The 230,686-nt window shown below is 45.0% G+C and carries 188 protein-coding genes, 4 tRNA genes and 2 pseudogenes (2 of these 194 cut by a window edge); 92 read left to right on the plus strand and 102 right to left on the minus strand.

From position 1 onward, the window contains the following. On the plus strand, positions 1–434 hold the 3' portion of the coding sequence (locus NQ542_RS00830) for a site-specific integrase (protein WP_005651174.1). Its footprint begins 736 nt before the window's first position; only the last 434 of its 1,170 coding nucleotides appear in the window; its start codon lies beyond the left edge, outside the window; it ends in the stop codon at positions 432–434. 85 nt (positions 435–519) lie between these two features. Here the strand turns inward: NQ542_RS00830 and NQ542_RS00835 are convergent, their stop codons facing one another. Then, positions 520–2,175: an IS1182 family transposase gene (locus NQ542_RS00835; protein ID WP_005641316.1), complete on the minus strand. Its 1,656-nt coding sequence runs from the start codon at positions 2,173–2,175 to the stop codon at positions 520–522. 312 nt (positions 2,176–2,487) lie between these two features. Here NQ542_RS00835 and NQ542_RS00840 point away from each other — a divergent pair, with 312 nt between their 5' ends. The 5 genes from NQ542_RS00840 to NQ542_RS00860 all read left to right on the plus strand — a co-directional run bounded on the left by NQ542_RS00840 (position 2,488) and on the right by NQ542_RS00860 (position 7,995). Beyond that, complete coding sequence (locus NQ542_RS00840; protein WP_005641312.1) at positions 2,488–3,768, plus strand: replication-associated recombination protein A; 1,281 nt, start codon at positions 2,488–2,490, stop codon at positions 3,766–3,768. A gap of 182 nt (positions 3,769–3,950) precedes the next feature. Next, positions 3,951–5,018, plus strand: coding sequence for a 3-phosphoserine/phosphohydroxythreonine transaminase (gene serC, locus NQ542_RS00845; protein ID WP_005641310.1), 1,068 nt, complete (start codon positions 3,951–3,953; stop codon positions 5,016–5,018). 2 nt (positions 5,019–5,020) lie between these two features. Then, positions 5,021–5,944, plus strand: coding sequence for an NAD(P)-dependent oxidoreductase (locus NQ542_RS00850; protein ID WP_005641308.1), 924 nt, complete (start codon positions 5,021–5,023; stop codon positions 5,942–5,944). 16 nt (positions 5,945–5,960) lie between these two features. Next, positions 5,961–7,208: a DUF1015 domain-containing protein gene (locus tag NQ542_RS00855; protein ID WP_005641306.1), complete on the plus strand. Its 1,248-nt coding sequence runs from the start codon at positions 5,961–5,963 to the stop codon at positions 7,206–7,208. A gap of 160 nt (positions 7,209–7,368) precedes the next feature. After that, positions 7,369–7,995 (plus strand): HAD family hydrolase, encoded by a 627-nt coding sequence (locus NQ542_RS00860; RefSeq protein ID WP_005641304.1) that lies wholly within the window; start codon positions 7,369–7,371, stop codon positions 7,993–7,995. A gap of 665 nt (positions 7,996–8,660) precedes the next feature. Here NQ542_RS00860 and galE read toward each other — a convergent pair. The 9 genes from galE to NQ542_RS00905 all read right to left on the minus strand — a co-directional run bounded on the left by galE (position 8,661) and on the right by NQ542_RS00905 (position 17,073). After that, a complete protein-coding gene (gene galE / locus NQ542_RS00865; protein WP_005641300.1) occupies positions 8,661–9,701 on the minus strand; it encodes a UDP-glucose 4-epimerase GalE in 1,041 nt (346 codons plus the stop codon). A gap of 128 nt (positions 9,702–9,829) precedes the next feature. Then, positions 9,830–10,402 (minus strand): electron transport complex subunit RsxA, encoded by a 573-nt coding sequence (gene rsxA, locus NQ542_RS00870; protein WP_005641298.1) that lies wholly within the window; start codon positions 10,400–10,402, stop codon positions 9,830–9,832. A gap of 13 nt (positions 10,403–10,415) precedes the next feature. Beyond that, positions 10,416–11,000: an RnfABCDGE type electron transport complex subunit E gene (locus tag NQ542_RS00875; protein WP_005641296.1), complete on the minus strand. Its 585-nt coding sequence runs from the start codon at positions 10,998–11,000 to the stop codon at positions 10,416–10,418. Then, the gene (locus NQ542_RS00880) at positions 10,993–11,637 is read right to left on the minus strand and encodes an RnfABCDGE type electron transport complex subunit G (RefSeq protein WP_005641295.1); all 645 of its coding nucleotides are present in this window, start codon (positions 11,635–11,637) and stop codon (positions 10,993–10,995) included. The genes NQ542_RS00875 and NQ542_RS00880 overlap by 8 nt, the downstream gene beginning before the upstream one ends. 2 nt (positions 11,638–11,639) lie before the next feature. Beyond that, on the minus strand, positions 11,640–12,599 hold the full coding sequence (locus NQ542_RS00885) for an RnfABCDGE type electron transport complex subunit D (protein WP_005641293.1): 960 nt from the start codon (positions 12,597–12,599) through the stop codon (positions 11,640–11,642). Positions 12,600–12,611: 12 nt separating this feature from the next. Beyond that, positions 12,612–13,943 (minus strand): electron transport complex subunit RsxC, encoded by a 1,332-nt coding sequence (gene rsxC, locus NQ542_RS00890; protein ID WP_005641291.1) that lies wholly within the window; start codon positions 13,941–13,943, stop codon positions 12,612–12,614. A gap of 11 nt (positions 13,944–13,954) precedes the next feature. Beyond that, entirely contained in the window at positions 13,955–14,965 is a 1,011-nt protein-coding gene (locus NQ542_RS00895; RefSeq protein ID WP_005641288.1) for a Fe-S cluster domain-containing protein, read from the minus strand. 10 nt (positions 14,966–14,975) lie between these two features. Next, the gene (locus tag NQ542_RS00900) at positions 14,976–15,392 is read right to left on the minus strand and encodes a SoxR reducing system RseC family protein (RefSeq protein ID WP_005641284.1); all 417 of its coding nucleotides are present in this window, start codon (positions 15,390–15,392) and stop codon (positions 14,976–14,978) included. 100 nt (positions 15,393–15,492) lie between these two features. After that, positions 15,493–17,073: a DUF3078 domain-containing protein gene (locus NQ542_RS00905; RefSeq protein WP_005641280.1), complete on the minus strand. Its 1,581-nt coding sequence runs from the start codon at positions 17,071–17,073 to the stop codon at positions 15,493–15,495. A 237-nt stretch (positions 17,074–17,310) separates the two neighbouring features. On the opposite strand from NQ542_RS00905, the gene NQ542_RS00910 reads away from it, so the two are divergent. From NQ542_RS00910 to rny, 12 genes and pseudogenes are all read left to right on the plus strand, one after another. Next, a complete protein-coding gene (locus NQ542_RS00910) occupies positions 17,311–17,454 on the plus strand; it encodes a hypothetical protein (protein WP_005641276.1) in 144 nt (47 codons plus the stop codon). A 23-nt stretch (positions 17,455–17,477) separates the two neighbouring features. Beyond that, positions 17,478–17,651, plus strand: a pseudogene (locus tag NQ542_RS00915) (ABC transporter ATP-binding protein); the annotation flags it as partial. 63 nt (positions 17,652–17,714) lie between these two features. After that, on the plus strand, positions 17,715–18,254 hold the full coding sequence (gene hpt, locus NQ542_RS00920; RefSeq protein WP_005641272.1) for a hypoxanthine phosphoribosyltransferase: 540 nt from the start codon (positions 17,715–17,717) through the stop codon (positions 18,252–18,254). A gap of 132 nt (positions 18,255–18,386) precedes the next feature. After that, the gene (locus NQ542_RS00925) at positions 18,387–18,956 is read left to right on the plus strand and encodes an adenylate kinase (protein ID WP_005641269.1); all 570 of its coding nucleotides are present in this window, start codon (positions 18,387–18,389) and stop codon (positions 18,954–18,956) included. A gap of 102 nt (positions 18,957–19,058) precedes the next feature. Further along, positions 19,059–20,222, plus strand: coding sequence for a GTPase ObgE (gene obgE, locus NQ542_RS00930; protein ID WP_005641267.1), 1,164 nt, complete (start codon positions 19,059–19,061; stop codon positions 20,220–20,222). Next, entirely contained in the window at positions 20,170–21,036 is an 867-nt protein-coding gene (pgeF, locus tag NQ542_RS00935; RefSeq protein ID WP_005641265.1) for a peptidoglycan editing factor PgeF, read from the plus strand. The genes obgE and pgeF overlap by 53 nt, the downstream gene beginning before the upstream one ends. A 339-nt stretch (positions 21,037–21,375) precedes the next feature. Further along, positions 21,376–21,570 (plus strand): antitoxin, encoded by a 195-nt coding sequence (locus NQ542_RS00940; RefSeq protein ID WP_005641263.1) that lies wholly within the window; start codon positions 21,376–21,378, stop codon positions 21,568–21,570. Positions 21,571–21,608: 38 nt separating this feature from the next. Further along, on the plus strand, positions 21,609–22,301 hold the full coding sequence (locus NQ542_RS00945; RefSeq protein WP_005641261.1) for a B3/B4 domain-containing protein: 693 nt from the start codon (positions 21,609–21,611) through the stop codon (positions 22,299–22,301). Positions 22,302–22,441: 140 nt separating this feature from the next. Then, on the plus strand, positions 22,442–22,642 hold the full coding sequence (locus NQ542_RS00950; protein WP_005641259.1) for a winged helix-turn-helix domain-containing protein: 201 nt from the start codon (positions 22,442–22,444) through the stop codon (positions 22,640–22,642). A 152-nt stretch (positions 22,643–22,794) separates the two neighbouring features. Further along, positions 22,795–23,088 carry a hypothetical protein gene (locus tag NQ542_RS00955; RefSeq protein ID WP_005641257.1) on the plus strand — a complete coding sequence of 98 codons (294 nt, stop codon included), beginning with the start codon at positions 22,795–22,797 and terminating at the stop codon, positions 23,086–23,088. Between the two features lie 5 nt (positions 23,089–23,093). Beyond that, positions 23,094–23,384 (plus strand): cell division protein ZapA, encoded by a 291-nt coding sequence (locus NQ542_RS00960; RefSeq protein ID WP_005641256.1) that lies wholly within the window; start codon positions 23,094–23,096, stop codon positions 23,382–23,384. A gap of 108 nt (positions 23,385–23,492) precedes the next feature. Then, positions 23,493–25,028 carry a ribonuclease Y gene (rny, locus tag NQ542_RS00965; RefSeq protein ID WP_005641254.1) on the plus strand — a complete coding sequence of 512 codons (1,536 nt, stop codon included), beginning with the start codon at positions 23,493–23,495 and terminating at the stop codon, positions 25,026–25,028. A 650-nt stretch (positions 25,029–25,678) separates the two neighbouring features. Here rny and NQ542_RS00970 read toward each other — a convergent pair. The 4 genes from NQ542_RS00970 to NQ542_RS00985 form a co-directional block, all read right to left on the minus strand. Then, positions 25,679–29,056, minus strand: coding sequence for a glycoside hydrolase family 2 TIM barrel-domain containing protein (locus NQ542_RS00970; protein ID WP_039850223.1), 3,378 nt, complete (start codon positions 29,054–29,056; stop codon positions 25,679–25,681). Between the two features lie 100 nt (positions 29,057–29,156). Then, complete coding sequence (locus tag NQ542_RS00975) at positions 29,157–29,711, minus strand: DUF3332 domain-containing protein (RefSeq protein ID WP_005641250.1); 555 nt, start codon at positions 29,709–29,711, stop codon at positions 29,157–29,159. A 206-nt stretch (positions 29,712–29,917) separates the two neighbouring features. Then, positions 29,918–31,699 (minus strand): RagB/SusD family nutrient uptake outer membrane protein, encoded by a 1,782-nt coding sequence (locus tag NQ542_RS00980; protein ID WP_005641247.1) that lies wholly within the window; start codon positions 31,697–31,699, stop codon positions 29,918–29,920. 11 nt (positions 31,700–31,710) lie between these two features. Then, the gene (locus NQ542_RS00985) at positions 31,711–34,815 is read right to left on the minus strand and encodes a SusC/RagA family TonB-linked outer membrane protein (protein WP_005641245.1); all 3,105 of its coding nucleotides are present in this window, start codon (positions 34,813–34,815) and stop codon (positions 31,711–31,713) included. A gap of 1,074 nt (positions 34,816–35,889) precedes the next feature. Here NQ542_RS00985 and NQ542_RS00990 point away from each other — a divergent pair. The 9 genes from NQ542_RS00990 to NQ542_RS01030 all read left to right on the plus strand — a co-directional run bounded on the left by NQ542_RS00990 (position 35,890) and on the right by NQ542_RS01030 (position 53,213). Further along, positions 35,890–39,009: a SusC/RagA family TonB-linked outer membrane protein gene (locus tag NQ542_RS00990; RefSeq protein WP_005651195.1), complete on the plus strand. Its 3,120-nt coding sequence runs from the start codon at positions 35,890–35,892 to the stop codon at positions 39,007–39,009. Positions 39,010–39,048: 39 nt separating this feature from the next. Then, positions 39,049–40,671, plus strand: coding sequence for a RagB/SusD family nutrient uptake outer membrane protein (locus tag NQ542_RS00995; RefSeq protein ID WP_005641239.1), 1,623 nt, complete (start codon positions 39,049–39,051; stop codon positions 40,669–40,671). A 93-nt stretch (positions 40,672–40,764) separates the two neighbouring features. Further along, positions 40,765–43,677 carry a glycoside hydrolase family 2 TIM barrel-domain containing protein gene (locus NQ542_RS01000; protein WP_005651198.1) on the plus strand — a complete coding sequence of 971 codons (2,913 nt, stop codon included), beginning with the start codon at positions 40,765–40,767 and terminating at the stop codon, positions 43,675–43,677. A gap of 38 nt (positions 43,678–43,715) precedes the next feature. Further along, the gene (locus NQ542_RS01005) at positions 43,716–44,756 is read left to right on the plus strand and encodes a glycoside hydrolase family protein (RefSeq protein ID WP_195565091.1); all 1,041 of its coding nucleotides are present in this window, start codon (positions 43,716–43,718) and stop codon (positions 44,754–44,756) included. A 23-nt stretch (positions 44,757–44,779) separates the two neighbouring features. Further along, the gene (locus NQ542_RS01010) at positions 44,780–46,165 is read left to right on the plus strand and encodes a sulfatase family protein (protein ID WP_005651200.1); all 1,386 of its coding nucleotides are present in this window, start codon (positions 44,780–44,782) and stop codon (positions 46,163–46,165) included. Between the two features lie 76 nt (positions 46,166–46,241). Beyond that, a complete protein-coding gene (locus NQ542_RS01015) occupies positions 46,242–48,188 on the plus strand; it encodes an ABC-F family ATP-binding cassette domain-containing protein (protein ID WP_005641232.1) in 1,947 nt (648 codons plus the stop codon). A gap of 432 nt (positions 48,189–48,620) precedes the next feature. Then, a complete protein-coding gene (gene nagA, locus NQ542_RS01020) occupies positions 48,621–49,787 on the plus strand; it encodes an N-acetylglucosamine-6-phosphate deacetylase (RefSeq protein WP_005641231.1) in 1,167 nt (388 codons plus the stop codon). Between the two features lie 3 nt (positions 49,788–49,790). Then, on the plus strand, positions 49,791–50,951 hold the full coding sequence (nagA, locus tag NQ542_RS01025) for an N-acetylglucosamine-6-phosphate deacetylase (protein ID WP_005641229.1): 1,161 nt from the start codon (positions 49,791–49,793) through the stop codon (positions 50,949–50,951). Between the two features lie 276 nt (positions 50,952–51,227). Further along, on the plus strand, positions 51,228–53,213 hold the full coding sequence (locus NQ542_RS01030) for a glucosamine-6-phosphate deaminase (RefSeq protein WP_005641227.1): 1,986 nt from the start codon (positions 51,228–51,230) through the stop codon (positions 53,211–53,213). 79 nt (positions 53,214–53,292) lie between these two features. On the opposite strand, the gene NQ542_RS01035 is transcribed toward NQ542_RS01030, so the two are convergent. Further along, positions 53,293–53,886 carry a DUF4251 domain-containing protein gene (locus tag NQ542_RS01035; RefSeq protein WP_005641225.1) on the minus strand — a complete coding sequence of 198 codons (594 nt, stop codon included), beginning with the start codon at positions 53,884–53,886 and terminating at the stop codon, positions 53,293–53,295. 105 nt (positions 53,887–53,991) lie between these two features. Between NQ542_RS01035 and NQ542_RS01040 the strand changes: the two genes are divergently transcribed. Both NQ542_RS01040 and NQ542_RS01045 read left to right on the plus strand, forming a co-directional pair. Next, positions 53,992–54,705, plus strand: coding sequence for a 2-phosphosulfolactate phosphatase (locus NQ542_RS01040; protein WP_005641221.1), 714 nt, complete (start codon positions 53,992–53,994; stop codon positions 54,703–54,705). Between the two features lie 6 nt (positions 54,706–54,711). Next, on the plus strand, positions 54,712–55,752 hold the full coding sequence (locus tag NQ542_RS01045) for a Gfo/Idh/MocA family protein (RefSeq protein WP_005641219.1): 1,041 nt from the start codon (positions 54,712–54,714) through the stop codon (positions 55,750–55,752). Between the two features lie 32 nt (positions 55,753–55,784). Here the strand turns inward: NQ542_RS01045 and NQ542_RS01050 are convergent, their stop codons facing one another. The 4 genes from NQ542_RS01050 to NQ542_RS01065 all read right to left on the minus strand — a co-directional run bounded on the left by NQ542_RS01050 (position 55,785) and on the right by NQ542_RS01065 (position 62,499). Beyond that, positions 55,785–57,032, minus strand: coding sequence for a DUF3843 family protein (locus NQ542_RS01050; RefSeq protein WP_005641217.1), 1,248 nt, complete (start codon positions 57,030–57,032; stop codon positions 55,785–55,787). Positions 57,033–57,225: 193 nt separating this feature from the next. Continuing rightward, the gene (locus NQ542_RS01055; protein ID WP_005641215.1) at positions 57,226–60,207 is read right to left on the minus strand and encodes an InlB B-repeat-containing protein; all 2,982 of its coding nucleotides are present in this window, start codon (positions 60,205–60,207) and stop codon (positions 57,226–57,228) included. Positions 60,208–60,362: 155 nt separating this feature from the next. Then, positions 60,363–61,133, minus strand: coding sequence for a DNA-binding domain-containing protein (locus tag NQ542_RS01060; RefSeq protein WP_005641211.1), 771 nt, complete (start codon positions 61,131–61,133; stop codon positions 60,363–60,365). 190 nt (positions 61,134–61,323) lie between these two features. After that, positions 61,324–62,499: an AraC family transcriptional regulator gene (locus tag NQ542_RS01065; protein ID WP_005641206.1), complete on the minus strand. Its 1,176-nt coding sequence runs from the start codon at positions 62,497–62,499 to the stop codon at positions 61,324–61,326. A 409-nt stretch (positions 62,500–62,908) separates the two neighbouring features. Between NQ542_RS01065 and NQ542_RS01070 the strand changes: the two genes are divergently transcribed. The 3 genes from NQ542_RS01070 to NQ542_RS01080 are packed head-to-tail and all read left to right on the plus strand — an operon-like array spanning position 62,909 to position 67,873. After that, complete coding sequence (locus NQ542_RS01070) at positions 62,909–65,707, plus strand: TonB-dependent receptor (RefSeq protein WP_005641203.1); 2,799 nt, start codon at positions 62,909–62,911, stop codon at positions 65,705–65,707. Positions 65,708–65,751: 44 nt separating this feature from the next. Continuing rightward, the gene (locus tag NQ542_RS01075; protein ID WP_005641201.1) at positions 65,752–67,392 is read left to right on the plus strand and encodes an Ig-like domain-containing protein; all 1,641 of its coding nucleotides are present in this window, start codon (positions 65,752–65,754) and stop codon (positions 67,390–67,392) included. 4 nt (positions 67,393–67,396) lie between these two features. Beyond that, positions 67,397–67,873 carry a toxin-antitoxin system YwqK family antitoxin gene (locus tag NQ542_RS01080; RefSeq protein WP_005641198.1) on the plus strand — a complete coding sequence of 159 codons (477 nt, stop codon included), beginning with the start codon at positions 67,397–67,399 and terminating at the stop codon, positions 67,871–67,873. 76 nt (positions 67,874–67,949) lie between these two features. Here the strand turns inward: NQ542_RS01080 and NQ542_RS01085 are convergent, their stop codons facing one another. The 3 genes from NQ542_RS01085 to NQ542_RS01095 form a co-directional block, all read right to left on the minus strand. Then, entirely contained in the window at positions 67,950–69,827 is a 1,878-nt protein-coding gene (locus NQ542_RS01085; RefSeq protein WP_005641197.1) for an LTA synthase family protein, read from the minus strand. An 83-nt stretch (positions 69,828–69,910) separates the two neighbouring features. After that, positions 69,911–71,524, minus strand: a complete 1,614-nt coding sequence (locus NQ542_RS01090; protein ID WP_005641195.1) for an ABC-F family ATP-binding cassette domain-containing protein — start codon at positions 71,522–71,524, stop codon at positions 69,911–69,913. A 133-nt stretch (positions 71,525–71,657) separates the two neighbouring features. Beyond that, positions 71,658–73,202, minus strand: a complete 1,545-nt coding sequence (locus NQ542_RS01095; RefSeq protein WP_005641193.1) for a M28 family metallopeptidase — start codon at positions 73,200–73,202, stop codon at positions 71,658–71,660. 213 nt (positions 73,203–73,415) lie between these two features. Here NQ542_RS01095 and NQ542_RS01100 point away from each other — a divergent pair, with 213 nt between their 5' ends. The 3 genes from NQ542_RS01100 to NQ542_RS01110 all read left to right on the plus strand — a co-directional run bounded on the left by NQ542_RS01100 (position 73,416) and on the right by NQ542_RS01110 (position 75,528). Beyond that, positions 73,416–74,189, plus strand: a complete 774-nt coding sequence (locus NQ542_RS01100; protein WP_005641192.1) for an EFR1 family ferrodoxin — start codon at positions 73,416–73,418, stop codon at positions 74,187–74,189. 18 nt (positions 74,190–74,207) lie between these two features. Further along, positions 74,208–75,191 (plus strand): TlpA disulfide reductase family protein, encoded by a 984-nt coding sequence (locus NQ542_RS01105; RefSeq protein ID WP_005641190.1) that lies wholly within the window; start codon positions 74,208–74,210, stop codon positions 75,189–75,191. 91 nt (positions 75,192–75,282) lie between these two features. Further along, complete coding sequence (locus NQ542_RS01110; protein ID WP_005641187.1) at positions 75,283–75,528, plus strand: hypothetical protein; 246 nt, start codon at positions 75,283–75,285, stop codon at positions 75,526–75,528. 10 nt (positions 75,529–75,538) lie between these two features. Here NQ542_RS01110 and NQ542_RS01115 read toward each other — a convergent pair whose 3' ends face one another. The 12 genes from NQ542_RS01115 to NQ542_RS01170 form a co-directional block, all read right to left on the minus strand. Further along, entirely contained in the window at positions 75,539–75,973 is a 435-nt protein-coding gene (locus tag NQ542_RS01115) for an RNA-binding S4 domain-containing protein (protein ID WP_005641185.1), read from the minus strand. A gap of 24 nt (positions 75,974–75,997) precedes the next feature. Further along, complete coding sequence (pth, locus tag NQ542_RS01120; RefSeq protein WP_005641182.1) at positions 75,998–76,561, minus strand: aminoacyl-tRNA hydrolase; 564 nt, start codon at positions 76,559–76,561, stop codon at positions 75,998–76,000. An 86-nt stretch (positions 76,562–76,647) separates the two neighbouring features. Beyond that, positions 76,648–77,232: a 50S ribosomal protein L25/general stress protein Ctc gene (locus tag NQ542_RS01125; RefSeq protein WP_005641179.1), complete on the minus strand. Its 585-nt coding sequence runs from the start codon at positions 77,230–77,232 to the stop codon at positions 76,648–76,650. A 237-nt stretch (positions 77,233–77,469) separates the two neighbouring features. Beyond that, complete coding sequence (locus NQ542_RS01130) at positions 77,470–78,321, minus strand: SDR family oxidoreductase (protein WP_005641174.1); 852 nt, start codon at positions 78,319–78,321, stop codon at positions 77,470–77,472. Continuing rightward, positions 78,321–79,547 (minus strand): NADH:flavin oxidoreductase, encoded by a 1,227-nt coding sequence (locus tag NQ542_RS01135; protein WP_005641172.1) that lies wholly within the window; start codon positions 79,545–79,547, stop codon positions 78,321–78,323. The genes NQ542_RS01130 and NQ542_RS01135 overlap by 1 nt, the downstream gene beginning before the upstream one ends. Before the next feature lie 20 nt (positions 79,548–79,567). Beyond that, positions 79,568–80,329 (minus strand): DUF1295 domain-containing protein, encoded by a 762-nt coding sequence (locus NQ542_RS01140; protein ID WP_005641171.1) that lies wholly within the window; start codon positions 80,327–80,329, stop codon positions 79,568–79,570. Further along, positions 80,319–81,020: a response regulator transcription factor gene (locus NQ542_RS01145; RefSeq protein ID WP_005641169.1), complete on the minus strand. Its 702-nt coding sequence runs from the start codon at positions 81,018–81,020 to the stop codon at positions 80,319–80,321. The genes NQ542_RS01140 and NQ542_RS01145 overlap by 11 nt, the downstream gene beginning before the upstream one ends. A gap of 7 nt (positions 81,021–81,027) precedes the next feature. Further along, a complete protein-coding gene (locus NQ542_RS01150; RefSeq protein ID WP_005641168.1) occupies positions 81,028–81,321 on the minus strand; it encodes a PG0541 family transporter-associated protein in 294 nt (97 codons plus the stop codon). Positions 81,322–81,344: 23 nt separating this feature from the next. Next, positions 81,345–84,473 carry an efflux RND transporter permease subunit gene (locus NQ542_RS01155; RefSeq protein WP_005641166.1) on the minus strand — a complete coding sequence of 1,043 codons (3,129 nt, stop codon included), beginning with the start codon at positions 84,471–84,473 and terminating at the stop codon, positions 81,345–81,347. Between the two features lie 12 nt (positions 84,474–84,485). Further along, positions 84,486–85,511: an efflux RND transporter periplasmic adaptor subunit gene (locus NQ542_RS01160; RefSeq protein WP_005641164.1), complete on the minus strand. Its 1,026-nt coding sequence runs from the start codon at positions 85,509–85,511 to the stop codon at positions 84,486–84,488. Between the two features lie 38 nt (positions 85,512–85,549). Then, positions 85,550–86,932, minus strand: a complete 1,383-nt coding sequence (locus tag NQ542_RS01165; RefSeq protein WP_005641163.1) for a TolC family protein — start codon at positions 86,930–86,932, stop codon at positions 85,550–85,552. A 39-nt stretch (positions 86,933–86,971) separates the two neighbouring features. Beyond that, complete coding sequence (locus NQ542_RS01170) at positions 86,972–87,583, minus strand: TetR/AcrR family transcriptional regulator (protein WP_005641161.1); 612 nt, start codon at positions 87,581–87,583, stop codon at positions 86,972–86,974. Positions 87,584–87,803: 220 nt separating this feature from the next. On the opposite strand from NQ542_RS01170, the gene NQ542_RS01175 reads away from it, so the two are divergent. Next, a complete protein-coding gene (locus NQ542_RS01175; RefSeq protein ID WP_005641159.1) occupies positions 87,804–88,712 on the plus strand; it encodes a helix-turn-helix domain-containing protein in 909 nt (302 codons plus the stop codon). A 24-nt stretch (positions 88,713–88,736) separates the two neighbouring features. On the opposite strand, the gene NQ542_RS01180 is transcribed toward NQ542_RS01175, so the two are convergent. Together NQ542_RS01180 and NQ542_RS17795 are read right to left on the minus strand one after the other, a co-directional pair. Then, positions 88,737–89,255, minus strand: a complete 519-nt coding sequence (locus NQ542_RS01180) for an HdeD family acid-resistance protein (RefSeq protein ID WP_005641157.1) — start codon at positions 89,253–89,255, stop codon at positions 88,737–88,739. Between the two features lie 151 nt (positions 89,256–89,406). Beyond that, complete coding sequence (locus NQ542_RS17795) at positions 89,407–89,598, minus strand: hypothetical protein (RefSeq protein ID WP_005641151.1); 192 nt, start codon at positions 89,596–89,598, stop codon at positions 89,407–89,409. Positions 89,599–90,021: 423 nt separating this feature from the next. On the opposite strand from NQ542_RS17795, the gene NQ542_RS01185 reads away from it, so the two are divergent. After that, positions 90,022–91,629, plus strand: coding sequence for a CTP synthase (locus tag NQ542_RS01185; RefSeq protein WP_005641147.1), 1,608 nt, complete (start codon positions 90,022–90,024; stop codon positions 91,627–91,629). 9 nt (positions 91,630–91,638) lie between these two features. Next, entirely contained in the window at positions 91,639–93,555 is a 1,917-nt protein-coding gene (gene yidC, locus NQ542_RS01190; protein WP_005641145.1) for a membrane protein insertase YidC, read from the plus strand. Positions 93,556–93,619: 64 nt separating this feature from the next. Here yidC and kdsB read toward each other — a convergent pair whose 3' ends face one another. Together kdsB and NQ542_RS01200 are read right to left on the minus strand one after the other, a co-directional pair. Next, a complete protein-coding gene (gene kdsB / locus NQ542_RS01195; RefSeq protein WP_005641144.1) occupies positions 93,620–94,405 on the minus strand; it encodes a 3-deoxy-manno-octulosonate cytidylyltransferase in 786 nt (261 codons plus the stop codon). A 35-nt stretch (positions 94,406–94,440) separates the two neighbouring features. Continuing rightward, positions 94,441–96,708, minus strand: coding sequence for a cation:proton antiporter (locus tag NQ542_RS01200; RefSeq protein ID WP_005641143.1), 2,268 nt, complete (start codon positions 96,706–96,708; stop codon positions 94,441–94,443). A gap of 71 nt (positions 96,709–96,779) precedes the next feature. On the opposite strand from NQ542_RS01200, the gene NQ542_RS01205 reads away from it, so the two are divergent. Further along, a complete protein-coding gene (locus NQ542_RS01205) occupies positions 96,780–97,418 on the plus strand; it encodes an AlbA family DNA-binding domain-containing protein (RefSeq protein ID WP_005641142.1) in 639 nt (212 codons plus the stop codon). A 22-nt stretch (positions 97,419–97,440) separates the two neighbouring features. Here NQ542_RS01205 and NQ542_RS01210 read toward each other — a convergent pair whose 3' ends face one another. Further along, positions 97,441–98,823: an NfeD family protein gene (locus NQ542_RS01210; RefSeq protein ID WP_005641141.1), complete on the minus strand. Its 1,383-nt coding sequence runs from the start codon at positions 98,821–98,823 to the stop codon at positions 97,441–97,443. Between the two features lie 261 nt (positions 98,824–99,084). Between NQ542_RS01210 and NQ542_RS01215 the strand changes: the two genes are divergently transcribed. The 5 genes from NQ542_RS01215 (at position 99,085) to xpt (ending at position 104,637) form a co-directional block, all read left to right on the plus strand. Continuing rightward, positions 99,085–99,594, plus strand: coding sequence for an RNA polymerase sigma factor (locus NQ542_RS01215; protein ID WP_005641140.1), 510 nt, complete (start codon positions 99,085–99,087; stop codon positions 99,592–99,594). A gap of 98 nt (positions 99,595–99,692) precedes the next feature. Next, positions 99,693–100,715: a threonine aldolase family protein gene (locus NQ542_RS01220; protein ID WP_005641139.1), complete on the plus strand. Its 1,023-nt coding sequence runs from the start codon at positions 99,693–99,695 to the stop codon at positions 100,713–100,715. A 95-nt stretch (positions 100,716–100,810) separates the two neighbouring features. Beyond that, positions 100,811–102,679, plus strand: coding sequence for an endonuclease/exonuclease/phosphatase family protein (locus NQ542_RS01225; RefSeq protein ID WP_005651241.1), 1,869 nt, complete (start codon positions 100,811–100,813; stop codon positions 102,677–102,679). A gap of 18 nt (positions 102,680–102,697) precedes the next feature. Then, positions 102,698–104,068, plus strand: a complete 1,371-nt coding sequence (locus NQ542_RS01230; RefSeq protein ID WP_005641137.1) for a nucleobase:cation symporter-2 family protein — start codon at positions 102,698–102,700, stop codon at positions 104,066–104,068. 2 nt (positions 104,069–104,070) lie between these two features. Further along, positions 104,071–104,637 carry a xanthine phosphoribosyltransferase gene (xpt, locus tag NQ542_RS01235; RefSeq protein ID WP_005641135.1) on the plus strand — a complete coding sequence of 189 codons (567 nt, stop codon included), beginning with the start codon at positions 104,071–104,073 and terminating at the stop codon, positions 104,635–104,637. A gap of 20 nt (positions 104,638–104,657) precedes the next feature. On the opposite strand, the gene NQ542_RS01240 is transcribed toward xpt, so the two are convergent. The 4 genes from NQ542_RS01240 to NQ542_RS01255 all read right to left on the minus strand — a co-directional run bounded on the left by NQ542_RS01240 (position 104,658) and on the right by NQ542_RS01255 (position 106,685). Continuing rightward, on the minus strand, positions 104,658–105,182 hold the full coding sequence (locus NQ542_RS01240; RefSeq protein ID WP_005641133.1) for a histidine phosphatase family protein: 525 nt from the start codon (positions 105,180–105,182) through the stop codon (positions 104,658–104,660). A 67-nt stretch (positions 105,183–105,249) separates the two neighbouring features. Further along, positions 105,250–105,324 (minus strand) — tRNA-Met (locus NQ542_RS01245). Positions 105,325–105,459: 135 nt separating this feature from the next. Beyond that, positions 105,460–105,777 carry a chaperone modulator CbpM gene (locus NQ542_RS01250; protein ID WP_005641131.1) on the minus strand — a complete coding sequence of 106 codons (318 nt, stop codon included), beginning with the start codon at positions 105,775–105,777 and terminating at the stop codon, positions 105,460–105,462. A 14-nt stretch (positions 105,778–105,791) separates the two neighbouring features. Continuing rightward, entirely contained in the window at positions 105,792–106,685 is an 894-nt protein-coding gene (locus NQ542_RS01255) for a DnaJ C-terminal domain-containing protein (protein ID WP_005641129.1), read from the minus strand. A 330-nt stretch (positions 106,686–107,015) separates the two neighbouring features. On the opposite strand from NQ542_RS01255, the gene NQ542_RS01260 reads away from it, so the two are divergent. Next, positions 107,016–107,240: a DUF4248 domain-containing protein gene (locus NQ542_RS01260; RefSeq protein ID WP_005641125.1), complete on the plus strand. Its 225-nt coding sequence runs from the start codon at positions 107,016–107,018 to the stop codon at positions 107,238–107,240. A gap of 504 nt (positions 107,241–107,744) precedes the next feature. On the opposite strand, the gene NQ542_RS01265 is transcribed toward NQ542_RS01260, so the two are convergent. Next, a tRNA-Met gene (locus NQ542_RS01265) sits at positions 107,745–107,816 on the minus strand. Positions 107,817–108,081: 265 nt separating this feature from the next. Here NQ542_RS01265 and NQ542_RS01270 point away from each other — a divergent pair. The 4 genes from NQ542_RS01270 to NQ542_RS01285 all read left to right on the plus strand — a co-directional run bounded on the left by NQ542_RS01270 (position 108,082) and on the right by NQ542_RS01285 (position 111,170). Next, the gene (locus NQ542_RS01270; RefSeq protein ID WP_005641117.1) at positions 108,082–108,675 is read left to right on the plus strand and encodes a TetR/AcrR family transcriptional regulator; all 594 of its coding nucleotides are present in this window, start codon (positions 108,082–108,084) and stop codon (positions 108,673–108,675) included. A 14-nt stretch (positions 108,676–108,689) separates the two neighbouring features. Further along, positions 108,690–109,634, plus strand: coding sequence for a 3-oxoacyl-ACP synthase III family protein (locus NQ542_RS01275; RefSeq protein WP_005641115.1), 945 nt, complete (start codon positions 108,690–108,692; stop codon positions 109,632–109,634). A gap of 18 nt (positions 109,635–109,652) precedes the next feature. Further along, positions 109,653–110,399: a 3-oxoacyl-[acyl-carrier-protein] reductase gene (gene fabG / locus NQ542_RS01280; RefSeq protein WP_005641113.1), complete on the plus strand. Its 747-nt coding sequence runs from the start codon at positions 109,653–109,655 to the stop codon at positions 110,397–110,399. 93 nt (positions 110,400–110,492) lie between these two features. Continuing rightward, a complete protein-coding gene (locus NQ542_RS01285; protein WP_005641111.1) occupies positions 110,493–111,170 on the plus strand; it encodes an RluA family pseudouridine synthase in 678 nt (225 codons plus the stop codon). Between the two features lie 51 nt (positions 111,171–111,221). On the opposite strand, the gene NQ542_RS01290 is transcribed toward NQ542_RS01285, so the two are convergent. Further along, positions 111,222–112,151 carry a DMT family transporter gene (locus tag NQ542_RS01290; RefSeq protein ID WP_005641109.1) on the minus strand — a complete coding sequence of 310 codons (930 nt, stop codon included), beginning with the start codon at positions 112,149–112,151 and terminating at the stop codon, positions 111,222–111,224. 232 nt (positions 112,152–112,383) lie between these two features. On the opposite strand from NQ542_RS01290, the gene NQ542_RS01295 reads away from it, so the two are divergent. From NQ542_RS01295 to NQ542_RS01310, 4 genes are all read left to right on the plus strand, one after another. Beyond that, a complete protein-coding gene (locus NQ542_RS01295) occupies positions 112,384–113,121 on the plus strand; it encodes a copper homeostasis protein CutC (protein ID WP_005647891.1) in 738 nt (245 codons plus the stop codon). A 75-nt stretch (positions 113,122–113,196) separates the two neighbouring features. Next, positions 113,197–113,400, plus strand: coding sequence for a PspC domain-containing protein (locus NQ542_RS01300; RefSeq protein WP_005641105.1), 204 nt, complete (start codon positions 113,197–113,199; stop codon positions 113,398–113,400). Continuing rightward, positions 113,397–115,424, plus strand: a complete 2,028-nt coding sequence (gene uvrB, locus NQ542_RS01305; RefSeq protein WP_005641103.1) for an excinuclease ABC subunit UvrB — start codon at positions 113,397–113,399, stop codon at positions 115,422–115,424. Before NQ542_RS01300 ends, uvrB begins: the two co-directional genes overlap by 4 nt. Before the next feature lie 14 nt (positions 115,425–115,438). Further along, positions 115,439–116,269 (plus strand): N-acetylmuramoyl-L-alanine amidase-like domain-containing protein, encoded by an 831-nt coding sequence (locus tag NQ542_RS01310; protein WP_005651247.1) that lies wholly within the window; start codon positions 115,439–115,441, stop codon positions 116,267–116,269. A gap of 2 nt (positions 116,270–116,271) precedes the next feature. Here the strand turns inward: NQ542_RS01310 and NQ542_RS01315 are convergent, their stop codons facing one another. After that, on the minus strand, positions 116,272–118,452 hold the full coding sequence (locus NQ542_RS01315) for a DUF5686 family protein (RefSeq protein WP_005651248.1): 2,181 nt from the start codon (positions 118,450–118,452) through the stop codon (positions 116,272–116,274). A 129-nt stretch (positions 118,453–118,581) separates the two neighbouring features. Between NQ542_RS01315 and NQ542_RS01320 the strand changes: the two genes are divergently transcribed. Then, positions 118,582–119,283 carry a Crp/Fnr family transcriptional regulator gene (locus NQ542_RS01320; protein WP_005641096.1) on the plus strand — a complete coding sequence of 234 codons (702 nt, stop codon included), beginning with the start codon at positions 118,582–118,584 and terminating at the stop codon, positions 119,281–119,283. A gap of 116 nt (positions 119,284–119,399) precedes the next feature. Here the strand turns inward: NQ542_RS01320 and kdsA are convergent, their stop codons facing one another. The 9 genes from kdsA to NQ542_RS01365 form a co-directional block, all read right to left on the minus strand. Then, the gene (gene kdsA, locus NQ542_RS01325) at positions 119,400–120,206 is read right to left on the minus strand and encodes a 3-deoxy-8-phosphooctulonate synthase (protein WP_005641092.1); all 807 of its coding nucleotides are present in this window, start codon (positions 120,204–120,206) and stop codon (positions 119,400–119,402) included. A 70-nt stretch (positions 120,207–120,276) separates the two neighbouring features. After that, positions 120,277–121,194, minus strand: coding sequence for a tRNA (adenosine(37)-N6)-dimethylallyltransferase MiaA (gene miaA, locus NQ542_RS01330; RefSeq protein WP_005641089.1), 918 nt, complete (start codon positions 121,192–121,194; stop codon positions 120,277–120,279). Positions 121,195–121,265: 71 nt separating this feature from the next. Beyond that, complete coding sequence (gene gap / locus NQ542_RS01335; RefSeq protein WP_005641086.1) at positions 121,266–122,276, minus strand: type I glyceraldehyde-3-phosphate dehydrogenase; 1,011 nt, start codon at positions 122,274–122,276, stop codon at positions 121,266–121,268. Positions 122,277–122,458: 182 nt separating this feature from the next. Then, complete coding sequence (locus tag NQ542_RS01340; RefSeq protein WP_005641084.1) at positions 122,459–122,836, minus strand: hypothetical protein; 378 nt, start codon at positions 122,834–122,836, stop codon at positions 122,459–122,461. Beyond that, on the minus strand, positions 122,793–123,203 hold the full coding sequence (locus NQ542_RS01345; protein ID WP_005641082.1) for a phage holin family protein: 411 nt from the start codon (positions 123,201–123,203) through the stop codon (positions 122,793–122,795). The genes NQ542_RS01340 and NQ542_RS01345 overlap by 44 nt, the downstream gene beginning before the upstream one ends. A 6-nt stretch (positions 123,204–123,209) precedes the next feature. After that, positions 123,210–123,431 carry a YtxH domain-containing protein gene (locus NQ542_RS01350; RefSeq protein ID WP_005641080.1) on the minus strand — a complete coding sequence of 74 codons (222 nt, stop codon included), beginning with the start codon at positions 123,429–123,431 and terminating at the stop codon, positions 123,210–123,212. 90 nt (positions 123,432–123,521) lie between these two features. Then, entirely contained in the window at positions 123,522–124,373 is an 852-nt protein-coding gene (gene prmA, locus NQ542_RS01355) for a 50S ribosomal protein L11 methyltransferase (RefSeq protein ID WP_005641079.1), read from the minus strand. 198 nt (positions 124,374–124,571) lie between these two features. After that, positions 124,572–126,476, minus strand: coding sequence for a RagB/SusD family nutrient uptake outer membrane protein (locus tag NQ542_RS01360; RefSeq protein ID WP_005641078.1), 1,905 nt, complete (start codon positions 126,474–126,476; stop codon positions 124,572–124,574). A gap of 19 nt (positions 126,477–126,495) precedes the next feature. Further along, the gene (locus NQ542_RS01365; protein WP_005641077.1) at positions 126,496–129,828 is read right to left on the minus strand and encodes a SusC/RagA family TonB-linked outer membrane protein; all 3,333 of its coding nucleotides are present in this window, start codon (positions 129,826–129,828) and stop codon (positions 126,496–126,498) included. 1,072 nt (positions 129,829–130,900) lie between these two features. Between NQ542_RS01365 and NQ542_RS01370 the strand changes: the two genes are divergently transcribed. The 5 genes from NQ542_RS01370 (at position 130,901) to serS (ending at position 136,875) form a co-directional block, all read left to right on the plus strand. Then, the gene (locus tag NQ542_RS01370) at positions 130,901–133,636 is read left to right on the plus strand and encodes an alpha-L-rhamnosidase (protein ID WP_005641074.1); all 2,736 of its coding nucleotides are present in this window, start codon (positions 130,901–130,903) and stop codon (positions 133,634–133,636) included. A 131-nt stretch (positions 133,637–133,767) separates the two neighbouring features. After that, positions 133,768–134,085: a 50S ribosomal protein L21 gene (rplU, locus tag NQ542_RS01375; RefSeq protein ID WP_005641072.1), complete on the plus strand. Its 318-nt coding sequence runs from the start codon at positions 133,768–133,770 to the stop codon at positions 134,083–134,085. 22 nt (positions 134,086–134,107) lie between these two features. Continuing rightward, entirely contained in the window at positions 134,108–134,374 is a 267-nt protein-coding gene (rpmA, locus tag NQ542_RS01380) for a 50S ribosomal protein L27 (protein ID WP_005641071.1), read from the plus strand. A gap of 77 nt (positions 134,375–134,451) precedes the next feature. Then, entirely contained in the window at positions 134,452–134,994 is a 543-nt protein-coding gene (locus NQ542_RS01385) for a C40 family peptidase (protein ID WP_005641070.1), read from the plus strand. A 606-nt stretch (positions 134,995–135,600) separates the two neighbouring features. Continuing rightward, positions 135,601–136,875, plus strand: coding sequence for a serine--tRNA ligase (gene serS / locus NQ542_RS01390; RefSeq protein WP_005641068.1), 1,275 nt, complete (start codon positions 135,601–135,603; stop codon positions 136,873–136,875). Between the two features lie 179 nt (positions 136,876–137,054). Here the strand turns inward: serS and NQ542_RS01395 are convergent, their stop codons facing one another. The 6 genes from NQ542_RS01395 to NQ542_RS01420 form a co-directional block, all read right to left on the minus strand. After that, positions 137,055–139,499 carry an FAD-dependent oxidoreductase gene (locus tag NQ542_RS01395; protein ID WP_005641064.1) on the minus strand — a complete coding sequence of 815 codons (2,445 nt, stop codon included), beginning with the start codon at positions 139,497–139,499 and terminating at the stop codon, positions 137,055–137,057. Positions 139,500–139,563: 64 nt separating this feature from the next. Beyond that, positions 139,564–139,929 (minus strand): MarR family winged helix-turn-helix transcriptional regulator, encoded by a 366-nt coding sequence (locus tag NQ542_RS01400; RefSeq protein ID WP_005641062.1) that lies wholly within the window; start codon positions 139,927–139,929, stop codon positions 139,564–139,566. 189 nt (positions 139,930–140,118) lie between these two features. Further along, a complete protein-coding gene (locus tag NQ542_RS01405) occupies positions 140,119–141,096 on the minus strand; it encodes a dihydroorotate dehydrogenase-like protein (protein ID WP_005641059.1) in 978 nt (325 codons plus the stop codon). An 85-nt stretch (positions 141,097–141,181) separates the two neighbouring features. Next, positions 141,182–141,850, minus strand: a complete 669-nt coding sequence (locus tag NQ542_RS01410; protein ID WP_005641057.1) for a YggS family pyridoxal phosphate-dependent enzyme — start codon at positions 141,848–141,850, stop codon at positions 141,182–141,184. Next, positions 141,847–142,353 (minus strand): DUF4494 domain-containing protein, encoded by a 507-nt coding sequence (locus NQ542_RS01415; RefSeq protein ID WP_005641055.1) that lies wholly within the window; start codon positions 142,351–142,353, stop codon positions 141,847–141,849. Before NQ542_RS01415 ends, NQ542_RS01410 begins: the two co-directional genes overlap by 4 nt. Before the next feature lie 691 nt (positions 142,354–143,044). Then, the gene (locus NQ542_RS01420; protein WP_005641044.1) at positions 143,045–143,668 is read right to left on the minus strand and encodes a master DNA invertase Mpi family serine-type recombinase; all 624 of its coding nucleotides are present in this window, start codon (positions 143,666–143,668) and stop codon (positions 143,045–143,047) included. 227 nt (positions 143,669–143,895) lie between these two features. On the opposite strand from NQ542_RS01420, the gene NQ542_RS01425 reads away from it, so the two are divergent. Next, positions 143,896–146,742: a bifunctional fucokinase/fucose-1-phosphate guanylyltransferase gene (locus tag NQ542_RS01425; RefSeq protein ID WP_005641043.1), complete on the plus strand. Its 2,847-nt coding sequence runs from the start codon at positions 143,896–143,898 to the stop codon at positions 146,740–146,742. 41 nt (positions 146,743–146,783) lie between these two features. Here NQ542_RS01425 and NQ542_RS01430 read toward each other — a convergent pair whose 3' ends face one another. The 17 genes from NQ542_RS01430 to NQ542_RS01510 all read right to left on the minus strand — a co-directional run bounded on the left by NQ542_RS01430 (position 146,784) and on the right by NQ542_RS01510 (position 164,770). Then, positions 146,784–147,878 (minus strand): Wzz/FepE/Etk N-terminal domain-containing protein, encoded by a 1,095-nt coding sequence (locus tag NQ542_RS01430; protein WP_005641042.1) that lies wholly within the window; start codon positions 147,876–147,878, stop codon positions 146,784–146,786. Positions 147,879–147,882: 4 nt separating this feature from the next. Further along, positions 147,883–150,327 (minus strand): SLBB domain-containing protein, encoded by a 2,445-nt coding sequence (locus NQ542_RS01435; RefSeq protein ID WP_005641041.1) that lies wholly within the window; start codon positions 150,325–150,327, stop codon positions 147,883–147,885. Then, the gene (gene wecB / locus NQ542_RS01440; RefSeq protein WP_005641040.1) at positions 150,324–151,322 is read right to left on the minus strand and encodes a non-hydrolyzing UDP-N-acetylglucosamine 2-epimerase; all 999 of its coding nucleotides are present in this window, start codon (positions 151,320–151,322) and stop codon (positions 150,324–150,326) included. The genes NQ542_RS01435 and wecB overlap by 4 nt, the downstream gene beginning before the upstream one ends. Before the next feature lie 11 nt (positions 151,323–151,333). Continuing rightward, complete coding sequence (locus tag NQ542_RS01445) at positions 151,334–152,041, minus strand: WecB/TagA/CpsF family glycosyltransferase (protein WP_005641038.1); 708 nt, start codon at positions 152,039–152,041, stop codon at positions 151,334–151,336. Further along, the gene (locus NQ542_RS01450; RefSeq protein ID WP_005641036.1) at positions 152,038–152,466 is read right to left on the minus strand and encodes an acyltransferase; all 429 of its coding nucleotides are present in this window, start codon (positions 152,464–152,466) and stop codon (positions 152,038–152,040) included. Before NQ542_RS01450 ends, NQ542_RS01445 begins: the two co-directional genes overlap by 4 nt. Further along, positions 152,463–152,789 (minus strand): ATP-grasp fold amidoligase family protein, encoded by a 327-nt coding sequence (locus tag NQ542_RS01455; RefSeq protein ID WP_394800264.1) that lies wholly within the window; start codon positions 152,787–152,789, stop codon positions 152,463–152,465. The genes NQ542_RS01450 and NQ542_RS01455 overlap by 4 nt, the downstream gene beginning before the upstream one ends. Then, the gene (locus tag NQ542_RS17800; protein ID WP_005641034.1) at positions 152,705–153,367 is read right to left on the minus strand and encodes an ATP-grasp fold amidoligase family protein; all 663 of its coding nucleotides are present in this window, start codon (positions 153,365–153,367) and stop codon (positions 152,705–152,707) included. Before NQ542_RS17800 ends, NQ542_RS01455 begins: the two co-directional genes overlap by 85 nt. Before the next feature lie 59 nt (positions 153,368–153,426). Then, positions 153,427–154,476, minus strand: a complete 1,050-nt coding sequence (locus NQ542_RS01465) for a glycosyltransferase family 4 protein (protein WP_005641033.1) — start codon at positions 154,474–154,476, stop codon at positions 153,427–153,429. Further along, positions 154,463–155,752, minus strand: a complete 1,290-nt coding sequence (locus NQ542_RS01470; protein WP_005641032.1) for an O-antigen ligase family protein — start codon at positions 155,750–155,752, stop codon at positions 154,463–154,465. Before NQ542_RS01470 ends, NQ542_RS01465 begins: the two co-directional genes overlap by 14 nt. After that, positions 155,730–156,704, minus strand: a complete 975-nt coding sequence (locus NQ542_RS01475; protein ID WP_005641031.1) for a glycosyltransferase family 4 protein — start codon at positions 156,702–156,704, stop codon at positions 155,730–155,732. The genes NQ542_RS01470 and NQ542_RS01475 overlap by 23 nt, the downstream gene beginning before the upstream one ends. 2 nt (positions 156,705–156,706) lie before the next feature. Beyond that, positions 156,707–158,125, minus strand: coding sequence for a lipopolysaccharide biosynthesis protein (locus tag NQ542_RS01480; RefSeq protein WP_227945706.1), 1,419 nt, complete (start codon positions 158,123–158,125; stop codon positions 156,707–156,709). A 121-nt stretch (positions 158,126–158,246) separates the two neighbouring features. Then, complete coding sequence (gene wecC / locus NQ542_RS01485) at positions 158,247–159,455, minus strand: UDP-N-acetyl-D-mannosamine dehydrogenase (protein WP_005641029.1); 1,209 nt, start codon at positions 159,453–159,455, stop codon at positions 158,247–158,249. Between the two features lie 14 nt (positions 159,456–159,469). Beyond that, positions 159,470–160,606, minus strand: a complete 1,137-nt coding sequence (locus NQ542_RS01490) for an MraY family glycosyltransferase (protein WP_005641028.1) — start codon at positions 160,604–160,606, stop codon at positions 159,470–159,472. A gap of 659 nt (positions 160,607–161,265) precedes the next feature. Next, positions 161,266–162,429 carry an acyltransferase family protein gene (locus NQ542_RS01495; protein WP_005641023.1) on the minus strand — a complete coding sequence of 388 codons (1,164 nt, stop codon included), beginning with the start codon at positions 162,427–162,429 and terminating at the stop codon, positions 161,266–161,268. Between the two features lie 81 nt (positions 162,430–162,510). Then, complete coding sequence (locus NQ542_RS01500) at positions 162,511–163,074, minus strand: Crp/Fnr family transcriptional regulator (protein WP_005641021.1); 564 nt, start codon at positions 163,072–163,074, stop codon at positions 162,511–162,513. A 125-nt stretch (positions 163,075–163,199) separates the two neighbouring features. Next, a complete protein-coding gene (locus tag NQ542_RS01505) occupies positions 163,200–164,297 on the minus strand; it encodes a phosphotransferase enzyme family protein (protein ID WP_005641019.1) in 1,098 nt (365 codons plus the stop codon). Positions 164,298–164,515: 218 nt separating this feature from the next. Further along, positions 164,516–164,770: a type B 50S ribosomal protein L31 gene (locus tag NQ542_RS01510; RefSeq protein WP_005641016.1), complete on the minus strand. Its 255-nt coding sequence runs from the start codon at positions 164,768–164,770 to the stop codon at positions 164,516–164,518. A 229-nt stretch (positions 164,771–164,999) separates the two neighbouring features. Here NQ542_RS01510 and NQ542_RS01515 point away from each other — a divergent pair, with 229 nt between their 5' ends. Together NQ542_RS01515 and NQ542_RS01520 are read left to right on the plus strand one after the other, a co-directional pair. Beyond that, positions 165,000–165,998 (plus strand): class II fructose-bisphosphate aldolase, encoded by a 999-nt coding sequence (locus tag NQ542_RS01515; RefSeq protein WP_005641014.1) that lies wholly within the window; start codon positions 165,000–165,002, stop codon positions 165,996–165,998. Positions 165,999–166,096: 98 nt separating this feature from the next. Further along, complete coding sequence (locus NQ542_RS01520; protein ID WP_005641010.1) at positions 166,097–166,717, plus strand: DUF4923 family protein; 621 nt, start codon at positions 166,097–166,099, stop codon at positions 166,715–166,717. A 63-nt stretch (positions 166,718–166,780) separates the two neighbouring features. Here NQ542_RS01520 and NQ542_RS01525 read toward each other — a convergent pair whose 3' ends face one another. Together NQ542_RS01525 and NQ542_RS01530 are read right to left on the minus strand one after the other, a co-directional pair. Then, a complete protein-coding gene (locus NQ542_RS01525) occupies positions 166,781–168,907 on the minus strand; it encodes an HRDC domain-containing protein (RefSeq protein ID WP_005641008.1) in 2,127 nt (708 codons plus the stop codon). Between the two features lie 98 nt (positions 168,908–169,005). Further along, positions 169,006–170,604 (minus strand): aspartate:alanine exchanger family transporter, encoded by a 1,599-nt coding sequence (locus NQ542_RS01530; protein ID WP_005641006.1) that lies wholly within the window; start codon positions 170,602–170,604, stop codon positions 169,006–169,008. A 127-nt stretch (positions 170,605–170,731) separates the two neighbouring features. Between NQ542_RS01530 and truA the strand changes: the two genes are divergently transcribed. From truA to NQ542_RS01545, 3 genes are read left to right on the plus strand one after another with little or no spacing between them, the layout of a single operon-like run. After that, positions 170,732–171,496: a tRNA pseudouridine(38-40) synthase TruA gene (gene truA, locus NQ542_RS01535; RefSeq protein ID WP_036724697.1), complete on the plus strand. Its 765-nt coding sequence runs from the start codon at positions 170,732–170,734 to the stop codon at positions 171,494–171,496. Positions 171,497–171,553: 57 nt separating this feature from the next. Beyond that, positions 171,554–172,450 carry a DMT family transporter gene (locus NQ542_RS01540; protein WP_005641003.1) on the plus strand — a complete coding sequence of 299 codons (897 nt, stop codon included), beginning with the start codon at positions 171,554–171,556 and terminating at the stop codon, positions 172,448–172,450. Positions 172,451–172,494: 44 nt separating this feature from the next. Beyond that, a complete protein-coding gene (locus NQ542_RS01545; protein WP_005641001.1) occupies positions 172,495–173,127 on the plus strand; it encodes a DUF3256 family protein in 633 nt (210 codons plus the stop codon). Between the two features lie 17 nt (positions 173,128–173,144). On the opposite strand, the gene NQ542_RS01550 is transcribed toward NQ542_RS01545, so the two are convergent. Further along, positions 173,145–173,630, minus strand: a complete 486-nt coding sequence (locus NQ542_RS01550; protein WP_005651256.1) for a PepSY-like domain-containing protein — start codon at positions 173,628–173,630, stop codon at positions 173,145–173,147. Positions 173,631–173,804: 174 nt separating this feature from the next. On the opposite strand from NQ542_RS01550, the gene NQ542_RS01555 reads away from it, so the two are divergent. The 11 genes from NQ542_RS01555 to rodA all read left to right on the plus strand — a co-directional run bounded on the left by NQ542_RS01555 (position 173,805) and on the right by rodA (position 184,557). Further along, positions 173,805–174,299 carry an RNA polymerase sigma factor gene (locus tag NQ542_RS01555; RefSeq protein ID WP_005651259.1) on the plus strand — a complete coding sequence of 165 codons (495 nt, stop codon included), beginning with the start codon at positions 173,805–173,807 and terminating at the stop codon, positions 174,297–174,299. Positions 174,300–174,316: 17 nt separating this feature from the next. After that, a complete protein-coding gene (locus tag NQ542_RS01560) occupies positions 174,317–174,862 on the plus strand; it encodes a hypothetical protein (RefSeq protein WP_005640996.1) in 546 nt (181 codons plus the stop codon). A gap of 12 nt (positions 174,863–174,874) precedes the next feature. Continuing rightward, the gene (locus NQ542_RS01565; protein WP_005640994.1) at positions 174,875–175,339 is read left to right on the plus strand and encodes a hypothetical protein; all 465 of its coding nucleotides are present in this window, start codon (positions 174,875–174,877) and stop codon (positions 175,337–175,339) included. Positions 175,340–175,359: 20 nt separating this feature from the next. Further along, positions 175,360–176,271, plus strand: coding sequence for a porin family protein (locus tag NQ542_RS01570; protein ID WP_005640992.1), 912 nt, complete (start codon positions 175,360–175,362; stop codon positions 176,269–176,271). A gap of 516 nt (positions 176,272–176,787) precedes the next feature. Continuing rightward, complete coding sequence (locus tag NQ542_RS01575; RefSeq protein WP_005651262.1) at positions 176,788–176,976, plus strand: hypothetical protein; 189 nt, start codon at positions 176,788–176,790, stop codon at positions 176,974–176,976. Positions 176,977–177,138: 162 nt separating this feature from the next. After that, on the plus strand, positions 177,139–178,662 hold the full coding sequence (purH, locus tag NQ542_RS01580; protein WP_005640988.1) for a bifunctional phosphoribosylaminoimidazolecarboxamide formyltransferase/IMP cyclohydrolase: 1,524 nt from the start codon (positions 177,139–177,141) through the stop codon (positions 178,660–178,662). Between the two features lie 107 nt (positions 178,663–178,769). Next, positions 178,770–179,789 (plus strand): rod shape-determining protein, encoded by a 1,020-nt coding sequence (locus NQ542_RS01585; RefSeq protein WP_005640987.1) that lies wholly within the window; start codon positions 178,770–178,772, stop codon positions 179,787–179,789. Positions 179,790–179,889: 100 nt separating this feature from the next. After that, positions 179,890–180,744 (plus strand): rod shape-determining protein MreC, encoded by an 855-nt coding sequence (gene mreC / locus NQ542_RS01590; protein WP_005640985.1) that lies wholly within the window; start codon positions 179,890–179,892, stop codon positions 180,742–180,744. Then, positions 180,737–181,255 (plus strand): rod shape-determining protein MreD, encoded by a 519-nt coding sequence (gene mreD / locus NQ542_RS01595; protein ID WP_005640984.1) that lies wholly within the window; start codon positions 180,737–180,739, stop codon positions 181,253–181,255. Before mreC ends, mreD begins: the two co-directional genes overlap by 8 nt. Further along, positions 181,245–183,122: a penicillin-binding protein 2 gene (gene mrdA / locus NQ542_RS01600; RefSeq protein ID WP_005640981.1), complete on the plus strand. Its 1,878-nt coding sequence runs from the start codon at positions 181,245–181,247 to the stop codon at positions 183,120–183,122. The genes mreD and mrdA overlap by 11 nt, the downstream gene beginning before the upstream one ends. Beyond that, complete coding sequence (gene rodA / locus NQ542_RS01605) at positions 183,112–184,557, plus strand: rod shape-determining protein RodA (protein ID WP_005640980.1); 1,446 nt, start codon at positions 183,112–183,114, stop codon at positions 184,555–184,557. The genes mrdA and rodA overlap by 11 nt, the downstream gene beginning before the upstream one ends. A 13-nt stretch (positions 184,558–184,570) precedes the next feature. Here the strand turns inward: rodA and NQ542_RS01610 are convergent, their stop codons facing one another. The 3 genes from NQ542_RS01610 to spt all read right to left on the minus strand — a co-directional run bounded on the left by NQ542_RS01610 (position 184,571) and on the right by spt (position 187,791). Further along, a complete protein-coding gene (locus NQ542_RS01610; RefSeq protein WP_036724653.1) occupies positions 184,571–185,095 on the minus strand; it encodes a gliding motility lipoprotein GldH in 525 nt (174 codons plus the stop codon). Then, a complete protein-coding gene (locus NQ542_RS01615; RefSeq protein ID WP_005651267.1) occupies positions 185,022–186,449 on the minus strand; it encodes a PSP1 domain-containing protein in 1,428 nt (475 codons plus the stop codon). The genes NQ542_RS01610 and NQ542_RS01615 overlap by 74 nt, the downstream gene beginning before the upstream one ends. A 154-nt stretch (positions 186,450–186,603) precedes the next feature. Then, the gene (gene spt / locus NQ542_RS01620) at positions 186,604–187,791 is read right to left on the minus strand and encodes a serine palmitoyltransferase (RefSeq protein WP_005640975.1); all 1,188 of its coding nucleotides are present in this window, start codon (positions 187,789–187,791) and stop codon (positions 186,604–186,606) included. Between the two features lie 195 nt (positions 187,792–187,986). Here spt and NQ542_RS01625 point away from each other — a divergent pair, with 195 nt between their 5' ends. Further along, on the plus strand, positions 187,987–188,958 hold the full coding sequence (locus NQ542_RS01625; RefSeq protein ID WP_005640973.1) for a diacylglycerol/lipid kinase family protein: 972 nt from the start codon (positions 187,987–187,989) through the stop codon (positions 188,956–188,958). Here NQ542_RS01625 and NQ542_RS01630 read toward each other — a convergent pair. Beyond that, positions 188,943–189,659 carry a tRNA1(Val) (adenine(37)-N6)-methyltransferase gene (locus NQ542_RS01630; protein WP_005640971.1) on the minus strand — a complete coding sequence of 239 codons (717 nt, stop codon included), beginning with the start codon at positions 189,657–189,659 and terminating at the stop codon, positions 188,943–188,945. The two genes, NQ542_RS01625 and NQ542_RS01630, sit on opposite strands and share 16 nt — an antisense overlap. 128 nt (positions 189,660–189,787) lie before the next feature. Between NQ542_RS01630 and lon the strand changes: the two genes are divergently transcribed. Both lon and NQ542_RS01640 read left to right on the plus strand, forming a co-directional pair. Further along, positions 189,788–192,250: an endopeptidase La gene (gene lon / locus NQ542_RS01635; RefSeq protein ID WP_005640969.1), complete on the plus strand. Its 2,463-nt coding sequence runs from the start codon at positions 189,788–189,790 to the stop codon at positions 192,248–192,250. A gap of 151 nt (positions 192,251–192,401) precedes the next feature. Then, positions 192,402–193,551: pseudogene (locus NQ542_RS01640) on the plus strand (transposase). A 254-nt stretch (positions 193,552–193,805) separates the two neighbouring features. Here the strand turns inward: NQ542_RS01640 and NQ542_RS01645 are convergent. The 5 genes from NQ542_RS01645 to nusB form a co-directional block, all read right to left on the minus strand. Next, positions 193,806–194,249, minus strand: coding sequence for a DUF5606 family protein (locus NQ542_RS01645; protein WP_005640959.1), 444 nt, complete (start codon positions 194,247–194,249; stop codon positions 193,806–193,808). Positions 194,250–194,378: 129 nt separating this feature from the next. Continuing rightward, a complete protein-coding gene (gene coaE, locus NQ542_RS01650; RefSeq protein WP_005640957.1) occupies positions 194,379–195,008 on the minus strand; it encodes a dephospho-CoA kinase in 630 nt (209 codons plus the stop codon). Next, complete coding sequence (locus NQ542_RS01655) at positions 195,001–196,014, minus strand: YbbR-like domain-containing protein (RefSeq protein WP_005640954.1); 1,014 nt, start codon at positions 196,012–196,014, stop codon at positions 195,001–195,003. Before NQ542_RS01655 ends, coaE begins: the two co-directional genes overlap by 8 nt. A 12-nt stretch (positions 196,015–196,026) precedes the next feature. Then, positions 196,027–196,338 carry a preprotein translocase subunit YajC gene (gene yajC, locus NQ542_RS01660; protein ID WP_005640952.1) on the minus strand — a complete coding sequence of 104 codons (312 nt, stop codon included), beginning with the start codon at positions 196,336–196,338 and terminating at the stop codon, positions 196,027–196,029. Positions 196,339–196,400: 62 nt separating this feature from the next. After that, positions 196,401–197,327, minus strand: a complete 927-nt coding sequence (nusB, locus tag NQ542_RS01665) for a transcription antitermination factor NusB (RefSeq protein ID WP_005640949.1) — start codon at positions 197,325–197,327, stop codon at positions 196,401–196,403. Positions 197,328–197,551: 224 nt separating this feature from the next. On the opposite strand from nusB, the gene NQ542_RS01670 reads away from it, so the two are divergent. Then, complete coding sequence (locus NQ542_RS01670; protein ID WP_036724656.1) at positions 197,552–197,914, plus strand: DUF3276 family protein; 363 nt, start codon at positions 197,552–197,554, stop codon at positions 197,912–197,914. A 101-nt stretch (positions 197,915–198,015) separates the two neighbouring features. On the opposite strand, the gene NQ542_RS01675 is transcribed toward NQ542_RS01670, so the two are convergent. Next, positions 198,016–198,186 carry a DUF362 domain-containing protein gene (locus NQ542_RS01675; RefSeq protein WP_005640945.1) on the minus strand — a complete coding sequence of 57 codons (171 nt, stop codon included), beginning with the start codon at positions 198,184–198,186 and terminating at the stop codon, positions 198,016–198,018. 153 nt (positions 198,187–198,339) lie between these two features. On the opposite strand from NQ542_RS01675, the gene porT reads away from it, so the two are divergent. Beyond that, positions 198,340–199,074 carry a type IX secretion/gliding motility protein PorT/SprT gene (gene porT / locus NQ542_RS01680; RefSeq protein ID WP_005651269.1) on the plus strand — a complete coding sequence of 245 codons (735 nt, stop codon included), beginning with the start codon at positions 198,340–198,342 and terminating at the stop codon, positions 199,072–199,074. On the opposite strand, the gene NQ542_RS01685 is transcribed toward porT, so the two are convergent. The 3 genes from NQ542_RS01685 to rsfS all read right to left on the minus strand — a co-directional run bounded on the left by NQ542_RS01685 (position 199,061) and on the right by rsfS (position 202,397). Beyond that, positions 199,061–199,894 carry a phosphatidate cytidylyltransferase gene (locus tag NQ542_RS01685; RefSeq protein ID WP_005640940.1) on the minus strand — a complete coding sequence of 278 codons (834 nt, stop codon included), beginning with the start codon at positions 199,892–199,894 and terminating at the stop codon, positions 199,061–199,063. The two genes, porT and NQ542_RS01685, sit on opposite strands and share 14 nt — an antisense overlap. Positions 199,895–200,008: 114 nt before the next feature. Continuing rightward, on the minus strand, positions 200,009–202,003 hold the full coding sequence (gene ftsH, locus NQ542_RS01690; protein ID WP_005640938.1) for an ATP-dependent zinc metalloprotease FtsH: 1,995 nt from the start codon (positions 202,001–202,003) through the stop codon (positions 200,009–200,011). A gap of 34 nt (positions 202,004–202,037) precedes the next feature. Next, positions 202,038–202,397: a ribosome silencing factor gene (gene rsfS / locus NQ542_RS01695; RefSeq protein WP_005640937.1), complete on the minus strand. Its 360-nt coding sequence runs from the start codon at positions 202,395–202,397 to the stop codon at positions 202,038–202,040. 224 nt (positions 202,398–202,621) lie between these two features. On the opposite strand from rsfS, the gene NQ542_RS01700 reads away from it, so the two are divergent. Together NQ542_RS01700 and NQ542_RS01705 are read left to right on the plus strand one after the other, a co-directional pair. After that, positions 202,622–202,692 (plus strand) — tRNA-Gln (locus NQ542_RS01700). A 36-nt stretch (positions 202,693–202,728) separates the two neighbouring features. Continuing rightward, a tRNA-Gln gene (locus NQ542_RS01705) sits at positions 202,729–202,799 on the plus strand. 90 nt (positions 202,800–202,889) lie between these two features. On the opposite strand, the gene NQ542_RS01710 is transcribed toward NQ542_RS01705, so the two are convergent. From NQ542_RS01710 to dnaG, 3 genes are read right to left on the minus strand one after another with little or no spacing between them, the layout of a single operon-like run. Continuing rightward, positions 202,890–204,209 (minus strand): ABC transporter permease, encoded by a 1,320-nt coding sequence (locus tag NQ542_RS01710; protein ID WP_005640935.1) that lies wholly within the window; start codon positions 204,207–204,209, stop codon positions 202,890–202,892. Further along, complete coding sequence (locus tag NQ542_RS01715) at positions 204,206–205,132, minus strand: ABC transporter ATP-binding protein (RefSeq protein ID WP_005647752.1); 927 nt, start codon at positions 205,130–205,132, stop codon at positions 204,206–204,208. Before NQ542_RS01715 ends, NQ542_RS01710 begins: the two co-directional genes overlap by 4 nt. Before the next feature lie 5 nt (positions 205,133–205,137). After that, complete coding sequence (dnaG, locus tag NQ542_RS01720; RefSeq protein WP_005640932.1) at positions 205,138–207,264, minus strand: DNA primase; 2,127 nt, start codon at positions 207,262–207,264, stop codon at positions 205,138–205,140. A gap of 296 nt (positions 207,265–207,560) precedes the next feature. Between dnaG and NQ542_RS01725 the strand changes: the two genes are divergently transcribed. Together NQ542_RS01725 and NQ542_RS01730 are read left to right on the plus strand one after the other, a co-directional pair. Then, positions 207,561–209,288: a serine protease gene (locus NQ542_RS01725; RefSeq protein WP_005640930.1), complete on the plus strand. Its 1,728-nt coding sequence runs from the start codon at positions 207,561–207,563 to the stop codon at positions 209,286–209,288. Positions 209,289–209,297: 9 nt separating this feature from the next. Continuing rightward, the gene (locus tag NQ542_RS01730; protein ID WP_005651271.1) at positions 209,298–209,732 is read left to right on the plus strand and encodes a hypothetical protein; all 435 of its coding nucleotides are present in this window, start codon (positions 209,298–209,300) and stop codon (positions 209,730–209,732) included. On the opposite strand, the gene NQ542_RS01735 is transcribed toward NQ542_RS01730, so the two are convergent. The 5 genes from NQ542_RS01735 to NQ542_RS01755 all read right to left on the minus strand — a co-directional run bounded on the left by NQ542_RS01735 (position 209,722) and on the right by NQ542_RS01755 (position 213,632). Then, complete coding sequence (locus tag NQ542_RS01735; protein WP_005640926.1) at positions 209,722–210,129, minus strand: Arm DNA-binding domain-containing protein; 408 nt, start codon at positions 210,127–210,129, stop codon at positions 209,722–209,724. The two genes, NQ542_RS01730 and NQ542_RS01735, sit on opposite strands and share 11 nt — an antisense overlap. Positions 210,130–210,508: 379 nt before the next feature. Next, positions 210,509–211,510: a GGGtGRT protein gene (locus NQ542_RS01740; RefSeq protein WP_005640922.1), complete on the minus strand. Its 1,002-nt coding sequence runs from the start codon at positions 211,508–211,510 to the stop codon at positions 210,509–210,511. An 8-nt stretch (positions 211,511–211,518) separates the two neighbouring features. Continuing rightward, entirely contained in the window at positions 211,519–211,710 is a 192-nt protein-coding gene (locus NQ542_RS01745; RefSeq protein WP_005640920.1) for a hypothetical protein, read from the minus strand. Continuing rightward, positions 211,703–212,395: an iron-sulfur cluster assembly scaffold protein gene (locus NQ542_RS01750; RefSeq protein WP_005640918.1), complete on the minus strand. Its 693-nt coding sequence runs from the start codon at positions 212,393–212,395 to the stop codon at positions 211,703–211,705. Before NQ542_RS01750 ends, NQ542_RS01745 begins: the two co-directional genes overlap by 8 nt. Positions 212,396–212,513: 118 nt before the next feature. Next, on the minus strand, positions 212,514–213,632 hold the full coding sequence (locus tag NQ542_RS01755) for a redoxin domain-containing protein (RefSeq protein WP_005640914.1): 1,119 nt from the start codon (positions 213,630–213,632) through the stop codon (positions 212,514–212,516). A gap of 110 nt (positions 213,633–213,742) precedes the next feature. On the opposite strand from NQ542_RS01755, the gene NQ542_RS01760 reads away from it, so the two are divergent. From NQ542_RS01760 to NQ542_RS01790, 7 genes are all read left to right on the plus strand, one after another. After that, positions 213,743–217,798, plus strand: coding sequence for a hybrid sensor histidine kinase/response regulator transcription factor (locus NQ542_RS01760; protein ID WP_005651285.1), 4,056 nt, complete (start codon positions 213,743–213,745; stop codon positions 217,796–217,798). Positions 217,799–218,269: 471 nt separating this feature from the next. After that, positions 218,270–221,266: a SusC/RagA family TonB-linked outer membrane protein gene (locus NQ542_RS01765; protein WP_005640906.1), complete on the plus strand. Its 2,997-nt coding sequence runs from the start codon at positions 218,270–218,272 to the stop codon at positions 221,264–221,266. 19 nt (positions 221,267–221,285) lie between these two features. After that, positions 221,286–223,079, plus strand: a complete 1,794-nt coding sequence (locus NQ542_RS01770; protein WP_005640904.1) for a RagB/SusD family nutrient uptake outer membrane protein — start codon at positions 221,286–221,288, stop codon at positions 223,077–223,079. Positions 223,080–224,234: 1,155 nt separating this feature from the next. Next, positions 224,235–225,341 carry a basic secretory protein-like protein gene (locus tag NQ542_RS01775; RefSeq protein ID WP_005651287.1) on the plus strand — a complete coding sequence of 369 codons (1,107 nt, stop codon included), beginning with the start codon at positions 224,235–224,237 and terminating at the stop codon, positions 225,339–225,341. An 18-nt stretch (positions 225,342–225,359) separates the two neighbouring features. Further along, the gene (locus tag NQ542_RS01780; protein ID WP_005640897.1) at positions 225,360–227,687 is read left to right on the plus strand and encodes a GH92 family glycosyl hydrolase; all 2,328 of its coding nucleotides are present in this window, start codon (positions 225,360–225,362) and stop codon (positions 227,685–227,687) included. Between the two features lie 17 nt (positions 227,688–227,704). Beyond that, the gene (locus NQ542_RS01785; protein WP_005640895.1) at positions 227,705–229,993 is read left to right on the plus strand and encodes a GH92 family glycosyl hydrolase; all 2,289 of its coding nucleotides are present in this window, start codon (positions 227,705–227,707) and stop codon (positions 229,991–229,993) included. Between the two features lie 146 nt (positions 229,994–230,139). Beyond that, a protein-coding gene (locus NQ542_RS01790; protein WP_005640893.1) for a GH92 family glycosyl hydrolase crosses the window boundary here: on the plus strand, positions 230,140–230,686 show its beginning. The gene runs 1,778 nt beyond the window's last position; only the first 547 of its 2,325 coding nucleotides appear in the window; it begins with the start codon at positions 230,140–230,142; its stop codon lies off the right edge, out of view.

Consider the following 230,686-nt stretch of genomic DNA (forward strand, 5'->3'; position numbering starts at 1 on the left):
GCTTTTCCGATATTGTCAATATACGACCGGATAATTTTCATCTGATCGATGATAAGTTATGGCTGGTCTATTCATCGGTCAAGACGGATGTGAACGTCCGGCTTCCTTTGTTTCTGCTATTCGACGGAAAAGCTCTTGCTGTTTATGAACGCTATTGCAAGCGTTATTCAAGAACGTTGTTTGGAGTTTCTGTTTCGGCAAACTCGAATGTGAATAAACAGTTGAAAAGGATTTGCCGGCTGGCGGAAATAGATAAAAGGTTGTCTTTCCACATGGCACGCCATACCAACGCTACCTTATTATTATATAATGGAGCGAATATCACGACAGTCCAGAAGTTGCTGGGGCATAAAAGTGTACGGACAACGGAAATCTACAGTGATATTATGGATATGACTGTTATACGTGATCTGGAAAATATCACATTGAAATAAAATAAGGTAATAGATACAGGAAGGTGTGTCGTAATACCCGATGCGCCTTCTTTTTTTCGTTGACTATAAAAATCGGCTCATTTTTTTAAGCTGCGATATTTTGAGGATTTCTTTGATTTATGTGTTCGCAGCATCTAAATATAGCTACTGTAAGCTCATAAAACAGTCTAATCAACCAATCCATACCTTCTTTAGCCATTTTTGCACATATCTTTTTTATATTGAAGGCAATGGCAAAGAAGGCAAAATCCATGAAGACCTTGTCCTTTCCAAAATGGCGGAAACGTTTGTAATTCATATTGTTTTTCATTTGTCCGAACACGGCTTCCGGTTCTATGCATCTCTGTCCTCTGTGTTTCAGCCCTTCCTCGGAGCAGAGCTGCTCTTTGGCTTTTTGCCTGTATTTTCTGAGCCTGTGATTCAGTTCTATCGTCCTGTTTCCTTTTGCTTTAAAACAACGGCATCTTAGCGGACAGCCTTCACATCTGACGGCTCTGTACCTGGCATTTTCGCTGACATATCCGGATGCGGTTTTCACATGTCTAGTACCTATCCTCCGCATCCTTTGTCCCATAGGGCAGATGCAAAAGTCATGTTCTTCATTGTAGTAGAAGTTTTCTGCCTTGAACGGATCCGGTTGGAATCTCGGCCGCTGCTCCATGTGGAAATAGTTATATTTGACGTAAGCTTCCATGCCGTTCTCTGACATGAAGCGGTAATTCTCCTCAGAACCATAGCCGGAATCGGCAACCACCGTATGAGCCATCCGGTCATACCTGTTTGAAAAAGATTGCAGGAAAGGGATCATGGTCAGTGTATCCGTAGGGTTCGGGAAGAGTGCAAAATCGGTGATGAACTGGTTCTCGGTGCCGATCTGAAGGTTGTAACCGGGCTTCGTCTGCCCGTTACGCATGGCATCCTCCTTCATTCTCATGAAAGTTGCGTCCTTGTCCGTCTTGGAATAGGAATTCCTCTCTTGCAGCGTGTCCAGATGACTGTCGTATTCCTGGAGTTTGTCCCTATGTTCTTCCAGCTCCTTCAGCTGTTTGCGTCTCTTTTTCAGCTCAGTCTTTTCCTCCTTGGTGGAAGGCTCGGGAACCTGTTCCAGCACATGACGTAATTCTCCCGCCATTTCGGTCAGCATGGCCGGAGTGAACTCAACCTCCTCATTACTTTCCGAATACTTTTCTTGGGCGATGACATCGTCTATCTGCCCTAGCAGGACATGTATCTTCTTCATCAGGCGCTCTCGGTTCCGCTCAACCGTTTTTCGCCAAACGAAAGTATACTTGTTAGCTTTGGATTCAATCTTTGTCCCGTCAATGTATTCCACGTTCAGGCTGATGAAGCCTTTGGAAGAGAGAAGGAGTACGGTTTGGGTAAACACCTCGTTGATTTCCTTCTTCACCCGATTGCGGAAACGGTTGATGGTAATGAAATCCGGTTTCTCATATCCGGCAAGCCAGATATAATGAATGTCACGATGAAGGAGCTTTTCGATTTTCCGGCAGGAGTAGACGTTGTTCATGTAGGCATACAGAATGACCTTGAGCATCATCTTGGGATGGTAAGGGCTGCGGCCGCATTCCTTATATAGCTTCCTGAAACTTTCAAGATTCAGGCCCTCAACCAGGGCGTCAACCATGCGCACCGGATCGTTATCTGCAATATCCTCATCTATTCTTTGAGGAAAAAGCACTGTTTGGTTGGGATTGTAAGGACGAAAATGTATCTTTGCCATAGTATAAATTCTTATGCCTAAAGATACAAAATCTTCAGGTAATAACAAAGCCCCAGCTTGTGAAAGTCGGGGCTTTGGGCATAAAAAAGAAGGTGAGAATTTTGACACACCTTCTGATCTTTCATGATTTTATTCAGTGCCCAAGAGTTGTAAATATGACAAAATGTTATCTTATTGTAGTTTTTATGGGTGTGTGTTGCTGTGTGTGCTTTCTTTTTATCATATTTTTCTGTTGTCAAACATTAAAATAGCCTTGAATTTTTACTGTATTTATACTTTGAAAAGTAAATAAAATATGCGACTTTTGTTGGCATGATGAGTCAACCGTTAGCAGAGAGATTACGTCCGAAAACGTTGGACGATTATATCGGGCAGAAACACCTGGTTGGTCCGGGGGCTGTCCTTAGAAAGATGATTGATGCGGGTCGTGTCCCCTCTTTTATATTGTGGGGACCTCCGGGAGTAGGAAAGACTACGCTGGCGCAGATTATTTCGAATAAGCTGGAAGCTCCGTTCTACACATTGAGCGCAATCAGTTCAGGAGTGAAAGATGTGCGGGAAGTGATAGAAAAGGCAAAAGGCAATCGCTTTTTCAATACCGTTTCACCGATCCTGTTTATTGACGAAATACATCGCTTTAGCAAGTCGCAGCAGGATTCCCTGCTCAATGCTGTAGAGACAGGTGTGGTAACCTTGATCGGAGCCACGACAGAGAATCCCTCGTTCGAGGTCATCCGTCCGTTGCTTTCCCGCTGCCAGGTATATGTTTTGAAATCATTGGAGAAAGCTGATCTGTTGACCTTGTTGAATAAGGCGGTTACCGAAGATATCATATTGAAGGATATGAATATCGTGTTGGCCGAGACGGACGCCATGTTGCGTTATTCCGGTGGCGATGCACGGAAACTGCTGAATATCCTGGAGCTTGTCGTTGCTGCGGAAGAAGGAAATGAAAAGATTGAAATAACAGATGAAAAGGTGGTGGAGCGCTTGCAGGAAAATCCGGCAGCGTACGATAAAGGAGGGGAGATGCATTATGACATCATATCCGCTTTTATCAAATCCATTCGCGGAAGTGATCCGGATGCCGCTGTCTATTGGCTGGCTCGTATGGTTGCCGGTGGCGAAGATCCGGAATTTATAGCCCGCCGTCTGGTTATTTCAGCATCGGAAGATATCGGATTAGCGAATCCGAATGCTCTGTTGTTGGCAAATGCCTGTTTTGATGCCTTGAAGAAAATCGGCTGGCCTGAAGGACGGATCATTTTGGCGGAAACGACCGTTTATCTGGCATGCAGTCCTAAAAGCAATTCGGCTTATATGGCGATTAATGATGCGTTAGAGTTGGTGAACCGTACAGGAAACTTGCCTGTTCCCCTTCATTTGCGAAATGCACCGACAAAATTGATGGCGGAGCTGAATTACGGAAAAGATTACAAATATGCGCACGATTATGAAAATCATTTTGTCAAGCAAGAGTTCCTTCCAAAGGAGATTTTAAACGAACGGCTGTGGAAAGGACAGGAAAATCCGTCCGAACACAAACTAATTGAACAGATGAGGCGTTTGTGGGGAGATAGATATCAGAATTGACAATTGATAATAGACAATTGACAATTGGGAAATAAGTGTAATTGATAAAGATAATTATCATGTCGTTTTGCTAATAATTATCAATCATCGATTGTCAATTGTCAATTTATTTTGTACATTAGCCGCCTGTTTTTGGGAAATTAGTTACTTAAATTATATTTAACATTAAAAAAAACATTGGTATGAAGAAGCACAATTTTTATGCAGGTCCCTCTATCTTGAGCGAGTATACAATTAAAAATACGGCCGCTGCAGTAGAGAATTTTGCGGGTATGGGTTTATCTCTTCTTGAAATCTCCCACAGAAGTAAAGAATTCGTTGCCGTGAACGATGAGGCGCGTGCGCTGATCAAAGAATTGCTGGATATTCCTGCTGGCTATGAGGTTGTTTTCCTGGGTGGAGGTGCAAGCATGCAGTTTTGTATGGTTCCTTACAACCTGTTGAATAAGAAAGCTTCTTATTTAGATACCGGTACATGGTCGTCCAAAGCCATCAAGGAAGCTAAGCTCTTCGGGGAAGTCGAGGTTGTGGCATCTTCTAAAGATAAAAACTATACATATATTCCGAAAGATTATACGATTGCCGACGATGCGGATTATTTCCATATTACGACCAATAATACGATTTACGGAACGGAAACTCGCAAAGATCCGGATGTGAAACAACGTTTGGTCGCCGATATGTCGTCCGATATTTTCTCCCGTCCGATCGATGTATCCAAATATGACATTATCTATGCCGGGGCACAGAAGAATCTGGCTCCTGCCGGTGTGACGTTGGCTATTGTTCGTGTGGATGCTTTGGGGCATGTGGAACGCCCGATCCCGACAATGTTGAACTATAAGACTCATGTGGACAAGGATTCCATGTTTAACACTCCTCCCGTGCTGCCGATCTATGCTGCGTTGCAGACATTGAAATGGTATAAGGAACAGGGCGGTGTTGCCGCTATGGAAAAGAAGGATATGGAAAATGCCGCTATCCTGTATGATGAAATCGATCGTAACAAGTTGTTCAGAGGGACTGTTGCAGCCGAAGACCGTTCTATCATGAATGTATGTTTCGTGATGAATGACGAGTATAAGGAACTGGAAGACGAATTCAGCAAATTTGCTGCGGCTGCCGGTATGGTCGGTATCAAGGGACACCGCTCTGTCGGTGGTTTCCGTGCCTCACTGTACAACGCAATGCCTAAGAGCAGCGTTGAAGCTTTGGTTGCATGTATGAAGGATTTTGAAAAACAGCATTGATTATGGCAAAGATATTAGTAGCAACAGATAAACCTTTCGCAGCGATAGCTGTGAAAGGTATCCGCGAAGTAGTGGAAGGGGCAGGCGATGAACTGATCCTGTTGGAAAAATACGGTGAAAAGGCCAAACTGCTGGAGGCAGTCAAGGATGTGGATGCAATCATTATCCGCAGTGACGTGATCGATGCCGAAGTGCTGGATGCCGCCAAGCAGTTGAAGATAGTGGTTCGTGCCGGAGCCGGTTATGATAACGTCGACCTGGCTGCTGCGACAGCTCATAATGTTTGTGTGATGAATACACCGGGGCAGAACTCCAATGCCGTTGCCGAATTGGCTTTCGGAATGATGGTAATGGCTGTCCGCAACTTCTATAACGGAACATCGGGAACAGAATTGAAAGGAAAGAAACTGGGAATCCACGCATACGGCAACGTAGGCCGCAATGTGGCCCGTATCGCAAAAGGTTTCGGAATGGAAATCTATGCATTCGATGCTTTCTGTCCGGCTTCGGCCATTGAAGCGGATGGCGTGAAACCAGTCGCTTCACCGGAAGAACTCTATGCTACCTGCGATATCGTTTCTTTGCATATTCCCGCAACTGCCGAAACAAAGAACTCCATCAATTACGCTCTGGTCGGCAAGATGCCGAAAGGGGGCCTGTTGGTCAATACAGCCCGTAAGGAAGTGATCAACGAAGCCGAACTGATCAAGTTGATGGAAGAACGCGCAGACTTGAAATATGTAACCGACATCATGCCCGTAGCCAACGAAGAGTTTGCCGCCAAGTTTGCCGGTCGCTATTTCTCCACTCCTAAAAAGATGGGTGCACAGACTGCCGAAGCCAATATCAATGCCGGTATTGCCGCTGCCAAGCAGATCGAAGGCTTCCTGAAAGAAGGATGTGAAAAATTCAGAGTAAATAAATAGATTTATCTAAATTATCATGGCACGAATTAAACCTTTCAAAGGAGTCCGTCCTCCTAAAGATTTGATCGAACAAGTGGCTTCCCGTCCTTACGATGTGTTGAACTCGGAAGAGGCACGCGAAGAAGCGAAGGGAAATGAAAAATCATTATATCATATCATCAAACCGGAGATCGACTTTCCGGTCGGGACGGATGAACACGATCCTGCCGTTTATCTGAAAGCTGCCGCCAATTTCCGGATGTTCCAGGAAAAGGGCTGGTTGGTGCAGGATAAGGAGGAATGTTACTATGTGTATGCCCAGACCATGAACGGCAAGACACAATACGGCTTGGTTGTCGGTGCGTATGTGCCCGATTATATGAATGGCGTTATCAAGAAGCATGAGTTGACACGGCGTGACAAGGAGGAGGACCGCATGAAGCATGTCCGGGTGAATAATGCCAATATCGAACCGGTGTTCTTTGCTTATCCCGACAATGCCGAACTGGACCAGATTGTCGCCAAATATGCATCCCGCAATCCGGAATATGACTTCGTCGCGAAAGACGACGGTTTCGGCCATACGTTCTGGATCATTGATGAACCGGCTGATATTGTCCGCATCACGGAACTGTTCGGCGAAATGCCTTCCCTGTATATTGCCGACGGCCATCACCGTTCCGCCGCCGCCGCCCTGGTCGGTGCGGAGAAAGCCAGACAGAATGCGGCTCATAAAGGGGACGAGGAGTATAACTACTTTATGGCTGTCTGTTTCCCGGCAAACCAGTTAACGATTATCGACTATAACCGTGTGGTGAAAGACTTGAACGGCTTGTCGGAAGAGGAATTTCTGGCTAAATTGGAAAAGAACTTCGTCGTGGAAGAAAAGGGCGCGGATATTTATAAACCGGCAGCTTTGCATAATTTCTCCCTCTATTTGGCAGGAAAATGGTATTCGTTGACAGCCAAGCAAGGCACATACAACGATAACGATCCGATCGGTGTCCTGGATGTGACGATCTCTTCCAACCTGATTTTAGATGAGATTCTGGGCATAAAAGATCTTCGTTCGGATAAACGCATCGATTTCGTAGGCGGTATCCGTGGGCTGGGAGAATTGCAGCGTCGTGTGGACAGTGGCGAGATGAAGGTCGCGTTGGCGCTTTATCCTGTCACCATGAAGCAATTGATGGATATTGCCGATACCGGTAATATCATGCCTCCCAAGACAACCTGGTTCGAACCGAAACTGCGTTCCGGTCTGGTTATCCATAAGCTCGAATAAAATGATTTCACATTCACAAGCCTGCTTGATGCTTGTGTGATGCCGATTTACAGTGAAGGCTGAGTATGCGGAGGGTGATCCCGCCTGCATACGGCCTTCACTTTTTTTATTTGGTTGTTCGGACACTTTTATGTAAGTTTGTGAGTATTACGCAAAGAATATGAAAAGAATCAGAAACATAGTATTTGATCTGGGAGGCGTCTTGATCGACCTGGACCATCACCAGGCTGTAAGCCGATTTGAGGAAATAGGAGTGAAGGATGCAAAACAGTTGCTCGATCCTTATGAGCAGAAAGGCTTTTTCCTTGAACTGGAGAATGGAAAGATCGATGTTGATACTTTCTGCCGCAAGTTATGCGAGCATACCGGCAAGCAACTTTCTTATGATGAAATCAAATATGCCTGGATGGGTTTTATTGCCGATGTCCCGCAATACAAGTTGGATTTCCTGTTAGAGCTGCGAAAGAAATATAAGGTTTATTTGTTGAGCAATACGAATCCGATTGTCCAGTCGTGGGCGAGGAGCGAGGCGTTCACCCCCGCCGGTCGTCCTATATCCGCTTATTTCGACAAAATGTATACTTCCTATGAAGTTGGGGTGACGAAGCCGGATGCCGCCATCTTCGACCGGATGATAGAAAATGCCCCGCTTATTCCCGCTGAAACGCTGTTTGTCGACGATGCCAAATCGAATATAGAGGTTGGACAAGGGCTCGGTTTCCACACCTATCAGCCGGAAAACGGAGAGGATTGGCGGGAAGCTGTCCTGAATATACTGGCAAAGTAATCTTTCAGTCTGTTTTTGGGGGAGATGTCTCATGATAAAAAAGCTATAGCCTGTTTCCAAAAAGGTTATAGCTTTTTTCTTGGAAAGCTATGGCTTGTAAACGGAAAACCTATAGCTTTTTGGAGGGCTTGGAACGTTTTTTAGGCCCCCAAATATAGAAAAGGACAATTTGACCGCAATATTTCCCCTACACTTTTTGGAAGCAATAGATTTATGAAAATATTGTATGTGTTTGATAAATAATAGTTTAGATGATTTTTCTAAACCTTTGCCTTTCTTTTCCGTATGGAGGCAGTGCATGCTAAGAGTCAGGCTGTTCAAATGGGGTGGAGGTGTGTGGAGGAGAATGTGTTTTTGTCCGGATTTGGTTTTTTCTTCGTCAGGTAGCTCGTTATTTACCGTTCGCTATTTACAAGGAGTATTGCGGTTGTCGTGTAAGAAAATGAGGCTTGTTTGAAAAAGTGTAGGGGAAATATTGCGGTCAAATTGTCCTTTTGTAGGGATGGTTATTTTCAATATATTGATATACAGTGTGCTGTCTGATGATAAGCTTGTCTTTATACTGTATACACCTTTCCAAGGCTTCTTAATGAAAAAGGGGAGCCGATGGGTTTAATAATGAACTTTGGCCCCCCTTTTTTGTATGGTAACGAGAAATATTCCGATTACATGATACCGCATTCGCGCAGTCTTTCCTGCCATTTCCAGGCCGAAGCCAATGTGTCGGCCAGTGTTTCTGTCGCTTTCCAGCCTAAAACTTTATTGGCACGTTCGGGATTGGCCCAAACCTTTTCGATGTCACCTTCGCGGCGTCCTACGATTTTGTGCGGGACTTTAACGCCTGTTGCAGCTTCGAATGTGTTGATCAGTTCCAATACGGAAACGCCGTTGCCGGTTCCGAGGTTGAAGATTTCCACATTATCCAGAGACTTGCCACCCAACATGCGGTCCATGGCAATCACGTGAGCCTTAGCCAAGTCGACAACATTGATGTAGTCGCGGATGCAGGAACCGTCAGGCGTGTCATAGTCGTCACCGAATACACTCAGCTCTTTGCGGATACCCATAGCAGTCTGTGTCAGATACGGGATCAGGTTCTGAGGAACGCCGTTAGGCAATTCGCCGATCTCTGCTGTCGGATGTGCTCCGATCGGGTTGAAGTAACGCAGGATGATGCTCTTGAAAGGAGCGCCGGCATGGATCGTGTCGCGGATGATCTCTTCGTTGATCTGTTTTGTATTTCCGTATGGAGAAGTAGCCGGTTTGATCGGAGCGTTCTCGGTTACAGGCAGATTCTCAGGGTCAGGCTGCCCGTAAACGGTACAGGAAGAAGAGAATACAATGCCTTCGATATTGAATTCCGGCATCAGTTCCAACAGGTTCACCAGTGTCACTACGTTGTTGCGGTAGTATTTCAACGGCTGCTGTACGGATTCGCCTACTGCTTTGCTGGCGGCAAACAGGATAATCCCTTTGATTCCCGGATGAGCTTTCAGTGCTTCGCGGGTTCCTTCCTTATCTTTCAAGTCCAGCTTGATGAATTCAGGACGGATGCCTGTGATGCGTTCGATACCGTCCAATACTTCTATATTGGAGTTAGACAGGTCATCGATGATGACAACTTCATAACCTGCGTTCTGCAGTTCTACTGTGGTGTGTGATCCGATGTAACCAGTTCCACCTGCTACTAAAATCTTCTGTTTCATGAGGAGAGAAAATTTATGATTTATGATTTATGAAAGGATTTATGATTTATGATTTATAGCGGCAAGCGGTATTACCTGTTATTATCAAGCAGTATTACCTGTTATTATAAATCATAAATCATAAATCTTTAAACGATCCCCGAGAATCCCATAAACGCCATAGCCAGTAGACCAGCTGTGATTAGGGCGATCGGGGTTCCTTTCATGCCATCGGGGACATTTGTCATTGCTAATTGTTCTCTGACACCTGCAAAGATAATCAAAGCTAATGCAAATCCAATAGCAATAGAGAATGCATATACTACAGATTCTAATAAATTATACTGTTTCTGGATGACCTGGATGGCGACACCCAACACACAACAGTTTGTCGTGATCAGCGGAAGAAACACTCCCAATGCCTGATAGAGGGCAGGAGAAACTTTCTTCAGGATGATTTCCACCATTTGGACCAGAGCTGCGATAATCAGGATGAAGCTGATGGTCTGCATAAAGCCCAGGCCGAATACATCCAGCACATATTTTTGTACGAGGAAAGTCACGAGTGTCGCAATGGTAAGCACAAATGCAACGGCTGCTCCCATGCCTATTGCTGTATCCACTTTCTTGGATACGCCGAGGAACGGACATATACCCAAGAATTGGGACAACACAACGTTGTTGACGAATACAGCGGCGATAAATATCAATATATATTCCATATCTTACCTTGTTTTATGCTTTACGCAGTTTATTAACAATAGCTATCAGGAATCCCAGTGCGATGAATGCACCCGGAGCCAACACGAAAATCAGCGAGCCGAACTGTTCCGGCATGATTGTCAGGTTGAACAGTTTACCCGTCCCCAACAATTCGCGGATAGCTCCTAACAGTGTCAAGGCAATCGTAAAGCCGAGACCGATACCGATTCCGTCGAAAGCCGAGGCCACGACTCCGTTCTTGGCGGCAAAAGCTTCGGCGCGTCCCAACACGATACAGTTGACGACGATCAACGGGATGAACAATCCCAAACTTGCGTATAAGGCAGGAATAAATGCTTCCATGCACATTTGCACAACCGTTACGAAGGTGGCGATTACGACAATGTACCCGGGAATACGGACCATATCCGGGATTACATTTTTCAATGCTGATATGACCATGTTGGAACAGATCAACACGAACATGGTTGCAAGTCCCATACTCATACCATTCATCGCTGAAGAGGTCGTTCCCAATGTCGGACACATACCTAACAGCAATACGAATGTCGGGTTCTCTGTGATGATTCCGTTCATCAATATTTTCAGATTACTCATTGTCGTTTCCTCCCTCTTTAGTTGTGTTATCGGATGATGTGGTTGCTCCGGTCAATCCGTCGGCACCGGAAAAAGCACTGTAGGCGCGGTTCACAGCGTTCAGGAATGCACGGCTGGTAATGGTCGAAGCTGTTATGGCATCGACATCTCCACCGTCTTTGGTTACTTTCAGTTCGCCATCAGACAAATTGCGTCCCAAAACGCTCTGGCGATTTTTGTCCGTACGGAACCATTCTTGCATTTTAGCCCCTAATCCGGGTGTTTCGGCATGTTGCAAGACTGAATAGTTCAGCAGTTTGCCTTCGGTGTCAAAACCGACAATCACGCGGATCTCACCGCCGAACCCTTTCATTGTGTTGCTCTCCACTGCGGCACCGACGAATTTGCCGTCTTGTTTTGCCGGGTAGATTTTCAGCGAGTCGCCATCGGCTGTAACTGCCATATAGGCTTCTTCTGTCGGTTTGTTGTCGAATGCCGGAGTGACCGCTTTGATCGCTGCTTCCAGCGCTGCTGCTTTGGTGGCGGCAATCGGACCGGTGGTGTACATATTCACACCTGCTAATATTGCTCCGGCCACTACACAGATGATCGTGAGTGAAAGGAACATATTGGGTAATGTTGATTTTAGTTTTGCCATGCTTATTTCCCTCCGAAATGTTTAGGTTTCATATAACTGTTGATGAGCGGAGTAACTCCATTCATGATGAAGATGGCAAATGACATACCTTCGGGATAAGAACCGAACAGACGGATAACCGTTGTCAGGATACCAATGCCGACACCGTAGACAATCATACCGCTCTTGCTCATCGGCGAAGTCACATAGTCGGTCGCCATGAAGATAGCTCCCAACATCAGACCTCCGGACAACAGATGGACGAACGGGCTTGCGTATTGAACCGGATTCACCAGGTGCATGATACCTGTAAAGACAAATACCGTGACGAAGATGGATACCGGAACGTGCCAGGTGATGATCTTCTTCCATAACATATAGAACATACCTAACAGCAGTGCCAGTGCGCTGACTTCACCAAGGCTACCGCCCATGTTACCGATCAGCATGTCGCTGAGTGTAGGCATTTTGTCGAGTGCACCCTCGTTCATCAGAGAGAGGACGGTTGCCCCTGTTGTTGCATCGGCATAAGATGTCAACTGTCCGACAACGGGCCAGGTGGTCATCTGTGCCGGGAAAGAGATCAGCAGGAAGATACGTCCTGTCAGTGCCGGGTTGAAAATATTGTTGCCCAGGCCACCGAACGACATCTTACCGATACCGATGGCTGCCAGCGCACCGATGGCGATGATCCAGATCGGCAGGTTTGACGGCAGGTTGAATGCCAGCAAAACACCAGTCAGGATGGCCGAACCGTCGTAAATGGTCGGTTCCTTTTTCATCAGGAACTTCTGAATCAGATATTCGAACAGGACACAGAAGAAAACCGAGGCTACGGTTACGATCAGCGCACCCAGTCCGAAAAAGTAGAGTGATACCAGGAAAGCCGGAACAAGGGCAATCAGTACACCGTACATATTTTTGCTTATGCTGTCGCCGCCATGAATGTGGGGCGAGGGAGACACGTATAATTTGTTTTCCATATTGCTCTTGTTTTATGACTTTCTTGCACGAATAATACCCATAACTTTGCCTTTGCCCAACCGGATCTGATCCAACAGCGGGCGGTTGGCTGGACAAGTATAGCTACAGGAACCGCATTCTATACAGTCCTGAATATAGTTGGCCTCGGCTTTTTCCCAGTCTTTGTAGACGGTGAACTTCATGAGGAAGGCTGGGTTCAATCCCATCGGGCAGACGTTCACGCACTTGGCGCAACGGATACAGTCCTGCATCGGTTTGCGGACAGATTCTTCCTTGGTCAGGAGCAATACGCCGGAACTGCCTTTGGTTACCGGAACTTCGGCGCTTACCAACGCTTTGCCCATCATCGGACCGCCACCGATAATCTTACCCGTGTTTTCGGGAATACCACCGGCTGCTTCGATCAGCGTGTTGATAGGCGTACCCATACGGACCAGGAAGTTCGACGGATTGGCAACGGCTTTTCCTGTTACGGTCACGACGCGCTCAAACAGAGGTTTGTTCTTCTGGACGGCTTCGTAGACGGCGTAGGCGGTTCCTACGTTCTGCACGACGGCTCCGGCCGAGATAGGCAGGGCGCCGCTCTTTACCTGGCGACGGATCACGGCGTCGATCAGCTGCTTTTCACCTCCTTGCGGATATTGCACTTTCAGCGGCATGATCTCGATTCCGGGATAAGCGGCTGCCAGCTTCGTCAGGTGGGCGATTGCATCGGGTTTATTGTTTTCGATGCCGATAACGGCTTTGTTTACATTTACGGCTTTCATCAGCAATGTGACGCCCACCAATATCTGTTCGCCTTTTTCCATCATCAGGGAATGGTCGGAGGTCAAATAAGGTTCACATTCTACGGCATTGATGATGATGATTTCTGCCTTGCTTCCGGGAGGCGGCATCAGTTTCACCTGTGTCGGGAAGGTGGCTCCCCCCAGACCTACGATACCGGCTGCTGCAATCTTGTCGACGATCTCTTTGGATGACAACGTACAATCTTTTACCAATGCATCGCTGCGGTCGATCGTTTCTTCCCATTCGTCTCCTTCCACATCGATGTAGATGGCGGGACGCTTGTAGCCGCTTGAGTCGAGGGCGTTATCTATTTTGTTTACTTTACCGGATACTGACGAGTGGATATTGGCGGAAACGAAACCACCTGCCTTGGCGACAAGTGTTCCGACTTTAACCAGATCACCCTTCTTGACCACTGCCTGGGCCGGAGCCCCGATGTGCTGACTGAGCGGTATGATTACCTGCTTAGGAGCAGCTAAAGCGGTAATTTTCTTACCGGCAGACAATTTATTTTCGGGCGGATGTATACCTCCGATTCGAAATGTCCTTAGCATACTATTAGATTTTATTTTTGAATTGTTTCTTCTTTTGTTTCAATTTTAGGAGTTTCTGCATTTGGCGTAGCGTTTGCTGTTGGAGCTTCTGCCTTCGGAGACTCTTTCTTCGGGACTTCAGTCTTTGGCGCATCAGCCTTCGGTGCAGCCGGTTTCGGAGCTGTTGCCGGTTTTATTTTGTCGGCGTCCACAGCCGGAGCTGCCTCTTTACGTGGCGGGAAGTTCAATTCGTGGATGGCGCCGGTCGGACATACGGCTACGCACTTGCGGCATAAGCGACATTTTGTGTAATCGATGTAGGCCACGTTGTTTTCTACTGTAATTGCTTCGAACGGGCATTCCTTTGCACATTTGCCACAGCCGATACAAGCGTTGGCGCATGCTTTCTTGGCTACTCCGCCTTTGTCTTTGTTTACGCAGCTGACGAAGACGCGGCGTGATTTGGGGCCCTTCTTACGCAGTTCGATGATGTTTTTCGGGCAAGCTTTTACGCAAGCTCCGCATGAAGTACATTTGTCTTCGTCCACTTCCGGAAGCCCGGTCTCAAGGTTGATGTGGATGGCGTCGAAGTTACATGCAGCCACACAGTCGCCATAACCTAAGCAACCGAATGAACAGCCGGTCTCTCCGCCGTACAAGGTGGAAGCAATCGCACAACTCTGCACACCGTCGTATTGGTTGGTACGCGGACGGGCGGCACACGTTCCGTTGCAGCGGACAACGGCTACCATCGGTTCTGCACTGGCTGCTTCTTTTCCGAGGATGGTGGCTACTTTGCCCATTACAGGTGCTCCGCCTACGGGGCATAACAGGCCGTCCAACGTGTCGGCTTTTACACAAGCCGTAGCAAAACCACCGCATCCGGGATATCCACAACCTCCGCAATTGGCTCCAGGCAATACCTCCTGGACTTGTGCGATACGAGGATCTTCGTATACTTCAAACTTCTTGGAGGCGGCGTATAGAAAAACTGCGCCGATGGCTCCAATCGCTCCTAATGAAATAACGGCAATTAAAATCATGATATGTTTGTCAATTAAGTTTTTTCAAAGTAAATATGAATCGCTTTTTCAGTTTGTCGCGTAAAAAGTATAATATGCAATAATAAGGAACTAAGAGCAGTAATCCGGTTAACCCGCTTGTGGTTTCTTCCCATTGCATACTTGTACCTGTTACAATAGCCGCAAAAACTATGATGAGCGGAAATACAAATGCAAGAAGTACGGCCTGCAGCCCCAGTGAACTTTGTCCGCATAACTGGACTTCTTCATTTATATGGAATTTTCCAGAGTTGTCCGGAACCTCGATGATCTTTTCTTTGCTCTCGGATGCCGTACACATACTTTTCGCATGGCATCCGGAGCAAGCCGATTGTTGGATGATCCTGACATAGACCGTACCGCCGTCGATCTTCTCTATAATCCCATTGTGATTGATACTTTCGCTCATATTTGTAATCTCGACATTGCAAAACCGAGGCAAAAGTACGTATTATTTGGAAATTATGTCACGATTAACAAAGTTTATTATGGAAATAATAGACTTTGTCTTACCATTTGTAATTAAACCCGAAGCTTAACAGCTCGTTGATCTGAAGATAGCTGTCGAAATCTTCGTTTTTGGCAACACCATCGTCATAGCGAAGGTGAAGATTGATCCGGGTTGAAAAGAACCGGCTGATCTGCAAGTTGAACGTGTTCTCAAACTCTCCGGTAATACGATGATAATCCGTGAAATAATAGAAACGAGATGTCCAACTGACATTTCGGTTGATATTGAATGTCATGTTTGCTTCGAGTTTCGAACCAATTTGGCTTTGGGAGTTCCTGTATTTGTTAACATCGTCAGGAAGTTCGGCGGCATTGTCTTTCTCTTTAAAACCATGTCGTTTCAAATCCATATCTGTCCCCTTTTGGGTACTGTACATATAGTTATAAGAGAATGGAGCCATGTTGACATTCAATTTTATGTTTCGGTGTCTCACCTTTGTAAGGGTTTTGGTTAGTTCGTATTTCATACCGATACCGGTATTGAAGGTCATAGGCGCGAGAAATGCCGATAATTTGGTTTCGCTGTTTTGGGCGTAGTTGGTTACTACTTGTGTGTTGAAACTGATGTCGACTGTGTAGTACCACTTGTTAAATGCTTTGTAACCGAACAGCGTATGGAGACGAAGTATCTGGTCGTTTATCTTATACGAATGTATAGAGTCTGTTTTGTCCGGCAAAGTATTCATGTTCAGTTTGAATTCAAGTTCGTTTGTTACCTGTACTTTGTCTTTATTGTAATCATATTTGAAATATTGCCGGGTATTCATATTGAAGTTCGGATCGCCACCTGCACTCCAGTTCGGTGAAATGTAATTTTGCGAAAACTGCATGGTGCTTTCGAAGTTGGAAGTCCAATAACGGCGTTCCGGGATAAACTTGACCGGAGCGTCCACGTCGCTGAAAGCGTTCGGGTCGTTTTCTATTTTGATTAGTTCGGGTTCGTATGTCGCTTTCTTGATAACATGCGTTTTAACGACATCTGTCGGCAGGTCACGTTCCGAATAACGGAAATATTCCGGATAGTTTACACGTACATAATTATATGCGGTATTCTGCAACTTGTTCTTTAGTATTTCGTCTTGGAACAAAGTCGTATCCGGTTCGAACAATGGGAAGTTGGGACGTTGTTTTGCAATAAAGTCCTTGTCATACAATTGCAGGTCTTCCGGGATAAGTCCTCCCTTGAACAGGATCGGGGTGAACAGCGGATTGACGATTGTAGTATCCCGTAAGGTTGCCCACGGGCTGATGATGGTAGACGGGTCGCGTACCCAATTTACCCAATATTGTGCTTCCGGCGATAATTCTATCTCGTCTTTTTTTAAAAAGCGAAGCAAGTTCTCACTCGGTGCGGCGGGTGATGAGTAGCTGCTATTGAGTTTTTCGAACTGTGCCCTGAGGTCGGGGATTTTATCCAGTTCCGTTTCATCCAAGTCTAATAAAGGAAATGTATCGGGAACAGCGGTCTGAACCGGTTGATTCGACTGATTCCCGCTAATTATGTTGACATCCTGTGCTCCTACCTGATTACTACTGAATAACAATACAATAAATAACGCTAAAACAGACATCTTTATCATCGTCGTATCTTTTTACATTCATTTAAAATATTGGTGCGAAATTAATGAAAAGTTCTGAGATAGACTAATTTATTTTCGGCGTTGTCGGGAACATATTCGTGCGTTTTTGTACGTAAGATGTACGGAAACGGACAATACGTTTAAAAGCCTGGTGTGTATGTGGTTGTAAATAAGTGAATTCCTGATTTGACATGATCTTTGCCTTATCTTTAGTGGTTCATAAAAAAGATATGATATATGTTTAAACACTATGTAAAAGTCGCACTCCGGCTAATTAAGCGGAGCTTTTTGTTTTCGTCTGTTAATATGCTAGGGTTTGTGTTGGGGATGACGGCAGCTTTCCTGATTTATCTCTGGATTGTGGATGAGTTGACATTCTAGCTTTCCGGTTATCGCCGGCGATCCCGACCGGAAACCTGGATTCCGTCAACGGCAATGAAGTGATGAACCTGTTGATGGAACTGAATCGTGAAGGAATGACCGTCGTGATGGTTACCCACTCTGAGGAAAATGCTCGGATGGCGGGTAGGCTGATCCGTATGATAGATGGCAATATTTTGACAGAAAGCAGAAAATGAAAATCCACTTTTGTGCTTACCCGAAAAAGTTGTACCTTTGTTCCCTCGAAAATCAAACGGAATATGGATAGAATCCGATTAAAAGACAAAGAATTTGAACTCTTTATCCCGGAAGAGGAGATAAAGGATGCAATTGCAAAAGTCGCAGAACGTATCCGGGAGGATGTAAAAGGCACGAATCCGTTGTTTGTGGGAATCCTGAATGGAGCTTTTATGTTTACTGCCGAGTTGATGCGTCAGTTGAACGAACCGTATGAGATCACCTTTGCTCGTTATTCTTCTTATAAAGGGACCAGTACGACCGGTGTCGTGCGTGAAATCATGCCGGTGCAGGCCGATGTGAAAGGGCGGACTTTGATCATGATAGAGGATATTATAGATACCGGATTTACGATGCAATATGTTATGGATAAACTCCGTAAGGATGGTGCTGCCGATGTCAAACTGGCGACCATGTTGTTTAAGCCGGATTCATTGAGATGCAATTTGAAACCCGATTATATCGGCATTCGGATTCCGAGTGATTTTATTGTCGGTTACGGCCTGGATTATGATGAAATGGGGCGGGCTTACCGAAATATATATAAGATAATTGACAATTGATAATTATCAATATATAAAGGAGTGGAGAATTTATCAGATTAATGTATAATAAGAGGCGATGGATGGTTGGATAGTTGGCAGGTAATTGTCAATTGTCAATTATCAATTGTCAATTTAAAAAGTTTACTTTTTATGTTGAACATTGTTATTTTTGGTGCTCCCGGTTCAGGAAAGGGAACACAGAGCGAATTGATTATTAAAGAATATGGTTTGGATCATATCTCTACAGGTGATGTTTTGCGTTCTGAAATGAAGAACGAGACAGAGCTGGGTAAGATTGCTAAAGATTACATTGAAAAAGGACAACTGGTTCCGGATGAACTGATCGTTGACATGCTGGCTAAGGTTTTGGACAGCAAGGTGAACTCCAAAGGCGTCATCTTCGATGGTTTCCCCCGTACTATCCCGCAGGCTAAGGCACTGAAAGAAATGTTGAACAAACGTGGAACCGATGTTTCCGTTATGCTGAACCTTCAGGTAGAAGAAGAAGAACTGATCAACCGCCTGTTGGAACGTGGTAAGGTTTCAGGCCGTTCGGATGACAATCTGGAAACAATCAAGTCAAGATTGGACGTTTATCACAAACAGACAGCTCCTTTGGCAGATTATTATATCGGTGAAGGCAAACATGTCGCCATCAAAGGTATGGGTACAATCGAAGAGATTTTCGGTCGTATCAAGGATGCTGTAAATAATTTGTAATGGATTTATGAATGAGGTTTATGATTGATGATTTGTGATTTATATCTTTTGTCGCTATGAATCATAAATCATAAAACATAAATCATAAATTAAAAATTAAAAGTGGCTGAATCAAACTTTGTGGATTATGTAAAGATCTATTGCCGTTCTGGTAAGGGCGGGAGAGGGTCTTCTCACTTTCGCCGCGAGAAATACATTCCGAAAGGAGGTCCCGACGGAGGCGATGGAGGACGAGGAGGCCATGTGTATCTTCGTGGAAACCGGAATTATTGGACGCTTCTCCATCTGAAGTATGAACGTCATATTATGGCGACGAATGGTGAAGGTGGCGGAGCCAAACGTAGTTTCGGGAAAGACGGTGAGGATCGTGTGATAGAGGTTCCTTGCGGAACAGTCGTTTATGATGCCGAAACGGGCGAGTTTATCTGTGACGTGACCGAAGACGGTCAGAAGGTAATGTTGTTGAAAGGCGGACGCGGAGGATTGGGTAACTGCCACTTCAAGACGTCGACCAACCAGGCTCCCCGCTATGCGCAACCCGGCGAACCGGCACAGGAGCGTATGGTGATCCTGCAATTGAAGCTGTTGGCTGATGTCGGTCTGGTCGGTTTCCCGAATGCCGGAAAGTCGACATTGCTGTCTGTCGTTTCAGCTGCCAAACCGAAGATTGCCAATTATCCGTTTACTACGCTCGAACCGAACTTGGGTATAGTAAGCTATCGCGACAACCGTTCATTCGTCATGGCCGATATCCCTGGCATTATCGAGGGAGCCAGTGAAGGTAAAGGTTTGGGGTTAAGGTTCCTGCGTCATATCGAACGTAATTCGTTGCTTTTGTTTATGGTTCCTGCCGATGCGGATGATATCAAGAAGGAATACGAAATCCTTTTAGGCGAACTGGTCAAGTATAATCCGGATTTGCAGGATAAAAGCCGTGTCCTGGCTATCACCAAGAGCGATATGCTGGATGAAGAGTTGATTGAGGCATTGTCCGAAGATCTGCCGGAAGGCGTTCCCTATGTCTTTATCTCCTCCGTTACCGGAATGGGGATCACCGAGCTGAAAGACTTGCTGTGGAAGGAACTGAACAAGGAAACGTTCCACGAGGTAGAGCGTATTGTACATAAGAACATCGATGTAGGCGCACTTTCGCTAGATGATGACGATTTTATCATTCCTCTTGATGAAGATGATCCCGACGACGATGAAGAGTATGAAGAATATGAAGATTGGGACGACGAAGAAGATGAAGATACTTCCAAATGATAAAGTGAAGATGTTGCAATTTCCCGTATTAAGCGAGGATTGCAACATCTCTCATTTTGTGACAACCCGTCAGGGAGGAGTGAGCAAAGGTGCGTATGCATCCTTTAACCCTGGCGAATACAGTGGGGACAATCCGGAAGCTGTCCGAGCGAACCGGAAACTTCTTTCGGATGCAATCAGGATACCATCCGAACGTATCTTCGCGCCTTTTCAGGTTCATGGGGCGGAGGTCCGTTCGATCGAACCTTCTTTTCTTTCCCTTCCATTGGAAGAACAGCAGCTTTATATGCATGGTGTAGATGCCTTGGTGACGGATGTGCCGGAAGTTTGCATCGCTGTCTCGACAGCCGATTGTGTCCCTGTCTTGCTGTATGCTCCCGATGTGAAGGCTGTAGCTGCCGTTCATGCCGGTTGGCGGGGAACTGTATTGCGGATTGCCGGGAAAACTGTTCGCATCCTCATGGATGAATATGGAGCCGATCCTCGTCTCATGAAAGCCGGCATTGCTCCTTCCATCGGTCCCGAAGCCTTCGAAGTTGGCGAAGAGGTCGTCGACGCCTTTCGGGAGGCCGGTTTTGAAATGTCGTGTATCTTGAAGCGCGATGCCGATACCGGAAAAGCCCATATCGATTTGTGGGAGGCCAACCGTCTGCAATTATTGACAGAAGGCCTTTCGGCCGGAAATATCGAACTAGCCGGAATCTGTACCTACGCCCATCCCGACGAGTTTTTCTCCGCCCGTCGTCTGGGAATCAAAAGCGGGCGTATCCTGTCCGGTATTTTCTTGCGTGGTTCCTCCCTGTTTATACAATAAAGGATTACTCCAAAATGGATGCTTTTCATCAGATTTTAGTTGATCATCATATGTCATCATAATGTCTTTTATTGGTTTTTATATAGAGTAGAGGTGATAACACATTTTTTATGGAAAAATAGATGTTTCAGGAGGATATGCAAATAGAAAAATAGTTTTTTGTAAAGAATTGTGTTTATCTTTGTAGTAAATTGAGCGGTGTATAATATATATGGTCCTTTTGCTTATTAAATAAAAAAGTTATGAGACGAACAGATGTAGTAGAACAAATCAGGAAGGTCGTGCAAGAAGTTACTTAAATATGATATCCTAACGCAGACTCATAACGGCGTAAAAAGTATGCTTGGCTTACATTTTGTATCTACAGGAAAGTTGCCGATTAAAATAGGTAAGATATTTGGAACGTTGTTTGAAAAGAAGCATAGTGGAGACTATGATGATTTTGCGTACTGCGACGAAGAATTAGTGAATGAGTTATATCCTCAAACTGAAATATACATTATTACAATTGAAAAATTAATCCTTTCTGACTAAATAGGTTTATTTTTTGTGGTTTTTATAAGTGAAATTCTATGACAAATATTTCAATTTCAGAAGAAATAGCCACGGCCTGTCCGGATTTGCATGTTTTGGTTCTGTCTTGTGATGTTTGCAATTCTGAACCGGACGAAAGGCTTTGGCAGGAGATAGCGGACGAAGAAAAGGCTGTCCGGGAAACAGTCAAGCTGGAACAAATCAACAAATGGCTCCCTATACAGGCTACTCGCCAGGCTTATAAGCGTTTGGGAAAAGATCCGAATCGTTATCGTCCTTCTTCTGAAGCCTTGCGGAGGCGCATTCTCCGTGAATTACCCCTTTATAAGGTCGATACGCTGGTCGATCTCATCAATTTGGTTTCTATCCGTAGCGGATATTCCATCGGAGGCTTCGATGCGGATAAAATTGCCGGTGGCAGTCTGGTGTTGGGAGTCGGCAGGGAAGGTGAAATTTATCATGGAATCGGGCGTGGAGAATTGAATATTGCAGGTCTGCCCGTTTACCGGGATGCAGTCGGTGGGGTAGGAACTCCGACGAGTGATGAGGAACGGACAAAAATAGGACTGGATACGACTCACTTGTTAATGATTATAAATGGTTATTCAGGATTGGAGGGGTTGGAGGCGGCAGGAAAGTATGCCGTGGGCTTATTAAGCAAATATGTTTCAGCTATAAACATGGAGGCGGAACTTGTCACAGCCAAAGATCGGACGAAAATAGCGCTATAATTCTGTTATAATAGTGTTAATTATGCTTTCAAAACATAAAAAGCACCTGTCTTTATGCTAAAAAACATCTATATCCTTTTGTTTTAATCGATTAATCTATAAATTTGCTCCCGTTAACGATTAACAAAACAAAAAGAAACATGATCGAATTGATTGGAACAAACGCCGGCCTTGTTTGGAACGCATTGAATGAAGGCGGTAAGATGAGTGTTAAGGCAGTAAAGAAGGCTACTAAGATTAAAGCGGAAAAAGATATGTATGCTGCTTTTGGTTGGTTAGCGAAAGAAGGCAAATTGGCTTTCGAAAACATCGAGGGTGAATTGTACGTTGCGTTAGTATAAATATAGCGTAGCTGAATCTATTGGAAGGAGGGCTGTTCGGATTTTAGTTTGAACGGCCTTTTGTGTGTCCGAACGTTTTCTGTCAAAAAAACAAACCGATTCGTTGTTTTATTCAATTCTATCCTTTACTTTTGTGTAGAATTTGGTGTGAAATGACCGAAGATCATAAAAGATTGTTGGCTGTATTTGATGTTAGGGTTCGTGATTTGATGGAGTTTTGCGATAGGCAAAAGGAGAAAATCAACGAGCTTGAAAGTTCTTTAGCACAGAAAGAAGGAGAACTTCAGCAGGCAATGAAGACGATCGAAGAGTTGAATGCCAAATGCGATAACATGCTGACTGCACGGGTTGTTTCTGTCAACGAGGGAGAAATGAAAAGTGCCAGGATGAGGTTATCGAAGTTAGTGCGGGAAGTAGACAAGTGCATTGCACTATTAAACGAATAGAGGCGATGGACGATAAATTTCTTATACATGTAGAGATAGCCGGTAAAAGTTATGGTATCAGGATCAACCGGAGCGAGGAGCAGGTAGCCCGTGAGGCAGTCCGGCAAATCAGGAAGAAAATGGACCAGTACCGGAAGAAATATTCCGACGTGGATGTAAAAGATTTGTTAGCCATGGTAACCTTTCAGCTATCGGTGGAAAACTTGAAGTTGGAGGATAAGAATGACACAAGTCCCTTTACTGAAAAGATACAGGAGCTGACCGATGAACTGGAAAGTTTCCTGAAGGATAAATAGTTGTAAGAATAAAGAAGATGCGTTTCCGCACTACTTTGCATGGGTGTATCCATGTAAGGCAGTGCTTTTTTTGTATAATAATATAACTGAATTTAAACTATAAGTAAAATGGGTATGACTATAATCATAGCACTTGTGACCTTCGTTGTCGGAGGCTTGCTCGTGTGGTTTGTGATGAGAGTCCTTATGAAGTCAAGGTATGACGCTGTGATACGCGAGGCTGAAAAGGAGTCGGAAGTAATGAAGCAGAAGAAGCTGCTCGAAGTAAAAGAGAAGTTCCTTCATTTGAAAGCGGACCTGGAGAAACAGGTGTCCGCCCGTAATTCAAAGATACAGTCTGTAGAGGCTAAGTTGAAACAACGTGAGTTGAATTTGAACCAACGTCAGGAAGACCTGCAACGCAAGAATAGCGAAGTGGATGCCGTGAAGGAGAATCTGGCGGCCCAACTGGAACTGGTAGATAAGAAGAAGCAGGATTTGGAGAAACTTCACCAGCGTGAAATCGAACATCTGGAAACTCTGTCCGGGCTTTCTGCCGAAGAGGCGAAGGAGCGTCTGATCGAATCCTTGAAAGACGAAGCCAAGTCAGAAGCTACTTCCTACATCAATGAAATCATGGAAGAGGCAAAGATGACAGCCAACAAGGAAGCGAAGAAAATCGTTATCCAGTCCATCCAGCGTGTAGCAACCGAAACGGCAATCGAGAATTCGATTACAGTCTTCCATATCGAATCAGACGAGATCAAAGGCCGTATCATCGGTCGTGAAGGGCGTAACATTCGGGCGTTGGAAGCAGCAACCGGTATTGAGATCGTGGTTGACGATACGCCTGAAGCAATCGTGTTGTCCGGTTTTGATCCGGTCCGTCGTGAAATAGCCCGTCTGGCTTTGCACCAGTTGGTACAGGACGGACGTATCCACCCGGCACGTATCGAGGAAGTGGTAACGAAAGTGAGAAAGCAAGTTGAAGACGAAGTGGTGGAAACCGGTAAGCGTACCGTTATCGATCTCGGTGTACATGGTTTGCATCCTGAACTGATCCGTATGATCGGTAAGATGAAATATCGTTCTTCTTATGGCCAGAACCTGTTGCAGCACGCACGCGAAACGGCGAACTTATGTGCTGTGATGGCATCTGAACTGGGGTTGAACCCGAAAAAGGCAAAACGTGCCGGACTGTTGCACGATATAGGAAAAGTGCCTGATGACGAACCGGAATTGCCGCACGCAATCTTAGGCATGAAGCTTTGCGAGAAATATAAAGAGAAACCTGATATCTGCAATGCCGTAGGCGCTCACCATGACGAAGTGGAAATGCAAACGCTGCTTGCTCCGATCGTACAGGTTTGTGATGCTATTTCGGGTGCGCGTCCGGGAGCTCGCCGTGAGATCGTCGAGGCTTACATCAAGCGTCTGAATGATCTGGAACAGTTGGCTCTTTCTTATCCGGGTGTAGTGAAGACATACGCTATCCAGGCTGGTCGTGAGCTCCGCGTAATTGTCGGGGCTGACAAGATCGATGATAAGGATACCGAAAACCTGTCAACCGAAATTGCAAAGAGGATCCAGGACGAAATGACCTATCCGGGTCAGGTGAAGATCACGGTGATCCGTGAGACTCGTGCGGTAAGCTATGCTAAGTAGATCGATCATCATTGAATAAGTTTATGGAAGGCCGGGCTGAATAAAGTCCGGCTTTTTTTATTTTTCCGCCAATAATCAGGGGGAGGCTTCACCTTTGTATGCACTGGTTGGGTTATAAGATTGTTGATGGGTGAATGCAAATAGTAAAAGTGCCTTCACCTGTTACGGTTGTCTTCATCTGCGGGTTAGTCGGGTATGGAAGGTACACTATAGAGTGGCAGTCGCTATACTTTTATTGTTAAACTATAAAACCATAGAGCTTTTGGCCTAAGTCGAAAACCTTTTCGCCCTTGGTGAAAAAGGCTTTTGACAATGGGCAAAAAGGCTTTCGACTTAGGTCGAAAATGAAAAGAGATATAAGGTAAATATTAAATGTTAGTATATTAGGATATTAATATCATTCACAATCTCTTTATTATTCGCTTAAATATGTCGCTTTGTATAAGAGGCCGGATCTGGTGTGTCTGGGCGAGACAAGGTGAAAGTAAATTTTTAAGGTGAAGGCAAGCGTCAGGACTGCCTTCACCCTCTCATATGATAATAGTCAAAGGGTTTCAGGGAATGGTGAAGCCCAATCGGATGCTTGCAAAAAAAGCGGTTGCCGATCTCTGGCAACCGCTTTTTTAGTTTGTTATGTGAAACCGGATTGCTTATTTATAGCTGTAGCCCGCTTTCTTCTGTGCGCTGTTGGCTTTGGCTCCGGGGATCAAAGTGAAGCCCCATTTGTATTCCCGGTCTGCCGGTAAAGTATATTCCGGTTCCGGACGTGAATACCAACTGTCGTAGCCGGCCAATCCTTGCTGTTTCAGGTCTACGCATACTTCAACGAAGTTACGCGGCGCGATGTCGTTGATATGCGTCTGGCGAGGTTTGTCATACGGTCCGATTTCCGGACGGTTGGCAATCTCTTCCGGTGTGAAGTTGTTCCACTGGTACGGGCGGTCGGTTGCCTTGCCAGCGTCGAAGTCTTCGACGGAGTTACGCATTGCGTTGAATTCCATCTCGTCGTCTGCAACGATCAACAGGTTCTTGCCTTTACCGCCTAATGAAATCCAGCGGGTATCGCAGTGGTGGCCGTTTTCCTGCGGACGGACGTATGGGAAATACTGTTCTTCAGCCGTGCTCTTGTACTGTCCGATCATGTAACCGGCTTTGCGGTCCCAATAGTTTTCCAGCGGACCGCGGCCGAAGTATTCCAGTTGGTCCATCGTTGCCGGCAGACGGAAACGTACGCCGATACGCGGAACGACCATCTTGTCGCGTTCGCTGACATTGGCGCGGCCCGGTGAGAAGGTCGCGGTGGCGGTCGCTTCGGAAATACCGATCTTCACACCGTCCAAATGGGCAGGCGTGAAGTGGGTGGCCACGTTCATGATACCGTCAGGATAGATCTTGTATGTCACCAGGAACTGGTTGCCGGCCGGCAGTTTATAGTCGACTTTTACGATGGCATTACCATCGATGATCTCGCCTGTCGCGCTTGTCACATTGAAGTTACGGCTTGAGAGTTCCCATATCTCAAGACGTTTCGGGTTGCCGCTTCCGTAGTCGTTATCGTTCGGGGCGCGCCAGAAGTTCGGCTGGATACCGAAGCCTTCGTTGAAGTATTCCGTGCCGCCTACTTTATAGGAAGCCACGACGCCGGCTTTCTTGTCGAATACGAAGTTCACTTTGGAAGAAGTCACCTTCAGGTCGTTTCCTTCTTCAGATACGGTCAGCTTGGGGCCTGCGGCCTTGTAAACGGTCTTGTCGGCTGTTACCGGCAAAACAAACTGATCCTGTGCGATGTCGTATCCGGCAGGGATCACGCCATCCTGTTTGGTCGTAGTCACGACAAAGTTCACCAAATAATCGACGCCGGCCTGCGGTTTCAAGCCTTCTACCGGGACTGTGATTTCCTGGGATGCCTGTGGCGCCAGGTCGAGAGACATCTTGTTGCCTTTGATGATTTTGTTGTTTGCCTTGATCGTATAGCTGATCATGTAATCTTTCAGGCTCGTGAAATAGAAACGGTTTGTCACTTTGAATATGCCTTTCGCCACATCTACAGCTTCGAAACCGACATTCTGGTGTGCATATTTCACTTCTTCCATAGCCGGATGCGGAGTGCGGTCCGGGCTCACGATACCGTTGCAAAGGAAATTGCCGTCACTCGGCATGTCTTTGCCGAAGTCGCCGCCGTAAGCATAATATTCTTTTCCGTTTGCATCCTTGGCAAGCAGACCTTGGTCAACCCAGTCCCAAATGTAGCCGCCCTGGAGGTTCGGGTATTTGTAGATCGCTTTCCACTGGTCCCAAAGGTTACCGGTCGAGTTACCCATCGCGTGGGCATATTCGGACGGTGCAACCGGACGGTCGCTACCTTCCTTACCTATCTCTTCCAACCATTTTGCACTTGGATACTGCGGGACATACATGTCGGAGTTCCATTCCCACTGTGCACGTTCGTAGTTGACCGGACGGCCCATCATGGTCTTTTCCTTGTCCTTTACATATAAATAGGTCTGGTAGAAGTTGTAACCGTTTCCGGCTTCGTTACCTAATGACCAGATCGTTACGGACGGATGATTTTTGTTGCGTTCGTACATGTTGACTGTACGGTCCATATGTGGTTTCAGCCATTCCGGGTTGTTTCCCAACGTACCGCCTTTGCGCAGGTTGTAGTACATGCCGTGCGATTCGATATTGGCTTCGTCGTAAACATACAATCCGTATTCGTCACAAAGCTCGTAGAACCTGCGGTCTTGCGGGTAATGGCACAGGCGGACGGAGTTCAGATTGTTCCGTTTCATCAGTTCGAAATCCTTGCGCATCAGTTCTTCTGTCACGTAATGTCCGGTCTGCGAGTTGTGTTCGTGGATATTGACACCTTTGAACTTGATCGGCTGTCCGTTGAACAGCAGGACGGTGTATGGTTTGCCGTTGCCGGCGATCTGGTCGATCTCTTTGATTTCGATGCGGCGGAAACCGACGTTTTGCGGGATCACTTCCGTCACCTTGCCATCTTCCTTGATCGTCATCAACAGCTTGTAAAGGTTCGGATGTTCCGCGTTCCACGTTTCCACATTATCCAGTGTCTTTTCGAACGAAGTCGTTGTAATCGTGTTCGGGCTTACCCACAACTTGTTTTCTGCCGTAGCAGCCACATTGCCTTTTGCATCTAATAATTCGTATGTCACGTCGATGTTCTTGACCTTGTCAGAATGGTTCTTGATGTCTATTGCCAAGCTGAAGATACCGTTTTTGTAAGTGTCGTCGAGCGTGGAGACAATACGGTAATCATTGACAGCGATCTTGGGTTGTGACCATAGATAGACATCGCGTTCGATACCGCTTAGGCGCCAGAAGTCCTGGCATTCCAGATAGGAACCTGTGCTCCAGCGGAAGATTTTCAGCGTCAGCACGTTTTTGCCTGGTTGCAGGTATTTGTTGATCAGGAATTCGGCCGGATTCTTGGAATCTTCGCTGTAGCCGACTTCCTTGCCGTTTACGTAAACATATAAGCCCGATTTGGCTCCGGCGATGTGTAGATATATGTCACGTCCGTCCCAACCGGCAGGAACCTCGAAGTCGCGCCGGTAAACACCTACCGGGTTTGCTTCCGGCAACAGTGGAGGTTGCGGGTTACGTGGTTTGAACTCATATCCGTGATTCGTGTAGATGGCAGTACCGTGTCCCTGTACCTCCCAGTTTCCCGGAACGGTGATGTCGTCCCAATCGGAAGTGCTGACAGAAGGATCTGTGATGTTGGCAGGAAGGTCTTTGTATGAATCTACGAAATAGAATTTCCATGTGCCGTTCAGCAATGAGTAGAAAGGACTTTTTTCATATCGGGAAGATAGAGCTGTGGCACGGTCTTCATAACTCATGAAAGAGGAGCGGGGAGCCTCTTTATTAACGGCAACGACTTGGATGTCCTGCCAGTAAGGCTTCGCAGGCTGGTTCGTCGCATCGTCAGCCAATGCAGTCCCCAGAAGGAAGCAACTCAATGCTCCTGTGAGCATCGTTTTTTTGATCATGTGTTTCATATGCATTTTTAATTTAGATTAGACTTAGTCTGTTGAAAAGTGAAAGTTGAAAGTGAAAGAGAGTATATCTTTGACTTTCATCTTTCAACTTTCAACTTTTTTATCTTGCTGCGTAGAAAGAATAACCTTCGGCTACCTGTTTGAAAGCAAGTACGCCTGCCTGGTTCAGTTCTACATTCATTTCTTTGCCGTCGGGAAGGTACATGACAACTTCGTCGTCACCTGTGAACTTCAGCAGTTTGGTCGATTCGCCGTTTGCTTCTACGCTCCAACTCTTGTCTGCTTCATTGAAAACCAGATCGACCGCTTTTTCTTCTCCTTCTTTCTGGATGTGGTAGCCGTCTTTTTGGGTTTCGATGGCATACGTGCCGTCTTTGGTTTCGATTGTTTTTACCGTACCGGCATCTGCAACAGGGTTGCTTCCGCTCCAGAATTCAATCGAGTTTAAAACCAATATGTCGGCTAATGCAGAGATTTCATAAACCGGAACAATCCAGAATGCAACGAATACTAACTCGTTTACAAACTTGCTGTCGATATTTCTGTTCCAATCCAACAGCTTATTTGACAACCCAAATGATCCAATGCATGATGAGAATAATACACTGCTGGCAAGCGTTGCTGCCACTAATAAAGTTAGACTTTTTTTCTTCATGAATATTTAGTATTTGTAGTTAATTTGGGGACGAAGATAACAATTTATACGATAATTGTCATTAATAACAGGACTATAATTATTTATTGGTTACTCTTTATGAATTTCTTTTTGAACTTGAAACTTTTTATGAAACAAAGAGGCTTCTAAAATTCATTTAAATGATTTTAGAAGCCTCTTTTTATTTTAATAGAGAGTATCGGTTGTTAGTAACCTGGATTCTGATCTGTTGCCAGTAGAGGGTTCAAGTCGATTGCTGTTTGGGGAATAGGTCTCAGCGACATCCGGCTATCCCATTTCATCGTGATGACTTTTTCGCCATCCGGTGTGGAGATAGGAACATTGTTCATCTGCGCACTCCAATAAGCATCGCCATAACGGCTTAGGTCGTCGCTGCGCAAACCTTCACCAGCCAGTTCGATGCGACGTTCGTTTTTGATCAAAGCCAATCCATCTTCCTTGCCGAGGCTTGTCGGTACGTTTGGCATACCGCAACGATCACGAAGCTGATTCAAGGCAGCCTGTGTCTGTCCGTCGAAACCTGTTGTCTGGGTATGAGCTTCAGCAAAGATCAGCAGTACTTCGGCATAACGGATACAGGGATAATCGCCGGTTGCTTGTCCGTCATTATTCGCATCATTTTCCAACGGTGACATTTTGCGGAAGTTGAAACCAGTCTTGGATTCATTATTCCCGTTTTTGATCCATTCATAGATGAAGTTTGTACCGTAGTTTGTCTCATACCAACCTTTGAAGGGGAATAGGATGGAGGCATATAAACGGCTATCACGATTGCGGAATTCCTGCATGTACTCGTAATCTTTCAGTTTTCCACTGTTGATAAGGCCGGATGCAAAAGAAATAAATTTGGCTTCTCCTGCAGGAGCTTTATATTCGTCCAAATCCCCTTTGATAACTTTATAAGCATTCATACGCTTTTCGATACTGGGAATGGACGGTGTTTTGCCGTCTACTGTCCAGTAAGCGTCGACCAGATTTTGTGTCGGAGTCACAGAAGACCAACCTCCTAATTGATTCGGACGGATGCTTGTGTATCGTGTCATATCTTGGTAGTCCCAACTGGAAGCGGTATATTGACGAGTCATTACATATTCCGGATTGTCTGGGTTCCCGTTTTCCGTATGCCATAAAGATTCGTAGCTGAACATGCCTTTCATAAATTTGTCACGGTCGATACCGTATTTGTCAAAATCTATGTATAATTCCATTTCTTCAGCTTCTTTCTTTTGTGCTTCGGTCAATTCACTGACTTGGAATAATGAAAAACCTCCTTTATCCATGATTTCTTTGGCTGCTGCTTCTGCTGTCGGATAGTCGCCGAAATAAAGGGCTGCTCTTGCTTTTACGGCTAAAGCTGCATATTTGGTCATACGTCCTTTTTCGTTCGGATAACTACCTGCATATTTTTCCGGAAGGATAGCTGCTGCTTCAGTTAGTTCGTTGAGAATAAATTCACGGATTTTGCTTGTTTCGTCGCGAGGAATGTTGGGAGCATCGTATGACAATACATCGGTGATCAAAGGAACTTTACCAAATGTTGTTGTCAAGTTCAGATAAGTCCATGCACGCATAGCTCGGACTTCCGCTTTGAACCGTGTTTTCAGATCTTCATCCATCGGAACATTCTCTATTTCCTGCAAGAAAATGTTTTGTTTGCGGACTGTTTCGAAGTTATAGCCTTCGTCATATAGAGCACTGAGGCCGTTTTGCTGATAAATAGCTCCGTTCGATTCCCATGAATATTGGCAGTATGCATCGTTCGTATACGAATCGCTGTGAACAGCTGCGCCGGGAATGCTTGCTGAGTAAACAGCGTTCAGATTATACCATGCATCTTTTTCTGATGTCCAGAATGTTTCTGTTGCAATGCTGGAAGTCGGTTCGACATCCAGGTCACAACTGCAAACTGTTGTTCCCAGAGCTAGGCAGAAGAACGTATGTTTGAATATATTATTAACTGTTTTCATTTTGCTTTTTGTTAGAATGTTAAGTTTACACCAAGTGAAATAGAAGAAGTTCCGCGGGTGTCTGTTCCACGTCCGGACGGTGTTTCCGGATCAAAGTCTTCCATGCGGTGATCTGCACGGATTGTAAATGGATTTTCAGCCGATACGTAAAGTTTCAAAGCATCGACACCTAAATGCTGAATTTGGTGTTTATTGAAATTATATCCGAATGTGATATTTTTGATACGGAAATAATCAGAATCGAACAACCAGAAATCGGAGAACTTATTGTTGAAAGTAGAGTGTGCACTTGTACGCGGATAGATACGAGGATAAGCTGCATTTGGGTCGGGGTTATCAACGGTCCAGCGTTTCAGGTGAAATTCACGTGGACTGGCATTATCAGAGAAAGCCCAAGCCTGTTCCTGATAGAAACGAACCATTGTTCCAGTCACACCTTGTCCGAACATACTTAATTCGAAACCTTTGTAACGTAAGTTTAGATTAACGCCGTATGTAATATCGGGAACGTCACAAGCCAGATAGTCTCTGTCCTTATCGGTCAGTTTTCCGTCGCCATCCAAGTCTACATATTTAATGTCTCCGGCCTGTGGGGTAATGCCGTCTGTTATGTAGTTGCCATTGTCGATGTCTTCCTGTGTCAATAAACCGTCTGAGCGGAAACCGTAGAATGTGCCGATAGCATAACCCACTTTCTTAATCCAAGGGTCTTCGATCATCGGATCGTTTGCTCCTAAATCTTTTACCTTATTCCAGTTTTTAGACAGATTAAAACCAACCGTATAAGAGAAATCTCCAATGGATTTGTTGTGAGATATGTTGAATTCCAGACCTTTGTTACTTACTTTACCGATATTTTGCGAAACCTTATAGTCACTATTGATACCGACTTCTGCTGGACTCGGATAAGATAGTAGGATATCTTTGGTTTGTTTGTCGTAGAATTCACCAGTGAAACTGAAAAGTCCGTTTAGAATATCGAAATCAACCCCGACATTGGTAATCGTTACGGTTTCCCAACCTAATCCAGGATTAGCTGGCTTTCCTTCTCGAATACCGCTGACGATCGTATTTTCGAAGTTATAATTTCCACCCTGTACATAGGTCGCAAAATAATCATATTGTCCTACGTTATTGATATTACCTAACTGTCCCCAGGAAGCACGCAATTTCAAATTATCGATCCAACTGGCATCTTGCATGAAACTTTCCTGATTAATACGCCATCCGGCAGAGAACGAAGGAAAGAAACCCCAGCGGTTGTCTTTGTGGAAACGGGAAGAAGCATCTGCGCGAAAGTTGGCTTCCAACAGATACCTGTCTTTGTACGAGTAGTTCAAACGGGCAAAGTAAGACATTAATTTATCTTCGTAAACATCACCTTCCGTGCTCATGTCGCTGGGTGCGCTCGAACCTCCATTAATACCCGTCATACCGTTGGTTGGGAAATTGCGGCGCCATGATTTTTGTTGTTGGTATTTGTAATGTTCGTATGAGACACCTCCTAATGCACTTATATTATGGTTTTCGTTGCTCCAATTATAATTGGCCAAACCATTGTAGGTCAAACGACTATTTTCGTTCCAGTCATATGTCATCTTGGAAGCGGTCACATCCGTACCGTTCAATTCTGAGCCGGTTACGAAATCTTTGATTTTATTTCTATTGGCTTCGTATGTTTTACCTTTATAGTCATATGCCTTATAGATCATTTGTCCGGTCAGTGTCAATCCTTTAACTGGTTTAATATCGAGGGCGAGGTCGATCAATGTATTTTGTGATTTGTTGTTGTTCCATCCCCCTTCTTCCAAGCGACGTAGTGGATTACGTTGCATATTTACCAGCGCTGCAGGATTTCCCCCTTCGTAACTACCCCATTCTCCATTGCTTTGACGAGCTACATATGTAGACGGAACGGTTAGAAGTTCTGTATATCCAATACCTCCGCTTTCTGTATTGTTTGTGTTTTGGATATATTTGAAGTTTGAACGCCAAGACAACCATGAGGTTATATCGGATGAGAGGTTGGTGGTCATATTATATCGGTTGGCGGAAGCCTCGGGGGTAAATTTGTCATCATACATATACCCTAATGAGGTGAAATATTTGACTTTGTTTCCTCCGCTTACGCTAACGGAATGCTTTGTCATGACTGCTAAATCGTCCAGCACTAAATCATACCAGTTTGTATTCGGATACATATCTGGGTTACTTCCGTTACGGAACATTTCGATCTCTTCATCCGAATATGGCATCTCTGCATTCGGATTTTCATTGAATGCCGCTTCATTGCTCAAACGAGCATACCATTCCGAACTTAAAACTTTTGGAGTGTATGTTGCGATCTTCATGGATACTGTTCCATCATAGGTCACTTTTACATCACCTTCCTTACCGTCTTTGGTCTTGACTAAGACAACACCGTAAGCAGCACGAGAACCATAAATTGCAGAAGAAGCGGCATCCTTCAGAAAAGAAACGCTTTCGATGGAATTCGGGTCCAAATTGGAGAAGAATGTAGCATCTGCTATTGCTCCGTCAATGACAAACAAAGGGGAAGAAGTCCCCAAGTTTCCGCGACCACGCATGTTGATGGAGATGGAACCTTGACGGTTGATAATGGTTACTCCCGGTACCTGCCCTTGAACGGAAGCCAACACGTCCGTATTGACACGCTCTTTCAGCTCTTCGGAGCCGACAGATGCAACGGCACCGGTGAGGTTTACTTTCTTTTGGGTACCATAGCCGATCACGACTACTTCATCCAATTTTTGGGTGTCTTCTTTCAGACTGACTTTGATCGTTTGTTCTCCATTGTATTTGATCTCTTGGGTCAAATAACCAATAAATGAGATAACGATTACATCTCCCTTTTTTACTTCCAGGACAAAATTACCGTTCATGTCGGTAACAGTACCGTTTGTAGTGCCTTTTACAACTACCGAAGCTCCTGCTACAGGGCCGAACTCGTCTTCAACGACACCTTTCAAACTTGCTTGCTGCTGAGAAATGCCAACTTTGGGAGTCGTAGTTTCGTTGGCGGCAAATATCACCCCTGATGAACAAAGGGCTACAGACAACAGCAAAAAACTGACTGGTCTTGCGATTTTCAACATACTAATTGTTTTTTGTTTAATAATAGTTAGATATAATAGGCTTTAAGAGGATCTGTTTTCTTCTACAGCTCACACTTACTTGCTTATTTTTAGTAATTAGGGTCAAAGTTTATGCTTGCACATGCGTAGTTCTTGTAGGACTATGACTTATTGTAAGAAATATAAAGCTGTATAGGCAAAAAGGAGGATTTTTTGTATGAAGTTCTTGTAGGACTATGATTAAGTTATACGAATTTGTACCAAAACATCAGAATTACCAGTCTGTTTCTTGTAGAAAACCTTGGGAGTAAACCTGATTTTCCTAGTAATTAATCTGTTGATGTTAGTAAGTTATGTGGTCTATGATTATCAACCGGAAAGTATACAATCTTCAGCTAATAGACAGATTACTTTAATATGTGGAAATATTTATCCCATCATGCTATTTATCAGTTATTTATAACCAAAGTAATATATATAGCGGGAAGCAGACGATTACATAGCAAATTAAATTATTGATTAGAATCTATCCATATAAATTTAGATCTATACAATAAGTATATAGAAAAAAAGCAAGAAAATCTGATAGGTTTAGAAAATAACACTCGGAAACGCTTAATTGTTAATTAACATTTTAAGATGTGTACTTGGTTGAAATTCCTGAGAGCTTCGGGATATATATGAAACAAACTATGGATTCATGCATCTTGCACAATACAACCATATTGTCGAATTTTCAAAGGATTTAGGGTAAAGAATAGAGGTAGTAAAAGAAAATAACGATTAATATCATTTGTATTAGTAAAATATTTTAATATATTTGTCTCAATGTATAAAAACGGTATTAAAATACATTCAATAGTATTCTTGCTAATTTTTTCTAAAAAAACATGCAAGATAATAAATAAATGTATTACATTTGCCCCGTCAAAGGACGTAGTCCTACAAGAACTATGTCATACATTTGCATGGCAAATGTATGACAGATGTTAGGAATCATACCATGAATGTAAAGAATCTATAAGTAAGGTGGTTATCACCTCCTTGGATCTTATTCATATAGTGACTATTATTATTAAACAAAAAACAATTAGTATGTTGAAAATTGCAAGACCAGTCAGCTTTTTGCTGTTGTCTGCTGCTTTATGTTCCTCAGGAACAGTGTTCGCAGCTAATGAGACAGCAACTCCTAAAGTTGGTATTTCTCAGCAACAGAAAAGTTTGAAAGGAACAGTTAATGATGTACTGGGCCCCGTAGCAGGTGCTTCAGTTGTCGTAAAAGGTACGACGAACGGTACGGTTACTGACATGGACGGTAACTTTGTTTTGGAAGTGAATAACGGTGATGTTCTTCAAATCTCTTTCATCGGTTATGTAACACAGGAAATCAAGTACACCGGACAAGCGACTTTGACTGTGAATCTGATGGAAGATACTCAGAAACTGGAAGAAGTCGTAGTTGTCGGTTACGGTACACAAAAGAAAGTGAACATGACCGGGGCTGTTGCACAGATTGACAGCAAAGCGTTAGAAAATCGCCCGGTTCAGAACGTTTCTACCGCATTGCAAGGTACTATGCCGGGTGTTCAGGTTACTTCCGGCGGTGGCCGTCCCGGACAGGATGGTGGTACGATTCGCGTGCGTGGTGTTGGTACATTAAACACGGCTGATCCTTATATTTTGGTGGATGGTATCGAAACTGGAACGATGAACTCGGTTGATCCGAACGATATCGAAAGTATTTCTGTATTGAAAGATGCTGCTTCTGCTGCGATCTATGGTTCGAAGGCGTCAAATGGTGTAATCTTGATTACGACAAAACGTGGTAAGACAGGTAAACCACGTATCTCTTATAATGGATATGTAGGTTTCCAGAAACCGACGGAAATGATTGACCGTATCAGCTCTTATGACTATGCGCGCTTGTATAGCCAGTCTATGATCGATGAAGGCTTGAATCCCCGTTTCAATGAAACTGATATTGAGAATTTCAGAAATGGTACTTCTCCTAACACGGATTGGTATGATGAAGCCTATAGAACCGGTGTACAGCATTCTCATAATGTAAGTGTGAGCGGTGGTACGGAAAATGCGAAGTATATGGGATCTGTCGGCTATTTGGGACAGACCGGTATTTTACCGAATGCGGACAGACAGCAATTTAATGCTCGTACAAATTTGGATCTGAAGCTGAATTCCAGATTGACGGTTCGTTTGAATTTGGCATATATCAAGAATGACTATTCCGACCCAATTTCTTCTTATGCATCTGGCATAAGTGAAACTGGTGATCCGAATAGTGCTGCCAGCTCTGATCAGATTATCCGTCAGTTGAACCGTATTGCTCCGTGGATTGTAGGTCGTGCTGAAGACGGTACTTATGGTACTATTGGAGATGGTAACCCACTTGCGTGGTTGGATGTTAACCAAACTGTTGACCGTAAAAATCAGAATTTCTCTGGTACCCTGTCTGCCGATTATAAAATCATCGACGGTTTAGTTGCAACAGTGACGGGTTCTTATGTTAACAATCAACAACACTATCGTGCATTTCAAAAATATATTCAGTACAATCCGAATAAGGAAACAGAACCGAATCGTTTGGAAGAACGTTTTACCGGTTGGCATCGTGCAAACTTTGATGCATTGTTGAATTTTGACAGACAATTCGGTGAACACGGTTTGAAAGCAATGGCAGGTTGGCATACGGAAAAGTATGACTACACCTATAACCAGCAGTTCCGTAAGAATTTCCCGACTAATGATCTGACCGATATCGCGGCTGGAGATGCTGCTACTCAGAAGAACAATGGCTATACACGTGAGTTGGCGATGATTTCTTGGTTCGGACGTATTAACTATGATTATGCCGGCAAATATTTGTTGGAAGGTAATATCCGTTCTGATGCTTCTTCCCGTTTTGCTGATGGTAATCGTTGGGGATATTTCCCTTCTTTCTCTGCTGCATGGCGTATTAGTGAAGAAGGTTTCATGGAAAATACGAAAGATTGGTTGAACAACTTGAAGATTCGCGGATCATGGGGGTTACTGGGTAATCAAGATGCATTGACTGATTATTATCCTTGGATGAATACCTATAATCTAGATGCAAGTTATCCGTTAGGAGGTGCTTTGCAGTCGGGGTATTATCAGAAAGCATATAAGCTGTCTTCTATCTCTTGGGAAAAATCTCGTACATGGGGACTTGGTTTTGATGCGACAGTCAATAACAAGATCAATGTGACATTTGACTACTATGACCGTAGGACAACAGGTATTATCATGGATGTTCCGGTTCCGGCAGAATTTGGTTTGGATGCTTATAAAGATAATGTAGGTGAAATGTCCAATCGAGGTGTTGAAGTGATTCTGAGCTACAACAACAAATGGGGGGATTGGTCGTTTGGTGCAACCGGAAACTTCTCGTACAACAAAAACGAATTATTGGATTTAGGTTTGAGTCCGGATGCCGGAGGTGTAACGGCTGATCCGAACAATGGCAATAAGGTTCGTAAGATTGGTGAAGCGCTGAACACATATCGTGTTTATAAAGCAGATGGTTTCTTTGAATCGGATGAAGCAGCTCAGGCTTGGATGGATAAATATTCCACACAGGCAGGTTATCCGTTTGGAACTAAAAAGTTCAAGGGAGGTGATCTGATCTATCAGGATGCAAACGGTGATGGTAAAATGACGGCTGATGACCGCGTCCTTGCAGGTTCTTCAGATCCTAAATTTACGTTTGGTTTGAATCTGAATGCTGCTTATAAAGGCTTCGACTTATCCATGTTGTTTACGGGCGCGGCTGGCGTGCATCGTTTGATCAACCAGGAAGTAACAGGCTATTTCGGTGGCGATGACTCACATCCGGCAACTGTATGGTTGGATGCTTGGACACCGGAAAACAAAGATGCAACGATGCCACGTGTGGCTTATGATGTAACATCTCCGAGTCTGTCATCTAATGTCGTGTCTACATTCTGGTTGCAGAATTCCAGCTATTTGCGTATGAAGAACCTGCAATTCGGTTATACACTTCCGAAGAATGTGATCAAATCGGTTGGAATTGAAAACGTACGTTTCTACTACTCTGTAGAAAACCTGTTTACTATCCATAATATGCTTGTCAATGTGGATCCGGAAATCGGAGATGAACGCGGTTCCAGTTTCCCGTTAACTCAGACACATGCTTTTGGTGTGAATGTGACATTCTGATAAGAACGATTGTTTAAGATTAAAATTAAAGAATAAAATATGAAACGTGTATTAGTATATATGCTGGCCGGGATGGCATTGGTCGGGACTTCCTGTTCGGACTTTTTGGATACGATTCCCCATGACGCACTGTCTCCCAGCACAACTTGGCAAACAGAAAAGGATGCTGAAAAGTTTTTGATTGGTTGTTATGACGGTTGGGCTGATGAAACGGGTATTCTGTATTGGGATTGTGCTTCCGATTTCGGTTTCAATTTCCATGTCCATGAAAATTATCGGAATATCGGAAATGGTAGTATGACTGCCAGCAACGCAGTTGCAGATTATTATAAATTTGGAATGATCCGTCGTTGTAACGATTTCTTGACCAATATCCAAAATATTGAATTTGCGGATGCAAAGAAGAAAGACAATATGATTGGTCAGGTGAAAACGATCCGGGCTTATACTTATTTCAATATGAACTGGCAGTATGGCGGTGTACCTATTATCGATTCTTATGAAACAGCTGAAGAAGCACAAGTTCCCCGCAATACGGAAGAAGAGGTGAAAAAGTATATCTACGACGAGTTGGATGCTGCTATCCCGATGTTAGATGATGCTCCTGCCGCAAGTGGTTATATTGCCAAAGGTACGGCTTTGGCTATCAAGATGCGTTCAGCCCTTTATTATGCCGACTATCAGCGTGCGAAAGAGGCTGCAAAAGCTATTATGGATTTAGGACAGTATGAACTGGATCCGAGCTTTGAAAATATATTTATGGTGAGCGGACAGAATTCGAAAGAAATCATAGCTGCTGTGCAACATGATGAAAATCTGTATTCAAATTGGATGATCGCCACGATGTATAACAATTCGGATGCAGGTTGGTCTTCTATGGTTCCATCCAAAAATCTGATTGATGCGTATGAAATGAGTAATGGTTTGACAAAAGAAGAGGCTGGTAGTGGTTACGATCCTGTTCATCCTTTTGCAAATCGTGACCCGCGTATGGCAATGACGGTTCTTTATCCGGGTATGGATTGGGTTAATTATAAGGGAGAAGAAACGATCATTAACACATTGGATAAGGAGGTGAATGGTAAAACGAATCCGGATCATCCGGGTACGGCCAACAACTCTTCGAAGACGGGTTTGACTTGGGCTAAATATTTGGCTCCGATGTCTCAATATGGAGATGTTTGGTCTTCGAATGCGCAGACGATCATTTTCCGGTATGCAGAAGTATTATTGACATATGTGGAAGCTGAGAACGAATTGAACGGCCCGTCTGCTGAAATATACGATATGTTGGATCAGATTCGTACGCGTGTAGGTATGCCGAAAGTAGATCAGAGTAAATATGGTACTAAAGAAACATTGCGTGAATTGATTCGTCGCGAACGTTCTATCGAGTTAGCTGGTGAAGGCCTTCGTCGTGCCGATATTCTTCGTTGGAAAGATGCAAGTGGCAAGATGGTTGCTGAAACGGTATTGAATGCTCCTTTGGAAAGCTTCACCGGAACGATCAATTATGATGAAAAAGATCCGTACAAACGTGCAGTCATAAGTGGTGTCGAATTAGTTGAAAACCGTTCGTTCGCTCCTCATAACCGGTATTTACCGATCAAGCAGGATGCACTTGATAAAAACAAGCTATTGAAACAGAATGACGGTTATTAATAAGAACTGATATATTTATCATGTTTTAAGAGGGATATATTGGATCATTTCCAATATATCCCTTTCCTTTGTACAGAAAAACACTAACATAGCATGAAGCATTATCGAATTTTCTCTTTTATCTTGTTGTTCATTTGTGCTGCATTCGGACAAAGTTGCAGTATCTCCTCTTCCGGCCGGGAAGTCCTGGACATGAATACCGACTGGGCTTTTTATCGGGGGGATGTGGTGGAAGGGAGCCGGACGGATCTGGATGATTCAGGATGGATACCTGTCGCACTACCCCATATCATGCAACTGGAAATGAAACATTGCGGCGGGAACTCCATTTATGACGGGATCGGTTGGTATCGCCGTTATTTCAAACTGCCTGCGAAGTATAAGGATAAACGGATTGTCGTCTCTTTTGAAGGAGTGATGACGAATTGCGATGTTTATCTGAACGGCCAAAAAGTGACGGAGCATCATGGTGGTTATATGGGATTTGTCGCAGACCTTACGGACCGTATCGATTGGAACGGTAATAATGTGCTGGCTGTCCGGGTCTCTGCCGAGCCGGACCCGCTGACACCTCCGGGAAAGCCGCAGGACAAAATGGATTTCTATTATTATAGTGGGATTTATCGGGATGTCCGGATGGTGATTACGGACAAAGTATATATCACCGACCCGTTGCAGGAAGATATTGTTGCCGGTGGAGGTCAGTTTGTGACGTATCCCGAAGTGACAAAAGACAAGGCGAGGGCACATCTTGCGACTCATGTCCGGAATTTGACGGATAAAGATCAGACATTGTCTGTTTTCTCGCAACTGGTCGATTCGGCTGGCCACGTTATTGCTGAGGCTGAAACACCGGTCACCTTGCACAAGCAATCGGACAGAACGGTGGAGCAGGACCTCTTTGTTAACCAGCCTGCTTTATGGCATCCTTATACGCCTAATCTCTATACCTTGCGTACGCAATTATTATCGGAAGATAAAGTGCTCGACGAAACCACCCGGAAAATCGGTATTCGTACGATCCGGTACACGGCCGAGGAAGGATTCTTTATCAATGGTGAAAAACTGTATATGCGCGGAGCCAACCGTCACCAGGCTTTTGCCAATGTTGGGGATGCGGCTTCCAACTCAATGCAGGTACGGGATGTGATCGACCTGAAACGGGGTGGTTATAATGCGGTTCGCGCCGCCCATTATCCGAATGATCCGGCTTTCTTGGAGGCGTGTGACCGGTATGGGCTGTTAGTGGTGGAGTGTATTCCCGGATGGCAGTTCTATAATCCGGATTCAATCTTTATTGAACGTTTGTATGAAATCGGACGCCAGATGATCCGCCGTGACCGGAATCATCCTTCTGTTGTCCTTTGGGAAACGGCTTTGAACGAATCCCGTTATCCGGTCTCTTTGGCAAAAGAGATTTTCGAACTGTCTCATGCCGAATATCCGGGCGATCAGATGTACACGGCAGGTGATTACTTCGGGCATGCGGAAATGGAGCCCTATTATGATGTCTTTTATAAACAGGTTTCCAAATTCCCGAAAGACGGGGATGTGATGAGTAATTATCCGGAAGATTTTATAGTAGTCAAGCCGTTGTTTACCCGCGAATGGGGAGATGGCGTGGGCGAAAAGCCACGTGTCAGCTTGAAAGAAAGCGAGGAAGAACAGATGCGCCAGTGCCGCAGCCGTATCGAGCAGTTGAATGGTAAAGGCTATTTTGACTGGTGCATGCTGGATGCCAATCCACATATGGGTGGACATTTCGTTTGGAGCTACAATGACTATGCACGGGGCAGCCAGGATGAAACGATGTATAGCGGTGTGGTGGATATCAACCGGTATCCGAAATTCAGCTACTTCATGTTGCAGAGTATGAGGGACAAAGCAGTTTCACAACCCGGATTGTATGAAGGGCCGATGGTCTTTATCGCTTCCTATAATGCTTCGGGAGATTTCGCCTCGTCTACAACAGATATAACGGTTTTTTCCAACTGCGACGAAGTCCGTCTTTATCGTAATGAGAAGTTGATCGGAACTCAGACACGGGAAGAACGGACACCTCTGTTTCGTTCGATTGTCGAGAAAGGCGGCAGTCCAATGTTCGTCTTTAATGCCGGGGAATATGAAACTGGAACGTTAAAGGCGGAAGCGCTGGTTGACGGAAAGATTGTGGCAACCCACAGTGTGAGCACTCCGGGAAAAGCCGATCGTCTGGTTGTGGACATTAAGACGGATGGCATTGTTCCTGTTGCCGACGGCTCGGATATGATTCCTGTCTACTTTAAGGTCTGTGACAAGAACGGTTCTTTGATCTACAACTCTGGACAGGAAATCCGGATTCTGGTGTCTGGTGAAGGAGTGCTGGTCGGAGATACGATCAGCCGTATCGGTATCAATCCTCAGAAGGTGGAAGGTGGCGTTGGTTTCGCATTTGTCCGCACGACGAAGAAAGCCGGTAAGATTACGGTGAAAGCGACAGCAGAGGGTTTGTTCGCCGGTGAAGCGGAAATCAGCACGAAGCCGTTTGAAGGGAAGTCTCTGCCTGATGGAAAACATGCTCTGTTTACGGGGAAAGAGGAAGACAATGTTGTGGTAAAACCTTCTTCCTGGCAGAAGCGTATCTTGGAGAAACCTCGCCTGAAAATCGCGTCGGTTCAGGTTGGAAGCAGCCAGGACGGGTATCCTGCTTCCAATATAATCGACAATGACGATCATACTTGGTGGATTGCCGGAGAAGACCGGTTGCCACAGGTAGTCACTTTGATGCTGGACCGTCCGACATACGTGGCTGCCAGCCGTATCCTTTTCCAGAAAGACAGTTCTTCCTATAAGCATAAGGTAGAGACTTCTGAGGATGGCGAACGGTGGGAACTCTTGTATGAGCGTGAATGTACGGGCTGGGAATTTAAGCCGATGACGGTTGACCGGGAAGTGAAATATCTCCGCTTGACAATCGAGAATGTTTCCGAAGGGCGTGCCGGCCTGGGGGAAATCTCGCTCTATTAATATATTATATAATGTATAACGCGTCTAATCTGAATAGCATGAAAAGAATAGTATATATGTTGGCAGTCCTGTTCTACGGGACAAGCCTTTTTGCACAAGACAAGCCGTTCGACATTGAGCATGCGCCGGCTCCTTTGTTCCGTTGTCCTATCTATGACGGCCCTACCGACCCGACGCTCGAATGGAACACGGAGCGGCAGGAATGGTGGATGTTCTACACGCAACGCCGTGCCAATGTCCCTAACTTGCAGGAAGTGGCCTGTGTATATGGCAGTAAAGTCGGGATCGCGGCAACCAAGAACAACGGTAAAAACTGGTATTATGTCGGGACAGCGAACCTGCCGGAACCCATGCAAGGACAGAGCACTTTCTGGGCTCCCGATGTGTTCAAGCATAAGGACACTTATTACATGATCGTGACCTTTATCCCCGGTATTCATCCTTTCTGGGGAGGTGATGCCCGGCTTGTCTTTTACAAAAGCAAGGATCTGATGAACTGGGATCTGGTGGAGGAAATAGAAGGTACACATGGTTGTATCGACGCTTCGGCGTTTCAGATGCCGGACGGAACATGGAAGATGTGGTACAAGACCCCCGATTCCAAGACGAATACGGGTGTGAGCAAGGATTTGACGACTTGGAAGGTAACCGGCAAATGTGAGATTGACGATGTCCCGCATGAGGGGCCGATCGTCTTTTATTGGAAAAATAAATACTGGAACATCATCGACGAATGTAATCTGGGATATGTCGGCTTGCACTGTTACGAATCGGACGATGCGACTAACTGGACCTATAATTCGACAATCCTGAACAAACCGGGCCTCCGTCCGGACGATTTCGACCAGGGAAGGCATTGCGATGTCGTTGTGATCGGAGACCGTGCTTTTATTTTCTATTTCACCCATCCGGGACGGACGTATAAAATGGACGGTATGGAAGTGGAAGAAAATACTTGGAACTATCATCGTGCCTCTATCCAGATAGCCGAATTGGAATATGTGGATGGAAAGATTGTTTGCGACCGGGATAAGTATGCAAAGAAAGTCCCGTCACCTATCGAGCGGAAGAAGAAGTAAACGGGAATAAAAAGATGTATAAAATGAAAATAGATCGTTTGTTTGTTGTTTCTTTAGGGGCAATCACCGGATTGGCTTCTTGCTCGTCCGGACAGGATGAAGAGGCGCAAAGACCGAATATCCTGATCCTGCTTGCGGATGATGCCGGATATGCGGATTTTGGATTTATGGGGGCGACGGATATCCAGACACCTAACATCGACCGCCTGGCAGCCGAAGGGTGTATCTTTACGGATGCTCATGTGGCGGCGACGGTGAGCAGCCCTTCGCGATCCATGATGCTGACGGGCCGCTACGGACAACGCTACGGATATGAATGTAACCTGGATAAGCCGGGAGATGGCCTTCCTGACGATGAAGAATTGCTTCCGGCTTTGTTGAAACGGTATGACTACCGTACGGGCTGTATCGGAAAATGGCATTTGGGCTCCGAACCCTCCCAGCGTCCGAATGCGAAAGGCTTCGATACGTTCTACGGGCTTTTGGCCGGCCATCGTTCTTATTTCTATGATCCTGAAACCAGTGATAAGGATGGCAACCTGCAACAATACCAGTACAACGGGCGGAAACTGTCTTTCGACGGTTACTTCACCGATGAACTGGCTTCTAAGGCACAGCAGTTTGTTACGGAGAGCGAGCAGCCCTTTATGCTGTATATGTCCTTTACCGCTCCCCATTCTCCCAATGAAGCGACGGAAGAAGATTTGGCGCGTTTCGAAGGACAGCCCCGCCAGAAGTATGCGGCTATGATGTATGCGCTGGATCGTGGTGTCGGCAAGATTGTGGACGAACTGAAAGCGGCGGGCAAGTTCGACAATACGATTATATTCTTTTTGAGCGACAATGGCGGTTCCACGACCAACCAGTCCTCCAACCTTCCGTTGAAAGGCTTCAAGGGAAATAAGTTCGAAGGCGGACAACGGGTTCCGTTCTTTGTCGTTTGGGGCGATCGTTTCAAGCGGGACCAACGTTTCACCGGGCTGACTTCTTCGCTGGACATTTTTGCCACAGTGGTGGATGCGTTGGACATTCCGGAAGAAGGATTGCACAAGCCGATCGACGGTGTCTCCCTGTTACCGTATCTTTCCGGGGAAAAAAGCGGTAATCCGCATGAAGCCTTATTCTGGCGTAAGATGGATACACGGGCCATCCGTTCCGGTTCGTACAAGTTGATCATTACTCGTGGTGTCGATTCCGTCCTGTATAATATGGATCAGGACGTGGAAGAGATGCACGATCTTTTATCTTCCGAGCCGGAGAAGGCACGGGAACTCATGGAGCAGTTGAGCGAATGGGAGCAGGCCTGTTGCAAAGATCCCCTTTGGATAGAAGAGGGTTGGGCCGAAATCACAAACGGCCTGCATGAACGTTTGATGAAAAACGAGATAAGGACGGCACAGGATCTTTGATAAAAAAGCCTCGGCATAAAGTCGAGGCTTTTTTTATGGATAAATTGTATCTTTGCAGCCATAAAAGAGAAAAAATATGATTTCTGTTGAAGGACTTACAGTTGAGTTTGGCGGGTTTACGCTTTTTGATGATGTTTCGTTTGTGGTAAATAAGAAGGATCGTATCGCACTGGTGGGAAAGAACGGTGCGGGAAAATCGACGATGCTGAAAATATTTGCCGGCTTGCAGTCTCCTACCTCCGGGACGGTCAGCGTACCGAAGGAGACGACGATCGGTTATCTTCCCCAGCAGATGAAGCTGGCGGATACACAGACGGTACGCGAAGAGGCGGAACATGCCTTCGAGCATATCCATGAGATGGAAAAGGAGATAGAACGGCTGAACCAACAACTGGCCGAACGGACAGATTATGAAACGGAATCGTATCAGAACCTCATAGACCGTGTCACGCATCTGACGGAACATTTCCAGATGATGGGCGGCAACAATTACCATGCCGAGTTGGAACGGACGTTGATCGGCTTGGGATTTAGCCGTGAGGATTTCGACCGGCCGACCTCCGAGTTCAGCGGGGGATGGCGCATGCGTATCGAGCTTGCCAAGCTCCTGCTCCGCAAGCCGGATGTCCTGCTGCTGGACGAGCCGACCAACCATTTGGATATAGAGTCCATCCAATGGCTTGAAAACTTCATTGCGACACGTGCCAATGCGGTGATCCTTGTTTCACATGACCGGGCGTTTATCGATAATACGACTTTCCGGACGATAGAGATAGAGCTTGGGAAGATTTATGACTATAAGGTAAAATACTCCGAATATGTGGAATTGCGTAAAGAGCGCCGCGAACAACAACTTCGTGCCTTTGAAAACCAGCAGAAGAAATTGGCCGATACGGAAGCTTTCATCGAGCGTTTCCGCTATAAAGCGACCAAGTCCGTGCAGGTGCAATCCCGTATCAAACAATTGGAAAAGGTTGAACGCATAGAGGTGGACGAAGTGGATACGGCTATGTTGAGCCTGAAATTCCCTCCGGCTCCCCGTTCCGGTTCCTATCCGGTGATTGCGGAAGATGTGGCCAAGCGCTATGGCGACCATCTGATTTTCGAGCATGCCACTTTCACTATTAGCCGCGGAGACAAAGTCGCTTTTGTCGGCAAGAACGGTGAAGGTAAGTCCACGCTGGTTAAATGCATAATGGGAGAGATCACCGATTTTACAGGAAAGCTTCAGTTGGGGCATAATGTGAAGATCGGCTATTTTGCACAGAACCAGGCACAGTTGCTGGATGAGAATATGACCGTTTTCGATACGGTGGATTACGTGGCACAGGGGGACATCCGTCTGAAGATACGGGACATATTGGGGGCTTTCATGTTCGGTGGAGAAGCGTCGGACAAGAAAGTGAAGGTATTGTCTGGTGGAGAAAAGACCCGTCTGGCCATGATCCGTCTGTTGTTGGAACCGGTGAACCTGTTGATCCTCGACGAACCGACCAACCATTTGGACATGCGTTCGAAAGATGTGCTGAAAGATGCTTTGAAAGAGTTTGACGGTACGGTTATCGTCGTCTCGCACGACCGTGAATTCCTGGATGGACTGGTAGACAAGGTTTATGAATTCGGAAATAAACGGGTGATCGAACATTTGGGAGGTATTTATGATTTCCTGGAACATAAGAAGATGGATAGTTTGTGCGAATTGGAACGTTCCACCCAAACGACAACCTCTATGGAAGGAAACGCTTCGGAGCCGACCCGAAACAAGCTCTCTTATGAAGCCCGCAAGGAACAAAGCAAGGCAATCAAGAAGGTTGAAAAAGCGATAGCCGAATCCGAAAAGAAAATAACGGAACTCGAAAACTCCATTGCTGCTATCGAGGCCAAGCTCGCCACTCCCGAAGGGGCGGCGGATGTTTCCTTATATACCGAATATTCCGAATTGAAGAAGAAACTTTCCGACACGATGGATCTCTGGACGGAACAGACCCTCGAACTGGAAGAACTGAATGCAGCCAATAGTTAGCAGTCGATTCTTGGTAGATACGAATCATAAATGATGATTTGCAGTCCTGCTATTTAAGCATGGATTGCGCGGATTTCCGATCCTGCTAAAATAAGGATACTGTAATTATAACTAATAAACAAATACACAGATATTTACTGCCATTACTACCATTCTTTTACTTTTCGCCCTTAGTCGAAAAGGCTTTTGACAAGTGTCGAAAGGGCTTTTGACCAAGGGCGAAAAGATCTTCGACCAAGGGCAAAAGGTCAATGATTGGGCTGTTTGACAATAGAAGCATGGCTATTGTCACTTAAATAAAACCTTCCTGGACCGACTTGCTCTCTCTGTTTTGAAAAAGTAAATATTAACGCTTGGTTTTTAACTCTCTTTAGAAAATCTTCCTACCTTTGCCTACTTAAAACTAAAAAACACAAACTTAATTCTTGCGCTATGTTAACTCAGATTATAAATGGCAAGATCCTTACCCCACAGGGCTGGTTGAAAGACGGTTCTGTTCTGATAAGCGATAACAAGATTTTGGAAGTGACTAACTGCGATCTGGCAGTGGTAGGAGCCACTTTGATAGACGCTAAAGGCATGTATATCGTGCCGGGCGGAGTAGAAATCCATGTTCACGGCGGTGGAGGCCGTGACTTTATGGAAGGTACCGAAGAAGCGTTCCGGGCAGCGGTAGCCGCTCACATGCAGCATGGTACGACCAGTATTTTCCCCACATTGTCATCCTCGACCATCCCGATGATCCGCGAAGCAGCTGCAACGACTGAAAAGTTGATGGCGGAAAAAGACAGTCCTGTCCTGGGGCTTCATCTGGAAGGGCATTACTTCAACATGAAGATGGCCGGCGGGCAGTTGCCGGAAAATATCAAGAATCCGGATCCGGAAGAATACATTCCCCTGTTGGAAGAGACACATTGCATCAAACGTTGGGATGCCGCTCCCGAATTGCCGGGTGCCATGCAGTTCGGTAAATACGTCACCTCGAAAGGCGTGTTGGCATCTGTCGGTCATACGCAAGCCGAATACGAGGATATTCAGACTGCCTACGAAGCCGGATATACCCATGCCACGCACTTCTACAATGCGATGCCCGGTTTCCACAAACGTCGTGAATATAAATATGAAGGTACGGTCGAGAGTATTTATCTGATCGACGACATGACGGTCGAGGTGGTTGCCGACGGTATCCATGTGCCTCCGACGATCCTTCGTCTGGTCTATAAGATCAAAGGCGTGGAACGTACTTGTCTGATCACCGATGCGCTGGCTTGCGCCGCAAGTGACAGCCAGACGGCGTTTGACCCGCGTGTGATCATCGAAGACGGTGTTTGCAAGCTGGCCGACCGTTCTGCTCTTGCCGGCAGCATTGCGACTATGGACCGCCTGATCCGTACGATGGTTCAGAAAGCCGAGATCCCGTTGGAAGATGCCGTTCGCATGGCTTCTGAAACTCCGGCACGCATCATGGGTGTTTACGACCGTAAGGGGTCTTTGCAGCGAGGTAAGGATGCGGACATCCAGATTCTGGATAAGGACTTGAATGTCCGTGCTGTCTGGGCGATGGGTAAATTAGTGGAAGGAACGAATAAACTGTTTTGATTTATGCTGACACAAATAATAAATGGCCAGATCCTTACCCCTCAGGGATGGTTGAAGGATGGCTCCGTATTGATTAGCGACGGAAAGATTCTGGAAGTGACGAACAGCGACCTGGCTGTTATCGGCGCCAAGGTGGTGGATGCCAAGGGTATGTATATCATTCCCGGTTTCGTAGCCATGAACGTGCATGGCGGAGGCGGCCATGATTTTAAGGAATGTACGGAAGAAGCCTTCCATAGTGCTATTGCCGCCCATATGAAACACGGTGCGACTACTATTTTTCCCACTTTGTCGTCTTCTCCTAAAGAATCGATCTGCAAGGCAGTCTCCATTTGCGAGAAGCTGATGGCGGAAAAGGACGGTCCCGTATTGGGACTTCATGTGGAAGGACCGTATCTGAATGCCAAGATGGCCGGTAACCTTTATGATGTGAAAAATCCGGATAAGGAAGAATATATGTCTATCCTGGAAAGTACGAACTGTATTAAGCGTTGGGATGCCAGTCCTGAATTGCCGGGTGCGCATGATTTCGCCCGTTATCTCAGGTCGAAAGGTATCCTGGCTGCCATTACGCATACGGAAGCCGAATTCGAGGATATCAAAGAAGCCTATGCGGCGGGTTTTACCCATGCGGCACAGTTCTACAACGCAATGCCCGGTTTCCACAAGCGTCGTGAATATAAATACGAAGGAACGGTGGAAAGTGTTTTCCTGATGGATGATATGACGGTGGAAGTAATTGCCGACGGTAAACATTTGCCTTCTACGATTCTTCGCTTGGTGTATAAGCTGAAAGGTGTGGAACGCACGTGCCTGGTAACCGATGCGTTGTCTTATGCTGCAAGCGATGTGAAACCGGACGAAGGCTCACGTATTATCATTGAAGATGGTGTTTGCAAGTTGGCCGACCATTCTTCGCTTGCCGGAAGTATCGCTACGATGGATGTGCTGGTCCGCACGATGGTTCAAAAAGCCAATGTCCCGTTGGCCGATGCCGTTCGCATGGCTTCCGAAACTCCGGCACGCCTGATGGGGGTATCCGACCGTACGGGTACGTTGCAGCGCGGAAAAGATGCCGACATCATCATCCTGGACCGTAACTTGACTGTCCGTGCCGTTTGGTCGATGGGAAACCTGGTTCCGGCTGCCAATACGCTGTTTTAAGAAGATTAGAACTGATAAAGAATGAAGAACAGGTTTGTGGATGACGCGGATAAAACGGATTGGAATTATTTTATCCGTTAAGATCCGTCCGATCCGTGTCATCCGCGAACCTGGTTCTTAAATGATACATTTGATTCATCTCTGCCAAAATCCGTAATATCAATATTTCCTATAACCGTATTGATTTTTTAAATGCTCTGTAAAGCTAAGTTCGTTTATTTATTAGTATATTTGTGATTCAAGTTATGATATAATATACTAAATCGAGAATTAAACATGAAAACAGACCTTAGTTCGCAGATTACCCTGACGCGAATACCGCAGCGGTATTATCGCCCGGAGAATGCTTTTGAGCATTCAGTTTTGACCCGTCTGGAAAAGATCCCGACAAACATCTACGAATCGGCCGATGAAGGTTCGTTTGCCATCGCTAAGGAGATAGCAGACCAGATTCGCAAGAAACAGGAAATCGGTGAAAACTTTGTGATGGCTATTCCCGGAGGCCGTTCTCCGCTGAGCGTATATAAAGAATTGATCCGTATGCATAAGGAAGAACAACTGAGCTTCCGCAACGTGGTTGTCTTTGTTGAATATGAATTCTTCCCGCTTGTCTCTCCTTCCGCCGGCAACGTGGCACAGCTGAAAGAGGCTTTGCTGGACCATATCGATATTACCCCTGAGAATGTTTATGCTCCCGATGGATGTATGCCGAAAGATGCCATCATCGATTTCTGCCGGATGTACGAAGAAAACATCCAGAAGGCAGGCGGTTTGGATTATATCCTGTTAGGTGTGGGACATGCGAGCAACATTATGTTTAACGGTGTAGGTGCGACGCTGAGTTCGCGTACCCGTCTGGTTCTGTTGGAAGGAACTGCCCGTAAGGAAGCTTCCCGTACGTTCCCGTCACTGGACAATGTGCCTGCGGGAGTCATCACGATGGGGATCGCTACCATGATGAAAGCCCGTAATGTGATCCTGATGGCGTGGGGTGAAGATAAGGCGAAGATCATCGCCAAAACGGTGGAAGGCAAAGTGAGTGACGCTGTTCCCTCTTCTTACCTCCAGAATCATACGAATGCGAAAGTCGTAGTCGATCTGTCTGCCGCGTATGATCTGACACGTATCAGTCATCCTTGGCTGGTTACCAATTGCGAGTGGGATAACAAGCTGATCCGTCGCGCAATCGTTTGGTTGTGCCAGTTGACAGGCAAACCGATCTTGAAACTGACAAACAAGGATTATAGCGAAAACGGCCTGGGTGAGCTGCTCGCCCTGTACGGTTCGGCCTATAATGTGAATATCCGGGTATTCAACGATATCCAGCACACGATTACCGGATGGCCGGGCGGCAAGCCGAATGCCGACGATTCAAACCGTCCCGAACGTGCAACTCCGTATCCGAAGAAAGTGATTATCTTCAGTCCGCATCCGGATGACGATGTAATTTCGATGGGCGGTACATTCCATCGTTTGTGTGAACAGCATCACGATGTACATGTCGCTTACGAAACTTCCGGCAATATTGCCGTAGGGGATGAAGAGGTAATCCGCTATTGCGAATATCTGCGCGACGTTTGTGCCAAATATACGGAAGACGAAACGGTTAAGAAGAAAGCCGAAGAAATCATCCATTTCCTCCGTTATGAAAAGGTGGAAGGTGAAGCTGAAAAACGTGATGTCCTCTTTATGAAAGGCACGATCCGCCGGGAAGAAGCCCGTGCCGGTGCCCGTTACAGCGGGATCAAGAGTGACGATCATATCCACTTCCTCGACTTGCCTTTCTATGAAACAGGGCTGGTGAAGAAGAACGACTTGAGCGAAGCGGATATTGCCATCGTGAAGAAGTTGCTGACGGATGTGAAACCTGATGAGATGTTTGTAGCCGGTGACCTTGCCGATCCACATGGAACTCATCGTGTATGTCTGAATGCCGTTCTGGCAGCTATCGACGAGCTGAAGGATGAAGAATGGCTGAAGAACTGCCGCATCTGGATGTACCGCGGGGCTTGGGCCGAATGGGAAATGGACCATGTGGAAATGGCTGTTCCTATCTCTCCCGAAGAATTGCGGCATAAGAGAAACGCGATCCTGAAACACCAGTCTCAGGCTGAAAGTGCACCGTTCCTTGGAGACGACGAACGTTTGTTCTGGCAGCGTGCCGAAGACCGTAACCGTGCTACTGCCGAACTGTATCATCAGTTAGGCCTTGCATCTTATGAAGCGATGGAAGCATTCGTACAATATGTTCCGGTTCGATAAGTAAACCGGATTGTTATAAAAAAGAGAGGGCGGACCGATCATCGGTCCGCCCTTCCTTGTTGTTTAATATATATATGAATTAGTAAGTGGTTCCCTGGAAAACGTTGGAGTCTGAATAGGGAAGCAATGTTCCGTTCATTGTCAGGTTGTTTCCTGAGAAGTTCGGGTCTACGGTAACCATTGCATTATTGGTCCCGCTGTATAATACCAGGTTTACGGTTGCAGAGATAAAGATACCTTGTACGCTCATGGACAGATACACGTTTCCGTTGTTTTCTTGTTTGACCTGTACATTGGATGCCGAGCCTTGTACGGTGATGCCGCCTAATCCGTTAGGACCGGGGTAAGGAGAGTTGGATGCGATCTGAACCATGGCCTGTCCGTCATTCAACGAAACGAAGTTAGTGTTTGAGTTTACATAGTAAACACGTCCGTTCAACGGTTGTACGGAGTTGGCTTCGAGCACGAACGACCGGTTTGTGATAGCCTGCATGGCATTGTTGAATGCTTCTTCGCCCATAACGGCGTCCTTAGCTAACCTTTCTTCTTTTTTCTCTTTTCTTTCCTGCTTTTTTTCAGCTTTTTCTGCGGCTTTACTTGTCTGAGCCTGCACATGTGTCATGCCACCCAACAGAAGGGTGAAGATCACCATCATAGATACAATTCTTTTCATACGACTTAGTTTAAAACGTTTATTCAAAAATGTAATAAAAGAACAAGCAGATAGGGGAAATGTTTAAAATCTCCCGTATTTTTGCAGGTATAATAATCGTTTGATATGAAAATAGATGTTTGTTTTTCACCGGCATTATATCCGGTCTATCATAATCCGGAAGCTATCGTGGTGGTCGTGGATGTGTTTCGGGCAACGACGACGATGGCCGCCGCTTTTAGTAACGGAGTGCGCAGTATCCGTCCGGTCGCTACCGTTGAAGAGGCTGAGGCATATAAGGCAAAAGGCTGGCTGGTCGGAGCGGAACGGAATGTGAAGCGATGTGGTTTTGCCGATTTCGGAAATTCCCCGTTTGATTATACGGCGGAAAAGGTTTCCGGGAAAGATATTGTGTTCACCACGACCAACGGTACACGTGCGATCACGATCGCCAAATCCGCTTTCCGGGTCATAACGGGAGCTTTCATCAATCTGCAGGCGGTGGCCGGTTACTGTGTCTGCCATAAGCGGGATGTGGTCGTGCTCTGTTCCGGCTGGCAGGATAAGGTGAATATAGAAGATACGCTTTTTGGAGGAGCTTTGACGGATGCGTTACTGAATACCGGTTTGTATGAGGCGGGCAGCGATGCTGCCGTGATTGCCCGGGATATGTGGACGGGCAACAAGGCGAACCTGCTTGCCTATCTGGATACGACGGATCATATGGGACGCTTGAAAGCGAACCATCTCGAAGATGCTGTTCCCTATTGCCTGACTTTGAGTATTACGGACAAGGTTCCCGAACTTTCGATAGAAGGAGATACATTAATATTACGCTGATAAGGAATGGAATATATGGAAGAACATGGTGGAAAAGTACGTTTTGGAGTAGTCGGAACCAACTTTATAACCGACTGGGTGATTGCCGGAGCGCGGCAGGATGACCGTTTTGAACTGGTTGCTGTTTATTCCCGTAAGCAGGAGACGGCGGATGCCTTTGCCGCCAAACATCAGATACCTTATACTTTTACCTCTTTGGAAGAGATGGCAAAAAGCCCGTTGATCGATGCCGTGTATATCGCATCGCCTAATTTCCTTCATGCGGAACAGAGTATCTTGTGCATGAAGCATGGAAAGCATGTACTCTGTGAGAAACCTTTCGCTTCGAATGCGTGGGAGGTGAGAGAGATGATCGCAGCCTCTGCAAAATATGACGTTACGCTGATGGAGGCGATGAAACCGACCCTTACCCCGAATTTCCGGTCTGTGCGGGAAAACTTAGGACGCTTGGGAACGATACGGCGTTATTTTTCCTGCTATTGTCAGTATTCTTCCCGCTATGATAAGTTCAAGGAGGGAGTTGTGCTGAACGCATTCAGGCCGGAATTGTCGAACGGGGCGATGATGGATATCGGGATTTATACTGTCTATCCGATGGTCGTTTTGTTCGGACGTCCGAAAAAGATAGATGCTTCAGGAATCGTTCTTTCATCCAGTGCGGACGGACAGGGAGCCGTCAATTTCGAATACGAAGGGATGAATGCGACCGTTCTCTATTCCAAGATAGCCAATTCATCCTTGCCGACAGAGATACAGGGAGAAGAGGGAAACATAACGCTCGACCGGATCAATATAATCGGAGAGGTAAAATATACTCCCCGTCTGGCGGCCGCTTCCGGTAGAGGTCCCTCTGCCGAAGCTCAGGATATAAGCGTCGTGACGGACAAGGATGAATATTATTATGAGGTGGCGGAGTTTATCGATCTGGTTCTGTCCGGCAAACGCCAGTCTGGAATCAACAGCCACGAACACTCCCTGATCACGTTGGAGATCATCGATGAGGTGCGCAGGCAGTTGGGAATCCGGTATCCGGCTGATCGATATTGATTGTTACTTTTCTCCCAAGAGAAAAGTAACAATCAATATTCCCGAAGGAAATACCGCATCAGGAACTCCCAGTTCTCGTGAACGATCGCTTTGCTACGTTCTTCACCGGCCAGGCTCTTCGCTTGCGCATCGGCTAACATGCCTTTTTCTTCCAATATTCTCAGCAGATACGGGCTGCATTTCCGGATCATGAAGAAGGACAAACCTTGGTTTTCCGCCTTTTTCTGATTGTAGAAAGGATTGTTTTCGTCTTTGATATACTCAACACCATCGGCCAGGACTTGCAAACCTTCTGACGGAGTGGCATAAACGGCAAATTTCCGGGAGGCGGTATCGCCTGTCGCTCCTTCCGTCTCGATGCCGATCTTCGTCAGGAAGTCGAGGAATTCACGCTTGTTTTGGAAATAAAGGAGTGCTTTTCCTTCTGCCGCTGCCGTGAATTTCTCAAAGTGCTCGGTCAGCATTTTCTTGCTCTCTTCGGACACCGGTTCTTTGAATGCCTGTGACTTTTCACCTTCTTCAACGAACAAGCTGTGATCCGGATGGTCTGCCGGAAAGATCAGCGAAAGCCATTTGGGAGCCGTGTAAGCCAAAAATGCACTTTTGGAAATATGTGCCAGAGCCTCGTAGGCGGTCATGATGAACTGCTCGTCTTTCTCTTTCGTTTGTTCCCAATATTCCTTAACTGTATCTGTCAGTTCCTGGTGTGAATCGGTAAACAGGTAACATTGGTAATGAAACCAGTGAAGCAACTCGTTATATTTGTCGACATCCTCATAGCGGGTTTCCGGGGCAAAGAGCTGTTGCAGCCGTTCGTTCTCCGGTGCAGTTGTCCATTCGTCACAGAACATCTGGTAGATCAGTTTGGCTGTGTCGCCGTTTGCCGCATTGTCGGGACTGACGAATGTGCCTTTGTGAAACCCGTGATACTGCTGTGTGTAATGCCAAAGCAAGAACCGGATATCTTCGTAGTTGACCTCGTCATCATAATAGTGATCGTCAGGTGTATAAAACGGCAGGAATTTACCGTATAAGGCTTTGTGTTCCGTGATGAATGAGCGCCAGATATTCAGACCGGAAATCACATCTTCGAAATAGGCAGCCATGCGTATACTGATCTGTTTGACCTCGTCCTTCTCAAAAGAATAGGCAAGACGTGTTTCTTCCAACATGCCGTAAATACGGTTTGCAATATTGGTATAATAGGAATCTGTCGGATCTGACTGTTTATAAGGGTGCAACTGCAACCAATCTTTCGGATAGATTTTAATGTTCTTCATACTATAGATTATTTGTGCCCAATCGAGCAATAATTTTAAGGTCACAAATGTAACAAATATTTTACAATTTATTGTCCGGCAGCACCTCGTCTTTGAACTGTTCGTGAATCCCCCTCCCGGCTGTGTGCAGAGAGGGGGATTTTTATGTGGGGGCGGTTCGCGATCGCCCTCAGTTTGCATATAATAAACAGGGTTAGCGTACGATTATTTTCCGTGGCATTTCTCTTGAGAGGTGTACAATGTAGACTCCTGCTGCCAATCCATTGAGCCGTGTGTCGCCTACCGGAATGTTGCGGTAGAAGAGAGTGCTTCCGGCGAGGTTTACCACCTGTACCTGCTGCGGGGAAGAGGTGTGGATGAAGATCGTGCCGTCGGCGGTCCATATCTTCGTGTCTGTTTCGATACTTTTGATACTTGTTGGAAGATTCTTCACGATGCCGGAGATAGAGACGACAATGTCTTCAGCCACGTTGTTGATCTTGTATCTGCCATTCGTGTCCGGTATGATCGTCTCGCCGCGATCGGTGGTGACAATAGGGATGGACTCACTATAGTTTTCATCCAAGGTGATGGCGAAGGTGAAACTGTATCCTTCCTCGACCGTATGGTCACCTGCCTGCTTGCTGAGTGTCGCACCTTCTACGGAGGGGAGAGTGACGGTGTAGTAGGTGGCTGCCGGCGGAGTATATATCCTCTTAAACTCGGCAGCGACTGTAAAATCACCGTCGGGAGCAGTAAAGCTGCCATCTGTATCAACCGTCACATTGTTATTACCCTGTCTTACAGAGAAGCTTTTGATACTATATCCTGGTGAAGGAGTGGCGATTATAGTCATCGGTGTGCCTGCTGGGACCTGGTCACCGTTTTCAAAGAGGGTTTCTCCCTGGTCGGCTCCGATCGTGCCTTTGAGAGCTAGCGTGCCGTTCTCGACCGTTGTCGGAAGGGTGATGGCACACAATGTGGCGTCACCCGGATAGCGGTAGTTGAAACCGGCTTTATAGAGCATCTTATTGTCGGCCTTATGGGTGAAACTGTATGTACCCGACAGTTCGGAAGCCGTGATAATCGACTGATTATCCGATGCTTTTCCGTTCAAATTGACCAGATGGAAATCTCCGGTCAGTCCGGTCCCTTCTATTTCCATAGTCTCTCCGTTCCCCATGTCGAGCCTGAATGCCGATGTCCGGTCCTTTTCTTTGATAAAAGAGTTTTCCAGGATGACTTTATCGATGGAGCGCAGTTCGGAAATCAGATAGGGAGTGTCGGCTGTTCCGCAGTTTCTGTAGGTTACATGTGTTTTGTGGTTATTGTTGCTGTCTATTTGTCCGATGGTGGTATGGCCTTTTTCTATGGTGATCTGGATTATTCCGCTGTAAGTGGGAGTTGGTGAATCTGCAGACAAGGAATAGTCGATGCCACTTATTCTTTTGACCTCTCCTCCTTTCACGTTTATGTTGATCTTCCCCTCGACAGCTGAGGAGCAACCGATCAGGCTCCCGGTGATTCTGCCGTCCAGAACGGTGAGATTGACATTTCCCGAAACTTTCCCGTGTACTGTATTATTGTAGTTAATACCAGCTCCGTGTACTTCCTGGATGGGATTATCTGCGGATGTGTCAAGTGTCACATCCGTGTTGCCTGCCGTGCCGGTTCCTTCCGTGTTGCCGATGATAAAGCCGCTGACAACCGTGTTTTCGCCAGAGATATTCGTCGTGGCTGTACCGGTGACGTCCCCGTTCCAGCCACCTCCGTAGATATGGTTTAGAGTTCCTCCGGTAATGTTCAACTCGGTATTGCCGACTGTGCTTCCTGCGGCATGGCTTCCACCGAAAACAGAGTTGTTCACGGTTCCGCCCGATATGGTCACCTTGGTTGTCCCTGTGATGTTACCGGCATTGCCGCCGCCGTAGATCCAGCCGAATTGTCCGCTTTTGATTACGATATTGGTTTTGTCGATCGTATTGTTGTCTTTAGTTCCTCCCCAGATGTTACGTATGCCGGTCAGGGTGTTGCCGTTGTTGGTGTATGTCGACGGGCGGCAATCGACAGACTCGTCGAATGTCAAATCGTGGCCGTTGGCATAAATGGTGCTCATGTTCAGTTTGATGCTTTTGAAGGTAAGGGCGGCTTGCAGTTCGAGGTCGCCGGCATATGTCAACGTTTTTCCGTCGCCTGTTATGATACAGGGTTTTGGAGGTGTGCTTGTAGCTGTTTCGTCGTCTAACAGAGTGATGATATTGATCGGTTCTTCGGAACCTGCGAGTGCAGCTGTTGCCTCCGCCCATGTTTTGTAACTTGTCCCGTTGAGGTCAACCTTGTCTTTGGTCACCGTGTTTCCTGTTATCTGGTTTGCGGTCAGTGCGCCTTTGCTATATATGGTTCCTTGATTATCCAGTGTTCCGTTTACGGTGAGCGAGCAGCCTGTCGGGATGAAAAGCGTCTGTCCGTTCTTGATGGTGCAGTCTCCTGACAGCGTCACGTCTCCGTATACTTCACCATAATATCCTAATGTCCCGGTGTTCCGGTAGTTGTAGAACAGAACGGAATTTTCCACCTTTATGTTGTGGTTGTAGAGAGGTAAACCGGAAGGATTGGTCGTTTTTTCCCAAGTGATATCCAACCATGCATTGTTCCTGAGGATTGTTTCACCCGTTTTTCCCCACTCTCCGTTTTCGTCTTTGGCATTGCCTCCTACCGACAGGCCGTTTGTGATGACGGTCGAGCTTTCTATCACAAGTATGGCTTTGTTCTTGATCGTGCTCGTACCTGCGTTAAAAATGGCGCTGGGGGTGTTCGTGCTGTTCAGGGTTAAGGTCCCGTCTCCCTTTATAGTCAGGGTTCCGCCTGGGTCTTGCTCTGTGGAACCGATATTGAAGAGGATGGCCCTGCTTGCTCCTTCGATGTAATTGTCTCCTTGTAGCGTGATTGTTGAATTGGGAGGAAGCTCTATGCCCATCATCTGACTTGTCCTTAGGTCTATTCCGTCAAGAGCCAGTATCTTGTTGCTGAGGTCCCAACGATATCCGTTGCCGTTTATGTCTGTTGTAGCGTTTGCGCAGTCAATGGTGGTTGTGACGGTTTGAGAGGATACCGTAAATGGCATTAGTATCATGATACTAATCAATACGCCAAGAATCTGGCGTATTGTACTTTTAATATTTAAATCTCTATTCATGTGTATGTAGTTATTTAGGTGTTATGAAAAAAGCATCCAATTTGATGAATGCCTCCTTTGGATGCAAGGGAGAGATTCACTTGGAGGTAGTGGAGATGTTTCCTTCGAGGCGAGGGAGTCTCTCCCTTGGCTCGAAGGAAACGTCTCCATCGTTGTCAGAGTTCGCCGGGGCGTTCCTCGTCATTGCTTTTCCCGTCGCTCAAGAGGATGGGGAAGCGGTAGGTGCGCGGGTTTTTCAGCATCTTGTTGCTGCTGCTGTATTGTGTTGTCACGCTCAGCGTGTACAGAACCTTTGTTTCGATGGCGGGGAGCATGACGGTGAGTTCGGATGGGGCGTTGCGGATGATGACCGGGCATTTCATCGGAGCTGCACCCTCTTCGTCCTTGGTCAGGAAGACGCCGACAGACGGGTCGTCGCCTATCACTTTGGCATTGCTGCAACTGATCACGACGGGGCCTGCCGAGGTGATGATCTCGTTGACGCTGCCGGTCGTGCTGTCGGTGATGGAATTGATGACCGGACCTGTTTGGGCTGTGCCATTGCAGACGACTTTGGTTTTTTTCAGCTGGCTGCGCAGAAGCTGACCGGGCGTGTAGGAAACGCCTAAGGAATGTTTGACAGGATCGAACTGCGCGTTTTCACCGATAAACGAGCCGCGTGCGGTGACGAGGTATTGCCCGACGCCGTCTATTACGCTCTTACCTTCGGCGATGGCTTCTACTTTCGCTTTGTCGGCACGATCGAGGATATACTCGATGCTTTCCTGTTTGTACTCCGTACCTGCTTTCACGATACGGGCGGCTATCTGTTTGTTGTACAGAGTGCCGGTGATACGAGGGCGGCCGGTGTAGTCGCCTTCCTTCTCCGTCATGATGTTGTCGTAGAGATCGATGTTGAGAGTGATCTGTTCTTCTTCGTTGGTCATGATTCCAATGTTTAAGTGCCCGGTGGTTGGCCGGGCGTTAACCGTTTGGAGGCAAAGATGGGGAGAGAAGGGCAGAAAGGATGCCCAAAATCCGTAAAGTTGTGCCCGAAATCAGCAATGATGAGTATGATGTAGTTTTGTCCGTCGGGCGGACAGGGGTGTTCCTCTCGGGAGGGCGGGGGTATTCCTGTCATGTGCGGCTCCGGAACCGGGAAGGGGTTGTTTTCATCAGTTTCAGGAAATTCCGGTTGTAGGTGCTTGTAGACTGGAAACCGGACGAGAAAGCGATGTCTTCGATCGTGCGCTCGGCGTTTTCGGGCAGTAGCAGCAGGTCTGCGGAGTGGCCGATGCGGAGGCGGAGTACGTAGTCTTGGACCGTCAGCCCGGTGGCACGGCCGACAGCGGTCGAGAGCTTGTGTGGGTTTGCACCGATGGTCCTGGGCAGGTCGGATATCCTAAAGTCAGGGTCCAGATAGGGCTGCTCTTTCTGAAAATAGGCTTCTATGTCCTTGAAGAGACGGTTGTTGTCGTCATCCGGTTGGAGGTAGCAGATCAATTCTTCCATGTCCGCTCCGGCGGGAGGAGAAAAGGCTGAGTTCTGTTCACGGATGCGGGTTCGGACATCCCGATAGGTGGAACTGAAGTTTGCGTAGAAGATTCCGAAGGCGAAATAGAAAACGGTGAATAGGAAGGTCACGGTGATTTCGTGAGGCAGGTGAGGATTCAAGGCGAGGCTCAGCGTACAAAGGCCGATGCCTGAGGCAAGGAAGAACGCGCTTGTCACCTGTCCGAGTTTGAGCCACCTGTCTTCTGTCTTCACTCCTCCCAAGAGGGAGAGGTAAGTATGTCGTTCGTGCAGGAATAGTTTTGCATAGATGCCTGACTGGATGATGTAGGCAAGCAGATAGAGCGTGCGGATCAGGGAAGGCGGATTCGTGACCAGTGACTTCCATTCCGAGTAAGCATAGACGGGGTGGTCTTTCCAGATCAGGCATGCTCCGGCGTAGGCCAGGGTGAAGAGGAGGGAAGGAGTTGCGTGCAGCAGGATCCGCTGCCGGGTGGCATACTGTTCGTTGAACAGCAGGATCAGTGAGAATGTGAACAGCAGGGTTTGCGAGGAGGCGATCAGGGTGACGGGAAACGAGGCGATGTCCCATCCGACGGGTTGCCATTTTCTGGTGGTAAGCGAGATGAGGAGACCGATGGCCACGAGGAAGGTCGCAAATGCGAGGATCCGCCGTGCCTTCAGGTAAACAGGGTTTGTCTCGATATTGCCGTAGTTCAAGAACAGCAGGATGGCGCAACTGCCCAGGCAGGAAGTGGTGCTGGTGGCATAAGCGATGATGTATAAAGTGTGTATGTCCATTCTGCGGTCGTTGTGATAGTTTTGTTATTCACATAGCCATCTTGTGATATTCTGTTCTTCGGCAAATTCCATGCAGACTTTGACGATGTCACGTCTGTCACTTTGGTAGGGGATGAGGCTTCTTTTGCCGAACCTGTGGAGGCTGGTTTGTATTCCGATTGGGAGTTTGCGCATGACCTAGTTCATCGTATATTGTTTATTTAATTGTTTCCAAAGATACTATAAATAGTTTCTTAGCAGTCTTTTTTCTCGTAAAATCTGCTATGGGTGGTCGCTTTGTCAAATGGTTGCTTTCTTTTTGTTGTCAACGGATTGTAATAATCGTTTTTACAATGTAATTCTGTTTACATCTTCTTGCAATACGTCCCTTCTACTTTTGCCGGCAAATAAATGTAACAAGTAATAAGGAATGGGAAACAAGTGTGAAACAGGCAATGTGAAGAGGTTCTTTCTTTTGTTGTTGGGGAGTTTTCTTTCGTTGTCTGCCTGGGCGCAGACAGGCGTTATTTGCGGAACGGTGTCGGATGCCAAATTCAAAGATGCGTTGATCGGTGCTTCGGTCGTGATCGAAGGGACTACGGTGGGGGCCATTGCCGACGTGGAGGGAAACTTCCGTATAGAGAATGTCAAACCGGGAAAATATACGATTGTCGCTTCTTATGTCTCTTATAAATCGGAAACCATTCGTGATGTCGTGGTGAAAGCCCATCAGGAGTCGGTGCTGAGAATCGAACTGTCCGATGCCGACCTGCAACTTCAGAATGTGGTGGTCGTGGCACAACGAAAGTTGGGAACGGAAACCGCCATTATCAATACGGTACGGAAAAGCCTGCCGGTCGTAAGCGGTATTTCAGCCCAACAGATCGGCAAGACACAGGACAGTGATGCCGCCGAGGTGTTGCGCCGTATTCCGGGGCTTACGATCGTGGATGACCGTTTTGTGGTGGTCCGGGGGCTGGCGCAACGATATAATAATGTATGGCTGAACGAGGCGACCACTCCTTCGAGCGAGACGGACAGCCGGGCATTCTCGTTCGATGTGCTTCCTTCTTCGCTGATCGACAATATGATGGTCTATAAGAGTCCGTCTGCCGAGCTGCCGGCCGATTTCTCCGGTGGTTTCGTGCAAGTGATGACCAAGAATATACCGGACGGGAATACCTTCAACGTATCTTACCAGATGGGATTTAATACGAATGCTACTTTCCGGAGTTTCCAGCTGACGGACGGGAGTTGGAAGGACTATCTCGGATTTGGGGCCGGGGTGCGGAGTTTGCCCTCTTCTTTCCCTTCTCATTTAGGGGATTATTCGACAGAGGAAGCCGCTGCCTTTACACGGCGGATCAACCAGAGGTGGGGAATCAACAGGTTCACGGCTATTCCGGACCAAAAGATTTCGCTCACTTCACACCGCTCCTTCGATGCAGGCGACTGGAAGATCGGGAATATTGCGAATGTGAACTGGAGTACCGGTTACGATTATTCGGAGACGGTGAATAATAACTATATCGCCTATGATGTGGCGAACGATCTCTCACGTCCGCGCTTTGAGTACAACGATGTCCGCTATAAGAATACCTCCAAGTTAGGAGCCTTGTTCAACTGGTCGTTTATGAAAGGCGATCATAAATACGAGTTTCGTAACTTTTTTAGCCAGCGTGGTGTTTCCGCCCTGACACAGAGGGAAGGGATGAACTATTATTCTGACAAGGCGATCCGCAAGTGGGAATCCCTTTATACCGGACGTACGACCTATTCAGGGCAGCTTGACGGCACGCATACGTTACAGGAGGATATCAACAAAGTGGACTGGACTGCCGGCTATGCTTTTGCTGCCTATCGGGAACCGGACCGCAAGATCGTCAATTCCATCCTCGACGAGACGAAGACGGACTTACCGAATTATTACGTCTCCGATCCGATGCGCTATTACCAGGACTTGAAGGATCACGGTGTTTCGCTCGCTGCCAATTATGAACATAAGTTCACTGTCTCCGACAAGTTCGCCCCTGTTCTTGACGGTGGTGTCTATGGAGAATATAAGAGTCGTACGTTCGATGCTCGCCGATTCGGTTACAATCTGTTAGGTAAAGGGTATGACCGGTATGCCGATTGGGATTATACGGGGCTGTTCTGTGATGAGAACATTTCGGCAGACAGGATATGGATGCGTGAGACGACGACGAACAGCGACTCCTATACTTCCGAAAATATCTTGGGAGCCGCTTATGTCTCTGCCAAGTTGAACTACGGGGAGGCGCTGAATGCCAATATCGGTGTCCGTATGGAATATTATAACCTTAAAATGGATGGTTACAGTTCAGACGGTACGACTCCTGTTCACTTGGATAACCGGACGAGCGATTTTTTTCCTTCCGTCAATATCTCTTACAACCTGTCTGCGAAACACCTTGTGCGTGCTGCTTACGGCCGTTCGGTCAACCGGCCGGAGTTCCGTGAGGTAGTACCATATGTGTATTTTAATTTCGAGCGGGATGCGAATATAGTCGGTAATACCGAATTGAAGAATGCTTATGCGGACAATCTGGAGGTGCGTTATGAATTCTATCCGGCATCCGGCGAGATGATAACAGTCGGTGCATTCTACAAACGGTTCAAGGATCCGATCGAGGAAACCTATAACGAGGCGGGTTCCGGTTTACAATATACCTATCACAATGCGAAGAATGCCGAGACGTTCGGCATTGAGTTGGATATGAAGAAAAGCCTTGACTTTATCGGATTAAGAGGGTTGAGCTTGGTCTGTAATGCCGCCTATATCCATAGCCGTGTCCGCTTTGAGGAAGGAGCGCCTGAACGTGACCGGCCATTGGCGGGTCAATCTCCTTATCTGGTGAATGCCGGTCTGTTTTATCAGCACGATGACAAGGGAATCTCCGCTTCGCTACTTTACAACCGTATCGGGAAGCGCATCGAGTCGGTCGGTGTCCCGATGCAGGACCAGAATGAAGATATTCCCGACATATATGAGATGCCTCGTAATTCCCTGGATTTGACTTTTTCGAAGAAGATCGGCAAAGCTGTTGAGATCAAAGCTGGGATTCAGGATATGCTGAACTCTAAAATCGAATACAAACAGTTCGTGAAGTTGACGGACAAGAACGGCGGCAAGCGTGAACGTGAACAGTTGGTACGCAGCTACCGTCCGGGAGTGGATATTAATGTCGGTGTTTCCCTCAAGTTTTAAAGTGAATTAGAATATATCTCTATTACAAACAAAATGTTTTTATTATGAACAGATTTCTATTGAAAGGTTTGGCCTCTGTATGTGCGTTGGCCGTTATGTTTGGAACTGTATCTTGTAGTGATGATGACAAGCCTGATGGCTCTATAGCTGTATCGGCTGTTGCCGTAAGTCCTACGACTGCAACTGTCAAGGTTGGCGAGTCCGTGACATTGTCTGCCACCATTACTCCGGACGATGCAACGGATAAAACGATAACATGGAGTTCCTCCGATGAAAAGGTGGCAACAGTAGATGCCGGTAAGGTGACAGGGGTTACCGAGGGTACTGCTACGATCACCGCTACGACAAAAGATGGCAATAAGACGGCAACTTGTGCTGTGACTGTTTCTAATGAGGCTCCGTCTTCCAAAGAAGTGATCTTGGAGGGAGAGATAACTTCCGATCTTACGCTGAATGCTGCTGATAAGAACTATATGAAAGGCTTTGTCTATGTAAAACCGGGTGTTACGTTGACAATTGAAGCTGGAACGGTCATCAAGGGTATATCTGTTTCTTCCGGTGAAAAGGCTGCCTCTTTGATTATCGAACCGGGTGCGAAGATCATGGCTGAAGGTACGGTTGACAAACCGATCGTCTTTACTTCCGATAAAGAACCGGGCAAGCGTGCGACGGGAGACTGGGGAGGTTTGATTATCTGCGGTAATGCTCGTGTAAACCAGACAAAAAGACCGGTTATCGAGGGTGGACCCGGAACGGAATATGGTAACACGACCTCCGATGAATTTAATGGAGAAAGCTCTGGTAAGTTGAAATATGTCCGTATTGAATTTGCTGGCTATCCTTTGGAACCCGACAAGGAGATCAACGGTCTGACATTCGGTGGTGTCGGTAGTGGTACGGAAGTGGAGTTCGTACAGGTGTCTTATTCTAATGACGATTCGTATGAATGGTTCGGTGGAACGGTCAATGCTAAGCATTTGGTTGCTTACAAAGGTTGGGACGATGATTTCGATACCGATTACGGCTATACGGGTAACTTGCAGTTTCTGTTGAGTGTGCGTGACAAGGACATCGCTGATACTTCCGACTCTAACGGCTTCGAATCCGATAATGATGCAAGTGGTTCTTCCAATACCCCGCTTACGAAGCCTGTCTTCTCCAACGTGACTTTGATCGGTCCGTTCTATGGAAAGGTTTCTGATATGACACAAGCCGAGGTTGAAGCAAAGACAGCCGATGCCGCTAATGGAGCCAAAGGAGGTAAATTCCAGGCTGCCATGCATCTGCGCCGTAATTCGAGTTTGAATGTCTACAACTCCGTATTCACGGGATGGCCTTACGGACTTCGTGCAACGGATAAGAAAGGTACGGCAAATGATGGTATCGCCGTTAAGAATGTAATCTTTGCCGGTATGTGGAAGAACTTCTACGATGACGAAAAGGTAAGCGAGAACTTCTTCAACCGCGCTGGTAACAATACTACTTTGGCAACCACCAACGAAATTATTTCAAAAGACGGTGACTATTCTTCTGTCGTTGCTTCTGCCGTACAAGGAGCCGAATTTGTTGATGAAGTCTTGAATAACAGCTTTTTTGAAAAAGTAACTTACAAAGGAGCTTTTGATGGAACAAACGATTGGACAGCCGGTTGGACAAACTGGGATCCTCAGAACACTGAATATTAAAAAGATGATAAAGAGATTATTATTGACATCAACATTATTGGCAAGTTCTGCCCTGGCAATCCAGGCGCAGGACTTGTTCCTTAGTGAAGGCCAGTATTATACGGACGAGTCTCAAACAACTCCTTACACTGGCCGCTATACCGAGTTTTACGATGATGGTATGTTGAAGATGGAGCTTTTCCTCAAAGACGGCCGTCCCGAAGGAACTTATGTGATTTACTATCCTGATGGCAAGATTGCGGAAGTCCGTTCTTACTATCACGGCATTTTTCATGGAGAATGGCGTACTTATAACGAAGCCGGGCAACTGACCGGTATTGCTTCCTATAAAGATGGGCAAAAAGACGGACCTTGGCGGGTGTGGAACGATAAAGGCATTCTTCGTTTCGAAATGTTTTATGCTAAAGGAAGGAAAAGCGGCATTTGGCGTACTTGGGATGATGATGGCAAGCTGTTGACGGAAGAGAAGCAAGAGGAGTAAGCGTGGGGATCACCATTGCATTCTGCGTAGGCATTGCAGTATTCCTGCAAAACTTATGCAGAATGCAATAAAAAGGCTATCGGTTCCCTAAATCGTCATACAAGGTTTGCAGGAGTGCCTTTCCTTTGCGGAGTCGCAAGTCACTGCCTTTTCGGGGGGCTTCGATCAGAGGTTTGTTCCCTTCGTTGTCATAGACGGATATACCGGTGCTGTCGATAAACCCGAATCCGTTAGAATAAGTATAGAATGCATATTCCGGATAATCGGGACTTAGGATGTTCCGGCTGAAAGTGAAAGTGTCGTGATCGATCCCTAACTGGTTCAATAGGGTGGCGGCAAGATCCGTCTGATTGGCTAATTTGTCAATCACGACAGGTTCTTTCACCGCACCGCCGATCCAAAGCATCGGTATATGGTAGCGGCGAGGTTCATAGTTGACCACATCTTTCGGATAAGGATATCCGTGGTCGGAAACGAAAATAACCAGCGTATTTTTCCATACAGGCAATTCTTTCAATTTGTCTATGAAGTTGCCGATACAACTGTCCGTGAAGGCAACCGAGTTCGGATACAGCCCCATTTCGTCCAACCGGTGGTAGGGAACTTCAAACGGCTCATGGCTGCTTAACGTCAGGAAAGTGCTGAGCCAGGGAGCTTGGTTGTCCCGGTTTTTGATGTCTTCGTACAGGTGGCGGAACGTAATATCGTCGTTCGCTCCCCATTTACTCAAGCGGCTGGTGAGCGGAAAGTCACGGTCTGCCGTGATCCGGCTGTAACCGGAACTGAAGAAATAACTCTGCATATTGGTAAAGTTGATATCGCCTCCGTACAGCATGTCGGCAACATATCCTTCGTTTGTCAGAGTTTTGGCGATAGAGGGGAGTGTTTGGCTTTTTGCCGGATACTTCATGATGGAAGTGGTCGGCTGTGCCAAATATCCGTTTAACACCGAAACGATTCCTCTGTCTGTCCGGAATGAATTGGCATACATGTTTGTGAAAAGTACTCCTTCCCGACTCAATCGGTTCAGGTTAGGCGTGATGATGGAATCTCCGCCGACCGCTCCGATCGCGTTTGCCGAGAAACTTTCCATCAGGATAATCAATATATTCGGTCGTGAGGTATTGAGAAGGGATTGCAGAGGCTTTTGCTGTAAATCTGCATCTGCGGGATTCGTCCCTTTGCGTCCCCGCATCGAGTGCGGAGACAAAGTATCCATTACCTCCTTCCTTTCCTCTTCCGGGAAAAAATTGAACTGTGCCGCAAAATCCTGTTGCTTGCTAAGTGAAGCGATCAGGCTGAAACAAGGATTGATTGCCGAATGGTTGAGGAATTGGTTTTGGCTGAAATATACCATCCCCACGTTCGCCGTCGAAGTCGTTACGCCTCCTCGTATCGGAATGAAGAGTATCCCTCCTGACAGGATAATGATAAGGCTTCCGCCCAACCGTTTCCGCACCAGTGTTTCAGGGAAGAGCGGAACGATAAACCTCTTCAACACCCAATATATCCCGAAAGCATATACGGCGAACATCAGCAATTGGGCAAAGAATTGCCCCAGCGGTACACTTGCCATCGCATCGCCGGGTGATTGAAGATAGAAGAAAAGAGTCGCATCCAGCCTGAATCCCCAGTAGCCGTATAAAGCCACATCCACGGAAAAGATCGCTGCGATCAATACCGCCATGATTCCGAAATATCCTTTCAGCAGTTTCCTGTAAAAAGACCCCGGCAACCATACCGAAACTAACGTCATCAGCAAAGGTAACGCTGTCAGATAGCCGGCTATCGTACAGTCCAATAGTAACCCGTGTGTAATTACCTTAAGGTAATCGATTAGCGAGCATCCGCTCGCTAAGGCATGGTGGTACAGCATAAACACAGGCTTCTGGATTGCCAATAATGGTAACCACATGAAATATAGGGTAAGGAGGAAGAGGATTCTTTTTTTCATATACAGGGAAGGTATCAGAGAAAGAACCAGATATATGTCATCCACATATCTGGTTTTTCTTCTGGAAAGTTATCGATGCTTGTTTATTTATAAAGCTTTTCTCTCAGCTCGGCAACCATCGGATCGGTAATATAATCGTCGTATTCCATTATACGGTCGATAATGCCGTTCGGAGTCAGCTCGATGATGCGATTGGCAACCGTCTGGATGAACTCGTGGTCATGGCTGGAGAACAGGATGTTTCCTTTGAATGACTGCAATGTGTTGTTGAATGCTTGGATGGATTCCAAATCCAGATGGTTGGTCGGCGTGTCGAGGATGATACAGTTGGCATCCGTCAACATCATGCGGGAGATCATACAACGCATCTTTTCACCTCCGGAAAGTACACTCACTTTCTTCAACAGCTCTTCGCCGGAAAACAGCATACGTCCGAGGAAGCCTTTCAGGAAGACCTCGTTCGTGTCGGGCGAGAACTGGCTCAGCCAGTCGATCAGATTATAATCCGAGTTGAAATACTTGGAGTTGTCGAGCGGCAGATAGGTCGTCGTGATGGTTTGTCCCCATTGGTACGTTCCGGCATCGGCCTTTTCTTCTCCGTTGATGATTTGGAAAAGGGCGGTCATCGCACGCGGGTCGTGACTGATGAATACGATCTTGTCGTCTTTCTCCACGTTGAAGTTGAGGTCCTGGAAAAGGACTTTCCCGTCGATGGACTTTGTCAGCCCCTTTACTTCCAATATCTGGTTGCCCGGTTCGCGGTTGGGCGTGAACAGGATACCCGGATAGCGTCGTGAAGAAGGCTTGATCTCTTCGATGTTCAGTTTCTCCAACATCTTCTTGCGGCTGGTCGTCTGTTTAGACTTCGCTACGTTGGCACTGAAACGGCGGATGAACTCTTCCAATTCTTTCTTCTTTTCTTCCGCTTTCTTATTCTGGTTCTGCTGCTGGCGGAGTGCTAACTGGCTGGATTCGTACCAGAAGCTATAGTTTCCGGCGAACATCTGCAGTTTACCGAAGTCGATATCTACCGTATGCGTACAGACAGAGTCGAGGAAGTGACGGTCGTGGCTGACAACCAACACGGTGTGTTCGAAGTTCGCCAGATAGTTTTCAAGCCACATGACGGTTTCAAGGTCGAGGTCGTTGGTCGGCTCGTCCAGCAACAGGTTATCAGGCTGTCCGAAGAGGGCGCGTGCCAGCAGGACACGTACTTTCTGCTTACCGCTCATGTCCTTCATCAGTGTGTAATGGAATTCTTCCGAGATGCCCAATCCGCTCAAGAGGGCGGCGGCATCGCTTTCGGCATTCCAGCCTTCCATCTCGGCGAACTTCTCTTCCAGTTCCGATACGCGGATACCGTCGGCATCGCTGAAATCAGGTTTTGCATACAGGGCGTTTTTCTCGCTCATCACCTCCCAAAGGGTGGTGTGTCCCATCAACACTGTGTCCATTACGGTGTATTCATCAAATGCGAAGTGGTCCTGACTCAATACGGAAAGGCGTTCACCCGGTCCTAAAGACACTGTTCCGCGTGTAGGATCCAGCTGTTTGCTGATAACACGGAGGAATGTTGATTTACCGGCGCCGTTAGCCCCGATGATACCGTAGCAGTTGCCCGGCGTGAACTTCATATTGACATCCTGGAACAGGATACGTTTTCCGAACTGTACGTCCAGATTGTTAACCGTTATCATATCTTATATACCTATTAATTTGCTTTTGAATGGGCAAAGGTACGAAAAATATCGCAAACCCATAGCTTTATGGATACTAACGCATAGGGTTAGCTTCTGTAAAGCTATGGGTTTGTTATTCCTTTCTGAAGTTTTATTTATACAATCCTTCTCTTGACAGCAGATGCTCCAAGTTGGCTACTCCCAGCGTCACGATCGCCATTACTGTAGCGGCATGTTCCTGATATTCCGGGATGCTTTTGCTGTAAGTGTCGCGTTCGGTGTGCCAGATCTCACCGTAGTTGAAGTTGTATCCTTTGATGTCCTTTTCGTTGAAGGCGATGGCCGGGACTGCTTCGACAGCAAAAACGGATGCATCCGTACCGGCAGGTTTGGCAGGTTTGGTGAACGGGCCGGCTTCTTTCACTTCGAACGGATAGTCGGGATGGATCTTCTTGACGGGCGCGCATATCTTCACGAAGTCCTGATACATCGCTTTCGGAACATTGAGTCCGACGGGAGGTGTCGGGCCTCCGTCGCGGTTGAACAAGTTGGAGATTTTATCTAATTTATCTTTATTGGCTTTCACCCAGGCTGTAGAACCTAACAATCCGAATTCTTCGCCAGCAAAAGCACAGAATAACATCGTCCGTTTAGGCTTCGCACCGGATTTCATGATCATGCGGGCCGCTTCCATCACCGGAGTGACGCCGGAACCGCAGTCCACGCCACCTGTCGCCACGTCGAACGCATCCAGATGACCACTCGCCATCACATACTCGTCCGGATATTTACAGCCTTTGATCTTACCGATCACATTATAGTATTTTACCGGTCCCATACGAAAATGGTTACGGATATCGAACTCAAGGAAGAAGGTGCGGCGTTCCTTTACCATCTGCTTGATGGCCGCATACTGGTGTTCGTCTAACTTGATGTCGCAGACTTCCGGCAGGTTGTCAAACGTGAAAGTCGGATCGTGTATGATTGCCTTGTCATAGAGGGCACGCAAAGGGACGGTGGCCGATTGGATAAAACCCAATACGCCGGCTTCGCACATCTGTTTGTAGAACAAGGCCGGGACATCCTCTTTCAATGGCAGCAGCGGGTTGTCGGTATTGTTGCGCCAGTTATCCTCCATGATCTGGCGGTTCTTTTTGGCCGTTTCGTTGTTTTCGGAAATGATGGCGGCACGGATGGAGTCGCCTTTGGCGGAACGGTCGACCGGCCAGCCGACATTCTTCCCGTTGATCAGCACCCAAGCCCCTTTTAGTTGTCCTTTCATGCGGTCGAACTCGCTTTGGGTAAGCGGTTCCTGTAAGACATGTCCGCGTTGTACACCCTTTGTTCCGGCGGTGTAGGAGGGAGTGACGAAATGCAGTTCCATCCCGTTTTCTCCCAACAGTTTGCCGAACCACGGTCCTCGGTTGAAGCCGACCGGCAGCGTGCCGGCCTCTTGTAGTTCTACTTCCAGTCCCCATTCCGTAAATTTCGAGGCAACCCATTCAACTGCATTATCGTATGCGTTCGAGCCGATCACACGGCCGCCGATGCGGTTGGTGAGTACATCTAAATGATCCATCACTTGATTATCCGTTTGACCGATTTCGATGATTTTGTTTACAGCTGCGTCCTGTGCCATGACCGAATGAACAGTCATGCAAGCCATCGAAGCCCAAATAAGTAAAGTCCGTTTCATATTGTGTGTTTTTATGGTAATGCAAATTAAGATATAAAAAGCGTCTGCTCCAAATCTCCGCAAAGGTAAAAGTAGGCTTCAGGCAGGAATGACAACGTGTGTAAGGTCCCATTGTTATCTTCATCACGTTGCCGTTTAGGTTTCTTAATAAGGTAAATGCGAGGTGTATTCTTAGATTATACTTACTTTTGTATTTGAAACAGAAATAGGAATATGATATTTTACTTTACTGGAACTGGAAACTCTCTTTGGGTGGCAAAGGCTCTGAGTGAGGCGCTGGGAGAACAGTTGGTTTCAATTGCAGAAGAACTGCATAAGGAAAAGGATGGTTGGGGCTATCCGGTTCGTCCGGATGAAAAGATATTGTTTGTCTATCCTGTGCATTCCTGGGGACCGGCGGTGTCTGTGACCCGTTTTATCTCTCGTCTGACTTTAAACGGATATACTGGACAATCGGTCTATTCCGTTTCTACCTGTGGAGATGAATGCGGATATACAGATCGACTGATCGGGAAAGCTTTGGAAAAAAGAGCGATATCGCTAACGGCAGCATACTCTGTCATTATGCCGAACAACTATATCTTGTTGCCTGGTTTCGATGTAGACGACAAAGATGTGGAGGAACGGAAACTGCAGGATGCCCCGGCACGTGTGGCCGAGATTATCGAAGCGATCCGGGAGCATGGGCAGGACGCTTTGTATCATACAGGAAGCATGCCCGGTTTGAAAAGCTACTGGATTTATCCTCTTTTTGCCCATCTGGCAATCGGAAGTAATTCTTTCCGGGTGACGGATGTTTGTATTTCCTGTGGGTTATGTGAACGGATTTGTCCGACCGGAACGATCAGCATGCAGGCAGGGAAGCCTGTTTGGACGGATACCTGTGTGCAGTGTGTCGCTTGCATTCACCGCTGTCCGGTTCGTGCGATCGAATATGGAAAGGGAACGCTGAAAAAAGGGCGATATCATCACCCTGAGATTAAATAATAAACGAAACAGATAAAAATGAAACGATTAGTAGCGACAGCCCTGGTGGCCCTGATGTTGGCGAGTTGCCAGGAAGCACCGAAAGGTTATGTGATAAATGGAGAAGTGACCGGCAGGACGGAAGGGAAAGTCTATCTCAAGTCCTTCCGGAATAAGATGTTTTTTGATGTCGATACGGCAGAATTAAAAGAGGGAAAATTTACTTTTAAGGGAGAAGTGGATCAGCCTTTATTGTTTGGTCTGGCAACAGAAGATATGAATTATCCGGTTCAGTTCTTTGTCGAAAATACGAATATGGATGTGAGGATAAGTAATGACGGCGAAACGATTACGGTCCGTAATTCTCCTGTCAATACAATCTTTCAGGAGAATGCCGAGAAGGTTTTTGAAGAAGGGTATGACATAGACAGTCTGATCACCAAGTATCCGGCTTCGCCTGCCGCCGCTTTTTATCTGTATCGTTACTTCACTTACCAGTTGCCGTTGGATGAACTGAAAGCGACTCGTGCCAAGATTTCTTCCGAACTGGCCGGTTGCCCGTATGTAAAAGATTTGGATGGTATTATCAAGCAGTTGGAAAATGTGCAGATAGGGAAGGTGGCTCCTGAATTTTCGTTGCCAGATACGGCGGGAGTATCTGTTTCGCTTTCTGATTTCAGAGGTAAATATGTACTGTTGGATTTCTGGGCATCCTGGTGTCCTCCTTGTCGTCGCGAGAATCCGAATGTGGTAAAGGCGTTTAATGAATATAAAGATAAAAACTTTACGATTGTGGGGATTTCCCTGGATAAGGATAAAAGCAAGTGGATGAAAGCGATTGCCGACGATAATCTGGCTTGGACACATCTTTCCGATTTGAAATATTGGGATTCGGAAATTCCGGCTCTTTACGGGGTTCGTGGTATTCCGGCCAATGTCCTGCTGGATCCTGATGGAGTGATTGTCGCTAAAAACATAACTGGCGAGGATTTGCACAAAAAACTGAAAGAAGTAATCAAATAAACGATGTGGAAGTACGGTTTTCTGACTTTGTTCCTTCTTTTCTGTCTCTGTCTTTCGGCGACAGAAAAGAAGGATTTCGAAAAAGCGGAGCGTGAACAGTGTCCGTCCTATTACAGTTGCCGATTGGCAAAAAGAATGGCAGCGGATTGAGTCTATTATCCGTTCTATGGAACTTTCCTTGCCGGATTACGATGCCGATTGCAAAGAAATAGAAGACCGTCTGGACCGGGGAGAATATGTGGAACATCACAGCAAGGTTTTCGAAGAATCCTATTCGCCGCATTATCGTATAATCAGCAGGCAAATATTTGAAAAGAAGTTACGGCCCTTGCTGTGAAAAAACGAGTTTACTCTTCGTCTTCCGGATCCTCGAAGTCAAACTCGAAATCAAATCCGTCGTTCATCATCCCCAGATCGGTAAACTGCTCCAGTTCGCGACGGTCTTTCTTGGTCGGACGGCCTAAGCCGCGTGCACGGTCTACGAATCCGGATATGCGGTTCATTTCCAATATTTCGTATTGGTCGGGAGTAGTGACGTTTTCCAGATAATCAGGCACCAGTTTGGCTCCCATACGGCGTTCTGTTAAATCGAGTACCTTGAAGGAAAAGGTGATAGGTGGCTTTCGTACCTGAATCACTTCTCCGACTTTGATCATACGGGAAGGTTTTACATTGACTCCGTTTATCATCACCCTGTTTTTCTTGCAAGCCTCGGCTGCTATAGTACGTGTCTTGAATATGCGGGTGGCCCACATCCATTTGTCTATACGGACTTCATTCATAAACTGTAGACAAGGAACTATTATTTATTTATTATTGTATTGGTTCATTGTATTCTGTACGCCGGCCAGGCAGAAGCTTTTGATGATTTCTACCGCCCGTTTTATCTTTTCCGGCATTTCCTGGAGCTCTTCCGGTGGGAACTTGCCAAGCACATAGTTGATCTGTCCTCCACGAGGGAAATTACTGCCGATACCAAAACGAAGGCGGCTGTATTCTTGTGTGCCTAACAACTGTTGGATGTTTTTCAATCCGTTGTGTCCGGCATCGCTGCCTTTCGGTTTCAGGCGGAGTGTCCCGAAGGGGAGTGCCAGATCGTCCACTATGACTAACAGATTCTCTACCGGAATGTTTTCTTTTTGCAACCAGTAGCGGACGGCATTGCCACTCAGGTTCATGAATGTGTTAGGCTTCAGTATGATCAGCTCACAGTTCTTGATACGCATCCGTGCGATTGCACCGTAACGTTCTTCCGTGAAAGGAACTCCGGCATCTTCTACCAATGCATTTACAACGCGGAATCCGATGTTATGGCGGGTCCCTAAATATTCGGAACCGATATTTCCAAGTCCTGTTATCAGATATTTCATTGTTATGTTGTTTTTTAGTATATAACAAAGGGAAGAATACTCTGTTGAATATTCTCCCCTTACATTATTTTGGAATAATAATTTTATTATGCCTTAGCCTGAGCACCACGAGCGGCACGAGTCAATTGAACGGCGCAAACAACAGCGTTCTTGGCGTTCATCAGTTCAAGGCCTTCGAAGTGTAATGCACCAACCTGCATAGTCTTGCCTAATCCCAGGTGATCGACATTGATAAACAATTTCTCAGGAATTGCTGTGTAAAGGGCTTTTACTTTCAACTTTCTCATCTGCAAGTTCAGTTTACCACCGGCTTTAACACCTTCGGCGTGACCTTCCAGAACAACCGGAACTTCCATTACTACCGGTTTGTTTTCTGACACTTCCAAGAAGTCCATGTGCAGGATAGCGTCGGTTACAGGCTGGAACTGGATATCTTTAACGATAGCCATTGTCTTCTTGCCATCAATCGTCAGTTCAACAACAAAAATTTCAGGGCTGTAAACCAAGTTACGAACACTGTCTTTTGTGATGGTGAAATGAGATACTTTTTCGCCGCCGTACAGTACAGCAGGAATTTCGTTGTTTTTACGCATAGCTTTCAAAGCTCTCTTCTGGTCTGCAGAAGTAGCGGCTACTTCTCTTGACTTTCCTTCTAATTGAAATGTCTTCATTTTGTTTTAATTTTTGTGTTACTCAAAATTAGATGTTTATGCTTTCTAATTTCCCATCACACGTACGGGGGTTAAAAGCGGTGCAAAGGTACGATTTATATTTATATCTGCAAAATCTTGTCTGCATGAATTTTCAGTTTCATAGGCATGAAACTGAAATTCCCTCGGCATGGAACGGAAGTTTCATAGGCATGGAATAGGAGTTTCATCGGTATGAAACTAAAAGTGCATGCCGGTTCAGAACCGGATTCCTTTTTGCCGGAGCAAGATTTCCGTATCGTCCCAAAGTTGTTTTTGCTGTGCATGATGCCGGATGCGTTCTGACACATTCCTCTTTTTGCAATTGGCATAGCAACAACCGTTTCTATCTTTCGCCTCATCCGAAAGGGCCAGATGGATGGCGGTCGCCGCGCCTTGGGCCGGTGTTTTGATAAAGGGGCGAAACAAGATATCGGTAAGCGGGTCGAACCAAGCTTGCATCGTGATCATGTTCGTACTGACGATTCCCGGGTCCGAGGCATTTATGGTGATGTCTTTGTCTTGCAGCCGTTCGGCAAACTCTTGGGTGAACAATAACAGCGCCAGTTTGGTATTGCTATAGACCGGAATGCGGAAAAAACGTCCGTTCCTTCCTTTTTCAAAGAAGTCCGGTTCGATCCGGCCGATGGCATACGTGCAGGACACTGTATTTACAATACGGCATCCTGGTTGCATCAATGGTAATAACTGGCGGGTGAGCATGTAGGGAGCCACATAATTGACGCTTACGATTGTTTCCAACCCATCTTCAGTTTTGCGTACCGGAGTCGTCAGGATTCCGGCATTGTTCATCAGGAGGCTGACGGGACGTCCTTCTTTTAATAATTGACCGGTAAAATTGTTTACGGATGAGAGGGAAGCGAGATTGATTTCCCGCACTTCGATCTGAGTGTTACCGGTTTCTTGCTGGATCCGGGTGCATACGGGGACGGCTTTTTCCGGATCGAGGCAAGCCATAATCACCGGATAGCCTTCTTTTGCGAGGGCTGCCGTGATTACTTGTCCCATGCCTCCGTCGGCACCGGTTATGATGGCTAATCCTTTTTCCATTACTTATATTCTAATTTCTCTATTTCTTTGACAATGCTTTTGGGCAAGTTCTGAATATGTTTGTGGCATGCCATTTCGATGGAATACATGCGGGCGATGCAATAGTTGCTATGTCCGCAGTCACAACGGGCATGTTCGTCTTCCTTCATTTTGTTTACGAATGACGGATCGTTCAGCAAGGCACGTGCCATACTCACGAATTCGAAACCGTCGTTCAAGACCTCGTCTATCTTCTCGCGTGAGATCAGACCGCCTACATAGACAAGTGGCATTTTCAATGCCGCCCTGAATTTTAGGGCATCTTCCAGGAAGTAAGCCTCTTTGAACGGCTCAGACGGGATCATGAACCGTCCGGCCATTTTGACTCCGAGCGGTAGCCAGCCGAAAGGCATATAATGCGTCATCGTATGAATCGGCATGGAACCCCGCATCACATACATCGGGGCACGGCTGACGAAGCCACCGCTAAGGATCAAAGCGTGTGCTCCGCATTCGTTCTGCAGGGTACGAGCCACTTCAAGTGTCTCATCAAGCTCCATTCCTCCTTTGAAGCCATCGCGCATATTCATCTTTACCAACACTGCCATATCCTGACCGGCAGCTTTCATCACTTCGTCCATGCACATTTTCATAAAGCGCATCCGGTTTTGCAAGCTACCGCCATATTCGTCTTTCCGATGATTGGTATAGGGAGAAAGAAACTGGCTGATCAGATAGCCGTGACCGGCATGTATTTCCACTGCATCCATTCCGGCTTCGCGCGCCAGATGAACTGCTTGTCCGAACGCTTTTGCCATAGCTGTGATTTCGGAAGGTTTCATTCCACGGACAAGGGTAGGGGAATAGATATTGAAACCGCTGGATGCGGAGATAGGCCTGCACCCGCAGATGTTTTTGTGAGACATGTTTCCGCAATGTCCGAGTTGTACGGAGGCGGCCGCTCCTTCTTTGTGGATGGCATCGGTGATGCGTTTTAATCCGGGGATGATATCTGGGCGCATCCAGAGCTGACGTTCGAAAGAAAGTCCGCTTTGCGTAACAGCCGCATAGGCCAAAGTCGTCATACCGATCCCGCCGGAGGCAACCGATTTATGGTAGTCATACAACATGTCGGAAGGCGCGTTTCCTGGGCACATGCTTTCAAATGCAGCCGCCCGTATCGTCCGGTTTCTCAGGGTCAACGGCCCGATTTTACCGGGAGTGAACAGTATAGATTCTTTTTCCATATCTATTATGAGTTAATCATTCAATATATAAAAGGAATAACCCGTTTACGGTTTTCCAGTTCGTTACCAAACATCGCTTTGTATTTATGGTAGATGGTGTTTGCGCGAGGTACAAGGTTTGCAAATGTCCACCAAGCGAAAACAGCTCCGCTTGCACTCCAGGTCAGGATTGCAAATCCGCACCATTCCACGATTTCGCCAAAGTAGTTGGCTGATGTCACATATTTGAACAGGCCTTTTTTAGGCAGATAATGGTTCGTGTCGCCAGGCTTTCTGAGGTGGCGGACAATATGGTCTGACTGGATATTGATTGCCATGCCGGTGAAGAACAAGATTGTCCCGACTATAAATTGAGGGCTGTGCAGCCAGCTTTTCGTATACATATCCTGCGGTGCTAAGTAGAAAATCCATTCTCCCTGCATATAACCGTTCAGGAGGTTAAAGGTGATTCCCATAAGCATGATGCCTGCCGGCATTTTACTTTTGCCTTTTATCAACAGAGGAAAAATAAAAGATCGTTGGAAATAATGCAGTTCGAAGAATAAGAATATCAGGAACGGTACTGTCTCGAACTGTCGTTCCGATCCGTTCCATAACAAAAACATGACGATAAAAACCGGCGCTTCCATGCAAATCCAAGCAATCTTGTTCGGTATCGGAAGTCCCCATTTTTTATCGAACAACATTCCATAACCGGCTTCGACGAAATAAAGGGCTATGAAGACTATGGCGGCGATAGCTGCCATAACAATTAGAAATAAGGTGAAATGTTCAGTTGTCATTTTCGCGTGTTGATAATTTATAACCTTTTCCGTGAACGTTTATTATTTTGATGGTAGGATCATCTTGCAATAGTTTGCGTAATTTGGTGATATAAACATCCATGCTGCGGGCGCTGAAATAGTTATCGCTTCTCCATATGATCTGCAGGGCGTGCATCCTGTCTACCATATTGTTTGCGTGTTGGCACAGCAACGTAAGCAAATCGGCCTCTTTGGTTGTCAGCTTGGTTGTTTTGCCTTCTATGGACAAGATCTGTTTTTGCAAGTCGAATTTGAATTTTCCGAAAATATAAGTCCTGACCTCTTTCTTGCGTTGGGGCTGGTAACGGCTTTGTACTGCTTTAATCCGGGCTTGTAAGATATCTGTGTCAAGAGGTTTGCGTATCACATCGTCTGCATGGAACGAAAACAGCAATGCTATTTCTTCTCTCGTCGGATGTTCACACAAGAAAACGACAGGGATGATATTTTCCGAACTTTTGATCATGGCTGCCAATGTCCGTGTTTCTTTCGTGTCTATATCGTGGTTGATAATACAGAGTGTGAAATTTCTGGAAAGGAATCCCTCATATGCCGCTTCTTCCTGGTCGAATACTTGTGAGTTGTATCCAATAGCTTTTATATAGTCCTGGATGATAACTCCCTGATTATAGTCTTTGCTGAAAATGAGAATGTTAAAAAGATCGTTCATTATGTTATTAAATTGTTTTTTCGATGTTCCAGACAAAAGCACGTAATCCTTGCGCTTCCGTCTTCTGATCCATCTGATGAAGTATCTCCAGGAAATGGTCGACTTTTTCGTCATCGACCATTGCCAGGATTGCCGAGTTCAGTGTCGGCCAGGCATGACTTCCATAATGGGGCTCGCCGGTCTTACTTCCACGTCCCTGTACTTCGTTCCAGTATGTGAAGCCCCGGATATTGTTTCGGTCCATCACATTCAGGATCATTTCGTAATATGCTTGATTAAATGATACAAATATAGCTTTCATATTAACTTATTCCTAATTATTATTTATTCTTTTTTAGAAGATATTCCATTTTTTGCCATCTTGCGGCGTCTGCGCCGGACTCCGTTTCCGGCAAATACACTGTATACGACCGGTACGATTACCAGGGTGATCAATGTTGACACCGAAAGTCCCCATGCAACCGTCATACCCATCGAACGCCACATTTCCGAGCCTTCGCCTGTTCCGACAGCCATCGGGATCATACCCAATACGGTAGTCAAAGTGGTCATCAATACAGGGCGGAGGCGGGATTTTCCGGCAGTCACTACTGCGGTCAGGATTCCCATTCCTCTTTCCCGGCAGAGGATCGTGTAGTCGATCAGCACGATACCGTTCTTGACAACGATCCCCATCAGCATAATCAGGCCGATCAATGCCATAACGCCCAATGGGGTCTGTGTGATTGCCAGTCCCAAAATTATACCGGTGAAGGCGAAAGGAATGGAGAACATGATGACGAACGGGTCTGTCAGCGATTCGAACTGAGCAGCCATTACGATAAATACCAAAATGATGATCAGGACCATCAGGATTGTCAGGTCGAAGAAGGTGTCCATCTGGTCTTCGTATGTTCCTCCTAACTGCCAGCTGACATCCGAAGGTATATCCATTTCCTTCAGTTGATTCCGGGCAGCTGTTACGATATCGCTCATGGCTGCACCTTTTCCGACTACTGCCGATACGGTGATGACACGTTCACGGTCTTTGCGTTCAATGGTCGGAGGCGTCATTCGTTCTACTACTTTACCCAGGTCGCGGATACGGATTCCCTGACCGGCATTGTTATAAACCAGGATATTCTCGATGTCTTCAACCGACTGACGGAATTCTGGTGCGTAGCGTACTTTTATATCATACTCGTCACCGTCTTCGCGATATTTGGAAGCGGTAGAGCCGTTGATACGGTTACGCAAAGCCATAGCAGCCGTTGTGATATTCAATCCGTTGATCGCCAGCTTTTCCCGGTCGAAATCAACTTGATATTCGGGTATGTAGTCCTCACGGCTGATGTTGACTTGTGAACAACCTTTTACCTTACGCATCCTTTCGGCCAGTTCGGCGGCTACGGCATCGGTCCGGCCGAAATCGAAACCATAAATCTCGATGTCGACAGCGTTCTGTCCGCCCATACCTTCTTCCTGTCCGCCTTCGATCACCTTGAAGGTCTTGATCTCCGGATATTTTGCCAGGTCCTTACGCATCTCTTCACAGATTTCAACCATACCGCGTTCACGATCGCCGACACTCAGCATATTGATGTAATAGTCGATAATATGTGTTCCGTTATTACTCAATTGAGCCCAGGTATTATCGGAATCGGCTTGTCCCTCAGTGAAGTTACTGGTTTTTATTTCCGGATATTTCTGTCGGAACAGTTCGTCGATTTCAAGCGCCAGCTTACGGGTGATATCTTGGCGGGTTCCGACCGGTAACTCGATGTGAACACTGATCTGTGCGTTATCCTGAGTCGGGAAGAATTCCGTCTTGATAGTTGGAACCAATAGCATACTTCCCGCAAAGATCAAAGTCGCACCGAATATGACCGTTTTCCGGTGGCGTACTGCCCAATAAAGAAAACTGGAATAGCCACGGTCCAGCGCATCCAATGCCTTTTCGATCGGTGTGAAGAACAAGGTATACAAGCGGCCTTTTTTAGGATTCTGCCTGAGTAGTAGAGAACTCAACATCGGAGTCAGGGTCAAAGCACCGACTGTCGAAACGATCATGATGATACTGACGATCCACCCCAACTGTTTGAACAGAATACCCGCCATACCTGTCACCATTGTCAGGGGCAGGAACACGGCCAACATGGTCAGGGTTGAGGCGATTACAGAGATGGCCACTTCGTTTGTAGCATGTACGGCCGCTTGTTTCGGGGCACTACCTCTTTCGATATGGGTAGTAATGTTTTCCAGCACCACAATCGCGTCATCCACAACCATACCGATAGCAATAGAGAGTGAACTCAGCGAGATAATATTCAGTGTATTGCCGGATGCAAGCAAGTAAGCGAACGAGGCTATCAACGAGATCGGAATGGTCAGAATAATGATAAATGTCGCTCTCCATCGTCCGAGGAATACGAACACCACTAACATAACGATAATGAAGGTTATGAAAATGGTTTCTTTCAGACTGTCGATTGTATTCAAAATGTTAGTGGAGGTATCCATGATTACCCCTAACTTGACATCTGAAGGAAGGCTTTTTTGAATTTCCGGCAACTTCTGGTGAACCTTCTTGGCTATGTTCACCGAGTTGGCTCCCGATTGTTTTTGGATAACGATCATGCCGCCTTTTTTACCGTTATTGTAAGTCTCTTGGGCACGCTCTTCGATGCTGTCTTCAATGCGGGCAACATCACGCAGATAGATAGTCTTGTTATTTTTATGACCGATCACAAGATCGTCCATCTGATGCGCATCCGTAAATTCACCTTGTACACGGAGCGCATAGGCGTTGGAACCGATATCCACGCTGCCGCCTGGAGTGTTCCTGTTTTCCTGTGCGATGATAGCGGATATTCCTTCGATTGAAACTCCGTATGCTTCCAGTTTGTACGGATCACAATAGACTTGTATTTCACGTGCCGGCGTACCGGAAATGGAAACCGCTCCTACACCGCTGATACGTGCAAGCGGGTTCGATACCTTATCGTCCAGAATCTTGTACAGGGCGTTCGTGCTCTCTTCCGCCGTAACCGAAAGAATGATAATCGGTATATCGTTCGTTCCGAATTTGAAGATAATGGGATTGTCCACATCATCCGGCAGCATTGGCTCGGCAACGTCCAGTTTGTCGCGCACGTCGTTTGTCGCCACATCGATATCCGTACCATAGTCGAATTCTAGTGTGATGATCGAGATGTTTTCACGTGACTGTGACGTGATGTGTTTCAGGTCGCTGACACTGTTCAGCACGTTCTCCAACGGTTTGGAGACGTTCATTTCGATATCCGCAGCGCTGGCGCCGGCATAGGAGGTCATGACCATGATCGTGTTTGTCTCGATCTCTGGCAGCAGGTCCACTGATAATCTGGTTAATGAAAAAAGACCGAAGATCACGATTGCCACAAAGACAAGGGCAGTCGTAACCGGCTTTTTTACCGCTGTTGCATATAAGCTCATAGTGTTTGTCTCTTACTTTTCGATTTCTACTTCCATTCCGTTGTTTAGGCGGCTTTGACCGGATATTACAACCTGGTCGCCACTGTTTACCCCTGAAATGACTTCATATTTGTTTCCCATACGGCGTCCTAACTCCACTTTCTCGTAGTAAACTTTACCGTCTTTGTATACATATATATAGCGGTCTCCTGCACCGGACTGTTTTACGATGGCGAGATCCGGAGCGACCACATGGTTTTGTGTTCCGAAACCGATCGTCACGCGGGCGAACATCCCCGGACGGACACGTTCGTCATTGTTGTCGATTTTGATTTCGACAGGGAATGTGCGTGTATTCGGATCGATAGTCGGGTAAACCAGGCTGACTTTTCCTTTGAAAACTTCGTCTCCGTATACATCTAACCGGATGTCGACATCTTTTCCCTTTTTTACTTTCGTGAAAAGACTTTCGGATACGTTGATCAACAGTTTGACCGGACGAATCTGTTCTACGGTGAAGATCGGCGAACCTCCGCTATACATATCGCCGCTATCATAGTTGCGGGCAGTGACGATACCGGTGATCGGACTCAATAACTGTGTGTTTTCCTGCAAATTTTTGTAGGTCGCACGGCTTACGTCCAATTGTGTTTTCTGTGCATCCCAGGCTGATTTGGAAGCACCGCCTACTTTGTACAGTTCATCAATACGTTTGAACTCCAGTTCCTGGTTATCCAATTGTATTTTTGTCTGTTTGAGGTTTGTCTCATCCATCTTGACCAAGAGTTGACCTGCTTTTACATGATCGCCGACTTCTGCAAACAGTTTCTCTATGCGCACTGGGTTTTGTGGGGCGATGTTATTCGAAATATTGGCTTCTACTGTTGCTGTAAATTCACTGATCTGCTCCACATCTTGTGCGGAAACAGTTTCTATTCTCACAATGGCTTTGTTGCTGACGGTTTCCGTTTGTGCCGAATCTTTCTTTTCCCCTGAACAGGATAGCAACAAAGATAAAATGAAGAGTGATATAAAGTGTTGTCTTTTATTTGTTTCCATTTTGTGATATTTTTATTCAATGTCTATTTTTTTGTTTTTTAAAACTCTTGCTGGCCTAATACCTTTTCCAAGTCAGCTTTTGCTACCATATAGTCGTAAATAGCTTGGTTGAAATTCAGTTTGGCCTGTGTCAATGCTAATTCCGAATCGTTCATTTCTAACAGAGTCCCGGCTCCTGTGTCGTATCGTTTCTGTGAGATCATATATCCCCGTTCGGCTTGCTCTACTCCCTTTTGTGAAGCGTCGAAACGTTTGACGCAGGTATTCATATTATCTATATACTGCTTGATTGCCAGTTGCAGGTTTCGCTGTGTATCCTCTCTTTGCAGGCTCAACTGTTCGATCGAATTTCTTGTTTGTTTGATCTTATAGAACTTGCTGCCGCCTGAGAAGATAGGAATAGAGAGTGATAAGCCGACCATCGAGTAGGGGTTCCACATATAGTCTTTGAACTTGAAGTCGTTGTTCATGGCTGTCCACTGATATAGTCCAGTGAGCGATAGTGTCGGCAGATAATCGAACTTTTGCATGGTCAGTGTCTTTTCCAGTTGCTTGGCTTGCAAATCCATCTGTTTCAAATCTGTATTATTAGCCAGGGTTGTGTCTGTGGAAAGAAAATCGCCGAATAGATCTTTTTCAAAGTCGGTCAATTGTCCTTCACATTCGATATTTATGTCCAGATCCATGCCTAATAATGCTTTCAATTGCCATTTGGCAAGAACTAATGCGTTTTCTGCCTGCAACATATTGGGTTCGCTGTTCTTTACGGTAACATTGGCGCGTATCAGGTCATATTCGGCAACGGTTCCCTGTTCGAACTTATGCTTGATATCCAGGTAATTTTCCATTGCGTTGTCATAGCTTTCCTTAAATACGCGGTATGAATCGTTGGCAAGAAGCACGCCGTAATACCCTTTCTTTACCTGGTTGACCATAGCAATTTTGGAAGAACGTGCCTGTTCGATAGCCAATTCCACATCGACAGCTGAGATGCTTAGGCTTTTCCAAAGAGCGGCGTTGACAATCGGCATAGAGGCGTTGAAACCGAGATTCCAGTTATTATCACGTCCTACTTCGATCCCTTCATCCATATTCGGCATGTCTTCCATGCCTGGTATTTCGGTACTTCCCATGTCGAAGCCGTCCATATACATCACCTGTTTTTTCAAAGTTCGATTATAGTCGGCAGCAAAACTTACTTGGGGAAATAGGGCGGCATATGAACCTTTCTGTGCATATTTTTTTTTCTGGATTTCCTTGTTAGCCACTTTTACGGTGGGATTTTCGCTCAGCGCGATCTCAAGAGCTTTCTTTATATCGAGAACGAGCGTGTCTTGAGCTTTTACGGTGGTGAAGGCCAGAGAGGGGAGTAACATTATCACTACCCACATCATCTTTTTGGTAATTATGATTTGTCTCATTTAAAATAAGTAAATTTGATTTTTAATAAAATCGTTTGTTCAATCTAATTGCTTCTGTTTATATTTCAACAAGTAACGATCTAAAATGGCAATGCCTTTTTCTGTAGAGATTCCCCGAAGGAAGGTATAAAGAATCGTATTGAACACTTCGGACACGGAATGGTTGGAAAGGGCTTTGGACGGACGGATCATTTTTGCCTGCTCTTTCGCCAGTAAAGCTACAATCTCAAAGTTAATATTCGGTTGAAAAACACCTTCTTTAGCCCCTCGTGACAGTAGTTTTATACATTTTTTCAAAAAGCGGGACTTTTCTTCTTCCGTTTTTTGTAATGCTTTCGGATAACGTTTCAGATCATCATAGAACTTCCGGTTAAACCAGCGAGGCCGTCTCATAAGTTCTTCATAAAAAAGCAAAGCGACTTCTAAGGCTGTTATCGGCTCGGATTCAAGTCGCTTCATGGATAGCCTCATTTTAGTATAACTCAGGTTTATACATTCTGTTAGCAGAGTCTCCTTATCTTCGAAGAGCTCATAAAGAGTCCGTTTGGATATACTCGCGTTATGAGCGATATCATCCATACTGACATTCTTGATCCCGTGTTCCGAAAATAAGTCGAATGCCGTTAACATTATTTGTTCTTTTATGACCATCGATTTTAATGATTACTTTTTATACGATCAGATATTGCAAAGGTCTGTCTAATTTGGAAAACTAAAAAGGTTTATTCTGTTACGGAATTAGTCGAAAACGAATAAAAGGAACCTTTCTTATTCCTGAAAAACCGTTATTCATTGGTAAAAAATGAAACATTTTTCTGTTTGTTGAAAAAATGTTTACCTTTGCAAGTACACGATTAGTAAATATGTAAAGATGGAAAAACTTCCTTTAATAGAATTGGCGGAACTGAATAAGAGTATTATTTTCCGTGATAGTTTTCAGGATATTTTTTCGATTGCGGATCTGGACGGAGGTATGGATATCGGAGATCCCGACTCGCCTGAGCGTTTTGCTCCGATGCGGTTAAATGCGCTTTTGATGGTGTTGACTTTTGAAGGGACACTTGAAATCCATCTGGATTATGTTTCTTACATTGTCAAACCGAACAGTTTCATAACGATCATGCCTACGCATGCACTCCAACTTGATAGGATCGGTAAAGATTTTAAAGGTCGCTTGCTGATTGCGTCTAAGGAGTTTTTGAACGATTGTAATCCTGGTGGAGGTAACCGGACTCAGGCTATAGCGAACTATATGGAGATCCGTAAGAATCCTTGTACGGAACTGGAACCGGAAGAAACAGCGAAACTGGCCGGTAGCATGCAGGTTATACGGGAGAAGATGAGGGAACGTACTCATTTTTATCAGAAGGAGTTAGTACAGAATGCCTTTATTGGCTTCTTGCTGGACTTAGGGAATATAATGTTAAGCAAGAAAGATCGTTTGATCCGACCGACCCTTTCTCGTAAAGAAGAGCTGTTCGAACAATTCCTGCAATTATTGTTTGAGCATTGTAAAGAGCAGCATGTGGTTACATTCTATGCTGAAAAGTTATTTATTACGCCACAATATCTGTCATTGATCCTGAAGGAGTTGACGGGTAAATCCGCTAATAAGTGGATAGATGATGCCCTGATTGTCGAAGCGAAAATTCTTTTGAAAGCGCCTCAGGCGACTGTCCAGCAGGTGGCGGATATACTTCATTTTTCCGACCAGTCGACTTTTGGAAAATTCTTTAAGAAACATATGGGAATTTCTCCGATGGAGTACCGTAAATCCTGAAGCGGGTGGTACTCCATTTTTCTCTTATCTTTTACTGAACTTATACCAGTTGATCAATTCGGAAATACCATAGATCAAGCAAGCAACTCCGAAAATCACAAATGTGTTGGCGGCTGCTCCGAATGGGTAGGCGAGGATCATGATCCCTGTTATTAAAATCAGGGATGGTATGATATAAAAAACATAGGAAACGGTACTCCATTTGCGGGCAGAAACCAGTGAAATCAGTTGCTGCGCACCTGCAAGAACCAGTAAAGCCCCTAAAACATACATTAATATGCTAACGAAAAATTGCGGCATGATTACCAACCATGCTCCGAACAGAATACTGCCTGCTCCGTCGATCGGAAACATTGGACTCGGCTCTCCTTCTACTTTTTCACGGGTGAAATAATTTAAGAGCGAGAATAAGCCGGGTATGATAAAACAGATACCGATCGTTATCACCAAGTAAGTAACAGCCGCTTCCGGCCAAAGAACCAATACAAGTCCCAATACGATCGCAAATATGCAACGCAGGACTGAACCATTTAAACTTTTCATCTTATATGTATTTTATACTTTTCTTTAATATAACAACGAAGATACACTATTTTCTTTGGAATGAAAATAAAAATAAATGATACGTTCTTTTTTCAATTGACAAAATGTTATCGCCCTGCTGTGAAAATCTATTTATCAAAAAACAGCTATTTCACTGGATTATAATCAGAAACAGTGCATAAAATCTCCTCAAACAAGGCAGATAAACAGCTCCACATCCCCGTTCCGGTTTCACGCAGACCCGGGTCTCCACCTCCTCCACACCCGGATCTCCCATGTCCTTCCACCCGGGTCTGAAGAAACTTTTCAAGTTGTTTTCGGTAAAAAAGTAGCTTGTCTTCATGAAAAAACGAGCCTTTTTTATCTACTTTGTATCAGCTTTTGAACATATCTGTTGTTTTATAAAAGTCTGGTATATAATACTTTATTGCTTTTTGACCATGATGGTTATGATAGATGAATGATAGTTGAAAATAGGAACTGTCATGGAATAACATGCTGTTTTACAAGTATATGAATTTAATTATGATAGTATGATAGTTGTTTTTTAAACAAAACTTTTATATAGAGCTCTGTTTTCGTTACATCCGTTTGATGTACCTTTTTTAAGTTTGTTCGTTTCTATATGAAGAGGATCAGCTTCCTTTTGCTGTCAAAAGGACAAAAGATGTTTTTCTCTCTCCCCTTGTTATATGAATGAAATTATGTAACTTTGCAGTTTTGAAATGCGAGTGTGCAATTAAAAGATAATTAAAATATTACTATCGTGGCAGATACAAAGTACATCTTCGTTACGGGCGGCGTGGTCTCTTCATTGGGTAAGGGAATTATTGCCGCATCATTGGGTAAACTACTTCAGGCAAGAGGTTATAAAGTTACCATTCAGAAATTTGATCCCTATATCAATATCGATCCAGGTACGTTGAACCCATACGAACATGGGGAATGCTATGTTACCGTAGACGGACATGAAGCGGATTTGGATCTCGGACACTACGAGCGTTTCTTGAATGTTCAGACGACCCGTGCAAATAATATCACTACAGGCCGCATTTATCAGAGCGTTATTAACAAAGAACGTAAAGGGGATTACTTGGGAAAGACTGTGCAGGTGGTGCCTCATATCACGGACGAGATCAAGCGCAATGTGAAATTGCTGGGAAATAAATACAAATTTGATTTCGTGATCACTGAAATTGGAGGTACGGTCGGTGATATCGAATCTCTTCCGTTTATCGAAAGCGTGCGCCAGTTGAAATGGGAATTGGGAAAGAATTGTATATGCGTACATCTTACTTATGTACCTTATATCGCGGCTGCAAAAGAATACAAGACCAAACCGACACAGCATTCTGTAAAACAACTGCAGGAGCTGGGTATTCAGCCAGATGTTCTGGTATTGCGTACTGAACATGAATTGAGTGCCAATTTGTTAAGTAAAGTGGCCCTTTTCTGTAATGTAGCACAGGATGCCGTCATACAGTCTATTGATGTTCCGACGATTTACGAAGTTCCATTGGTATTGCAGCGCCAGAAGATGGACGAGGTGATCCTGCGTAAGGTCGGACTGGAAGTCGGACCGACACCCGAGATGAAGCCTTGGCATCAGTTCTTGCAACGTAAGGTTGATGCTACTGAAACTGTAAGGATCGGCTTAGTCGGTAAATATGTCGAACTGCAGGATGCTTATAAGTCGATCGACGAATCTCTGTTGCAGGCCGCTATTTATAATGATCGTAAGTTGGATTTGCATTTGTTCCATTCTGAAAAACTGAATGATGGTAATGCCGCCGAATTGTTGAAAGATATGGACGGAATCCTGATTGCTCCGGGATTTGGACAGCGTGGTATTGAAGGAAAATTTGCTGCATTGAAATATGCTCGTGAAAACGATGTCCCTTGCCTGGGTATTTGTTTGGGTATGCAGTGCATGGTGATTGAATTTGCCCGTAATGTAATGGGACTGGCGGAAGCCAACTCGACAGAAATGGAACCAAATACCCCATATAAAGTGATCGACCTGATGGAAGAGCAGAAGAACGTAACCAATATGGGCGGTTCTATGCGTCTGGGAGCATACGACTGTATATTGAAGAAAGGGTCTAAGGCTTATGAAGCGTATGGACAGACACACATCCAGGAGCGCCATCGACATCGTTTTGAATTTAATAGCGAATATCGTGATAAGTTCGAGGCAGCCGGCATGATGTGTGTAGGTGAAAATCCGGAATCGAACTTGGTTGAAGTCGTTGAGATTCCTGCATTGAAATGGTTTGTGGGGGTTCAGTTCCATCCGGAATATAACAGCACGGTCGTTAATCCTAATCCTCTTTTCGTTAGCTTTGTAAAAGCTGCAGTTGAAAATAAAAAATAAAAATTATAGATGGATAAAAATACGATAATAGGTTTCCTGCTTATTGGAATTGTCTTAATTGTATTTACTTGGTTGAATCAGCCTACGCCGGAGCAGATAGAAGCACAGCGCCGGATGCAGGATTCGATAGCCCGGATAGAATATGCAAAGCAGCTGGAACAGCAGAAAGAATTGAATAGAGAAGCAAAAGCGGACGACGAACTGGCCGGCTTGCCCGATTCTGTACGGCTTGCCCGTTTACAGAACACGTTTGGCGTTTTCGCCGATGCAATGGTTGGAGAGGAGGGTTCCACTGTTTTGGAAAACGAGCTGATTGAAGTCCGTTTGGCCAATAAGGGAGGGCGTATTGGATATGTCCGCCTGAAAAAATACGATAATTATAAAGGTGAACCTTTAGTGCTTTTCGATGAAAAGGACTCGAAGTTCGATTTTACTTTGGTTACGGCTGATAATCGCGTGGTAAATACCGGTGATTTGTATTTTACCCCTGTAAAAGGAAATGACCGGAACAGTATTACCATGCGTCTGAATACGGGCGAAGGCAGCCATCTGGATTTTATGTATACCTTAAAACCGGACGATTATATGTTGCAGTTCTCCATTAAGGGAACTGGCCTGAATGGTGTACTGTCGCCAGGTACGACTGCATTGGACTTGTTGTGGCAACAAAAAATAACCCAGCAGGAAAAGGGGCGTAAGTTTGAAGACCGTTATGCAACAGTGTACTATAAATTTATGGCCGACGATGTGGAGTACCTGAGCGAAACCAAGAACGACAGCAAACAATTGTCTAACCGGTTGAAATGGGTCGCTTATAAAGACATGTATTTTTCTTCTATCCTGATCGCCGGAAACGAAGGATTCGAGTCGACAACTATCGATTCGAAGATGTTGCCTGAAGACGGTTCTTTCCTGAAAGAGTATAAGACGACGACTTCCGTACCTTTCGACTTGAAGGGTAACGAAGCGACGGATATGCGTTTCTATTTTGGTCCCAATCAGTTCTCTCTGTTGAAATCTTACGATGATGATGTAGAGAAAGCCGACCAACTGGATTTGGAAAAGATCGTTCCGCTGGGATGGGGTATTTTCCGTTGGGTGAACCAGTATTTCGTCATTCCGTTGTTTAATTTCCTCGGACAATTTATTCATAGCTACGGCTTGTTGATCTTCCTGCTGACGGTTATCGTAAAATTGATCCTGTTTCCGTTGACGTATAAGTCTTATATGTCATCGGCCAAAATGCGTGTATTGCGCCCGCAGGTAGAAGAGCTCAATGCTAAATACCCAGGACAGGATAAGGCGGTAGAGCGTCAGCGTGCGATCATGGAACTGTATAGCCGTGCCGGAGCGAGTCCGATGGCAGGATGTGTTCCGATGTTGTTACAGATGCCGATCCTGGTCGCTCTGTTCATGTTCTTTCCGTCGGCTATAGAATTGCGTCACCAGAGTTTCCTTTGGGCACACGACTTGTCTACTTATGATGCGATTGTAAGCTGGAATACATATATTCCTATTATTACACCGTACTTCGGAAATCATATCAGTTTGTTCTGTTTGTTGATGACCGTAACGAACATCATATATACGAAGTTCAATATGGATCAGACGAACACTGGACAGCAGCAGATGCCGGGAATGAAGGCGATGATGTACATGATGCCGCTGATGATGTTGGTATTCTTCAATCAGTATGCATCCGGTTTGACCTACTATTACTTCATCTCCACATTGATCACGATTTTGCAGACTGTAATTTTCCGTTATACGATTAACGAAGATAAGCTGTTGGCCAAGTTGGAAGAAAACAAGAAAAAGCCGATGAAGAAGTCTGGTTTCATGAAACGTTTGGAAGAAGCCCAGAAAGCTCAACAGGCCCAGTTGGAAAGACAGAAACAACAGCGGGAGAATAACCGTCGCCGTTGAGAAGTCGAATCTGATGGGATAAAAAGGAATGCCGGTTGCTTTGGAGAGCAACCGGCATTCCTTTTTATGCGGATGCCGATTCATTAGTCGGTTGATACTCCCTATTTTTCAAGAAGGCCAATGCCTTTTCCATATCCTCTGGCGTGTCGATACCGATTGTTTCCTGCTGGGTAATTCCAACTTTAATCTTGTAGCCGTTTTCTAGCCAGCGCAGTTGTTCCAGGCTTTCAGCCAGTTCCAGAGGGGATTGGGGTAAATGGGTAATTTCTTTGAGTGTGTCGGCGCGGTAAGCATATAGCCCGATATGTTTGTAATAGGTATGGTTCGGCAGCCATTCGGTATATTTCCTGCCTCTCATGTAAGGAATGATCGAACGGCTAAAGTACATAGCCTCATTCTTCTTGTTCAAAACTACTTTCGGTGAATTGGCGTTGAATAAGGTCGTTTCGAAATCATCATCCGGGCGGAATGGTTTTACCAGGGTGGCGATTTGGATGCTGTCATCAATGAAACATGCTTTTAGTATTTCGATCTGTTCCGGTTGGATAAAAGGTTCGTCACCTTGTATGTTAACAACCACATCGTATCCATCTCCGATTTTACAATACGCTTCATAACAACGATCCGTACCGCTTTTGTGTTGGTCGGATGTCATGATGACATTGCCGCCGAAAGCTTGGACGGCTGCTTCTATACGGTTATCGTCCGTAGCTACGCAAACTGCATCAAGCACATTTTGGACTTGTTCGTATACCCGTTGGATCATTGGCTTGCCTGCCAAATCGGCAAGTGGCTTCCCCGGAAAGCGGGTAGAGGCGTAGCGTGCAGGAATTATTCCTATAAACTTCATGATTTATGAATTATAATTTATGATTTATGAAATTGTCAATTGTTCACCGTTTTTCCTTCGCTTAACTGAACGACTTTTTCATGTTCTCCAACAATCCATACAATATCCCCCTCTTCAAAAACAGTTGAAGGAGATGGGTTTTTGATGGAAGAGGAACCTCGTTCGATACCGATGACCAGACAGGCAGACCTGTCCCGTATGCCTGATTCCAGAATTGTACGCCCGATCAGATGGGATCCTTCGGCGATGGTGAATTGTTCCATATTGACTTCATGCGTCGTCTGCTCCTTGTCGGTTTGGGCCTTTTTATATCGCTCGACCAGATATTGGCGGAAATGTTCAAGATCGACATCTGCACCGACTACTACCAATTTGTCAAATGGATAGAGACGTTCTTCTCCTCCGGGAATATTAATCCGCTGTTCTCCCCGAATGATCGTTACGATGTTGACATTGCATTTCTGGCGGAAGTTGAGTTCCTTCAAGGTTTTTCCCATGCTGGGGGAGTTCTGCTTTACTTCAAAATCGGCTAAATGAAGGTCGCGTTCCAGTAGGTGGTTGGCAAACCGTTGGTTGATCGGAGCTTTCCGCTCGTTCTCCAATTCTCGTGCGGAGAGGTTACTGAAAAAATGTCGTTCCATCAGGATGGATTGTCTTTTCAGCCGTTTGGATAAAATGACAATAACGATGACGGTTGCTGCGATCGCCAGTACGATACCGACTGTAGCATTCAACAAACGGGCGACGGGCAGCATGACTAGGCCGATACATAATATAATACGCAAAATGACCAATGAAACCAATGGCCCCCGGTTGTACTTGCTGTCCAGCCATAATTGTTGGAATTCGGCGGAATGGTTCTTCTTCATCATGATCGCACGCAGCATGGGAGCTATTAGTAGCAGGATCAGAACGAGTGAGATGCCCGCTCCCCGTATGCCCGGAAGTTCTTTCATGATAAAAGGAGCTATGAACTGAAGCCAGATAAAGATCAGGACAAGGGTAACGGCTGTATAAGTGCCGACTATGCGGATCAGCGCCTTCAACAGTTTATTCCAGGCGCTTTTCTGATGTATGGTATTGGAACCGGAAGAATAACGTTCGAGAAATTTCATCCATGACTTCGGTATGATCCGGTCGGCAACCCGGCATGCAGGTTCTGCCATACGAATCATGTAAGGCGTAAAGAAAGTCGTGACAACTGAAACCGCTACGACAATAGGATAGAGGAAATTATCGGTTACCCCTAATGACAGCCCCAACGATGCAATGATAAAAGCAAATTCGCCTATTTGAGCGAGAGAAAAACCAGATTGTATGGCAATCTTGACCGGTTGTCCAGAAAGCAAGACCCCGAAGCTGGCAAATAATATTTGTCCGGTCATTACGACCAACGTGAGAATCAGGATCGGAATTTTGTATTCCCACAGCAATGCCGGATCGATCAACATCCCGACAGAGACAAAGAATATGGCTCCAAAAAGATCTTTTACTGGTTTGATAATATGTTCGATATGTTCCGCATCAATGGTTTCTGCCAAGATAGATCCCATGACGAAAGCTCCCAAAGCGGAAGAAAAACCAGCTTTCGTAGCAATGATAACCATTCCGAGGCATAATCCCAGGCTGACGATCAACAAGGTCTCGTCATTCAGGAAAGTCCTGGCTTTTTTTAGAAAAGAGGGGATTAGATAAATGCCGATAACAAAACAGAAAAGCAAAAAGACTCCCAGTTTGATCACACTGTTGAGCAGTTCCATTCCCTCTACGTGTTTACTGACTGCCAATGTAGACAGTAAAACCATTAGTAAAACGGCAAACAGATCTTCGACAACAAGGATTCCGAAGACCACTCCGGCAAACCTCTGATTGCGTAGTCCCATATCGTCGAACGCTTTGAAAATAATGGTTGTAGACGACATGGAAAGCATTCCCCCGAGGAAAAGGCTGTTCATATGTCCCCAACCTAAAGATAATCCGGTAGTATAGCCAAGTGTCATCATGCCTATCACGATGGTAATAGCTCCGATCACAGCTGTTCCGCCGACTTTCATCAGCTTTTTGAAACTAAAGTCGAGTCCTAAAGCGAATAAGAGGAAGATTACGCCTATATCCGCCCAGATACGGATACTTTCTATATTCGTGACAGTCGGTATTTGCGTGATAGACGGACCGGCAAGAATTCCGGCTACGATATATCCGAGTACGACCGGTTGCTTTAACCATTTGAAAAGCAAGGTGACCAATCCCGCTGAAATCAGTATGACAGCAAGATCCGATATAAGAGAAGGTATTTGAGACATGCTTTCATTGTTTTTTCTGTTGGCAAAGTTATGTATTTATTTTAATTTTGCCGATCTAAAAAATTGCCAAAATGAAGAAGATGCATCCGATAGAAGCGTTGATAGAGCAGGGGGAACACCAACAACTTGATTTTAAATTCGAAGTGAGCGACAGTAAGAAGATTGCGCGTACGCTGAGTGCTTTTGCCAATACCGACGGTGGACGTCTCCTGATCGGTGTGAAAGATAACGGGAATATCTCCGGTGTCCGAAGCGAAGAAGAATATTATATGATTGAAGCGGCCTCCAAGATGTATACCCGCCCGGAAGTCCCCTTTGAGGCGACACGCTGGGAGGTGAACGGCAAAACGGTTCTTGAGGTGTACATCGCCCCCAGTCCGGATAAACCGCATACCGCTCCCGATAAGGATGATAAGTTTAAAGCCTACATAAGGGTCGCCGATGAAAATATTTTGGCAAATGAAGTGTTGGTGCTTGCCTGGCAGAAAAAGCATAAACCGGACGGGACTTTATTGAAGATAAGCAAACCTGTGGAACGTTTGTTTGCTTATCTGGATGATCATCCCCATATCAATATCAGCCAGTTTTGCCGGATCGGGCGGATCAATTATTATATCGCGAAAAACATTCTGAGCGATCTCCTGGCCATGAACACCTTGCAATACCTTGTAATAGACAAGCATATCTTATATCAACGCGTCCCTGCGTAGAAAGTGCCAAAACGGCCGTGTCTTAAAGGTTTTCCACATACACTTGTGCATTCTCAAAACGGACAACTTTGACTTTGCCCCCTTTCTCTATAAAGCCTGATTCGGAAATCCCGTCATAAAATACTCCGTCGACCGACACTTTCCCGGAAGGACGCAATACGGTTGCGGCTGTACCTTCTTTCCCGACTAACGAAGATAAATCAGGGGATGATATCGCATTTTCCAAATCTGTATTTAGCGCGACTTTCCGGAACATTCCCCGATGTCCGATTTTATTAGACAGCCAGATCATCAGGCTGAAGCCTGTCACTAATCCGACCAGGACTGTCAATGTCGCTTTCCCGATCTCTTTTCCGCTGACTCCTTCGAAATCGAAATGATCGTTGTTCAGTAAGCCCATGACTAGGCCGCCGATAATCAATATGATACCGCTAATTCCGGCAACCCCGAATCCCGGAATGATGAAGATTTCCACTGCGAGCAATAGAATGCCGATGATAAAAACCAGAATCTCCCAGTTTGCCGCCAGCCCATCTATATAGAGTGGTGCAAAGTAGAGGATTGCCGCCAGCAGGGAGGCCGCAGAAGGGAAGCCCAGTCCTGGCGTTTGCATTTCAAAATAAATACCGCCGATGATAATAATGATCAGAATAGACTGAAAAATAGGATTCATCAAAAATCCTTTTAAATCGTCCTGCCAACTAGGGATATAACTTTTCATTTTGTAATCTTTATATCCCAAATATTGCGTGATTACTTCATCCGGATTTTCTGCTATACCGTCGCAATATCCCCACTTTTGAGCCTCCTGTGCTGTGAAAGTAAGGACTTTTCCTGTGTCTATCAGATTTGGAATGGCAACCCGTTCGTCTACCATCGCTTCGGCTATCAACGGGTCTCGTTTCCATTTGTATAAGGTGTCGTTTTTTTGGACGATTGTATCTTGTCCATGCGCTTCGGCTGTCGAACGCATCATGGAACGCATATAGGATTGGTATTTGTCTGGCATTGCTTCCCCTGTTGGGTTCACGACGGTGGCTGCCCCGATATTTGCACCTTTCCGCATATAAATTTTTTTACATGCGATGGAAATGAGCGCCCCAGCAGAAGCCGCATTGTTGTCGATGAAGACATAGACAGGGATGGGGTTGTACAAAATAGCCGTACGCATCGAGTCTGCAGCATCTACCTGGCCGCCGTATGTGTTCATATGGATCAGGACGGCGTCTGCACCCAAAGCGTAGGCTTCCGCTAAACCATTGCTAAGATACAGGCGTGTGGTGTTGCTTATCTCTTTTTTTATATCGATTTTATATATTAACGGGTACAAGGTGTCTGCCGCTGATATAAATGGAGCTATCTGAACCAATATGATAGCTAAAAAAAGTCCTAAATTTTTCTTCATTTTATATTATTCTCCATCTCTTTTACATGTTGTACGAATTTGTAACATACATGTTGTGAATTTTGTATTTTAGTTGTTGCAAAACTTGTAAATACTGCTCATTTTCAATGCTGTTTGTTATAAATGTATTAAGTTACGATTTTTAATATTAATAATCATCAAACCGCATTGTATTTAAAATATTATTCCTACATTTGTAATGTCCTTCAATGGTGAAGGATAATGCCAAACCGGTATTAAACATATAAAAAAATAAGTAATATGAATGCGTTGCAATTTCAGAAAAAATTATTGAGCATGCAAGAAAACATGATGAATTTTGCATTAATGCTCACCGCAAATCGGGATGACGCCCAGGATTTGATGCAAGACACAACGCTGAAAGTTTTGGACAATCAGGAAAAGTTTGTAGATAATATTAATTTCAAAGGATGGGTCTTAACTGTGATGCGTAATATCTTCATAAACAACTACCATAAAATCGTTCGTACACAGACTGTCGTTGACCAGGGTGTCGACCTGTATAATCTGGATGTAGTGAATGACTCAGGTTTTGATTCTCCTGACGGTGCTTATCAAATCAAAGAGATAACAAAAGCGATAAACAGCCTGAACGATGAGTTGAAAATCCCGTTCTCCATGTTTTTGAGTGGTTACAAGTATAATGAAATTGCAGAGAAGCTATGTGTACCTCTGGGAACGGTTAAAAGCCGTATCTTCTTCGCTCGTCAGGAATTGCAGAAAGTCTTGAAAGATTTTCATCGAAGTTGAGGTGAAGTTTAAAATAAATATGTGAAAAAATAAACGGGAGTATCCAAGGGGTGCTCCCGTTTATTTTTATTACTTTTGGCTCAAAATTTTAAACGGAAATGAGAAGTTTTGCAAGTGATAACAATTCGGGTGTTCATCCTTTGGTGATGGATGCCGTGATAAAGGCGAACGATAACCATGCTGTAGGATATGGTGACGATCCCTGGACAGCAGCAGCTACTGCGAAAATTAAAGAAGTGTTTGGCGAAATGGCATCGCCTTTTTTTGTTTTTAACGGAACAGGGGCGAATACTGTAGCTTTGCAGGCTGTGACACGTCCGTTCAATAGTATTTTGTGCGCTGAAACAGCTCATATCAATGTGGACGAGTGTGGTGCTCCTGCCCGTATGACTGGTTGTGCTATCGTGACGATTCCGGCTCCGGACGGAAAACTGACGCCGGAATTGATCAAACCTCGTCTGCATAATTTCGGTGTCTGCCATCATTCGCAACCGAAAGCTGTTTATATTTCACAGGTTTCCGAGTTGGGGACGATTTATACGATCGAGGAGGTCAAAGCGATTGCTGATCTGTTGCATTCTTATAACATGTATCTGCATATGGACGGTGCACGTTTGGCGAATGCCTGTGCTTATCTGAATTGTTCGATGCGGGAGGTGACCGTCGATGCCGGGGTGGATATCCTGAGTTTCGGGGGAACTAAGAATGGGATGATGATGGGAGAGGCTGTGGTTTCTTTCCGTCCTGAGATAACTGAGAATTTGCAGTATTTCAGAAAGCAATCTGCCCAATTGGCTTCCAAACTGCGTTATCTTTCCTGTCAGTTTATTCCTTATCTGGAAAATGACCTGTGGTTGGAAAACGCACGGAAAGCAAATAGTAGCGCTTATCGCTTGGCTGAAGCTTTGAAAAAATATCCGCAGATACGGTTTACCCAGAAAGTAGAATCCAACCAGCTTTTCTTTACCATTCCCACGGAACCGCTGAAGAAGTTGCAAGAAAAATATTTCTTCTATATGTGGAATGAGGAAATCAATGAAGCCCGATTTGTCACTTCGTGGGACACGACGGAAGAGGATATTGACGATATGATACGGACGTTGGACGTCGTGTTTGGTTGACGGCTACCCCTATGGGTTTCCTGATGAGGATTTATCTTGCCGGACTCATGGAAAGTTGTTACTTTTGTGGCCTAATCTATAAATCCGGCGATAAAATGAAACAGGCGGTTTGGTTGGCGGCGGCATTGATGATGTTGTTGCCATTGGGAAAAGTCTACTCGAAGGAGAGAAGCGAGCGCGAGAATAATACTTTGTGCATTATGAGTTATAACATCCGTAACGGTAGAGGAATGGACGATGTGACCGACTTTCGGCGTACGGCGGCAGTGATCAATAAAGTTTGTCCCGATGTCGTGGCAGTACAGGAGATCGACAGTGTGACAGGCCGTAGTGGAGGAAAAGACGTCTTGCGGGAAATTGCCGGACTCACCCTGATGCATCATATGTATGCCCCGGCAATTGATTACGATGGAGGGAAATATGGTATCGGCATGTTGAGCAAGGAGAAGCCTCTTGGCTATCGTTATCTGCCCCTGCCTGGAAGGGAAGAAGCCCGTGCGCTGCTTGTCGTAGAATTTGAAAAGTATATTTATTGCTGTACGCACCTTTCGCTGACCGAGGAAGACCGGATGCTTTCCTTGCCGGTCATCAGGCAGGTGGCGGCTTCGGCAAACAAGCCTTTCTTTATAGCCGGCGATATGAATGCACATCCCGGTTCGGAGTTTATCCGGCAACTGCAGAACGATTTTGTGATCCTGACGGATACGAAGAAGCCGACTTTCCCGGCGAATAACCCCGACGAAACTATAGATTATATTGCGGCCTATGCGAAAGATACGACTGCCTTTACCCGCATCTCATCCCGTGTATGGGATGAGCCGGCCGCTTCCGACCACCGCCCGATCATCACGGATATTATCTTCAATCAGCCTGCGGGCAAGATATTCCGTACGGAGCCCTATCTGCAAAATCCTGTAGGAAATGGAATTACGGTCATGTGGCAGACTACCGTCCCGACTTATAGCTGGGTGGAATACGGAACCGATAAGGAGCACCTGCAGAAGGCTCGTACGATCGTGGATGGGCAGGTGATCTGCAACGATCTGCAAAATAAAATCAGACTGGACGGACTGGAACCGGGAAAAACCTATTATTACCGGGTTTGTTCGCAGGAAATCATGCTCTATCAGGCTTATAAGAAAGTGTTTGGAGAAACTGCCGTTTCCGATTTCCATACTTTTACCTTGCCTACTACGACGGACACCGATTTTACGGCCATTATATTCAACGACCTGCATAAACATTCCGAGACTTTGCAGGCACTGTATAAGCAGGTGAAGGATTTGAAATATGATTTTGTCGTTTTCAATGGTGACTGCATCGATGATCCGGCCAATCATGACGAGGCAACCTGTTTCCTCAGTGAGCTGAACGAAACGGTCGGAGCCGACCGGGTCCCTGTGTTCTATATCCGTGGCAACCATGAGATACGCAATGCCTATTCGATCGGCCTGCGCAGTCTTTTCGACTATGTGGGCGATAAAACCTACGGAGCTTTCAACTGGGGCGATACGCGTATCGTCATGCTGGATTGCGGTGAAGACAAACCGGATACGCATTGGGTCTATTATGGGCTGAATGATTTTTCAGACCTGCGTAAGGCACAGGCGGGTTTCCTCAAGGAAGAGTTGGCGTCCAGAGCCTTCAAGAAAGCCTCTAAGCGGGTGCTGATCCATCATGTTCCCATCTTTGGGAAAGGAGAGGACTATGATTCGTATAATCCTTGCCGGGACGAGTGGGGAGCGATCCTTGAGAAAGCACCGTTCGCTGTCAGTATCAATGCGCATACTCATCGTTTCGCTTATATCCCTGAAGGTGCTGACGGAAACAACTATCCTGTCGTAGTGGGTGGCGGTTACCGGATGGATGGAGCTACGGTGATGATTTTGCAGAAGAAAGGGAAGGAGATGACTCTTCGTGTGCTGAATGCTAAAGGAGAAACATTAAAAGAACTGAATTTATAATAGACGAATAGTAAAGATATGAAACTAAACCTGGAAGAGCAGGAAGAAACGATTGAACCGGTCGAAAAGACCGATCTGATTTATGGTATAGACGACCGTCCCCCTTTTAAGGAAGCCCTGTTTGCCGCTTTACAACATTTGCTGGCGATCTTTGTGGCGATCATTACGCCCCCGTTGATTATTGCCGGAGCCTTGAAGCTGGATCTCGAAACAACCGGTTTTCTGGTTTCGATGGCACTCTTTGCATCTGGCGTCTCGACATTCATACAGTGTCGCCGGATTGGTCCGGTAGGGGCGAAGTTGCTTTGTATCCAGGGAACGAGTTTTTCTTTCATCGGTCCGATCATAACGGCCGGACTGGCAGGAGGATTGCCCCTTATATTCGGGGCGTGTATTGCGGCAGCCCCGATCGAGATGGTAATCAGCCGGACATTCAAGTATATGCGTTCTATCATAACTCCACTGGTATCGGGCATCGTGGTGCTGCTGATCGGACTTAGCTTGATCAAGGTTGGAGTCGTTTCATGTGGCGGCGGCTATGGTGCGATGGATAACGGGACGTTCGGGAGCATCCGGAATATAGGGGTGGCGGCGACAGTGTTGCTGAGTGTCCTGTTCTTTAACCGTTGCAAGAACAAGTATCTTCGTATGAGTTCGATCGTATTGGGGTTGTGCATCGGTTATGCGCTGGCCTACTTTCTCGGTATGGTCGATATGGCGGCGGCTTCTTCGCAAAGCCTGATGGGATTCAATATCCCGATGCCTTTCAAATATGGGTTGGACCTGAATTTCTCCGCCTTTGTCGCTATTGGCCTGGTGTATCTGATTACGGCGATCGAAGCTACCGGCGATGTGACGGCCAACTCGATGATCTCAGGAAAGTCAATAGAAGGAGAGGACTACCTGAAGCGTGTTTCGGGCGGCGTGCTGGCAGATGGAGTGAACTCCTTTATTGCCGGGATTTTCAATTCTTTCCCCAATTCGATCTTTGCGCAGAATAACGGTATTATCCAGCTGACGGGAGTTGCCAGCCGGTATGTCGGATATTATATCGCCGGTATGTTGGTGCTGTTAGGGTTGTTCCCTGTTGTCGGTGTTGTCTTTTCCTTGATGCCTGACCCGGTGTTGGGTGGGGCGACCTTATTGATGTTCGGTACGGTTGCGGCTGCCGGCATACGGATTATCGCATCGCAGGAAATCAATCGGAAGGCGACTTTGGTTTTGGCGGTCAGCCTCTCGCTTGGCTTGGGAGTGGAGCTGATGCCGGATATCCTGAATACGGCGCCGGAAGCTGTAAAGGGTATTTTTTCGTCCGGGATCACAACCGGTGGACTTGCCGCTATTATTGCAAATGTATTGATACGAGTCAAAGAAGATAAAACAGAATAAAAATGGAATTACTAAAACAACGTATTCTGCAGGATGGCAGATGTTTTCCGGGAGGGATTTTAAAGGTTGACAGCTTTATTAACCATCAGATGGATCCCATGTTGCTTTATAAGGTGGCAGAAGAATTTATTTACCGTTTCCGGGATGCGGATATCAATAAGATCGTGACGATAGAAGCAAGTGGTATCGCTCCGGCGATTATGGTGGGATACATCATGCATCTGCCTGTCGTTTTTATCAAGAAAAAACAACCGAAGACGATGGAGAATATGTTGTCTACCGTTGTCCATTCGTTTACGAAAGACCGCGATTACACGGTGTGTATCAGTAACAACTTTCTGACTGCCGATGACCGTATCCTCTTTATTGACGACTTTCTGGCGTATGGCAATGCCGCAATGGGCGTGCTCGACCTGGTGAAACAGTCTGGTGCCAAGCTGGAAGGAATGGGCTTTATCATCGAAAAAGCTTTCCAGAAGGGACGCGATGTGCTGAACGAAGCGGACGTGCGTGTAGAAAGCCTTGCCATTATCGACAGCCTGGAAAACTGCACGATCACCATCCGCTAATGATTTAAGCCGTTGGGAGATTACGGCAGCGTGAAACGCATGCATGCCGTATTCTTCATGATCGGTAAACTCAGTATCTTTTCAGGAGGCAGTTTCTCCAGCTGCACGACGATGGCACGGTTGAAGCCTCCATGCCCGATCGCCAGAATCCGCTTTCCCGGAAACTCCTTTTTCAGGAAGTCGACAAAATCTCCCGCTCTTTTGTATAGGGCTTCTATAGTCTCCACGCTTTCCGGCAGTGTCGTAAAATCCATCTCATCCGCTACTTTCCCGGTATATATGCCCCAATCCATTTCGCGAAGAAGAGGAGTCGCCACCGGCTGCAATCCTTTCTGCCGGGCGACGGCCATTGCTGTGTCGTAGCTACGTGCGAGGTCGCTGCACACGATCACGTCCAACTTCTCCTTGTCCAGCGTTTCTGCTAATGCTTTGGCCTGCTGTTTGCCCAGTTCCGACAGATGGCCGGGGAGCTGGCCTTGCATAATATGCAATTTGTTTTCTTCCGTCTCGCCGTGGCGGCTCAGGATCAATTCTATCTGGCTCATATCTGTTTTTTATTTGGCGGTAAAGGTAAATAAAAAAAGAGAACCAATTGCTTGATTCTCTTTTTACTGGTTGCGGAGGCAAGACTCGAACTTACGACCTTTGGGTTATGAGCCCAACGAGCTACCACTGCTCCACTCCGCGATATAGTTGCGATCATTCCCGATTGCGAGTGCAAAGGTACAAAAATATTCTTACAATCCAAATTTATTTACAAATAGTTTGTGAAATATTCTTGTACCCCGGTTCCCAAGCCTTAAGAAACAGCATTTTGACAGCTTATAAATCTTCCATTGAATCATGATTTTCTGTTTCGTATAGCCTCAGTTTGCTTTTCAACCGGTTAACTTCCTGTTGTAGAGATTCTACCCGGCCCAGCAAATGATGGATGGCGTCGATCCCCTCTATGTTGATAGACAAGTCGTAATACATACGAGTATATCGTTCTACGTCATACAATTGGGAGGCGGGAAGGTAGCTTTCCCCTTCTACCGTGTCTATCTCTATCAGACCACCTTTTTGTAATAGGTAGAGAAACGATGGTTCGATATGGCATATCCGGCAATATTCACTGACTATGATTAAATCTGTTTGCATAACAATCTCGTTTTTTAATTAAGACTTTGTATTTCGCGGAACAATTCTTTTTGTTTGTCCGTCAGGTTGGTCGGGATGTCGATGGAGTAGGTCACTATCATATCGCCGAACTTTCCTTCTTCCTTATAAACAGGGAATCCTTTTCCTCTCAACCGTACCTTTGTGTTGTTTTGGGTTCCCGGTTTGACTTTGAGCTTGGCTTTACTGTCCATTGTCTCGACAATCTGTTCGCCGCCGAGGATTGCCGTATATAGGTTTAAAGGAACAGTGACGTACAAGTCATCGCCCACTCGTTTGAACCGGCTGTCTTCCGGGATATGGAAGGTGATATATAAATCGCCTGCCGGCCCGCCATTTACACCCGGTCCGCCCTGTCCTCTCAGCTTGATGGTCTGTCCGTCGGCGATACCAGCCGGGATGGTGATACGCAGGTTTTTGCCGTTTACGGTGATGATCTGCTTGTGTGTCTTGGCAGCATCTGTCAAAGAGACCTGCAATTCTGTCGTGTAGTCTTGTCCGCGGAAACCGTGGCTGCGTCTGCCTCTGCCACCCATGCCGCCGAACATCTGTTCGAAGAAGTCGGAGAATTCGCTGCCGTCGTCGGAGCTGCTCCAGTAGGCTCCTCCGCCTTGCCCGTTCTGGTATTGGCGATATTGCTGCTGTTGGGCTTCGAACTCGTCGGCGTGTTTCCAGTTTTCTCCATACTGGTCATATTTCTTCCGTTTCTCCGGGTCGCTGAGCACCTCATTGGCTTCATTTATTTCCTGAAACTTGCGGTGAGCGTCCGGATCATTCGGGTTCAAGTCGGGATGGTATTTCCGCGCAAGCTTTTTGTACGCCTTTTTGACGTCGTCCTGCGAAGCGCTTTTGTCTACTCCCAAAATTTTGTAATAATCTATATAGGCCATATTTATATATGTTATTAAGTCTGCTTCTTTTTCTGAATTTAATGCATATATAGAATAACAACAAATGTGCCAGAGAGTTCATGCCGGACTTAGCGCCTGTTTAAATTTTGTTCGACATTGTTTTGCTGTTTGTTTCCGAGGCTATTTATCTGTTTTCTTTATCGATGACAACACAAAGGTAGGGCCCCACGGCAGGCAGGAATACGCTTTCGGGAATATCGGCGAATATCGGTGAAGATAGGTGCAGAAATAGGTAGAATATAAATGCTATTATATTTTGAATATCAGCAATTATTGCTTATCTTTATAGGGCAATAAAACAATGGGATTATGATGCTGAATGAATTCGAAGTCAGGAGTTACGGGTGGCAGGAATTGGCGGTCCTTTACGGTCCGGATTTGATGCCGGCATCGGCTGGCAAACGGTTGTCCAAATGGGTGGGGGTCAATCCGGAGCTAAAGGCGGAGCTGCAGGGTAACGGTTGGAGGAAGGGGAAGAAGATGTTGACTCCCTTACAGGTGAGGACGATCGTGCAATATCTGGGTGAACCTTGAAACAAGGGACTTCTGTGTGCGAAGTAAGGGACTTCGGCGTGTCAAACCACGAAGTTCGGGAGGTAAAAGACCGGATTTCCGGATGCGAAAGAAGGGATTTTTCTCGTACCAGTCGTATCTTTGCCTATGCCGGTTTAAAAAAAGGTGCAAGGAAATACGGAAATAAGCCTATATATATATTAATATATTTATTTTAAGATGTAGGATTGAACCATAAGTGACGGAAAACCTCTGTAAGGCGCTTGTAATGAATGGTTTATATTGTGCTATTGACTGCACCGTTTTTATTTGAGATGAAATGTCGGATGTAGAGCCTGTTGCTATTTCCTTCAATAACAGTCTTATAGCAGTCAATTTGACCGTTTCCCCCGGTTCCGGATCGAATGTTTGTTCACGGAAGCTCCATAGGAAAATAAACAGAGGTTTTTTTAATGGGACTAATAAATTGGGGGAGGAGCTGAAAAAGAAAAACCTCCGATCCTGAAGAACCGAAGGTTTACTGAGTTGCGGAGGCAAGACTCGAACTTACGACCTTTGGGTTATGAGCCCAACGAGCTACCACTGCTCCACTCCGCGATGTAGTTGTGATCATTTCTGATTTCGAGTGCAAAGGTACGACTTATTTTTGATAAAACAAATTTTCCGGCAGTTTTCTTCATTTTGGGAGGGTAAAAGCTATAGTTGGAATAACTGTCCGGAAATCAGCTCCGCTCTTTTAGAGAACGATTGGTTCATATCTCTATTATAAAGGTTTGTTTGGATAAAATGTAAGTATGTTTTTGGTAGTTATTATTTTTTCCGGTACTTTTGCGCACAGTTTTAATCAAAATGTGCAATACAAATGCCGATGACAGTTTCTAAGACACGTGAGATGTTGGTGGATGTGGCCAGACAATTGTTTGCCCGCATGGGGGTGGATAATACGACAATGAACGATATTGCACAGGCATCCAAAAAGGGAAGGCGGACGCTTTACACATACTTTAAAAGTAAAAACGAGATTTATCTGGCAGTAGTCGAGTCCGAGTTGGACCAACTGTACAAGATGCTGCAGGATGTAGCAGCGAAAGACTTGCCGGCGGACGAAAAGTTGATGACATTTCTTTATGCAAGATTGGATGCAATCAAGGCGCTGGTGTTCCGTAACGGGACATTGAAAGCTAATTTTTTTCGTGACATTTGGCGGGTGGAGAAGATCAGGAAAAACTTCGATATCCGTGAGACGGAATTGATACAGGGAATTCTGGAAGCTGGAGTGAAGGAAGGAATTTTCGCGATGCCCGATACCGAGATTACGGCGGTCGTTCTTCATCATGCCCTGAAGGGGTTGGAAGTTCCGTATATACGTGGAATCATGGGGGATAATATCAGCCAGCGGATTAAACGGAGAGATAATGTAATGAATTTGATATTCAATGGTATAAAGATAAAGTAACACAATACTGAGGAATGTTTATTAATGCAACAGGGTTTTATGTACCTGAAGAACGGGTAGATAACCAACATTTTTTAGAGTTAAACGGGCTAACCAGCGAGTGGATTGAACAGCGCACCGGGATTCGTTCCCGGTCTAAGGCAAAAGCCGAGGAAAATATTAATACGATGAGTATGGAGGCTGTTCGTAACGCCCTGCCTAAATTGCCGTATGATATTACGGATGTAGATTTGATTGTTTCCGCCTCTTATTCTCCGTACGATACGGTAGCGACTGCGGCTCATCTTGCCCAGCATGAATTCCATATTGAAAATGCGAAAGCGCTCTATCTTTCTTCCGCCTGCTCCTCATTCCTGAATGCGTTGGAAGTTGTGGAAGGGTATTTTGCTATGGGAAAAGCAACAAAAGCGTTGATCCTTTCCGCCGACAAGAATTCGGCCTACTATAATGAGACGGATCCGAAAGCCGGCCACCTTTGGGGCGATGCGGCTGCGGCCTTCTTCATCTCGAAGGAACGCGTTTCGGAAAAGGATTCCGAGATCGTGGAAGTATACACACAAGGACTTGGTTATCTGGGCAAGGCTCCGGATGCGGTACATCTTCGTCCGTGCGACGGGGGAATCATGATGCCGGAAGGACGCGACGTCTTTATCCAAGCTTGTACCTATATGCCGAAGAACGTGCTCTATCTCTTGGAAAAGAATGGCTATACGTTGGACAACCTGACATATTTCATCGGCCATCAAGCCAATATGCGTATCATGTCCAATATTGCCAAACAGCTCAATCTGCCGGAAGAGAAATTCCTGCATAATATTGAAGAATTGGGAAATACCGGTTCGGTAAGCTCAGCATTGGTATATGCCCAAAATGATCATAGTTTCAAGAAAGGCGACCTGGTTGCCATTACCGTGTTCGGCGGTGGCTATTCTACGGGAGCTTGCTTGATTAAGTGTTGAATTTAAAACGGAATTAATATGAAATTATTAGAAGGTAAAGTGGCAATCGTTACGGGGGCCGCACGTGGTATTGGTAAGGCGATCGCATTGAAATTCGCCGCAGAGGGTGCAAATATCGCATTCACGGATTTGGTGATCGACGAAAACGGTCTGGCCACCCAGAAGGAAATCGAAGCATTGGGTGTTAAAGCAAAAGGCTATGCTTCCAATGCGGCCAATTTCGAAGAAACACACAATGTCGTTGCTGAAATCGTAAAAGATTTCGGTCGTGTGGATATCCTCGTAAACAATGCTGGTATCACGAAAGACGGTCTGATGATGCGTATGAGTGAAGGTCAGTGGGATGCCGTCATCGGTGTCAACCTGAAATCGGCTTTCAACTTTATCCACGCTTGTACTCCGGTGATGATGAAACAGCGTTCGGGCAGTATCATCAATATGGCTTCTGTGGTTGGTGTACATGGTAATGCAGGTCAGAGTAACTATTCGGCATCCAAAGCCGGTATGATCGGCCTGGCTAAGTCTATCGCGCAGGAACTGGGTTCACGCGGTATCCGTGCCAATGCAATCGCCCCGGGCTTCATTATTACTGATATGACAGCCGGTCTGCCGGAAGAAGTCAAGGTCGAATGGGCAAAGAAGATTCCTTTGCGCCGTGGCGGTACGCCTGAAGATGTGGCCAACATCGCTACATTCCTGGCTTCCGATATGTCTTCTTATGTATCAGGACAGGTGATCCAGGTTGATGGCGGTATGAATATGTAAAGAGATTTATGATTTATAATTTATGATTTATGTAGGTGACGTTTGTTTTGCAAAATCATAAATCCATAAATCATAAATCATAAATTTGAAATCATGGAGGTTATTTACGAAGACAATCATATCATTGCGGTAAATAAGACTTGCCGCGAGATTGTACAAGGAGATAAAACCGGTGATACTCCTCTTTCGGACATGCTGAAGGCATGGCTGAAAGAGAAGTATTGTAAACCCGGAAATGTCTTTGTCGGCGTTACGCATCGTCTGGACCGTCCGGTCAGTGGCGTCGTGTTATTTGCCAAGACGAGCAAGGCGCTCGCCCGTCTGAACGAGATGTTCCGGGTCGGCGAAGTAAAGAAGACCTATTGGGCGATCGTGAAGAACTGTCCGCCGGCAGAAGAGGGAGAGCTGGTGAACTGGCTGGTTCGCAACGAGAAGCAAAATAAGAGCTATGCTTATGACACGGAACGGACGAATGCCAAGAAAGCGGTCCTGCATTATAAAGTGATTGCTCGCTCGGACAACTATTATCTGTTGGCTATAGACCTGAAGACAGGCCGTCATCACCAAATCCGTTGCCAGCTTGCCAAGATGGGATGCCCAATCAAAGGCGACTTGAAATACGGTTTTCCCCGTTCTAATCCGGACGGCGGCATCAGCCTGCATTCCCGCAGTGCCGAATTCATCCATCCCGTATCGAAACAGCCGGTCAGCATTGTCGCTCCTGTGCCTGCTGATTCTCTTTGGAAAGCGATGGAGCAGATGAAGAGGTGAAAGTTGTTCTGACTTTCAGCCGATTTATTAACCGGATGCGAAGCCTCTCTTTCATCTTTCACCTTTTAGCTGTTTTAGCTGTTCTTTTGATTTGCTTCGTGTCACGATATAAACCCCTAAGAATACTAATGCGATCGCGATACTTTTCATCAGTCCGAACGTGTCCAGGCCGACTATGACCGTGATGATGGATGCGATGATCGGTTGGACATAATTGTACATGGTCGCAACCGTTGGGCGTAAAATCCGTTGGCCGATCGGGACGAGAAGGTAGGCGAAGAACGTTCCTCCCAATACGACAACCGCGATGTTTAGGTAGATATCCAGGGGCAGGGTGGCGAAGTCGATGCTTGCGACACTGTTGTAGGAGAAAGGGATCGTACAGATTGCCGAGTAGGTGAACATCCATTTCATCAGCGTCACGGGCGAGTACCGTCCGATCAATCCTTTGTAGACAACTACATAAATAGAAAAACTGCATTGTGCGATCAGGCAGAGGATATCTCCCCACACGTTATTGCTGCCGTTTCCTGTTACCGCCGTTTGCTGTCCGCTCAGAATAAGCGTCAGGGCACCTGCCGCCCCGACAAAGATACCGAGGATCTTCGTTCCCGTAATCGGTTCCTTCAGGTAAAAAGCAGCGATGATCATGGTGATGATGGGGGTGGAGGTGGCAACGATCGTTGCGTCTATGGGTGAAGTCTGCGACACGCCAAAGATATAAGTACCTTGGTTGAATACGATTCCGAAGAGGGCTGCGAAAAACAGGTGTTTCAGGTCTTCATGAGGGACGTGTTCCTTGCGGGTAAAGATCGATGCGATCCAGAATACTATTGCCGCACCCAACATCCGGAAAGTTGTTAGTGAGATTGCATTTATTAATCCGCTGGATAAGACAATCTTGGAAGAGGGAGACATGCATCCCCACAATACGTTTGCCATCAGCATGGCCAAATGTCCTTTGTAAGCTTCTGATTTCATGATAACCTGTTTGTTTTGGGGGTACAAAAGTAGAAAATCTGCCAAATCTGCCAAAAAAGGTCCGCCAGATTTTGTGTTTTGTTCGGTTTGTAGGCGACAGGATTTATGCAGACAGGCATCCGTTTTTGAGATGGATGCCTATGCAATTCGATCTCTTTCCTGGGAATATAGGATAGTTTCGCATAATAGTTTTATCTTTGTATGTAGTAGAAACAATAATGGTAAGATTCTTATGAAACCGACTCGTATTATCGAAATTTGTGCAAACTCCGCACAAAGCTGTGTGGAAGCAGAAGCCGGAGGTGCAAAACGTGTGGAACTTTGTGCCGGCATCCCGGAAGGGGGAACGACACCCAGCTACGGGGAGATCCGGACGGCGCAGGCACTCACTTCGTCTATTGATATAAATGTGATTATCCGTCCGCGTGGAGGCGACTTCCTCTATACGCCGGCAGAGATTCAGTCGATGTTGCTGGATATCGAACTGTGCAAGCAGTTGAAGGTGCATGGCGTAGTCTTTGGTTGCTTGACGAAAGACGGGGATATCGATGTCCCTTTGATGCGCCGGTTGATCGAGACGGCCAAACCGTTGTCTGTCACCTGTCATCGCGCCTTTGATGTTTGCCGCGATCCCTTTGCCGCATTGGAGCAGTTGATTGAGTTGGGCTGTGACCGTATCCTGACTTCCGGCCAGCAGTCCGATGCCGTGAAAGGGATTCCTCTCATTGCCGAACTGGTGAAACGTGCGGCAGGCCGCATCATCATCATGCCGGGGTGCGGAGTTCGGGAGAATAACATCGCCCGCATCGAAGCGGAAACCGGGGCGAAGGAGTTTCATACATCCGCTCGAAGCATCGTCTACAGCAAGATGGAATATCGGAACGAGAATGTCCCGATGGGCAGCAGCATCGTTTCCTCCGAGTTCGAGACGGTCGAAACGGACCGCAAGAAGGTGGCTTCTTACCTGTAAAAGAACCAATTTATGGCAAGGCTGCGAAAGCAACTTTGTTTTTGAAACGAGTAAACAATAAAAAAAGAAAGAACAATGGAAGAACCTAAAAGACTTTACCGTTCGAATAACGGGATGATAGCAGGTGTTTGTGCGGGTATTGCCGATTATTTCGGCTGGGATCCTACATTAGTGCGTATCGGATATATATTATTGAGTATCTTTACGGTATTTTCCGGGGTGATCGCTTATCTGATCCTTTGGATGGTTATACCTAAACAACCTATAAATAAAGGATGAACTTTGAATTATCTTCCCCATTCAGTCCGACAGGAGATCAGCCGGAAGCGATTGCGGCCCTGTCCGACGGTATAAAGAGTGGTGTGCCTTTCCAGACCTTGTTGGGAGTGACAGGGTCCGGAAAGACTTTCACTATCGCCAATGTGATCAAGGAAGTGCGGAAGCCGACTTTGATCCTGAGTCATAACAAAACCCTCGCAGCCCAGTTATACAGCGAGTTTAAGGCATTTTTTCCGAACAATGCCGTCGAGTATTTCGTCTCTTATTATGACTATTACCAGCCGGAGGCTTACCTGCCGACGACGGACACCTACATAGAAAAGGATTTGCAGATCAACGACGAGATCGATAAACTACGTCTGCGTGCAACCGCTTCACTGTTGTCGGGGCGGAAGGACGTTATTGTCGTTTCGTCTGTCTCCTGCCTGTATGGTATGGCGGACCCGACAGCCTTTGCTGAGAAAGTGGTGCATCTGGAGAAGGGGATGCGGATAGACAGGGATAAACTGCTGCGCCGTTTCGTGGATGCCCTTTATGTCAATAATAAGATAGAGTTCAACAGGGGGTGCTTTCGTGTAAACGGGGATACGGTCGATATCTTTCCGGCTATCGAAACTTTTGATGGGGCAGCCTACCGTATTGAGTTTTGGGACGATGAGGTGGATCGCATTTCTTCGTTCGACCCGCAGACCGGGCAGGAGATAGACGAGCAGGATGAACTGAACATTTATCCGACCAACCTTTTCGTGACCACCCAGGAACGTATCAATACCGCTATCGGGCAGATCGATGTCGATCTGGGGACGCAGGTGAATTTCTTGCGGGAAATCGGCAAGCCTTACGAGGCGAAACGTTTGTACGAGCGTGTCACGTTTGATCTGGAAATGATACGCGAGTTGGGGCATTGCTCCGGTATCGAGAACTATTCCCGCTATTTTGACGGTCGCCAGGCGGGTGAACGGCCTTTCTGTTTGCTCGATTATTTCCCGAAAGACTTTCTGTTGGTGGTTGACGAGAGCCACGTGACGATCCCGCAGATACGGGCGATGTACGGAGGCGATTATTCCCGTAAGAAGAATCTGGTGGATTATGGTTTCCGTCTGCCGGCAGCGATGGATAACCGTCCGTTGACGTTCGATGAGTTCGAGTCGCTGACTCCGTTGGCGATTTACGTGAGTGCGACACCGGCCGACTATGAACTGGAAAAGAGCGAAGGGATCGTGGTGGACCAAGTGATCCGTCCGACAGGCTTGCTCGATCCGGTTATCGAGGTGCGTCCGACGTTGAACCAGATCGACGATCTGATGGAGGAGATCACACAACGTGCTGCTGTGGACGAACGTGTTTTGGTGACGACATTGACGAAGCGTATGGCGGAGGAACTGACTGCTTATCTGACGCGCATGGGAATCCGCTGCAACTATATCCATAGCGATGTCGATACGTTGGAACGCATTCAGATCATGGATGATTTGCGGAAAGGGTTGTTCGACGTGCTGATCGGCGTCAACTTGCTGCGTGAAGGACTTGATTTGCCGGAAGTCTCTTTGGTCGCTATCTTGGATGCTGATAAGGAAGGTTTCCTGCGCTCGCACCGTTCGCTGACGCAGACGGCTGGACGTGCTGCCCGAAATGTGAATGGGAAGGTGATATTCTATGCTGACAAGATAACAGACAGTATGCGCCTGACAATGGACGAAACAGCCCGTAGGCGTGAAAAACAGCTCGCTTATAATGAGAAACATGGCATTACGCCTAAGCAGGTTATCAAAAACAGCGTTTCCCTGGTTGCGGAGAAACAACAACCGGTTACAGGCGAACCGTATGCTTATGTGGAACCGGAACCCAGCTTGGTTGCAGACCCGGTAGTTCAGTATATGAATCGCAAACAGCTTGAGAAAGCGATCGAACGGACGAAGAAGCAGATGATGGAGGCGGCCAAGAAGCTGGACTTTATCGAAGCAGCTCAGTTTCGTGATGAACTGGTGAAGCTGGAAGATCTGTTAGTGACAAAAAAGGATTGAAATTGGATCAAGAGATGAAACGGACGCTATTTTGTTTGTTCTTTTTTGCTTTTCTTTCCCTACCTGGAAAAGCTCAGAGGGATAAGGCTATTTACGAACGCTATTGTACGGCAGTGAAGGAGAAAGCGGCTTTGCCGACAGGTGACCTGATGGTAGAGACCGCCCGTTTTTTCTTGGGAACTCCTTATGTAGCAGGGACGTTGGAGGAAGAGCCTGAAACATTGGTGATAAACCTGCATGGCTTGGATTGTATGACTTTGGTAGAGAATACGGCTGCTTTGGCCTGGTCTGTCAAGCATCGTCTTGCTTATGATGGGTATGTTTCTGTTTTGAAAGATATGCGTTACCGGAATTCCGGCTGTGCGACACTCGATTATACGGATCGTCTCCATTATACGGCTGACTGGATATATGAAAACGAAAAGAGAGGGTATCTGAAGGATGTTACGAAAGAGATCGGTGGGCAGTCGCTTAAGTTTGACCTGTCCTTTATGTCTACACATCCAGATAGTTACAAGCAGTTGAAAGGAAATCCGGGACGTATCGCAGTAATGGCGGCTAAGGAAAAAGAAATTAGTACCCGCCCGCATTATTATATTCCGCAGGATGAAATCAATGAGCATGCCGGCCAAATCAGGAATGGCGATATCGTCTGTTTTGTCACGACTGTGAAAGGGCTGGATATCTCGCACGTCGGCATTGTCTGCCGGGAAAGGGATATGCTTACTTTTATCCATGCCTCGACCGTCCAGAAGCGGGTGATCGTGAACGAAGAACCTTTGCAGGAATACGTGCAGGGTATCAAACGCAATTGTGGTATTATGATTGTCCGTCCACAGTTCTGAACTTACTGGAAGAGTTCGAACGCGAACTTGAATCCGATCCCGTCATATTTCAATTTATCGAACCCGACGAAGGCGGCGACGTTGAAGATATGGTTACCGAAACCGTATCCGATTTCAGTGTAGCTGGGTTTGACTGGCATCCATAGCTGACTGAGGTAAAAACGTTCGGAGATGATGTGCTTGGTTGCTTCTGGTTTGAATAGCTGAAAGAGCATGAATGGACTTTCGTACATGGCATGTGCTTGGACATATTTGTCGGATGCGTTGAACCATACGCTTCCTAGCTGGTGGAAGACACCTCCGAAATCGTCTCCTCCCCATGATTCGGGGAAGTTGTGCCGTGTGAAATACCGGTAGTCGGCAAAGTAGGTTGACTTCTGGGCAGTATAAAGCCCTCCGCTGATATGGTAGTTGAACCGGCGTGACAGGCCCAGGTAAATGCTTTGGTGGATATCGGCCTCCACACGTCCGTAATTACCGCTGCTTTTCCATACGCCTGGTATGGCCCGCCCGAACTCGATGGAGATGGTCGGGTAGTAGGAGTAGAGGTACTCTTTACGGTAACCGTCCATCCAGTAGTATTGTCTGGGAGTATAGGAAAAGCCGATCGTGGGGATGAAATCGTGATAGTTTTCGTTGATGATCTCCGTGACACCGTCTCCCGGATCTATCGCGCTTTTCCGGGTTGGTATGCGGCGGTGGTAAGAGATGCCGGTGATCATTTGGAAACCGTTGAACAACTCGATCTGATTCTTGAGCTCTATGTAATAGTGCTTGAAGTATTCCAAATCCAGGTTTTCGAAGTTGAAAGTGGAGTCTTTCAGCTGTTCGTTAATTTCGTTCATGATCTTGGAAGAATATCCTTGGTTGGTGTTTCCGAGACTGAGGCTCAGGGCTCCTTGTTTCTCAGGAAGATATTCCCAATCTCCCTCGAATTTGAAGAACAACTCTTTTCGTTTGAATACAAAACCAACCTCAGGCCGGAAACGCAGTTGGCGGTCTTTCTTGAAGGTCTTGCTGAAGCGGAGCTGTTGCCTGTAAGTAATACCGTTTCGTCCGGAATAGCCCAACTGGAAAGGATTCAGGATGCCGGAGTATTTCAGACGGGTCGTTTTATAATCCAGATTGATGGTGTTGGTCAGGCGTTCTGTTATTTTCAGGTATTTCCGAATGTTGCTTGTGTCGTTGGCTTGGGTTGTTCTGATGCTTGTTTTTTCGTATTTTGTTTCTTCTTCCTGGGTCAGTGGGATGTCTCTTTTGTTTTTCCAGTAGCTGCTGTCGCTGATGATTGGGATCGTATCAGATGATAACTGGTAATATCCGGTCAAGTCGAGGGAGTGGTGTTTTTTGTCTTCATAGTCTTCTTCAACCCATTCAACGGCTTCGTATTTGAATGAAGTATGATAGTAGCTGGCGATGGCATTTCCCAGCACATGATACCGGAGAAATAGGTCTGCCTTTTGTGGCAGGATGAAATGGCGGTAATCCCGTCCGAATGTCATGACCAGGTTGAATTCGGCAAAGGAGAAACGCCCGTTTAAGTCGATCTTGTCAATGTGCCAGTCTTTGTCGGTGATGTACAGATCTCCGCAAATGAGTTTTTGGCTCCATAGCTTTGGCATGAAGCGTATCTGGTAGATTTTCAGATTGCCGGTCGTTTCGATGCTTTCCAGGTTGAAGTTGTAGTATTTGAATGCTTCATGAGCTACTGGCATGATGATCCCTTCGTTGTAGATGGTTGGCGAATAGACGTTCAGGTTCAGAAATGTCAAGACTTCCTGCTGTTTTGCGCCGTTGGGGATGCTGTTTCCGTTTATCGCTTCGAAGCTGTGCAGGTAGTTGTTCGGAGCGTTGAACTTGGAGTGGCTGACCATCTCGAAGATCATATCCTTGTTCTTCCTGTCTACCGGAAAAAGATGATGGGCGAAACGCATTAGAATGTTTTGTTTGAGTATTTCCGTCTTGCCTTTGATATAGATTTCGGCCTCGTACCGTGAGACGACTGTTTTGTATTTGTCGGCCTGCTCGATTACCTTCCTCATAATAGAATCCCCTTGCTGGGATGATACCGTTTTGGGGGACCGACCCAGCAATAAAAGGTTCCCATAACTACCATCAGGGTCAGCTAAGGCATTTACTGCGGTAAAAAGCAGAATGATAATATAAAAATACTTTTTCAACAAATTATCGTCTCTTTCTTTACAAACGTAACGAATAAAATCGAATTTTTATTCATTTATCGTATTAAACTTATTCTGCTTTTAAAAGAAAAGTATTACATTTGTGCTTCATAAGTATGTTATATAGCAGTCGTGGTTAAACAACAAAAAGAAGAGGTCGATCTATCGGCCAGTTTGGCAGAAGTGTGGAGAGTCCTGACCGAAAAGGAGCGGGATGTTCTCCGTAATAATTCGACGATCCAGCATTTCAAACGTAATGAGTTGATATATTGCGAGGGCGACGAACCGAGAGACATGATGTGCTTATTAAAAGGCAAGGTTAAAATCTTTAAAGAAGGTGTTGGCGGACGAAGCCAGATCATTCGAATGATTAAACCGGTGCAGTACTTTGGCTACCGGGCAAACTTTGCTCAGGAAAATTACCTGACGAATGCATCCGCTTTTGAAGCTTCGACGGTATGTCTGATTCCGATGACTATCGTTACGGATCTTTTAATGGGGAATGCGAACCTTGCCATGTTTTTTATCCGCCAGCTTTCTCTCGATTTAGGAATTGCTGACGAACGTACAGTCAACCTTACTCAGAAACATATCCGGGGTCGTTTGGCGGAATCTTTGTTATTCCTGAAAGACAGTTATGGTTTGGAGGAAGATGGAGCGACATTGAGTATCTATCTTTCTCGAGAAGATTTGGCTAATCTTTCGAATATGACGACATCTAATGCAATCCGTACATTGTCTACATTTGTAGCTGAGCGTATTATTGCAATCGACGGTCGAAAGATCAAGTTGATAGACGAGGACAAGCTCAAAAAAATAAGTAAGATGGGATAGCAGAATAAATTGAGAATTGAAAATGGATAATTGAAAAGTGGAAGAGCCCGTTAAGGTTCCTGTTTTTCAATTATCCATTTTTTGTATTATAATTTTCAATTCTCGACTTTCCAATTTCAATTTCCAACCGCTTCCCGTATTCGAACCAACTTTGTCAGCAGTCCTTCCAATAAGTCGAGTTGCAGCATGTTCGCACCGTCTGATTTGGCTTTAGAGGGTTCCGGATGGGTTTCGATGAATAATCCGTCAGCTCCGACGGCAATGGCTGCTTTGGCTATCGTTTCGATCAGGGTAGGGAGTCCTCCTGTCACACCTGAAGTTTGGTTGGGTTGTTGCAAGGAGTGGGTAACGTCCATGATAACGGGATAGCCGAACTGCTGCATTTGAGGAATACCCCGATAATCGACAACCAGGTCCGTATATCCGAATGTAGTGCCTCTTTCCGTAATCATGACGTTGTCATTTCCGGCATCGGCTACTTTTTGTACGGCAAATTGCATGGCTCCCGGCGAGAGGAACTGTCCTTTTTTGATATTGACAATTTTCCTTGTCTTGGCAGCAGCTACCAGCAGGTCCGTCTGCCGGCAGAGGAAAGCAGGGATTTGCAGGATATCCACATACTCGGCAGCCATTGCAGCTTCAGCTGTTTCGTGAATATCGGTTACAGTCGGAATACCGAACGTGTCGCCTACCCTGCGGAGTATTTTCAGTGCTTTCTCATCGCCAATGCCTGTGAAAGAATCCAGCCGAGAACGGTTGGCTTTCCGGTATGATCCTTTGAATATATATGGGATATTCAGCTTATTCGTGATACCGACTACTTTCTCTGCAATACGCAATGCCATATCTTCTCCTTCGATTGCGCAGGGACCTGCCATCAGAAAGAAATTGTCTCTATTCTTTAAATCATTAACTGTTATCATAATATGATTGTTTTGTTTCAAAATTGGGTAGATTTGAATTGTAAATGCTGATTTGTCAGTCTAAATATTCTTATAATTTCAATAACTCCAATGTCTTCTCTATCTTTTCTTCTGTCGGCAATGTAGCATCTATCCAATGGATAGTGCTTCCCCGGCGCTCCATGCCTCTGAACCAGGTCATTTGCCGTTTGGCAAACTGGTGTATGGAGATCTCCAGTTGGGAAATCATATCTTCATAAGACAGTTTGCCTATTATATATAAAGTAAGATATTTATATTCCAGTCCGTAGTAGATCAGATCTTCCGGCTTAACTCCCGAGTCGATGATCTTCCGCACCTCGTTGACCATCCCTTCGTCCAGGCGGACACGCAAGCGGCGGGAGATCTTTTCGCGTCGTAGCTCCCGGTCTATGTCGATACCGATGATCAGGCTGTTGATTGGATCATATTCATTGACATCCGGAGCTTCGTTCTTATAATACTCTTCGATTTCAATGGCCCGGATGGCCCGTTGGGCGGTATCCACATCTGTCTTGTTATGGAGGACCTTGTAGCCGGCAAGTATCTGCTCCAATTCCAGGAGCGATTTATCTTTCAACGACTCGCGCAGCCCAGGGTTCTGGGGAACATCCAAGAGTCTATATCCTTTCAGTACGGCTTCAATGTACATACCTGTACCACCGCATAGAATCGGCAGTTTCCCTTTTTTTCGGATTGTTTCATAAGCTCGGAAGAAATCATGCTGGTATTCGAATACGTTATATTTATATCCCGGATCGCAGATGTCGATCAGGTGGTAAGGAATCGTTTTTCCATTTACTGTATAGTCGGCCAGGTCCTTTCCTGTCCCGATATCCATTGAACGGTAAATCTGTCTGGAATCGGCGCTGATGATTTCCGTGTTCAGTCGGGCAGCGAGTGCAGCGGCAAATGTTGTTTTACCGGATGCTGTCGGCCCTAAAACAGTGATAAGTTGATAGGTATCCATAGTGATACAAAGATACAAAAAAAAGCCGCAACCCGAAGGATGCGGCTTTCAAACTATATAATCTTGATTGATTAGCAGTTTACAGATGCCATATGAGCGATCAGGTCAAGAACCTTGTTAGAATAACCGATTTCGTTATCATACCAAGAAACAACCTTTACGAATGTATCTGTTAAAGCGATACCAGCTTTAGCATCGAAGATAGAAGTACGAGTGTCACCTAAAAAGTCAGAAGAAACTACTGCATCTTCAGTATAACCCAGTACGCCTTTCAGTTCGCCTTCAGAAGCTTCCTTCATTGCAGCACAGATTTCAGCGTAAGTAGCCGGTTTAGCCAAGTTAACTGTCAAGTCAACAACAGAAACGTCCAGAGTCGGAACACGCATTGACATACCAGTCAGTTTACCGTTCAGTTCAGGAATAACTTTACCTACAGCCTTAGCAGCACCTGTAGAAGAAGGGATGATGTTGCCAGAAGCAGCGCGGCCACCTCTCCAGTCCTTCATAGACGGACCGTCAACAGTCTTCTGAGTAGCAGTTGTAGAGTGAACAGTTGTCATCAAACCGTCTGTGATCCCCCACTTGTCATTCAGAACCTTTGCGATAGGAGCCAAGCAGTTAGTAGTACAAGAAGCGTTAGAAACGAACTGAGTACCTTTAACATATGATTTTTCGTTTACACCGCAAACGAACATAGGAGTTGCATCCTTGGAAGGAGCAGACATAACTACATATTTAGCGCCAGCTTCGATATGAGCCTGAGCCTTTTCCTGAGTCAGGAACAAACCAGTAGATTCTACTACGTATTCAGCACCTACTGCATCCCACTTCAAATCAGCCGGATTGCGTTCTGCTGTTACGCGGATTTCCTTACCGTTTACGATCAGCTTGCTGTTTTCAACGTCAGCTTCGATAGTTCCGTCGAACTGACCGTGCATTGTGTCGTATTTCAGCATGTATGCCAAGTAATCAACCGGGCAAAGGTCGTTAATACCTACGATCTGAATATCGCTTCTCTTTTGAGCAGCACGGAAAACGAAACGTCCGATACGGCCGAAACCGTTAATACCTACTTTAATCATTGTAATAAAACTTTTATGGGTTTATTAAAAATATTACTTATCTCCAATTTAACTTAACAGCCGCAAGGAAAATATATTCGTAGCACACTGTTTTTAACGACTGCAAATTTAGTCATTTTTTTTATTGTACAGGAATTAGGACAAGAAAAATATGCCCTCTAACATAAATTAATTGTTGCAGCTTATTTCTTTTTCTTGAAAAGTTTCTTTATTATCCACGCCTGGACTTTCTGGATGCCCCAGGCTGTCAATAATGGGCGTGCAACATCCCATGCAACAGGTAATAAGCCTTGTGCCACAGAAAGATAGTCGGCAAATCCAAGCGACATGGATGGCACTTCCGAAGTATGTACAGGCTGGTTGCTTTCCGTACCTTTGGATTTGGTTTTTGTGTTAGGGAATAAGAGAGCGGAGACACCTGAAAGTAACAACGTGCCGGCGTTCTCTTGTATGTGAGAGAAATCAGCATTCAATTTCTGTTCCTGTATCGTACATTCCTGTTGGATGCGGCGACGGTCAGAAATCAGTTTCTCCAGAGGTGTCTGTTGCGGATTGTTCATTGTCTGTCGCGTTTGTTTTATCATCATTTGTTGTCAATGCGGAGATCACAACGTTTAATACTTTATTGCTGATTCTGTCTTTGTTCATAACAATAATGCCGATCAGCAGCAGATAGAGCACGGCTACCACGCCGAATCCCGAACCTACCGAACCGAACAGATCCCCCAAGAAAAAACCTAATGCGAGGAAAATGAACAGAATCGCAAAGAAAGCCAGAAATAATAAAATAACACCATACGAGAGAACGGCAATAACCTTTCCTGTTCTCTCATATGTGTTTAATTTTAGGAGTTCGAGCTTCAACTCCACGTAAGCCGAAAGATCTTTTTTCAGTTCACGGAAGATTTCACCTGCGTCTTTCTCCATACAAAATTATTCTGCTACGATTTCTTCTGTAGTTTTTGCAATTTCAGCTTTTCCTTCTTTGTATTTAGCAAGAGCTGAATTGAAGCCTTCTTTTACTTTACCAACTACACCATTCAATTCTTCCAGTAGTTGTTCTCTTTTATCTGTTGCTGCCAGATAACCAACTGCGGCGCCAACGGCTGCACCAACTACTAATCCCAGTAATAATTTAGAATCTACGTTTTTCATAACTCTTTCTTTTTATAATGTTGCTACTAAGATAACGAATATACTTGAATGATGGTTTATTTGGACCTTAACTTTTAGGGTTAATTAATGTTATTGTTTCTGGACTTTCACCGCAGCCCAATTATTCTTCTCTGTGTGCGATAACAATGCCAATCCGTTATGTTTGCATTCTTCTTCGATGGCCGGAATGTCTTGTACATAGAAGCCGCTCATGTAAAGGAAGGCTCCTGGTTTCATACATTCGCTGTAATGGCGGATATCATTCAGCAGGATATTCCGGTTGATATTCGCAAACACGATGTCGAAGGTTCCGAATGCAGGGATCTGTTCGGCTCCCCCAAGGGCGACCTGGATATCGTTCGTGTTGTTTAGACGTATGTTTTCGAGTGCATTATTGTAGGCCCATTCGTCAATGTCGATGGCCACCACGCGTCCGGCTCCTTTCATATGGGCAAGGATGGCCAGTACGGCTGTTCCGCAACCCATGTCGAGTAGTTCTTTGCTGGTGAGGTCTAATTTGAGTATTTCGCTGATCATCAGGAAAGTTGTCTCGTGGTTGCCGGTTCCGAATGCCATCTTCGGGTCGATGATGATATTATAGGCATAACCCGGCTCATGTTCGTGGAAGGAGGCGCGGATGATGCAATCCTTGCCGATGCGGATCGGCTTGAAATAGTTCTTTTCCCATTCCTCGTTCCAGTCCTTGCTTTCCACCAATGTTTCGGTAAAATGAATATCCACGTTTTCCAGTGGAAATTCGGCAAGTTTGTCCTGCAATCCTTTTACATTATATAATTGGTCGGAAATATACCCTTGTAACCCATTTTCGTTTTCGGCAAAACTTTCAAAACCGATTTCTCCTAGCTCGGCGGCCAGCACGTCGTTGATAATGGAAGTCTCGACAGGGGAGGTGTATGTAAATGTAAGTTCGTAATAATTCATATCGTTCTTTCTTTATAGATTCCTTCTATAGACAAAAGTATATATTTTATCTTGATGTTTCACATTTCATTCGATACATTCTTTATTTATGTGTAAGAATTAGTAAAATATCCAGTAGCCTTATAAAAACCCCCTTTTGGTACAACCATATACCAAAAGGGGGTTACTTCCTGATTTTTGATAATCAGATGTCTCTTACTACCATCCTGGATTTTGAATCAATGTTGGAGTGCGAGACAATTCATCTTGCATAATCGGCCAAAAATAAGAACGAGGGCTATAGAATACACGTCCGTCATTTACCGCAATGCGTTTCATCTTATACCGTTTCCCGTCCACTTCAATTTTTCCATTTGGATCTTCTACAGGCTTCATGCCGTGTGAACAACGTTGGCTTTTAGCATACGGCCAACTCTCTGGTCCAATATAGTTTTTTTCTTTGGCTAACTCAATAGGATCATCTGATTCCATATATAAGCGTGTTGCCCAATAGCGCCAATTCTCATAGAATAATTCTACACGACGTTCGCGTTGGATATATTCTTGCATCAAGTTTGCATCAGTTAGGACAGCTGGAGGCATCGGAGCCATGAAAGAACGTTCCCTTACAGAATTGACTAAATCATAGATTTCTTGTGTGGGGCCACTTACTTTGTTCACAGCTTCTGCATAAATATAAATGAATGTCGGCAGACGCCAAATAGCAGGTCCGTTGATCACATGTCCACCTTTGTTTCTATCCCATCCGTCTTTGAACAGTTTTCTCAAATAATAACCAGAGTGAGAAGAGGCTTCCAAATAACTACTGCTCACGGCATCTTTGCCTTCGGCTGTATTCAATTGTTTACCACCATACCAAGAACCATGATAACGGATATCACGATAGAAACGCGGATCACGTTTTACGCTTTCATAAGGGTTTTCGTCATCATAACCATCTATTTTAGCTCGGCTATCATAAATAGGGTAGCCATATCCGTCAGGGCTTATGTATTCATATTCGTCGACTTGTTCCTGCAGAGGACGTTGACGGGCATGACCATTTTGGGAAGGAGGCAAGACATCGCCAGACCAGCCCGTATCTTTATCACGAGTGGTAAACCAAACCCATTCCTGTTGAATCGCATCCATGTTGTAAAACATTTGCCATAGTCGCTCTTGTACTTTTCCATTGTTTGTATTGGCATTGCCATCAACGTCTTTAAAGTCATCTGCATCCATTGCTGCCGGTGCATATAATTTATACCGAATAGCTCCATTGACATCTTTCGCTTCCAATACATCTTTTGCTGCATCGCGAGCTGCTTCCCAGCGTTTCGGATCATAAGTAGTATATTCATCTTTGAAAGCTCGTGTGTCGTTTGGCAACGTCCCGCCATTCCACAAAGGGGTTGCAGCCATCCAACGGACAATCGCCTTCAATCCTAAACAAGCCCCCTTGTCGACACGACCAAAATACTCACCTCCGTAAGAGGCGTCTACCTTTTCATAAGCGGCATCGGCATCGGCACAAATCTTTTCGACCATACTATGAAAAGACTCTTTTACATACGCCATATCTTCACCTGGAACGACAACATGATCCATATATACTCCTTCACCATAAGCTCGGATTACGAGATAGTGCAAGTATGCACGGAAAAATAATGTTTCACCTAAGCGACGTTCTAAGTCGCCTTCCCGACCGTCTTTGGGGTTATCTGGAGTATTGTATTTTTTTACACCTTCCAAAATGATATTGGCACGTCGGATACCATTATATAAGTCCCACCAGTATTGTCCGCAACTACTGTTGTTTGGCATACCTTGTGAAGGTCCATAATTCCCAATGTTGAATTGATGCGGAATGGCTTGTTCATGGCTGGAAGCCGTACATTCGTCTGTCAATCCTGCAGAGCCGAAGTGATTCATGAAAATCAGCGGTCTATTTGCGAACTTTGCTCTTGCATACAAATCGGTCACCAAGTTATCGACTTGTTCATAACGAGTAAATACATCTACCTCATTTTTCTTATCATCAGGCATTCTGTCCAAGAAGTCGTCACAAGATGAAAGAGACAGGAGTAATACTCCAATTCCTATGATTGATTTTTGTAATTTCATTTTCAAAAGATTTAAATAATTAATATGTAATTTCGACACCAAAATTATAGACTCTCTGGATCGGATACCAGTCACCGGAGCCTTCTTTCGTTTCAGGATCCATGTCGACATCATCCAAACTGTCGAATGTTAGTAAGTTTAAACCTTGTACATAAAAGCGTACATTTTGCAAACCTGCAAAACGAATTATGTTTTTGGGTAACGAATACCCCACTTCTAAGTTTTTCAACCGGATATAATTTGCATTGTACAAGAATAAACTGCTGTTCCCATTTTTGTTGTTTTCATAAGCTCCGTATGTTAAGCGTGGGTAAGTTGCCACATCTTTTGTAGCTTCTGTCCAACGGTTCAAGTGCATGTGTTTCACTTTACCATATTGATCTTGTTCGTAGGATGGAAAATCCCAAACTGCGGCTCCATTCAACAATATGCTGGAGTTTAAAGAGCCTTGAAACATTACGCTGACGTCAAAGCCTTTATATTGTATTCCAAAAGGAATACCAAATTGTATTTCCGGTGTACGTGGAAATCCCATATGTGTTCGGTCGCCATAGTCATCGATTTTACCGTCTTGATTCAAATCTTTATATACGACATCACCCGGATGCAATTCGCCCCAAGGCTGGAAACCACGACCGTCATTCATTGCATTCAATTTATCCGCTTCTGCTTGATCATATACAAAGTGATCGACTACATATACAAAATGTTCTCCTAATCGCCGGCCGGTCTTTTGGCGATATTCATTTCCATAATCAACTTCATTCATGAATTTGATCTTATTACGGGCGAATGTGAAATTGGGTTTGATATAATAACGGAAATCTTTACCGATTGTGGAGTTCCAACCTAACTCGAAATCAATACCCTGATTGTCCACAATTCCAGAGTTTACAAATGGAGCGTCTTTTCCTACTATGTCTGGATATCCCATCTTGTCGCCATCGCTTAGTGTTGTGATAATATCGTATCGATGTTCTCTAAAGTAGTCGGCAGCAATAGTTAACTTCCCATTGAATAGGGTCGCATCGAAACCGACATTCGTTTTACGAGCTTTTTCCCAAGTTAAATTTGGGTTGGCGAAGTTCCCTTCTTTCAGCCCATCGTATCCAGAGCCAAACTCATTAAAGCCGAAACTGTAGCCATCACCTCCTTGGAAGAATTGAAGGTAGGCAAAACGATCGTCGTTATTATCTGAAATTTTATCGCTTCCTACAAGACCGAAAGAGGCTCTCAACTTTAAATTATCCAACCACTTCTCAGTTCCTTTCATGAATGCTTCTCGAGAAATCACCCAACCGATAGATCCTGCCGGGAACACACCGTATCGATTACCCGGAGCAAAATTTTCAGATCCGTTGTAGCCAATATTGAATTCAGTCAAATACTTGTTGTCATATGCATACGTTGCGCGCCCACTAATACCTTGATACCGATATTCTACTCGATTATCATAGGCTCGTGATGAGCGGTTGAATAGTACCATAGCGGAAACATTGTGTCGATCGAACTCACGTTGATAGTCCAATTTTAATTGATAGTAAGTTTTGTTTTCCGCGGCATTGTGACTAAAACCATTACTAATCGTTTCGTCTGTACTATACCAAGGATTACCTAAGCGATAAGCTCCTGCATAAGGTTCCGTAGAATGCAAATAATAAGAGCCATATACGCTTTCATCCGGTTGGAAAGTAGCATATCTACCATAGTTCGCATAACCATCTTGACGTGTTTCCAGCACACGCCGTATCCAACGACCTTCTTTTGCGTCATACGAGATACTACCTTCAACTTTTAATCCTTTTGTAATGAAATCCAATTTGTGACCGATTGAAAACGTTCCATTCAAAAACGTTTTTTTCTCATTCAAATATCCGGTACGGCTTAATTCACCTAAGATATTGTAACGATGTTGCTGGTCACCATAGAGCATACCTTTCGGATTGTTTAAGGCATACGTTTCATTGGCCGCATTACCATTGTCTTGTAGTGTAATAGGTAAATGAGGTGGTTGCGTATTTGCAATAGACACTACCCGGCTAGCGGTTGTACCTGGGGCATTACGGTCGGTAATGCGTGCACCCAAGTCGACCTTAACATAAAAGTTCTTTGTAATATCCACATCTACATTCGCACGAAAATTATAACGCTGAAATACAGCTTGTGTGCTATAATCCGCCATGTCCGTATGTTTGTAGTTACCGTCTTGCTTATAATAATTTGCCATTACATAGTAACGGGCGCGTTCGGAGCCGCCTCGGACAGACAAACTATAATCCTGCTGAATACCTGGTTTGAAAGCATAATCAAAATAATCCCAATTATATCCTTTCCCATTTTTGAAATCTTCGATAACATTTGTAGAGAATAGATCTGGAGAAGATGGATCTACCCCCATATTCATGCGAGCTTCGTTGTAAAGTTCAGCATATTGAGCTGAACCTAAATATTCAGGGAACTTAGCAGGAGAGTTTGTTCCGACTGATGCTTTGAAACTCACGGATGGTTTTTCGGACGCTTGTCCACGCTTAGTTGTGATTACGACTACACCGTTTGCTCCACGAATTCCATATGCAGCCGTTGCTGAAGCGTCTTTCAAAATAGTAAATGTTTCAATTTCTTCTGGTGCTAAATAAGCCATATCATCGCGTTCCACACCGTCAATGATGAAGATCGGTGTCTGGTCTCCATATGTAGAGGCTCCGCGGATGCGCAAGTCTGCTCCATCGACACCCGGCTCGCCTCCACTGAATTGATTTGCCATCAGACCCGGCATACGTCCGGCCAAGGCATTTGTTAAATTAGCTGTCGGACTTTGTTTCAAATCTTTTGTGGTAATCGTTGCTACAGATCCAGTGATAGTTGCTTTCCGTTGTGTTGTATATCCTACAACAACGACTTCTTCCAATGCCTTGGCATCTTCAACCATTTTGACATTTACAATTCGTTCTCCTTTCAGTGAAACTTCTTTGGGTTGATATCCCACATACGAAAAGACTAAAGTCGCTTTCGAATAAGGGGCTACGATTTCAAAATTGCCGTCCATGTCGGTTATTACTCCTGTCATGGTTCCTTTGACCATGACATTCACTCCTGGTAACGGACCGACATTATCTGAAACCTGTCCTTTTACTTTGAAACCTTCTTGATTTACACCGTCCAATTTGGTTTTGGTTGTGCCGACCAAGGGAACTACTTTTTTGTCATCTACGCCATTGCTCCCCATATTGACTTTACCATCCACCGCAAAAGCACAGGTAGTCAAACAAAAAAGTAACCCACAAGTTACTTTCGAAACTCGAGACAACGAGTTCTTTCTTCCTATTGGAAGATTACAATTCTGTTTTTGCATCTTTTCATGTATTGCTTTAATTGTTAACTAAATAAATTATATACCAAGTGAAAACTTGATATCGGAATTTTTAAAAACACATTTTATATCATAGGCCTTTTTGTTTTAATTAAAAAAATCTTGCCGTAGTTCTTGGAGAACTGAGTACAATTAGGAGAGGGTAAAAGAGATTATTATATTGTTGGTTCAATAGAAAATCAGAGAGAAAAACTGATCTTGCTAAAATTGCGATCAAATATCACATTTCTTTAATAAGGATTTGGTTCTTCGTCAATTTAGAGGTAACGCCCAACAATCAAAGTTCAATATATGAAGAGGTTTAAATGAATTTTGAAAACAGAAAATGACATGTTTCTTCATGTAGCCGAATAGCAGAATATAAGTAAATTAAGGGTTCCTAAATTGATAAAGAACCAAAAACTGTTATATAAATTGCCCGTTGAGGTGGCAAGAACTGATTTTCTGCAAAACCAAAATCTTGATTGTTTATTTACTGTTAAATATATTAATCTTAATAATATTTATTTTTATGTTCATGTTTTTTGTTTAACTTTACAGCCGATATAAGATACTATAACAAGGAAAGATCATCTTGTATTGAAATATTTAGATGTGTTTTTGATAAATATTTATTTATAATACTTTTGCATTATATAATTGTACTCAGTTCTCCAAGAACTATGGTAAGAGCTTTTTCAGAATAGAAGAATCTGGTCTCACTCATTAGGTATTTCTGTTTGGCTAAAATTTATTTGGACAGAAAGAAATTAGAGGTTTATGAAACTCTTGTAGATATAAGCCTGAGGGAAGTTTTAGGGAAAAGTATTGAAAGATACTGATGCAATACAGGGAAATCACACCGAAAACCCATCAAGTGTAAAATCATCTCTATAAAGATTTTGCAAAATAACCATCATGTAATCATAGTTTCTCTTTAGATGTTGTTGGGAGTGGCTTGTAGTGTTTTTATCAAAATCATAAGATATAAAATCATTTTTAGAAATGGTGTCTGTGAAGAAATCGTTTCCTTTGAAAACAAAGTCATGCTATTAACAGATTAAATCGCAACGATATGAAAAAGACAGCTTTATTGCTTCTGGTCGCTTTGGTCTTAGGATGGGCGGGATGTTCGTCCGATTCGACCGTCGAAGTGAAGAACCTCCGGTTGGAGATGAAAGAAAATCCATTGGGAATCAATGTGACGCAACCCCGCTTTTCCTGGCAGATTGCTTCCGGCAAACCGGACTTGAAGCAGACGGCCTATCAGATACAGGTGGCTGCTTCTCCTGAACAATTGGAATCCGGTGACGGGCTTTTGTGGGATTCGGGTGTGGTCCGTTCGGACGAGTCGGTACTGGTTCCGTATGCCGGGAAAGCCCTGGAATCGGGAAAACCTTACTATTGGCGTGTGAAATTGACGACCAACCAGGGGGATACTCCCTGGAGCGATGCCGGTAGCTGGTCAATGGCCTTGCTCGATGATTCGGAATGGAAAGCGACCTGGATCGGCGAAGATTCCCTCTCCAATCCGGGTGAGGAGGTAGGTGTGGCCGGTGGAAACAATAAAACACGCTTGGCCGCCCGATATCTGCGTAAAGAGTTTACGACGGATAGGGCGGTGGAAAGAGCCGTCTTGTATATTTCCGGTCTTGGCTCGTATGAGGCTTACCTGAACGGAAAGAAAGTCAGCGAGGACGTGTTTGCCCCGATGCCGTCCCTGTATTATAAACGTATATATTATAATGTATATGATGTGACAGCTTTGATGGCTTCCGACAAGAATACATTGGGAGTGATTTTGGGGAACGGCCGTTTCTTCTCTATGCGTAATCCGGGAATGAAAACATTCGGCTTGCCTCGTTTGCTTGCGCAACTTCGGATCGAATATGCAGACGGGTCGCAAGCGACGGTCGTCAGTGATACGTCTTGGAAAATCACCTCGAAAGGACCGATCGTCGCAAATAACGAGTTTGATGGCGAAGAATATGATGCCCGCCTCGAGATGGAAGGTTGGAACACGAACGGTTTCGACGACGGCGCATGGAAAACTCCCGATGTGATGGAGGCTCCTGCGGGCAAACTGACAGCACAGCAGAACCCGAATATCCGCGTACAGGAAACGTTGAAGCCGGTAGCCGTTTTTGATCGTCCCGATGGAAAGTATATCCTGGACATGGGGCAGAACATGGTCGGTTGGCTCTCTGTTAACCTGAAAGGAAAGAAAGGTAAACCCGTATCGATGAAGTTTGCCGAATTGTTGCAGAAAGACGGCTCGCTCTATCTGGCCAATCTGCGTACTGCGCAGGTGACCGACATTTATACTCCGGCTGAAGACGGTGATTTCAGTTGGCAACCCCGTTTCGTTTATCATGGTTTCCGTTTTGTGGAAGTTTCGGGACTCGATTATAAACCGGAACTGTCCGCGTTTACCGGACATGTCATTTATGACGAGATGGCGACAACCGGGCGTTTTGAAACATCCAACCCGCTGGTCAACCAGATCCATAAGAACTCTTATTGGGGAATCCGTAGTAATTATCGCGGGATGCCGACCGACTGCCCGCAACGTGACGAACGTCTCGGCTGGTTGGGCGACCGTGCGACAGGCGCTTACGGCGAAGCCTTTATTTTCAATAATGCCCAGCTGTATAACAAATGGTTGCAGGATATCGAGGACTCCATGAGCCCGGAAGGAAGCATCTCGGATGTCTCCCCGAATTACTGGACGATCTATGCCGATGACGTGACCTGGCCGTCTGCCTTCTTCTATGTGGCGGATATGCTGTACCGCCAGTTCGGCGACGACAGCGCGATCCGTGCCCATTATCCGGCCATGAAACGCTGGATGGCGCATATGGAAGAGGCGACCATGAAGGACTATATCATGACGAAAGACCAGTATGGCGACTGGTGCATGCCTCCCGAATCGCAAGAACTGATCCATTCCAAGGATCCTGCCCGCAAGACGGACGGCGCTATTCTCAGCACGACTGTCTATTATGATTTGCTGAACAAGATGATCGGCTTCGCCCGTATCTGCGGACAGGATGCCGATATCTCCGGCTACGAATCCTTGGCCGCTAAAATAAAGGCGGCTTATAATGCCAAATTCTTTAATAAGGAAACGGCGGAGTATGGCAATAATACGGTTACGGCCAACATTCTCTCATTGCGTCTCGGACTTGTGCCGGAAGGATATGAAGGGAAAGTTTTCAGTAATATTGTGAAAAAGACGGAGGAGGATTTTAACGGACATGTAAGTACCGGAGTCTTGGGAATCCAGCATCTGATGCGCGGACTGACCGAGTACGGGCGGGTCGATATGGCCTATAAGATCCTGACGAACGAGACTTATCCGAGTTGGGGATATATGATTAAGAACGGTGCGACAACCATCTGGGAACTTTGGAACGGCGATACGGCTGATCCGGCCATGAATTCTGCCAACCATGTGATGTTGCTTGGTGACCTGCTGATCTGGTACTACGAAGACCTGGCCGGCATCAAATGCGCTCCCGATGCAGTCGGTTTCAAGAAACTGGTGATGGAACCTGTTTTCCCCGATGGCCTTGACGAAGTTTCCGCCTCGTACGGTTCGGTCTATGGAGAGATCAAGAGCGCATGGACTAAGAAGGGAGGCGACTTTAGCTGGGATATCACTTTGCCGGGCAATACGTCGGCGATCGTCCGGATTCCGAAGAAATACAATGTGACGGTCGGTAACTTGCCGGGTGTGCGCAGAGTTTCGGCAACGGAAGGATATATGGAAGTCGAGATCGGTTCGGGAAGCTATCATTTTGGAAAATAGTTTCGAAAAGATTTGGATGATATATCAAGAAACCGTAATTTTGCACTCTGAATTCTGCAGGAGGTAAACAAGTGATGCTTAGAAGTGTATCCACCTCCGGGACATAACCTGTTTAAATATAAAAAAGACAGATGTACGTAATCGTAGAAATTAACGGACAGCAGTTCAAGGCTGAAGAAGGAAAGAAGTTGTTCGTTCATCACATTCAGAACGCTGAAAGCGGTGCTGTTGTGGAATTTGAAAAAGTGTTGTTAGTTGACAACAATGGTGAAGTTAAAGTAGGTGTTCCTACCGTAGAAGGCGCAAAGGTAGTATGTGAAGTGCTGTCTCCGCTGGTGAAAGGTGATAAAGTGCTGATCTTCCACAAAAAGAGAAGAAAAGGTTATCGTAAGTTGAACGGTCACCGTCAGCAGTTCACTGAAGTGAGTGTAAAAGAAATTGTTGCTTAACGTTTAAAGGAGAAAAGAAGAAATGGCACATAAGAAAGGTGTGGGTAGTTCTAAGAACGGCCGTGAATCACAAAGTAAGAGATTAGGTGTTAAGCTTTTCGGTGGTGAAGTTGCTAAAGCTGGTAACATCATCGTTCGTCAGAGAGGAACAGTTCATCATCCGGGTGAGAACGTAGGTATCGGTAAAGATCATACGTTGTATGCATTGGTTGATGGCGTGGTAACTTTCCGTAGAGGCAAGGAAAACCGTTCTTTCGTTTCTGTAAAAAAAGTGGTAGCAGAAGCATAAGTATTGGTTTTATATAGAAAATAAGAAAAAGGATATTCGCTTGTCGGATATCCTTTTTTTGTATCTTTGTCAACATCATGACTCGTAGGAATTTTATCATACTTTATATCGGAATACTGTTGTTTTTTCTGGCTCTAACATCGTGTGGCAGTAAAAAACAATGTGTAGTTTTACCTTCTGATTTCAAGGGACCGAAGGAGCTTTCCCGTCTCTATGGTGTCCGCCTGACTCCGAACGATAATATATTTTTATACAATGAAGGAGCCAGATGGCTTGGCGTCCCTCATCGGATGGGTGGATTGACAAAGAAAGGAGTGGATTGCTCCGGTTTTGTGGCGATTGTGTTTCGTGAAGTCTATGGAAAGCAGTTGGCACGTTCTTCGGCTGATATGCTGAAGCATAATTGCAAGAAAGTCAGCCGTGCCAACCTGAAGGAAGGTGATCTGGTCTTTTTCCGGACGGGCAAAGGAAGGAAGAAAGTACCTAACCATGTCGGGATCTATCTGAAAAATGGTAAGTTTATCCATACCAGTACATCGAACGGTGTGATCGTCAGTAGCCTGAGTGAACCTTACTATGTCCGGACATGGCTTACCGGTGGCCGGGTGAAGAATTTGTGATTTCCTGTGAATCACTCGATTATTTTATGTAAAGACGACTATAAAATAGATGAAACCGGGTGGTTTTTATTGTCCGGCAAGGCACTTTAGTTGCCGGACATCCCCTTGTTGCCCCCTTTTACACCCGGATGTACCGGCTCCCTACACCCGGATGTAAAGAATGGCAACATGGGGGTGTTTACGGAATTATGTGCTTGTTTCTGCCGAAAAAAGAGAGGGCTTTTGTGGAACGAAGAACCGTATTTCGCCAATTTAATATCTATTGTACCTGTTTTTACATTTGTTTGTTCAATTGTTCTATATGCTTTTTGAAAGGAAAAAGATATCAATAGGTTGATTTTCAGTTATATGATAAAAATACCATGTTTTAGGAGTGATAGAAGAGTGATAGAGGAAAACGTCCTGTATCATTGCCTGTAACGATTGAATATCAACAGATACAACCTCTGTAGTGATAGAGTGATAGATGATTTGCAGAAAACTTTGCATGTTAATCACTATCTTGGAAAATTTTGATGCGGTTGCCCTGTTTATGCGTCGATGATAAATCATAAATCATAAATCTTGATTATCTTTGCAACTCAAATAAAAAAACATCATTAAAGTATGTTGACGCTTAAAGTAATTACGGAAGAAACAGATCGGGTGATTCGCGGTCTGGAAAAGAAACACTTTAAAGGTGCACAGGAAAGCATTGCAAAAGTGATCGAATTGAACGATAAAAGACGTGGTGCGCAAAATCAATTAGATAAAAATCTGGCAGAGGTGAACCAGACTTCGAAAACCATCGGCATGCTGATGAAAGAAGGTAAAAAAGAGGAAGCCGAAATTGCTAAGCAACGTGTTGCTGAGATCAAGGAAGTCAACAAGGCTATCCAGGCCGAAATGGATCAGGCGGCCGAAGATATGCAGAACTTGCTCTATACAATCCCGAATGTTCCTTACGACGAAGTGCCCGAAGGTGTGGGAGCTGACGATAATAAGGTTGAAAAGATGGGCGGTATGGAAACGGAACTGCCGAAAGACGCACTACCCCATTGGGAATTGGCAAAGAAATATGACCTGATCGATTTTGACTTGGGAGTGAAGATCACAGGTGCCGGTTTCCCGGTTTACAAGGGACAAGGTGCGCAGTTGCAGCGTGCGCTGATTAACTTCTTCCTGGATGAAGCCCGTAAATCCGGTTATACGGAAATCATGCCGCCGACAGTTGTGAATGCTGCTTCCGGTTATGGTACGGGCCAGTTGCCTGACAAGGAAGGGCAGATGTATCATTGCGAAGTGGATGATCTTTATCTGATCCCGACAGCCGAAGTCCCAGTTACTAATATCTACCGTGATGTTATCCTCGATGAAAAGCAGTTGCCGATCAAGAACTGCGCCTATACGCAATGTTTCCGTCGCGAAGCCGGCTCTTATGGAAAAGATGTGCGCGGACTGAACCGTTTGCATGAGTTCTCTAAAGTGGAATTGGTTCGCATTGACAAACCGGAACACTCCAAACAGTCTCATCAAGAAATGTTGGATCACGTAGAAGGCCTGCTCCAGAAATTGGAACTTCCGTATCGTATCTTGCGTCTTTGTGGTGGCGATATGAGTTTCACGGCTGCCCTTTGTTTTGATTTTGAAGTTTATTCAGAAGCCCAAAAGCGCTGGTTGGAAGTAAGTTCGGTTTCTAACTTCGATAATTACCAGGCAAACCGTCTGAAATGCCGTTATCGTGACGAGAATAAAAAGACACAGCTCTGCCATACGTTGAATGGCAGCGCATTGGCTTTGCCGCGTATCGTCGCAGCCTTGCTCGAAAACAACCAGACTCCCGAAGGCATCCGCATTCCGAAGGCGTTGGTTCCGTATACGGGATTTGATATGATTAAGTAAATAAGTATAGAAAAACTATAGGGTGGTAAAAAAACGGTCGGTATCTGTTTGACAACGGATGTCGACCGTTTTTGGTAGCGACAAGCATCTATTTTCAAAACACCGGTGATTCGATTTTAAAACATATATGCTTTGCAATCAAAACATCGGTGTTTTGATAGATAAGGAATTGTACCAAATCAGATGAACAGATTTACATTCGCCTCTTCTGCCCGTTCGAGATAAGAAGCCACGCCGCCCAGTGTAACATTGTCCATCAGTTCTTCTTTTTGCACGCCCATGACATCCATGCTCATGGTGCAGGCAATCATTTCCACGCCATTGTCTATGGCTTGTTGGATCAGGCTTTCCAGGCTGTCGATTCGCTTTCGCTTCATGATGAGGCGCATCATCCAGCTACCGGCGCCTCCCATGTTCATTTTAGACAGTTTGAGTTTGCCACTGTGTGTCGGAAGCATCCAGCCGAACATCTTGCCGAAAATATCTTTGGTGACTGTTGGTTTATGCTGTTTCTTGATCACATTCAGTCCCCAAAAAGTAAAAAACATGGTTACTTTCTTGCCGGTCGAAGCCGCTCCATTGGCAATGACAAAGGACGCTAACGCCTTGTCCAGGTCGTCGCTGAAGACGATCAGTGTCTTGTTGTCGGCATTGTTCCGAGAAATCTCGCAAGAAGCTGTTTTCTCCTGTTTGCGGATGGTGGCGGCGACCACCCCGTTTTTGTTTTCCAACGCAACCAGCTCTGCACCTGTCATCTTGCACCAGGAAGTGACATCCTTGCCGAAAGCCTGGTCGGTGGCAGTTATCTGAAGTTGTTCGCCGATCTTCAACGCCTCGTAGTTCTTTTTCAATTGCATCACAGGTCCGGGACACATCAGTCCGCAAGCATCTACTTTCAACAGATTGATCTGGGAATCGGAGTTTCCATAGCTTGTGCTTTCCGGTATTTCCGGCTTGTGGGAAACGATCTCTTTTATCGGTGCGGTCGCTACGCTCCATGTTTTGTATCCTCCGGATAGGTTGCGCACATGCTTGAAGCCATTTTGTACCAAGATGCGATAGGCCAGGTAACCACGCAGTCCGACTGCACAGGTTACGACGATCGGTTTCTCCTTTGGCAGTTCGTCTAAATGTTCTCGCAATTCATCTACCGGTATGTTTATAAATCCGGGAATCGTGCCTAATTTATATTCGTCGTGTGTACGGACATCGATTCGAATCGTATCGGCCGGAAGTTCTGCGAGCTCGCGCCATTGGATGATCCGGGACTTTTTATTCAAAATATTTTCTGCAACGAATCCGGCCATATTCACGGGATCTTTAGCTGACGAATAGGGAGGTGCATAGGCATGTTCCAATTCCGCCAGGTCGTGGACTGTACCGCCTCGCTGTATCACTTGTGCCAGCATCTCGATACGTTTGTCTACACCGTTGAAGCCGACAATCTGGGCGCCTAACAATTTCCCGTTTTCCGGAGCGAACAATATTTTGATGGACAGGGGAACGGCTCCCGGATAATATCCGGCATGAGAGGCCCCATGTGTGTAGGAAGAGATATAGGGTATATTGTTCTGTTGTAATAACTTTGCATTCGCACCGGCTGCGGCAACTGTCAGGTCGAATACTTTCGCAATGGAAGTTCCGATTGATCCCGGATATTTCTTTTTGTTGCCGAATACGATATTGTCTGCCACGATGCGTCCCTGCTTGTTTGCCGGCCCTGCCAGCGGAATAAGGGCCGGCTGTCCGGTTACGAGATGGCGTACTTCGACTGCGTCGCCGAGGGCATATATATCGGCATCGGAAGTTTGCATATAATCGTTTACGGCGATGCCGCCCCGTTCTCCGATGGCGAGTCCCGCATCTTTTGCCAGTTTGGTTTCCGGGCGTACTCCGATGCTCAACAAAACCATGTCGGTAGCGATCTGTTTGCCGCTGCGGAGGTGTACGGTCACACCACCGTCTTTTTCTTCAAAGCGGCTGACACCATCTTCTAAGTGCAGTCCGACTCCCTTATCGGTTAGTTGTCGGTGCACGATTGCTGCCATCGAGAAGTCCAACGGAGCCATCACTTGGTTGGCCATTTCTACCACGTCGACCTGTATACCTAAGTCGTGCAGATTTTCCGCCATTTCCAGTCCGATAAAGCCTCCACCCACAACAATAGCACGTTTCGGATTTTCAGTATTGACATAATTTTTGATCGTATCGGTGTCCGGCACATTACGGAGCGTGAATATTTTCTTGCTTCCGATCCCTTCGATACCAGGCCGGAGCGGTTCGGCTCCCGGTGAAAGTACCAGTTTGTCGTATGTTTCGGTGTATGTCTCGCCTGTGGATAGGTTCTTGATTTCCACTTCTTTTTTATCCGGACGGATAGCGGTTACCTCCTGTTCCGTGCGAATGTCAATCCGGAAACGGTCTGTGAAACCTTTTGCTGTCTGTACGAACAGCTTTTCTCGGTTGTTGATCGTGTCACCGATATAATAAGGTAGGCCACAGTTTGCATACGATACATATTTTCCTCGTTCGAACAAGATGATATTGGCTTTTTCATCCATTCTGCGCAGACGTGCTGCAACGGTAGCTCCTCCGGCTACTCCTCCTATAATCAGGTAGTTCATGTTGTAAAAATATTATTTGTATTATACATATTTGTTAATGGACAATATTGGGATAAAAAAAGGTTCAACCTTTTTCCATACAAGTTTTCAGTTTCTCAAACAATCCGTCGAAACACAGTTCTGCATTCATCATCTGCTGTATTTTTTCTTTTCCGCCAGGAGTGAGGGAGAAGCACATCTGCCGTTTGTCGTTTTTGTTGATGTTGCGGCGGATATAACCTTTATTCTCTACGGCTGTGATCACTTTCGAAACGCGTGAGTTGGACAGACCTATATATTCGCAGATCATACCTGCGGATTTCGTTTCTCCGTCTTTCAGGCAGCAGAGTAACATGGCCTCATTGATCGTAATATCGTGTACCTCCGCAAAGGTTTTCTCGAACTGGTATAAAGCTTTGTATATATCTTTTATTGCACAAATTGATTCCATATTCTTATATGTTGTTGATGGGTACAAAGATATATAATATTTTCAATATAAATAATGTTTAGTGGAAAATATTTTGTCTGGTGATAAAAAGAGAGTGTGTTTTGTGGAATAAAAGGATGCATGCTATTATCTGAAAGCATGCATCCTTTTGAAATAATTTTTTGCCGGATGAGACAGAGTCTTGTTTGTTTAATCTCTGTTGGAGAAATATTTCATGAACTGCGAGCGTTCATACATCGCAGGATTGGAGATGTTGGCATAGTTTAGTTTGCCTTTAAACTGGTCAAGCGACTGATAATGCGCTTGGTGCATCCATTCTTCAATACAGGTAAGCACCTGTGAGATAATTTCTGCTCCATGTGTATAGACGGCGCTACACATCTGTATGGCGTCGGCTCCTGCAAGCAAGCATTTGATGACATCTTCCCAATCGTGCACTCCAGTAGAGGAAGCGATGCTGATTCCGGGTATCTTACCTGAAACGATTGCTGTCCAGCGAAGCGTGTCACTCAGGTCGGAATGGTTACTGAAAACGTTACCTGAGACAATTTGCATATTGTTGATGTCGATATCCGGTTGGTAAAAACGGTTGAAGAGGACGATTCCGTCCGCCCCGTTAACTGTCAGCGTATGGGCTACAGCTGGAATATTACCGACCATTTTGCTCATCTTGATCATGACAGGGATCGAAACAGTTTCTTTCACTTTACGAATAATGCTGACATACAAGTCACGCATGTTTTCACTGTTGTATGTGAGGTCTGTTTCCAAGAAGAACACGTTTAGTTCCAAGGCATCAGCACCTGCTAATTCGATCTGGCGGGCAAATTCGATCCATGCATCCGATTTATAGCAGTTGATACTTGCGATAACCGGAATGGTGCATAATTCTTTCGTCTTCTGGATCAGTTCCAGATAATCGTTTATCTGATTCGCCTTTACATAACCGCGTATGTAATCGGCTGCTTCGGGATAGTCCGAATCCTGCATCAGTATATCGCTTTGCATTTCAATCTGCTCTTCGAAGAGTGATTTCAGTACGATCGCACCTGCACCGGCTTTTTCAAATTCCTTGTTTCGTTCCGCGTTGTTTGTCAAACCGGAACTTCCGACGATAAGCGGGTTACGGAGTGTCAGTCCCGCATATTGTGTTTTAATGTCAATCATGTCAGATTCAATTATGTTCAACGATTACAAAAATAGAGAATTATTTTCTACCTTATCTGTTCTTGCTCTTTAAAATGGTTAAAACTCAATATTCCCGTTCTCCGAAAATGCTGGTTCCTATGCGTATCATCGTACTACCTTCGCGGATGGCGATCGGATAGTCGTGGCTCATTCCCATTGATAATTCGCAAAAATATTCGTCACCCTTGAATACCGAGTTTTTCAGTTCAGTGAAAAGTTCATGGATATTATGAAACTCATTTTTGATCAGAGATGTGTCGTCGGTGTTGGTCGCCATCCCCATTAGTCCGCATATCCGGATGTAGGGAAGGGCTTCGGGCAACAGATTGTATAGCAGTTCACGGCATTCGTCAGGACTGAAGCCGTGCTTGGCTTCTTCTTGCGCGATATGTATCTCCAACAGGACACGGATGATACGATCATGTTTAGCCGCTTGCTTGTTGACTTCCTGCAAAAGTTTTAACGAGTCGATACTGTGTATCGTGTGGATGAACGGGGCAATGTCTTTTACCTTGTTGCTTTGCAATGGGCCGATAAAATGCCATTCGATGTCACTGGGCAATACTTTTTGTTTAGCTGTCAATTCTTGGGCCCTGCTTTCACCAAATACACGTTGTCCCGCATTGTAGGCTTCCTGCAATGCCTCGACGGGATGGAACTTGGAGACCGCTACCAACGTGACACCTGCCGGCAGCGATGCTTTCAGTCTTGTTATATTTTCAGTGATGTTCATGCTTCTTTTGTTTCCGCCTGTTTTTTCTGTTCGGCAATCAGTTCTTCCTCTGATTTCTTTTCCGCAGGGACACTGTTGGCGTCAAAAGGAAAGACATCCATCAGTTGGGTTTCTGTAACGGAGGCGATGGTATAGTCGGCAAGCGTTCCCTTCATTCCGTCTTCCAATACGGCGATGGCATCTTTCAGGTTAGACGCCTGTGCCAGCATCTGTGCAGCTGTTTTCTTTTCGGCTCCGCTTTTTTCATCGAGGGTGATGAAGTAAACCTTGATCTTATAGAAACGGTCGCCATTTTCGTTGAAGAACAATTCTGACAAACGGGCGCGTTTGATGTCTGTTACAGTAAATTCCCCGGATACGAAGGGGCGGATTTCTTCGATGATGCGGGCTTCCGCTTCCGTGAACGACAGGGCGTCGACCAAATAGGGTTCCGTCACTTTCTTTTGTGCTCCATTCTCCATGATCTTCTCGAAGGAGACTTTGCATTCAAACCAGTTATGCATATATTTATATGTTTTATAATGTCTGTATTTTTATTTCAAACCAAGGTACAAATATAACGGCTATTCGGGAATTAAACAACCGGAACGGATTTCTTTGTCAATTATTGGATCGTAGTGAACTTTTTGCCACATGCTCCGGTTATATAAGCGTAGTGTGTTTTTTCATGGTATTAGATTTTTAGATTAGTAATAGGTTGTTTTGTCTGGTTCGAGAGGAATAGGACAAAAGTTCTAAAATATCAGAGCCGGAAGTGTAGGAATTCCCCATACATTCCGGCTCTTTTACGTTTCAAAACCCATCGTTTCTTCAATTTCAAGGCAACATGTGTCTTCCCCCTACTGCTTGTTTATAAGATTCGACGTATCTGTCAAAGGTAAAACAATTATTTTTTATTCTCTAATTTGTAGTATAATATTCAATAAAGATTTTGAAATAAAGGGAGCTAGAAAGGAAATGTGCAACTCGTGATTGGGTGAAAAGGGAAATATTCACTTTATCGGAGGAAAGAATAAAGCATACAAAACCTGCTGCACGCTGGTGGTACAGCGTGCAGAGGTATTGGATTATTTAGTATGCAGATCATCTTGCCCCGTCGGGCATGCCGTATTGACTGATAATAAATTACCTCAAAAACAATTTATTAAGGTTACATAGATTAACATTCAGACAATTAAGGCCATGAAGGTCCGATTACTTAATATATCTATATTTCCTCCAGTCCGGGAATGTGTTCCGCAGGAAATCACGCAGAGTCTGGCGGTTTACTCCGAATTTTTCGGCGATTTCGTTCATCGAGCATTTCTCATTGATCATTTTCTTGATGACATTTTCTTTTCCGGACAACCTGACCTGCATGGTCTTTTTGCCTTTCGGACGACCGAGTTTCGTGCCTTCCGCTTTTTTACGCGCAAGTGCTTCGCGGGTACGTTGTGAAATCAGATTGCGTTCGATTTCTGCACTTAGGCTAAAAGCGAAGGCCAGAATTTTACTATTGATATTATTCCCTAATTCATAGCGTTCTTTGACTGTAAGGACGATGATATCCCGTTCCATACATTGGTGAAGGAAGCTCATGACTTGCATCAAATTACGTCCAAGCCTTGATAGTTCTGTTGTTACAAGCGTGTCTCCTTTACGAATTTGTTTTAATAATCTGCCAAGTTGGCGATTCGATACACTTGTTGTTCCGCTGATTGTTTCGTCTACCCAACGTTCGATACGGAAACCTTTCGCTTTTGAATAGTTTTCAATCTCGAAGCGTTGATTTTCAGTACTTTGTTTATCCGTACTGACTCTTACATAACCGTATATCATACTATCTGAATATTAAATGAATAACTAAAGATACTTCAGAAATAGAAATGAAGGAGGGGATTAGTATTTACCAACTTTTTTTATTGTCGTGTGATTATAAGAGTGCATTCCCTCTACAAAGGTGGATATAATAATTTAAACGAAACAGCCTCTGAAAGTAAAAATTAAATTAAATTTTACGCAGTGAAAGGGGAAAGGAGTACATTTGCTGGAAAGAATAGTAGGATATGAAGAAATTATTGTCGCTGCCGCCTAACTTGGTTGGCAGTTTTCACGAGATAGCTAATGCCGATCCGGCAGACTGGTTTTGTACGTCTGATCCTATAGGTGCCCGTCTGGGATCGGGTGGAGGAACAACTTGGTTACTTGAGGCTTGCCGCCGGGATGACGATACTGCTGGAACGTTGTCGACAGGAGAATGGCTGGCGCGTGAAAAGCGGATTTTATTGCATGCCGGAGGGCAGAGCCGACGTTTACCGGGATATGCACCTTCGGGCAAGATATTGACACCGATTCCGGTGTTCCGGTGGGCGAGGGGACAGAAATTATCTCAGAACCTCCTTTCGCTTCAACTTCCGTTGTATGAGGAGATCATGCGCAAGGCGCCGGATTCGCTGCATACGCTGATTGCCAGTGGCGATGTTTATCTGCGTAACAGCGAGCCGTTGCAAGAGATTGCTGAGGCTGATGTTGTCTGTTATGGTTTGTGGGTGGATCCTGCACTCGCCACTCGCCACGGGGTCTTCGTGTCGGACCGCAAATCTCCTGACCAGCTCGATTTCATGCTTCAAAAGCCCACTCTCGATGAGTTGGGACGGCTGGCGGGGACGCATCTCTTCCTGATGGATATAGGTGTCTGGCTGCTCAGTGACCGGGCGGTGGAACTCCTGATGAAGCATTCCTACGAATCGGATGGGAAACAGATGAAGGAATATGACCTGTATTCTGAGTTTGGTCTTGCTCTTGGGGGGCATCCACGTATAACTGACGAAGAACTGAATGCGTTGACTGTCGCTATCTTACCTTTGCCGGGTGGTGAGTTTTATCATTATGGTACAAGCCGGGAGCTGATTTCCTCGACGCTGTCGGTGCAGAATCTTGTGCGCGACCAGCGGGCGATCATGCAGCGTAAGGTGAAACCACATCCTGCCATGTTTGTTCAGAATGCCGAAGTTTTTTGTTCGCTGACCTCTGATAATTCAGAACTGTGGGTCGAAAACAGTTTTGTCGGGAAACGATGGACGCTTGCCGATCGGCATGTGATTACGGGTGTTCCGGTGAACGATTGGGAGTTACACGTTCCTTCCGGTGTGTGCATTGATGTCGTGCCTGTCGGTGATGAAGGATGGGTGGCACGCCCGTATGGTTTCAATGATACTTTCAAAGGAAATACGGCGAATGAATCTACTCTCTTTATGGGGCGTGCCATAGTGGAATGGTCTGCGGAGAGGGGTATCAATTTGCCGGCCTGTGCCGACATACAGAATGCGGCCTTATTCCCTGTCTGCCGGAGTATGGACGAGTTGGGGGCTGTGTTACGTTGGATGGTATCTGAACCTTATCTGGATGAAGGACGCAAGGTGTGGGAAGTAGCTGAAAAGATGTCTGCAAACAGGCTTTCTGATTGTGCAAATCTCCGCCGCCTGTTTGCTCAGCGCGAAGCGTTCAGGAAGAAAAACTGGTCGATGCTTGCTGCCAATCATGACAAAAGTATTTTCTATCAGTTGGATCTGGCGGATGCTGCCTCCGAATTTGTTGCCGGAGGAATTATGTTGCCTAAGGGTTTACCAGCGGATGCTCCGCTGATGAAGCGTGTGCATGACCATATGTTTCGTGCCTGTGTGCTGCAACTTTCAGGAGATGAACGGGGCATGGTGGAACAGCAGCAGGCATTCTCGTTGTTGCGTGAAGGTTTGATCAATACGATTGCTGATGAGAAACAGATGCCTCGTCTTAATGTCTATCGCGATCAGATTGTTTGGGGGCGCAGTCCCGTGCGTATCGACTTGGCTGGAGGATGGACGGATACCCCCCCTTACTGCATGTATGCCGGTGGTAATGTCGTGAACGTGGCGATCGAGTTGAACGGTCAACCACCTTTGCAGGTTTATGTGAAACCGACTCGTGAGTTTCGTATCATTCTTCGTTCCATCGATATCGGGGCGATGGAGTGCATTTCGACTTGGGACGAACTGCGTGATTTCAACAAGGTCGGCTCTCCTTTCTCCATCCCGAAAGCGGCGTTGGCTTTGGCCGGGTTTATACCCGAATTCTCAGCAGGCTGCTATGTTTCGTTGGAAGAGCAACTGAAAGCATTCGGATGCGGGTTGGAAGTGACGTTGTTGGCTGCGATTCCTGCCGGTTCTGGCCTGGGAACCAGTTCGATTCTTGCGGCTACGGTATTGGGTGCATTGTCGGATTTTTGTGGCTTGGCGTGGGATAAGAACGAGATTGGTAACCGGACGCTGATCCTTGAGCAGTTGCTCACGACCGGAGGAGGCTGGCAAGATCAGTATGGAGGGGTGTTACATGGATTGAAACTATTGCAGACGGGTGAGGGTTTCCACCAGAATCCGTCGGTGCGCTGGCTTCCGGAATATCTTTTTACCGAACCGGAGTATCGTGTCTGCCACTTGCTTTACTACACGGGAATTACCCGTACGGCGAAGGATATTCTTGCTGAAATCGTACGTGGAATGTTCTTGAACAGTGGTTCCCATCTTCGTCTGCTTTCTGAAATGAAAGTGCATGCATTGGATATGTACGAGGCAATCCTTAGGGGTGATTTCGCTTCATACGGGCGATTGGTCGGTAAGAGTTGGGAACAAAACAAGGCACTTGATGCCGGGACAAATCCGCCTGCTGTGGAACGGCTCATTTCTCGCATCAAGGATTATGCATTAGGCTATAAACTTCCTGGTGCTGGCGGAGGTGGCTATCTTTATATCGTAGCCAAAGACCCGGAAGCCTCTTTGCAGATCCGCCGCCTTCTCACGGCAGATCCGCAGAATGACAATGCCCGTTTTGTCGAAATGAGCTTGTCGGATAAGGGATTGCAGGTGAGTAGATCGTAATCCGAAAATCGCAATCCGGATTCTGGATTGCGATTTTCGGATTACGTTTCAGATCTCGGCGACGGAGGGATTGCATATTCCTTGATGATCAGATATCCGCATCCCCCGATGAAAGCGAGGAAGATGAATGCTACCAAAATCAGTAATTTCTTGGGAGAGGAAGCTTTGAGAGGAACAGTTGCCGGTTCGATAATGGTGTAGACCGGTGTCTGTTCCTGTACTCGGAGTTTATCCTGTTCGAGCTTTTGCGCTAACGTGTTATATACATTGAACGTAAGAGTCATTTCGTTGCGTAAACGCTCTTGCTCGGTGCGGTAACTGGCGGAGATAATGTTCTTGTTACCGTCTTCAAAAGCTGCATAAGCCTGCTGTGCTTTGTAATAGGCACTGCGGGATTCTTTTAGCACTTTTTCTGTAAATTCCAGATCTTTCTTTGCTTTCTGCGTCCGGTAATGTGTGATATAGGTCTGTAACTTTATCACGATACTGTGCGCCACGTCTGCTGAGATCAGCGGGTCTTGCATGCTGACACCGAGAGTAACGACTTGTGTTTTTTTATCGACATAGACGGTGATGCGCTGGCGTAGGTTTTTCAGTACATCCTCTTGCTTGTGGGTGAGTTGGAAGGGATTGAGATCTCCATCGTTCTCTTCGTTACCGGAGAAGAACGAACGGAGGGCTGCTATTCCTTTTAGGGGCGCTTTCATAAGGATGCTCCACCAAGCGAAGCGCTGATGGCCGGCTATGTAATCATATAGAGTAGTCGTGTACTTTTTCTCCTTGTCGGTTACCTTTTCGGGAAAGAGCTCCAACAGAAAAGGTGTACTGTGCACAATATCAGGATAGAGGTTGGGTGACAAAGCATCCTGGCCGGAGGCTGAACCGAGGTCTATTCCTGCCATGGCTGCCAGTCCGCCGAGGTTGCTCATCTTGCTTGTGGCATCGGTGGTTTCGGGAGCCAGTTTCACCGTTGTGGTGAATTCTTTGGGTATGCTGAAAGCAATGATGAGTCCCGCCACTGTTGCAATTCCGCAGCATTTTATGAAGAAACGTCGTTTTTTCCACAGGTAGCCGGAGAGGGCGATCAAATCGATCTCCGATTGTGGAGACGATGGGGTATGATTGTTTTTGTCCATTTATTTACTTTAAAAGATTGATCATTGATGTTATCATTGCTGCCATTGAGGTGACGGAACTGCCGACACTCATGATTTCTGCCAGGCTTGCTCGGCGGTCGCGTTGTGTCTTGGCGGGGACTACGATTTCGCAGCCAGGCTCGACTTTGGGGTAACGTTTGAAGAAAATCATTTTACGTTGTGTGGTCGCCACTTTTCCGTTCATGTAGATAACGATGGGATATTTGCGGGCAATGTCGTTGTAGCCGCCAGCCTGTGAGAGACAGTCACGGACGTCCATTCCTTTTGTATAGGTCACACTGTTAGGATAGGTAACGGAACCGCTCACCTTCACCGTACTTTGCTGTTGGGGGATGTAAAGCACATCTCCGTCGCGTAACACTAGGTCGTCGGCACTTCCCGGATGGGCGAGCGCTTTTTGTAGGTCGATGCCTACGGGATACTCCTTCAGGTTGGCAAGCGAAACGGAGATCGAGTCACGACTTTGCTTGCTATTGTTACTCAATTGTAAGAGAGTTTCGATTTGGCGCAACTCATCTGTCGTCAGTTTACGTTTTAGACTGGCTCCCCGCACATAGGCGTCTGGAGTGATGCCGCCCGATTGTGCAATCAGTTCGCTTAAACGCGTATTCTTTTTCTTTAAAGTATAGTTGCCGGCAAAAGTAATCTCGCCTCCGACTTTCACTACTTGTTGCTTTTGGTAACCAGGTGAGAAACGGACGAATACTTCGTCGAATGGTTCGAGGGTGAAAAGCGTATCGCCGGAGGTTACTGCCAGTCCTTCGTCGAGGGTGAAGTTAAATGTCTCGGCTGTCTGGTTACTGCTCCGGGTGGCGGACGGATCTTTGAGCCGTCGTGCCACTTCTACGTTGATGATTGAGGCTGCTTCGCGCAGGCCGCCGGCGAGGACGATAACATCCTCTACTGTCAGATTCTTGCGGAAGGGCAATACGGTATCGGGAGCGTTGACTGCTCCGCTCACTTTGACGGTATAAGGTTCATGGAGGTCAAACAGGGAAGGGATATATAGTTGGTCCTCCTTCTGTAGTTCGATGTCAGGAACCTTCCCGTTCAAAATGTCTACAATATTGATGGCGATAACCGAACTGGTGAAGTCTGGGTTGAGCCTTGTGATCTGTGCGCGTCCTACAAATTCGTCTCCTTTAAGTCCCGAAGCCTGTTCTATCAATTGTTTGACAGTATGTACGTCCGGACTCAACTCATATTCGCCAGGACGCCAGACTGCACCGGAAATGATAATTCGGTTATCGTAGTAGGGGATGACTGAATCCACCATCAGCGAATCGCCGTCTTGCAGCACAAATGTTTGGAATTGTTCTTCGTTAACTGTGGCAATCTTGTAGCGGTCGCCGGCTTTGCGTTTCACTCGTATACTGCCAGTGTAGGCATCTCCTGTAAAACCACCTGCCATGTCGAGCAGGTCGGCAAGTGTCTCTCCTCGTCGAAGTTCGTATGTACGGTCTCTTTTCACTTTACCACCGGCGGTGACAAGCTGTTCGTAGGGACCGATAATGATCATGTCGTTGTCTTCCAGACGTATATTCGTTTCATATTTACCATTCAGCAGATAGTCGTATACATCGAGGCTGGCGATCTCTTTGCTGTTCCGGTATACTTTTATGTTTCTCAGTGATCCGATATCGTTTACTCCTCCTGCTGCATAAAGGGCGTTGAAAAGCGTGGCGAGAGATGAGAGTGTATAGGTCCCGGGTGCGACGGCTTCGCCGACAATATTGACTTTAATGCTGCGAATTTGCCCCAGTCCGACAGAAACGAATGTGTTAGGTTGACTGCCGTCAAGCGTTGCCATGATTTTACCCAATTCCTGCCGGATGCGATTCTCTGCCGCCTCGATAGTCAGTCCGCTTAGGGATACGGGACCGACATTGGGGATCAAGATCGTTCCGTCGGGAGAAATACTGAGTTTCAAGTTCAGTTCCGAATCTCCCCATACATTGATCAGCAACTCGTCTCCTGCTGATAGAACATAATTTTTAGGCGTCGGCATATTCAGATCCGGTTCGAATGTCAAATTCTTATCGGAAAAGATCTCACGCCCAAAAACAATATTTTCCAAAGGCTGCTTCGGTTTATGTTCGTCGCGTTGCTCCGTCAGTGGGAGTAGTGCTTGCTGAGTAGGATGGGAACGGTCGGATACGGTATTTTCTGTAGCAGGCTTAATGATTTGGTTGATACCGGTTTGTTCTGTCCTGTGTTTGGCTATTTCTCTTTGTATTTGTTCCTCTGTCATCCCGGCAGCACGGGCTTTATCAATTAATTCCTGTGGGATTTGTGCCTGTATGGCAATTGATATTAGCAGGAGCAGGAATCCAATGATACATTGTGGCAGATACCGTTGTCTTGTCCTTTGACGACCTAACGGCTTTCGATGGCATAATACAGCTTGTTTTTTGTCAAGATTTTTCATATTACTTTTTCTATTGTTTGAACGATTCGTTGGCTTGCAGTTCCGTCTCCATAGGGGTTTACTGCTTGGCTCATACGGTTATAATAGGTATTGTCATCCAGTAAGTGGGACACTTCAGTTACAATCCGGGCGTAATCTGTTCCTACTAACTTCACTGTCCCTGCGTCAAGTGCTTCCGGCCGTTCTGTTGTGTCACGCATGACAAGCACCGGTTTTCCCAAACCCGGAGCCTCTTCTTGTATGCCTCCGCTATCGGTTAGGACAAGTGTCGACTTCTCCATTAGATAGACGAAAGGAAGATACTCCAAAGGCTCTATAAAGAACAGGTTAGGGAGATAAGCATTTCCGAATATTTCGTGAATGGGCTTCCTTACATTTGGGTTCAAGTGCATAGGGTAGACAAAGTCTACCTCCGCATACTGCTCTGCCAGAGTCTTTATTGCCCGGCATATTTGGATAAATCCATCGCCGAAGTTTTCCCGGCGATGACCTGTTATTAAAACCAGTTTGCGGCTGTTTTGTTCGGCAAGTGGAGTTGTTTCATAACCTGCAGACATCAGTTCGGTGTCAAGTTGCTTAAGTAGGGTATTCATTTCTTCCGGCCAAGGACTGTAGATGTTGTGCGTGCGTAACCCTGCTTCTACATGACCGACCGGTATTTGTTGGTAGAAGGCCGCGAGTGCTGAAGCTGTCGAAGTTGTGGTATCTCCATGGACCAGGACGATATCTGGTTTCGCTTCCTGCAGAACTCCTCTCATTCCAGTCAGTACCCGGGCTGTTATATCGTATAGGTCCTGTCCTTGCCTCATTATGTTGAGATCGTAATCGGGTCGGATATTAAAAAGCTTTAGGACTTGGTCCAGCATTTTCCTGTGTTGTCCGGTAACACAGACGATGGTTTCAAATTTATTTTTTTTCTGTTGGAAAGCTTTTACTAATGGTGCCATTTTAATTGCTTCAGGACGGGTTCCGAAGACGAGCATTATTTTCTTCATGTTGTTTCTGTTTAGATTTTTCCAGTCTTGACCAGTATCAAGAATTTGATTAAATGTATTTGTCGTTTGATGCGCGAAGGTTGTTTCAATAGGCGGTATGCAAATTCGAGATTGTGCTTTATCCACCATTCGGGTGCTCGTTTCACGTTCCCTGTATAGACGTCGAAACTTCCTCCTAATCCTTGGTAAATTGCGGGATGTGCCTGATACATTTTTTCCATCAATAACTCTTGTTTGGGTGATCCCATTGCAACGAATATGACATCCGGCTGTTTTGTCTTGATGTCTTCGATCAGTTCTTCCTGTTCTGTCTCTGTTTGTATGTATCCGTTACGGTACCCCGTTATCTGTATTCCGGGAAAGTCTTCTTTCAATCGGGAGATGGTCTTCTCTATTACGGGCTGTTTACTCCCGACCAAGTAGAAGGTTTTTTCTTTTTGATACAGAGCTGTTATAATCTTCAACCACAGTTCGCATCCCGCGATCTTGACGGCATCCACGGCTCCGTGCTGCCGCACTGCCATAACTGCTCCTATGCCATCGCAATATCCAATATTCCTGTTCACAATATTTTGTATTTGCTCGTTCGCATGCAGTATCTTCTCCGCATTTATCGCTACTAATATCCCTTTATGTTCCTCCACATATTCCAGCAAACTGGAATCTGAGGGAAAGGGGTGGACTTTTATTCCGTTTAGTTGTATTCTGTTGTCGTTCATGATTGTTGCATTAATTGTCCGAATTTTTTGGTCTGAATACCTTCTTTGATTATTCTGGCAGGATTACCGGCTACGATGCAGTTGGCAGGTATATCTTTTGTAACGACAGATCCGCTTCCGACAATTACGTTATCGTTAACTTTTACTCCACACATGATGATCGCATTTACGCCAATAAAGCAACGTTTACCAATGTAGGTGTCGGCTTTAGCAGGTTTGGAAAAGTCATGAGCTAAAATAACAGCTCCAGATGCAATGAAGCTTTCTTCTCCAATGTGTACTCCTTTGGGATTACTTTTATCGAGTTTGGCACCAAATGAGAGTTTTGCGCTTTTATCAATATTCATTTGATAGATTCGTGTATAAATAAAATGCATCCCGAAGGTGATACAGTCTCTGATTATTTCTCTGATTTTTACTATCATAGTTGCTGTTTTAAACTGGTGATGTCAATCCATTTACTCATTTGATCTGTCAGTTCTGGGGTAATATTACTGATGACGTCTGGAGTAAAAGTCATTTCTCCAAAGATAGGGGATCCGTTGATAAGATATAAATCTACTCTAACGAAAGGAAAGGGTTCAGATAAACGTGAAGCAATTGATATCATTTCTTCTAATGCGCTTGGACGAGGAATTATATCTGATATCGGACAGCGAGAATTTACAAATTCAGGATAGGCATTCCAATCCATGTCATAAACCATAACCGAATAATTATGTGTGTTTTCTTCCCTGTCTGAATAAATAACGACATATTTAGGAACTCCATTAAAGCAAAAAAATTTGTAATCGATGAGTGATTGTTCGCTTTTTTTGTCTGCTCCATAAATTTTTCTGCAATAATAAGAGGTTCTATCTGTGTATAATGCAATTGTCCGGTTAATTCTCCATATGGAAATTTTAACCATTTATTTAATTTATGATTTGTCTCTTTTATATTTAGGATATTTTTATCCTTTACTATAATATTTGTTGCACAGCTATTTGTCGTTTTTAATACAAAGGATTTAGGCAATAGGCTATAGTCGATTTCTATAGCTGAATTGTATATACCATAAATTTTGTTTACATATTGTTCTCCGCATCTATCAATCACATATTCTCTTACTCTGTATTTGTCGGCTAATTTACTCCACATAGAAGTGTCAGAATAAAGTGATAGCCATAGAATTTTTTCCATAAATGACTGTGGCTTCTTTAAATTGGGGAACTTTTTATAATCTTTACAATATCTGATCTTCCAAATTATATTGGGAAATTTCTTTAATAGAGGGGAGAATGGAGTTGCAGCTTTTATAAGAACTGACTTGATAAAAATATTCATATGAATTTTTATTGATTAATATATGTTGAATTATAGATTGAATTTAGAAAAATGTAGTTCTATTTTTCTAATGATTGATATAGATGATCCAATTGTTTTTCTATTGCTGGAGGATAGAATTTTTCTGCTTTCTTTCCAGATTGATGTCCCATTTCTGAAAGATATTCTGGATGATCGATTAAAAATAGGATTGCTTCGTAAAGTTGTTTCTTATTTCCAGGTTCAATAAGAATACCGTTAACATTGTTTTCAACAAGATCTGTAATACCTCCAACTGGTGTTGCAATTATGGGCAGTTGGTAGGACATGGCTTCAAGAATGGATATACCAAATGATTCAAAAATAGAAGGATGGACAAATATGTCAGCAGTTCGGAATAATTTTTCTTTTCTTTCATTGTCTACCCATCCATGGTATTTGATAAAAGAAGAAAGTTGATGTTGCTGTATGAATTCATTCATAGTTTTTGTATCTCCTGTACCTCCAATATGGTAGATAATTTTGTTTTGCAACATTTCTTTGTTTTTCGCAAAACATTCTAATACATCAAATATTCCTTTTCTACTATCTATGGCTCCAATGAAAAGAAGATGGAGCTTTTGGTCGTTCTTTTTAATGGGACCAACACTGGGCTTATAGGTGACATTGGGAAGGAGAAAAATATTATTATTGAGTTTTTGTTCTTTTAAATAATCGATAAAATAATTAGAAACAGTCACCAATACATCTGCTTTATGGCAGACAAATCGAACAAAAGATCGGTGATTCTCGTAGAATTGTTCAAATTTTGCTCCATGTATATGTAAAATGACTTTTTTTCTGAAAACTTTAGCACAAAATACATAAATCGATTGACGATAAAAATCAGTAAATGATGCTGTATGTATATGCACAATTCGGATTGGCTTGAATATACAATAATAGCAACATCGTAATAAGGCAGATATGCTTAATGCTGTTTTCTTAAACAGATTTCCTTCTTGATGTGAAGCAATGAAATTAAATTTCTTGAACATCTTTGAATAAGATTGTATGAGGATTGCAATCCCTCCTTTGCCGTTTGTGTCAGTTCCTATAGTTAGGATATTTTTACTTTTATTGGATATCATGATTAAAATAAAGATGATTACTAATTACCCAGTAAACTCCTAACAGTGGAGCTAATTGAGTTGAAAAAAAAGCATGTCCTGCTGTATAGGCGATTCCTAACCATAGTATACTTCCTATACTTGTTATAAATGATAAAGAATTCCGACTTCTTTTTATAAAAAAAGGTCGGATGAACTGGAATACTAAAAAAAGTTGTGCAAGGATGATAAGCCCTCCCAGAACAAATCCGAAGGATAATATGATATCGTAAAAATCAGATTCTATATTTTTTACTTTTTCTTCTGGGTCGTATATGCTTGCTACAGCAAATCGTCCTCCTGAAATACCCTTACCCAAAAGAACCTCTGTTAAGTTGAATTCAGAAATAACTTGTTTACCGGTATTGATCAATTGCTCTCTTGATGATACTAACGAATTAGCTGAAAAGCGTTCAAGTGTAAAATTATCATATTGAATAATAGTTTCATATGTTATGATAGCAGAATATACGATAGCGATTGACATACAAAATATTATAAGTATCCGGGTTTGCCATCGGAGCCGAATAAGGCTGTCTTTGAAAAAAAAGAAATAGCCTAAGAAAAGTCCCCAATCTGTCAGAATTCCAATAATACCGACACGAGAACCGATAAGAATTGTTCCGACTGATGCAATAAATGTCAGTAAAAAATAAAATACATTCCGTTTGTAAAAGGAATACCAAATACAAAGTAATACAGCTAGAACCATATATACTCCCAATGCATTGCCGTCTGCGTAATATCCAGAGTATCCGAATCCAAATTTATCACTGTATGAAAGAATCCCGGTTTGTGTAATCATAGAGAATATATTAATTGCACCTATAAGTGAAGTTGTATAAACAACAAGTCTGATTAATTTCTCAAGGCTGAATATTTTACGGTAATAATAAAAATAAAAAAGGATGCAGAAGGTGTAGACAAACTTGAATAGATAGTCTATGTCCATTGCTGCATCTATATATTTTCCTGTAAAAGACCAAATAGCAAATGCCATTGAAATTAGGATTGTAATAATCCAAAATAAGAGAGTTAATAATGTGCTTAAATTTTTTAGTAAAAACTTCATAGTTAGGCATAATATGAATCCTCTAAAAGCTATTCCGATTGGTAAATGCACTCCTTTAAATTCCTGGATGTATCCATTTGCTGAGTCAAAAAAAATAGAAATGAAAAATAATATAAAAGGAAGTACTTGTATATAGAAGTTGTCTATGCTTATGGAGATAGGCTTAGCTATTGTAAATGTTTTCATATTCTTCCGTTATGTGTTTAATTGTAAACCTCTTGGCATTTGCAATGCCTCGTAAAATTAATTTTTCCCTATATTTATCATCTGAGATAAGTTTTTGAAATCCTTTTCTAATGGAGCTTACATCATAAGGATTGATATAGTGAGCTGTATTTGCTGCTATTTCTGGGATAGAAGTTATTTTACTGGTTAGTAAAACTCTTCCAGTAGCATTGGCCTCTATTATAGGCATTCCAAAACCTTCATATAAAGAAGGAAAACTGACGATGTCACATTCTTGGTATAATCTAATGATATTTTGAAAGGGAATATCCAAATAATTTTTATATTGGATATGATTCTTTTTTAATTGCTCTATATGTTCTTGTTTTAAAATCCCTACAATGATTAGTGTACAGGGTATATTGCGTAATGCTTTTATTGTGCGTAGCAGATTTTTGCGCATGCCTGTTCCAATATGGAGGATATGAGGATTTTCTTTTCGGAATTCTTTTGGGTGAAAATGAATAACTTCATTATAGGGATTATAGACAATGCTGATTTTATTTTTTACTCTTGGAGTTATCTGTTTGATTTCATTCGCTGTATATTGGGAAATACAGGTGATATGTTTGGCAAAATGATTAGGCAGAATGAACCAGAACCATTTTCTAATAAATCGCTTTAGGAAAGATGATGATTGTAATAGAGTTCCTGTATCATGCCAAGTGAGAATTACATTACCTTTTAAAAATAGAGAGATATAAGCTATTTCAGGTGAAAAAATGTGATTGATATCTCCTTGGTGTTTTTGAGCGAACCTAATATTTCGAATGATTCCTTTCCAGGTATTTCCGTGTTCAGGCAAAGTAATAACTTTTAATCCTGATATTCGGGATGCAAGCGAATATGCCAGTTCTTCTATACTGTTAAGTCCTGTCGACTTTTTACGTAAAAATAAGGCCTTTGAACACATTGTTATGATTTTGTAGTTTGAATGGTACGAATTGCTTTTTTGTAAATAAGAGAACGCTCAGCCGTCTTTAGTCCGACTGTCAATAGTACGATGGTGGTTGAACTTACAGTAATAATACATATAAGTATAAATCCGGTGAATGTGTCAGGAATATATTGGGACAGCCCTGTCGGAATAATAGCTGCAAGTATGAAGACTAAGAGACTTCGACCAATCACTTCTATGATGAAGTTGGAAATATGCATAGGTATTAATGCATTAAGTATCCATATTCGTGCTATTAAAGCAATGAGTTCTGTCAGGATAGATATATACATGACTGTATAAGGTGGATATCCGGATTTTAATACAATATAGGATATTGGTATATCCAGCAATGTAATCCCTAAAATTATGGTTTGAAATAGTTTTATTTTTCCTTTTGCTTGTATAGCAGTGGCTACAGGTCCAGTTATACTGTTTATTAAAGTTACAATCAATACCAATCGTAAAAACATGACAGTATATTCTGGTACAATACCTAGCCAAAGATGTAATATATAAGGAGTTTTGATAAGTACAGGTAATGTTAAATACAGTAAGAGGAAAAATGAATAACGGGAACTATTATGTACTAATACCATCATTGAATTTGTATCTCCCATTGCATATCGTTTAGTTATTTGCGGTTTCATTGCAATTTGGAAGTTTGATACAAAATTATAAATTCCGGCATTTACTTGATAGGCTACACCACGTGCAGCGTTTACTGCAGGTCCGAAAAATAGATTGATTAGTATATTTATTCCTTGCATTTTGAGTGAATATCCGATGTTACCTAAAAAGCTCCATCCGGCAAAGCTTAACATTTTATGTAGTAATTGTTTATCTATGTCATTTCGAAACTTACATTCTTTAAAATACTTTTTGCAATATAAAGTATACATGATGCTTATCAATAAAGTGACGAAAGACATTAAGATTGCATATAAAATTAGTTTATCTGACGCTGAGCCCTTCAACAAAAAAACAATCGCTAATTGTAATATAACTTCAAGTATACTTACATAGGCATATACTTTCATATGTTCATGGGCTACTATACTGGCATTATAGGGAACGCTGAATATTTTAATAATGAATGTCAGGATTGAGAATTGGAACACCCAATTTGCAGCAATTATTCTTGAAGTTGGTATATTCATTTTATGATTGAGAAACCATAGACCTACTGTTTCTGCTAATATAAGTAGGAAAAAAATAATAATCAGGTGAATGATAAGAGATGTGGAAAAAACTTTTTGCAGTTGTTGTCCATCATTTTTCCCTAATTCGTAGGTGAGAAACCGTTGAGAAACATCAATCATTCCCACATTTAGAAACTGGAACATTAATACAATGCCACCTACTACGTTGTATATGCCATAATCATCAATTCCCAAAACATTTAAAACGACTCTGGATGTGTAAAGTGATACTAATAGGATGACTAGTGTCCTGAAATATAAGAATAATGTATTTTGAGCTATCCGTTTGTTCGTATTGTGAGACATACTTTTTATTCTATAATTTCTTAAACACCCCGCAAAAATCCAATATCACTTTTTCTTCGTTGTGAGGTAATGTTTTGAATTCTTTGTGGGAGACGAGGAAGGCGCCGATGTCGGCGCGGGTGTAGGCGGATTTGTAGTCGGTCAGTTTGAAGACTGGATGTTCGTGAACGTTGGGTTCGACGATTAGGATGTCGGTATCGGCTGAACGTTGGAGAACTTTCGAGGTGATGTATTTGGCTGGTGATTCGCGCAAGTCGTCGATATCAGGCTTAAAAGAAAGGCCCATCAGAGCTACTACTGGTTTACGATGATGCTCAAGGAAGAAGCGGAGGATGGCGTTTTCGATTTTTTCGGCGCACCAGAATGCTTTGTAATTATTGATTTCGCGTGCTTTCGAGATAAGTTGCGACTCGTAGGGAAATTCGGATGTCAGGAAATAAGGATCTACGGCGATGCAATGTCCTCCCACGCCCGAACCTGGTTGCAGAATGTTGACACGCGGATGTTTGTTGGCGAGTTCGATCAGTTCCCAAACGTTGATACCTGCCTTGTCGCAGATCAGCGACAGTTCGTTGGCAAAAGCTATTTGGACGTCACGTGACGAATTTTCCGTCAGTTTGCACATCTCCGCTGTCCGAGCGTTTGTCCGGTGGAGTGTCCCTCTGACGAAGTGGCGATAGAATTGTATCGCCTTTTCAGTTGATTCGGAGTTGATTCCTCCGATGACCCGGTCGTTCTGCATCAGTTCGTAGATGACATTGCCTGGTAAAACGCGCTCCGGACAATAAGCGATATATATTTTTCCTTCCAGTTCCGGACGCAAAGCGTAGAGCAGATTTGCCATCTTTTCGGTGGTCCCGACAGGTGAAGTCGATTCAATGACGAAAAGGTCCCCTTTCTTAAGAAAAGGTGCGACCATACGTGTAGCGGCTTCGACATATGAAATGTCCGGTTCATGATTTCCTTTGAACGGAGTTGGTACGACGATCAGGTATACATCGCTTTCTTCCGGAACATCCGATGCTTTCAGCTTACCGAATTCCATGACTTTCGAACACAACTCCTGTAATCCAGGTTCCACAATATGGATAATACCTCGGTTTGTCATTTCCACTACTTTCGGATTTACGTCGACTCCGATAACTTGAATGCCGCTTCCGGCTGTGATAATAGCTGTAGGTAGGCCGATATAGCCCAATCCCATAAAACATGCTTTCATTATTTGTATTTTTTCTAAATTCGTTTAACCCACTCTTTTCCGTTTAAAAATTCTTTTTTGTTTCCGGCCTTTTCAAACCAAATGCTTAATATCACCCAGATCACGATGTCGCCGGCAAATACGATATTGATATTCACGAACGACACGAGTAAGATATTGAGACTACTGAATAGACTGGCGATTACGACGATACTGATCATCGCCTTGTGTGCGCTCATCCCCATATCGAGGAACTTATGGTGGATGTGATTACGGTCCGGTTTGAATAGTGACCGATGGCTGCGTGCCCGTACGATCATTACGCGCACAACATCGAACATCGGTACGATCAGTGTCGAGAAGGCGACCACGATGGCACCGGCGGAATAGTGTGCAACATCCGGATTGTAAGATGCATAGCGGATGGCGAGGAATACCAGAATATAGCCCAATGTCAAGCTCCCCGTGTCACCCATGAATATTTTCCTCCCGTGATCAGCCTGTCCGAAGACGTTGTAATAGAAGAAAGGCACCAGCACTCCAAGAGTCGCGAACGACAGCAGGGCGTATATCCACATTCCGTTAATCAAGAATAGACTGCCAAGCACGAGTAATGCCGAGCCAGTCAGCCCTGAAGCCAATCCGTCGATTCCGTCGATCAGGTTGATGGCATTGGTGATAAATACAATTACGAGGATAGTAAGCGGAATACCGATCCATGATGCCAGTTCGTGTATTCCGAATAACCCGTAGAGATTGTTGATCCATAGTCCCGACAATGGCAGGAGCAAGGCTGCCACAAGCTGTACCATGAACTTCTTTGTATAACGCATTCCCACTAGATCGTCTTTCAGCCCGGCGAGGTAGAGCAAGATCACCCCGCAGACCAACAGGTAGAATTCTGAAAGAGTATGTGTGAGTAACCATAGCGGTATTTGCTGTCTGTGCATATATTCCGCGCAATAGAGTGCGGAAACAAATGAGAGGGAGAACAGGATTGACGGGGCGAAAGACAATCCTCCCAGCCTCGGGATAGCTTCTTTATGTACCTTCCGACTGTCCGGAATGTCGAAAAGTCGCTTTTTCAGCGCGACGACCAAAATCCTCGGAATAATGATCATCGACATCAGGGCAGAGATCGTGAAGGCCAATAGAATCAATAGGTATATCATATAACAAATTTCGGTTTATATGTGACAAAGTTCGTCAGTCACATTAGATATGTTCTGGCGATTGTCCACTATTCTTATAGTTTGAGAAGTAACAAGAGGCAGGAATAAAACGTTTTGTCTTTTGATTGTAATTGTGGTATTTTAGAAACCGTTTCCTAAAAATAATGGAGAAAATACGGAGGGATGGGATTTGTATAATACGGAAAAGAACAAGAGGTATGGGTTATGATTCAACCTATGCCCGCAAGTCATTTCCTAAGCAGAATGCATTATAGTATGTTAATAAGGAAAAGAATATTTAGCGAGTGCTAAAATGCTGTTTTCGGCAGTGGTGAAAGAGCATTATATGGCCTTCTATCGCCTCAGTGTGTGAAGGTCGGTATTCAATGAAGCATTCTTTCGCATGAACCATCTGTCTGGCAGTTATCCGACTTCTTTTTCATGCCAATCCATTTTTAATTTCATGCCAGTCTATTCGCAAATGCATGCCAGTGCATATAAAACTCCATGCATGTTACTTAATGGATGGAGTTTATCGGCTTGCATTTGTCCTGTAATTATAACCGGAGACATCGGTTTGACGTTTTGGAAGATGTGTCAAATTGACATTACCGGACGCGGATGACGCAGAATACCGATATTTGACACCCTCAGGGAATTTATTTTTTTCTCAACAACTTTTTGCCTAACCACTTTCTTACCGGTTCGTCGTAAAGTTTCAGGCAGAGGTAAGCCAAGGCGATACTGCCGGCGTAGACCACTATTGCCATAGGCCAGATTTCTGCGAAGGTATAGAGTTCGTTGTCGATTAGCCAAGCATAGAATAGGTACATGATCGGGTAGTGGACGGCGTAGAGTGGATAGGATATATCACCTAAGAATTTACATATTTGCGTCGAACGTTTGTCCGTAGTTTTGCCGGAGGCTCCAAGCCAGACAAGGACGGGGAAAATGAGGATGATACAAGCTGCCTCGAATAGTCCGTTGAGGCTGATAGGAGCAGTGTCTACTTTTATGTAAGGCACACAGAAGAGGATCAGTAGAACGATCGAGCAAATCCAGAAAGCACCTTTCATTTGGAACGGTTTAAACTTGCGGGATAATAACATTCCTAACGAGAAAGGAAAGAGCATACGTAGAGAACCTCCGAGGAAATTCACGCCGTCAAGCGTCCAGCCTACACCGATCATGTCATATCCCGAAACATCGAATAGAGTGAATCCGGCAAGCCCTGTCCCCAAAAGAACGACGAGTACGGTCAAGGCTTTAGTGGAAAGGCGGTGAATGAAAACCGCGTAAAGGATGTTGCCAATATATTCGAAAAAGAGCGACCAGCTTGGACCGTTGAGCGGGAACATTTCGCCATTGCCGCGTACTTCATATCTCGCACCGGGTAGGGCGGGAATGAAAAACATCGCACAGAGCGTGGATAGCATCACTGCTGAGATTGCCACATGTTTACCGTCCCATTGGACACTGCCTTGTATGAGGAAAGCGATCGCTCCCAATATCACTCCCATGATAATCATCGGATGGAGACGGATTAGGCGACGTTTGAAAAAGTTACCGGTAGTCATGGTCTTTCCCAAACGGTCGTCATAGGCGTAACCGATCACAAAACCTGAAAGGATGAAGAAAAAATCGACGGCCAGGTAGCCGTGATTGATCGTTGTGATAGGTGTTCCTCCGGCAGCAAACGAAAGACCTTCGAAAATGTGATAAAAGACAACTAGTAAGGCTGCTACCCCTCGCAGTCCGTCAAGAAGTTCGTAATGGGGTTTGGTATCCGCAAATGCGGCTGAAGAGATTGTTGTATCTGACATTGATATTGAATTAGATATTTGTAATATGTGGCAAAAGTATTCGTTTTTGGGGATAAAAAATTTGTCCTATGTCAAATTCGATTATCCGTTTGCCCGGAGCCTGCTGAGTGTAGAAAGTCTGATACCCAGGTAGGAAGCTATATATCCTAAGTTCACTCGCCGATATGCGTCCGGAAATTGTTCCTTGAACGCTTCGTATCGTTCCCTTGCCGACAAGGTCAAATGGTCTTTGTGGCTGCGATGCAAACGCCTGTATTCGTTTTGATGAATGATTCTTCCCCAGTTGCACAGTTCGATGTTAGTTTCAAAAAGATGTGTCAGAGTAGCCAGCGATATCCGGTAGGCTTCCACCTCTTCCAGCGTTTCAACGTATTCTTCGCTTATCTTTCCGTAATACAGTTCATCCATACTGAACACAATGCTTCCTTCTCCGGCAAACGATGTCGTAACCTCCTCTCCGTCTACTAGCCAGAAGGAACGTGTTATTCCCTTCTCGATGAAAAAGGCGGATTTGCAATATGTGTCTGCTTTTATCAGCTGATACTTTTTAGGGAAGCGGCAGCAAGTTACGTTCTCTTTCAATACTTGAACGGTATCGTCGGAGATAGGAAACAAAGAGTTTATTTTATTTAATATATTTGTCATGATGTTACTTTGGCATTGTCTGTCAATCACAAAGATACGCAAAACTGGTAAAAGACAGTTGGCAACCGCGCAGTAATTATTTTACTACCTGGTTGCCAACCGCCAATAGAGTTATTACACTGTTCTTACAGCCATTCGCTCATGAATGCATCCATCTCGTCTGCATGTGCTTCGAGGCTTTGGAGCAATTTGAACTGAGCCTTCGTGCGGATCAGGTTGTGCTTCGGACTGCGTATCTTGTAGTATGTGTCACCGTTGATGTAATCGGTTAGGAAACGGACTGTCTGCATGTAAGTCAGTAAGCGGCCGCCGTACGGGAGCAGTTTGATTTCCATCGGAGTCAGGAATGATTTGACTTTCTCCATATAGCCGCGTGTGTAAGCTTTAAAGATATCTATGTTAACATTGACATTGTCCAGGTTTTCGTCATCTTCGGCACCAGTATTGGCTCCTGTGCGAATGAAGTCGCCGATATCAGAAAGGACGAAGCCCGGCATGACCGTGTCGAGGTCGATCACGCACAAGACCTTGTCGGTTTCGGTATCGAACATCATATTGTTGACCTTTGTGTCGCAATGGTTCGTGCGTTTTTTTAGTTTGCCTTCGCGATAAAGACGTTCTTGGATACACATAGCTTCGGCGCGTTTTTCAATTTCCTCGATCAAGTCTTTCACTTCGTCCAGACGGCCGGCTGCATTATTCTTTACTGCATCGTGGAACTGCTCCAGACGAAATTCCATATTATGGAAGTTCGGGATGGTTTCACCCAGTGTGCCTTCCGGAATGTCGGCCAGCATGGATTGGAAGTCGCCGAAAGCCTTGCCTGCTTCGTAAGACAGTTCCGGGGTGACCTCTTCGTAGCTTTTGCTGTTTGGGATGAACAGGCAAACACGCCAATAGTTGTCTCCGTCGAAATAATACAGTTTGTTATCTTTTGTCGGAAGGAAAGTCAAGACTTTGCGGTCAATATCATTTTCACCTTTTTCTTCCAGTTTCTTACGGATATGCGAAGTAACAATCTGGATATTGTTCTGCAACATATCCACATTTGTGAAGATCAGGTGGTTGATGCGTTGCAGCACGTATTTGATTTCGCCTTTTTCGTTTGTTACTTTCAGCGTATCGTTAATGTGTCCGTTTCCGAATGGTTCGGCGGAAACTACCTTTTCTGTGAGCTGGAACTGATCCAGGATGTTTAGTAATTGTTCTTTCGTTTTTGCCATGGCATTATTTAATTGATATAATTGATAATTGACAATTGACAATGAAATAAGGGTATAGATTCACTCCAATTATCAGTTACGCACAAAAATAAGAATATCTTTTGTAAATAAAAAAGGAAGTTGCTTTCTTTAATGGGAGTCTCTTGATAAAAAAGAAAGACCGTCCTTTTCAGAACAGCCTTTCTCTATTTGTTATCTAAACCAATTATCAATTGGTTTTATTTCTTGTTACGGTTACCATAGCGGCTCATGAACTTATCAACACGTCCGGCAGTATCGACCAATTTGGCCTTACCTGTATAGAACGGGTGAGAAGAGCTTGAGATTTCGATCTTTACCAACGGATAAGTAACACCGTCAATCTCAATTGTTTCTTTTGCATTGATAGTTGAACGAGTGATAAATACGTCCTCGTTTGACATGTCCTTGAATACTACAGGACGATAGTTGTCAGGATGAATTCCTTTTTTCATTGCTTTGTTATCTTATTTTTTAATTTATATTCTCTTATACTTGAGTTTGGTAACCGGTATTTTGGGTTGCAAAGGTATGGATTAGAGTTGAACAAACAAAGAATTTTGGATTATTTTTTCAATCAGACCTACTTTTGTATTATTTTATATGCTTAAAAGCATAATGTTCTCGGATAGTTATTATCTTTGTGGAAGATTTTTAATCATTAACGTAATAACATATACAACAATGGTAAATTACAAAGATTTAGGTTTGGTGAACACAAGAGAAATGTTCGCAAAAGCCATCAAAGGCGGATACGCAATTCCGGCTTTCAACTTTAACAACATGGAACAGATGCAGGCCATTATCAAGGCTGCTGTTGAAACAAAGTCTCCGGTAATCCTGCAGGTATCTAAAGGTGCTCGCCAATATGCAAATGCTACTCTGTTGCGCTACATGGCTCAGGGAGCTGTTGAATATGCTAAGGAATTAGGCTGTCCGAATCCTCAGATCGTTCTGCACTTGGATCACGGTGATACGTTTGAAACTTGCAAAAGCTGTATCGATTCAGGATTCTCTTCTGTTATGATCGACGGTTCTCATCTTCCTTATGAAGAAAACGTTGCCCTGACTAAGAAAGTTGTTGATTATGCTCATCAGTTCGATGTAACTGTAGAAGGTGAATTAGGGGTATTGGCAGGTGTTGAAGATGAAGTTTCTTCTGACCACCACACTTATACCGATCCTGAAGAAGTTATCGATTTCGCTCACCGTACAGGTTGTGATTCTTTGGCTATCTCTATCGGTACTTCTCACGGTGCATACAAGTTTACTCCGGAACAGTGCCATATTGATCCTAAGACTGGCAAGATGGTGCCTCCTCCATTGGCTTTCAATGTATTGGATGCTGTAATGGAAAAACTCCCAGGATTCCCTATCGTTCTTCACGGATCTTCATCTGTTCCTGAAGAAGAAGTTGAAACTATCAACAAATACGGTGGTGCATTGAAAGCTGCTATCGGTATTCCTGAAGAAGAATTGCGTAAAGCTGCCAAGTCGGCTGTTTGCAAAATCAACATCGATTCGGATTCTCGTCTGGCTATGACTGCTGCCGTACGTAAGGTATTCGCAGAAAAACCGGCAGAATTCGACCCACGTAAATATCTAGGCCCGGCTCGTGATAATATGGAAAAGCTGTATAAGCACAAAATTATCAACGTACTCGGTTCTAATGATAAACTCTAATCTTCTTTTACGGAACGAGATATATGAAGGGGTGCTTGTCGGTACCCCTTTTTATTTGTGTTTTTGTAACGTATAAACATGAGTAAGAATAGATAAAAATGAAAAAAAATTGGATTTTTGAGGTGGCCGTTTGTGGTATATTGTCTGTATCGGATTCGGCGTATGGACAATCAATTAAAGACATTTTGAATTCTGCTGCCGTAAAAGACGCTGTGACTGCTGTGACCGGAGGAAAAAAGCTGACAGTGGAAAATTTGGCCGGTACGTGGACGTATGTGGATCCTGCCATCCAGTTGGAAGGCGATAATGCTTTGAAGAATGTGGCGGCAAGTGTGGCCTCTTCAGAGATGGAAAAGAAGCTGAAGGATTATTGTGCGAAAATCGGAATAATCGAAGGGGCATTCAATTATACATTTAATACCGACAGCACATTCACCAGTGTCCTGAAAAGCTGTACTTTGAAGGGTACTTATTCTTTTAATGCGGACGATAAGACGATGGAACTGCACTATGGCAAGATCGGTAAATCGAAGTTGACGACGATGACGGCTCATGTCGTTGTCACCAATGACCAACTTTCTTTGCTCTTCAATGCCGATAAATTACTGGATTTCCTGACAAAACTGTCTGCTGTCTCTAAAAATACGACCTTACAAGCACTCAATAAGTTGGCGAGCCAGTATGATGGGTTGATGATGGGTTTCGAGTTGAAAAAATAAATAATGTGCCAATATGCCAATGGGAAAATGCTCATATCATTAGTATATTGGTGCATTGGCACATTATTGCCCTTTCCTGTATTCGTCTACGATTTCCAGTAGCTTTGCGCCATAGTTTTCGACGATCTTTTTCCCGATACCGGGGATTTTGAGGAGATCACGTCCGCTGGCGGGTAAGGTGTTGGCTACCCCGATCAGGGCCTTTTGTTGCAGGATGGTATAAGTTGGAAGTCCTTTTTCGGTTGCCACCTCATAGCGCCAGTGTTTCAGGTTGGCATATAGTTCTGGATGTTTGATGTCTGTCGATATTTCCAGTTTAGCCGACTCTGATGATTTTTCGGAACGTTTGCGTGTGGTCGGAGCAGACGGTTGTTCGATGCTTGCTTTGGCCTTAGCCGACAGATAGCCGGAAATTGTGAATCCATCTTGACAACCTTGCAAGGTTGACAGTTTGATACGAAGGTCTTCGTTCCACTTGTCTAACGCATTCTTGATTGTTTTGCGTGTTTCTTTATTGTCGATTTCCACATTCGATGCTTCCTGCAATGGGGTGCAAAGGCGATCTATTTGCTCCAGAAAGTAAGCCACGCCTTTCCGGACACGCTCTTGGATCGTTTCGTCTTTCAGATAATCGGTATTGCCTGTTATCAGCCGTTTCAATTGCTGGATGAATCGTTCTCCGACATCTGTGACCGTGGAACGGAATGCGTCGCGTGTGTTAGAATACTGCACGCTCAGTTCCGGATATAGTTTTTGCAGATTCCCGTACACGACAAAGGCGGCATATTGTATGCGCTGCTGAAGATTGTTGAAGTCAAACAGTTCACATATCAGTTCCGTGAAATAAAGTTGCTGTGCGGCCTGCATTTGCTCTTCACGCGGTTGGCGGCTGTCGACCGATGAAGAGAATTCCTGTATCCGGTAATCATTGATCATGGCGTTGCGGGTGATCTGACTGCTCAACACAAGACCTTCCAACGTTTTGCAACGGCTGAGTGCGACATATACCTGTCCGTGCGAAAAAGCGGCCGAAGCATCAATGATGGCATGCTCGAAAGTCAATCCCTGGCTCTTGTGTATGGTGATCGCCCAAGCTGTTTTCAACGGATATTGACTGAAGGTGCCGGTAATGGTTTCGGTGATTTCCTTTGTTTCGGGATCAATCGTGTATTTCACATTGTTCCAGATTTCCTTTTCGACGACGATCTCGTTTCCTTCTTGGTCGACTACGGTTATCTTGTTTGGGTTGATAAATACGATCTTTCCGATCTTCCCATTATAGTATCGTTTTTCGGAAGATGAATCGTTTTTGACGAACATGACTTGCGCGCCGCATTTCAAGATTAACTTGTCGTCGGTCGGATAAGAATATTCGGGAAAGTCGTTATTGATCTCAGCTGAAAAAGTGTAAGGCTGTCCGGGAAGTTCCGCCAGTTTTCGGTTGTTGATCTGCTGTGCCTGGTAGTTATGTGTCGTGAGTGTGATATAACCCGATTGTTCGTCCGGTCTGAAGTTGGGAATGTACCGCTGGTTCAGACGTTGCAAGGTCTCGTCGTCGAAGCGGTTCTCACGGATATTATTCAACAGGTTGATGAAATTCGTGTCGCTTTGGCGGTAGACATGTGTCAGCTCAATACAGAAATAATTGCTTTCCGACAGTGCCTTGCTGTCGAAAAAGAAGGTGGACGGATAGTGCTCTTTCAGCAGATTCCATTCATCATCTTTGGCGACAGGCGCTAATTGTTGTAAGTCTCCTATGAGCAATAACTGGACACCTCCGAAAGGTTTACTGTGATCTTTATAACGACGCAGGACGTCGCTGATAGCGTCCAGCAAGTCTGCGCGCACCATGCTGACCTCATCGATCACCAGCAAGTCCATACTGCGGATAATATTGATTTTGTCCTTGCGGAATTGGTTCTTGAAATCTGTTTTGCCTCCCCGGTATTCCGGTGAAGACGGAATGTAAGGCCCGAACGGCAATTGGAAAAAGGAGTGGATAGTGACGCCTCCTGCATTGATAGCAGCTACTCCTGTCGGTGCAACAACGATCATTCGTTTAGGTGAAACCTCTTTAAGCCTTTTTAAAAAGGTAGTTTTGCCCGTTCCGGCTTTTCCTGTCAGAAAGAGGTTGGTTCCGGTGTTCTGCAGCAAGTTGAAGGCGAGGTCAAACTGTTGGTTTGTTTGCATGGCGATTTGTGATATTGTTAATAGTCACAAATATATAGAAAATATTATAATTGGCAATGTTTTTGATACGGATTATGAGGTTGCGACCCTCATAATCCTTATACGACCAATGCGGCGATGAACTGGATAAAAAGAATTAGGAACACCATCGCAATCGGATAGACCGTCGCATACGCGATGCTGGGGGCAGAACTGTCGCTCATCGAATCGGCGGCGGCAAGTCCTGGCGTACTGGTCATTCCTCCTGCGATCGTCCCGATCAAGTCTAAGATGTGGATTTTGAATACGAAATAGCCGAACAGGACAGCCACGATCATCGGTACCATTGTGATTGCCATACCGATTCCGAATAATGTCCAGCCACTTTCTTGGAATGTCGATACCAGGTTGACACCGGCGGATGTTCCGACCTCGGCGAGGAACAGAAGTAGGCCGATCTGACGGAGTAACTGGTTGGCGGAACCTGACATGGACCAGATGATCGGTCCCGTTTTGCCAATTGCACTCAGGATAAGTGCGACAATCAGGATGCCACCTGTCAGTCCGGGTGAGAAAGAGAAGGAGTCCGAAAACGAAATGTTCAGTTTTCCGAACAATACTCCGAGGACAATACCGGCTGCAATCGGGAAAAAGTCCGTGTCGGAAAGTTTTTTCTCGTCATTACCGAACACCTGTCCCAATTCCTTTATGTCTTCTTTTTCTCCAGCAACCATTAACTTGTCGCCGAATTTCAACATTAATTCCGGTTCGGGTGAGAGGTCGATACCGCTTCGGCGTACACGAGTAACGGTACAATTGAACGTGCGTTGCAGATTCAGGTATCCTAAACTTTTATTAATGACGTTCTTGTTCGTCACCAATAGAGATTGCAATTCCTGAGTGCTGCCGAAAGGAAGGTCGTTCTCTACACGTTCACCGACAAGAAGTGCCAGTTGTTCCAAAGACTTGTCGTTACCGACAGCCTTGATCATGTCTCCTTCATGCAAGATGGTTTGCGCTACTGGTATGCTTGTCCGGTCTTTATGTTTTATACGGGAAATGACGGCTCCCGTCATGGAACGAAGTTGTAACTGGGCCAGTGTTTTTCCGAATATATTGGCGTGGGTGATACGGAAAGTCGCCGTATGCAACGGGGGATATTTCCCTTTTCGCTGTACTTCGAGTGCCTTGGCTTCGGCGATAAGGTCTTTGCGCAACAATTTCGGCAATAATTTTATAAAAAGTATCACACCGATCACTCCGAACGGATAGGCGATGCCATAGGCGATGGAAGCGGAGGAGGAGTGCGTGCTGTCGATCGCGACGGCAAGACCTGGCGTACTGGTCAGCGCCCCAGCGATCAGTCCGACGAGGCTCGGCGTATCGATTCCGACCACATATTTAAGTATCAAACCGGTAAGGCTGGCAGATCCGACAATCAGAAGCGTTAGTATGATCAATGTTTTCCCTTTCGAACGGAAGGAGTCGAAGAATCCCGGACCCGCTTGTATGCCGATGGTGAAAATGAACAATACCAAACCGAAATTTCCCAGTTCCTTAGGAATGATTACTCCGAAGTGCCCGAATAGGAGAGCGATAAAGATAACGGCTGATACGTCGAGAGAGAGGCCTTTGATCTGTATTCTGCCCAATATGAATCCTAAGGCGATAATCAGGAACAAGGCAAAATAAGACGATTGAAGCAATGTTTCAAGCATGTCAAATAGTTTTGTTGTGAAGATTTATGTTTGCAAAATTACACTTTTCTGCCTGTATAGACAATCCCTTGGCGAGATTTCTGTTACCTTTGCAGCCGAAATCAAACATAAGCAAGGATATCCGGACGTGAACAGATACTTTATATATTTAGGTTATAACGGTAAAAAGTTTTGTGGCTGGCAGATACAGCCGAATGGAATCACTGTGCAGCAATCTATCGAGGAAGCTTTGGCTACGTTGTTGCGCCAACCGGTTCCGATCGTGGGAGCGGGGCGGACGGATGCTGGTGTGCATGCCCGCCTGATGGTGGCTCATTTCGACTGGCAGGAACCGATTGCCGACCTCGCTTTCTTAGCGGAGAAGCTGAACCGTTTGCTTCCCAAAGATATCGCGGTCTACCGTATTGTACCTGTACGTCCCGATGCGCATGCCCGGTTCGATGCCATTTCGCGTACCTATAAATATTATGTCACGACGCGGAAAGATCCGTTCAATTACGAGTTGGTCTATAAGATTCCGGGAAAACTCGATTTCGAGGCGATGAACAAGGCTTGCTCAGTTTTGTTTGACTACATAGATTTCACCAGTTTCAGCAAGCTGCATACGGACGTGAAGACGAACAACTGTCGCATCTATAAGGCTGGTTGGGAGAGGGAAGGCGATGTATGGGTTTTTACCATACAGGCGGACCGTTTCCTGCGCAATATGGTGCGTGCCATTGTCGGTACTTTACTCGAAGTGGGCAGAGGAAAACTGACGGTCGACGGTTTCCGCCAGGTGATCGAAGCCAAAGACCGTGGACGTGCCGGGACTTCCGCTCCCGGACACGCTCTCTATCTGGTCGACGTCACTTATCCCGAAGAACTTTTTCAGTTGGCAGTCGGCTGTTGACTGTTGTGTTTTCCGGTCTAAAAAATATTATTCAGAAACTTTCAACTTTCAACTGTTATGTGGCTCGGATTAGCCTTCATCTCCGCCTTCCTTTTAGGTTGTTATGAAGTAAACAAAAAAATTTCGCTAGATGGTAATGCCGTTATTCCGGTTTTGTTTTTCAATACATTGATAAGCAGTCTTATCTTTGTCCCTTTCATTTTTCTTTCGTTTTTTACAGATGTGCTCGACGGGACGATGTTGTATGTGCCGCGTGTCTCTTTAGAGACACATGTGGCAGTGTTTATAAAGGCCGTGATCGTCTTGTCATCGTGGATATTCGGCTATTTTGCCTTGAAGCATTTACCGCTGACCATTACCGGGCCTATCAAAGCGACGCAGCCAGTCGTGACGCTGGTGGGAGCCATGCTTGTCTTTGGTGAGCGGCTGAACCTGTACCAATGGATCGGGGTGATTCTTTCCATTGCCTCTTTCTACCTCCTTTCCTCATCCGGGAAAAAAGAGGGAATCCGTTTTACGCATAATAAATGGATCTTCTTTACCGTCTTGTCTATCCTTACCGGAGCGGCGAGCGGCTTGTATGACAAACACCTGATGGGAAGTCTGGATGTGATGACGGTGCAGGTCTGGTTCAATGTCTACCAGTGCCTTATGATGTTGCCGATCCTCCTGTTTCTTTGGTATCCGCGCCGGAAAAGCACGACACCTTTTGTCTGGCACTGGAACATTATCTTTATATCCGTCTTCCTCTGCGTGGCGGATTGGATTTACTTTTATGCCTTGACTTTTCCCGGTTCGATGATCTCTATCGTCTCGATGGTCCGCCGTAGTAATGTCCTGGTTACCTTCCTTGCCGGTGCTTTGTTCTTCCATGAAAAGAACTTGAAAAGCAAGGCAATCGACCTGTTTTTAGTATTATTAGGAATGATATTCCTGTATCTCGGTACGCGCTAAGGCATATTCTATTACTTTTGTAGATGAAAATTGTAGATTAAGATATGAAACGATTATTTCTTTCTATACTGCTTTGTGTATTTGTGTGGGGGATGAAGGCACAGGAGATGGATGCGGTCTTTGTCGCCATGCCTGACCAATATGTACCCCAGCTGGAAAATGCCTGGCGTAAGGATTTGATAGATTTGTATAATTCAGGAAAGGAAGCGAAGCTGAAAAACACCATGAACGGCTTTTCCACCTTGAAGAAGCTGACGGACGATTACCTGTTGTTGCAGGTGACGGAGCGCAGCACGGTAGAGATGAAGCTCTTGCCGCTGGTCAACGATACCTATGTCGTTTGTATGATCACGACCGTATACGGTCCTGTTCCCGACAGCCAGGTCGAGTTTTTCACGACAGACTGGAAGCTGTTGGACTCTGCTGATTTGTATACTCCGGTTCCAGTAGAATGGTTTATTAAAGACGATGCCGACAAGAACCGCACCGCCTTTATCGAAGCAACTGCTCGTCTGGATATGGACTTACGGAAATATTCGCTTAGCCCCGACGACCAGACGTTGACGGTCGAATACACGACCCCCCAATATTTGACGAAAACCGAACGCAAGCAGGTGGAACCTTTCCTGAAGAACACTCCAAAGGTTTATACCTGGGAAAAGTTCCACTTTAAATAAAAGGGGTGGATATAAATCTACCAGTCGTATCCCGGAGCAATGGTCGAACTTTTGATTACGATCTTCGCTTCGGAGTCGAGTATGATATGTATCTCATTGTTGTCTTGTTTCAGTTCAAAATCGTAGAACAGGCCGTCCGGCCGTTCGATTGCCGTGATATCTTCTATTTTATATTGGTTGTAGGCGGAGCTTTGCAACGCATCCATAACGGCGACAGGAACGTCGCGGGTACTGATTTCCCAATGTGTGGAGACCCATTGCTCCTTCGTGTCGAACCATACTTCTTTGTGCAGACTCTTTTCTTGTATATCCACTTCCGTCCCGTTAGTCTCTTTTTCGGATTTCAGGATCGTTGCGGCCGGATACTTCTGTTTCAAGAAGTTCCGGATAGGAGTTGCGACGTTTTCGGCAGGTGTTTTTTGTTTTTGCCGGTTGTTGCTGCATGCGGCGAACAGTGTGAGGCTGCATAAGTACAATAGCAAGACGGATAATTTAGTTTTCATGACTTGTTGTTTTTTTATTGTTACTATTCGTGGCGAGTTCCCGATCGAACTCTGTCTCGAAAGAAACAATTCTTTTGTCTTCATGGTTGTCCGCCACGATAATAATATGCCTTTTTTATTTTTTTCGTTTTTCTCATGTTATGTTTTCGTTTCTTTGTCGTCATAATAGTAGAAATGGAACTCGAAACGTTTAAAATAACCGTGCTGCCGCTTCGGGAGAAGTTGATCAATATTTCCTGGCGGATGATAGAGGACAGGTCGGATGCAGAAGACATCGTGCAGGAGACTTTTCTGAAATTGTGGCAGATTCGCGAGAAGTTGGATGGTTATAACAGTGTCGAGGCGCTGGCTGTACAAGTGGTCAAGAACCTGGCGCTGGACAAACTGAAACAGCATCGGCCAGAAGGGACGGATATAGCCTTGCTTTCTCTTGATTCGGGAACAAGGAACCCGGCGGAAGAATTGGAGCAGCACGATACGGTTGCCCGTATCCGTTGGCTGATAAGTAAGCTGCCTTCGCTACAGCAAACCATTATCCGGATGAAAGATGTCGAAGGATATGAATTGGCGGAGATAGCGGAGATCACAGGCACTCAGGTCGAAGCGGTTCGGGTGAATCTTTCGAGAGCCCGGAAAAAGATACGGGAACAGTTAATGAAGGAGTTATGATTTATAATTTGTGATTTATGGGAAAGAGGAATCTACATATGATAGAGGAGTTGCTGGAACGGTATTTCGAAGGTGAGACTTCTGCCGCGGAAGAAAAGCAGATCCGTGCCTTTTTCGCTTCGGGAGAGGTGCCGGAGCATCTGGCTGCCTATGCTCCTCTGTTCGCTTATTTCGACGAAGAAATAGAACGTGATGCGGAAGCGCAAGTTGGCGAACCGGATTCGGGACCCGAATCGGTATCCGTTCCGTTCCGCTCTGCGAACCGGAAGCGTGCAGCCCTTTACCTCTTTTCCGGCGTGGCTGCCTGCGTGCTGGCTCTGTTGAGTCTTACCCGCCTGCTGTATCCCGCTGATCCCTGTTTCTGTTCCGACAGCTATGTCGTGATAAACGGCCGTTGCTATACCGATATCCATAAAGTTCGTTCATTGGCGATCGAAGCGTTGCAGGAAGTGGCCACTCCTGCCGATGATTACTTCCCGGAGATGGATAAGGATGAGGCAGACCGCCGAATAATAGATAACCAGTTAAAAGAATTAGGTAGTCTTTTTAGTGAAGACGAATAAAAGAATATCAAGATGAAACAGTTGAGGTATAGGCTATTAATAATGTTGGCTGCTTTGATGCTGTTGCCGACCGGTGTGGGAGCTGCCGAAGCGCAGAAAGACCTGAAGATACAGGATGTCTTTACCCGTTACGGTAAAAAGAGGAATGTCACGATGGTGGAGCTTTCCAATGAAATGCTGGAAACATACGGTATGACGCGCTATAAGAGCATCACGATCAAGGACGATCCGGAAGCTCTTCGCTTTACCCGCCAATGTCTGGAAGCCGATCAGCGGGGAGCACGCAAGATCAAGGAGGTGACCGACGACGGGGGAGTGGTCTCCGCTTATTACCAGCTTCCGGGCAAAGACCCGGACGTGAATCGTTTTGTCCTGTTCAAAGTCAACTCCAAAGGGACGATCACACTGGTCTATATCGAAGGAGAATTGGACAGCGACGACCTGATCACCCTTTTATTTACCAAAAAAGATTTATAAACAGATAAACAAGAAAAGATATGAAAAGATTTTTACTGATCATAGCCGCATGCTTTCCTGCCATCGGATTGCTGGCTGCAGATGTTGAACCGATGCCGGCCGATACGGTCATCCGGTTGGAAAACAAACGTATCGTAGTGAAGGACAACGGCGAACGGATGAAAGTGAAAGTGTATGAACTGACCGAAGAAGGCGATTCGATAGACCGTGAAATGATCTTCGAGGGGCATTACCGGGACGGACAGAGTTACGAACGGCGCAAACATATCAAGTCGATCAATATCCCGATCCCTTCTTGGGACAAAGATTTTGATCCGCACTGGGCAGGCTTCGGCATGGGCTTCGCCAACTTCTCCGGTAGTGACGGGATCAACGACGTAGACGGTGTTTCGCTTCGTAGCGGTAATTCGTTGGAATATAATTTGAATTTTATGGAGTTCAGTTTCCCCTTCTCCCGTTATAGATGGGCGGTCGTGACCGGGGCCGGTATGCGCTGGAGCCGTTATCGGCTGGATATGAATGCTCATTTTCAGGAAGTGGACGGTGTGACGCAGTTGGTTCCTGCTCCCGAAGGCATCGTTTATAATGCCAGCAAGTTGAATATCACCAGCTTGACGATTCCGGTCCTGCTTGAATGGCAGTCGCCTAAACATCGTCGCAAGGCTCCGCGTTTCTTTATCTCAGGTGGGGTGGTAGGTGTGGTCAAAACTATTTCTTCTTCCAAAATCGTCTATCATGATGCGGATGGCGAAAAACGTAAGAAAAAGATGGACCGTGGCATGAACCTTCGTCCTGTAACAATGGATTTTCTTTTTCAGGCAGGTGTCGGTTGCATCGGTTTCTATGCCAAATATTCTCCTTTCGGCCTGTTTGAGAAGGACAAAGGCCCGAAGGTGCATCCAGTTTCTTTGGGATTGCAGTTGCATATTTAATCTTGTTGGGCATCATTCTTTAGGGTAAGGATTAATCATATTGGATGGTTTGAACCATAACATGGCATAAACTATTTCGAAAGTCATGGTAAACTAATCCAAGACATACATCATATTATTTATATGTAGTACTACCTATCACGAATACGTAGTACTACATATCGTCTATAGGTAGTACTACGTATAGACAATAGATAGTGACTACCAACAGATACTTTGCTATATGTAATTAGTTAGTTCTTGGGGTGTTTTGACTTAGTTGATGGTATGAAACGGCTTAATTTACCAGTTGTCAGAGGTTCGGTTTCAGATAGTGTCGGTAAGGTGTCGGTATCTTTTGCATTTTTCCATATAAAATTCATTTACGGCTCATAGTATTGCCAATATTGAATGTGGATTATAGAACCGCGTTTCTGATATATAGTATGAAAAGAAAGACTTGGGTGTTCGGGATTCAACAATTTGGCCTTCCAGCTTGTTCTATCTCCGTTATTAACAAATAAAACACAGATGATTATGGCTGGAATAATGAACACTTTGTGGGACGAAAGTTCCGAACTGGAGGATGAAATGCTGACGCCGCATCCGATCTTGTCCGATGATTACACGGCTCATGACATGACAAAATTGGACGAAACGATTGAAAAGGCGGAAGAAAACGAGAAGATTATTGAAGAATCGTTGAAAACGTCTCAGGATAAGTAATTTGTTCCCGGCTGTTTCGTAAGTTTGCGGACAGCCGGTTTTTTCGCTTTATGTAGCACTCTTTAATAGTTGGTGATAGGAAATTATTATCATACCTTATATACATATTGAAAATAAATCCCTATTTTTGTGCTCTAAAACATTAAAATAAACCCAACAAAGATGGCTGCAACAAAACGTATTAAACGTGCATTGGTATCGGTATACCATAAAGATGGATTAGATGAAATTTTGAAGAAGCTCCACCGCGAAGGTGTGAGTTTTGTGTCGACGGGTGGTACTCAGAAGTTTATAGAAGAGCTGGGACTCCCGTGTGATGCAGTAGAGGACCTGACCGGCTATCCTTCTATCCTGGGCGGACGTGTGAAGACGCTTCACCCGAAAGTGTTCGGTGGTATTTTGAACCGTCGTGATAATGAAGGTGACCAGGCCCAGATTGCCCAATATGAAATTCCTGAAATAGACTTGGTGATTGTCGACCTGTATCCGTTCGAGGAAACAGTTGCTTCCGGTGCGGAAGAACAGGCAATTATCGAAAAGATAGATATAGGCGGTATTTCTCTTATCCGTGCCGCTGCAAAGAACTTTAAAGATGTAGTGATTGTAGCATCTAAAGCCCAGTATCAGCCGTTGATGCAATTGCTGAACGAAAAAGGGGCTGAAACTTCTATCGAAGACCGCAAATGGTTTGCCAAAGAAGCGTTTGCCGTTTCTTCAGGCTATGATTCTGCAATCTTCAATTATTTCGACGACCGCCAAGGCTCGCATTTCCGTGCTGCCGTGGATGATCCGATGCACTTGCGCTACGGTGAAAACCCGCACCAGGCTGCCAAGTTCTATGGCAAATTCGATAATATGTTTGACCAGTTGCATGGTAAGGAAATCTCTTACAACAACCTGCTCGACATTGACTCTGCTGTAAACCTGATTGACGAATTCGACGAACTGACGTTCGCCATCCTAAAACATAACAATGCCTGTGGTATCGCATCTCGCGGTAACGTGGTGGATGCCTGGAAAGATGCTTTGGCTGGTGACCCAGTGTCTGCCTTCGGCGGAATCTTGATTACGAACACGACTGTAAACAAGGAAGTGGCGGAAGAAATCAATAAGATTTTCTTCGAGGTGATCATCGCTCCGGCTTATGATGCCGATGCCCTTGAAGTCTTGAAACAAAAGAAAAATCGTATCATATTGGTCCGTAAGGAATGCAAGACTTGTCCGATGCAGTTCCGTTCATTGTTGAACGGCGTGTTGATGCAGGAAAAAGACCTTAGTATTCAAGGAGAAGCCGATCTGGAACCGATGACGGAAAAGAAACCGACGGCTCCAGAAGTGGAAGACTTGTTGTTCGCCAACAAGATCGTGAAGAACAGCAAGTCTAACGCGATCACACTGGTGAAGAACAAACAGCTTTGTGCAAGCGGTATCGGACAAACTTCACGTGTGGACTCTCTGAAGCAAGCTATTGAGAAGGCCGTTTCATTCAATTTCGACCTGAATGGCGCTGTTATGGCTTCGGATGCGTTTTTCCCGTTTGCCGACTGTGTGGAAATTGCCGACAAAGCCGGTATCACCGCCGTTATCCAGCCGGGAGGTTCTATTAACGACAAGCTGTCCGTTGATTATTGCAACGAACATGGTTTGGCTATGGTCAAGACGGGTATTCGTCATTTTAAACACTAATTGGAATATTTATGATTTATGATTTATAGTTGATTGGGTTTTCAGTCTGTTTGTGAGTCATAAGTTTATAGGTTATAAATCATAAATGATAAATCAGAAATCAAAAAATGGGATTATTTTCTTTCACACAAGAATTGGCAATGGACTTGGGGACTGCCAATACCATTATTACCTGCAACGATAAGATGGTAGTGGATGAGCCTTCCGTAATCGCTCTGGATGCTCGTTCGGAAAAGGTGCTGGCGGTAGGGCGCCAGGCACGTGAGATGTACGAAAAGACCAATCCGAATATTCGTACGATCCGTCCGCTCCGCGAAGGTGTCATTGCCGACTTCTACGCTGCCGAGCAGATGATGCGTGGATTGATCAAAATGGCCAGCGGACGCAAACGCTGGTTTGCTCCTTCGCTCCGTATGGTGATCGGTATCCCGTCGGGTAGTACGGAAGTGGAAATCCGTGCCGTCCGCGACTCTGCCGAACATGCCGGTGGCCGTGAGGTATATATGGTTTTCGAACCGATGGCAGCCGCTATCGGGGTCGGCATGGATGTGCTTGCTCCGGAAGGAAACATGATTGTAGACATAGGTGGCGGTACGACCGAGATCGCGGTGATTTCGTTGGGGGGGATCGTTTCCAACAAGTCTATCAAGATGGCGGGCGACGACTTGACGAATGATATTGTGGAATATATGCGCCGCCAGCATAATATACGCGTCAGCGAACGTATGGCGGAGCGTATCAAGATCAATGTCGGCTCCGCTTTAAGTATCCTCGAGGACGCTCCTGAAGATTTTGAAGTCTGCGGTCCGAACCAGATGACGGCTCTGCCGATGAAAGTGCCTGTTTCCTACCAGGAAATCGCACATTGTTTGGACAAGTCGATTTCAAAGATTGAAGCCGCCGTTCTGAGCGCGTTGGAACAGACGCCTCCTGAATTGTATGCCGATATCGTAAAAAACGGCATCTATCTGGCCGGTGGCGGCGCTTTGCTGCGTGGTATCGACAAACGTTTGCGCGACAAGATGGGGATCGAATTTCACGTGGCAGACGATCCTTTGCATGCAGTAGCAAGAGGTACGGGGATTGCGTTGAAGAATATCGACAAGTTTAATTTCCTTATCCGGTAAATATAAGTTGAAAGTTGAGAGTTGAAAGTTGAAAGTAAACAAGTGGTGTACTTGCTGAATATTCAACTTTCAATTTTCAACTTTCAATTTTCAACTGATTATGCGTAAACTCCTGGATTTTTTAGTCAGAAAGAGGCATTGGTTCCTATTCATTTTGCTAGAGATCATATCGTTGACGTTGGTTTATCGCAATAATGCATATCAACGGAACATTATGTTCAGTTCGGCAAATGTGATAACCGGACATATTACTTCTGTTTCCGGCTTTGTTACTTCCTACCTGAACCTGCGTGATATAAATCGGGAGCTTCTGGAGCGTAACGGACAACTTGAAATGGAGTTGCTAGAGTTGCAGGACCAGTTGGAGATGATGCGGGCCGACACTGCTCTGTTTGTCGGTTTTGCACCTGACTCGACCGGACAGTTTCCGTATAGTTTTGTGATGGCGGATGTCGTGAACAACAGTGTTACGTATTTATCCAATTATATTACGGTGAACAAAGGCCGTAAGGATGGAGTGGAGCCGGACATGGGAGTTGTGTCTGAACGGGGTGTCGTGGGAATTGTGTCGACGGTTTCCGACCATTTTTCCGTTGTAATCCCTCTGTTGAATCCGAAGTTCAAACTGAGCTGCAAGGTGTTGGGGAGTAGTTATTTCGGAACGTTGAGCTGGAACGGGCGTAATGCGCGTTTTGCCAATCTGGACGAGTTGCCGCGCCACGTGGAGTTTGAGAAAGGAGATACGATCGTGACGAGCGGTTATTCCGCCATTTTCCCGTCTGGGATTATTGTGGGTAAAGTCGTGAATTTCGAGAAACAGCATGATGATAACTTTTATTCGCTTGAAGTGGAATTGGCTACTGATTTCCAGGCCTTGAACAATGTGCGTATCATAAAGAACTATCGTCAGGCAGAGCAAAAAAATACAGAACGGGAGGCGAAAAAGAATGATTAACAATATACTGCGGGGCTTCATTTATTTTGTGGTGCTGGTGTTGGTTCAGGTTTTGATCCTGAACAATATCCATTTCCTGCGTGTGGCAACGCCGTTCTTGTATCTTTATTTCATACTGAAAATGCCAGTGGGGAGCTCACGGACGAATGTGGTGTTTTTCTCTTTTCTGATCGGGTTGACGATTGATGTTTTTTCAAATACGCCGGGAATGCATGCGTTTGCTTGTACGCTGGCCGGTTTTATCCGTCACTCGTTAATTCAGTTATTGATGGGAAAAGACCTGCCGGAAGGGATTAATCCTTCTTACAAAACGTTCGGATATGGCGGTTTTTTCCGCTATACGCTGCTTTTTGTCGTGATTCATCATGTGGCGTTGTTTTTGATTGAGTCGTTGACATTATTCGATCCGCTGTTCCTGGCGATCCGCATCGCGGCGAGTGTGGTGACGACAACCTTGTTAATTTGTACAATAGAAGCATTCAATATAGGGTCCCAGAAAAGTGGAGATTAATACGAAGTATACTCTTGAGAACAGGCGTTTCGTGATTGGTGGCGCCGTTGTTCTGTTGGTTCTCATCTTTATCATTCGTTTGTTCTTTCTGCAAGTAGTGGACAGCGACTATAAAGCGTGGGCAGACAGCAATGCGTTTCTGAAAAAGACACTGATCCCTTCCAGGGGTATCATTTATGATCGCAACGGGAAGCTGCTGGTTTATAACCAGCCTTCTTATGAAGTCATGTTGGTTATGCGTGAGATTCAACCGTTCGATACGCTTGATTTCTGCAATATCCTCGGTATTACAAAAGAGCTGTTTGTAAAACGTATAGCTGAAATTAAGAACAGGCGGTTGAATCCCGGCTATTCTTCCTATGTCCCGCAGGTGTTCATGAATCACCTCTCCGCACAGGAATGCGGTGTTTTGCAGGAAAAACTGTATAAATTTCCGGGTTTTTATATTCAGAACCGTACAATCCGGGAATATGAATATCCTTATGGAGCCCATCTGTTGGGTAATATTGGGGAGGTGAACCAGGGGGATATCGAGAAAGATCCTTATTATGTGCAGGGAGATAATGCCGGACGTTCAGGTGTGGAATTGTCTTACGAAGAGGCTTTGCGTGGCGTTAAGGGTGTGGAGATTCTGTTGCGTGATGCGCATGGACGTATAAAAGGGCGGTATGAAGAAGGCCGCCACGATGTGGCTCCCGTGTCTGGTAAGAACCTGACGCTTTCGATCGATATGGATTTGCAGGCTTTGGGTGAGAAGCTGATGCAGAACAAGAGGGGTAGCATTGTCATGATCGAGCCGGAAACCGGGGAGGTTCTGTGTCTGGTTTCTTCGCCTTCTTATGATCCAAACTTGTTGGTCGGTCGCCAGCGGGGAAAGAACCATATCATGCTGTCGAAAAATTCGGACAAGCCTTTGCTGGATCGTGCCATCATGGGGCGTTATCCGCCGGGATCGACATTCAAGCCGACACAGGCGTTGACTTTCCTTCAGGAGGAAGTGATTACGACAGAAACCTTGTATACTTGTGCACATGGATATACAGGGGCCCGGAACGGCAAACCGGCCTGCCACGGCCATGCTTCTCCTCTGAATGTGACTTATGCGCTGGCTACTTCCTGCAACTCCTTTTTTTGTTGGGGGCTGCGTGATATGATCGATAGCCGTCGGCGTTATTCGAGTGTGGGAGAGGCGTTTGAAGTTTGGAAGAATTACTTGGTATCTATGGGATACGGTTATAAGTTGGGCATTGACCTGCCTGGGGAAAATAGAGGCTTTTTGCCGAATAGCGAGTATTATAATAAATATCACGGTAAACGTTGGAGTTCCAGTACCGTCATTTCTATTGCGATCGGGCAGGGTGAAGTGTTGGCTACGCCATTGCAGATTTGTAATTTGGCGGCAACCATCGCTAACCGGGGATATTTTATTACTCCGCATGTCGTGAAGGAGGTACAGGACACCCCGCTGGATTCCCTTTATACGGATAAACGGTACACGATGGTGGAACGCAAAAATTATGAAATCGTAGCCGAAGGTATGAGGAATGCCGTTATAGGCGGAACTTGTCGGGGAGCGGCTATAACGGATATCGAAGTCTGTGGCAAGACTGGTACGGCCGAAAATCCGCATGGGAAAGATCACTCAGCTTTTATCGGTTTTGCTCCTTATCGGAATCCGAAGGTGGCCATCTGCGTGTATGTGGAGAATGGTGGTTTCGGTGCGACCTACGGAGTGCCGATCGGCAAATTGATGATGGAGAAGTATCTGAAAGGCGAAATCTCGGAGGAGAACAAGTTGCTGGAAGAGACGATGTCGAATGCGGTTGTATCGCCAAACGTTTTATCTTTACCGAATCGTGAGTTATAGGAAGACGGAAATATGGAAGACGGTTGACTGGTTGACGATTATCCTTTATGTGGTGTTGGTCGTTGCCGGCTGGTTCAGCATCTGTGGTGCTAGTTATGAATTCGATAACGTGGGGTTATTTGACCCGTCGGGCCGTCCCGGTTCGCAGTTGATGTGGATGGGATTGTCGGTAGGGTTGATCTTTGTGCTCTTGATGCTTGAGAGTGAGTTTTTTGATGTTTTTGCCTATCTGATATATGCCGGTTTCATCGTGTTGCTGATTGCTACGATTTTTCTGGCTCCGAACATAAAAGGTTCCCATTCGTGGCTTGTTTTGGGACCTGTCAGGTTGCAGCCGGCTGAGTTTGCCAAGTTTGCGACGGCACTTGCTGTCGCGAAGCTGATGAATACCTATGGTTTCAAGCTGACTGTTCCTAAAAACTTTATAGCCGTCTTGTCGCTAATATTTCTGCCGATGATTTGCATCCTGCTGCAGCAAGAGACAGGTTCGGCACTGGTCTACTTGGCTTTCTTCTTGATGTTATATCGGGAGGGGATGTCGGGATATATTCTTTTGTCGGGAGTCTGCGTGGTTGTCTTTTTTGTCACCAGCATGAAGTTTTCGGATGTGACGGTGGGAGATACGGCGGTGGGAGAGTTGCTTGTCTCTTCTCTGATCCTGTTGATCACGGTTATCCTGATACAGATAGAAAGGAAAGATACCCGTGCAATACAGGTGATATTGGGGACTGCGGGTGTTGCTTGTTTAGGAGGGTATGCCGCTTCTTTCTTTATGCCGGTCGATTATTCCCTGATATCGATCGGGGTGATCTTGCTGGTTGCCTGTTATCTGGTTTTTCTTTCTATCCGCAACTGGGCGTGGCATTATGTGTTGATCGCAGTCTTTGCATTGGGATCATTGGCTTTTATGTATTCGGTGGATTATGTGTTTACCGATATCCTGGAACCGCATCAACAGATACGTATCAAGGTTTCATTGGGATTGGAAGATGATCCGAGCGGTGCCGGCTATAATGTGAATCAGTCGAAGATCGCGATCGGTTCTGGTGGACTTACCGGAAAAGGCTTTCTGAACGGTACGCAGACCAAACTGAAGTATGTTCCAGAGCAGGATACCGACTTTATCTTTTGTACGGTAGGTGAAGAACAAGGGTTCATCGGGGCTTCTGCGGTCTTATTGTTGTTCGGATTTCTGATCCTGCGCCTGATTGTGTTGGCGGAGCGGCAAAGTTCCACTTTCAACCGGGTGTACGGCTATAGTGTCGCTTCTATCTTTTTCTTCCATTTGGCCATTAATATAGGGATGGTGACGGGGCTTACACCTGTGATCGGCATTCCGTTGCCTTTCTTTAGCTACGGCGGTTCTTCCCTTTGGGGATTCACGATCCTGCTTTTTATCTTCCTTCGCTTGGATGCATCCAGGAGGGAACGGTAGGGTTAAGGGCTGCTCACTTGGCCGGGCGAACCGAGAAACCGATTTCTTGTATTCCTTTCAAAGCATCGTCGCGCATCCCTTGACGGAAACTGAACGTATATTGTCCGGCATGCGGAAACTTATATTGCGAATGAATGGGAAAACTGCTTTGGTATAAGGAAATGCCATGTCCGTGCCATTTGCCGAATTCGTCGGCAAGCATGCATTCGATGGTGTCCCGGCGGAGCGGGCCGATCGGCTGCTCTTCACTGCAGAAAAGCCATAAGTTCTGATAGGGGTACAAGTTATTGTTCCTTACTTCCAGTGTCAGGTCGTAAGGAACAGATATATCTTTCACCTCGAAGGTGAAATAGTATTCCTTGTCCTTTTCCCACGTGATATTGTTGATCGCCTGGTATTGGTCGTACAAGGCTGGGTTTTCGCAGGAAAAGAACAGAGAACAAGTCAGTGCGGCAATGACTCCTTTAAGCTTCCGGCTTTGTGTCCGGCTTGCTTTCCGGTTTGGCAGCAGGCTTAGCTTGTTGCTGAGGTTTGTCATTATTCGGTTGCTTATCGTTATTTACTCGGTTCGGACGCGGTCTGTTACGGTTGTTTTCGCGGTTCTCCCGTTCGCGGTTGTTCTCCCGGTTTCCGCTGTTACGGTTGCGGTTTCCGTTTCTGTTCCCGTTTCCTTTGCCGTTTTTATTTTCGTTGCCGGTGTTGCCGTTCGCTTTTTCTCCGTTGAAAGGTTTGCTGTTCCCTTCGTTGCCGGTGTTGGCAGCGGCTTCTTTCGGCAGGTTTTCCTTGTTGCCGTTTCCGTTGCGTTTCTTTTTCTTCTTTTTCAGGGAAGCATCGAAACGGGTAACACTGTCTTGCCCCAGGATATCCTGCGCATCGCGTTTGGGCGGTTGCGGCTTGGTATCGGCTTCGAGCGTGACAGGCTTCATGCCTTTCTTGTTCATGTTGATCACATCGAAGGCGCGGTTGGCTGAGATTGTAATCAGGTTGGCCGCGAACGATTTATCGGTAGAGTAGGTGATTTCCCGTTTGAAGATATCCGTTTTAAAGTGATAATAGGTATTGTCCTTTGTTTCCAGCACCACTTCACGGGACGGTAAGCGTTTTTGCGCTTCCACATAGGCGTCCACTTCATAGTTGATGCAGCATTTCAGCTTGGCGCATTGGCCGGCCAATTTCTGGGGATTCATGGATATATCCTGATAGCGGGCGGCTCCGGTGGCTACAGATACGAAACTCGTCATCCAGCTTGAACAGCACAACTCGCGCCCACAGGGGCCGATACCTCCGATGCGTCCGGCTTCCTGGCGGGCACCAATCTGTTTCATTTCGATGCGGACACGAAATGCTTCGGCGAGTACTTTGATCAACTGGCGGAAGTCGACACGCTCGTCGGCAATGTAATAAAAGATCGCCTTATTGCCGTCACCCTGGTATTCCACATCCCCGATCTTCATATTCAGTCCCAAATCGGCAGCGATCTGGCGCGAACGGATCATTGTGGCGTGTTCCTTGGCCTTCGCCTCTTCGTATTTCTCGATATCGGTCGGTTTGGCTTTACGATACACCTTTTTAGGTTCATTGCCTTCGCCAGTGCGGACATTGTTCTTTTTCATCTGGAGAAGGACGAGCTTGCCGGTCAGTGTCACAGTCCCGATGTCATGCCCTGGGCTGGCTTCCACTGCGACTAAATCTCCTTTTTCCAGAGGTATCTTGGAACTGTTGAGGTAATACCCTTTGCGGGTATTTTTAAACTGCACTTCCACGTAATCGGTAGCGTTTGCCGCATCGGGCACGTCGCAAAGCCAGTCGTAGGTGTTCAGTTTATTATTTTGTATCTTGCTGCATCCTTTTTTACCCATGCAGCAACTTCCTGTATTTAATTTAAAATCCATTTGTCTGGTATATATAATGTATTTATAGTGCGTACAATTACGCAAAAATAGTCAAAATATTTGGTTCGTAGCAAATGAAGAATGAATTATAAAGAGAAAGGGCAAAACAGAATGTTCCGTTTTGCCCTTTTTGGTATTATTTGTCCATGCTGATTTATTTGACCAGACCGTGACTTTTAAATACTTTGTGAATTGCTTCTAATGCGTAGTCGAGCTGTTCAATTGTGTGAGTCGCCATCAGTGAGAAGCGGATCAGCGTATCTTCAGGCGCAACAGCCGGAGATACGACTGGATTTACGAAAATACCGGCTTCGAACAATTCCTTTACGATCAGGAATGTCAGGTCGTTGTTACGGATAAACAATGGAATGATCGGTGTTGAGGTATGGCCGATTTCGCACCCCATATTACGAAATCCATCCAAGGCATAGTGGGTAAGTTTCCACAGGTGTTCGATGCGTTCCGGTTCGCTCAGCATAATATCGAGTGCTGCGCCGGCCGCAGCTGTAGCTGCTGGAGTATTACTTGCACTGAATATATAAGAGCGGGAGTTATGGCGGAGATAGTTGATCGTCTCTTTGTCCGAAGCGATGAAACCGCCGATGGAAGCAAGCGACTTACTGAATGTACCCATAATCAGGTCTACATCGTCTGTTACTCCGAAATGATTACAGGTTCCACGACCGTGATCGCCCAGAACACCCAAACCGTGGGCTTCGTCTACCATTATGCTTGCGTTATACTTTTTGGCTAACGCAACGATTTCCGGTAATTTGGCAATGTCACCTTCCATACTGAATACACCGTCGATAACGATCAGCTTTACCTTGTCGGGTTCGCATTTCTGGAGTTGCTTTTCTAAGGACTCCATATCATTATGCTTATATTTCAGTTTGGTAGAGAAGGAAAGACGGTGTCCTTCGATGATGGATGCATGGTCTAGCTCGTCCCAAATGATATAGTCTTCACGTCCTGTCAGGCAGGATACAACACCCAAGTTTACCTGAAATCCCGTAGAATAAACAATGGCATCTTCTTTTCCGACAAATTCGGCCAGACGTTTTTCCAACTGAATGTGCAAATCCAACGTCCCGTTCAGGAAACGCGAACCGGCACAACCTGTACCATATTTCTTAATGGCATCAATTGCCGCCTCTTTTACTTTCGGGTGGTTTGTCAGGCCTAAATAGGCGTTAGAACCAAACATCAGGACCTTTTTACCGCTGATCATTACTTCTGTATCCTGATCACTTTCAATCATTCTGAAGTATGGATAAATTCCTGCGGCCATAGCCCGCTGAGGTGCATCGTACTTTGATAGTTTCTCTTGTAAAAGTTTCATATTATAATTAACAGAGAATGATTTTCTCGCTACGTTGTTATTCTAAAAGAACCCAGATCTGCTTACTACTATAATATTTATGTTTCGGCAAATCCAGCTGCAAAAGTAGTAAAAAAATAACTTATAGTAGCCGAAATGCTTTAAAAGTTTTACAAAAGCATTATTTTTGTCCTCTCAAAGTAAGTAACAGCAAGAATGGAGGGACAAACAATCAATATACAGGCCATTATAAATCCGATTTCGGGTGTCGGTTCGAAAAGAAAGATTCCGAAAATGATTGAAACCGCCTTTGCGGGCGGAAATTGTTGTGTGGAAATTTCTTTTACAGAATATCCCGGACATGCCAGCGAACTGACGCGGAAAGCCCTTGATAAAGGGGCCAATTGCGTGATTGCGGTCGGGGGAGACGGAACTGTGAACGAGATTGCCCGTGCCATGCTCCACTCAGGTGCGGTGCTGGGGATTATCCCGAAAGGTTCCGGCAATGGTTTGGCGCGTGAATTGCATATTCCGATGGATGTACGCCGGGCGATTGATCTGATTGTAAAGGGGCATGTTTCGACAATCGACTGTTGCAAGGCGAACGGACGTGTCTTTTTTTGTACCTGCGGAGTCGGCTTTGATGCAGCGGTCAGCCAAAAGTTTGCCGGGGAGAAACGCCGCGGTTCGCTTACCTATATAAAAAATACGGTGGAAGAATATCTGAGCTACAAACCCGAACCTTATGAACTTTTGATCGATAACCAGACGGTTAAGGAAAAGGCGTTTTTGGTGGCTTGCGGGAATGCTTCGCAGTATGGTAACAATGCGTTTATCGCTCCTCATGCCAATATCCAGGATGGCAAAATGGATATTACAATCCTTTCCCCTTTCGGTCCGCTGGACATTGCACCGTTGGCTATTCAGTTGTTTACGAAACAGATCGACCGTAACAGCAAGATCAAGACATTCAAAGGAAAAGAGGTGACTATCATCCGTCAGAATCCAGGAGTCATGCATCTGGACGGAGAGCCGATCATGGCGGACAGCCGGATCGAAATCTCCGTTCTTCCCAAATCATTGAACGTATTGACTCCGGAAACTGTTTCTTTTACGGAGGAGGTACAGAATCTGTTTGGTGAAGTAACCCGTTTTTTCGATAAGAAACTCCCTTACATCTTTAGATAAAAGTCTTTGGTTAGATTGATATATTCGTCAGTATACCGATGTCTTGCAATCTCGATGGTCAGCCGATCGGAGAAGGCGGGAGAGGCGGGTGGCTCTGATGTCAGTTCGGCCAACAGTCGTTTCGGTTGTGCATCGGGTACGGGGATGACGGAGACTTCCTTCGAAAGAAATAGATTTTGTGTTTGAATACAATCCGTAAGACGATCTTTCTGGTCGTAAGGCAGGATAAGGGCAATACGTCCTTGTGGGGTAAGCAGTTTGCGACTGTACTGCAACAAATCTTCTAATGTCAGCGTATCGGTGTGGCGGGCCGTGTTCCGTTGTAGGTTCGGGCATTTCAATGAATCGACGAAGTAAGGAGGGTTGGATACAATCAGGTCATATAGATGCGTGCTGGCTTGTGCAAAATCGACCAAGTCGGAATGAAAGACATTTATCCGTCCTGCAAAAAGGGAAGATTCTGCATTTTCTTGTGCTTGAAGACAGGCATCGGCTTCTATGTCGATAGCGTCGATAGCCGCCTTGCTGCGTTGAGCCAGCATCAGGGCGATCAGTCCGGTCCCTGTCCCGATGTCCAGTATGCGGTTGCACGATTCCGTTCCGGCCCATGCACCGAGCAGAACACCGTCGGTTCCTACTTTCATTGCACATTTATCATGACGTATGGTAAATTGTTTGAATTGGAAAAAAGGATTTGACATAGTAATTGACAATTGTTTTGTGCAAAAGTAATCGGAATTGAGTTAAAAATAGTAACTTTGGCACGTTTATTGTATGAAATAGAATTGCGGGCGATAAAGGAATATTCCGCAACTATGACAAAGAATATATGAAGAAAGATAAAGTAACGATGTTTGCCGAGGAGTCGTATAACGACTTGGATGATAATATTGGTATCGTAATGCCTATCCTCACAGATTGCGATGTTGATGAAGATTTTACTGAAGGAATGGAGAAAGTGGGAGAGGAATTGCCCATTCTTCCGCTTCGGAATATGGTACTGTTTCCGGGTGTAGCTATGCCGGTGATGATAGGCCGCCCTAAATCTATGCGCCTGATCAAGGAGGCCGCCCACAAGAAAAGTCTGATCGGAGTGGTTTGCCAGAAGGATATGAATACGGAAGATCCGAAGATAGAAGATTTGTATGCGACGGGAGTTGTGGCCGATATTGTCCGCGTGCTCGAAATGCCCGACGGAACAACAACCGTGATCCTGCAAGGTAAGAAGCGTTTCCAATTGGAAGAGCTTTCTGCTTATGATCCTTACCTGATCGGAAAGATCAAATTGCTCGAAGACGTCATGCCGGACAAGTCCGACCGTGAGTTCGAGGCGCTTGTTTCGACTATCAAGGATTTGACGATCAAGATGCTCGGAGCTGCCTCTGAACCGCCTCGCGACTTGATATTTTCAATAAAGAATAATAAAAATATTCTCTACCTAATCAATTTCTCTTGTTGCAATGTTCCCAACGGATCGTCTGAAAAACAAGATTTGTTGTTGATTGGTAACTTGAAAGATCGTGCGTACCGTCTTTTGTTCATCCTGAACCGGGAGTATCAGTTGGTGGAACTGAAGACGTCCATCCAGATGAAGACGCACGAGGATATTAACCAGCAACAGAAGGAATACTTTCTTCAGCAGCAGATCAAGACAATTCAGGAAGAGCTAGGAGGAAATATCAATGATTTGGAAATAAGGGAATTGCGAGAGAAAGCTGCCAAGAAAAAATGGTCGCTGGCTGTAGCTGAAACGTTTGAGAAGGAGGTGCGCAAGTTGGAGCGCCTGCATCCGCAATCTCCGGATTTCTCTATCCAGACGCAATATGTGCAGGCGATTGTCAATCTGCCATGGAACGAATACAGCAAGGATAATTTCAATCTTGCCCATGCACAGAAAGTCTTGGATCGCGATCACTACGGGTTGGAGAAGGTGAAAGAGCGCATCATTGAACATTTGGCGGTGTTGAAACTGAAAGGTGATATGAAGTCACCCATTATCTGTCTGTATGGACCTCCGGGAGTTGGTAAGACTTCGTTGGGAAAATCGGTTGCAGAAGCTTTGCACCGTAAGTATGTCCGAGTTTCGTTGGGCGGTTTGCATGATGAGGCGGAGATACGTGGCCATCGTCGTACCTACATTGGTGCGATGTCCGGACGTATCATTCAGAACCTTCAGAAGGCTGGAACCTCAAACCCTGTGTTTATCCTTGACGAGATCGACAAGGTAACGAATGATTTCAAGGGCGATCCCGCTTCTGCGTTGCTTGAGGTGTTGGATCCGGAGCAGAACAATGCATTCCATGATAATTATCTGGATATAGATTATGATTTGAGCAAAGTTATGTTTATCGCAACTGCCAATAATCTGAACACGATTTCCCAGCCGTTGTTGGACCGTATGGAGTTGATCGAGGTGAGTGGTTATATCATGGAGGAGAAGGTAGAAATCGCTGCCCGTCATTTAGTTCCGAAGCAATTGGAGATTCACGGTTTGTCGAAAGGAAAAGTGAAGTTCCCGAAAAAGACGTTGCAGGCGATCATCGAATCCTACACCCGTGAGAGTGGTGTGCGCGAATTGGATAAAAAGATTGCCAAGATCATGCGTAAGTTGGCTCGCAAGCTGGCGTCCAGCGAAGAACTTCCGGCACAGATACGTCCCGAAGATTTGCATGATTACTTGGGTGCAGTCGAATATACCCGTGATAAATATCAGGGAAATAACTATGCGGGTGTCGTAACCGGATTGGCTTGGACAGCTGTTGGCGGTGAAATCCTGTTTGTGGAATCCAGCTTGAGCAAAGGAAAGGGCTCAAAGCTTACTTTGACAGGTAACTTGGGTGACGTGATGAAAGAGTCTGCCATGTTGGCACTCGAATATATTCATTCGCATGCCGGACTGTTCGGGATCGACGAAGGTATGTTTGAAAATTGGAATGTCCATATCCATGTGCCTGAGGGGGCGATTCCGAAAGATGGTCCGAGTGCGGGTATCACGATGGTCACTTCATTGGTATCAGCCTTTACGCAGCGTAAGGTGCGCAGTAACTTGGCTATGACCGGCGAGATTACGTTGCGTGGTAAAGTTCTTCCGGTAGGTGGTATCAAGGAAAAGATACTGGCTGCTAAACGTGCCGGAATCAAGGAACTGATCCTCTGCCAAGAGAATAAGAAAGATATCGAAGAGATTAAGCCCGATTATCTGAAAGGGCTGGCTTTCCACTATGTGGATGATATCCGCCAAGTAGTCGATTTGGCCTTGTTGAAGGAAAAGGTGGCTAATCCGTTGTTCTGAAAATACATAGGGACATTCATTAAATATTATAAAATCAGCCAACTGATTTATACACAGGATATTGTGAGTTGATTGGCTTTTTTGTATCTTTAGGTATTCCCCTGAAAACAAGATTTGACGGCCAAAACGGGGGAAATATCCAAACTAAGATATGGCGAAGATACAAAATATTTCAGGAATTCACTCTACTTTGGGTTTTCCAGAATTTGATATTCTGGAAAACTATCGCAAGAGTTTTCATGAGAGTGAGCTTGGCAGGCTTCATTCGTTGTTTTCGTTTGATTGTATGGTAAAATCCGCAGGCTTGTCGGACCGGCACCTGGGCCGTAGGAACATATTCAGCCCTTCCGCAAAGATCGCCCTTATGGTCCTGAAGGCATACACCGGATTCTCCGACAGGCAGCTGGTGGAATATCTGAACGGGAACATACACTACCAGATGTTCTGTGGAATCATGATAAACCCATCGTTTCCCATAATCAACTTCAAGATAGTCAGTGTTATCCGTAATGAGATAGCATCCCGCCTTGACATTGATTCCTTCCAGGATATCCAGGCTTCACACTGGAAACCTTATCTCGATAACTTTTACGTCTGCATGACCGATGCCACATGCTATGAGAGCCACATGCGTTTTCTAACGGACATGAAACTCCTTTGGGAAAGCATCGAATGGCTCTACAGGCATATATGCCGGCATTGCAGGGATCTCTGAGCATAAGGCGTCCGTGCAACAAATACAGGAATGTGGCGGAATTCTATCTGTCCTACTGCAAGAAAAGAAAGAGGAGAGCTTCAAGGACAAGAATGCTTAAGCGCCGTATGATCAAGCTTCTTGAAAAGCTCCTCAGTTAAAGGGATGGGATCCATAGCGAGTACGGTGCTTTACTCCGATATACACAGGATTACCAGAAGCGTCTTTCCATCATCAGAAAGGAGCTTGTATAGGAAAAGAAAATGTTTGAAGGGCGGAAAGTCAGTGACCGCATCGTCAGCATTGACCGTCATTATGTACGTCCCATCGTCAGAGGCAAGGAAACCAAGTCTGTCGAGTTCGGTGCGAAGGTCAATAATATACAGATAGACGGCATATCGTTCATCGAACATCTCTCGTTCAAGGCATTCAATGAGGGTATACGCTTGAAGGAAGCTTCGGCACTCAAAAGCCACATTACTCGCTCGCAAGAATAAAGGCCAGGAATAAGAAGACGGAAATCCTGTGGATTTTCTTCGGAATACATACGGCAAATGTCATACTGATGATTAACAAGATCAGGAACAGAACGGGGAAAGCTGCATGATATGAGTTTACTGGAAGAATCAGAAGAGGTCATCAGACTTCTTCCGGAGCTTCATGTCTTGCCCGATAAGAATATATGAGAATATACAGGAAAATGACAATAATAATGGCATATGAAGTGATTATACTCTATCATCTTCATATGCCATGTATTTTGTGGGAACATTTACCGAATATCCCTAATGAATCTCCTAAAAGAGAAGTACAGGACTATCTGGTACATCTCTTTTTTGTATTTGATTCGACTGTAATTGGTTAAGCTTCCTCTTTTTTCGTTTCTTTAACAGAAGCTTCTTCTGTTGCCGATCCTTCTGGGGTGAACTCTGTGAGGCCTGCGCCGATCAGGATGTTATACCAGGAGATCAATTTCTTGATATCACTCGGATATACACGTTCACGGTCGAAATTGGGAAGAATCTCGGCGAAATAAGCACGTAGTTCGTCTGGTTTGGCGGATGTGGAAACAGATGCTTGTTGTCCGTTTTCTTTATTTTTGACGTTGGTCAGAACTTCATGCAATGGAACTTCTGCTTCATTTGTGTAGATAGCGATATCTCCCAGAGAAATTACTTTATCTTTTGCGTATGCAGGAACTCTTTTCTTGTCTGCTAACGACTCAACAATCAGCATATTTTTCCCGTGGGAAACCAATTTAAACAATCCCGGTTTACCCGAGATAGACAAAATCGTCTTCAACATAATACTTTGTTTTTCTAATAGTGTTTAACTTTTGTGCTGCAAATGTAGTATAACTGTCGGGAATTTTCGGCAGTTTTGAACATATTTTCTTGTTTCTAATGATTATTCACTAAGCATAAATGTCTCTATCTACTGAATATTTTTGTTTTTATGCTTATTATAGAATTGAGAGTCAATGTTTTTTATCTTTAGTCCTGCAAGAAAAGCTGTTATTTGCGGAAGTAAAGCTTGTTCTCCGTCATTGAAGATCACGTAGTCCGATTTCTCTTTTTTCATTTCGTCCGGCAACTGGCTTTCGATGCGACGTATAATTTCTTCTCGGGAAACGGAGTCGCGTTCGAGTATCCGTCCGATGCGTATTTCCATCGGGGCATAAACCATCAGCGTCGTATCGACAATCCGGTTAAAGCCCGATTCGAAAAGAATGGCTGATTCGATGGCGCATACCGGGGTATTCAGTCTTTCGACCCAAGCAAAAAAATGACGGTTCACTTCTGGGTGAATGATCGCGTTCACTTGTCCAAGCCGTTCCGGGTTTCCGAAAATATGGGAAGCGAGCCGTCTTTTATCCAAACCGTCGGCTGTATAAAGTTCTTTGCCGAACAAGGTAATCAGCTTTTCCCGGATAACGGGAGAAGTGGCTGTTAGATGCTTGCTTTCTGTATCGGCTATATACACAGGAATACCCCATACTTCCAATAGTGCGGCCACCATTGATTTGCCGCTTCCGATTCCTCCGGTGATTCCAATCTTAATCATTTGACTTTGTTTGTTCCAATATAAATTCGATCCGGTCTGGTGAAATTGTAGCTACATCCACCCAGCTCAGTTTTTTGTTCAGTTGTAAAGGCAATGTTCCTGAAGCGCTTTGTTCTAAATCTGCAAAAGAGATTCGTATTTCGAAATCATCTGCCGAGACGTCCTTGAAGCGCGAAAGAGGGACGTTGCAGCTCACTTTCACGACAGCCGGGAACATGCGCAGGGTGTAATGGGGCGGCAGATTGGTGCAGATAACAGGTATTTCCAGCGTTTTTTCTGTATACTCTTCTATCGGGATCGTAACGGTTACACTTGTCGGTTCGAGAGTGACTCCGTCTATTTTTTCCAGTTGGACGGTACGTGTGACGGTCTTGTTTCCTTTTTTGATCTCGGTATAGATTGTTTTTATCTCTTTCAAAGTGTCCAGAACGACATCGCTGGCATAGACGTTGATGCTGCGGGGAGTAATGGATATGTCACCTGAAACTTTGAAACCTGCATTTGTTTGGACAACTCCCTCGAATACGGCTGGTATCTCCTTCTTGATGCGTTTGCTGTAAGCAGCATCGATATGTTGGGGTTCGAAGCTGAGCAGGGATGTGGTCGCAATCAGATGTTTCTTTATTTCGTTTTCGATATCTTTCCGGTTAATGATCAGTTTACCGGATTTTTCCGACTGTGTCTTCATGTTGGCCTCAATTGGGGCAAACGAACGTCCGAAGGAGTAGTTCAGCAATACACTCCCCTTGTCTTTCACTTTGACTGTAATGGCTTCGGGCGGTGTTTCCGTGAAAGATATATCTGGCGGCACATTCTTGTACTTGACCGGAATCCTGATATCTATTTCATACTCCTGTTGCAGGCTTTGGAGAAGCCAGAAGCCGAAAGCCAACAGTATAAAACAGAAAAAGATCAAGGCTTCTTTCCACTGTTGACGGCGAAGAAAAGCCTTAATCTCTATCCGGACAGACTTGAATGTTTGTTTGATTTGTCCAAGTCGTGACATATGTTCCGTTGTTTATTTTTGCTGTGCGTCCGCTACAGATGCAAACACGGATGTTTTGTCTACACGGATGCGTACACCATCAGAAATTTCAATCAACATATATGTGTCACCGATTTCTTTGATTTTTCCGTAGATACCTCCGGCAGTAATCACTTTGTCTCCTGCTTTTAAGGCTTCGCGGGCTTTCTGAATTTCTTTTTGTTTCTTTTGTTGCGGACGGATCATAAAGAAATAGAAGATCGCAACAATAACAACCATCATTAAAATACCAGACCATTGCTGACTTCCGCCGGCGGCCTGAAGTAAAATAGTAAGTAAGCTCATATAACTATAAACATTAATAAGTTAAAATCAATTCGATACTGACACAAATGTAAGGATAATAATTAATCTTTGAGCAATAACTTTTCTTTTTTTAACTCGTTGACTACAGAATCTAAAATACCGTTGATAAATGTTCCGCTTTTCGGGGTACTGTAGTATTTGGCCGTATCAATATATTCATTCAGCGTTACGTTGATGGGAATTGTCGGGAACGTCATGATTTCTGCCAGTGCAACCTGCATGATGATAAGATCCATATTGGCTATGCGTTCGGTTTCCCAGTTCTTCATGTGTTTGTTGATACGTTCACGGAATTCGCTTCCTTTCATCAATGATTGGCGGAATAATTTAATGGCGAAAGACTGGTCTTCGAGATCTTTAAACATCGGCAGCAATTTTTGTTTGCTTCCGGCTGCTTCTTCGAATTGTTTGATTGTTTTCAGCGTAAAAGTTTCGACGATGGAGATGTCGTCGTTCCAATAAATGCTTTTATCTTGCAGATAATCGTCGATCGCTTCATTGCCACAAATTAGTTTTTTGAATACGATGCGCCAGAATTCCTTATCTGTCTCGTATGAATCATTTTCGTTATTCAGATATTCCCCGTATTGTTCGGACGACAAGATCAGGTCGAGTACCATTTTGATGAAATCTTCATCATTATCCCATGAAAGCCCCTGTTCGGCCACGTATTTCCGAAGTGCTTCATTTTCGGCTATTTGTGCGGCAAAACGGTTGTCTATCAGTCGGGTATTGGGGTTCAATTCGGCTTCTGTCGGCATATACTTGTTCTTACGGGCATCCAAGATACGTCTTTGTAAGTTTGTGACGTCGACAATTAGAAGAAGGAAATAATGATATAAGTCATAAGACTTTCTAAGACTGAAAAGCAATTCGTTTTCCGCTACTTTGAGGTCGTTGTTTCCGTTTTGATAGTAAGAATATACTATCTGTAAAACTTTAATGCGGATTAAAATTCTGTTGATCATCGTTTGAAGGAACTACTTGTTATAAATTTGGCTGCAAAGTTAGTCATTCTTTTGATAAAAGTTCGTCGCTTCGCTTAATTTTATGTGTGTTATTTATTATTTCATAATATTCCGATTCTTTATATGCATTTTCATGCGTTAAAATAGTTGTTGTTTAAAAAAAAATGCACATATTTGAGGCAAGTTATGATAAATGGGTGGGTGTTTAACGAATGTTTGCTATAATGGAAAACTCGGTGAAGAAAATACAGGTTGAAGGTGGTGACAAAGAGATCTTATACTCTAAAACCATTAAAGCAGGAAAAAGAATTTATTATCTGGATGTAAAGAAGAATCTGAAAGACGATTTATTTCTGGCTGTGACGGAGAGTAAAAAAGTGCAGCCGAAGAATGGTATGCAGGTTTCTTTTGAGAAACATAAGATTTTTCTGTACAAAGAAGACTTTGACAAGTTCATGGATGGAATGAATGATGTAATCAGTTACATTAAACGATGTAGAGCTGATGAAAGGCCGGAGGAGACGATGTCGGATGAAGGTCGGCAGGAAAGCGACTCGGATGAGATCAAACTGAATATCGAATTTTGACGAAGTCGGTAGAGAATGAGAAAATAATAAGGGGCTGTTCCGAAAGGAAACAGCCCCTTATCTTTATAGGTCCTGTAAAGGAAACCTATCGATGTTGCGGTTTATTCTGCCGGATGAATTGCTTCAGTAGGACAAGCATCTGCGCAAGTTCCACAATCTGTACACATTTCAGGGTCGATGCTGTATTTATCGCCTTCTGAAATTGCTCCTACCGGACATTCGTCAATACAAGTACCGCAAGCGATACAATCGTCACTAATTACGTAAGCCATTTTTTTAAACGTTTAAATTGATAACTATTAGTTCGTGCAAAAATAGAGTTTTCTTTGAATTAAAAAAAGAACTCCTCCTTTTTTTTACAAATAAATGCTCTTTTGCAATAAGTCGGACTCTTTCCCGTTATAAATTCAAAATTACGAAAAGAATTGAGACGTCTACTATTTATTATATGTGTGTTCTTTCTGTCTGTAACTGCCGTAATGGCGCAGAAAGAAAAGGTGAAGAACCAGCCCTATGCGGATTTGAAATGGTTTCATTTGGGATTTCATGTAGGTCTGCATGCGCAGGATTTGATATTGACTAATACCGGTGTGGCAACAAACGGTGAAACCTGGTATGCCGAGATTCCGAGCTATTCGCCCGGTTTTAGTGTCGGGGTCATCGGGGATATGTACTTGAATCCATATTTCAATCTGCGTTTTACGCCGACTATCCATTTCGGTGACAAGAAATTTGTGTTCCGCCGTCCTGAAATGGAAGGAGTGGAGGGTACAGATGAAAATCCGGTGGTAAGCATGTATTCCACTTCTGTCCGTTCCAACTATCTGACGTTTCCGCTCGATGTGAAGTATAGCGCTTTTCGTGTGAATAACTATCGTCCTTATCTGATTGGCGGTATTTATGGTGCTTTCGATCTGGGGCGTAAAAAAGGAAATCCGATCCTGTTGAAAGGAACGGATTTCGGTGTCGAGTTTGGTATCGGATGTGATATTTATCTTCCGTTTTTCAAATTATGTCCGGAACTTAAGTTTAGTTTCGGTCTGGTAGACCTGTTGGAGAAAGACCGAAGTGATCTGACAGATCTGGAATTGATCAAGTATCCGAATTCCTTGTCTAAAGCAACTTCCCGGATGGTGACGCTCACCTTTAATTTCGAATGAATAGTTCGATATAGATATAGCTGGCGGGAACAGCTAGCATAACGCTGTCGAAGCGGTCTAGCATTCCTCCGTGGCCTGGTAATACATTGCCAGAGTCTTTTACTCCGAGTGTACGTTTCAGCAAGGATTCGATCAAGTCTCCCCAGGTTCCGAACAGGACAACCGTGGCTGCCAGTCCCAACCAATTCATCCGGTTTATTTCCGGGGCGAACCAGGCGAATGCCTGTGAGGAAGCCAAGGAGAGGATCAATCCGCCAAAAAAGCCTTCCCATGATTTCTTGGGAGAAATCCGTTCAAATAATTTATGTTTTCCGATCAAGGAGCCGACCAAGTATGCTCCGGTATCGTCCAGCCAGACAAAAATAAAGATCGCCATGATAAAGAGCGGCGTGTAGCTCATGACACCAGGTGTCCCCGGTTCTGCGCCGATGAAATTCAATATGGAGAAGGAGCCGGCACAATAAACCTGGGCAAAGAGCGTAAATGCCCAATTATTAATCGGGTTCGGTGCCTTATAGTAGAGTTCAGCTATCATTGTCAACATGATAAATAGTAGATAGGGAAGGAATATCTTTCCGTCTGTCAACCCGTTTGCATAAACGAAGGTGGCGATAAACAGATATACTCCTCCGAGCACATTCACGGTCCGTTGCAGATTCGCATTTTCATAATGTTTGACCAGACCTCCGAATTCCCAAAGGGTCAATCCTGTTATAATACAAAAAAGAATAAGGAAAAAAATCGGATGAATATAAATGGCACTGATTAGTACCACAACGAATATAATGCCGGTTAACGCCCGTATAATCAAATTTTTCAAGACGATAGTGTTTTTTTATTGATTTATTCAAGTACAAATATAATTAAAATAATAATTCCATGCCCATCTGTTTCAAATTTAGTGAGCATGGAATTTTTTATTGTTTATGTTATCTTACTGCTTGTCAGCTTCGGCAACTTTTGCTTCTTCGGCCTTTTTACCGTTTGCTTTCTCTTGCAGCTCCAGAATCTCCTCCGAGCGGGAAACCCAAGCACGCTTGCCGAAGATCTGTTCGACATCTTCCGTGTAGATTACTTCCCGTTCCAGCAATACCTGAGCCAGCGTATTGTGGCCTGACGCATGTTCTTTCAGAATACTTTTGGCTCGTTCGTACTGTTCATTGATAATGACCTGTACTTCCTGGTCGATCATCCGAGCTGTTTCCTCGCTGTACGGTTTAGTGAAACCCCAGTCTTGTCCACTTGAATCGTAGTAGTTCAAGTTCGGCAGTCGGTTACTCATACCAAAATAGACGACCATCGCATAAGCCTGTTTAGTCACCCGTTCGAGGTCATTAGATGCTCCGGTAGATATTTTTCCCAAGAAAAGTTCTTCAGCTGCGCGGCCGCCGAGCGTGGCACACATTTCGTCCAGCAATTGTTCACGGGTGGTAATCTGGCGTTCTTCCGGTAAATACCAGGCAGCGCCTAATGCCTTGCCTCGCGGAACGATTGTGACTTTAACTAACGGATTGGCATGTTCTAGCAGCCAGCTCAAGGTTGCGTGACCTGCTTCATGGTTGGCTATGCATTGACGTTCATCCGCAGTTGTTATTTTAGTTCGTTTCTCCAAACCTCCGACGATACGGTCGACCGCATTCATGAAGTCTTCTTTTTGGACAAACTTTTTACCGTTACGAGCGGCAATCAAAGCAGCTTCATTGCAGACATTGGCAATGTCGGCACCGGAGAAACCGGGAGTCTGGCGTGCCAAGAATTCGGCATCGACGCTTTCGTCGATTTTGATCGGACGCAGATGCACTCCGAATATCTCTTTACGCTCGTTCAAGTCGGGTAATTCCACGTGAATCTGGCGGTCGAAACGTCCCGCACGAAGTAGAGCCTTATCCAAGATATCGGCACGGTTCGTAGCTGCCAGGATAATAACACCACTGTTGGAACCGAAACCGTCCATTTCTGTAAGTAACTGGTTCAATGTGTTTTCACGTTCGTCGTTGCTGTTCATGTTTACATTTTTACCACGGGCACGACCGACGGCATCGATCTCGTCAATGAATACGATACAAGGAGCTTTCTCTTTTGCCTGGCGGAACAAGTCACGTACGCGGGATGCTCCCACACCGACAAACATTTCTACGAAGTCCGAGCCTGACAGGGAGAAGAACGGAACATCTGCTTCTCCTGCCACAGCCTTAGCCAATAATGTTTTACCGGTTCCTGGAGGGCCTACGAGTAAGGCTCCTTTAGGTATTTTACCTCCTAATTCCGTATATTTTTCGGGGTTTTTCAAGAAGGAAACGATCTCTTCCACCTCCTGTTTTGCTTCTGCAAGGCCGGCGACATCCTTGAAGGTCACTTTTCGGTCGTTATCTTTATCGAAAAGCTGTGCTTTTGCTTTTCCCACACTGAATACTCCGCCGGGACCACCGCTTGCACCACCTGACATGCGTCGCATCAGAAAGATCCATACGACGATAATCAGCAGGATCGGACCGAACGAAACAAGAAAATTCCAGATCGCGTCGTCGCCTTCTTCGAAGCTGACTTGCGTAGTGATATGATTTTCGGCAACGGATTTGTCATAGAAGTCTGAAAATTTATCGGCCGACGGTATTTTGACATACACTTTCGGGTTTGTACCCAATGTCGCACTGTCTTTTCTGAACACCAGACCTTTCCGTCCGTCTTTTACAGTTGCTTCAACCAGATTCTTTTTGTTGTAGACGACCATCCGGTCGAATACGTTTTCCTGTGCTAATTTCTGGAACTCGGTCCAGCCTAATTCTTTAGATGCCGAAGAGTCGTTTGTCAGATACAAAGCAAAAAGCATTATGAAGATGAGCCCGTACATCCAATAAAGATTAAACTTGAACATCTTTTGCTTATTATTCTTCGGTGCTTTGTTAAACATGTCGTTTTTATTTTCCATATGTGATTATCTCTATACTATGTAAGATCGGTCATCAGTCGAGGTCTACAATCTGAGTCACTTTGGCATCTGACCAAAGATTTTCCAGATTATAGAACTCGCGAAGTTCCGGTAAAAATATGTGTACAAGAACCGTGCCATAGTCCATCCCGATCCATTCGGCACGTTGTGCTCCATCTATCGAAAGCGGTTTTTCTCCTGCCTTGCGATGGGCAAAATCCCAAGCTGAATCAGACAATGCGGAAACCTGGGTAGGTGTACTTCCTTCACAGATTATCATATATTGGCAGATCGAGCCGGATAATTGGGTTAAGTCTACGGTTACAATGTTTTTGCCTTTTTTTTCCTGTAGGCCTTCTACAATCGTTTTAACTAATGCTTCTGTTTGATCCATTATTTTTTATTGAGTAATATTCGAAGTCGCAAATATACTTCTTATATTTATTATGTGGGTGATTTCCCTCTATTAATATATGTATATACTTGCAAAATCAAAACAAGCAGAAAAAGAAAAAAGTTTATTAATGAAAAAAAATTACCATATCGTTTGTTTATTTTGAAAAAGTATGTACTTTTGCACTCGCTAACAACAAGAGAGTTGACAAGCTTAATTGAAATTGTTCAATGGTGTAATGGTAGCACAACAGATTCTGGTCCTGTTAGTCCAGGTTCGAGCCCTGGTTGAACAACGAAATAATTAATTGTCATCTTTGTTGAACGGAAATTGTTCAATGGTGTAATGGTAGCACAACAGATTCTGGTCCTGTTAGTCCAGGTTCGAGCCCTGGTTGAACAACAAAAAGCCTGTCATTCTTTTGAGTGACAGGCTTTTTTCATACATATATTTTACGTTATCACGGCGATCATTACGATCGCCGTGATAGTTTTATTTATATTTTACCCATTTGATCATTTCTTTGATGCTCGGTTTCTTTCCATACATTAAAATACCTACACGGTAAATTTTGGCCGAGAACCAGATGATAAGTATAGCTGTGGCAAACAGCAAAGCAAACGAAAGAGCCAATTCCCATACCGGAATGTCGAACGGCAAGCGGACCATCATCACGATAGGGGAGGTAAACGGGATCATCGAACACCAGAATGCCAGCGGGCCGTCTGGATTATTCATGCTATAGATTCCGGCATACAAGCTGAACGCCATCAAAAGCATAATCGGAGTCATGAACTGCTGAGTGTCTTCCTGCTGTTCCAGAGCGCTTCCGATTGCAGCAAATAGAGCTGCATACAGTAAATAGCCACCGATAAAATAAAGGACAAAACAGGTGCCGATCATACCGAAGTTGATCGAATTGATAATTTCTTGCACCTGGATGCTGATATCGGAAGAACCGGCAGCCACATCGTTTATGCCTTGTGCCGTCATCTGTGCTGTCATCATATCTTCAGGTGACGTGTTGCCACCGAAAAAGAAAAGGCTCCCCGATACCAAGACCGTTGTCAGGATTCCCCACAGGAATACTTGTGTTAGGCCGACGAAACCGATGCCAATGATTTTTCCCATCATCAGGTCGAATGGCTTAACGGACGAAATCATCACTTCGATAATACGGTTTGTCTTTTCTTCCATCACTCCTTGCATGACCATTCCACCGTACATGATGATAAACATATAGATAATGAAAGTCAATATCATGCCTAAGATAGAGGCAACCTCGGCCGAAGTGCTTTTTTCACTTCCGTCTTCATCCCATTTGATGGTTTTGATATTGAAATTGATTTTGCTGTCCTCGATGATCTGTTTCAGGTTGTCGATGTTGTAAGAAGCGAGTTTCTCGTCTTTCAAGTATTCGGACAGTGTTTTGTCGATGGTGTTTTTCAGTCCCATCGGAATTTGTTTCTGCGAATAGAGTGTTGCTGCGGTTGGGTTTTGTAACAAGTCGTCTGTTATATTCAAGAAAGCGAAAATTTCTTTATCCGGGTTTTTACGATATTCTTCCAGGCTGGAACCTTTTTCGGTGATGAAGGTGTATTCTTCTGTGTCTTTAAACAGCGGTGCGTATTTGCCTGTCGTATCGCTGATCGCCACCTGTTTGACATCATCTCCTTTGATGGTGGATAACCAAAGCGGGACGAACACCAGCGCGGCAAACAGGAACGGTGTCAGGAATGTCAGTAACAGAAACGATTTTTTGCTGACACGGCGGAGGTATTCTCTTTTTATTATAAGTCCTATCTTATTCATGCTTGCGTAGTATTTGTACCGGAGACGGTGTTAATAAATATGTCGTTCATCGAAGGGATCTCTTCCGTGAAAGAAATGATTTCAGTCTGTCCCGCCAATGCAGAGAGGAGGGCGGAGTTGGTTATACCCGGCTCTTTATGGATGCGTACCTCGCTTGTTCCGGCCAGGTCTTTTTCCGTCAGCAGGCTGAACATTTCCGGGATGGGTTGCAATTTCCCTGATCCGGTATGGAAACGGAGGGTGAAATTGTTTGTCCGGAAACGGCTTTTCACTTCTGTCACATTGCCGGAAAGCACAACTTGAGAACGGTTGATCAAGGCGATATTGTCACAAATCTCTTCAACAGACGACATGTTGTGCGTGGAAAAGATGATTGTGTGTCCGGCATCTTTGAGTTCGAGGATTTCTTTTTTCAGCAATTCGGCATTCACTGGGTCAAATCCGCTGAACGGTTCGTCGAAGATCAGAAGTTTCGGTTCGTGAATGATGGTGATGATGAATTGTATTTTCTGCTGCATCCCTTTGGACAACTCTTCCAGTTTCTTGTTCCACCAGGGCATGATATCAAATTTTTCGAACCAGCGTATCAACCGTATGCGAGCTTCCTGGTAGGAGAGCCCTTTGAGCTGTGCTAGGTAGATGGCTTGTTCACCGACTTTCATTTTTTTATACAGGCCGCGTTCTTCCGGCAGGTAACCGATCTGGTAGATATCTTCCGGCTGAAATTCACGTCCGTTAAAACGGACAAGGCCGCTGTCGGGGGCCGTGATGCGGTTGATGATACGGATCAGTGTGGTTTTGCCGGCTCCGTTCGGCCCTAATAAGCCGAAGACTTTCCCTTCGGGAACTTGGATGCTGACCTTGTCGAGGGCGAGGTGGTTGGCATATTGTTTTACCACGTCTTCCGTTTCTAAAAAATTCATAGGCATTACATTTTTAATATGATTCTTTCTCCCAATTCTTTACTTAATATATTCTTTATTTCGTTCAGGCGCGTGAGCTTTTTCATCAGCTCGAAAACCTGATCCATGTCTTCGTTGTTTTGCATACTCTTGATCTGTGCCTGTATCTCTTTGATTTGAGAGAGTACATAGGCATCCTTGAAAGCATACAATTCCCGGATTACCAACTGGTCGAGTTTGTCTTCTTCCTGTTCCAGTTCCCGATATTTGGTGTGATACTTGCTTAGCTGATATTTTTCGCTGATCAGGTTGGCGGCAAGGCGACTCACGTTCGGGTCGGGATGGGCGAGGAAATACCGGTTCGCGATGAACCCTTCGGACCGGCAGCGATCGGCCGCTTCATCCATCATACTCTTGAAGAGCGGAGTATAAAAGGTCAGGTCGTCGCGTTCCAGCTCGGAACGGATATATTCGGAAACGCGGATCACGACATCCTCGTTCGTCTCTTCGTCCGTATATTGGAACAGGATACGTTCGCCATAACGCACGATGTAGCGCAGCAGGGCGACTTCGTATGCCTCGTAAGGCGAACGCTTCGGCCCTACCGGAATGTTTGCCGGCGGCGTGAAAGGCGCTGGCGGCGGTATGCTGCCTCCTCCGTCATCGGGACTGTATTCTTCCGGTGGGGGGGGCGGGATCGTATTGTCAGGAGGCAGGGGACTTTCCTGCGGTTGTTCCGCCAGCGTCTCTTCCGGGTAGGGCTGGTAACCGGGAATATCCGGGTATTCGGGGATATTGATGGGAGTAGCCGGAATGGGGGAGGACGGAGTGTTCGCTTGCCTTTCTTCCTTGTTGAGGCGGATTTTGTTCACTTCGTTCAACAGGAGCATCTCGTCTATTTCCATCATCGTACTGCATTCCCGGATATAAAGGGAGCGGGCGATATTGTCGGGGATGATGGCCACCGTCCGGATAATGTCGGAGATTAGCGCCGACCGTTTGATCGGATCCGTTCCTGCATCGTCCAATAGCAGGCGCGTTTTGAAACGGATGAAATCGGTTTCGTTCTGCCGGATAAACTCAGCAAACTGGCTCGCGTTGTGCTTGCGGGCAAAGGAGTCGGGGTCTTCTCCGTCCGGAAGGAGCACCACTTTCACATTCATGCCGTCCTCCAACAGCAGGTCGATACCACGCAAGGCAGCTTTGATACCGGCTGCATCACCGTCATACAAGACCGTGATATTGCTAGTGAAGCGATGTATCAGGCGGATCTGTCCTTGTGTGAGGGCTGTACCCGATGAAGCGACCACGTTCTCGACCCCTGCCTGATGCATGGAAATAACATCCGTGTAGCCTTCCACCAAGAAGCAGCGGTCAGCCTTTACGATCGCCTGTTTGGCGAAATAGATCCCGTAAAGCTCGTTACTCTTATGGTAAATCTCACTTTCGGGCGAGTTGACATATTTGGCTGTCTTTTCGTCTTTCTTCAGGACACGTCCTCCGAAAGCGACGACTTTTCCACTGAGCGTATGGACCGGAAAAATGACACGCCCGCGAAAACGGTCGTTTACCCCGCCGTTGTCGTAGGCGATCACCAAACCTGTCTTTTCGAGAAATTCTTTTTTGTAACCGCTCTTTGTTGCGGCTTTATACAGGGCGTCCCGTTGGTCGAGGCTGTAGCCTAACTGGAATTTGCGAATGGTATCTTCCCGGAAACCACGTTCGGCAAAGTAGCGCAGGCCGGCGGCTTTGCCTTCCTGGTGTTCGTAGAGCTGGGTCGTGAAGTATTTCTGCGCCCAGCTATTGACGATCAGCATGCTTTCGCGGTCGCTGCGCACCTGCTTTTCGCGTTCCGACAGTTCCCGTTCCTGTATTTCGATGTTGTACTTTTTGGCAAGGAAGCGAAGCGCATCATAATAAGAAAGCTGCTCATGCTTCATAATGAAGTGAACAGCCGTACCCCCTTCGCCGCAGGCAAAGCATTTACAGATATTCTTTGCTGGCGACACATAGAAAGAGGGGGACTTGTCGCTATGGAAAGGACACAACCCTACATAGTTTATGCCTCGTTTCCGAAGGGTAACGAATTCGGAAACAACGTCCACAATGTTTGCAGCATCCAGTATCCGGTCTATGGTAGGTTGATCGATCATAAATCTTCTTACTTTTTATGTACAAAGGTAAGAAGATTTGTGATTTTTGAATTATATAATGACAACCTGTTTCTCTATTTATAATTTTGTCTCGTCCTGAGATAGGTTGACTGTGTGTTAAAAAATCTTATTATAGGTTGTCTATAAAAACAAAAAACAGACAAACCGTGTTGATCCATGTAATTTGTTTTTACACATTCCTTGAAGTCTTAAAGTTAGCTTTCTTAACACCATGATGCGTATATTCTAAGATAAATACTTACTTTTGCGTCTGTATCTGATAACATGAAAAAGAAATGAAACGAATACTACATTTGATTTTGATCAGTTGTTTGTGCCTCTCGGCGGCAGCACAGAAAAACGCTCCTAAATGGATGAACAAAGCCAAGAGAGCGGTCTTTACAATTACCACTTATGGAAAGGATGGAAATAAGCTCGCAACTAGTACGGGATTCTTTATTTCCGAAACAGGCGAGGCTGTCTCTGCATACAATATCTTTAAGGGTGCCGAGAAAGCAACAATCACAGACTTTGAGGGAAAAACATTTCTGGTTAAGAATATCCTGGGTGCAGACGAACTGTATGACGCTGTAAAGTTTCAGGTTGAAGTGCCGAAGAAAGCTGTTTTCCTGCCGATTGCTGCTGAGCCGGTGGCAAACGGGACGAATGCCTATCTGCTATTATACTCTACCGGCAAGAACGCCACCTTTAAGTCTGGTGCTATTACCGAAGTAAGTAAGCTGAAAGATCCGTATAAATATTACAAGATGGCAGTCGCATTGGAAGAAAACGAACTCAATGCTCCGTTGCTGACTCCCGAAGGTGAAGTGTTCGGGCTGGCACAAGCGGATGCAGGTGGAAAGAAAGATATTTGCTATGGCCTTTCTGCTGGATATGCAGGTAGCTTGTCAATAGGGTCTGCTGATTATCTGAGTTCTGCATACCGCAATATCAATATACCGAAAGGATGGCCGAAGGAACTGGACCAAGCAACCGTAGCTCTTTACTTGATCAGTGGCACGCAGGACGCAAAGGCACGCTTGGAAACGGTCAACGATTTTATCACCACCTTCCCGGATGCTCCCGACGGTTATCTGAACCGTTCTGATCTTTATGCCTACAATCGTGCGGAATTGGCTAACTCTATGGCTGAACAGGCAATCTATTTGCAAAAGGCACTGGACGACATAAAAACCGCTTCTAAATGTAGCGATAAGAAAGGTGATTTCTGGTATAACCAGGCTAAGTTGATCTACGGTGTTGCTTCGGCCGATAGTACGCTGACTGATCCAGCTTGGACAATCGAAGCCGCTATGGAGGCTTTGGACAAGGCGATCGAAGAGGATAACCTGCCAGCCTATCACCAATTAAGGGCGGATATCCTGTTCAATAAAGGAGAGTTCCAGCAGGCATTCGATGAGTACATGATCGTTAACAACAGCGATGTCGCCTCTGCTTCTTCTTATTATTTGGCTGCAAAGGCAAAGGAACGGGTTACCGGTTTTAATATCGGTGATGTTATCGACCTGCTCGACAAGGCGATCGAGAAATGCGGGACAAATATGAATGCCGAGGCGGCAGCTTATGTGTTGGAACGGATCAATTGGCGCCTGCGCCTTGCACAATACACGGAGGCTATCGCTGATTATGACCTCTATTATACACTGATTGGTGGACAGGTGCTTCCGAACTTCTTCTTTCTGCGCGAACAAGCCAAGTTCCGTGCGGGTGACTTGGAGGGAGCTTTGAAGGATATCCAGGCTGCTATACAGGGAAGTCCCAGCACGCCCGACTACTATGCGGAAGAAGCTTCCATCTATGTTCGCCAGCAGAAGTATGAAGATGCACTGAAAAGTATAGAGAGGGCAATCGCGATTGCTCCAGATTTCGGAGCCTGTTATCGTTTACGGGGCGTTTGTTGCGTCCGTTTGAAGAAGAAAACAGAGGCTTGCGAAGCATTCAACAAAGCTAAAGAATTGGGCGATCCGCTTGCTGGAAAGTTGATAAAGGAACATTGTAAATAAGTGAGTGATATGAAGAAGCTGATGGATGTATTGCCGTTGCTGCTTGTCGTTGTCCTGCTGTTTGGTACGGCTTGTCAGAGCAATAAAAAGAAGGATGCGGAGAGCGCGAATGTAACGTTGTTCGATAAGGATCTGCCGGAGATCAAGACGCTGGTCAACGGAGAATGGGAACTGGTGAGTGGCAAGAACGCCCGTGAGTTCTGCGAATATGAGAATACTTTCATCAAGTTTGCAGACGACCAATATGTCTGGACGGAGGACGGCAAAGCCGAACCGGGGGCTTTGAACTGGCGCAAAGCGGATACGGGGGCCGGATATGAAGCCTATCTGATGGATGTCTTCTACGAGACCAACCCTGCCTATCCTGTGTCTATCAAAGGAGACACTCTTATCCTGCAAGACTGCTCGGAAACAGGATATAAATATACTTTGGTTAGGAAATAGCTTGCGTGAAGCTGTAAATTAATTTTTCTTGTTCGTGATTATGTTCTGTAAAAACCTCAAACAAACTTTTCTCTTTCAGAGATTCGATCTTTTCTTGATATGCCTCACATAGAAGTTTAGCAGTGATGATAAAACCTCTACCCAACAATTCCGCTTCTTTCTGATACAGTTTGGCTTTTACGGCTTTCAGGTAGTTGTTGAGGCTTTTGGCTTCCTCATCTTTACCTTTTACTTGTTGTTTGGTTTTATCCCATTTATCAATATGAACCTGTTTCCCTGTCGGAAAGGAACATTTTTCACCATTGATAGTAATTATGACTTCAATAGGAGCATTCCCATTTTTCCGAACTTTACTTTCTCTTATGAAGAAGAGAATAGAAAATGAACTTCTAACCATCTGTTTAATAAATTAAATTAGACATTTTAGAAGCTCTTTGATTTTGATTATATTATTGTAAATCAGATTATTGGTTGATAATTTGTGACCAGTTTCTTGAAAATGCAGAAATGGTCACAAATTGGTCACAAAATACTTTCAAATTCATTATTTTTTAGGAGAGAAATCTCTTGTCTTGTTTTCTTTTAAAAATGAAAAATCATGAGTGTTTTTATGTATCCTATATACCAATCCCAATGCTTTACAGATAAGATTTGTTGTTTAAAGAAGTATTTGATTGGGCAAGAAAGAAGAAGCATATAAGATATTTCAATAAACAAAAAAAAACTCCCGTAACCATAACGATTACAGGAGTTTATATATTTAGAAATAACTTAAATTACTTCTTCATAGCTTCCTCGATAGCAACAGCCACTGCAACAGTAGCACCTACCATCGGGTTGTTACCCATACCCAGGAATCCCATCATCTCAACGTGAGCAGGTACGGATGAAGAACCAGCGAACTGAGCGTCACCGTGCATACGGCCCATCGTGTCGGTCATACCATAAGAAGCAGGACCGGCTGCCATATTATCCGGGTGCAGGGTACGGCCTGTACCACCACCTGAAGCTACAGAGAAATACGGGTGACCGTTTTCCATACATTCTTTCTTGTAAGTACCTGCAACCGGGTGCTGGAAACGAGTCGGGTTAGTTGAGTTACCTGTGATAGACACGTCAACACCTTCTTTACGCATGATGGCAACACCTTCGCGAACGTCGTCAGCACCGTAGCACTTAACTTTTGCACGCAGACCGTTTGAGTATGCTTTTTCTTCGATTACGTTTACTTCACCAGTCATATAGTCGAACTGAGTTTGAACGTAAGTGAAGCCGTTGATACGGGAAATGATTTTAGCAGCATCCTTACCTAGGCCGTTCAAAATAACACGCAACGGTTCTTTACGAACTTTGTTTGCCATTTCAGCGATCTTGATAGCACCTTCGGCTGCTGCGAAAGATTCGTGACCAGCCAGGAATGCGAAACATTTTGTTTCTTCACGAAGCAAACGAGCTGCCAGGTTACCATGGCCGATACCAACTTTACGATCGTCGGCAACAGAACCGGCGATACAGAATGCCTGCAGACCGATACCGATAGCTTCAGCAGCTTCGGCAGCGTTGGTGCAGCCCTTCTTGATTGCGATTGCAGCACCTACAACGTAAGCCCAGCAAGCATTTTCGAAACAGATAGGTTGTGTTTCCTTACACATTGTATAAGGGTCGATACCTTTAGCGTCGCAGATAGCCTTTGCATCTTCGATACCGTTGATACCATATTCTTTTAAAACCGCGTTGATATGATCGATACGGCGGTCATAACTTTCAAATAAAGCCATATTATTTTTTACTTTTTTAAATTCTTATTTACCAGAAATAAAGATATCAGAAAATTGAAAACAAGTACACCGCCGCAGCAGGCCACATAAAAAGCCATCCAGGGACGGTCCGGCTTAATCACGAAGTAAGCGATAACCGTTGCCACTGTGGTGATAGCGATCAGCCCGAGAAGGACGCGTGTCAGTGTCTTCTTATTCATTACGAGGATCGATATATTTTACAGCTTCTTTGAAACGACCGTAAGAGCCTTTGGCTTTTTCCAGTGCTTCGTTAGCATCCATACCCTTCTTCACCATATCCATGAATTTACCTAAGTGGATAAATTCATAACCGATTACTTCATCGTCAGCATCGAGAGCCATACGAGTACAGTAACCTTCTGCCATTTCCAAGTAACGAGGACCTTTTGCCAATGTACCGAACATGGTTCCTACTTGGCTGCGCAGACCTTTACCCAAGTCTTCCAGACCGGCACCGACAGGCAGACCACCTTCAGAGAAAGCAGACTGTGTACGACCGTAAACGATCTGCAGGAACAATTCGCGCATTGCAGTGTTGATAGCGTCACAAACAAGGTCAGTGTTCAATGCTTCCAACAGTGTTTTGCCCGGCAGGATTTCTGAAGCCATAGCAGCAGAGTGAGTCATTCCGGAGCAACCGATAGTTTCTACAAGTGCTTCCTGGATAATTCCTTCTTTAACGTTCAGAGTCAGCTTACATCCACCCTGTTTCGGTGCACACCAACCGATACCGTGTGTCAAACCAGAAATATCAGAAATCTGAGTTGCTCTAACCCACTTTCCTTCTTCAGGAATCGGAGCACACTGGTGGTTAGCTCCCTTCTTTACAACACACATGTGTTGAACTTCATGTGAATAAATCATAATCGCTAATTTATTATATTAAAGTGATAATAAAACTTTATGCTAATTTTAATGTAAGATCGCTTTTAAAAGACCGCACAAAGATAAAATTTAAAATTCAGCCGTGCAACAGGACCGGTTATTTCAAAACTTCTTTAATTTTATCTTCCAACTCCTGACCGTGCAGGTTCTTGGCGATGATTGTACCGTCTTTGTCAACCAGTACGGTATGAGGGATGCTGTTGACACCATAAAGAGCGGCACCGCTGTTCTGCCAACCTTTCAAGTCGGACAGTTGTGTCCAGGTGATGTTTAGGTCTTTTACGCCTTTGGCCCACGCATCGGCTTTGCTGTCCAACGAGATACCGACAATATCGAATCCTTTGTCCTTGTAATCTTTGTAGGCTTTGACCAGATTCGGCATTTCTGCACGGCAGGGAGGACACCAAGATGCCCAGAAATCAATCAGGACGACTTTGCCGTTACCGACGTATTCGGAAAGTTTGTGCACCTCACCTTTAGCGTTCGGCATTTCGAAATCAGTGAACTTCTGTCCTATGGCTACCTTTTTCAAAACATTCAGATGATCGATCATATAGCTGATTCCCGGAACGGACTTGAAAGAAGAATCTGCTTTGGAGATGATTTCATTTTGCTGCTCTTCGTCGATGTTGTAACGGAAATCGTAGAGGTTCTTGGCGGCAGACTGTTTATCTGTATGAGCCAGGATGTAGTTGACAACGGTTTCCGTAATCTTACGGTCGATCTCTTCATATTTGGCTTCCGCCTGCTTTATCAGATTTTCATCGCCCGACTTCATATCGGCGACCAATTTGTCTATACCAGAACGTAAGTCTTTGATTTTGGCCTGCAATTCTTTTTGTGCGTCATTTTCGGGAGTACCGCTAACAGTGGAAGTAGAGTCCAGCACGACTGCTAATTTTCCGTTTTCAAGTACGAATGTTGCCATGAACGGAGCGTTTTCTCCGGGAGCGACACGCACCGGTTCAACCACTTCTTCCGAAAAACGGAGAGTACGGAGGGCAGGAGCGTTTTGTGTGCCTTTCAAAGCAAAAGATCCGTTTTGTACTAAGGCGCTGTCCAATGGTGCAGCATCTTTTACCCCATATTCATAGAGATATACATACTTACCATTCAAATCACTGTTTGAAACGGTACCGGTAATTTCGTAACCCGGTTTTTCGCTACAGGCTGCAAGAAGCAGGACGGAAGCGGCGATAGGAAGATACTTTTTCATATATTTATGTATTAAAACGATTAATACTTTATTAGTTACAGACGTTTGGCGCAAAAGTAAGAAAAAATTGACACATTATTTGCTATATTTGTGGCCTAATAATCGTTATTATGAATTTATCCTATATAGATACCAGATATGCGGCATTTTTCCGTTTTGTAAGGGCTGTTATTGTCTGTTTGTTCCTTTTTTCTTGTCCGGTGTCTGCGGGGATTTCCCTGCATATGGCAAATAATATAGATTTGTCAAATAATGCTATCCTTGACATGTATCAGGATGAGAACGGTTATATGTGGATCGGTACCTACGACGGTTTGAATCTGTATAACGGCAAGAATACATATGTATTTCGCTTTGAACCGAATAACAAGAATACCTTATGCAGTAATATCATCAATAAAATCGTGTATGGTGGGGATGGATTTCTGTGGGTATCGACTTCTATGGGATTGAATCGGTTCTCGTTGAAAGACCGGAAGGTGACGGAGTCCTACACGGAATATCCCGAATGTTTGAATGTGGTGTCTGATTCGGCTGGTAATACACTGCTCATAAAGCAAAAAGATTTTATCTCCTGCTATTCTCCCGAAACCGGCTCTTTTCAGGATGTACATGTACAGGGAATGAATGAAGAAGTATCCAAAGTCTTGTTTGCAAACGGAGAAAGGCAATTCTTTATTCTTGACGCCGATGGCTGCCTGCTTGAGATTTGTCCGGATTTTGAGTCTTTTCCCTTGGTATTGGACATAAAGAAAACTCCGATTCATGAAAAGGAAATTGACCGTGCTTATTACCTCGATGGCACTTTGTATTATGTGGATATGGAAAACCACTTTTATTCTTACCGGATGAAAGATCGCAGGAAAGAGTATCTGGCCGACCTTACCGGCTGGATGGAGCAATATGGAAAGCTTTCCCGTATCGCTTTGTTTCATTCCGTCCCCTACTTGGTTTTCAGGAACGGGCTTTTGCTAAACATCGATAATCAGGAAGAGGCATTGAGGTTTGATGTCGGGCTATTTTGTGTTTTACCTGACCGGAAGCAGGATATCCTATGGGTGGGGACGGACGGGCAGGGAGTCCGGATGTATTATGACAAGTATAACCGATTTTCAGGGATTCAACTCAAGAGTTTGCCGATTGTCGTGCGGAATCCGGTCCGTTCGATCTATACCGAGGATGAGAAAACAATTTGGTTCGGAACTAAAGGAAATGGTTTTGTGCGTGTGGAAGATTATGATTCCTATGAAAAAGGAAAAATACCAGCCGAGAAAGTCAAACACTTCACAACATCGAGCGGCTTGTCTAGTGATCGTGTCTATTGTTTCCGTAAAAGTAACTATTATCCCTGGGTGTGGATCGGGACAGAAGGACCGGGGTTGTCATATTATTCCTTAGTGGACAAGAAAGTCCATACGATGGCAAGTCTTGTTGATACAAAGATCAGATATGTCCATGCCATCCGTGAAGTGAATGATTCGACGTTATGGATGGCAACGACCGGAGATGGTTTGCTGGAAGTTGTTATTGGTAGAAAAGGGGGGGAGCTTGTGATTAAATATGTAAAGTCTTTTATCCTTGAAAAGGATGGAAAGATTTGTAATGAGTTCCATTCTATGAGTTATGATGATGAGGCTTCTCTTCTTTATTTAGGGAGCCGTGGGGGATATGGATTGGTTCGTTTTAATCTGTTGACTAAGAAATACGAATTTATTCCGATGAATAATGCCGGTAACCGGGCGGTAGGGGATGTGCTTTGTATGTGTTATAGCAAGGATTCTACTTTTTATCTGGGGGCGAGTTCTGGTATGACACAGATGAAATTACATTCTGGGAACCCGGCGGAAGTACGCCAATATAGCAGGATCGACGGTATCAAGAATGATATGGTTCACGGTATTCTGGAAGATTCTGACGGCTGTGTTTGGCTGAGTACGAATAAGGGACTTACCAAATATAATCCTCACAATCGTTTTTTTCATAATTATGAAAGTCCTGATCTGGATGTGACGGAATTCTCGGATGATGCTTATTGGAAGTGCCCTTACACGGGAAAACTGTTCTTCGGTGGGATTAACGGGGTGATATGGGTAGATCCGCAAAACGACCGGCAGGAGAATTATAAGCCGGCCTTACATTTTTTTGAAATGAAGATGGGGCATGAAACGCATAGTTTGTATGACTATACGGATCAGAAAACCGGATATGTGACCATTCCCCCCAACATATCCACATTTTCGATTTCTTTTGTGGCGACCGACTATATACACGGGGAAAACTATGAGTATTCGTACTTATTGGAAAACTATAATACATCATGGACCGAACTGCAGAAAGATAACGAGGTTGTTTTTACGAAGTTACCTTATGGCAATTATGTTTTGAAAGTCCGTTACAAGAATGATGTGTTCGATTCGGATGCCAAGGAGTATTTTTTGCATATACGGGTGTTGCCTCCCTGGTATCGCGGTTCTTGGGCCATGATTGCCTATGGTTTGGTACTGGCGACCATATGTTTGGGTATCGTGTATTGGCTGCGCCGCCGGATTGTGGAAAAACAGGCCGAAGTCGCCCGGAAAATCAGAGAAGAGCAAAAAGAAAAACTATATGAAGCGAAGTTGAATTTCTTTGCCAACATCACGCATGAGCTTTGTACGCCTTTGACTTTGATTAATGGCGTAAATGATTATATCAAGATATCCGCTGACCGATTGGCTGATGGGAAATTGGAGAAGTATGCCCGTATCCTGGGTGAGAATGTCACAAATCTGAATGAGTTGATCCAGGAAATTTTGGATATCAGAAAGATCGAGGAGGTCGGATTCAGTCATATACAGATCAAACGGGTGTCCGTAAGCAGTTTGATCCGGAAGCAATGCGAATCGTTTATACCTGTTGCGGAGCAGAACGGGATCAATTTTACCTTCAGTGATGTTGATAAACCGGTTTATTGGAATACGGATGTACCCAGTTTGAAAAAGATTATACGCAATTTGGTGTCGAATGCATTCAAGTACACGGAACAGAAAGGTACGATTGATGTTTCTGTCCGGATAGAAAATGAGTCTCTGATAATAAAGGTATATAATACGGGTAAGGGGATAGCGGAAGCTGACTTGAAAACGATTTTTGATCGTTTTCATATCTTAGGAGATTTGGATGGAAATAATTATACTCAGATGACTTCCAGAAACGGATTAGGACTTTTCATCTGCCATAGTATGGTCCAGTTGCTTCGTGGTGAGATAAATGTGGAAAGCAAGGAGGGGGAATCTGCCGGATTTATCGTTACGTTGCCTTATCTGGAGGTCGAGGAAATGGATTTAGACGAACAAGCCGATGAAGAGGTTCCGGTTGCACAACCAGTGGTTTCGGCAGTGGCTGCCGAAACCACTGGGAATATCGGTAATCCGGTTATCTTGGTGGTTGATGATAACCGGGATATCGTTTGGCTGATTAAGGAAACTTTATCGTCCGAATATGCCGTTCGGGAGGCATTTAATGCAGAAGAGGCTTTGGCCTTGATGGACCAGCAAACTCCTGATTTGATTATTACGGATATCATGATGCCGAGTATGGATGGGTTTGCGTTGATCAGCCGTATCAAGTCTGATAAGTTCACCCGGCATATACCTTTAATCGTAGTATCGGCAAAAGTCTCGGAAAGCGAACAGGCGGAAGGATTGGATCTGGGTGCCGATGTATACCTGACCAAGCCATTCTCATCCGTAGTGCTCCATTCCGTTGTGAACAGATTGATGGCGAATAAAAAAGAACTGAAAGACTATTATTATTCTCCGGAAAGCGCTTATGAGCAGTCCGGCGGCCAGTTGATCCATCAGGAAGATAAGGAGTTTATGGATTCCGTGACAGCTATAATTAAGGAAAACCTTGCTCAGGATACGTTGCGTCCTGAACTTATAGCCGACAAATTAGGCATGAATACCCGTGCTTTGTATCGTCGTTTTAAAAAAATTTCACCGTTGACACCGAGTGATTTTATCAAGGACTACCGCATGATGCATGCTGCCCGGCTTTTAGTCACGACGAACCTGAGTGTGCAAGAAATCATCTATCAGGTCGGAATTTCCAACAAGTCCTATTTTTATCGTGAGTTTTCAGCCAAATACGGAGTTACACCGGGAGAGTATCGACGGATGCAATAGGGCGTTTCCAAATGTAACTGATTTTTATTCGTAGTCTTTAATTCGGTTTATCCGATATAATTGGATAAAGCAGACAATACCCCCTTTTTGGTCATATTTCTATTTCTGTTGAAATATCGGTTCGTCTTGAATTGTCGTTTTTCTTGTCTTTCCGATTTTGGAGTGTCATTACATGTCAAGTGTTTGGCGTGTCATTTGGATGCAGGGGTTGATCTGTCGACAGACTTTACAAATGCGAAATAATCTTTTATTGTTTTTTTGTGTAGTGTCCTGATTGTACAAAAGAGTGTCATAATCGGTCATAGGTTGAATATGATACTCTTTTTGCTGCCCTGTGTTACTGTAATTGTGTTAAGATCGGCTAATATTGTCATTGAATTACAAAAAATAAAATTAAAAAATATAGATTGGAAGATAGTTCTTTCAATTTTCTGAATTTTAATGTGTTCATGTTAAATTAAAAGCAAAAAAATGATGAATGAATCTAAGCTATTATCCCCAAATGGGATAGTGAAGGCCTCAGCCTTATGCTTATTAATGTCTGCTTTTTCTGTTAATGCCGCATTTGCTGTTCCGGTATTGGATCGTGAAGTGATGGTTATACAACAAGGTCGGACTTTGACGGGTACTGTGGTTGATAATTTTGGAGACCCTGTTATTGGTGCCAATGTGATCGTCAAAGGAACAACGATCGGTAACATTACCGATGTGAACGGTACATTTACTGTTGAAAATGTACCGGATGATGCTGTATTGCAAATCTCTTATATCGGTTTTAAGACATTGGAAGTGCCGGTAAAAGGTCAGACAACCTTTAATATTACATTGCAAGAAGACACTGAGAACTTGCAGGAAGTAGTGGTGGTCGGTTATGGTTCTTCTGTGAAGAAGGATTTGACTACGGCAGTTACGAGTGTAAGTAGCAAAGATTTTTTGGCTGGTGCCGTGAATGATCCGATGCAGATGGTGGATGGAAAAGTAGCCGGAGTCGTGGTTAATAGTGTTGCCGCTGCTGACCCGAATACGAGTGGTAGTATTCAAGTGCGTGGAGCTTCTTCTTTGAAGGCCGGTAACAGTCCGTTGATTGTGATTGATGGTATGCCGGGAGGAGATTTGCGTAATTTGGCACAGTCGGATATCGAGTCTATTACCGTATTGAAAGATGGTTCTGCCGCAGCTATCTATGGTTCTCGTGGTGCAAATGGTGTAATCTTAGTAACGACCAAACAGGGAAAGGCGGGTAAGACGACCATTACGTATGATGGCTATGTCGAACATGATTTTGTGGCAAGCAAACCGGATGTTTTGGATGCAGAAGCCTATTTGGACAAGGTTACAGGTGCTGTTGATTACGGGCATCGAACCAATTGGTATGATGAGTTGATCAATAAAAATAATTTTGGTCATAATCACAATATTTCATTGTCCGGTGGTAGCGAAACAACTATTTTCCGTATGTCTGCTAACTTTAAAGGTAAGGAAGGATTGGATATCGCTTCTGATCGTAAAGAATACGGTTTACGTGGAAACTTTAAGCATACGACTTTGGAGGGGTTGTTGGAAGTAGGCGGTAATTTCTCTTATCGTATAGCTGACGAAGATTATACGGATTATGCTTCGTTCAAGCAGGCTGTTCAGTTGAATCCGACGTTCAGTGTGGATGAGATGGATGCATTCAAAGGTAATAGTTATTCCTTTAATCCTGTCAAAAATTTGACGGAGCAGGAGAATGGTGCAAAACAGGAATATTCCACAATCGATTTGAACTTGAAACTGAACATTCTGAAAAATCTGAATACAGAATTAAAGCTTGGTCGCCAAGGACATAACAAGAAACAGTCTCAGTATAAGTTCAAGACACATAAAGATTGTATTAATGGAAATTATAATGGTTATGCACTCTTGAAACAGGAAGCTTGGACAGATTGGACATTGGAATGGTTGGGAAATTATTCGTTCAAAATCAATGATGAACATGATTTCAAAATTATGGGCGGTTATTCCTATCAGCAATTCGATTACGAATGGTTCTCAGCATCGAACCGTGATTTTCCTTCCGATGCATTCTTATATAACTATCTTCAAGGCGGTGAGTACGAAAAGGTGAATGGCCGCTTGGGGATGGAATCCCATAAAGAAGAAGAAAAAACAATCGCGTTTTTGGGGCGTATTAATTATAACTGGAATGACGTATTCTTGTTTACAGGATCTTTACGCCATGAAGGTAACTCTAAGTTTGGTGAAGATCATAAATGGGGACTTTTCCCGGCAGCATCGGCTGCTTGGCGTGTGTCCAAATTGCCGGTGTTTGAAAACAGTTCTGCCGTTGACGATTTAAAACTTCGTTTTTCGTATGGTGTAACCGGACGTTCCGGGTTCGACCGTTATACGGCACAGGCCAAATATTCTGGATTCGGACAGTACTATAGTGATACTTATGGTAAATTTATCATGGGGTATGGACCAGGTAATAACCCAAATTATGATTTGGCTTGGGAAAAACAGATTTCTTACAACTTGGGTATTGATTATACTTTATTTAACTCTCGTCTGTCGGGTAGCTTTGATGCATTCATTCGTGAAGGTCGTGATGTAATCGGTGAATATCCTGTTCCTTTGCCACCGTATCTGCATGATAAAATTTATGCAAATGTGGGTACAACTACATCTAAAGGTTTTGAGTTCCAAGTGAATTGGGATGCAGTACAAACAAAAGATTTTTCTTATTCTACAAATTTGAATTTGGCTTATACAAAATCCAAACTGAAATCATTCTCTAACGAAAAGTATCAGTTGGGGTATATAGAAGGTGATGGATTCCCCTCTCCGGGTAATCCTGGTTCGGCTCAGCGTCTAGAAGACGGAATCGAGATAGGTTCTTTTTATGGATTCCGTTATGCAGGTGTCGATGATGCAGGTAATATCCTGATTTGGGAAAAAGGTGAAGAAGGTGGAGTAACGAAGTTGGGAGCCGATGGTAATGAACAGGATAAGGTTTATCTGGATGGAACAGGTGTTCCCAAGTGGGAGTTGTCTTGGGGAAATACGTTCAGATATAAAGACTTTGATTTGTCTTTGTTCTTCCGTGGACGTTTTCGCTATAAAGTGATGAACCAGTATGAAATGTATTATGGTCTGCAAGTGGTTTCCGGCGATAACAAGTTATCTTCCGCTTATGAAGAAAATGCTCATATCAAAGGTCCGAAAGTGATTTGTGACTATTTCTTGCAGAATGGTAATTATTTACGTTTGGACAATATCACATTGGGTTGGACTCCGAAATTGAATACGAAGTGGATTTCTAATTTACGTGTGTATGGTACGTTGAAGAACGTGTTTACATTGACTAAGTATTCGGGGGTAGATCCGACGACGGTGACGACTACAGGCTTGTGGCCGGGAATCGGTGGAATGGAGGTCTATCCGACCGCAAGGAATCTGACATTTGGCGTACAAATCACTTATTAATTAAATTAAGAGACAGAACATGAAAAAAATTAAATTATTATGTGCTGCAGGTTTGTTGGGTGCTCTTGCCATGACATCTTGTACGGATCTGACAGAAAAAGTATATTCAGATTTAGTGAGAGACAATTATTATACGGATAAATTGTCTGTTGAAGCTGCCGTGGTTCGTTGTTTCGAACATAGTGACAATGTTACGTGGCGCGGTGATATCTGGAAGTTGCAGGAATTGACAGGTGACCATTTTGTCTGGACACAGAAAGGACGGCACGGATATGACGATGGCCAATGGATTCGCCTGCACGAACATAAATGGAACTATATTCAAGGACAGATCAACGGTGCTTGGGTGGCATCTTACCAGTGTATCAGTCAGGTAAACACGGTGTTGCGTGATTTCAATACGGTTGATTTTAGTGCGATCGGTGTTACTGATGAAGAGAAGGCTGCTTATTATAGTGACTTACGTGTATTGCGGGCTTGGTACTACATGTTTTTGTTGGATTTTTACCGTCAGGTTCCAATCGCTACGGAACAACAGGCTTCTGATGAAATCGTGCCTCAGAGTACAGCAAAAGAGGTTTATGATTTCATTGAGTCGGAATTGAAAGAATGTATCCCTACATTGCCGAAAGAAAAACGTCTCGGACGTTGGACACAGGGACCGGCAGCCGGTTTGTTGGTTCGTCTTTATTTGAATGCCAAGGTGTGGATTGGTGAGGATCATTATGCTGATTGTAAGCAATGGGCGGAAGATATTATTGCCGGTAAATATGGTACATACAGCATAAACCAACAAGATTATCGTGATCCGTTCCGTTCTGGTATCAATAAATATCAGTCTCCTGAGAATATGTTCGAGTTTTGGCACGAACGCGGTCGTTTGGAACAACAGACGATGTGGGCAGATGGTATGCACTATTCTGCAGCCCAGACGATTGGTAGCGATGGTGGTGGCAACAACGGTATCCATTTGCAGCCTTCTCGTGACTTCCAAGGAAATGTGTATCAGTTTGCCAGCGGACTCGGAAATCCATTTGAAAAATATGCGAAGTGTGACTATCGTGTAATTCCTTTCCATACGACAGATGCGAAAGGTGGTTATGAAGGTTTCTTCTTGCAAGGGGCACAGATGAAATATGACGAGTCGAAGCAATATGGTTTTACAGATGAAAATGTGAATGGCTCCGAAGAATGGATGGGTTTCCCGTTGGTGTTTGTCGACCAGGTAGGACGTTTTTCAGAAGATAAGTCGTTGAACGCCGAAAACAAGAAACAAGCCTTGTTGGATGCTGCTGCCCGTGGGGGATATTTCATTTGTAATGATGCTGATGTGATCGCGAAAGGTTCTCAGGTGACTACCGGTGAAGAAAATTCCGGTTTCCGTTTCAATAAATTCCCTTATTTACCGGATCATGATGGTTTGTTCCGTTCTCAGTCTACTCCTGAGATGCGCTTGTCTGAAATGTATTACTCATTGGCAGAATGCTATTACAGGGAAGGAAATAAGGCAAAAGCAGCTGAACTATTGGATTATGTACGGGTAAGAAATTACCCTGCGGAAGAATGGTCGAAATATAGCTATGTGGCAAATCTGGATAAGTTGACGGATTCTGAATTTTTAGATGAGTGGGGACGTGAGTTCATCGGTGAACGCCGCCGCCGTATTGATTTGATTCGTTGGAATAAATTCCATGAAGAATGGTGGAATAAGGGAAAAGATGCTACAGACAAAGAATATAGCTATTTCCCTATTCCTCAAAACCAACTGAATGCAAGTCCGATCCTGAAACAGACAACTCCGGGTTGGGAATAATGGTGCATGGCTGACTGAAAGAATGGCTATTTTGAATATTAATGTAGCACTTAATTATAATAGGCTATTTTTTCAGAATAATATAACGAGTCTGCTGAGTTTTTCTTGGCAGGCTTGTTTGTTTTTAGGGCAACCAAAATTACTATCCGGGATCACCTTTTTTCCCTTATGAAAATTTCGCATACCAACCATCATACTGTCATTTCTGGTTGTTAACTGTTGCTTTACAGTATGTTAAAGTATGACAGTTGCTGTTTTTCACTATCATTCTACCATCATGCATCTATCATGATTTTTACTTGTCGGTTTATTTATATGGTTGATAATGGGATGTTTGCATTTATATAAGCCCAAATGGTCATCGATAAAACGAGAACGTTTTTGTGTTAAAACGACCTTGTTTGCCGGACAAGATGCAAAAACGAGGCATAAAAACACCCACGGCATGGCGGATAAACATCCACGCATCCACGGAAAGGCCTTGCACAGACCCGGGTCTGCACCTCTCCCACACCCGGGTCTCCGTGGCTCTTACACCCGGGTCTCAAGCGGCTCTTCAAGCCGTTTTTGACAAAAGAAAAGCCGGTCTTGATGAAAAATGAAGCTGTTTTAACATGTTTTGTACCTGTTCCCGGACGGTCTCTGTTATTGTCGTATAATTGATACACTGGATGTTATCGTTTTTTCGCCATGATGGTTATGACAGATGAATGATAGTAAAAAACGGCAACTGTCATGCTGTAACTTATTGGTTTAAAGTTGTATATAGACGGATATGGTAGTATGATGGTTGGTTTTGCAAAACAGTTATGTAATTAGTCCGTATCGGTGACGAAAACAGATGGATGCTTTATGATTTTGGTGCTCTGGTTTGTCTTTACAAAGTATAGAAGGTGTCGTAGATTTCCTAAATAGTATCATAATTGATCAATGTCAATTGTGGTATTCTTTTGGCATTTGAGTGTTACTCTTGTATAGAGGAGAATTTTTAATATTGTGATGAATTTGGTAAAGTAAAGAATTTTTCACTGATGTAAAAAATAATGGGGAGTTTGTGTTTTTAGTTTTAATCTCCGCTGGAGATGATTTAGTATTTCCAGCGGAGTATTTTCATTAAGTTGTCGAATAAGTAAAAACTGAAATATTTTTGAAAGCATGAAGAGTTATATATTAGTATCGATAAGTTTATTATTGTGTTCTTGTCAGGCAAAATTACCGGTGAATGTTCCTGAATTGTCAGATGGGAATCCGACAACCTGTTTCGTGGGAACGGAAGGGGTAAATAAAGTGATTTTTGATGAACAATATACTGTTCCCATCCAAAGTTATAAAATCTATTCGTCCGGCGAGACGCCTGTTCACGATCCGTCTGCCTGGACATTGAAAGGTTCCTATGACGGGAAGAACTGGGTGGTTGTGGATGAACGGAAAGACCAGACGTTCTGTTCCCGCTATCAGGAAATTCTTTGTTCGATAACCAAACCTTCCAATTATAAACAGTATATGCTGGAAGCTGCTACGGCAGTTGGTGATACATTGGTGTTGGGAGATGTGGTGTTGTTCGATGAGAATCTGAATGCCGGCTGGGAGGATTTCAAATATCCGGAAATCGATTACGAAGTGATTGATCCGGAAACTAAGGGGGCTGCCATTTATGCGGATCTTGTCCAGAATCCGGACGAATACATACGTTATCACGCTCGAAAGGTAGCCGAAATTCTTTTCTATTCGGCAAAAGATACGATGAATGATGTTCAAAAGGTTCATTATACGTTGAAAGATTATGACGGAGTTTCAGCCAAGAGTGGTAATCCGGCCAATACCTCGATTGTTTACAGCACTCAGCATATTGAGAAATCAGCGAACGAATCCCTCTATAAGCTCGACTTTGAAACACGTGGTGTCCTGTTTCATGAATTGGTACACGCCTATCAGTTCGAACCGAAAGGAATCGGTTCCTATTCAACCAACAAAACATTCTGGGCTTGTATCGAAGGGCTGGCGGATGCAGTCCGTGCCCAAGCAGGATATTTCGATATGAGTACCCGTAAACCGGGCGGTAACTGGATGGACGGTTATCGTACGACCGGCTTTTTTATCCAATGGCTGACGACCAAAGACCCGGATGCCATCCGCAAGTTCCATGAGACGGTCCGCGACCTCGACGAATGGAGTTTCGACAAGGCGATGAAGCGTATGTTCGGCGATGATGCCAGCATTGAAGGGCTGTGGAATGAGTATCAAGCCTTTTTATCAAAATAAATATAGAAACAAGATATCATGAAGAAGACAATTCTTTTATTTTCAGCTTTGCTGATCTTTGGGAACTTGTCCGCCCAAGATAAGGCAGCATTGGTGAATCCGATTATCGGGACAAACGGGATGGGACATACGTTTCCGGGGGCTTGCGTGCCTTTCGGACTGGTCCAGTTGAGCCCGGACACGGACACGATCCCTCATAACGTGGATGGCAAGTATCAGCCGCGTGCCTATGAATATTGTGCCGGCTATCAACATAAGGACAGCAGTATCGTCGGGTTCAGCCATACGCATTTCAGCGGAACCGGACATTCCGACCTCGGCGATATCCTGATTATGCCGGCTACCGGCGAATTGAAACTGAATCCCGGAACGGCAACCGACCCGGATGGCGGCTACCGTTCGCGTTTCTCACACGATACGGAGGTATCCCGTCCCGGCTACTATGAAGTGATGCTGGCCGACTACGGCGTGAAAGCACAACTGACGGCAACCAAGCGGGTGGGTGTGCATAAATATACGTTCCCGAAAGAAGCGAAGAACCAGCGAATCATTTTGGATATGATTCATGGTATCTACAATTACGACGGAAAAGTCCTTTGGACGAATATCCGGGTCGAAAATGATACGCTGGTTACAGGCTATCGTATCACGAACGGATGGGCGCGTACCAACTATACTTATTTTGCCATGTCTTTCTCCAAACCGGTCGTTCATTACGGATGCGAGGAAAAAGCAAAAGTTAATTACCGGGGCGGATACGGCAAATTCAATATGAAAGAAAACTTTCCGGATATAGGCGGACGCAAGATCGTTGCTTATTTCGATTTCGATCCGGCGGTTTCCGAGGAATTGGAAGTGAAAGTGGCGCTTTCGGGAGTCAGCACGGATGGCGCTTTGAAAAATCTGCGGGCTGAAGCCTCCGGCTATAGTTTCGACCGGTTGGCGGCTCGTGCCGGTGAAACCTGGAATAAGGAATTGTCCGTTATCGAAGCCAATGGTACGGACGACCAGTTGGCGATGCTGTACACCTCTTTGTATCACACCATGATCAATCCTTGTGTCTATACGGATGTGGACGGACAGTATCGCGGGTTGGATCATAATATCCACAAGGCGGACGATTTCACGAACTACACGGTCTTTTCCGTTTGGGACACCTATCGTGCCCTGCATCCGCTGTTCAACATCATCAACCGCCGGGTAAATACGGATATCGCCCGCTCCATGCTGAAGCATTGCGAGCAAAGCGTGCATAAGGCTTTGCCTATCTGGAGCCATATGGCAAATGAAAACTGGTGCATGATCGGATATCATTCCGTTTCCGTTTTGGCCGATGCCGTGGCGAAAGGTCTTCCGTTAGACAAGGAAGAGGTTTTGAAAGCGATGGTGAGCAGTTCCACGATCCCTTACCTGGACGGGACCGGCGAATATATGGAAAAAGGGTATGTCGCACTTGACCATAACGGTAGCGCCGCTTCCCTGACGTTGGAATATGCCTATGACGACTGGACCATCTACCACACGGCGCTTTTGGCCGGCAACCGTTCTGTTGCCGATACGTATAAAAAACGGGCGGCCAATTATACGAATGTTTTTGATACGAATATGGGCTATGCCCGTCCTCGTTATGCCGACGGACGCTGGAAAGAGAATTTCAACTTGCTGAACACGCATGGTGAAGGTTTTATCGAAGGAAATGCCTTGAACTATTCTTTCTATGTGCCGCAGGATGTGGACAATATGATCCGCCTGATGGGAGGCGACAAGTCCTTTGTCTCCAAGCTCGATTCCCTGTTTACGATGCACCTGCCTGCCGAGTTTTTCGCCCAGACCGAGGATGTGACGGAGGAAGGCTTGCTGGGCGGCTATGTGCATGGCAACGAACCGAGCCATCATATCCCGTTCCTGTATGCCTGGACCTCGCAACCTTGGAAAACGCAATATTGGCAGCGTGAAATCATGAATAAAATGTACCGCAATAATATCGACGGCCTGTGCGGTAACGACGATTGCGGCCAGATGTCTGCCTGGTATATCCTGTCTTCGATGGGGTTCTATCCGGTTTGTCCGGGTACGGACCAGTATGTGCTGGGAGCTCCTTACTTGCCTTATATGAAGGTTATGCTGGAAAACGGAAAGACTTTTGAGGTAAAGGCCGACAAGGTGAGCGACAAAAACCGTTATGTCAAGTCGGTCAAGTTGAATGGCAAGCCCTATACGAAAGGGTTCATTACTCAGCAGGACATTATGGATGGTGGTACGCTGACGTTCGAAATGACCTCTTCTCCTAATAAAAAACGTGTTTTTAACGGGACAGACAGACCCTATTCTTTGTCTTCAAATTAATTAAACATATTCTATCCATGAAGAAATTATTAATTTTAGCGATTACGCTTTGCAGCAGCCTCTTTACGGTGGATGCGGCTGACAAAAAGGACCTGGTGGATTACGTGAATCCGCTGGTCGGGAGCCAGTCGAAAATTTCTCTCTCGACAGGTAATACTTATCCGGCAATTGCCATGCCCTGGGGTATGAATTTCTGGATGCCACAGACCGGAAAGATGGGAGACGGCTGGGCGTACACATACGACGCGGACAAGATCCGTGGTTTCAAGCAGACTCACCAACCCAGCCCTTGGATCAACGATTACGGACAGTTTGCCATTATGCCCGTTACCGGTAAAGTGGTGTTTAACCAAGATAAACGTGCCAGCTGGTTTTCCCATAAGGCGGAAGTGGCAAAACCGAATTATTACCGGGTGTATCTGGCTGACCATGACGTTGTGACGGAAATCACGCCGACGGAACGTGCCGCCATGTTTCGCTTCACTTTCCCCGAATCGGACAACTCGTATGTGATTGTCGATGCTTTCGACCGTGGTTCTTATGTCAAGATCATACCCGAAGAAAACAAGATCATTGGCTATACGACTCGTAACAGCGGAGGGGTGCCTCAGAACTTCCGCAACTATTTCGTCGTCGTGTTTGACAAGCCTTTTACTTATAAGGCGACTGTCGGTGATGATGAGATCCGCAAAGGCGAGACTGAAGCGAAAGAGAACCATACCGGTGCCATTGTCGGTTTTTCCACCCGCAAGGGCGAGATTGTCCATGCTCGCGTAGCTTCTTCTTTTATCAGCCCTGAACAGGCTGAACTGAACCTGAAAGAATTGGGCGATCGTTCGTTTGACGAAATAGCCGAGGCTGGTCGCCAAGTGTGGAATGAAACTTTAGGACGTATCGCCGTGGAAGACGACGATGTGGACAAACTACGCACATTCTATTCCTGCCTGTACCGTTCGCTACTTTTCCCGCGCAGTTTCTACGAACTTGATGCAAACGGAAAAGTTGTACATTACAGTCCGTATAACGGAGAAGTGCTGCCGGGGTATATGTTTACCGATACCGGTTTTTGGGATACGTTCCGTTGCCTGTTCCCCTTCTTGAACCTGATGTATCCGGATATGAATACGAAGATGCAGGAGGGGCTTGCCAATACCTATAAGGAGAGCGGCTTCCTGCCGGAATGGGCAAGTCCGGGACATCGTGGCTGCATGGTCGGTAATAACTCGGCTTCTGTTGTGGCGGATGCTTACCTGAAAGGGCTTCGCGGATATGATATCGAGACGCTTTGGGAGGCTGTCGTGCATGGGGCTAACAGTGTACATCCGAAGGTGAAATCGACCGGACGTCTGGGATATGAATATTACAATAAATTGGGCTATGTGCCTTATAACGTGAAAATCAACGAAAGTGCCGCTCGTACGTTGGAATATGCTTATGATGACTGGGCTATCTATAAACTAGGTAAGGCTTTGGGCAAACCTGAATCCGAAATTGCCGTTTTCGCGAAACATGCTATGAATTATAAGAACCTATTCGATCCTGAAACCAAGTTGATGCGTGGCCGTAACGAGGACGGTTCGTTCCAGTCTCCTTTCAATCCGCTGAAATGGGGAGACGCTTTTACGGAAGGTAACAGTTGGCATTATACCTGGTCGGTCTTCCATGATCCGCAGGGACTGATCGACTTGATGGGAGGAAAGACAGGTTTCAATGCCATGATGGATTCCGTATTCAATGTCCCGCCTTTGTTCGATGACAGTTATTACGGTGGCGTGATCCATGAAATCCGCGAAATGCAGATTATGAATATGGGTAATTATGCGCATGGCAACCAGCCGATCCAGCACATGATCTACCTATACAACTATTCCGGCGAACCCTGGAAAGCACAGTATTGGGTGCGTGAAGTGATGGACAAGCTCTATTTCGCGACTCCCGACGGCTATTGCGGTGATGAGGATAACGGACAGACTTCGGCATGGTATGTATTCTCGGCTCTCGGCTTCTATCCGGTTTGTCCGGGTACGGACCAGTATATCTTGGGGTCTCCGCTGTTCAAAAGCGTGACGCTGAATCTGGAAAACGGCAAGAAGGTCGTGATCAAGGCCAACAATAATGGCGAGGCGAACCGTTACATCTCGTCTATGAAAGTGAATGGCAAGAACTATACGAAGAATTATCTGATACATGGCGACCTGATGCGTGGCATGAACATTCTTTATAATATGTCGGCCACACCGAACAAGAGCCGGGGTACGCAGGACAGTGACGCTCCTTACTCATTCTCCAATGAATTGGGAAAATAAATAAGATTGCATATAGATGGCTGGAAGCATTAATATTAACATAAGCACTTAATTATAATAGGACTTTCAGTCTAACTATAATCAAAAGGGCTATTTGGACCTTGTTTCAGATAGTCCTTTTTATTTATAACGACAATAGTTTGAATATGAAATTACGAATTTGTACTTTGATCGCTGTGTCGTGTGCCGCCTTATCCGGCACGGCACAGAATGAAAAGTTGACGGAATACGTCAATCCGCTGGTAGGAACGGATGGTTATGGCAATGTGTATCCGGGAGCGCAGATCCCGTTCGGAGGGATCCAGATCAGCCCGGATACGGATGCTAAATATTATGATGCGGCTGCCGGTTATAAATATAACCACACTTCTATCCTGGGCTTTAGCCTGACGCATCTTAGCGGGACCGGTATTCCTGACTTGGGAGATTTTCTGTTTATCCCCGGAACCGGAGAGATGAAACTGGAACCCGGAAGCCGTGAGAATCCCGATGAGGGCTATCGTTCCCGATACACGCACGACGAGGAACAGGCTACTCCGAACTATTATGCCGTCCGCTTGCAAGACTACGGCGTGAAGGCGGAGATGACGGCAGGGGTACGGAGTGGCATGTTCCGTTTTACTTATCCCGAATCGGAAAAATCATTTATCATGATTGATATGAACCATACGCTTTGGCAGTCGTGCGAATGGG

It is taken from the genome of Parabacteroides merdae ATCC 43184, from assembly GCF_025151215.1.
Lineage (GTDB): Bacteria > Bacteroidota > Bacteroidia > Bacteroidales > Tannerellaceae > Parabacteroides > Parabacteroides merdae.

Bases quoted from the DNA above. Each gene is read 5' to 3' on its own strand.
- NQ542_RS00835 (WP_005641316.1), bottom strand. From the start codon at position 2,175: ATGGCAAAGATACATTTTCGTCCTTACAATCCCAACCAAACAGTGCTT.
- NQ542_RS00840 (WP_005641312.1), top strand. From the start codon at position 2,488: ATGATGAGTCAACCGTTAGCAGAGAGATTACGTCCGAAAACGTTGGAC.
- serC (WP_005641310.1), top strand. From the start codon at position 3,951: ATGAAGAAGCACAATTTTTATGCAGGTCCCTCTATCTTGAGCGAGTAT.
- NQ542_RS00850 (WP_005641308.1), top strand. From the start codon at position 5,021: ATGGCAAAGATATTAGTAGCAACAGATAAACCTTTCGCAGCGATAGCT.
- NQ542_RS00855 (WP_005641306.1), top strand. From the start codon at position 5,961: ATGGCACGAATTAAACCTTTCAAAGGAGTCCGTCCTCCTAAAGATTTG.
- NQ542_RS00860 (WP_005641304.1), top strand. From the start codon at position 7,369: ATGAAAAGAATCAGAAACATAGTATTTGATCTGGGAGGCGTCTTGATC.
- galE (WP_005641300.1), bottom strand. From the start codon at position 9,701: ATGAAACAGAAGATTTTAGTAGCAGGTGGAACTGGTTACATCGGATCA.
- rsxA (WP_005641298.1), bottom strand. From the start codon at position 10,402: ATGGAATATATATTGATATTTATCGCCGCTGTATTCGTCAACAACGTT.
- NQ542_RS00875 (WP_005641296.1), bottom strand. From the start codon at position 11,000: ATGAGTAATCTGAAAATATTGATGAACGGAATCATCACAGAGAACCCG.
- NQ542_RS00880 (WP_005641295.1), bottom strand. From the start codon at position 11,637: ATGGCAAAACTAAAATCAACATTACCCAATATGTTCCTTTCACTCACG.
- NQ542_RS00885 (WP_005641293.1), bottom strand. From the start codon at position 12,599: ATGGAAAACAAATTATACGTGTCTCCCTCGCCCCACATTCATGGCGGC.
- rsxC (WP_005641291.1), bottom strand. From the start codon at position 13,943: ATGCTAAGGACATTTCGAATCGGAGGTATACATCCGCCCGAAAATAAA.
- NQ542_RS00895 (WP_005641288.1), bottom strand. From the start codon at position 14,965: ATGATTTTAATTGCCGTTATTTCATTAGGAGCGATTGGAGCCATCGGC.
- NQ542_RS00900 (WP_005641284.1), bottom strand. From the start codon at position 15,392: ATGAGCGAAAGTATCAATCACAATGGGATTATAGAGAAGATCGACGGC.
- NQ542_RS00905 (WP_005641280.1), bottom strand. From the start codon at position 17,073: ATGATAAAGATGTCTGTTTTAGCGTTATTTATTGTATTGTTATTCAGT.
- NQ542_RS00910 (WP_005641276.1), top strand. From the start codon at position 17,311: ATGTTTAAACACTATGTAAAAGTCGCACTCCGGCTAATTAAGCGGAGC.
- hpt (WP_005641272.1), top strand. From the start codon at position 17,715: ATGGATAGAATCCGATTAAAAGACAAAGAATTTGAACTCTTTATCCCG.
- NQ542_RS00925 (WP_005641269.1), top strand. From the start codon at position 18,387: ATGTTGAACATTGTTATTTTTGGTGCTCCCGGTTCAGGAAAGGGAACA.
- pgeF (WP_005641265.1), top strand. From the start codon at position 20,170: ATGAAGAATATGAAGATTGGGACGACGAAGAAGATGAAGATACTTCCA.
- NQ542_RS00940 (WP_005641263.1), top strand. From the start codon at position 21,376: ATGCTTGGCTTACATTTTGTATCTACAGGAAAGTTGCCGATTAAAATA.
- NQ542_RS00945 (WP_005641261.1), top strand. From the start codon at position 21,609: ATGACAAATATTTCAATTTCAGAAGAAATAGCCACGGCCTGTCCGGAT.
- NQ542_RS00950 (WP_005641259.1), top strand. From the start codon at position 22,442: ATGATCGAATTGATTGGAACAAACGCCGGCCTTGTTTGGAACGCATTG.
- NQ542_RS00955 (WP_005641257.1), top strand. From the start codon at position 22,795: ATGACCGAAGATCATAAAAGATTGTTGGCTGTATTTGATGTTAGGGTT.
- NQ542_RS00960 (WP_005641256.1), top strand. From the start codon at position 23,094: ATGGACGATAAATTTCTTATACATGTAGAGATAGCCGGTAAAAGTTAT.
- rny (WP_005641254.1), top strand. From the start codon at position 23,493: ATGGGTATGACTATAATCATAGCACTTGTGACCTTCGTTGTCGGAGGC.
- NQ542_RS00970 (WP_039850223.1), bottom strand. From the start codon at position 29,056: ATGAAACACATGATCAAAAAAACGATGCTCACAGGAGCATTGAGTTGC.
- NQ542_RS00975 (WP_005641250.1), bottom strand. From the start codon at position 29,711: ATGAAGAAAAAAAGTCTAACTTTATTAGTGGCAGCAACGCTTGCCAGC.
- NQ542_RS00980 (WP_005641247.1), bottom strand. From the start codon at position 31,699: ATGAAAACAGTTAATAATATATTCAAACATACGTTCTTCTGCCTAGCT.
- NQ542_RS00985 (WP_005641245.1), bottom strand. From the start codon at position 34,815: ATGTTGAAAATCGCAAGACCAGTCAGTTTTTTGCTGTTGTCTGTAGCC.
- NQ542_RS00990 (WP_005651195.1), top strand. From the start codon at position 35,890: ATGTTGAAAATTGCAAGACCAGTCAGCTTTTTGCTGTTGTCTGCTGCT.
- NQ542_RS00995 (WP_005641239.1), top strand. From the start codon at position 39,049: ATGAAACGTGTATTAGTATATATGCTGGCCGGGATGGCATTGGTCGGG.
- NQ542_RS01000 (WP_005651198.1), top strand. From the start codon at position 40,765: ATGAAGCATTATCGAATTTTCTCTTTTATCTTGTTGTTCATTTGTGCT.
- NQ542_RS01005 (WP_195565091.1), top strand. From the start codon at position 43,716: ATGAAAAGAATAGTATATATGTTGGCAGTCCTGTTCTACGGGACAAGC.
- NQ542_RS01010 (WP_005651200.1), top strand. From the start codon at position 44,780: ATGAAAATAGATCGTTTGTTTGTTGTTTCTTTAGGGGCAATCACCGGA.
- NQ542_RS01015 (WP_005641232.1), top strand. From the start codon at position 46,242: ATGATTTCTGTTGAAGGACTTACAGTTGAGTTTGGCGGGTTTACGCTT.
- nagA (WP_005641231.1), top strand. From the start codon at position 48,621: ATGTTAACTCAGATTATAAATGGCAAGATCCTTACCCCACAGGGCTGG.
- nagA (WP_005641229.1), top strand. From the start codon at position 49,791: ATGCTGACACAAATAATAAATGGCCAGATCCTTACCCCTCAGGGATGG.
- NQ542_RS01030 (WP_005641227.1), top strand. From the start codon at position 51,228: ATGAAAACAGACCTTAGTTCGCAGATTACCCTGACGCGAATACCGCAG.
- NQ542_RS01035 (WP_005641225.1), bottom strand. From the start codon at position 53,886: ATGAAAAGAATTGTATCTATGATGGTGATCTTCACCCTTCTGTTGGGT.
- NQ542_RS01040 (WP_005641221.1), top strand. From the start codon at position 53,992: ATGAAAATAGATGTTTGTTTTTCACCGGCATTATATCCGGTCTATCAT.
- NQ542_RS01045 (WP_005641219.1), top strand. From the start codon at position 54,712: ATGGAATATATGGAAGAACATGGTGGAAAAGTACGTTTTGGAGTAGTC.
- NQ542_RS01050 (WP_005641217.1), bottom strand. From the start codon at position 57,032: ATGAAGAACATTAAAATCTATCCGAAAGATTGGTTGCAGTTGCACCCT.
- NQ542_RS01055 (WP_005641215.1), bottom strand. From the start codon at position 60,207: ATGAATAGAGATTTAAATATTAAAAGTACAATACGCCAGATTCTTGGC.
- NQ542_RS01060 (WP_005641211.1), bottom strand. From the start codon at position 61,133: ATGACCAACGAAGAAGAACAGATCACTCTCAACATCGATCTCTACGAC.
- NQ542_RS01065 (WP_005641206.1), bottom strand. From the start codon at position 62,499: ATGGACATACACACTTTATACATCATCGCTTATGCCACCAGCACCACT.
- NQ542_RS01070 (WP_005641203.1), top strand. From the start codon at position 62,909: ATGGGAAACAAGTGTGAAACAGGCAATGTGAAGAGGTTCTTTCTTTTG.
- NQ542_RS01075 (WP_005641201.1), top strand. From the start codon at position 65,752: ATGAACAGATTTCTATTGAAAGGTTTGGCCTCTGTATGTGCGTTGGCC.
- NQ542_RS01080 (WP_005641198.1), top strand. From the start codon at position 67,397: ATGATAAAGAGATTATTATTGACATCAACATTATTGGCAAGTTCTGCC.
- NQ542_RS01085 (WP_005641197.1), bottom strand. From the start codon at position 69,827: ATGAAAAAAAGAATCCTCTTCCTCCTTACCCTATATTTCATGTGGTTA.
- NQ542_RS01090 (WP_005641195.1), bottom strand. From the start codon at position 71,524: ATGATAACGGTTAACAATCTGGACGTACAGTTCGGAAAACGTATCCTG.
- NQ542_RS01095 (WP_005641193.1), bottom strand. From the start codon at position 73,202: ATGAAACGGACTTTACTTATTTGGGCTTCGATGGCTTGCATGACTGTT.
- NQ542_RS01100 (WP_005641192.1), top strand. From the start codon at position 73,416: ATGATATTTTACTTTACTGGAACTGGAAACTCTCTTTGGGTGGCAAAG.
- NQ542_RS01105 (WP_005641190.1), top strand. From the start codon at position 74,208: ATGAAACGATTAGTAGCGACAGCCCTGGTGGCCCTGATGTTGGCGAGT.
- NQ542_RS01115 (WP_005641185.1), bottom strand. From the start codon at position 75,973: ATGAATGAAGTCCGTATAGACAAATGGATGTGGGCCACCCGCATATTC.
- pth (WP_005641182.1), bottom strand. From the start codon at position 76,561: ATGAAATATCTGATAACAGGACTTGGAAATATCGGTTCCGAATATTTA.
- NQ542_RS01125 (WP_005641179.1), bottom strand. From the start codon at position 77,232: ATGAAGACATTTCAATTAGAAGGAAAGTCAAGAGAAGTAGCCGCTACT.
- NQ542_RS01130 (WP_005641174.1), bottom strand. From the start codon at position 78,321: ATGGAAAAAGGATTAGCCATCATAACCGGTGCCGACGGAGGCATGGGA.
- NQ542_RS01135 (WP_005641172.1), bottom strand. From the start codon at position 79,547: ATGGAAAAAGAATCTATACTGTTCACTCCCGGTAAAATCGGGCCGTTG.
- NQ542_RS01140 (WP_005641171.1), bottom strand. From the start codon at position 80,329: ATGACAACTGAACATTTCACCTTATTTCTAATTGTTATGGCAGCTATC.
- NQ542_RS01145 (WP_005641169.1), bottom strand. From the start codon at position 81,020: ATGAACGATCTTTTTAACATTCTCATTTTCAGCAAAGACTATAATCAG.
- NQ542_RS01150 (WP_005641168.1), bottom strand. From the start codon at position 81,321: ATGAAAGCTATATTTGTATCATTTAATCAAGCATATTACGAAATGATC.
- NQ542_RS01155 (WP_005641166.1), bottom strand. From the start codon at position 84,473: ATGAGCTTATATGCAACAGCGGTAAAAAAGCCGGTTACGACTGCCCTT.
- NQ542_RS01160 (WP_005641164.1), bottom strand. From the start codon at position 85,511: ATGGAAACAAATAAAAGACAACACTTTATATCACTCTTCATTTTATCT.
- NQ542_RS01165 (WP_005641163.1), bottom strand. From the start codon at position 86,932: ATGAGACAAATCATAATTACCAAAAAGATGATGTGGGTAGTGATAATG.
- NQ542_RS01170 (WP_005641161.1), bottom strand. From the start codon at position 87,583: ATGGTCATAAAAGAACAAATAATGTTAACGGCATTCGACTTATTTTCG.
- NQ542_RS01175 (WP_005641159.1), top strand. From the start codon at position 87,804: ATGGAAAAACTTCCTTTAATAGAATTGGCGGAACTGAATAAGAGTATT.
- NQ542_RS01180 (WP_005641157.1), bottom strand. From the start codon at position 89,255: ATGAAAAGTTTAAATGGTTCAGTCCTGCGTTGCATATTTGCGATCGTA.
- NQ542_RS17795 (WP_005641151.1), bottom strand. From the start codon at position 89,598: ATGAAGACAAGCTACTTTTTTACCGAAAACAACTTGAAAAGTTTCTTC.
- yidC (WP_005641145.1), top strand. From the start codon at position 91,639: ATGGATAAAAATACGATAATAGGTTTCCTGCTTATTGGAATTGTCTTA.
- kdsB (WP_005641144.1), bottom strand. From the start codon at position 94,405: ATGAAGTTTATAGGAATAATTCCTGCACGCTACGCCTCTACCCGCTTT.
- NQ542_RS01200 (WP_005641143.1), bottom strand. From the start codon at position 96,708: ATGTCTCAAATACCTTCTCTTATATCGGATCTTGCTGTCATACTGATT.
- NQ542_RS01205 (WP_005641142.1), top strand. From the start codon at position 96,780: ATGAAGAAGATGCATCCGATAGAAGCGTTGATAGAGCAGGGGGAACAC.
- NQ542_RS01210 (WP_005641141.1), bottom strand. From the start codon at position 98,823: ATGAAGAAAAATTTAGGACTTTTTTTAGCTATCATATTGGTTCAGATA.
- NQ542_RS01215 (WP_005641140.1), top strand. From the start codon at position 99,085: ATGAATGCGTTGCAATTTCAGAAAAAATTATTGAGCATGCAAGAAAAC.
- NQ542_RS01220 (WP_005641139.1), top strand. From the start codon at position 99,693: ATGAGAAGTTTTGCAAGTGATAACAATTCGGGTGTTCATCCTTTGGTG.
- NQ542_RS01225 (WP_005651241.1), top strand. From the start codon at position 100,811: ATGAAACAGGCGGTTTGGTTGGCGGCGGCATTGATGATGTTGTTGCCA.
- NQ542_RS01230 (WP_005641137.1), top strand. From the start codon at position 102,698: ATGAAACTAAACCTGGAAGAGCAGGAAGAAACGATTGAACCGGTCGAA.
- xpt (WP_005641135.1), top strand. From the start codon at position 104,071: ATGGAATTACTAAAACAACGTATTCTGCAGGATGGCAGATGTTTTCCG.
- NQ542_RS01240 (WP_005641133.1), bottom strand. From the start codon at position 105,182: ATGAGCCAGATAGAATTGATCCTGAGCCGCCACGGCGAGACGGAAGAA.
- NQ542_RS01250 (WP_005641131.1), bottom strand. From the start codon at position 105,777: ATGCAAACAGATTTAATCATAGTCAGTGAATATTGCCGGATATGCCAT.
- NQ542_RS01255 (WP_005641129.1), bottom strand. From the start codon at position 106,685: ATGGCCTATATAGATTATTACAAAATTTTGGGAGTAGACAAAAGCGCT.
- NQ542_RS01260 (WP_005641125.1), top strand. From the start codon at position 107,016: ATGATGCTGAATGAATTCGAAGTCAGGAGTTACGGGTGGCAGGAATTG.
- NQ542_RS01270 (WP_005641117.1), top strand. From the start codon at position 108,082: ATGCCGATGACAGTTTCTAAGACACGTGAGATGTTGGTGGATGTGGCC.
- NQ542_RS01275 (WP_005641115.1), top strand. From the start codon at position 108,690: ATGTTTATTAATGCAACAGGGTTTTATGTACCTGAAGAACGGGTAGAT.
- fabG (WP_005641113.1), top strand. From the start codon at position 109,653: ATGAAATTATTAGAAGGTAAAGTGGCAATCGTTACGGGGGCCGCACGT.
- NQ542_RS01285 (WP_005641111.1), top strand. From the start codon at position 110,493: ATGGAGGTTATTTACGAAGACAATCATATCATTGCGGTAAATAAGACT.
- NQ542_RS01290 (WP_005641109.1), bottom strand. From the start codon at position 112,151: ATGAAATCAGAAGCTTACAAAGGACATTTGGCCATGCTGATGGCAAAC.
- NQ542_RS01295 (WP_005647891.1), top strand. From the start codon at position 112,384: ATGAAACCGACTCGTATTATCGAAATTTGTGCAAACTCCGCACAAAGC.
- NQ542_RS01300 (WP_005641105.1), top strand. From the start codon at position 113,197: ATGGAAGAACCTAAAAGACTTTACCGTTCGAATAACGGGATGATAGCA.
- uvrB (WP_005641103.1), top strand. From the start codon at position 113,397: ATGAACTTTGAATTATCTTCCCCATTCAGTCCGACAGGAGATCAGCCG.
- NQ542_RS01310 (WP_005651247.1), top strand. From the start codon at position 115,439: ATGAAACGGACGCTATTTTGTTTGTTCTTTTTTGCTTTTCTTTCCCTA.
- kdsA (WP_005641092.1), bottom strand. From the start codon at position 120,206: ATGATAACAGTTAATGATTTAAAGAATAGAGACAATTTCTTTCTGATG.
- miaA (WP_005641089.1), bottom strand. From the start codon at position 121,194: ATGGATACCTATCAACTTATCACTGTTTTAGGGCCGACAGCATCCGGT.
- gap (WP_005641086.1), bottom strand. From the start codon at position 122,276: ATGATTAAAGTAGGTATTAACGGTTTCGGCCGTATCGGACGTTTCGTT.
- NQ542_RS01340 (WP_005641084.1), bottom strand. From the start codon at position 122,836: ATGAACAATCCGCAACAGACACCTCTGGAGAAACTGATTTCTGACCGT.
- NQ542_RS01345 (WP_005641082.1), bottom strand. From the start codon at position 123,203: ATGGAGAAAGACGCAGGTGAAATCTTCCGTGAACTGAAAAAAGATCTT.
- NQ542_RS01350 (WP_005641080.1), bottom strand. From the start codon at position 123,431: ATGAAAAACGTAGATTCTAAATTATTACTGGGATTAGTAGTTGGTGCA.
- prmA (WP_005641079.1), bottom strand. From the start codon at position 124,373: ATGAATTATTACGAACTTACATTTACATACACCTCCCCTGTCGAGACT.
- NQ542_RS01360 (WP_005641078.1), bottom strand. From the start codon at position 126,476: ATGAAATTACAAAAATCAATCATAGGAATTGGAGTATTACTCCTGTCT.
- NQ542_RS01365 (WP_005641077.1), bottom strand. From the start codon at position 129,828: ATGCAAAAACAGAATTGTAATCTTCCAATAGGAAGAAAGAACTCGTTG.
- NQ542_RS01370 (WP_005641074.1), top strand. From the start codon at position 130,901: ATGAAAAAGACAGCTTTATTGCTTCTGGTCGCTTTGGTCTTAGGATGG.
- rplU (WP_005641072.1), top strand. From the start codon at position 133,768: ATGTACGTAATCGTAGAAATTAACGGACAGCAGTTCAAGGCTGAAGAA.
- rpmA (WP_005641071.1), top strand. From the start codon at position 134,108: ATGGCACATAAGAAAGGTGTGGGTAGTTCTAAGAACGGCCGTGAATCA.
- NQ542_RS01385 (WP_005641070.1), top strand. From the start codon at position 134,452: ATGACTCGTAGGAATTTTATCATACTTTATATCGGAATACTGTTGTTT.
- serS (WP_005641068.1), top strand. From the start codon at position 135,601: ATGTTGACGCTTAAAGTAATTACGGAAGAAACAGATCGGGTGATTCGC.
- NQ542_RS01395 (WP_005641064.1), bottom strand. From the start codon at position 139,499: ATGAACTACCTGATTATAGGAGGAGTAGCCGGAGGAGCTACCGTTGCA.
- NQ542_RS01400 (WP_005641062.1), bottom strand. From the start codon at position 139,929: ATGGAATCAATTTGTGCAATAAAAGATATATACAAAGCTTTATACCAG.
- NQ542_RS01405 (WP_005641059.1), bottom strand. From the start codon at position 141,096: ATGATTGACATTAAAACACAATATGCGGGACTGACACTCCGTAACCCG.
- NQ542_RS01410 (WP_005641057.1), bottom strand. From the start codon at position 141,850: ATGAACATCACTGAAAATATAACAAGACTGAAAGCATCGCTGCCGGCA.
- NQ542_RS01415 (WP_005641055.1), bottom strand. From the start codon at position 142,353: ATGCATAACTGGTTTGAATGCAAAGTCTCCTTCGAGAAGATCATGGAG.
- NQ542_RS01420 (WP_005641044.1), bottom strand. From the start codon at position 143,668: ATGATATACGGTTATGTAAGAGTCAGTACGGATAAACAAAGTACTGAA.
- NQ542_RS01425 (WP_005641043.1), top strand. From the start codon at position 143,896: ATGAAGAAATTATTGTCGCTGCCGCCTAACTTGGTTGGCAGTTTTCAC.
- NQ542_RS01430 (WP_005641042.1), bottom strand. From the start codon at position 147,878: ATGGACAAAAACAATCATACCCCATCGTCTCCACAATCGGAGATCGAT.
- NQ542_RS01435 (WP_005641041.1), bottom strand. From the start codon at position 150,327: ATGAAAAATCTTGACAAAAAACAAGCTGTATTATGCCATCGAAAGCCG.
- wecB (WP_005641040.1), bottom strand. From the start codon at position 151,322: ATGAAGAAAATAATGCTCGTCTTCGGAACCCGTCCTGAAGCAATTAAA.
- NQ542_RS01445 (WP_005641038.1), bottom strand. From the start codon at position 152,041: ATGAACGACAACAGAATACAACTAAACGGAATAAAAGTCCACCCCTTT.
- NQ542_RS01450 (WP_005641036.1), bottom strand. From the start codon at position 152,466: ATGATAGTAAAAATCAGAGAAATAATCAGAGACTGTATCACCTTCGGG.
- NQ542_RS17800 (WP_005641034.1), bottom strand. From the start codon at position 153,367: ATGAATATTTTTATCAAGTCAGTTCTTATAAAAGCTGCAACTCCATTC.
- NQ542_RS01465 (WP_005641033.1), bottom strand. From the start codon at position 154,476: ATGATATCCAATAAAAGTAAAAATATCCTAACTATAGGAACTGACACA.
- NQ542_RS01470 (WP_005641032.1), bottom strand. From the start codon at position 155,752: ATGAAAACATTTACAATAGCTAAGCCTATCTCCATAAGCATAGACAAC.
- NQ542_RS01475 (WP_005641031.1), bottom strand. From the start codon at position 156,704: ATGTGTTCAAAGGCCTTATTTTTACGTAAAAAGTCGACAGGACTTAAC.
- wecC (WP_005641029.1), bottom strand. From the start codon at position 159,455: ATGAAAGCATGTTTTATGGGATTGGGCTATATCGGCCTACCTACAGCT.
- NQ542_RS01490 (WP_005641028.1), bottom strand. From the start codon at position 160,606: ATGATATACCTATTGATTCTATTGGCCTTCACGATCTCTGCCCTGATG.
- NQ542_RS01495 (WP_005641023.1), bottom strand. From the start codon at position 162,429: ATGTCAGATACAACAATCTCTTCAGCCGCATTTGCGGATACCAAACCC.
- NQ542_RS01500 (WP_005641021.1), bottom strand. From the start codon at position 163,074: ATGACAAATATATTAAATAAAATAAACTCTTTGTTTCCTATCTCCGAC.
- NQ542_RS01505 (WP_005641019.1), bottom strand. From the start codon at position 164,297: ATGGCAAAAACGAAAGAACAATTACTAAACATCCTGGATCAGTTCCAG.
- NQ542_RS01510 (WP_005641016.1), bottom strand. From the start codon at position 164,770: ATGAAAAAAGGAATTCATCCTGACAACTATCGTCCTGTAGTATTCAAG.
- NQ542_RS01515 (WP_005641014.1), top strand. From the start codon at position 165,000: ATGGTAAATTACAAAGATTTAGGTTTGGTGAACACAAGAGAAATGTTC.
- NQ542_RS01520 (WP_005641010.1), top strand. From the start codon at position 166,097: ATGAAAAAAAATTGGATTTTTGAGGTGGCCGTTTGTGGTATATTGTCT.
- NQ542_RS01525 (WP_005641008.1), bottom strand. From the start codon at position 168,907: ATGCAAACAAACCAACAGTTTGACCTCGCCTTCAACTTGCTGCAGAAC.
- NQ542_RS01530 (WP_005641006.1), bottom strand. From the start codon at position 170,604: ATGCTTGAAACATTGCTTCAATCGTCTTATTTTGCCTTGTTCCTGATT.
- NQ542_RS01540 (WP_005641003.1), top strand. From the start codon at position 171,554: ATGTGGCTCGGATTAGCCTTCATCTCCGCCTTCCTTTTAGGTTGTTAT.
- NQ542_RS01545 (WP_005641001.1), top strand. From the start codon at position 172,495: ATGAAACGATTATTTCTTTCTATACTGCTTTGTGTATTTGTGTGGGGG.
- NQ542_RS01550 (WP_005651256.1), bottom strand. From the start codon at position 173,630: ATGAAAACTAAATTATCCGTCTTGCTATTGTACTTATGCAGCCTCACA.
- NQ542_RS01555 (WP_005651259.1), top strand. From the start codon at position 173,805: ATGGAACTCGAAACGTTTAAAATAACCGTGCTGCCGCTTCGGGAGAAG.
- NQ542_RS01560 (WP_005640996.1), top strand. From the start codon at position 174,317: ATGGGAAAGAGGAATCTACATATGATAGAGGAGTTGCTGGAACGGTAT.
- NQ542_RS01565 (WP_005640994.1), top strand. From the start codon at position 174,875: ATGAAACAGTTGAGGTATAGGCTATTAATAATGTTGGCTGCTTTGATG.
- NQ542_RS01570 (WP_005640992.1), top strand. From the start codon at position 175,360: ATGAAAAGATTTTTACTGATCATAGCCGCATGCTTTCCTGCCATCGGA.
- NQ542_RS01575 (WP_005651262.1), top strand. From the start codon at position 176,788: ATGGCTGGAATAATGAACACTTTGTGGGACGAAAGTTCCGAACTGGAG.
- purH (WP_005640988.1), top strand. From the start codon at position 177,139: ATGGCTGCAACAAAACGTATTAAACGTGCATTGGTATCGGTATACCAT.
- NQ542_RS01585 (WP_005640987.1), top strand. From the start codon at position 178,770: ATGGGATTATTTTCTTTCACACAAGAATTGGCAATGGACTTGGGGACT.
- mreC (WP_005640985.1), top strand. From the start codon at position 179,890: ATGCGTAAACTCCTGGATTTTTTAGTCAGAAAGAGGCATTGGTTCCTA.
- mreD (WP_005640984.1), top strand. From the start codon at position 180,737: ATGATTAACAATATACTGCGGGGCTTCATTTATTTTGTGGTGCTGGTG.
- NQ542_RS01610 (WP_036724653.1), bottom strand. From the start codon at position 185,095: ATGACAAACCTCAGCAACAAGCTAAGCCTGCTGCCAAACCGGAAAGCA.
- NQ542_RS01615 (WP_005651267.1), bottom strand. From the start codon at position 186,449: ATGGATTTTAAATTAAATACAGGAAGTTGCTGCATGGGTAAAAAAGGA.
- spt (WP_005640975.1), bottom strand. From the start codon at position 187,791: ATGAAACTTTTACAAGAGAAACTATCAAAGTACGATGCACCTCAGCGG.
- NQ542_RS01625 (WP_005640973.1), top strand. From the start codon at position 187,987: ATGGAGGGACAAACAATCAATATACAGGCCATTATAAATCCGATTTCG.
- NQ542_RS01630 (WP_005640971.1), bottom strand. From the start codon at position 189,659: ATGTCAAATCCTTTTTTCCAATTCAAACAATTTACCATACGTCATGAT.
- lon (WP_005640969.1), top strand. From the start codon at position 189,788: ATGAAGAAAGATAAAGTAACGATGTTTGCCGAGGAGTCGTATAACGAC.
- NQ542_RS01645 (WP_005640959.1), bottom strand. From the start codon at position 194,249: ATGTTGAAGACGATTTTGTCTATCTCGGGTAAACCGGGATTGTTTAAA.
- coaE (WP_005640957.1), bottom strand. From the start codon at position 195,008: ATGATTAAGATTGGAATCACCGGAGGAATCGGAAGCGGCAAATCAATG.
- NQ542_RS01655 (WP_005640954.1), bottom strand. From the start codon at position 196,014: ATGTCACGACTTGGACAAATCAAACAAACATTCAAGTCTGTCCGGATA.
- yajC (WP_005640952.1), bottom strand. From the start codon at position 196,338: ATGAGCTTACTTACTATTTTACTTCAGGCCGCCGGCGGAAGTCAGCAA.
- nusB (WP_005640949.1), bottom strand. From the start codon at position 197,327: ATGATCAACAGAATTTTAATCCGCATTAAAGTTTTACAGATAGTATAT.
- NQ542_RS01670 (WP_036724656.1), top strand. From the start codon at position 197,552: ATGGAAAACTCGGTGAAGAAAATACAGGTTGAAGGTGGTGACAAAGAG.
- NQ542_RS01675 (WP_005640945.1), bottom strand. From the start codon at position 198,186: ATGGCTTACGTAATTAGTGACGATTGTATCGCTTGCGGTACTTGTATT.
- ftsH (WP_005640938.1), bottom strand. From the start codon at position 202,003: ATGGAAAATAAAAACGACATGTTTAACAAAGCACCGAAGAATAATAAG.
- rsfS (WP_005640937.1), bottom strand. From the start codon at position 202,397: ATGGATCAAACAGAAGCATTAGTTAAAACGATTGTAGAAGGCCTACAG.
- NQ542_RS01710 (WP_005640935.1), bottom strand. From the start codon at position 204,209: ATGAATAAGATAGGACTTATAATAAAAAGAGAATACCTCCGCCGTGTC.
- NQ542_RS01715 (WP_005647752.1), bottom strand. From the start codon at position 205,132: ATGAATTTTTTAGAAACGGAAGACGTGGTAAAACAATATGCCAACCAC.
- dnaG (WP_005640932.1), bottom strand. From the start codon at position 207,264: ATGATCGATCAACCTACCATAGACCGGATACTGGATGCTGCAAACATT.
- NQ542_RS01725 (WP_005640930.1), top strand. From the start codon at position 207,561: ATGAAACGAATACTACATTTGATTTTGATCAGTTGTTTGTGCCTCTCG.
- NQ542_RS01730 (WP_005651271.1), top strand. From the start codon at position 209,298: ATGAAGAAGCTGATGGATGTATTGCCGTTGCTGCTTGTCGTTGTCCTG.
- NQ542_RS01735 (WP_005640926.1), bottom strand. From the start codon at position 210,129: ATGGTTAGAAGTTCATTTTCTATTCTCTTCTTCATAAGAGAAAGTAAA.
- NQ542_RS01740 (WP_005640922.1), bottom strand. From the start codon at position 211,510: ATGGCTTTATTTGAAAGTTATGACCGCCGTATCGATCATATCAACGCG.
- NQ542_RS01745 (WP_005640920.1), bottom strand. From the start codon at position 211,710: ATGAATAAGAAGACACTGACACGCGTCCTTCTCGGGCTGATCGCTATC.
- NQ542_RS01750 (WP_005640918.1), bottom strand. From the start codon at position 212,395: ATGATTTATTCACATGAAGTTCAACACATGTGTGTTGTAAAGAAGGGA.
- NQ542_RS01755 (WP_005640914.1), bottom strand. From the start codon at position 213,632: ATGAAAAAGTATCTTCCTATCGCCGCTTCCGTCCTGCTTCTTGCAGCC.
- NQ542_RS01760 (WP_005651285.1), top strand. From the start codon at position 213,743: ATGAATTTATCCTATATAGATACCAGATATGCGGCATTTTTCCGTTTT.
- NQ542_RS01765 (WP_005640906.1), top strand. From the start codon at position 218,270: ATGATGAATGAATCTAAGCTATTATCCCCAAATGGGATAGTGAAGGCC.
- NQ542_RS01770 (WP_005640904.1), top strand. From the start codon at position 221,286: ATGAAAAAAATTAAATTATTATGTGCTGCAGGTTTGTTGGGTGCTCTT.
- NQ542_RS01775 (WP_005651287.1), top strand. From the start codon at position 224,235: ATGAAGAGTTATATATTAGTATCGATAAGTTTATTATTGTGTTCTTGT.
- NQ542_RS01780 (WP_005640897.1), top strand. From the start codon at position 225,360: ATGAAGAAGACAATTCTTTTATTTTCAGCTTTGCTGATCTTTGGGAAC.
- NQ542_RS01785 (WP_005640895.1), top strand. From the start codon at position 227,705: ATGAAGAAATTATTAATTTTAGCGATTACGCTTTGCAGCAGCCTCTTT.